Source organism: [Actinomadura] parvosata subsp. kistnae, assembly GCF_900323885.1.
GTDB classification, from domain to species: Bacteria; Actinomycetota; Actinomycetes; order Streptosporangiales; family Streptosporangiaceae; genus Nonomuraea; species Nonomuraea composti.
Map to the genome: position 1 here is coordinate 337,652 of NZ_OOHJ01000022.1, position 229,180 is coordinate 566,831.

General features: G+C 72.5%; 192 protein-coding genes, 1 tRNA gene and 9 pseudogenes (2 of these 202 cut by a window edge). 113 read left to right on the forward strand and 89 right to left on the reverse strand.

Annotated features, from left to right (window positions below):
- The 3 genes in view from KIS93_RS44370 to KIS93_RS44380 are tightly spaced (each overlapping or abutting the next) and all read left to right on the forward strand, a layout consistent with a single transcriptional unit that may run on beyond the window.
- Positions 1 to 814 carry the 3' portion of a FecCD family ABC transporter permease gene (locus KIS93_RS44370; RefSeq protein WP_230465430.1) on the forward strand. 251 nt of this gene lie to the left of the window's left edge, so only the last 814 of its 1,065 coding nucleotides appear in the window; the start codon falls outside the window, past its left edge; the stop codon is at positions 812 to 814.
- Complete coding sequence (locus tag KIS93_RS44375) at positions 811 to 1,818, forward strand: FecCD family ABC transporter permease (RefSeq protein WP_080041325.1); 1,008 nt, start codon at positions 811 to 813, stop codon at positions 1,816 to 1,818. The genes KIS93_RS44370 and KIS93_RS44375 overlap by 4 nt, the downstream gene beginning before the upstream one ends.
- Positions 1,818 to 2,618, forward strand: coding sequence for an ABC transporter ATP-binding protein (locus KIS93_RS44380; RefSeq protein ID WP_080041326.1), 801 nt, complete (start codon positions 1,818 to 1,820; stop codon positions 2,616 to 2,618). The genes KIS93_RS44375 and KIS93_RS44380 overlap by 1 nt, the downstream gene beginning before the upstream one ends.
- Before the next feature lie 378 nt (positions 2,619 to 2,996).
- On the opposite strand, the gene KIS93_RS44385 is transcribed toward KIS93_RS44380, so the two are convergent.
- Positions 2,997 to 3,590 (reverse strand): TetR/AcrR family transcriptional regulator, encoded by a 594-nt coding sequence (locus KIS93_RS44385; RefSeq protein ID WP_186404787.1) that lies wholly within the window; start codon positions 3,588 to 3,590, stop codon positions 2,997 to 2,999.
- A gap of 114 nt (positions 3,591 to 3,704) precedes the next feature.
- On the opposite strand from KIS93_RS44385, the gene KIS93_RS44390 reads away from it, so the two are divergent.
- A complete protein-coding gene (locus tag KIS93_RS44390) occupies positions 3,705 to 4,997 on the forward strand; it encodes an FAD-dependent oxidoreductase (protein ID WP_080041327.1) in 1,293 nt (430 codons plus the stop codon).
- Here KIS93_RS44390 and KIS93_RS44395 read toward each other — a convergent pair.
- A complete protein-coding gene (locus KIS93_RS44395) occupies positions 4,948 to 6,204 on the reverse strand; it encodes an ArgE/DapE family deacylase (protein ID WP_080041328.1) in 1,257 nt (418 codons plus the stop codon). The genes KIS93_RS44390 and KIS93_RS44395 overlap by 50 nt on opposite strands.
- Before the next feature lie 62 nt (positions 6,205 to 6,266).
- Here KIS93_RS44395 and KIS93_RS67860 point away from each other — a divergent pair, with 62 nt between their 5' ends.
- Together KIS93_RS67860 and KIS93_RS44405 are read left to right on the forward strand one after the other, a co-directional pair.
- The gene (locus KIS93_RS67860; protein ID WP_155128197.1) at positions 6,267 to 7,202 is read left to right on the forward strand and encodes an endonuclease/exonuclease/phosphatase family protein; all 936 of its coding nucleotides are present in this window, start codon (positions 6,267 to 6,269) and stop codon (positions 7,200 to 7,202) included.
- An 89-nt stretch (positions 7,203 to 7,291) separates the two neighbouring features.
- Positions 7,292 to 7,612 carry a GroES family chaperonin gene (locus KIS93_RS44405; protein WP_043632105.1) on the forward strand — a complete coding sequence of 107 codons (321 nt, stop codon included), beginning with the start codon at positions 7,292 to 7,294 and terminating at the stop codon, positions 7,610 to 7,612.
- A 22-nt stretch (positions 7,613 to 7,634) separates the two neighbouring features.
- On the opposite strand, the gene KIS93_RS44410 is transcribed toward KIS93_RS44405, so the two are convergent.
- The gene (locus KIS93_RS44410; RefSeq protein WP_080041330.1) at positions 7,635 to 8,558 is read right to left on the reverse strand and encodes a TolB-like translocation protein; all 924 of its coding nucleotides are present in this window, start codon (positions 8,556 to 8,558) and stop codon (positions 7,635 to 7,637) included.
- Positions 8,559 to 8,627: 69 nt separating this feature from the next.
- On the reverse strand, positions 8,628 to 9,083 hold the full coding sequence (locus tag KIS93_RS44415; protein ID WP_080041331.1) for a TIGR02611 family protein: 456 nt from the start codon (positions 9,081 to 9,083) through the stop codon (positions 8,628 to 8,630).
- A 149-nt stretch (positions 9,084 to 9,232) separates the two neighbouring features.
- Here KIS93_RS44415 and KIS93_RS44420 point away from each other — a divergent pair, with 149 nt between their 5' ends.
- From KIS93_RS44420 to KIS93_RS44435, 4 genes are all read left to right on the forward strand, one after another.
- Positions 9,233 to 10,144 (forward strand): phosphotriesterase family protein, encoded by a 912-nt coding sequence (locus KIS93_RS44420; RefSeq protein ID WP_080041332.1) that lies wholly within the window; start codon positions 9,233 to 9,235, stop codon positions 10,142 to 10,144.
- A gap of 45 nt (positions 10,145 to 10,189) precedes the next feature.
- The gene (locus KIS93_RS44425) at positions 10,190 to 10,573 is read left to right on the forward strand and encodes a PPOX class F420-dependent oxidoreductase (RefSeq protein WP_186404788.1); all 384 of its coding nucleotides are present in this window, start codon (positions 10,190 to 10,192) and stop codon (positions 10,571 to 10,573) included.
- A 45-nt stretch (positions 10,574 to 10,618) separates the two neighbouring features.
- Entirely contained in the window at positions 10,619 to 11,599 is a 981-nt protein-coding gene (locus KIS93_RS44430) for a sensor histidine kinase (RefSeq protein ID WP_080041333.1), read from the forward strand.
- Between the two features lie 68 nt (positions 11,600 to 11,667).
- Positions 11,668 to 12,321: a response regulator gene (locus KIS93_RS44435; protein ID WP_080047065.1), complete on the forward strand. Its 654-nt coding sequence runs from the start codon at positions 11,668 to 11,670 to the stop codon at positions 12,319 to 12,321.
- Positions 12,322 to 12,326: 5 nt separating this feature from the next.
- Here KIS93_RS44435 and secY read toward each other — a convergent pair whose 3' ends face one another.
- Positions 12,327 to 13,616: a preprotein translocase subunit SecY gene (gene secY, locus KIS93_RS44440; RefSeq protein ID WP_080041334.1), complete on the reverse strand. Its 1,290-nt coding sequence runs from the start codon at positions 13,614 to 13,616 to the stop codon at positions 12,327 to 12,329.
- 87 nt (positions 13,617 to 13,703) lie between these two features.
- Here secY and KIS93_RS44445 point away from each other — a divergent pair, with 87 nt between their 5' ends.
- Positions 13,704 to 14,300: a P-loop nucleotide/nucleoside kinase family protein gene (locus KIS93_RS44445; protein WP_080041335.1), complete on the forward strand. Its 597-nt coding sequence runs from the start codon at positions 13,704 to 13,706 to the stop codon at positions 14,298 to 14,300.
- Here KIS93_RS44445 and KIS93_RS44450 read toward each other — a convergent pair.
- Positions 14,242 to 14,853 carry a TetR/AcrR family transcriptional regulator gene (locus KIS93_RS44450; RefSeq protein WP_080041336.1) on the reverse strand — a complete coding sequence of 204 codons (612 nt, stop codon included), beginning with the start codon at positions 14,851 to 14,853 and terminating at the stop codon, positions 14,242 to 14,244. The genes KIS93_RS44445 and KIS93_RS44450 overlap by 59 nt on opposite strands.
- A gap of 52 nt (positions 14,854 to 14,905) precedes the next feature.
- Between KIS93_RS44450 and KIS93_RS44455 the strand changes: the two genes are divergently transcribed.
- Positions 14,906 to 17,125, forward strand: a complete 2,220-nt coding sequence (locus tag KIS93_RS44455) for an excinuclease ABC subunit UvrA (protein WP_080041337.1) — start codon at positions 14,906 to 14,908, stop codon at positions 17,123 to 17,125.
- Here the strand turns inward: KIS93_RS44455 and KIS93_RS44460 are convergent.
- Entirely contained in the window at positions 17,088 to 17,867 is a 780-nt protein-coding gene (locus KIS93_RS44460; RefSeq protein ID WP_222107863.1) for a putative hydro-lyase, read from the reverse strand. The two genes, KIS93_RS44455 and KIS93_RS44460, sit on opposite strands and share 38 nt — an antisense overlap.
- Positions 17,868 to 17,920: 53 nt before the next feature.
- Complete coding sequence (locus KIS93_RS44465) at positions 17,921 to 18,331, reverse strand: winged helix-turn-helix transcriptional regulator (protein WP_080041338.1); 411 nt, start codon at positions 18,329 to 18,331, stop codon at positions 17,921 to 17,923.
- Between the two features lie 58 nt (positions 18,332 to 18,389).
- On the opposite strand from KIS93_RS44465, the gene KIS93_RS44470 reads away from it, so the two are divergent.
- The 7 genes and pseudogenes from KIS93_RS44470 (at position 18,390) to KIS93_RS44495 (ending at position 22,675) form a co-directional block, all read left to right on the forward strand.
- The gene (locus KIS93_RS44470; protein ID WP_230465431.1) at positions 18,390 to 19,343 is read left to right on the forward strand and encodes an NADP-dependent oxidoreductase; all 954 of its coding nucleotides are present in this window, start codon (positions 18,390 to 18,392) and stop codon (positions 19,341 to 19,343) included.
- Between the two features lie 71 nt (positions 19,344 to 19,414).
- Positions 19,415 to 20,260 carry an AAA family ATPase gene (locus KIS93_RS44475; RefSeq protein WP_186404789.1) on the forward strand — a complete coding sequence of 282 codons (846 nt, stop codon included), beginning with the start codon at positions 19,415 to 19,417 and terminating at the stop codon, positions 20,258 to 20,260.
- A complete protein-coding gene (locus tag KIS93_RS44480; protein WP_186404790.1) occupies positions 20,257 to 20,691 on the forward strand; it encodes a hypothetical protein in 435 nt (144 codons plus the stop codon). The genes KIS93_RS44475 and KIS93_RS44480 overlap by 4 nt, the downstream gene beginning before the upstream one ends.
- Before the next feature lie 72 nt (positions 20,692 to 20,763).
- Positions 20,764 to 21,222: pseudogene (locus KIS93_RS69265) on the forward strand (DUF2201 family putative metallopeptidase); the annotation flags it as partial.
- A 164-nt stretch (positions 21,223 to 21,386) separates the two neighbouring features.
- Positions 21,387 to 21,461 (forward strand): annotated as a pseudogene (locus KIS93_RS69270) (hypothetical protein); the annotation flags it as partial.
- Positions 21,462 to 21,605: 144 nt separating this feature from the next.
- Positions 21,606 to 22,010: a VWA-like domain-containing protein gene (locus KIS93_RS44490; protein WP_186404932.1), complete on the forward strand. Its 405-nt coding sequence runs from the start codon at positions 21,606 to 21,608 to the stop codon at positions 22,008 to 22,010.
- Entirely contained in the window at positions 22,007 to 22,675 is a 669-nt protein-coding gene (locus KIS93_RS44495; protein WP_080041341.1) for a hypothetical protein, read from the forward strand. Before KIS93_RS44490 ends, KIS93_RS44495 begins: the two co-directional genes overlap by 4 nt.
- Before the next feature lie 42 nt (positions 22,676 to 22,717).
- Here the strand turns inward: KIS93_RS44495 and KIS93_RS44500 are convergent, their stop codons facing one another.
- Both KIS93_RS44500 and KIS93_RS44505 read right to left on the reverse strand, forming a co-directional pair.
- Positions 22,718 to 22,960, reverse strand: a complete 243-nt coding sequence (locus tag KIS93_RS44500; protein ID WP_155128200.1) for a hypothetical protein — start codon at positions 22,958 to 22,960, stop codon at positions 22,718 to 22,720.
- The gene (locus KIS93_RS44505) at positions 22,957 to 23,184 is read right to left on the reverse strand and encodes a DUF6158 family protein (protein WP_080041343.1); all 228 of its coding nucleotides are present in this window, start codon (positions 23,182 to 23,184) and stop codon (positions 22,957 to 22,959) included. The genes KIS93_RS44500 and KIS93_RS44505 overlap by 4 nt, the downstream gene beginning before the upstream one ends.
- A gap of 96 nt (positions 23,185 to 23,280) precedes the next feature.
- Between KIS93_RS44505 and KIS93_RS44510 the strand changes: the two genes are divergently transcribed.
- The 3 genes from KIS93_RS44510 (at position 23,281) to KIS93_RS44520 (ending at position 26,041) form a co-directional block, all read left to right on the forward strand.
- On the forward strand, positions 23,281 to 24,213 hold the full coding sequence (locus tag KIS93_RS44510; protein WP_080041344.1) for a LysR family transcriptional regulator: 933 nt from the start codon (positions 23,281 to 23,283) through the stop codon (positions 24,211 to 24,213).
- Between the two features lie 83 nt (positions 24,214 to 24,296).
- A complete protein-coding gene (locus tag KIS93_RS44515; RefSeq protein WP_080041345.1) occupies positions 24,297 to 25,739 on the forward strand; it encodes a S1 family peptidase in 1,443 nt (480 codons plus the stop codon).
- A gap of 228 nt (positions 25,740 to 25,967) precedes the next feature.
- Positions 25,968 to 26,041: transfer RNA gene (locus KIS93_RS44520), tRNA-Ile, on the forward strand.
- A gap of 994 nt (positions 26,042 to 27,035) precedes the next feature.
- Here KIS93_RS44520 and KIS93_RS44525 read toward each other — a convergent pair.
- Positions 27,036 to 27,557 carry a hypothetical protein gene (locus tag KIS93_RS44525; RefSeq protein ID WP_186404792.1) on the reverse strand — a complete coding sequence of 174 codons (522 nt, stop codon included), beginning with the start codon at positions 27,555 to 27,557 and terminating at the stop codon, positions 27,036 to 27,038.
- A 1,282-nt stretch (positions 27,558 to 28,839) separates the two neighbouring features.
- On the opposite strand from KIS93_RS44525, the gene KIS93_RS44530 reads away from it, so the two are divergent.
- The gene (locus KIS93_RS44530; RefSeq protein ID WP_155128204.1) at positions 28,840 to 30,333 is read left to right on the forward strand and encodes an alpha/beta hydrolase; all 1,494 of its coding nucleotides are present in this window, start codon (positions 28,840 to 28,842) and stop codon (positions 30,331 to 30,333) included.
- An 811-nt stretch (positions 30,334 to 31,144) separates the two neighbouring features.
- On the opposite strand, the gene KIS93_RS44535 is transcribed toward KIS93_RS44530, so the two are convergent.
- Together KIS93_RS44535 and KIS93_RS44540 are read right to left on the reverse strand one after the other, a co-directional pair.
- Positions 31,145 to 32,623: an RNA-guided endonuclease InsQ/TnpB family protein gene (locus tag KIS93_RS44535; RefSeq protein ID WP_186404793.1), complete on the reverse strand. Its 1,479-nt coding sequence runs from the start codon at positions 32,621 to 32,623 to the stop codon at positions 31,145 to 31,147.
- 624 nt (positions 32,624 to 33,247) lie between these two features.
- Positions 33,248 to 34,483 (reverse strand): cytochrome P450 family protein, encoded by a 1,236-nt coding sequence (locus KIS93_RS44540; protein WP_080041349.1) that lies wholly within the window; start codon positions 34,481 to 34,483, stop codon positions 33,248 to 33,250.
- A gap of 565 nt (positions 34,484 to 35,048) precedes the next feature.
- On the opposite strand from KIS93_RS44540, the gene KIS93_RS67865 reads away from it, so the two are divergent.
- Positions 35,049 to 37,115, forward strand: coding sequence for an ATP-binding protein (locus tag KIS93_RS67865; protein WP_186404794.1), 2,067 nt, complete (start codon positions 35,049 to 35,051; stop codon positions 37,113 to 37,115).
- A gap of 66 nt (positions 37,116 to 37,181) precedes the next feature.
- Here KIS93_RS67865 and KIS93_RS44550 read toward each other — a convergent pair whose 3' ends face one another.
- The gene (locus KIS93_RS44550) at positions 37,182 to 39,230 is read right to left on the reverse strand and encodes an ATP-binding protein (RefSeq protein ID WP_186404795.1); all 2,049 of its coding nucleotides are present in this window, start codon (positions 39,228 to 39,230) and stop codon (positions 37,182 to 37,184) included.
- Between the two features lie 215 nt (positions 39,231 to 39,445).
- Between KIS93_RS44550 and KIS93_RS44555 the strand changes: the two genes are divergently transcribed.
- Complete coding sequence (locus KIS93_RS44555) at positions 39,446 to 40,792, forward strand: FAD-dependent oxidoreductase (RefSeq protein ID WP_186404796.1); 1,347 nt, start codon at positions 39,446 to 39,448, stop codon at positions 40,790 to 40,792.
- A gap of 90 nt (positions 40,793 to 40,882) precedes the next feature.
- Here the strand turns inward: KIS93_RS44555 and KIS93_RS44560 are convergent, their stop codons facing one another.
- Complete coding sequence (locus KIS93_RS44560; protein WP_080041353.1) at positions 40,883 to 41,464, reverse strand: TetR/AcrR family transcriptional regulator; 582 nt, start codon at positions 41,462 to 41,464, stop codon at positions 40,883 to 40,885.
- Positions 41,465 to 41,547: 83 nt separating this feature from the next.
- On the opposite strand from KIS93_RS44560, the gene KIS93_RS44565 reads away from it, so the two are divergent.
- The 3 genes from KIS93_RS44565 to KIS93_RS44570 all read left to right on the forward strand — a co-directional run bounded on the left by KIS93_RS44565 (position 41,548) and on the right by KIS93_RS44570 (position 44,466).
- Complete coding sequence (locus tag KIS93_RS44565) at positions 41,548 to 42,183, forward strand: isochorismatase family protein (protein ID WP_080041354.1); 636 nt, start codon at positions 41,548 to 41,550, stop codon at positions 42,181 to 42,183.
- Positions 42,180 to 42,314, forward strand: a complete 135-nt coding sequence (locus KIS93_RS67870; RefSeq protein WP_268966882.1) for a hypothetical protein — start codon at positions 42,180 to 42,182, stop codon at positions 42,312 to 42,314. The genes KIS93_RS44565 and KIS93_RS67870 overlap by 4 nt, the downstream gene beginning before the upstream one ends.
- Before the next feature lie 103 nt (positions 42,315 to 42,417).
- Complete coding sequence (locus tag KIS93_RS44570; RefSeq protein WP_155128207.1) at positions 42,418 to 44,466, forward strand: ATP-binding protein; 2,049 nt, start codon at positions 42,418 to 42,420, stop codon at positions 44,464 to 44,466.
- 10 nt (positions 44,467 to 44,476) lie between these two features.
- On the opposite strand, the gene KIS93_RS44575 is transcribed toward KIS93_RS44570, so the two are convergent.
- From KIS93_RS44575 to KIS93_RS67875, 3 genes are all read right to left on the reverse strand, one after another.
- Positions 44,477 to 44,920 carry an acyl-CoA thioesterase gene (locus KIS93_RS44575; RefSeq protein ID WP_246005455.1) on the reverse strand — a complete coding sequence of 148 codons (444 nt, stop codon included), beginning with the start codon at positions 44,918 to 44,920 and terminating at the stop codon, positions 44,477 to 44,479.
- 350 nt (positions 44,921 to 45,270) lie between these two features.
- Positions 45,271 to 46,260: a glycoside hydrolase family protein gene (locus KIS93_RS66275; protein ID WP_230465434.1), complete on the reverse strand. Its 990-nt coding sequence runs from the start codon at positions 46,258 to 46,260 to the stop codon at positions 45,271 to 45,273.
- 265 nt (positions 46,261 to 46,525) lie between these two features.
- Positions 46,526 to 46,648, reverse strand: a complete 123-nt coding sequence (locus KIS93_RS67875; protein ID WP_268966883.1) for a hypothetical protein — start codon at positions 46,646 to 46,648, stop codon at positions 46,526 to 46,528.
- A gap of 33 nt (positions 46,649 to 46,681) precedes the next feature.
- Here KIS93_RS67875 and KIS93_RS44590 point away from each other — a divergent pair, with 33 nt between their 5' ends.
- The 4 genes and pseudogenes from KIS93_RS44590 to KIS93_RS44605 all read left to right on the forward strand — a co-directional run bounded on the left by KIS93_RS44590 (position 46,682) and on the right by KIS93_RS44605 (position 52,641).
- Positions 46,682 to 47,290, forward strand: coding sequence for an SDR family NAD(P)-dependent oxidoreductase (locus KIS93_RS44590; RefSeq protein ID WP_222107864.1), 609 nt, complete (start codon positions 46,682 to 46,684; stop codon positions 47,288 to 47,290).
- Between the two features lie 56 nt (positions 47,291 to 47,346).
- Positions 47,347 to 49,428 (forward strand): annotated as a pseudogene (locus KIS93_RS44595) (molybdopterin oxidoreductase family protein); the annotation flags it as partial.
- 397 nt (positions 49,429 to 49,825) lie between these two features.
- Positions 49,826 to 52,303: a nitrite reductase large subunit NirB gene (nirB, locus tag KIS93_RS44600; RefSeq protein ID WP_222107865.1), complete on the forward strand. Its 2,478-nt coding sequence runs from the start codon at positions 49,826 to 49,828 to the stop codon at positions 52,301 to 52,303.
- Positions 52,300 to 52,641, forward strand: coding sequence for a Rieske (2Fe-2S) protein (locus KIS93_RS44605; RefSeq protein WP_080041359.1), 342 nt, complete (start codon positions 52,300 to 52,302; stop codon positions 52,639 to 52,641). The genes nirB and KIS93_RS44605 overlap by 4 nt, the downstream gene beginning before the upstream one ends.
- Before the next feature lie 176 nt (positions 52,642 to 52,817).
- Here the strand turns inward: KIS93_RS44605 and KIS93_RS44610 are convergent, their stop codons facing one another.
- The 4 genes from KIS93_RS44610 to KIS93_RS44630 all read right to left on the reverse strand — a co-directional run bounded on the left by KIS93_RS44610 (position 52,818) and on the right by KIS93_RS44630 (position 58,997).
- Positions 52,818 to 53,138: a DUF6966 domain-containing protein gene (locus tag KIS93_RS44610; protein WP_155128210.1), complete on the reverse strand. Its 321-nt coding sequence runs from the start codon at positions 53,136 to 53,138 to the stop codon at positions 52,818 to 52,820.
- Complete coding sequence (locus tag KIS93_RS69275; protein WP_222107866.1) at positions 53,123 to 53,830, reverse strand: RHS repeat-associated core domain-containing protein; 708 nt, start codon at positions 53,828 to 53,830, stop codon at positions 53,123 to 53,125. Before KIS93_RS69275 ends, KIS93_RS44610 begins: the two co-directional genes overlap by 16 nt.
- 362 nt (positions 53,831 to 54,192) lie before the next feature.
- Complete coding sequence (locus KIS93_RS44625; protein ID WP_080041361.1) at positions 54,193 to 55,053, reverse strand: SAM-dependent methyltransferase; 861 nt, start codon at positions 55,051 to 55,053, stop codon at positions 54,193 to 54,195.
- A gap of 401 nt (positions 55,054 to 55,454) precedes the next feature.
- The gene (locus KIS93_RS44630; RefSeq protein WP_080041362.1) at positions 55,455 to 58,997 is read right to left on the reverse strand and encodes an alpha-N-acetylglucosaminidase TIM-barrel domain-containing protein; all 3,543 of its coding nucleotides are present in this window, start codon (positions 58,995 to 58,997) and stop codon (positions 55,455 to 55,457) included.
- A gap of 264 nt (positions 58,998 to 59,261) precedes the next feature.
- Between KIS93_RS44630 and KIS93_RS44635 the strand changes: the two genes are divergently transcribed.
- The 3 genes from KIS93_RS44635 to KIS93_RS44645 all read left to right on the forward strand — a co-directional run bounded on the left by KIS93_RS44635 (position 59,262) and on the right by KIS93_RS44645 (position 62,743).
- Entirely contained in the window at positions 59,262 to 60,257 is a 996-nt protein-coding gene (locus KIS93_RS44635) for a LacI family DNA-binding transcriptional regulator (protein ID WP_080041363.1), read from the forward strand.
- A 231-nt stretch (positions 60,258 to 60,488) separates the two neighbouring features.
- Positions 60,489 to 61,772, forward strand: coding sequence for a hypothetical protein (locus KIS93_RS44640; RefSeq protein ID WP_155128213.1), 1,284 nt, complete (start codon positions 60,489 to 60,491; stop codon positions 61,770 to 61,772).
- Positions 61,773 to 61,801: 29 nt separating this feature from the next.
- Entirely contained in the window at positions 61,802 to 62,743 is a 942-nt protein-coding gene (locus tag KIS93_RS44645) for an ABC transporter substrate-binding protein (protein WP_080041365.1), read from the forward strand.
- A gap of 6 nt (positions 62,744 to 62,749) precedes the next feature.
- Here the strand turns inward: KIS93_RS44645 and KIS93_RS44650 are convergent, their stop codons facing one another.
- Complete coding sequence (locus tag KIS93_RS44650) at positions 62,750 to 63,646, reverse strand: transposase (protein ID WP_080038125.1); 897 nt, start codon at positions 63,644 to 63,646, stop codon at positions 62,750 to 62,752.
- Positions 63,647 to 63,737: 91 nt separating this feature from the next.
- On the opposite strand from KIS93_RS44650, the gene KIS93_RS44655 reads away from it, so the two are divergent.
- From KIS93_RS44655 to KIS93_RS44680, 7 genes are all read left to right on the forward strand, one after another.
- On the forward strand, positions 63,738 to 64,043 hold the full coding sequence (locus tag KIS93_RS44655) for a hypothetical protein (protein WP_080041366.1): 306 nt from the start codon (positions 63,738 to 63,740) through the stop codon (positions 64,041 to 64,043).
- Between the two features lie 14 nt (positions 64,044 to 64,057).
- The gene (locus KIS93_RS44660; protein WP_222107867.1) at positions 64,058 to 65,128 is read left to right on the forward strand and encodes a carbohydrate ABC transporter permease; all 1,071 of its coding nucleotides are present in this window, start codon (positions 64,058 to 64,060) and stop codon (positions 65,126 to 65,128) included.
- Entirely contained in the window at positions 65,103 to 65,960 is an 858-nt protein-coding gene (locus KIS93_RS44665) for a carbohydrate ABC transporter permease (RefSeq protein WP_080041367.1), read from the forward strand. Before KIS93_RS44660 ends, KIS93_RS44665 begins: the two co-directional genes overlap by 26 nt.
- Positions 65,957 to 66,640 carry a hypothetical protein gene (locus KIS93_RS66280; protein ID WP_246005456.1) on the forward strand — a complete coding sequence of 228 codons (684 nt, stop codon included), beginning with the start codon at positions 65,957 to 65,959 and terminating at the stop codon, positions 66,638 to 66,640. The genes KIS93_RS44665 and KIS93_RS66280 overlap by 4 nt, the downstream gene beginning before the upstream one ends.
- Positions 66,592 to 67,776 carry an alpha-amylase family protein gene (locus KIS93_RS63830; RefSeq protein ID WP_246005457.1) on the forward strand — a complete coding sequence of 395 codons (1,185 nt, stop codon included), beginning with the start codon at positions 66,592 to 66,594 and terminating at the stop codon, positions 67,774 to 67,776. Before KIS93_RS66280 ends, KIS93_RS63830 begins: the two co-directional genes overlap by 49 nt.
- 3 nt (positions 67,777 to 67,779) lie before the next feature.
- Positions 67,780 to 70,152, forward strand: a complete 2,373-nt coding sequence (locus KIS93_RS44675) for a glycosyl hydrolase family 95 catalytic domain-containing protein (protein WP_186404797.1) — start codon at positions 67,780 to 67,782, stop codon at positions 70,150 to 70,152.
- Between the two features lie 64 nt (positions 70,153 to 70,216).
- On the forward strand, positions 70,217 to 71,968 hold the full coding sequence (locus tag KIS93_RS44680) for a right-handed parallel beta-helix repeat-containing protein (RefSeq protein WP_155128222.1): 1,752 nt from the start codon (positions 70,217 to 70,219) through the stop codon (positions 71,966 to 71,968).
- Positions 71,969 to 72,022: 54 nt separating this feature from the next.
- On the opposite strand, the gene KIS93_RS44685 is transcribed toward KIS93_RS44680, so the two are convergent.
- The 3 genes from KIS93_RS44685 to KIS93_RS44695 form a co-directional block, all read right to left on the reverse strand.
- On the reverse strand, positions 72,023 to 72,718 hold the full coding sequence (locus KIS93_RS44685; RefSeq protein ID WP_246005458.1) for an alpha-ketoglutarate-dependent dioxygenase AlkB: 696 nt from the start codon (positions 72,716 to 72,718) through the stop codon (positions 72,023 to 72,025).
- Between the two features lie 58 nt (positions 72,719 to 72,776).
- The gene (locus KIS93_RS44690) at positions 72,777 to 73,898 is read right to left on the reverse strand and encodes a hypothetical protein (RefSeq protein WP_230465435.1); all 1,122 of its coding nucleotides are present in this window, start codon (positions 73,896 to 73,898) and stop codon (positions 72,777 to 72,779) included.
- 208 nt (positions 73,899 to 74,106) lie between these two features.
- Positions 74,107 to 75,021, reverse strand: coding sequence for a hypothetical protein (locus KIS93_RS44695; protein ID WP_155128225.1), 915 nt, complete (start codon positions 75,019 to 75,021; stop codon positions 74,107 to 74,109).
- A gap of 152 nt (positions 75,022 to 75,173) precedes the next feature.
- Between KIS93_RS44695 and KIS93_RS44700 the strand changes: the two genes are divergently transcribed.
- From KIS93_RS44700 to KIS93_RS44705, 3 genes and pseudogenes are all read left to right on the forward strand, one after another.
- Positions 75,174 to 76,001, forward strand: a complete 828-nt coding sequence (locus KIS93_RS44700) for a DUF3558 family protein (protein WP_155128228.1) — start codon at positions 75,174 to 75,176, stop codon at positions 75,999 to 76,001.
- 467 nt (positions 76,002 to 76,468) lie between these two features.
- Positions 76,469 to 76,620, forward strand: a pseudogene (locus tag KIS93_RS69280) (IS982 family transposase); the annotation flags it as partial.
- A gap of 283 nt (positions 76,621 to 76,903) precedes the next feature.
- Positions 76,904 to 78,022, forward strand: a complete 1,119-nt coding sequence (locus tag KIS93_RS44705) for a hypothetical protein (protein WP_080041375.1) — start codon at positions 76,904 to 76,906, stop codon at positions 78,020 to 78,022.
- A 325-nt stretch (positions 78,023 to 78,347) separates the two neighbouring features.
- Here KIS93_RS44705 and KIS93_RS44710 read toward each other — a convergent pair whose 3' ends face one another.
- Positions 78,348 to 78,725 (reverse strand): hypothetical protein, encoded by a 378-nt coding sequence (locus tag KIS93_RS44710; RefSeq protein WP_080041376.1) that lies wholly within the window; start codon positions 78,723 to 78,725, stop codon positions 78,348 to 78,350.
- Between the two features lie 679 nt (positions 78,726 to 79,404).
- Here KIS93_RS44710 and KIS93_RS44715 point away from each other — a divergent pair.
- The 3 genes from KIS93_RS44715 to KIS93_RS44725 all read left to right on the forward strand — a co-directional run bounded on the left by KIS93_RS44715 (position 79,405) and on the right by KIS93_RS44725 (position 81,750).
- Positions 79,405 to 80,469, forward strand: a complete 1,065-nt coding sequence (locus KIS93_RS44715; protein WP_080041377.1) for a hypothetical protein — start codon at positions 79,405 to 79,407, stop codon at positions 80,467 to 80,469.
- Positions 80,470 to 80,542: 73 nt separating this feature from the next.
- On the forward strand, positions 80,543 to 80,962 hold the full coding sequence (locus tag KIS93_RS44720; protein WP_186404798.1) for a hypothetical protein: 420 nt from the start codon (positions 80,543 to 80,545) through the stop codon (positions 80,960 to 80,962).
- A complete protein-coding gene (locus tag KIS93_RS44725) occupies positions 80,869 to 81,750 on the forward strand; it encodes a DUF2786 domain-containing protein (protein ID WP_186404799.1) in 882 nt (293 codons plus the stop codon). Before KIS93_RS44720 ends, KIS93_RS44725 begins: the two co-directional genes overlap by 94 nt.
- Before the next feature lie 9 nt (positions 81,751 to 81,759).
- Here the strand turns inward: KIS93_RS44725 and KIS93_RS44730 are convergent, their stop codons facing one another.
- From KIS93_RS44730 to KIS93_RS44745, 4 genes are all read right to left on the reverse strand, one after another.
- Positions 81,760 to 82,347 carry a hypothetical protein gene (locus tag KIS93_RS44730; protein ID WP_080041379.1) on the reverse strand — a complete coding sequence of 196 codons (588 nt, stop codon included), beginning with the start codon at positions 82,345 to 82,347 and terminating at the stop codon, positions 81,760 to 81,762.
- Between the two features lie 186 nt (positions 82,348 to 82,533).
- Positions 82,534 to 83,997, reverse strand: coding sequence for an RICIN domain-containing protein (locus tag KIS93_RS44735; RefSeq protein ID WP_080041380.1), 1,464 nt, complete (start codon positions 83,995 to 83,997; stop codon positions 82,534 to 82,536).
- A gap of 302 nt (positions 83,998 to 84,299) precedes the next feature.
- Positions 84,300 to 85,751: a class I adenylate-forming enzyme family protein gene (locus KIS93_RS44740; protein ID WP_080041381.1), complete on the reverse strand. Its 1,452-nt coding sequence runs from the start codon at positions 85,749 to 85,751 to the stop codon at positions 84,300 to 84,302.
- A complete protein-coding gene (locus KIS93_RS44745; RefSeq protein WP_080041382.1) occupies positions 85,741 to 87,294 on the reverse strand; it encodes an NAD(P)-binding domain-containing protein in 1,554 nt (517 codons plus the stop codon). The genes KIS93_RS44740 and KIS93_RS44745 overlap by 11 nt, the downstream gene beginning before the upstream one ends.
- A 62-nt stretch (positions 87,295 to 87,356) precedes the next feature.
- Here KIS93_RS44745 and KIS93_RS44750 point away from each other — a divergent pair, with 62 nt between their 5' ends.
- The gene (locus KIS93_RS44750; RefSeq protein ID WP_080041383.1) at positions 87,357 to 88,859 is read left to right on the forward strand and encodes an aromatic amino acid ammonia-lyase; all 1,503 of its coding nucleotides are present in this window, start codon (positions 87,357 to 87,359) and stop codon (positions 88,857 to 88,859) included.
- Positions 88,860 to 88,862: 3 nt separating this feature from the next.
- On the opposite strand, the gene KIS93_RS44755 is transcribed toward KIS93_RS44750, so the two are convergent.
- The 5 genes from KIS93_RS44755 to KIS93_RS44775 form a co-directional block, all read right to left on the reverse strand.
- Positions 88,863 to 89,714: a carbohydrate ABC transporter permease gene (locus KIS93_RS44755; RefSeq protein ID WP_080041384.1), complete on the reverse strand. Its 852-nt coding sequence runs from the start codon at positions 89,712 to 89,714 to the stop codon at positions 88,863 to 88,865.
- The gene (locus tag KIS93_RS44760) at positions 89,711 to 90,544 is read right to left on the reverse strand and encodes a carbohydrate ABC transporter permease (RefSeq protein ID WP_222107868.1); all 834 of its coding nucleotides are present in this window, start codon (positions 90,542 to 90,544) and stop codon (positions 89,711 to 89,713) included. Before KIS93_RS44760 ends, KIS93_RS44755 begins: the two co-directional genes overlap by 4 nt.
- A 182-nt stretch (positions 90,545 to 90,726) precedes the next feature.
- Positions 90,727 to 92,034 carry an ABC transporter substrate-binding protein gene (locus KIS93_RS44765; protein ID WP_080041386.1) on the reverse strand — a complete coding sequence of 436 codons (1,308 nt, stop codon included), beginning with the start codon at positions 92,032 to 92,034 and terminating at the stop codon, positions 90,727 to 90,729.
- Positions 92,035 to 92,247: 213 nt separating this feature from the next.
- The gene (locus KIS93_RS44770; RefSeq protein WP_230465436.1) at positions 92,248 to 93,258 is read right to left on the reverse strand and encodes a LacI family DNA-binding transcriptional regulator; all 1,011 of its coding nucleotides are present in this window, start codon (positions 93,256 to 93,258) and stop codon (positions 92,248 to 92,250) included.
- Between the two features lie 50 nt (positions 93,259 to 93,308).
- Positions 93,309 to 95,768 (reverse strand): glycoside hydrolase family 2 protein, encoded by a 2,460-nt coding sequence (locus tag KIS93_RS44775; RefSeq protein ID WP_080041387.1) that lies wholly within the window; start codon positions 95,766 to 95,768, stop codon positions 93,309 to 93,311.
- A gap of 270 nt (positions 95,769 to 96,038) precedes the next feature.
- Between KIS93_RS44775 and KIS93_RS67880 the strand changes: the two genes are divergently transcribed.
- Both KIS93_RS67880 and KIS93_RS44785 read left to right on the forward strand, forming a co-directional pair.
- Positions 96,039 to 98,528, forward strand: coding sequence for a cellulase family glycosylhydrolase (locus tag KIS93_RS67880; protein WP_186404800.1), 2,490 nt, complete (start codon positions 96,039 to 96,041; stop codon positions 98,526 to 98,528).
- A 15-nt stretch (positions 98,529 to 98,543) separates the two neighbouring features.
- Positions 98,544 to 99,578 carry a glycoside hydrolase family 26 protein gene (locus KIS93_RS44785; protein ID WP_080041389.1) on the forward strand — a complete coding sequence of 345 codons (1,035 nt, stop codon included), beginning with the start codon at positions 98,544 to 98,546 and terminating at the stop codon, positions 99,576 to 99,578.
- 348 nt (positions 99,579 to 99,926) lie between these two features.
- Here the strand turns inward: KIS93_RS44785 and KIS93_RS44790 are convergent, their stop codons facing one another.
- Complete coding sequence (locus tag KIS93_RS44790; RefSeq protein WP_080041390.1) at positions 99,927 to 100,142, reverse strand: hypothetical protein; 216 nt, start codon at positions 100,140 to 100,142, stop codon at positions 99,927 to 99,929.
- Between the two features lie 192 nt (positions 100,143 to 100,334).
- Between KIS93_RS44790 and KIS93_RS44795 the strand changes: the two genes are divergently transcribed.
- The 5 genes from KIS93_RS44795 to KIS93_RS44815 all read left to right on the forward strand — a co-directional run bounded on the left by KIS93_RS44795 (position 100,335) and on the right by KIS93_RS44815 (position 104,650).
- On the forward strand, positions 100,335 to 101,216 hold the full coding sequence (locus KIS93_RS44795) for a GNAT family N-acetyltransferase (RefSeq protein WP_080041391.1): 882 nt from the start codon (positions 100,335 to 100,337) through the stop codon (positions 101,214 to 101,216).
- Between the two features lie 178 nt (positions 101,217 to 101,394).
- Positions 101,395 to 102,444: an aromatic ring-hydroxylating oxygenase subunit alpha gene (locus tag KIS93_RS44800; RefSeq protein ID WP_080041392.1), complete on the forward strand. Its 1,050-nt coding sequence runs from the start codon at positions 101,395 to 101,397 to the stop codon at positions 102,442 to 102,444.
- Between the two features lie 5 nt (positions 102,445 to 102,449).
- Entirely contained in the window at positions 102,450 to 102,734 is a 285-nt protein-coding gene (locus KIS93_RS44805) for a hypothetical protein (protein WP_222107869.1), read from the forward strand.
- Positions 102,731 to 103,681 carry a PDR/VanB family oxidoreductase gene (locus KIS93_RS44810; protein WP_080041393.1) on the forward strand — a complete coding sequence of 317 codons (951 nt, stop codon included), beginning with the start codon at positions 102,731 to 102,733 and terminating at the stop codon, positions 103,679 to 103,681. Before KIS93_RS44805 ends, KIS93_RS44810 begins: the two co-directional genes overlap by 4 nt.
- Positions 103,682 to 103,867: 186 nt before the next feature.
- The gene (locus tag KIS93_RS44815; protein WP_080041394.1) at positions 103,868 to 104,650 is read left to right on the forward strand and encodes an IclR family transcriptional regulator; all 783 of its coding nucleotides are present in this window, start codon (positions 103,868 to 103,870) and stop codon (positions 104,648 to 104,650) included.
- Positions 104,651 to 105,122: 472 nt separating this feature from the next.
- On the opposite strand, the gene KIS93_RS44820 is transcribed toward KIS93_RS44815, so the two are convergent.
- The 11 genes and pseudogenes from KIS93_RS44820 to KIS93_RS63835 all read right to left on the reverse strand — a co-directional run bounded on the left by KIS93_RS44820 (position 105,123) and on the right by KIS93_RS63835 (position 119,867).
- Entirely contained in the window at positions 105,123 to 111,359 is a 6,237-nt protein-coding gene (locus tag KIS93_RS44820; protein WP_155128234.1) for an RHS repeat domain-containing protein, read from the reverse strand.
- A 306-nt stretch (positions 111,360 to 111,665) separates the two neighbouring features.
- Positions 111,666 to 112,631 carry a helix-turn-helix domain-containing protein gene (locus KIS93_RS44825; protein ID WP_080041396.1) on the reverse strand — a complete coding sequence of 322 codons (966 nt, stop codon included), beginning with the start codon at positions 112,629 to 112,631 and terminating at the stop codon, positions 111,666 to 111,668.
- A 69-nt stretch (positions 112,632 to 112,700) separates the two neighbouring features.
- Positions 112,701 to 113,407, reverse strand: a pseudogene (locus tag KIS93_RS44830) (SDR family NAD(P)-dependent oxidoreductase).
- Positions 113,404 to 114,441, reverse strand: coding sequence for a 2,3-butanediol dehydrogenase (locus KIS93_RS44835; RefSeq protein ID WP_080041398.1), 1,038 nt, complete (start codon positions 114,439 to 114,441; stop codon positions 113,404 to 113,406). Before KIS93_RS44835 ends, KIS93_RS44830 begins: the two are co-directional and overlap by 4 nt.
- Complete coding sequence (locus tag KIS93_RS44840; RefSeq protein ID WP_080041399.1) at positions 114,438 to 115,682, reverse strand: MFS transporter; 1,245 nt, start codon at positions 115,680 to 115,682, stop codon at positions 114,438 to 114,440. Before KIS93_RS44840 ends, KIS93_RS44835 begins: the two co-directional genes overlap by 4 nt.
- A gap of 33 nt (positions 115,683 to 115,715) precedes the next feature.
- Positions 115,716 to 116,249, reverse strand: a complete 534-nt coding sequence (locus KIS93_RS44845) for a 2,4'-dihydroxyacetophenone dioxygenase family protein (RefSeq protein WP_080041400.1) — start codon at positions 116,247 to 116,249, stop codon at positions 115,716 to 115,718.
- A gap of 123 nt (positions 116,250 to 116,372) precedes the next feature.
- Positions 116,373 to 116,750 (reverse strand): SgcJ/EcaC family oxidoreductase, encoded by a 378-nt coding sequence (locus tag KIS93_RS44850; RefSeq protein ID WP_080041401.1) that lies wholly within the window; start codon positions 116,748 to 116,750, stop codon positions 116,373 to 116,375.
- The gene (locus KIS93_RS44855; RefSeq protein ID WP_080041402.1) at positions 116,747 to 117,466 is read right to left on the reverse strand and encodes an SDR family NAD(P)-dependent oxidoreductase; all 720 of its coding nucleotides are present in this window, start codon (positions 117,464 to 117,466) and stop codon (positions 116,747 to 116,749) included. Before KIS93_RS44855 ends, KIS93_RS44850 begins: the two co-directional genes overlap by 4 nt.
- Positions 117,467 to 117,608: 142 nt before the next feature.
- Positions 117,609 to 118,520 carry a LysR family transcriptional regulator gene (locus tag KIS93_RS67885; RefSeq protein ID WP_222107870.1) on the reverse strand — a complete coding sequence of 304 codons (912 nt, stop codon included), beginning with the start codon at positions 118,518 to 118,520 and terminating at the stop codon, positions 117,609 to 117,611.
- A gap of 90 nt (positions 118,521 to 118,610) precedes the next feature.
- Positions 118,611 to 119,231, reverse strand: coding sequence for a TetR/AcrR family transcriptional regulator (locus KIS93_RS44865; RefSeq protein ID WP_080041404.1), 621 nt, complete (start codon positions 119,229 to 119,231; stop codon positions 118,611 to 118,613).
- A gap of 27 nt (positions 119,232 to 119,258) precedes the next feature.
- Positions 119,259 to 119,867, reverse strand: coding sequence for a TetR/AcrR family transcriptional regulator (locus KIS93_RS63835; RefSeq protein WP_230465437.1), 609 nt, complete (start codon positions 119,865 to 119,867; stop codon positions 119,259 to 119,261).
- A gap of 60 nt (positions 119,868 to 119,927) precedes the next feature.
- Between KIS93_RS63835 and KIS93_RS44875 the strand changes: the two genes are divergently transcribed.
- From KIS93_RS44875 to KIS93_RS63840, 3 genes are all read left to right on the forward strand, one after another.
- Positions 119,928 to 120,566, forward strand: a complete 639-nt coding sequence (locus KIS93_RS44875) for a class I SAM-dependent methyltransferase (RefSeq protein ID WP_080041405.1) — start codon at positions 119,928 to 119,930, stop codon at positions 120,564 to 120,566.
- Between the two features lie 171 nt (positions 120,567 to 120,737).
- Positions 120,738 to 121,955: a cytochrome P450 family protein gene (locus KIS93_RS44880; RefSeq protein WP_080041406.1), complete on the forward strand. Its 1,218-nt coding sequence runs from the start codon at positions 120,738 to 120,740 to the stop codon at positions 121,953 to 121,955.
- A gap of 109 nt (positions 121,956 to 122,064) precedes the next feature.
- Positions 122,065 to 125,043, forward strand: a complete 2,979-nt coding sequence (locus KIS93_RS63840; RefSeq protein WP_222107871.1) for a helix-turn-helix transcriptional regulator — start codon at positions 122,065 to 122,067, stop codon at positions 125,041 to 125,043.
- Positions 125,044 to 125,145: 102 nt separating this feature from the next.
- Here KIS93_RS63840 and KIS93_RS44895 read toward each other — a convergent pair whose 3' ends face one another.
- The 3 genes and pseudogenes from KIS93_RS44895 to KIS93_RS69285 form a co-directional block, all read right to left on the reverse strand.
- A complete protein-coding gene (locus tag KIS93_RS44895) occupies positions 125,146 to 125,838 on the reverse strand; it encodes a glycosyltransferase family 2 protein (RefSeq protein WP_080041407.1) in 693 nt (230 codons plus the stop codon).
- Complete coding sequence (locus KIS93_RS68490) at positions 125,835 to 126,749, reverse strand: NAD-dependent epimerase/dehydratase family protein (RefSeq protein ID WP_418115091.1); 915 nt, start codon at positions 126,747 to 126,749, stop codon at positions 125,835 to 125,837. The genes KIS93_RS44895 and KIS93_RS68490 overlap by 4 nt, the downstream gene beginning before the upstream one ends.
- 405 nt (positions 126,750 to 127,154) lie before the next feature.
- A pseudogene (locus tag KIS93_RS69285) lies at positions 127,155 to 127,211 on the reverse strand (hypothetical protein); the annotation flags it as partial.
- 139 nt (positions 127,212 to 127,350) lie between these two features.
- Between KIS93_RS69285 and KIS93_RS66305 the strand changes: the two are divergent.
- The 3 genes from KIS93_RS66305 to KIS93_RS44920 are packed head-to-tail and all read left to right on the forward strand — an operon-like array spanning position 127,351 to position 131,038.
- Positions 127,351 to 129,522 (forward strand): glycosyltransferase 87 family protein, encoded by a 2,172-nt coding sequence (locus KIS93_RS66305; RefSeq protein ID WP_186404801.1) that lies wholly within the window; start codon positions 127,351 to 127,353, stop codon positions 129,520 to 129,522.
- An 11-nt stretch (positions 129,523 to 129,533) separates the two neighbouring features.
- Positions 129,534 to 130,430 (forward strand): TIGR04282 family arsenosugar biosynthesis glycosyltransferase, encoded by an 897-nt coding sequence (locus KIS93_RS44915; protein WP_230465440.1) that lies wholly within the window; start codon positions 129,534 to 129,536, stop codon positions 130,428 to 130,430.
- Positions 130,427 to 131,038 (forward strand): class I SAM-dependent methyltransferase, encoded by a 612-nt coding sequence (locus tag KIS93_RS44920; protein ID WP_080041408.1) that lies wholly within the window; start codon positions 130,427 to 130,429, stop codon positions 131,036 to 131,038. Before KIS93_RS44915 ends, KIS93_RS44920 begins: the two co-directional genes overlap by 4 nt.
- A gap of 314 nt (positions 131,039 to 131,352) precedes the next feature.
- Here KIS93_RS44920 and KIS93_RS44925 read toward each other — a convergent pair whose 3' ends face one another.
- From KIS93_RS44925 to KIS93_RS44935, 3 genes are read right to left on the reverse strand one after another with little or no spacing between them, the layout of a single operon-like run.
- Positions 131,353 to 132,666: an ABC transporter substrate-binding protein gene (locus KIS93_RS44925; protein WP_186404907.1), complete on the reverse strand. Its 1,314-nt coding sequence runs from the start codon at positions 132,664 to 132,666 to the stop codon at positions 131,353 to 131,355.
- A 43-nt stretch (positions 132,667 to 132,709) separates the two neighbouring features.
- Positions 132,710 to 133,621 (reverse strand): carbohydrate ABC transporter permease, encoded by a 912-nt coding sequence (locus KIS93_RS44930; protein WP_080041410.1) that lies wholly within the window; start codon positions 133,619 to 133,621, stop codon positions 132,710 to 132,712.
- A 58-nt stretch (positions 133,622 to 133,679) separates the two neighbouring features.
- On the reverse strand, positions 133,680 to 134,612 hold the full coding sequence (locus KIS93_RS44935; RefSeq protein ID WP_186404802.1) for a carbohydrate ABC transporter permease: 933 nt from the start codon (positions 134,610 to 134,612) through the stop codon (positions 133,680 to 133,682).
- A 127-nt stretch (positions 134,613 to 134,739) separates the two neighbouring features.
- On the opposite strand from KIS93_RS44935, the gene KIS93_RS44940 reads away from it, so the two are divergent.
- Complete coding sequence (locus tag KIS93_RS44940; RefSeq protein WP_155128237.1) at positions 134,740 to 135,051, forward strand: hypothetical protein; 312 nt, start codon at positions 134,740 to 134,742, stop codon at positions 135,049 to 135,051.
- 205 nt (positions 135,052 to 135,256) lie between these two features.
- Entirely contained in the window at positions 135,257 to 136,708 is a 1,452-nt protein-coding gene (locus KIS93_RS44945) for an MDR family MFS transporter (protein ID WP_230465441.1), read from the forward strand.
- On the opposite strand, the gene KIS93_RS44950 is transcribed toward KIS93_RS44945, so the two are convergent.
- Positions 136,705 to 137,025 carry a hypothetical protein gene (locus tag KIS93_RS44950; RefSeq protein WP_080041414.1) on the reverse strand — a complete coding sequence of 107 codons (321 nt, stop codon included), beginning with the start codon at positions 137,023 to 137,025 and terminating at the stop codon, positions 136,705 to 136,707. The two genes, KIS93_RS44945 and KIS93_RS44950, sit on opposite strands and share 4 nt — an antisense overlap.
- Before the next feature lie 84 nt (positions 137,026 to 137,109).
- On the opposite strand from KIS93_RS44950, the gene KIS93_RS44955 reads away from it, so the two are divergent.
- Complete coding sequence (locus tag KIS93_RS44955) at positions 137,110 to 137,388, forward strand: hypothetical protein (RefSeq protein ID WP_155128240.1); 279 nt, start codon at positions 137,110 to 137,112, stop codon at positions 137,386 to 137,388.
- Positions 137,389 to 137,398: 10 nt separating this feature from the next.
- On the opposite strand, the gene KIS93_RS44960 is transcribed toward KIS93_RS44955, so the two are convergent.
- Positions 137,399 to 138,316, reverse strand: a complete 918-nt coding sequence (locus KIS93_RS44960; protein WP_080041416.1) for an AraC family transcriptional regulator — start codon at positions 138,314 to 138,316, stop codon at positions 137,399 to 137,401.
- A gap of 74 nt (positions 138,317 to 138,390) precedes the next feature.
- On the opposite strand from KIS93_RS44960, the gene KIS93_RS44965 reads away from it, so the two are divergent.
- Positions 138,391 to 139,098 (forward strand): histidine phosphatase family protein, encoded by a 708-nt coding sequence (locus KIS93_RS44965; RefSeq protein ID WP_080041417.1) that lies wholly within the window; start codon positions 138,391 to 138,393, stop codon positions 139,096 to 139,098.
- Here the strand turns inward: KIS93_RS44965 and KIS93_RS44970 are convergent.
- The 5 genes and pseudogenes from KIS93_RS44970 to KIS93_RS44990 all read right to left on the reverse strand — a co-directional run bounded on the left by KIS93_RS44970 (position 138,997) and on the right by KIS93_RS44990 (position 142,824).
- Entirely contained in the window at positions 138,997 to 139,458 is a 462-nt protein-coding gene (locus KIS93_RS44970) for an NUDIX hydrolase (RefSeq protein ID WP_186404908.1), read from the reverse strand. The genes KIS93_RS44965 and KIS93_RS44970 overlap by 102 nt on opposite strands.
- 880 nt (positions 139,459 to 140,338) lie before the next feature.
- Positions 140,339 to 140,659: pseudogene (locus KIS93_RS66310) on the reverse strand (Gfo/Idh/MocA family oxidoreductase); the annotation flags it as partial.
- Between the two features lie 56 nt (positions 140,660 to 140,715).
- Positions 140,716 to 141,567, reverse strand: coding sequence for an ABC transporter permease (locus KIS93_RS44980; RefSeq protein WP_080041419.1), 852 nt, complete (start codon positions 141,565 to 141,567; stop codon positions 140,716 to 140,718).
- Positions 141,527 to 142,372, reverse strand: a complete 846-nt coding sequence (locus tag KIS93_RS44985) for an ABC transporter ATP-binding protein (protein WP_080041420.1) — start codon at positions 142,370 to 142,372, stop codon at positions 141,527 to 141,529. Before KIS93_RS44985 ends, KIS93_RS44980 begins: the two co-directional genes overlap by 41 nt.
- Positions 142,369 to 142,824: a MarR family winged helix-turn-helix transcriptional regulator gene (locus KIS93_RS44990; protein WP_080041421.1), complete on the reverse strand. Its 456-nt coding sequence runs from the start codon at positions 142,822 to 142,824 to the stop codon at positions 142,369 to 142,371. Before KIS93_RS44990 ends, KIS93_RS44985 begins: the two co-directional genes overlap by 4 nt.
- Before the next feature lie 154 nt (positions 142,825 to 142,978).
- Here KIS93_RS44990 and KIS93_RS44995 point away from each other — a divergent pair, with 154 nt between their 5' ends.
- The 4 genes from KIS93_RS44995 (at position 142,979) to KIS93_RS45010 (ending at position 145,219) form a co-directional block, all read left to right on the forward strand.
- A complete protein-coding gene (locus KIS93_RS44995; RefSeq protein WP_080041422.1) occupies positions 142,979 to 143,278 on the forward strand; it encodes a DUF3817 domain-containing protein in 300 nt (99 codons plus the stop codon).
- A gap of 33 nt (positions 143,279 to 143,311) precedes the next feature.
- Positions 143,312 to 143,956, forward strand: coding sequence for a TetR/AcrR family transcriptional regulator (locus KIS93_RS45000; protein WP_080041423.1), 645 nt, complete (start codon positions 143,312 to 143,314; stop codon positions 143,954 to 143,956).
- 130 nt (positions 143,957 to 144,086) lie between these two features.
- The gene (locus KIS93_RS45005; protein WP_080041424.1) at positions 144,087 to 144,950 is read left to right on the forward strand and encodes a hypothetical protein; all 864 of its coding nucleotides are present in this window, start codon (positions 144,087 to 144,089) and stop codon (positions 144,948 to 144,950) included.
- Between the two features lie 41 nt (positions 144,951 to 144,991).
- Positions 144,992 to 145,219: a hypothetical protein gene (locus KIS93_RS45010; RefSeq protein ID WP_222107872.1), complete on the forward strand. Its 228-nt coding sequence runs from the start codon at positions 144,992 to 144,994 to the stop codon at positions 145,217 to 145,219.
- Between the two features lie 3 nt (positions 145,220 to 145,222).
- On the opposite strand, the gene KIS93_RS63850 is transcribed toward KIS93_RS45010, so the two are convergent.
- Positions 145,223 to 145,678: a hypothetical protein gene (locus KIS93_RS63850; protein WP_080047073.1), complete on the reverse strand. Its 456-nt coding sequence runs from the start codon at positions 145,676 to 145,678 to the stop codon at positions 145,223 to 145,225.
- 94 nt (positions 145,679 to 145,772) lie between these two features.
- Complete coding sequence (locus KIS93_RS45020) at positions 145,773 to 146,048, reverse strand: hypothetical protein (RefSeq protein WP_080041425.1); 276 nt, start codon at positions 146,046 to 146,048, stop codon at positions 145,773 to 145,775.
- 248 nt (positions 146,049 to 146,296) lie between these two features.
- Between KIS93_RS45020 and KIS93_RS45025 the strand changes: the two genes are divergently transcribed.
- Entirely contained in the window at positions 146,297 to 147,472 is a 1,176-nt protein-coding gene (locus KIS93_RS45025; protein ID WP_080041426.1) for an MFS transporter, read from the forward strand.
- 13 nt (positions 147,473 to 147,485) lie between these two features.
- Here the strand turns inward: KIS93_RS45025 and KIS93_RS45030 are convergent, their stop codons facing one another.
- Complete coding sequence (locus KIS93_RS45030; RefSeq protein ID WP_080041427.1) at positions 147,486 to 148,541, reverse strand: Glu/Leu/Phe/Val dehydrogenase dimerization domain-containing protein; 1,056 nt, start codon at positions 148,539 to 148,541, stop codon at positions 147,486 to 147,488.
- 57 nt (positions 148,542 to 148,598) lie between these two features.
- On the reverse strand, positions 148,599 to 150,005 hold the full coding sequence (locus tag KIS93_RS45035) for a WD40 repeat domain-containing protein (protein WP_155128246.1): 1,407 nt from the start codon (positions 150,003 to 150,005) through the stop codon (positions 148,599 to 148,601).
- A gap of 289 nt (positions 150,006 to 150,294) precedes the next feature.
- On the opposite strand from KIS93_RS45035, the gene KIS93_RS45040 reads away from it, so the two are divergent.
- Complete coding sequence (locus KIS93_RS45040; RefSeq protein ID WP_080041429.1) at positions 150,295 to 151,695, forward strand: phenylacetate--CoA ligase family protein; 1,401 nt, start codon at positions 150,295 to 150,297, stop codon at positions 151,693 to 151,695.
- A gap of 1,008 nt (positions 151,696 to 152,703) precedes the next feature.
- Here the strand turns inward: KIS93_RS45040 and KIS93_RS45045 are convergent.
- Positions 152,704 to 155,973: an AfsR/SARP family transcriptional regulator gene (locus tag KIS93_RS45045; protein ID WP_080041431.1), complete on the reverse strand. Its 3,270-nt coding sequence runs from the start codon at positions 155,971 to 155,973 to the stop codon at positions 152,704 to 152,706.
- 137 nt (positions 155,974 to 156,110) lie between these two features.
- Between KIS93_RS45045 and KIS93_RS45050 the strand changes: the two genes are divergently transcribed.
- From KIS93_RS45050 to KIS93_RS45065, 4 genes are all read left to right on the forward strand, one after another.
- Positions 156,111 to 157,157: a methyltransferase gene (locus tag KIS93_RS45050; RefSeq protein WP_080041432.1), complete on the forward strand. Its 1,047-nt coding sequence runs from the start codon at positions 156,111 to 156,113 to the stop codon at positions 157,155 to 157,157.
- Positions 157,158 to 157,227: 70 nt separating this feature from the next.
- Positions 157,228 to 157,698, forward strand: coding sequence for a hypothetical protein (locus tag KIS93_RS45055; protein WP_080041433.1), 471 nt, complete (start codon positions 157,228 to 157,230; stop codon positions 157,696 to 157,698).
- Positions 157,699 to 157,750: 52 nt separating this feature from the next.
- On the forward strand, positions 157,751 to 158,239 hold the full coding sequence (locus KIS93_RS45060; RefSeq protein WP_222107873.1) for a GbsR/MarR family transcriptional regulator: 489 nt from the start codon (positions 157,751 to 157,753) through the stop codon (positions 158,237 to 158,239).
- Positions 158,240 to 158,277: 38 nt separating this feature from the next.
- Positions 158,278 to 159,483 carry a cytochrome P450 gene (locus KIS93_RS45065; RefSeq protein WP_080041435.1) on the forward strand — a complete coding sequence of 402 codons (1,206 nt, stop codon included), beginning with the start codon at positions 158,278 to 158,280 and terminating at the stop codon, positions 159,481 to 159,483.
- A gap of 39 nt (positions 159,484 to 159,522) precedes the next feature.
- Here the strand turns inward: KIS93_RS45065 and KIS93_RS45070 are convergent, their stop codons facing one another.
- From KIS93_RS45070 to KIS93_RS45080, 3 genes are read right to left on the reverse strand one after another with little or no spacing between them, the layout of a single operon-like run.
- Entirely contained in the window at positions 159,523 to 160,038 is a 516-nt protein-coding gene (locus tag KIS93_RS45070) for an XdhC family protein (protein WP_080041436.1), read from the reverse strand.
- Between the two features lie 46 nt (positions 160,039 to 160,084).
- A complete protein-coding gene (locus tag KIS93_RS45075) occupies positions 160,085 to 161,086 on the reverse strand; it encodes a LacI family DNA-binding transcriptional regulator (protein WP_222107874.1) in 1,002 nt (333 codons plus the stop codon).
- A gap of 23 nt (positions 161,087 to 161,109) precedes the next feature.
- Entirely contained in the window at positions 161,110 to 162,639 is a 1,530-nt protein-coding gene (locus KIS93_RS45080; RefSeq protein ID WP_080041437.1) for an alpha-N-arabinofuranosidase, read from the reverse strand.
- Positions 162,640 to 162,781: 142 nt separating this feature from the next.
- Between KIS93_RS45080 and KIS93_RS45085 the strand changes: the two genes are divergently transcribed.
- From KIS93_RS45085 to KIS93_RS45100, 4 genes are all read left to right on the forward strand, one after another.
- Positions 162,782 to 163,378: a cadmium resistance transporter gene (locus KIS93_RS45085; RefSeq protein WP_080041438.1), complete on the forward strand. Its 597-nt coding sequence runs from the start codon at positions 162,782 to 162,784 to the stop codon at positions 163,376 to 163,378.
- A 66-nt stretch (positions 163,379 to 163,444) separates the two neighbouring features.
- Positions 163,445 to 164,263 (forward strand): ABC transporter ATP-binding protein, encoded by an 819-nt coding sequence (locus KIS93_RS45090; protein WP_080041439.1) that lies wholly within the window; start codon positions 163,445 to 163,447, stop codon positions 164,261 to 164,263.
- Between the two features lie 11 nt (positions 164,264 to 164,274).
- Positions 164,275 to 165,282: an ABC transporter substrate-binding protein gene (locus tag KIS93_RS45095; protein WP_080041440.1), complete on the forward strand. Its 1,008-nt coding sequence runs from the start codon at positions 164,275 to 164,277 to the stop codon at positions 165,280 to 165,282.
- On the forward strand, positions 165,279 to 167,360 hold the full coding sequence (locus KIS93_RS45100; protein WP_080041441.1) for an iron ABC transporter permease: 2,082 nt from the start codon (positions 165,279 to 165,281) through the stop codon (positions 167,358 to 167,360). The genes KIS93_RS45095 and KIS93_RS45100 overlap by 4 nt, the downstream gene beginning before the upstream one ends.
- Positions 167,361 to 167,378: 18 nt before the next feature.
- On the opposite strand, the gene KIS93_RS45105 is transcribed toward KIS93_RS45100, so the two are convergent.
- Positions 167,379 to 167,963, reverse strand: coding sequence for a TetR/AcrR family transcriptional regulator (locus KIS93_RS45105; protein WP_080047075.1), 585 nt, complete (start codon positions 167,961 to 167,963; stop codon positions 167,379 to 167,381).
- A gap of 156 nt (positions 167,964 to 168,119) precedes the next feature.
- Here KIS93_RS45105 and KIS93_RS45110 point away from each other — a divergent pair, with 156 nt between their 5' ends.
- On the forward strand, positions 168,120 to 169,661 hold the full coding sequence (locus KIS93_RS45110; RefSeq protein WP_080041442.1) for an MDR family MFS transporter: 1,542 nt from the start codon (positions 168,120 to 168,122) through the stop codon (positions 169,659 to 169,661).
- Positions 169,662 to 169,753: 92 nt separating this feature from the next.
- Here the strand turns inward: KIS93_RS45110 and KIS93_RS45115 are convergent, their stop codons facing one another.
- Positions 169,754 to 170,107 carry an arsenate reductase family protein gene (locus KIS93_RS45115; RefSeq protein WP_080041443.1) on the reverse strand — a complete coding sequence of 118 codons (354 nt, stop codon included), beginning with the start codon at positions 170,105 to 170,107 and terminating at the stop codon, positions 169,754 to 169,756.
- Between the two features lie 224 nt (positions 170,108 to 170,331).
- Here KIS93_RS45115 and KIS93_RS45120 point away from each other — a divergent pair, with 224 nt between their 5' ends.
- Positions 170,332 to 172,137: an HAL/PAL/TAL family ammonia-lyase gene (locus tag KIS93_RS45120; protein ID WP_230465442.1), complete on the forward strand. Its 1,806-nt coding sequence runs from the start codon at positions 170,332 to 170,334 to the stop codon at positions 172,135 to 172,137.
- Here the strand turns inward: KIS93_RS45120 and KIS93_RS63855 are convergent.
- Positions 172,112 to 172,582, reverse strand: coding sequence for a hypothetical protein (locus KIS93_RS63855; protein WP_222107875.1), 471 nt, complete (start codon positions 172,580 to 172,582; stop codon positions 172,112 to 172,114). The two genes, KIS93_RS45120 and KIS93_RS63855, sit on opposite strands and share 26 nt — an antisense overlap.
- The gene (locus KIS93_RS45125) at positions 172,561 to 175,296 is read right to left on the reverse strand and encodes a S8 family peptidase (protein ID WP_222107876.1); all 2,736 of its coding nucleotides are present in this window, start codon (positions 175,294 to 175,296) and stop codon (positions 172,561 to 172,563) included. Before KIS93_RS45125 ends, KIS93_RS63855 begins: the two co-directional genes overlap by 22 nt.
- A gap of 290 nt (positions 175,297 to 175,586) precedes the next feature.
- Here KIS93_RS45125 and KIS93_RS66315 point away from each other — a divergent pair, with 290 nt between their 5' ends.
- Both KIS93_RS66315 and KIS93_RS45130 read left to right on the forward strand, forming a co-directional pair.
- On the forward strand, positions 175,587 to 175,772 hold the full coding sequence (locus KIS93_RS66315) for a hypothetical protein (RefSeq protein WP_246005460.1): 186 nt from the start codon (positions 175,587 to 175,589) through the stop codon (positions 175,770 to 175,772).
- A gap of 29 nt (positions 175,773 to 175,801) precedes the next feature.
- Positions 175,802 to 176,536: a pectate lyase family protein gene (locus tag KIS93_RS45130; RefSeq protein ID WP_246005461.1), complete on the forward strand. Its 735-nt coding sequence runs from the start codon at positions 175,802 to 175,804 to the stop codon at positions 176,534 to 176,536.
- An 865-nt stretch (positions 176,537 to 177,401) separates the two neighbouring features.
- Here the strand turns inward: KIS93_RS45130 and KIS93_RS45135 are convergent.
- On the reverse strand, positions 177,402 to 177,758 hold the full coding sequence (locus KIS93_RS45135) for a hypothetical protein (RefSeq protein ID WP_186404803.1): 357 nt from the start codon (positions 177,756 to 177,758) through the stop codon (positions 177,402 to 177,404).
- A 114-nt stretch (positions 177,759 to 177,872) separates the two neighbouring features.
- Here KIS93_RS45135 and KIS93_RS45140 point away from each other — a divergent pair, with 114 nt between their 5' ends.
- From KIS93_RS45140 to KIS93_RS45185, 10 genes are all read left to right on the forward strand, one after another.
- Positions 177,873 to 179,072 carry a cytochrome P450 gene (locus KIS93_RS45140; RefSeq protein WP_230465445.1) on the forward strand — a complete coding sequence of 400 codons (1,200 nt, stop codon included), beginning with the start codon at positions 177,873 to 177,875 and terminating at the stop codon, positions 179,070 to 179,072.
- 2 nt (positions 179,073 to 179,074) lie between these two features.
- On the forward strand, positions 179,075 to 179,800 hold the full coding sequence (locus tag KIS93_RS45145) for a TetR/AcrR family transcriptional regulator (RefSeq protein WP_080041447.1): 726 nt from the start codon (positions 179,075 to 179,077) through the stop codon (positions 179,798 to 179,800).
- A gap of 122 nt (positions 179,801 to 179,922) precedes the next feature.
- Positions 179,923 to 181,557 carry a glycosyltransferase family 2 protein gene (locus KIS93_RS45150; protein ID WP_186404804.1) on the forward strand — a complete coding sequence of 545 codons (1,635 nt, stop codon included), beginning with the start codon at positions 179,923 to 179,925 and terminating at the stop codon, positions 181,555 to 181,557.
- A gap of 315 nt (positions 181,558 to 181,872) precedes the next feature.
- A complete protein-coding gene (locus KIS93_RS45155; protein ID WP_155128252.1) occupies positions 181,873 to 184,053 on the forward strand; it encodes a vWA domain-containing protein in 2,181 nt (726 codons plus the stop codon).
- Between the two features lie 7 nt (positions 184,054 to 184,060).
- Positions 184,061 to 187,174: a tubulin-like doman-containing protein gene (locus KIS93_RS45160; protein ID WP_080041449.1), complete on the forward strand. Its 3,114-nt coding sequence runs from the start codon at positions 184,061 to 184,063 to the stop codon at positions 187,172 to 187,174.
- A 2-nt stretch (positions 187,175 to 187,176) separates the two neighbouring features.
- Complete coding sequence (locus KIS93_RS45165) at positions 187,177 to 189,012, forward strand: hypothetical protein (RefSeq protein WP_080041450.1); 1,836 nt, start codon at positions 187,177 to 187,179, stop codon at positions 189,010 to 189,012.
- Positions 188,996 to 189,982: a protein kinase family protein gene (locus KIS93_RS45170; protein WP_155128255.1), complete on the forward strand. Its 987-nt coding sequence runs from the start codon at positions 188,996 to 188,998 to the stop codon at positions 189,980 to 189,982. The genes KIS93_RS45165 and KIS93_RS45170 overlap by 17 nt, the downstream gene beginning before the upstream one ends.
- Entirely contained in the window at positions 189,979 to 190,983 is a 1,005-nt protein-coding gene (locus KIS93_RS45175; RefSeq protein WP_080041452.1) for a hypothetical protein, read from the forward strand. Before KIS93_RS45170 ends, KIS93_RS45175 begins: the two co-directional genes overlap by 4 nt.
- Positions 190,983 to 192,533 carry a hypothetical protein gene (locus KIS93_RS45180; protein WP_186404805.1) on the forward strand — a complete coding sequence of 517 codons (1,551 nt, stop codon included), beginning with the start codon at positions 190,983 to 190,985 and terminating at the stop codon, positions 192,531 to 192,533. The genes KIS93_RS45175 and KIS93_RS45180 overlap by 1 nt, the downstream gene beginning before the upstream one ends.
- Positions 192,515 to 192,823 carry a hypothetical protein gene (locus KIS93_RS45185; protein WP_186404806.1) on the forward strand — a complete coding sequence of 103 codons (309 nt, stop codon included), beginning with the start codon at positions 192,515 to 192,517 and terminating at the stop codon, positions 192,821 to 192,823. The genes KIS93_RS45180 and KIS93_RS45185 overlap by 19 nt, the downstream gene beginning before the upstream one ends.
- Positions 192,824 to 192,830: 7 nt before the next feature.
- Here the strand turns inward: KIS93_RS45185 and KIS93_RS45190 are convergent, their stop codons facing one another.
- Complete coding sequence (locus KIS93_RS45190; protein ID WP_080041454.1) at positions 192,831 to 193,982, reverse strand: aminotransferase class I/II-fold pyridoxal phosphate-dependent enzyme; 1,152 nt, start codon at positions 193,980 to 193,982, stop codon at positions 192,831 to 192,833.
- A 252-nt stretch (positions 193,983 to 194,234) separates the two neighbouring features.
- Here KIS93_RS45190 and KIS93_RS45195 point away from each other — a divergent pair, with 252 nt between their 5' ends.
- From KIS93_RS45195 to KIS93_RS45215, 5 genes are all read left to right on the forward strand, one after another.
- Complete coding sequence (locus KIS93_RS45195; RefSeq protein ID WP_080041455.1) at positions 194,235 to 195,410, forward strand: acyl-CoA dehydrogenase family protein; 1,176 nt, start codon at positions 194,235 to 194,237, stop codon at positions 195,408 to 195,410.
- A gap of 247 nt (positions 195,411 to 195,657) precedes the next feature.
- Positions 195,658 to 198,234: a sensor histidine kinase gene (locus KIS93_RS45200; RefSeq protein ID WP_080041456.1), complete on the forward strand. Its 2,577-nt coding sequence runs from the start codon at positions 195,658 to 195,660 to the stop codon at positions 198,232 to 198,234.
- Entirely contained in the window at positions 198,227 to 198,652 is a 426-nt protein-coding gene (locus KIS93_RS45205; protein WP_080041457.1) for a roadblock/LC7 domain-containing protein, read from the forward strand. The genes KIS93_RS45200 and KIS93_RS45205 overlap by 8 nt, the downstream gene beginning before the upstream one ends.
- Positions 198,649 to 198,999 carry a DUF742 domain-containing protein gene (locus KIS93_RS45210; protein ID WP_230465446.1) on the forward strand — a complete coding sequence of 117 codons (351 nt, stop codon included), beginning with the start codon at positions 198,649 to 198,651 and terminating at the stop codon, positions 198,997 to 198,999. Before KIS93_RS45205 ends, KIS93_RS45210 begins: the two co-directional genes overlap by 4 nt.
- Entirely contained in the window at positions 198,980 to 199,561 is a 582-nt protein-coding gene (locus KIS93_RS45215) for a GTP-binding protein (RefSeq protein ID WP_080041459.1), read from the forward strand. Before KIS93_RS45210 ends, KIS93_RS45215 begins: the two co-directional genes overlap by 20 nt.
- 223 nt (positions 199,562 to 199,784) lie before the next feature.
- Here the strand turns inward: KIS93_RS45215 and KIS93_RS45220 are convergent, their stop codons facing one another.
- Positions 199,785 to 200,735, reverse strand: a complete 951-nt coding sequence (locus tag KIS93_RS45220; protein WP_080041460.1) for a LysR family transcriptional regulator — start codon at positions 200,733 to 200,735, stop codon at positions 199,785 to 199,787.
- A 72-nt stretch (positions 200,736 to 200,807) separates the two neighbouring features.
- Between KIS93_RS45220 and KIS93_RS45225 the strand changes: the two genes are divergently transcribed.
- Both KIS93_RS45225 and KIS93_RS45230 read left to right on the forward strand, forming a co-directional pair.
- The gene (locus tag KIS93_RS45225; protein ID WP_080041461.1) at positions 200,808 to 201,647 is read left to right on the forward strand and encodes an SDR family NAD(P)-dependent oxidoreductase; all 840 of its coding nucleotides are present in this window, start codon (positions 200,808 to 200,810) and stop codon (positions 201,645 to 201,647) included.
- A gap of 178 nt (positions 201,648 to 201,825) precedes the next feature.
- Complete coding sequence (locus KIS93_RS45230) at positions 201,826 to 202,998, forward strand: serine hydrolase domain-containing protein (RefSeq protein WP_080041462.1); 1,173 nt, start codon at positions 201,826 to 201,828, stop codon at positions 202,996 to 202,998.
- A gap of 28 nt (positions 202,999 to 203,026) precedes the next feature.
- On the opposite strand, the gene KIS93_RS45235 is transcribed toward KIS93_RS45230, so the two are convergent.
- Both KIS93_RS45235 and KIS93_RS45240 read right to left on the reverse strand, forming a co-directional pair.
- Entirely contained in the window at positions 203,027 to 203,545 is a 519-nt protein-coding gene (locus KIS93_RS45235) for a proteasome activator (RefSeq protein ID WP_080041463.1), read from the reverse strand.
- Between the two features lie 47 nt (positions 203,546 to 203,592).
- Positions 203,593 to 204,435, reverse strand: coding sequence for a PaaX family transcriptional regulator (locus tag KIS93_RS45240; protein ID WP_230465447.1), 843 nt, complete (start codon positions 204,433 to 204,435; stop codon positions 203,593 to 203,595).
- A gap of 90 nt (positions 204,436 to 204,525) precedes the next feature.
- On the opposite strand from KIS93_RS45240, the pseudogene KIS93_RS45245 reads away from it, so the two are divergent.
- The 10 genes and pseudogenes from KIS93_RS45245 to KIS93_RS45290 form a co-directional block, all read left to right on the forward strand.
- A pseudogene (locus tag KIS93_RS45245) lies at positions 204,526 to 205,212 on the forward strand (SDR family NAD(P)-dependent oxidoreductase); the annotation flags it as partial.
- A gap of 223 nt (positions 205,213 to 205,435) precedes the next feature.
- Positions 205,436 to 206,344: an amidohydrolase family protein gene (locus KIS93_RS45250; protein WP_281261999.1), complete on the forward strand. Its 909-nt coding sequence runs from the start codon at positions 205,436 to 205,438 to the stop codon at positions 206,342 to 206,344.
- Positions 206,341 to 206,799 (forward strand): MaoC family dehydratase, encoded by a 459-nt coding sequence (locus KIS93_RS45255; protein ID WP_080041466.1) that lies wholly within the window; start codon positions 206,341 to 206,343, stop codon positions 206,797 to 206,799. The genes KIS93_RS45250 and KIS93_RS45255 overlap by 4 nt, the downstream gene beginning before the upstream one ends.
- 93 nt (positions 206,800 to 206,892) lie before the next feature.
- The gene (locus KIS93_RS45260; RefSeq protein ID WP_080041467.1) at positions 206,893 to 208,209 is read left to right on the forward strand and encodes an MFS transporter; all 1,317 of its coding nucleotides are present in this window, start codon (positions 206,893 to 206,895) and stop codon (positions 208,207 to 208,209) included.
- A 28-nt stretch (positions 208,210 to 208,237) separates the two neighbouring features.
- On the forward strand, positions 208,238 to 209,758 hold the full coding sequence (locus KIS93_RS45265) for an acyl-CoA synthetase (protein WP_080041468.1): 1,521 nt from the start codon (positions 208,238 to 208,240) through the stop codon (positions 209,756 to 209,758).
- 2 nt (positions 209,759 to 209,760) lie between these two features.
- Complete coding sequence (locus tag KIS93_RS45270; RefSeq protein WP_155128258.1) at positions 209,761 to 210,816, forward strand: LacI family DNA-binding transcriptional regulator; 1,056 nt, start codon at positions 209,761 to 209,763, stop codon at positions 210,814 to 210,816.
- 156 nt (positions 210,817 to 210,972) lie between these two features.
- The gene (locus KIS93_RS45275) at positions 210,973 to 213,195 is read left to right on the forward strand and encodes a glycoside hydrolase family 36 protein (RefSeq protein ID WP_222107877.1); all 2,223 of its coding nucleotides are present in this window, start codon (positions 210,973 to 210,975) and stop codon (positions 213,193 to 213,195) included.
- 203 nt (positions 213,196 to 213,398) lie between these two features.
- On the forward strand, positions 213,399 to 214,520 hold the full coding sequence (locus KIS93_RS45280; RefSeq protein ID WP_222107878.1) for an ABC transporter substrate-binding protein: 1,122 nt from the start codon (positions 213,399 to 213,401) through the stop codon (positions 214,518 to 214,520).
- Between the two features lie 12 nt (positions 214,521 to 214,532).
- The gene (locus KIS93_RS45285; RefSeq protein ID WP_222107879.1) at positions 214,533 to 215,459 is read left to right on the forward strand and encodes a carbohydrate ABC transporter permease; all 927 of its coding nucleotides are present in this window, start codon (positions 214,533 to 214,535) and stop codon (positions 215,457 to 215,459) included.
- Entirely contained in the window at positions 215,456 to 216,331 is an 876-nt protein-coding gene (locus KIS93_RS45290; RefSeq protein WP_222107880.1) for a carbohydrate ABC transporter permease, read from the forward strand. The genes KIS93_RS45285 and KIS93_RS45290 overlap by 4 nt, the downstream gene beginning before the upstream one ends.
- Before the next feature lie 15 nt (positions 216,332 to 216,346).
- Here the strand turns inward: KIS93_RS45290 and KIS93_RS45295 are convergent, their stop codons facing one another.
- The 5 genes from KIS93_RS45295 to KIS93_RS45315 form a co-directional block, all read right to left on the reverse strand.
- Entirely contained in the window at positions 216,347 to 217,930 is a 1,584-nt protein-coding gene (locus tag KIS93_RS45295; protein WP_080041472.1) for an ABC-F family ATP-binding cassette domain-containing protein, read from the reverse strand.
- Positions 217,931 to 218,090: 160 nt separating this feature from the next.
- Positions 218,091 to 218,924, reverse strand: a complete 834-nt coding sequence (locus KIS93_RS45300) for a hypothetical protein (protein ID WP_080041473.1) — start codon at positions 218,922 to 218,924, stop codon at positions 218,091 to 218,093.
- 60 nt (positions 218,925 to 218,984) lie between these two features.
- Entirely contained in the window at positions 218,985 to 220,355 is a 1,371-nt protein-coding gene (locus tag KIS93_RS45305; protein ID WP_230466545.1) for a M14 family zinc carboxypeptidase, read from the reverse strand.
- Positions 220,356 to 220,410: 55 nt separating this feature from the next.
- On the reverse strand, positions 220,411 to 220,953 hold the full coding sequence (locus KIS93_RS45310; RefSeq protein ID WP_155128261.1) for a hypothetical protein: 543 nt from the start codon (positions 220,951 to 220,953) through the stop codon (positions 220,411 to 220,413).
- Positions 220,954 to 221,048: 95 nt separating this feature from the next.
- Entirely contained in the window at positions 221,049 to 221,960 is a 912-nt protein-coding gene (locus KIS93_RS45315; protein WP_080041476.1) for an SDR family NAD(P)-dependent oxidoreductase, read from the reverse strand.
- A gap of 36 nt (positions 221,961 to 221,996) precedes the next feature.
- Here KIS93_RS45315 and KIS93_RS45320 point away from each other — a divergent pair, with 36 nt between their 5' ends.
- Complete coding sequence (locus tag KIS93_RS45320) at positions 221,997 to 222,569, forward strand: TetR family transcriptional regulator (RefSeq protein WP_080041477.1); 573 nt, start codon at positions 221,997 to 221,999, stop codon at positions 222,567 to 222,569.
- 639 nt (positions 222,570 to 223,208) lie between these two features.
- Positions 223,209 to 224,336 (forward strand): acyltransferase family protein, encoded by a 1,128-nt coding sequence (locus KIS93_RS45325; RefSeq protein WP_080041478.1) that lies wholly within the window; start codon positions 223,209 to 223,211, stop codon positions 224,334 to 224,336.
- Here KIS93_RS45325 and KIS93_RS45330 read toward each other — a convergent pair.
- The 6 genes and pseudogenes from KIS93_RS45330 to KIS93_RS45355 form a co-directional block, all read right to left on the reverse strand.
- On the reverse strand, positions 224,333 to 224,995 hold the full coding sequence (locus KIS93_RS45330; protein WP_080041479.1) for a TetR/AcrR family transcriptional regulator: 663 nt from the start codon (positions 224,993 to 224,995) through the stop codon (positions 224,333 to 224,335). The genes KIS93_RS45325 and KIS93_RS45330 overlap by 4 nt on opposite strands.
- Before the next feature lie 33 nt (positions 224,996 to 225,028).
- Complete coding sequence (pcaDC, locus tag KIS93_RS45335; protein WP_080041480.1) at positions 225,029 to 226,204, reverse strand: bifunctional 3-oxoadipate enol-lactonase/4-carboxymuconolactone decarboxylase PcaDC; 1,176 nt, start codon at positions 226,202 to 226,204, stop codon at positions 225,029 to 225,031.
- Positions 226,205 to 226,475: 271 nt separating this feature from the next.
- Positions 226,476 to 227,420: pseudogene (gene pcaB, locus KIS93_RS45340) on the reverse strand (3-carboxy-cis,cis-muconate cycloisomerase); the annotation flags it as partial.
- Positions 227,421 to 227,562: 142 nt separating this feature from the next.
- Positions 227,563 to 228,087: a protocatechuate 3,4-dioxygenase subunit alpha gene (gene pcaG / locus KIS93_RS45345; RefSeq protein WP_080041481.1), complete on the reverse strand. Its 525-nt coding sequence runs from the start codon at positions 228,085 to 228,087 to the stop codon at positions 227,563 to 227,565.
- The gene (gene pcaH / locus KIS93_RS45350) at positions 228,084 to 228,824 is read right to left on the reverse strand and encodes a protocatechuate 3,4-dioxygenase subunit beta (RefSeq protein ID WP_080047082.1); all 741 of its coding nucleotides are present in this window, start codon (positions 228,822 to 228,824) and stop codon (positions 228,084 to 228,086) included. Before pcaH ends, pcaG begins: the two co-directional genes overlap by 4 nt.
- Positions 228,825 to 228,828: 4 nt before the next feature.
- Positions 228,829 to 229,180, reverse strand: the final stretch of a protein-coding gene (locus KIS93_RS45355) for a thiolase family protein (protein ID WP_080041482.1). The gene runs 797 nt beyond the window's last position; 352 of the gene's 1,149 nt are visible here — the last part of the coding sequence; its start codon lies off the right edge, out of view; it ends in the stop codon at positions 228,829 to 228,831.

The following is a 229,180-nucleotide window of genomic DNA, read 5'->3' on the forward strand; positions in this document are numbered from 1 at the left end:
GCTCGGCATCGGCGTCGGCGCCACGCTCGGGCTGGCCGGCGCGCTCATGCAGAGCCTGACCCGCAACCCGCTGGCCGACCCCGGGCTGCTCGGCATCGACCAGGGCGCCGCGCTCGGCGTCACGCTCGCGCTCGGCCTGTTCGGGCTCACCGACCCCGTCGTCTACGTGTGGTTCGCCTTCGGCGGCGCCGCGCTGGCCTCCGTCGTCGTCTACGCGCTGGCCTCCGCCGGCCGCTCCGGCTCCAGCCCCGTCCGCCTGGCCCTGGCCGGAGTCGCGTTCGGCATGGTCTGTACGGCCATCGCCTCCGCCATCCTGCGCATGGACCCCCAGACCTTCGACCGCATGCGGTTCTGGCTGACCGGCTCGCTGGCCGGGCAGACGGCCGACACGCTGGGCCGGCTCGCCCCGTTCATGATCGCCGGGCTCGTGCTCGGGCTGCTCCTCGCCAGGCCGCTCAACATGCTCGCCCTCGGCGACGACGCCGGCAAGGCGCTCGGCGTGGCCGTCAACAGGACCAGGATCCTCACCGGCGTCGCCGTCACCCTGCTGTGCGGCGCCGCCACCGCCGCGGCCGGGCCGCTGATGTTCGTCGGGCTCATCGTGCCGCACGCCGTGCGCGCCCTCGTCGGGCCCGACCAGCGGTGGGTGCTGCCGTACTCGGCGCTGGCCGCGCCCGTGCTGCTGCTGGGCGCCGACGTGATCGGCCGGCTCATCGCCCGGCCGGGCGAGGTGCAGGTCGGCATCGTGTGGGCGGTCATCGGCGCGCCCATCTTCATCATCCTCGCCCGCCGGAAGCGGGTGGCGGCGCTGTGAACGTCCGCGTCGGCCCCTGGTCCGTACGGCTCGCGCCGCGCGCCCTGCTCGTCAGCGTCATCCTCGTCGCGATCGGCTTCGCCGTCACCGTCGCCGCCCTGTCCACGGGCGAGTTCACCGTGCCCGTCCCCGACATCATCTCCGCGATCTTCGGGCAGGGCCCGCCCGTCGCCGAGCTGATCGTCGGCAAGCTGCGCGCCCCCCGCGTGGTGACCGGGCTGCTCGTCGGGGCCGCGTTCGGACTGAGCGGGGCCATCTTCCAGAGCCTGACCCGCAACCCGCTCGGCAGCCCCGACTTCATCGGCTTCACCGCCGGCGCCTCCACCGGCGGCATCCTCGCCGTCGTCGCGGGCGGCTCCGCCATGACGATCGCCGGCGGCGCGCTGGCCGGCTGCGTCGTGACCGCCGTGCTCGTGTACGCGCTCGCCTACCGGGGCGGCGTCCAGGGCTACCGGCTGGTGCTGGTCGGCATCGGCGCGAACGCGCTGCTGCTCGCCGTCAACTCCTACCTCCTGACCAGGGCCAACATCAACGACGCCGCCAACGCCGGTGCCTGGCTCACCGGCAGCCTCAGCGGGCGCGGCTGGGACCACGCCGTCCCCGTCGCGCTGGCCCTGCTCGTGCTGCTGCCGCTGTGCGCGTTCATCGCCCGGCCCATGCGGATGATGGAGATGGGCGACGACGCCGCCAAGGCCATGGGCATCAAGGTCGAGGCCGTCCGCGCCGTCGCCGTCACCGCCGGCGTGCTGCTCGCCGGCGTCGCCACCGCCGCCGCCGGGCCCGTCGTCTTCGTCGCGCTGGCCGCGCCGCAGCTCGCCCGCCGGCTGACCCGCTCCCCCGGCGTGACCCTCGCCTCCTCCGCCCTCATGGGCGCCGTGCTGCTCACCGCCGCCGACCTGGCCGCCCAGCGCGTGCTCGCCCCCACCCAGCTGCCCGTCGGTGTGCTGACCGCCGCCATCGGCGGCACGTACCTCGTCCTGCTCCTGCGAAAGGACCGCCACTGATGGACTGCCGCCTCTCCGGCACCGGCCTCACCCTCGCCTACGACCAGCGCGTCGTGGCCACGGGCCTGAACGTGACGATCCCCGACGAGTCCTTCACCGTGATCATCGGCCCGAACGCCTGCGGCAAGTCCACCCTCCTGCGGGCGCTGGCCAGGATGCTCAAGCCCAAGAGCGGCGCCGTGCACCTCGACGGCGACGTCATCACCTCCCTGCCGTCGAAGGAAGTGGCGCGGCGGCTCGGCCTGCTCCCCCAGAGCTCCATCGTCCCCGACGGGATCACCGTCGCCGACCTCGTCGCCCGCGGCCGCTACCCGCACCAGAAGCTCATGCGGCAGTGGTCGAAGGCCGACGAGGCCGCCGTGTCGGAGGCCATGCGCGCCACCGACGTCGCCGAGCTCGCCGACCGGATCGTGGACGAGCTGTCGGGCGGGCAGCGGCAGCGGGTGTGGCTGGCCATGGCGCTGGCCCAGGAGACGCCCATCCTGCTGCTCGACGAACCCACCACGTTCCTGGACATCTCCCACCAGATCGAGGTGCTGGATCTGTGCGCGGACCTGCACGAGCAGGGGCGGACGATGGTGGCAGTGCTGCACGACCTGAACCAGGCCTGCCGGTACGCGACGCATCTGATCGTGATGCGCGGCGGGGCCATCGTGGCCGAAGGGGATCCCACCGAGATCGTCACGTCGGAGCTGGTGCGGGAGGTGTTCGAGCTGCGGTGCGAGATCATCCAGGACCCGCAGTCGGGCACGCCCCTCATCGTCCCCGAGGCCCGGCGCCGCGTCCCCGCCTCGTCCTGACGCCCCTTTCCCGCCGTACTTCGGCGGGGGTCCTTCTGGGGAGGAGGGAGGGCGAGGCACGCGTCGCCTTCGCCCCCTCGGGCGCCATCGCGCATCGCTCCATCCCGCGCCTCGCGCCGCCCGCACGCGGCGCCTCCGCAGCGGCGGGATCGGGCCGTGCGCCGCGCCTTCGCGCGCGCCCTCGTGGGCGGGCTGCGGCGCGCGGTGGCCGGAGGTGCGCGGGAGGCGCCCTACGCACGGTGGCCGGAAGTGCGCGGGAGGCGCCCTACGCACGGTGGCCGGAGGTGCGCGGGAGGCGCCCTACGCACGGTGGCCGGAAGTGCGCGGGAGGCGCCCTACGCGCGGTGGCCGGAGGTGCGACGCGGTCCCGAGGGGGTCTCAGGTGAGGGTGGTGGCGAGGGTGGTGAGGGCGGTGAGGGTGCGGTCGCGGCCGTATTCCGTCTGGAGGACGTCCGCGAGCTCCGCCTGCATCGCCGCCAGCAGCGTGTGCGCCAGGACGTCGGCGTCGCCGCCCCGGGACTGGGCGAGCAGGATCGCCACGTGCCGGTGCCAGAACCAGTAGGACCCGATGCGGTAGCGGGCGCCCGGGCTGGCCGTCTCCGACATGCGGACCAGGTCGAGGTGGGCGAAGAGGAAGTCGAGGTAGGCGCGGACGAAGGCGACCAGCCGCTCGCGGGCGGGCGCGCCGGGCCCGAGCGGCGGCGGCCCGGACAGGATGCGCTGCTGGAGGTCGCGCTCACGATCGTCGAGCAGCGCGACCGCCAGCCCCGCCTTGTCGCCGAAGCGCCGGAACAGCGTGCCCTTGCCGACACCGGCCTCGGCCGCGACGGCGTCCATGGACACGGCGTCCACGCCTTTCTCGGCGAACAGCCGCGCCGCCGCGGCCAGCACTTTCTCCCGGTTGCGTGCCGCGTCCGCCCGCTCCTGGACGGGCCGGCTCATGAGCAGCTCCAGCGATGTCTCCCGCACCATCCGGACTTTAGTCCAAATCAGCCGCGCTGGAACGCGCCAAAGGACGTGGAAGGAAATCCATCCGCGGGCGACCCTCTGCCGAATGCTCACCACGGCTTCACAGGGGGAGACCACATGGACCACGCCGTCGTCATCGGGGCGAGCATCGCGGGCCTGCTGTCCGCCGCGGCGCTGCACCGCAGGTTCGCGCAGGTCACGGTGCTCGATCGGGACGCGCTTCCGGCGGTGGACGCCCATCGCAGGGGCGCCGGGCAGAGCCGGCACGCGCACGGCCTGCTCGCCAGGGGCAGCGAGATCATGGACGAGCTGCTGCCCGGCCTCTCGGCCGAGCTCGTCGCGCAGGGCGCGATCAGGGGCGACCTTCAGGATCGGGCCCGCCACATCCACGCGGGCCATCGCCTGGCGCGGGGCAATAGCGGGCTGACGGGGCTGCTGGTCAGCCGGCCGCTGCTGGAAGGCCAGGTGCGGCGCCGGGTGAGCGCCTTGCCGGGGGTGCGGGTGCTGGCCGAGCGGACGGTCACGGGCCTGCTGACGCGGGCGGGCAGCGTCACGGGGGTGCGGCTGGCGAGCGGGGAGGCGATCCCGGCCGACCTGGTCGTGGACGCCTCGGGCCGCGGCTCGCGCACGCCGTTCTGGCTGGGCGAGCTGGGCTGCCGGCCGCCGCGCGAGGAGCGGGTGGCGATCGACATGAGGTACGCGACGCGCGAGTTCCGCCGCCGCGACGACCATCTCGCCGGGGACCTGGTCGCCATCGTCGCGCCCACGCCCGAGGTGCCGCGGGCGGGGGTGGCGCTGGCGCTGGAGGACGAGCGCTGGGTGGTGACGCTGGCCGCCTACGGCGAGGACCCGCCGTTCGCCCCGGCCGACTTCGCCGCCTACGCCGCCACTCTCACGGCGCCGGACCTGCACCATCTGATCACGGCCGCGGAGCCGCTCGGGGAGCCGCGGGCGTACCACACGCCGGCCGCCGTCAGGCGCCGCTACGAGCGGCTGGCCTCGTTCCCCGGCGGCCTGCTGGTCACCGGGGACGCGGTCTGCGCGTTCAACCCGCTGTACGGCCAGGGCATGACGGTCGCGGCCATGGAGGCCAGGGCGCTGCTCGACCCGGACCTGGGCGCGGCGGCGTTCTTCCGCCGGATCGCCGCCGTCGTGGACCCGCCGTGGGAGCTCACGGTCGGCGCCGACCTGCGCATGCCCGTCGGTGCCGGGCGGGTGCCGGGGAAGGCCCGGCTGATCGGCGCCTACCTCGACCGCTTCCACGCGGCCGCCGCGCACGACGCTGAGCTGACGCGCCGCTTCCTGCGGGTGACGAACCTCTACGACCCGCCCCAGTCGCTGATGAGCCCTCCGGCGCTGCTCAGAGTGCTGCGCAGCGGCGCACAGCGAGCAGTGCCAGTGCCCGCGTGACGTCGAGCAGCTCCTTCAGCTCGACCTGCTCCCTGGGGGCGTGCGCGAACCGCACGTCCCCGGGCCCGTAGTGCAGCGTCGGGATGCCGCCCGCCGCGTAGAGCCGCAGGTCGCTCCCGTACGGCGCGGCCGTCTGGGCGGGGCGGGCCCCGGTCGTGTCCTCGACGGCCCGGCCGACCTGGTCGAGCAGCTCGTGCCCGGCCGGCAGCCGGCCGCTGGCGAACTGCCCGCCCGGCCAGGTCACCACCGGCGGGTTCGCGCGCAGCCACGGGTCGGCGACGTCCGCGACCGCCTCCTCGAACGCCGCCCGCGCCGCCGCCGGGTCCTCGTCCAGCCGCACCCCGAGCCGCCCCTCGGCGACCAGCAGGTCGGGCACGGTGCTGGCCCAGTCGCCGGCGCGCACGGTGCCGATCTCGATCGGGTACGGCATCGCGTTGCCCGCGAACAGCTCGGGCACGTCCCGGTTGCGCTCGGCCTCCAGCCGCCTGATCGCCTGGAACACGGGCCAGAACGCCTCGATGGCATTGACGCCCTCGTAGCGGGTGGCGCCGTGCGCGGCCCGCCCGGCGATCTCCAGCCGGAACGTCAGCGCGCCCGCGTTCGCCGTGATGATCGCGCCGCTGGTCGGCTCGCTGATCACCGCGGCCTCGGCCGTGTGCCCGCGGTCCAGGGTGGCGAACGCGCCGAGCCCGCCGTCCTCCTCGCTGATCACGCAGTGCACGGCCAGCGGCCGGGCCAGCTCGATCCCGGCCTGCTTGATCGCGCGGGCCACGGCCAGGTTGGCGACCAGGCCCGCCTTCATGTCGCAGGCGCCCCTGCCGTGCAGGGTGCCGCCGGTGATGCGGGCGGCGAACGGGTCGCTGCCCTCCCACTTGGCCAGGTCGCCGGTCGGCACGACGTCCACGTGGCCCTGGAGCGCCAGCGCGGGCGGGCCCTCGCCGCCCGGGGTGACGGCCACGACGCCGTACCCCTCCGCCCTCGGCGCCTCCGTGCCGGGGAAGCCGGGGCGGGCGGTCAGGTCGCCGAGGTCGAGCTTCCAGACGTCGACGTCCATGCCGGCCTCGGTGAGCAGGCGGGCCATGCGGTGCTGCAGGTCGGACTCGGCGTCGGTGCCGGTCACGCTGGGGACCCTGACGGTCTCGGCCAGCAGGTTCACGGTCCAGGTCTCGTCGATGGCGTTCAGGACCCGGGCTTCTGCGTCGTGCATGGTGCACACCTTCTCATGAACCGGCTCATGAACCCGGATGGCGCTTTGTGGCGATACAGGCCGTGCGGACATGGACGAGCTGGATCATGGTGGTGCCCTTCGCCCTGTGGGCGGCGGTGCGGTTGAGCGGGTTCGAGCCGGACTGGCCGTGGGTGCCGGCGGTGGCGTACACGCCGTACGCGGTGTGCGCGGCGGTGCTCGGCCTGGCCGTGGCCTGCGTGCTGCGGCGGTGGGCGGCGGGCACGGTCGCGCTCGTGTCGGTGCTGGCGCTGGTGCCGGCCGTGCTGCCGCGCGCGCTCGCCGACGGCAACCCCGACGCGAAGGGGCCGGTGCTGCGGGTGCTGGCGGCCAACCTGATGGTCGGCAAGGCGGACACGGCGGAGCTGGTCGCCCTGGTCGAGCGGCTGGAGCCGGACGTGCTGGCCCTCCAGGAGTTCACCCCGGACGCCATGCGGCGGCTGGAGGAGGCGGGGCTGCGCCGCACCCTCCGGTACGCGGTCACCCGGCCGCTGACGGGGGTGGGCGGCTCCGCCGTGTACGCCCGGCATCCGCTCAAGGACGGCGGCTTCATCAAGCTCGGCGCGTTCGGGCAGGCCAGAGCCTGGCTGACGCACCCGGACGGGGACCGCGTCGAGGTCGTCTCCGTGCACCCCTGCGCGCCCAAACGGACCGGGCGGCAGCCGTGCTGGCGGGGCGGGCTGGAGGCGCTGCCCAGGGGCGGCGGGGAGGCGCCGCGCGTGCTGGCGGGCGACTTCAACGCCACGCTCGACCACCTGCCGGTGCGCGACCTGCTGGCGTCGGGGTACCGGGACGCGGCCGACGTGACGGGGCGGGGGTTCGTGGCGACGTGGCCGCAGTTCGGGTCGTGGTTGCACTCCCCCGGGGTCACTATCGACCACGTGCTGGCGGACTCGCGGATGGCGGTGCGCGACTTCCAGGTGCTGACGCTGCACGGCACCGATCACCGGCCGGTGTTCGCCGAGCTCAGGCTGCCGTAGCCGCCCAAATGGCGGCGGCGCCGGCGGCGGGGCGGCCGGTGTGGGCATCCTGGGGGAGCGCGCGTCCGCCTGCTCGTAAACTTGAGCCTGTGGTAGAGCCCAAGTTCGAGATTCAGATGCTGCACGACCGGGTCATGATCAGGTTGGAGCAGGAGGCCGAGGAGCGGCGCAGCGGCTCCGGGATCGTCATCCCCGCGACGGTCAAGATGGCCAACCGCCTGGCCTGGGGCGAGGTGTGCGGCGTCGGCACGAACGTGCGCTCGGTCAAGGTGGGCGACAAGGTGCTGTTCAACCCCGAAGACCAGTTCGAGGTGGAGGTGCACGCCAAGGTCTACCTGGTGATGCGCGAGCGCGACCTGCACGCCGTCGCCACCCAGGAGACCGACCACGGCACCGGCCTCTACCTGTGACCGCCTCTACATGTGACCGCCTCTACCTGTGACCGTGGACGAATGACAGCCACAGGTCGGCGGCCCACGTCCGGGCGGGCACGCCGGCCAGCACGCGCGTGACCCTGCCGCCGAGGTCGAGCACCGACAGGCGGTAGGCGCCGCGGTGCGGCATGACGGCGATGAGGTGGCCGTCGTCCCACCAGCCGAGCACCGCCGCCGGCCGCGCCGCCACCCGCGCGGCGATCCGGCCTGTGGCCGGGTCCACCAGGCACAGGTGCTCCGCGAAGCGTGACGGGCACCAGGTGAGCAGCCGCTTGCCGGAGGGCGAGAACGGGTCCTCGGGGCCCGTCGGCAGCCCGGCGCCCGCGTACGTGCGCAGCACCGCCCCGTCGGAGGCCCGGTGCACGCGCAGGCCGGCGCCGTGCCGGGTGACGAGGTCGCCGCCCGGGCTCCACCAGAAGCCCGCCCCCGCGCTCAGCCCGGAGACCCGCACCGTGCGGGCGGTCCTGGAGACGACGTCCACGACCGTGAAGCCGAGCACCCGCCACGTGCCGCTCACCTTCCGCTCGACCGTGAGTGCCACGCGCCTGCCGTCGCGCGCCCACGAGGCGTAGGAGGCGGTCATCGGCTGCTTCACCGTGCGGATGGTGGCGGACCTGCCGGTGGTGCGGTCGGTGACGACGAGATGGTCATAGCCCGAGCGGTACGCGCGGGGCACGCCGGCCGTCCAGCGGCCGCCCGGCGAGAGCGACACTTCCGACAGCGTCTTCTCCCAGGTGAAGGCGTCGCCGGTGGCGGACCTGAGGTAGGTGCGCTTGGTGCCGAGGCCGTAGGCGGCCAGGCGTACCGGATCGCCCGCCTGCTCGCGGTAGGTCACCCCGCCGGTGCCGGGCAGGACCACGTCCGCCCGCGCGATGGGAGTCTGGAAGAGCAGGGACAGCGCGACGGCGAGATGAGCGATCACGCCTCGCACACTAGGCAGCCGGATGGGCGATTCCCCGCCCCGATAACGACCGGGTCTGGATGTGCGGTGCTAGACGAAGCGCTGGGCGATCTCGATGACGTCGATGCCCAGCGTGAGCAGGCCGAAGTAGACGATCACCGCGGCGGCGGCCACTGTCACGAGGAGCACGAGGATGCGCACGATCCAGCCCTGCCGCTTGTACCACTCGGTCCAGGCGTGCAGCGTCTGCTTGCCGAACTCCAGCACCTTGTGCGCCCAGTGGAACTCCGTGGCCAGCACCGCCAGCCCGGCGAACACCACGAGCCAGCCCGGCCCGGGGAACGGCACCATGATCAGCCCGCCCACCACCATGATGGTGCCGATCACGCCGACGACGATCTTCAGGGTGAGCGCGCCCGTACGGGTGGAGCGCACGCCGTCGAGCCAGCCCTTGAAGCCGGAGCGGCGTCCGGGCATGCTCGAGTGCTCGGCGGCCTCGTCCTTGATCACGTCGGCTTCGCCGGTGTCGGAGTTACGAATCGCCACAAGTCCCCCCGGCAGTCGGTGTGCGTCCCAGGATACGACCCTGCCCGGTATGGCCACTTGCAGACGACTAGCAAACCACCAAACCCCATAACCGGTAAAATTTCCCGTCTGAGCAGCCTTTATCCGGCAAACATCGGTTAATGTGCGTTATGCCCGAGGTTCTGCTCCGTACCGTCACCGGCCCTGTACGCGTGGCCGCCATCGACGGCACCGTCCTCCCCCATGAGCACCTGCGTACCGACATGCGCTGGGCGGTCGGCATCGACTCCGACCCGCACCGCTGGCTCGACGAGGAGATGACGGTCAGCGCGGAGCTGCGCGAGCTGCGCCAGTCCGAGCAGCTCGGGCTCGTGGTCGAGCTGACCTGCATGGGCATGGGCCGCGACGCCGCCGCGCTCGCGCGCATCGCCGCCGGCAGCCGGGTGCCGGTGATCGCCTCGACCGGCCTGTTCGCCGAGCCGTTCACGAACGTCGGCGACGAGGACGTGGACAGCCTCACCGCCCGCCTCATGGAGGAGATCGTCAGCGGCGTGGACGGGACCGGCGTCTTCCCCGGCGTCATCGGCGAGGTCGGCTCCTGGGGCCCCGAGCCGACGGCCCGCGAGGAGCGTTGCCTGGTCGCCGCCGCCCGCGCCTCCCTCCGCTCGCGCCTGCCCGTCGCCACCCACGGCAGGAACGGCCTGGCCCTCCTGGAGATCCTGCTCGGCCAGAACCTGCCCGGCTCCCGCATCGCCGTCGGCTACGCGGGCACCGACCTGGGCGCGGCCAGGAAGATCGCCGAGTCGGGCGCGTACGTCAGCCTCGGCGCGCTCGGCCTGGGCGCCGACCAGGCCGCCCGGCTCGCGCTCGGCCTCATCGAGGACGGCCACGCCGGCCGCCTGCTGCTCAGCACCGGCCTCAGCCGGGTGGCGCAGGTGCGCCGCTACGACGGGCCCGGGTACGCGCACCTGTTCCACGCGCTGCTGCCGCGCCTGCGCGAGGCGGGCACCGGCGAGGACGTGATCCGCCTGATCACCCATGACAACCCGCTACGCTGGCTGACCGACGGGTTCACCGCCTGACCCCGACTTGACCTCAACCAATGTCAAGGTTGCAGACTGGGCGGCATGATCTTCACAGCAGCGGAACTCGACTACCTCGCCGGCCAGCGGCTCGGCCGCCTCGCCACCGTCGGCCCCGACGGCCAGGTGCAGAACAACCCGGTCGGTTTCTTCGTCCAGGACGGCACCATCGTCATCGGCGGGCACGCCCTCGGCATCTCCAAGAAGTTCAAGAACATCCAGCGCGGCAGCACGATCGCCTTCGTCGTGGACGACCTCGCCTCCGTCGACCCGTGGGTGGCGCGGGGCATCGAGATCCGCGGCACGGCGGTCGCGCTGACCGACGCCGAGCCGCCCGTGCCGTACTTCTCCCGCGAGGTCATCCGCCTCTCTCCCACCAAGATCATCTCGTGGGGGCTGGACGGGCCCCGATCGAGCCGGAAGGTGTGAAAGCTCGCTAGGATCGGGGCTACACGAGCCTGAGCGGGTGGGGGGATGGCGACCGACGACACGCGGAGCACAGGGCGTCTGCGCAGGCCGCTCGCCGCACTGTCCCGCCTGAGCCGGCTGGGCGACGTGCCCGTCGTCGTCATGCTGGCGTGGGCCGGATGGCTGGCGGTCCCGTGGTCGTTCAGCGGCCTCGCCCAGGCCCGCGCGGCCGCCGCCGCAGCGGCCGCCGACGCCGAGACCCCCCAGCTCCAGACCCCGGCCACCGACCAACCACCGGTCCTGCCGCCCGTCGCCACCCAGTCGCAGGCCCTTCCGCCGGACGACGACCTTCCGCCCGCGACCGGCCGGCCCGCGCCGGTGGCATGGGGCATCCCCGCCGCCCGCGTCGCCCCGTTCACCACCGTCCGCCCCTGGCACCCGGCCCCCGACGTGGAGGGGGTGCTGGCGCGGGAGCGCGCCAGGATCGCCGGTGAGGTGCACGACGCGGCCGGTCACGGGCTGGCCGCCATCGCCATGCAGGCCGGCCTCGCGCTCGTCACCCTCGACGACGACCCCGAGCAGGCACGCGCGTCCTTGCGCGCGATCAAGGAGACCAGCACGACGGCGCTCGCCCACCTGCGGGCGGCGCTCGACGGCATCGACCCGCCCGCCGGCGACCTGGCCGCGCTCATCGACGGCGTCCGGGCGGCGGGCCTGCCCGTGGACGTCGAGCCCCCGGCCCTCACCGTGCCCCCGCACCTCCACGGCCCCGTCTACCGGGTGGTGCGGGAGTCCCTGACGAACGTGCTGCGGCACGCGGGCCCGACCCGGGCACTCGTGCGCGTCACGGAGGCCCCGGGCGAGCTCGTGCTGGAGGTCGCCGACCGAGGCATCGGCCCCACGGGCGAGGACGCCGACGCGGGCGAGGGTCGTGGGGTGGCCGGGATGCGGGCCAGGGTGACCGAGGCGGGCGGCCGGTTCACGGCGGGTCCGCGCGAGGGCGGCGGGTTCCGCGTGGAGGCCAGGTTCCCGCAGGTCCCGGCATGAGCAGCGACACGGCGCAAGACGCGAACGACGGCACGGAGCAGGGCGTGAGCGGCGACGCGGTGCCGGGCGTGATCAGGGTCGCGGTGGCCGATGACCAGGCCGTGGTGCGGATGGGATTGCGGGCGTTGCTGGAGCGGGAGCCCGGCATGGAGTGCGTGGGCGAGGCCGGTGACGGGCAGGCGGCGCTGGCGCTGATCCGGCGCACCCACCCCGACGTCCTGCTGCTCGACATCCGCATGCCCGGCATGGACGGCCTGGCCACCCTGCGCGCCATCGCCGGCGACCCGGAGCTGCGCGGCACCCGCATCGTCGTGGTGACGACGTTCGCCGTGGACGAGTACGTCTTCACCGCCCTCCAGGCCGGCGCGAGCGGGTTCCTGCTCAAGGACAGCGCCCCCGACGAGCTGGTCAACGCCGTCCGGGTGGTGGCCGCCGGTGAGGCGTTGCTGTCGCCGGCCATCACCAGGAAGGTCATCGGCCTGTTCGGCAGGCAGGGCGACGCCCGCCCGGTGGAGGGCATCGAGACGCTGACGCCGCGCGAGCGGGAGCTGGTGGCGTGGGTGGCCACGGGCCGGTCGAACGAGGAGATCGCCAGGGAGCTGACGATCAGCCCCGACACCGTGCGCACGCACGTGAGCCGCGCGATGGTGAAGCTGCGGGCGAGAGACCGGGCGCAGCTCGTGGTGTTCGCGATGCGCGCCGGCCTCGCCCTCCCCGGCTGAGCGCGTCACTTCTTCAGGAAGCCTTCGTAGTTGCGTTGCTGGAGCTGGGCCTCGATCTGCTTCACGGTGTCGAGCCCCACCCCCACCATGATGAGGATGCTGGTCCCGCCGAACGGGAAGTTCTGCTGCGTCCCCGGGTCCCGCAGGATCGCGAAGGCGACGAGCGGCAGCAGCGCCAGCACCGCGAGGTACAGGGCTCCGGGTGCGGTGAGCCGGCTGAGCACGTACGCGAGGTAGGCCGCCGTGGGCCGGCCGGGCCGGATGCCGGGGACGAAGCCGCCGTACTTGCGGATGCCGTCGGCCACCTCCCCGGGGTTGAAGGTGATGGACACGTAGAAGTAGGCGAACCCGGCGATGAGCAGCACGTACGCCGTCATGTAGAGCGGGTGCGTCCCGGAGGTGAGGTTGAGCTCGACCCACGCCCGCGCTTCGGGCCCGAGGAGGGGGGCGGCCAGCGTGGGCAGGTAGAGCAGGGACGAGGTGAAGATGACGGGCACGATGCCGGCCTGGTTGACCTTCATGGGGATGTAGGTGTTCTGTCCGAACGTGCGGTTGCCGATGAGCCGCTTGGTGTACGACACCGGCACCCGCCGCTGCGCCTGCTCGACGAACACGACGGCGGCCACGAGGAACAGCCCGGCCACGATCATGACGACGAAGCTCACGGGGCTGAGCACGAAGATCTTCGACAGGTAGGCGGGGAACACGGCGACGACCTGGGTGAAGATGAGCAGCGACATGCCGTTGCCGACGCCGCGCTCGGTGATCAGCTCGCCGAGCCACATGACGGCGCAGGCCCCCGCGACCATGGTGAGCACGATGACGGTGACGGCGAGCAGCCCGTCGTCGCGCAGCAGCGGCTGGGAGCAGCCGGGCAGGAGGCGGCCGGTGCGGGCGAGGGTGACGACCGTGCCGGCGTTCAGGACGGCGAGGCCGACGGTGGCGTACCGGGTGTACTGGGTGATCTTCGCCTGGCCGTTCTGTCCCTCCTTCCTGAGCGCGTCCAGCCTGGGGATGACGACGGCGAGGAGCTGCATGACGATGCTCGCCGTGATGTACGGCATGACGCCCAGCGCGAACACGGACAGCTGGAGCATGGCGCCGCCGCTGAGCATCTGCACCATGTCGAACAGGCCGCCACTGGCGGAGCCGATGCACCGGCGCACCACCACGATGTCCACGCCGGGGGCGGGCAGGAGCTGTCCCAGCCGGAACAGCACGACGATCCCCAGGGTGAACAGCACCTTCCCGCGCAGCTCTGGCGCTCGGAAGACTCGGGTCAAGACGGTCAGCATGGGCACCGAGTCTGCTCGCGGGCGGGGGCGCGGTCGTCCGCCGAGGCGAGGCACCGGCGTACGCAGATCCGCGTATACGGTGATCGGATGAGCACGCTCTGGGTGATCAGCGGGCCGCCGGGGGCGGGCAAGTCGACGGTGGCGGCCGAGCTGCTGGCCCGCCTGTCCCCGGTGCCCGCGCTGCTCGACAAGGACACCGTGTACGGCGATTTCGTGGCCGAGGTGCTGCGGGCCCATGGCCGCCCCGACGGCGAGCGCGAGGGCCCGTGGTACGACGAGCACGTCAAGCGACACGAGTACGCCGGGCTGACGAGGATCGCCCGGCAGATCAGGGAGCACGGCTGCCCGGTCATGCTGGACGGGCCGTTCACCACGCAGGTGCACGACGCGGCCGCGTGGGCGCGGTGGGTGGCGGAGCTGGGCGGGGCGCCGGTGCGGCTGCTGTGGGTGCGCTCCGACGGGCCGACGTTGCGCGCGCGGCTGACGGCCAGGGGTTTCGGGCGGGACGCGGGCAAGCTGGCGGCGTTCGACGCCTATCTGCGGGCGATCCGGGTGGACGAGCCGCCGGTCGTACCGCATCTGGAGATCGACAACCGGCGGGGCGCGCCGGCGGTCGGTGCGCAGCTCACGGCGGCGGGTATACCGCCGCGAACACGGCGGGCAGCCGGGGAACGAGCCGGGTGAAGCGGCCCTCCTCGTAGGTGGCGCCGGGCTCGTTGGCGAGCTGCTGGGAGACGGGCCCGGCGATGAGGCTGGCGGCCAGGGCCAGACCCTCCTCTCTGGCGGCGTCGGGGTGCAGCTCGCCGCGCCGGACGGCGTCCCTGATGAGGGTGGCGAAGTGCTCGTGGATGGCCAGCGCGGGCGCGTACGACTCGGGCGAAGGGGTGAATCCGGGCACCGGCCGCCAGAACAGGAGCTGCGCCAGCACCTGGTTGTCCATGATCCACCGGGCGCCGGCCTCCAGCGAGGCCCCCATCCCGCGCAGGCCGGGCTCGCCGGGGGCGCGCACGGCGGCGAGGTAGCCCTCCTGTCCCAGCTTGAACAGCGCGTCGTAGACCGCGTGCCGCGACGGGAAGTACTTGTAGAGCGAGGGCGGCCGCACCCCCAGGCGCCGGGCGACGGTCGCCAGGCTCAGCCCCGCCACCCCTTCCTCCGCCATGACGTCGAGCGCGATGTCGAGGATCTCGGCCTGCGTCTCGGCCCTGCGGCGGGCTCTGCGGTCGGAAATGTCAGCCATGCCCGATAGCTTAGGCTAATGGTAGTAGCTCTAGCTATGGGGGTGAGTCTGCGTGTCGCGTGACATCGAGCTGATCGGGCTGCGGCAGAACAATCTCAAGAACGTCTCGTTGCGCCTGCCCAAGGAGCGGCTGACGGTGTTCACGGGCGTGTCGGGCTCCGGGAAGTCGTCCATCGTGTTCGGGACGATCGCGGTGGAGTCGCAGCGGCAGCTGGGCGAGACGTTCAGCGCGTTCGTCCGGCACCGGCTGCCCAAGCACGAGCGGCCGCGAGCCGAGCGCATGGCGAACCTGACGGCGGCCGTCGTCGTCGACCAGAAGCCGGTCGGCGGCGGCGCCCGCTCCACCGTGGGCACGATGACCGAGGTGCAGGCGCTGCTGCGGGTGCTGTTCTCGCGGCGCGGCACCCCGTCGGCGGGCCTGGCCAGTGCCTACAGCTTCAACGACCCGCAGGGCATGTGCCCCGGCTGCGACGGGCTGGGCCGCACGGTCGAGGTCGACCTGGACAAGCTGATCGACCCCGAGCTGTCGCTCAACCAGGGCGCCCTGGCCCTGCACCCGATCGGCTCGGCGCCGTGGCAAATTTACGCCGAGTCGGGATTGTTCGACCCCGACAAGCCGCTGCGCGACTTCACCGATGAGGAGCGGGAGCTGCTGCTGCGCGGGAGCGGGTTCAAGGTCAAGCGGGGCAAGTACATGAACACGTACGAGGGCGTGGTGCTCCGCTTCAACCGGCTCTACCTGCAGCGGGCGCGCGAGCACGTGGACGAGGAGGCCCGCCCGTACGTGCGCGAGCGCACCTGCGCTACCTGCGGCGGCGCGCGGCTCAACGCGGCCGCGCTGGCCTCCAGGATCGACGGCCGCAACCTTGCCGACTACGCCGCGATGGAGGTCACCGACCTCATCGAGGTGCTCGAACGCCTCGACGACCCGGTGGCGGAGGCGGCCGTCGAGTCGCTGCGCAGGATCGAGGCCATCGGGCTCGGCTACCTCAGCCTCGGCCGCGAGACGCCGACCCTGTCGGGCGGGGAGGCGCAGCGCCTCAAGACCGTGCGCAACCTGGGCAGCAGCCTGACCGGCATGACCTACATCTTCGACGAGCCGAGCGTCGGGCTGCACCCGCGCGACGTGCACCGGCTGGGCGACCTGCTGCTGGAGCTGCGCGACAAGGGCAACACGGTGCTGGTCGTCGAGCACAGCCGCGACCTGATCGAGCTGGCCGACCACGTCGTGGACCTGGGGCCGGGCGCGGGCACCGAGGGCGGGCGGGTCGTCTACGAGGGCACGGTGGCAGGGCTGGCCGCCGGCGGCACGCTGACCGGCCGCATGCTGCGCCGGGTGACCCCGCTCAAGGAACGCGTGCGCGAGCCGACCGGCCGGCTCACCATCGCGGGCGCGAACGCCCACAACCTCAAGAACGTCACCGTCGACGTGCCGCTCGGCGTGCTGACCGCCGTCACCGGCGTCGCCGGGTCGGGCAAGAGCACGCTGATGCGGCAGGAGCTCGTGGCGCGGCATCCGGAGACGGTCCTCATCGACCAGTCGGCCATCGCCGCCTCGCCGCGCTCCACGCCCGCCACGTTCCTGAACGCGATGGACCCGCTGCGCAGGCTGTTCGCCGAGGCGCACGGGGTGGCGCCGGGCATGTTCAGCTTCAACTCGGCCGGCGCGTGCCCAGTGTGCAAGGGGCGCGGCGAGATCAGGACGGACCTGGCGTTCATGGACCCGGTGACGCGGGTGTGCGAGGCGTGCGGGGGCAGCAGGTACAGCGGCGAGGCGCTGTCGTACCGGGTGGCCGGGCGGACGATCGCGGACGTGCTGGCGATGACGGCGGTCGAGGCGGCGGCGGTGTTCGAGCTGCCGGGCGTGGCCCGGCTGAGCGAGGTGGGGCTCGGCTACCTGACGCTGGGGCAGCCGCTGAGCACGCTGTCGGGCGGGGAGCGGCAGCGGCTGAAGCTGGCGCACCGGCTGCGCGAGCGGGGACGGGTGTACGTCTTCGACGAGCCGACGACCGGGCTGCACATGGCGGACGTGGACACGTTGCTGGCGCTGCTCGACCGGCTCGTGGACGACGGCAACACGGTGATCGTCATCGAGCACGACCTCGACGTGGTCAAGCGGGCCGACTGGGTGATCGACCTGGGGCCGGAGGCGGGGCAGCACGGGGGCAGGGTGGTGTTCGAGGGGACGCCGGCCGCACTGGCCCACGCCTCCACCCATACGGCGAAATATCTCGCTAAGGCTCTAGATAGTCGTCGTCCCGGACGTCCATGATCGCCATGTGCCCCGGCAGGTGGCCGATCGCGAAGTCGATGCCGCTGGCCAGCACCGCCGCCTGCGGCGTCACCCCGCACGCCCAGAACACCGGCACCTCCCCCGTCCGCACCTCCACCGGATCGCCGTAGTCGGGCCGGGCGAGGTCGTCCACCCCGATCGCGGCCGGATCGCCGATGTGCACCGGCGCCCCGTGCACCAGCGGGTACCGGCCGCTCACCTCGATCGCGGTGCGCACCAGCTCGCCCGGGATCGGCCGCATCGACACCACCAGCGGCCCCGACAGGCTGCCGGTCGAGCGGCAGGGCACGCTCGTGACGTACATCGGCACGTTCGTGCCCGACTCCAGGTGCCGCACCGGCACCCCGGCGTTCAGCAGCGCCCGCTCGAAGGTGAAGCTGCACCCGATCAGGAACGGCACCAGGTCCTCGCGCCACTCCGCCACCACGTCGTCGAGGTCGGCGACCGCCTCGCCGCCCCGGTAGAGCCGGTAACCGGGCAGGTCGGTCCGCAGGTCACCCCCGAACAGCTCGGTGGACCACGCCCCCGGCTCCCCGATGTCGAGCACCGGGCACGCCTGAGGATTTCTGTGGGCGAACAGCAGCAGCTCGTACCGCAGCCGCTTGGGCACGGCGATGAGGTTGGCCTGCGTCCAGCCCTGGCACCAGCCCGCGGTGGGCACCCGCTCACCGGTGCGGAAGCGCTCCCGCGCCTGCGCGGGGCTCAGGTCGGCGACGTCCACGCCTTCGAGCGTAGGAGCGCGGCCTGCGCAGGTCCACCGTCGCGGCCCGCTCGTCACACGGGTTTGACCGGCTCCTTGGCGCGCTCGTCGTACGCCTGCCTGGCCGCGATCACCTCGTCGGCGTGCTCGCCCGCCCACTCGCCGATCGAGCGCAGCACGCCGACGACGCTGCGCCCCAGCTCGTTGAGCTCGTAGTCGACCCGCGGCGGGATCGTCGGGTAGACGGTGCGCACGATCAGCCCGTCGCGCTCCAGGGTGCGCAGCGTCTGCGACAACATCTTCTGCGTGATGCCGTCGAGCATCCTGCGCAGCTCGTTGAAGCGCCGTGGCCCGTCGAGCAGCGCGCCCAGCACCAGGCCCGTCCACTTGTTGGTGAAGATGTCGAGCACCGTGCGCGGCTTGCACGCCTGGAGGAACGCGTCGGCGCCGCCGTACTGGCGTAGGTCGGGAAACGTGGTATCCATCAGGTACCTGAATACCGCAGAAGTGCCTTCTTCACAACGGATACCGGCCTTCACCAGCATGGTCGGTGTGACAGAGAAGATGCGCGCGATCGTCTACCGTTCGTTCGGCGAGCCCGAGGTGCTGGAGCTCGCCGACATTCCGCGGCCCGCGCCGGCCCCCCATGAGGTGCTGGTACGCGTCAAGGCCGCGGGCGTCAACCCGCCCGACTGGAAGCTGCGGCGCACCCCCTACCCGCCGGACTACGCCGAGCCGCCGCTCGTCCCCGGCTGGGACGTGTCGGGCGTCGTCGAGGAGGTGGGCGCCTACGTCGGCCGGTTCAAGCCCGGCGACGAGGTGTTCGGCATGGTCAACTTCCCGCTCTACGGCGGGGCCTACGCGGAGTACGTCGTGGCCAGGCCGCGGCAGTTCGCGTCCAAGCCGGCCGGGATCTCGCACGCGCAGGCCGCGGCGCTGCCCATGGCGGGGCTGACGGTGTGGCAGGCGTTCGACGACATCGCGGACGTGTCGCCGGGGCAGCGGGTGCTCGTCCACGCCGCCGCGGGCGGGGTCGGACACCTGGCCGTGCAGGTCGCCAAGCTGCGCGGCGCGTACGTGATCGGCACGGCGCGGGCCGCCAAGCACGAGTTCGTCCTGGGGCTCGGCGCCGACGAGATGATCGACTACACCGGCACGGACTTCGCCTCGGCCGTGTCCGGCGTGGACCTCGTGGTGGACATCGTGGGCAAGGACTACCCGGCCAGGTCGTTGCCGCTGATCCGGCCCGGAGGCGCGCTGATCGCGGTCGCCGGGGTGACGCCCGAGGACGTCGAGGCGTACGCGAAGGCGGGGGTGCCGCAGGGCCTGCTCATCGTGGAGCCCGACCACGCGGCGCTGGCGTCGCTGGCCGCGCTGGTGGCGGACGGCTCGCTGACCGTGCACGTGGACCGGGTCTTCCCGCTGGCCGAGGCGGCCAAGGCGCACGCGTTGATGGAGAGCGGCGACTTCGTCGGCAAGCTCGTCCTGGAGATTTGACATCCGGCCCGCGTCAACCTACGTTGACCTTCGTAGGAAAGTCAATCAAAGTTGACGCGGGGTGGTTTTCGATGGACGCACTGTCGGTCGCCGTGGCGGCCAACCTGCCGGTCCTGCTCTGGGGAGCGCCCGGCACCGGGAAGACCTCGGCCGTCCTGGCGCTCGGAGAGCGGCTCGGGCTGCCGGTGGAGGCCGTGGTCGGCTCCATCAGGGAGCCGAGCGACTTCGCCGGGCTGCCGGTGCTGCGCGACCGGGAGACCTGGTTCGCGCCGCCCCGGTGGGCGGAACGGCTGGCCGCCGCGGGGACGGGGATCCTGTTCCTCGACGAGCTCACCACGGCGCCACCCGCCGTCCAGGCCGCCATGCTGCGGGTGGTGCTGGAGCGGACCGTCGGGGACCTGGCGCTGCCCCCGTCCGTACGGATCGTCGCGGCCGCCAACCCGCCCGAGCAGGCCGCCGACGGGTGGGACCTGTCGGCACCGCTCGCCAACCGGCTCATCCACCTGGACTGGACGGTCAGCGCCGAGTCTGTGGCGGAGGGATTCATCGGCGGCTTCCCCGCCCCCGCCGCCCCTCTGGGGGAGGTCGGCGACGCTCTGGCGGGGCGGGCCCGGGCGCTGGTGGGGGCCTTTCTGCGGGTACGGCCGGAGCTGGTGCTCGCGGTGCCGGACGGGCCGGCTCGGGGGTGGCCCAGCCCGCGCACGTGGGACCTCGCAGCCACGGCCCTGGCCTGCACCTCCACTCCCGCGATCGGAGACCCCCCACCCATGGGCGGCCCCGCGCCCACGGAGGGCCCCGCACGCACGGGCGGTCCCGCACTCACGGGCGGCCCGCACGCACGGGCGGCCCCGCACGAACGGAGGGCCCCGCACGCACGGGCGGCCCGGCACCCCTGGAGGGCCCGGATCTTCCCGTGATCGGCGGCCCTTTCACCAGTGAGCGGGCCGGGCGGGTGGAGGTGGCGGGGGCCGGGATGGAGCGGGTTCGGGCCGAGCTGGTGGTCGGCGCGGTCGGGGAGGCGGCCGGGTTCGAGCTGCTGTCCTGGCTGCGGGACCTGGACCTGCCCGACCCGGCGACCCTGCTCGCCGACCCCACCGCGCCGCTGCCCGACCGGGTGGACCGGGTGCACGCCGTGCTCGGCTCGGTGGTGGCGCACGTGGCGGCCGACGGGAGCACCGACGCGTGGCAGCGGGCGTGGACGGTGATCGGCCGCGTCGCCCGCCGCACCCCGGACGTGGCGGCCACCGCGGCCCGCTCCCTCGCCGCCCGCCGCCCGCACGGCGCCGCCCTGCCGCAGGCGGTGCTGGAGCTGGCCCCCGTCCTGCGTTCCGCGGGGCTCATGCCATGAACGAGCCTCACGAACGGTCCGGGGGGCTCATGCCATGAACGAACCTCACGAGCGGTCCAGGGAGCTCATGCCATGACCGTGCCTCACGAGACGCCTGCCCCATCCACCGGCCCATCCACTGGCCCGGCCGCCGAGCGGGCCGTGCTGGACCGTTTCGCGGGCGCTCGGTTGTGGGCCGCCGCCCGTGCCCCGTACCTGGCCTCGGCCCTGTTCGCCCTCACCCCGCTCCCCCACGAGCACGCCCCACCCCGTCCCGCCGCCGACGAGCACTGGAACCTGCACCTCAACCCCGCCACCACCCCCGCCACCCCCGTGCCCAAGCTGGGCTGGTGGCTGCTCCACCACGTGGGCCACCTCCTCAGGGACCACCACACCCGCGCCCGCCCGTACCAGGAGCACCAGGACGAGGCCCTGCGCTGGGCCCGCGCCGCCGACGCCGAGATCAACGACGACCTGACGCGGGACGCCCCGCCGGACACGATCTCCCCCGAAACCCTCGGCCTGCCGGACGGCCTGCTGGCCGAGCGGTACGCCGCCCTGCTCGACCTCATCGACCCGCCACCCCACCTGACCCCCTGCGCCCGCCCTCCCTTCACGGGCCCGGAGGCGATGACGGCGCTGGAGCGCGAACTCCTGTCCAGGGCGGTGGCCGCGGAGATCGAGGCCAGGGGCACCGCTCCCGGCGGCTGGCGGCGCTGGCCGAGCGGACGCTCCGCCCCGAGGTGGACTGGCGGGCCCGGCTGGCCCGGCTCGTCCGCAGGGGCCTGGCGCGGGCGTCCGGCCGGGTGGACTACAGCCACGCCCGCCCGTCCAGGCGGGCCGCCGCCGCGCCGTCGATCGTCCTGCCCGTCCTGGTGCGGCCGCTCCCCCGCGTCGCCGTCGTGGTGGACACGTCGGGCAGCGTCACCCGTACGGTGCTGGAGCAGGCGCTCGCCGAGCTGGACGGCGTGCTGCGCGCCACCGGCCACCGGTGGCTGGAGGTGATCTGCTGCGACACCGAGGCGTACCCGGCCCAGCGGGTGCGGGCGGCGGCGCAGGTGGAGCTGGTGGGCGGCGGCGGCACGGACCTGCGGCCGGGGTTCGAGGCGGCGACCGGGGCCGACGTGGTGGTCGTGCTCACCGACGGCGACACCCCGTGGCCGGCACGGCGCCCCCGCCCGTACGTCATCGTCTGCCTCTTCGACCCGAACATCAGCCCTGGCCCCGACCCCAGCCGTGGCCTCAGCAACTCGGACTTCCGCCCCGGCTCTGGCGATCGGCACTCGGTTCCCGCGTGGGCGAGCGTGGTCCGCGTACCTCAGGAAAGGAGCGCCAGGTGACGGAGTGGGACGGCTTCACGCAGGGTGAGGTGCGGAGATGGCGAGGGGCCGGGTTCGGCCCCGAGGAGGCGGCGGCGTGGCGGGAGGCGGGCGTGACCGCCCCCGCCGACGCCCGGCTCTGGCGGACGGCCGCCGCCACGCCCCGCACGGTCGTCACCTGGCAGCGGGCCGGCATGACCCCGCGGGACGCGGTGCGCTGGCACGAGCTGGGGGTCGCCCCGCACGACGCCGCCCGCCGGCACCTGGCCGGCGAGCGGCCGCGCCGGGTCCCCTGGTGGTCGCGGCCGGCCGTCCCCGAGCCCGGCCCCGACGTCGTGGACGCGTTGCGCCGGCTGCTGCGGGCGGGGGTGCCCGCCGACGTGGCCCGCTCGTACGCCGACGCCGGGTGGGACGGGGCCGAGGCCGGGGAATGGGCGCGGCGGCGAGTGGACCAGGGGGACGCCCGGGTGTTCAGGGCGCTGGGCTTCACGGCGGCCGAGGCGGCCAGGACCGGTCGGCCCGCGGTCGAGGTCATGGCCGCGTGGTGGGGCGCCGTACCGTTGGAGGAGGTGGCGTCGTGGTGCGCGGCCGGGCTCACGCCCGCCGAAGCGGCCCGCCAGCGCGCGTCGGGCGTCACGGCGGAGCAGGCGTCCGTCCTCCGCGCCCTGTCGTCACCCGGCCCATGAGGTACGGACGTCCGGCACTCGACCTCGAACGTGTGCCAGCGCTCAGTATTCGACCTCGAACGTGTGCGGCCCGAGCCCGTACCCGCCGCCGAACGGCACCACGTACCCCTGCTCGACCAGCTTGCCCAGGCTCGCCCGTACCTCCTCCTCCGTCAGCCCCGAGGCCCGCACCACTCCGTCGAGCCCGGCACTGCCGCCGCCCGACTCGACGGATTGGGCGGCCACCGCCTCGTAGACGTGAACGTCCAGGTCGGACAGGGCCTGCACATCATGGCGTTCGGTCATGTCCGTTGCCTCGCTCCCTCCCTCAGCCGCGCCGGATCGACCTCCCGGTCGGGGTAGCGGCGGAGGTACTCGGCCTCCAGCTCGCTCGTCCGGGAGGTGTGGCGGTCGAGGGCGTCGTCGGACCCGTGGAAAAAAGTATCGCTCCGGGTGGTGTGCAGCTGGCGCAGCTCGCGTACGAGATCATCGTCGCTGAGCTGGGCCGGATCTATTCCCATCGTCGTCATGCGCTCCCCCTACCCCAGGAACCCCCGAACAATATCTGTCACAATTCCTGACATATAGGCATTGTTTGTAAGAGATCGCCGCCTTACCTTCCCGTTATGGACCTCGAGCTCAGGCACCTCAGGATCGTCCGCGCGGTCGCGGACGCGGGAAGTGTGAGCAAGGCCGCGTCCCTGCTCGGGCTGGCACAACCGGCCCTGACCGCACAGCTCAAGCGCATCGAGAGGGTGCTCGGCGGCGCCCTCTTCGAGCGCGACCGCCACGGCGCCAGGCCCACCCGCCTCGGCGAACTCGTGCTCGACCGGGCACGCGTCCTTCTCCCCGCAGCCAAAGAACTGCAGGACGAAGCCGTACGTTTCGCTCACACCCCCTCCCCCGGCTTCCGCATCGGCGCCACGAACGGGCCGATACTCGGGGGCCTGGTCGACCGGCTCGCCGCCGAGCGGAAGGTCAGCACGTACACGTCGTGGTCGACGCACGAGCTGAACAGCATGGTCGAGCTCGGCCGGCTCGACTACGTCCTGACCGGGGCGTGCGGCGACTCCGGCACCCCCACCGGCACCCTCATCTGGGAGATGATCAGCCTCGATCCCGTCTTCTGCCTGGTCGGAGAGGACCATCCCGTCGCCAAGGAGAAGGAGGTGGAGCTGGCCGACCTCGCCGGCGAGCAGTGGGCGGTGACGCCGGGCGACGGCTGTTTCGCCGACTGCTTCGCGATGGCGTGCGCGCGGGCCGGGTTCACGCCGGGCACGATCTACGAGACCGACGTGCCGACCTGCGCCCACCTCGCCCAGGTCGGGCGGGCCGTGGTGCTCTGCCAGGCCACCCACCAGGCCGCGCAGGGGCTGGTCATGGTGCCGCTGGCCGGCGCGCCGCTGCGCTGGCGGCAGCTCCTCGGCCGCCACCCCACCGCGCCCGAGGCCGCCTGGGTGGTCGGTCAGGCCAAACAGGCCCACATGGACGCGGTACGCCGCAGCCCCGTCTACTACGACTGGCTGGTACGAAACCCGGGTTACGGCACCGCTCCATAACACGGCGATAGGGGCAAAGTGATACTCCTCCGCGCCGGGGACCGCCGTTACCGTGACGGCACCCCAGCAGCGAGGAGACACCCATGCTCCGCACCCCGGCGCTGATCGGGATCACGATCGGCGCGTTACTCGTGACGGCGACCCCGGCCGTCGCCACCGCGAAACCACCGTCAGGCGTGGTCGACGCCCTGCAACGCGACCTCGGCATCACCAAGGACCAGGCGATCAGCCGCCTGGCCAACGAGGCCCGCGGCAACGCCGCCGCACCCGGCCTGAGCAAGCAGCTCGGCGACCGCTATGCCGGAATCTGGTACGAAGGCGCCGAAAGCGCCCTCGTCGTGGCCAGCACCTCCGCCGCCGACACCGCATCGATCACCCGCGCCGGCGCCAGAGCCCGCGTGGTGCCGCGCTCGTTCGCGCAGCTCACCACGGTCAAGGAGGGCCTCGACCGGACGGCGCCGCCGGCCTCCGTCCACAGCTGGGCCGTCTCCCCGCAGAGCAACTCCGTCGTCGTCCTCACCAGCGACGAGCAGGCCGCCCGCGCCTGGGTCGCCGCCAGCGGCGTCGCCGACACCGCCGCCGTCACGTTCGAGCCCTCGTCCGAACGCCCGCGCCCGCTCTACGACATCCGCGGCGGGGACGCCTACTACACCTCGGACGGCTACCGCTGCTCGATCGGCTTCGCCGCCAGACGCGGCACCCAGCTCGGCTTCACCACCGCCGGCCACTGCGGCACCACCGGCATCACCACCACCGGCTACAACCGCGTCGCCCAGGGGACGTTCCAGCTGTCCTCCTTCCCCGGCAACGACTACGCCTGGATCGCCACGAACACCAACTGGACCGCCCCCGGCGTCGTCAACACCTACACCTCCGGCACCGTCCCCGTCCGCGGCTCGGCCGTCACCCAGCCCCAGGGCTCCGTCTGCCGCTCCGGCTCCACCACCCAGTGGCACTGCGGCGTCGTCCAGGCGCTCAACTCCACCGTCAACTACCCCGAAGGCACCGTGTCCGGCCTGACCCGCACCAACGTGTGCGCGGAAGGCGGCGACTCGGGCGGCTCGTTCATCTCCGGCGACCAGGCCCAGGGCATGACCTCCGGCGGCTCCGGCAACTGCACCTCCGGCGGCACCACATACTTCCAGCCCATAGGCGAGGCCCTCTCAGCCGGCGGCCTCACCCTCGTAACGGCCGGCACCGAACCCCCGCCGACGGGTTGCCAGGGCTACGAGGAGACGTACACCGGCTCCCTCACCTCCAACCAGAGCGCCTACCAGCCGAACGGCTCGTACTACCAGGCCACCGTCTCCGGCCCCCACACCGCCTGCCTCGACGGCCCCAACGGCACCGACTTCGACATCTACCTCCAGAAATGGAACGGCTCCTCCTGGGCCGTCGTAGCCAGCGCCACCACCCCCAACCCCGACGAAACCCTCACCTACAACGGCACCTCCGGCTACTACCGCTACCGCGTCCACGCATACACCGGCTCCGGCTCCTACACCCTCGGCCTGAACCGCCCCTAGTCTCGACCGCCCCCGTCGCCCGCAGCACCACCGCACCCCTCGCGGCGGTGCTGCGGCTTTTGTGATCGCCTCGGGCTCCAAGAAGGCCGTCAGGCATGGAATGATGTCGGCGGAGACCCGTCTCCCGTCCAGCCGGGCACCACGGCGGGGCCCGATGCTCTAGCCTTAGCTTGCACGGGCTCGGCATGATCCTTCGGTGCCTTCGCCCGCGGCGCACAACTTCATCCAGGGGCGGTAGCTCAGCCGGTCAGAGCATCGGACTCATAATCCGTGGGTCGTGGGTTCAAGTCCCACCCGCCCTACTCACCAACACCGCGTCCGATCTGGGGTTTCTCGGTCCTCGCCGGCGTCGTATCTCGTTTTTGATCATGGCTGGTTGCTCGGCGGTGCGGGTTGTGTCACACGGTAGATCATTTATGCCGCCACCGTCACGACAGATGCCGGACGCGGCCTACCAGGCCGCCCGGGAGACGGCCCGGCCGGTGCTCGCCGCCACGTCTGCGCTGGGGCGGCCGCTCGGCGCCTGACTCAGCTTTGCCTCATTGTTCGCCCCATGCCGCGCCAGCGCGCGGGCGCAGCTGGGTTTTCCGCAGGCGAGAAGCGTGCCTTGCAGGATTCAAACCTGCGACCGTCGGATTAGAAGCCGGTCTCCCCACGGTCTCCCCTTCGAGGCGGTTGACGCGTCAGGGCACATTGAGCGAGAGCGTGGCCTCCGATATGAGAACCGGGCGGCCGTCCCAGCGGCCGGGTCTGACTGGTTTGGACGTACAGGTGGGAGATGGCGGTGCTGGGCAGATGTTCTGAGGTTCTCGCCACCGGGTTCCCGGGCGCGCGTGCACCCGTAACCACCAGACGATCACCTTGGTCGACTCCACGGCCTGGAACAGTTCGCCGAATAGCCAGGCGGCTTTCGCCAACAGGCGCTCCTCGGCACGACCACCTCGTACACCTCGGTGTTCTCGGAGAACCTCGACGTCGGCAGCGGCGACCCATCCAACTCAACCGCCCCAGCCCGCCAGCGGCAGCGTCGCGATTACGGGCTTCACGACCAGTCCTTGACCACCTGATGGGTCTACACCACGATTCAGGCCGCGTCCGAAGCCGGCGTCGGCGGGAAGGCCGCGCAACGTCCCTGCCGCGTGATCAGGAACGGCCTGAGGATCTTGATGGGTGAGCCGGCATGAGGCGGCTCACCCTGCGGATCCACGAACGCCTCCGCACGACTTTTCACCGACCCCACACGCCCGGCCGACGGGTCGTCCGACCTCCTCAGTGCGATCGGCCTGGATGCCCGGTTCACCGATCCTGAGGGCCGGGCCCAGGCGACGACACCGCCCCGGCGGACGTGCCCTCCGTGCTGCGGCCGGCCACGGCGTCGGAGGCCACCCGGCGCTTGTACTGCGCCCCTGGCGGGTTCGCCGTGGTGGTCGCCAGGGGGCCCGGTCCCGGTCTCCTGGCGCGCCTGCGTGGCGTCGCCAGGTCCGGGGCCGAGACGACCGAGACCCTGGTCAGGGCGTTCCTGGCGGCAGGCGCGGGTGTCATCGTCCCCGCCGAGCGACGGGACGCGGACCCGGCCGCCGTCCGGGCGCCCGCGCCCTCGATCGCCCCTCGGCGCTGTGCCCAGGCGACGGCCTCGTGCTCGCCGAGGACGAACTGCCGCCCGACGTCGACATCACCGTCGCGCAGGACTGGGTGAGCGCCGTACGAGGTGCGCCGCCCGCCTCGCGGGCTTGCCTGACCGGCGGACGGCCGGCGCCTGGCGGCAGGGGCGGTCAACGGTGGCGTGGCGCAGCCGATGCCGCGGCCGCGTACGGCCATACGCCCGCCGTCCTCCGCCCCTCAAGGACGCCGCCGTCTCGTTCCGGGCGGGCACGGATTGGATATCCGATGGCGTAGCAGGTGGACAATGCCGCATGGCACATTGAGCGCGATCTGAGTACCTGGCATTCATGTCGGCGCGAGCGGCCGATGGGGATGCGGAAAGGAGAAACGGATGCGCGTCCGGAACGGGTGCCGTGTGCGTGGAATGGTGGCCGCCGTGCCGGAACCGCCCGTGCCGGCGATGCTCGGGAAATCCGGCAATGATGAGATCGGCCGGTTCCCTGAAACCAGAAGGGCGGACATGTACCTGCTCTGCCCGAGCGGGACAACGATAGCCGGCAGCGGGACGGACGCTGAGTGCGGCCGACTCGCCGACCCCGGTCGTCTGGCACCTCGCCCAGCTGCGGGACGTGGTTCGTCTCGCCTGGCTACAGGCCCGCGTCGATGGGGCGGGAGGGGCGAAGAAACGGCTGGACAAAAGGCCACGCAACTCTTGGTCGTAGATCATGCGTGAAAGGAAAGTAGGTCAATGCCCAGGAAGAGCAGGACGGTCATCGGCGCGCTTCTCCTGATCCCGGTGGGCTCAGTGTGATCACTGTCACCGAGCCCGCCCACGCCTGCGCCGGCGCGGCGCCGGGATCACTGTGTTCGGGAGTGTCACGAGAGGCAAGTGTCTTGAGGCGGACTTCACCGCCCGGCCGCTTCAGGGCTCATGTGGCACTCCGGGTGCCAGGTGGGAATACGGTCCCCGCCTGAATACGCTCCGCAACATCCGTTCGCATATGTGCCTGGACACCGACGGCACCAGGATCGACATGTCCGAGGTCGGCAGCAACGGTCGTCACGGGAGTAACATCGACTCAATACCCAAAGAAAAGCAGCTCTTCCGAATGGACGACGATTTTTCGGCATAAACTACACCACGGTTTGCCCCTCTCACTGCGGCCGTGATGCGAGAAGTACAGTGGCCGGCAAATCCTTGGCCGCCCCGCTCGGCCATCCGATGAAAAAGCATGCGTGAACCGGAAGCTCAAGCGAATGTCGCGGGTGTCAGCCCCGCATTCGGCGAGCGCAGATCACCTGCTCATGCGCCATGGAATTTCCGATACGGTCGATGAATCGCGGTACAGCGATCGCTCCGGCGGTCTCATCGGGATCGAGGGCGCAATTTCGGTACTGCATCAGATGCGGCTGGAATCGCCGGAGAGTCGCAACGTACGCCCGTAAGCGGTAGGCGCGTGAGCAGCCCGGCAAGCGCCGATCAACGCTAGGAAACAATGTGCGAAAGAGAACGTCTCCGCGCGCCATCGTCGTCATGGCGATGACGGCGTTGTTGACCGTCACGACGTCGTGCGCGGCCGGCAGGACGGCGGCCGGAGAGAACGCCCCCGATGCCGTGGGCAAGCGCGGCATAACGTGGAAGCCGTGCGAGGAGGAGCCTGCCGTCGAATGCGGCACGCTGACGGTGCCGATCGACTGGTCCAAGCCGGACGGGCCCAAGATCGGCCTGGCCCTCGCCCGGCGCAAGGCCACCGATCCCTCCGCGCGGATCGGATCCCTGCTGACCAACCCGGGCGGACCCGGTAACTCCGGAGTTGAGGGGATCTTCCGCCCTTCCGGCTTCAGCGAGGAGATCCGGCGGCGGTTCGACATCGTCGGCCACGATCCCCGGGGCGTCGCCCGCAGTGGCGCGGTGACCTGCTCGGCTTCGGCGTACAACAAAATGCCGGACCGCGTCATGACCAGCCAGGCCGACTATGACGAATGGATCGCCTACAACAAGGAACTGCACGCCGACTGCCGCAGGCTCACCGGCCCTTTGTACGACCACCTCGACGCGGTCAACGTGGCACGTGACATGGACGCCATTCGCGCGGCGCTCGGCGATGACAAGCTGACCTCGTACGGCGTCTCCTACGGCACGCTGTCCCAGCAGATGTACGCCGAGCTGTTCCCGGACCGGGTCAGGGCCATGGTGCTGGACGGCAGCATGGACCACAGCCTGAACGTCAAGGCGTTCCAGGTGACCGAGGCGGCCGCCGTCCAGGACAGTTTCGACGAGTTCGTCGCCTGGTGCGAACGGGACACCGAGTGCGTCCTGCACGGGCGCGACGTTCGCGCGCTGTGGAAGGAACTGCTCGGGAAGGCGGACCGCGGCGAGCTGTCCTGGCCGGGCGGTTCCGACCGTCCTGTGAACGCTCACAACCTCAAATGGCTGGGCGTGGTCCTCAACGAGGCGCCCGACTGGCGGCTGGCGGCCCAGGTACTCAACGCCCTGGACGGCGGTCCGGTGCCGGCCGGCATGCCGGGCCCTCCGGGCGATGGGCCCGTGAGCGGGAAGACCGCCGAACTCCCCGCCGCGATCCTCTGCTCGGACTTCGACCTGTCGCTGCGCGACTACGACGAGTACGCCGATGTGATGCGCGGCTCCAACGCGGCAGCCCCGGACATGCGCTACAACCCGATGCCGATGGGCGACATGCCGATCTGCCAGGGCCGCCCGGTCACCAACCCGCAGCACCGGCTGCGGTACACCGGCAGCGCTCCGCTGCTGGTGAGCACCTCACTGCACGACCCCTCCACACCGTACGAGTGGTCGGCCGCCGTGGCCGGGCAGCTTGGCCCCAGAGCCGCACTGCTCACGTACGAGGGCTGGGGTCACGGCATCTACGGCAGGACCTCGTGCACGACGGCTGCCATGGACAGCTACCTGATCTCGCTGACCGTTCCCGCACCGGGCACCCGCTGCCCGGCCGAAGAGCGCCAGGATTGAGGGCTGTCCCTCCGGCCCGGCCCGCGCCACCGGCATCCGGGCAAGCGCCGTGCGGCCCGGCCAGAGGTCAAAGGCCAGAGGTCAGAGGTCACAGGTCACAGGTCAGAGGTCACCGGGAAGGACGTACGGAAAGATCCGATACGACCGTGGCCATCCCTGACCGGGGGGCGATGCCGGGCGGTGTTCCTCGTCGGCGGGCCGCCCCCGGCCGCGCACGCCGTCAGTTCCGCGGGATGGACTGGCCGAGCGTGCAAGGCGAGTGAACCTCTCCGGGAAGAGGCGGCAACCGGGCAGTGCACAGTCTGAAGACCGGATCTGAGATGAGCGGACGCCTTCCCGGACCCGGCACGCCGTGGCCCGGCGTGATGGCCGGGGCCGCGTCACCGTCACGGTGCGACTGGACGCCCGACCGGGGCACGGCGGGGGCCGCGTCACCGTCACGGTGCGACTGGACGCCCGACCGGGGCACGGCGGGGGCCGCGTCACCGTCACGGTGCGGCTGGACGCCCGACCGGGGCACGGCGGGGGCCGGGGACGGCGGGCCGCACACGATGCCTCCCGCGATGAGAGCCGGGGTGGCATGGGAAGCAGCGACCCCCGGTCCTCCCTTTCCGGTTGGCCGCGACCGGGCACATCGGCGTGATCGCACCGCACGACGGACGCCAGGCCCGGCAGCGAGGCCCGTCGCGGGGCCCCGAACTCGTTGACGGTCGAGGGGGGAAGGAAGAGCGCCAGACCGCCTCGGCTCACCGGGCGGTCGCTGGTGTCCGGAGGGGAGCCGTAAATGGTGCGTGTGTCAAACAGGACGACCTCACCTGGTCTCATCTCGAGTCGGCGTCTCCCCCGCCGCCGGGGCGGGATCCGAACCCGCCAGCCGCACCAGAACCCGCGCGCTGTTGACCCTGCGATCATCACCATGACCGCACGACGGGCACACGAACCGCTCCTCGGCCGGCGGGACGGGCTTGGCTCTCACCTGCCCGCACGCCGCGCAGGTCCTGCCCGTCGGCTCATGGCGCCCGACCACCGTGACCTGCGTCCCATACCAGTTCGCCTTGTGGATGACCTTCCGCCGGGCCATGCCGATGCCGGCGTCGGCCACCGCCCGATTGCGCGTGCGCCGTGTCCTCGCCGGAAGACCCTCCCGGCCACCGGCCAGGACGCCGGCCACGTCCCACCCCTCGATCACGATCCTGTCGTGATCGTGAACAAGCCGGGACGTTGCCTTCTCCACATGATCCAGCCGTAACGCGGCGACGCGGCCGTGCAGGACCGCGACCCGATGGCGCGCCTTCTCCCGCCCGCGGCTCCCCTGGACCGTACGGGCCAGCGCCCGCTCGGCCCGGCGCAGCTTCGCCTGGGCCTTCTCCAGGTACCGCGGGTTGTCGATCACCTCACCGGTGGACAGGGTGGCGAGATGACGCACGCCCCAGTCGACGCCGACCGTGCCGCCCGCCCGCTGGCGCCGGGTCGGGGTGATGCGCACCGGCCGGACGCGCTCCACGGTGAGGGAGATGAACCACCGGCCCGACGCCGTGCGCGAGACCGTTCCGCGGACCAGGCGCGCGTACGGCACCTGCCCGCTGCCCTTGCACGCCGCGCACCTTCTCATCTCCGCGTCGCCTCCCTTCGCCGGCACCTTCCCCGCACCGCCGCAGGGAGGGCACACGGCCGGGGCCTTGCGGAGCAGGGCGAGCAGCTTCGTGGTCTTCTCCTTGACCCGCACCGGCCCGATCTTCGGCAGCACCACCGACCGGTGCACCTGCACCCGCACCTTCTTCGGCCTGCCCTCCTGGGCCGGGTTACGCGAGAGGGCCATGCGGTGCTCACCGATCCGCAGTGTGCTGCCGTGCACCTGGAACGAGGCCGTGGAGCGGTGCCGGGACTTGAACCGGGGCCGCCCCACCGGCCGGCCCTTACGGCGTCCGCCGCGCGAATCGAAGAACTTCTTCCACGCCCCGTGCGCGTCCCGCAGCGCCGCTTGAAAGGTGCCCACGAAATGCTCCCCGACCCACTCCAGCCCGTTGGCCGGGTCGTCCTTGTGCCGGGTCCACATCTTGCACAGCGCGAAGTGGTCGGGGTAGACGGGCAGCTCGCCGCCGGCGTCCTTGGCCTTCTTGAACGCCTCCAGGTGCTCGGCGATCTGCTGGATGCCCCAGTTGTAGGCATACCGGGCGGCACCGGCATGCGAGGCGAAGCGGCGTGCCTGCTCCGGCGTCGGGTCCAACTCGTACACGAACGCCTGCTGGATGAGCCGGTCCTCCACGCCGGACCTGCGCCTGCTCGACACGCCGCATCCTCCTCTTCGGCCCCTTGGCCACCATTGCGCGGACCGGGCGGGGCCGCCCTGATCTCGCGTCCTCAGCGAGCGTTCCTGTGCTCGCCCGCGGCGTTCCGACATGTGTCCCTCGGAAGCCCGCCACCACTCCCCCGCGCATCTGCCGCCCGGGGCTGATGGTGTGGAAAGAGCCGCTGCCCAATTCGTCGAAGGCCGGCAGCCACAAGCCTGCCACTGACCGCCGCCGTTCCCCGCGTCCCGACCCGGACGGAAGCACGGGGACCTCCCGCGCGTCCGTGTCGGCCGGGGTCCGCATGAGCGCGATCCGCGGCCGCCTGCGGTTGCGTGATGAGGTTGGGCACCAGACCCTTGCGGATCTGGAGCACCCGTCTTACCCCGGCCCGGTGGGCCGGGAGCGGGCTACCCGCTTCCATGAGGACCGCCTGCCGCGCCCCCGGCGCGGCAAGTCTCACGTCCCCTCCACGGGCGTTTAGCGTCTCCCCGCTGCTCGGGGCGACGTCGGAACACACCGGCCGTACGGTGGTGACATCGTGTTCACCCCCGCGGCCGGACAACGAACAGTGGACCCGTTGGCCGACGGGCCCGGGACGCGCTCCTCGCCGGGGGCTACGGCCCTCAGCGGAGGAACACCGGAAGCGCCGCCAGGCCGTTGGACAGGACCGAGGGCAGCATCATCAGTTCCCCGGCAGGCGCGGCCAGGCGCAGGCGGGGGAACCGGCTCAGGAGAATGCCCAGCGCGAGCCTGGCTTCCAGGCGGGCCAGGGGCGCGCCCACGCAGTGGTGCACGCCGTGCCCGAAGGCGATGTGGGCGGGGCCGTCGCGGGTGATGTCCAGGATGTCACCCCCGGGGAACCGGGCCGGGTCGCGGTTGGCCGCGAGCAGGCCGATGAACACCGGCTCGCCCGGGGGGATGGTCACCCCGGCGACGTCCACCGGCTCGGTGGCGATGTAGGGCACGGTGGTCTGCAACGGGCCGTCGTAGCGCAGCAGCTCCTCGATGGCCGGTTCGAGCAGCTCGGGCCGCTCGCGCACCAGGGCCAGCTGGTCGGGGTGGGCGAGCAGGGAGCGCACGCAGTTGCCGATCATGTGCACGGTGGTCTCGTGCCCCGCGACCAGCAGCAGGAACATCAGCGAAGTCAGCTCGTCCTCGCTCAGCCGGTCCGCGCCGTCGCGGGCCGCGATCAGGTCGGAGAGCAGGTCGTCCTGAGGCTCGGCCCGGCGCAGCGCGATCAGCTCCCGGGTGAACCGCAGGACCTCCAGTGTCGAGTGCCGGTACTCCTCGAAAGAGCACAAGGCGGCCGCCATGAGGGGTGGGGTCCAGGAACGGAGGTCCGCCGCGGTGTCCTCGGGGATACCGATCAGCTCGCACAGGACGATGATCGGCAGCGGGGCCGCCAGCGCCGGCACCAGGTCCACCGGGCCGCGCCCGTCTGGCCCCGCCTCACGCTCCGCCTCGGTCAGCAGGGCGTGGGTGACCTGCTCGATGCGCGGCGCCATGCGCTCCACTCTGCGCCGGCTCAGCGCCGAGCCCACCAGCCGGCGCAGCCGCCCGTGGTCGGGCGGATCGGTGTACAGCATGTGGGTGTGCGCGGCCCGCGCCACCTCATCGCCCAGTTCCTTCACGTACCTGGCGTTGCGCCAGCCCCCCTTGACCATGCGCGGGTCCGCCAGCAGCGCCCTGGCTGCCGCGTGCCCGGTGACCAGCCAGATGGCACTGCTGCCCGCCGTCTCCAGCCGGTGCACCGGACCGGCCTCGGTGAGCGCGGCGTAGACCGCGTGCCGCTCTCCCGCTCCGACCGCCCGGAACGGATCGAGAGAAGCGGTGGTGTTCGAGATCGGAGGTGAGGACATGCGGGCTCCTTCGAGGCTCGGTGCATGTGCGGCTGCCCGGGGGCACGGACGCGTTCCAGGACCGGGACATCTCCCTGGCGCCGGGAACCGGAAACCATGGACAGCGGGTTTCCGCGAAGAGGAGAAGCCGGCGCCTTCCTTTGCGGGCGTACTCGTGCTCACGCATCCCTGTCCGATGGCGAGGGAAATGTAAGCGGGCCCATGGGCCAGAACAAAGACCAGAAACTGACCACAGGTCGATTCCGACGGTATGCCGTGCCGCGGCGGCATTCACCGGCCCCGCGGCCGCCGCACTGCCCGCGACCATGGTGTCGGCATACCGATGCCGGTCCGAACGGCCTTTCCCGGCTTTCGCGCGATGGCCTCCTCCTCATTTCCGGTCGATTCGTCTGACGCCGGAAACCTCATGCGACCGGGGTGTGGCGGAATCTGTCCATTCTGCTGACCAATGAATGCTCATTTCGTGGTCGCGGGCGAACGCCTGATGGGCGTCCGTTTTGCGGCCAGGCCGGCCGCGTGCCACACTGCTGCCGAACTCCGCCGAGATAAAGCTAAGGTCTTTGCCATGTCAAAGCAGGAGTCCGGCCAGGGCCTTCCGCTGCTGAGGACGCGACTGCACCGCGCGGCGGCGGCCACGTTCGTCGGCCGGCGGCAGGAGCTGCAGACCTTCCGATCGGCGCTGGAGGGCGATGACGTCAGTGTGCTCTACGTCCACGGCCCCGGTGGCATCGGCAAGTCAGCCCTGCTGCGCCGCTTCGCCGACGAGGCGATCGCGGCCGGGCGGACGGTGGTCCAGCTCGACGGCCGGACCGTCAACGCCACGCCGGAGGCGTTCGGGGCCGAGGCCGAGGTGGTGTTGCGTGATGAGCACGTCGTGCTGCTGGTCGACACCTTCGAGCTGATCCAGGGGCTGGAGGGCTGGCTGCGCGAGCGGTTCTTGCCACGGTTGCCGGTCGGGGCGCTGGTCGTGCTGGCCGGGAGGAACCCGCCCGACATCCGCTGGCGTGCCGACCCGAGCTGGGCCGGCGCCCTGAAGGTCGTGCAGCTCGGCGAGCTGGCCGCCGACGAGGCCCGCGCGCTGGTGGACGCCCGTGGCGTCGCCGACGGCCTGCGGGAGCCACTCCTGTCCTTCGCGGGCGGTCATCCGCTGGCGCTGTCGCTGGGCGCGGCGGTCGCCGCCGGGGACGAGCGGGCGAGCAGCCGGTGGACGCCCAGCCAGGACGTGATCGGCACCCTGCTGGATCAGCTCGTCGGCGACCCGCCCACGCCCGCCCACCAGCGCGCTCTGGAGGTGTGCGCGCATGTGCACATGACGACGGAGGAGCTGCTGCGGGCGGTGCTGCCGGCGGACGACGATGTCCGCGGGTTGTTCTCCTGGTTGCGGCGGCTGCCGTTCGTCGAGGTCGGCACGCAGGGCCTGCATCCGCACGACGTGGTCCGCGACCTGCTGGAGGCCGACCTGCGCTGGCGCGACCCGGCGGGTTACGTACGGATGCACGAGCGCATCCACACCCACTTCGCCGAGAAGATCCGCACCGTGCCGGACGCGGAGGTCCCGGCCGTCGCCAGGGCGCTGGTCTTCCTCCGCCGCAACGACCCGGTGACGGCCGGCTTCTATTCGCACTGGCATGGCCAGGGCGAGGTCCAGGAGGAAGCCTTCGTCCCAGGGGACGTCGAGGGCCTGCTCCGGGTGGCCGCCATCGAGAGCGAGGAGTCGGCGGAGGCGGCCCTGTTCTGGGCGCGACGGCAGCCCACGGCGTTCCGGGTCTACCGCCTGACCAGGACCGGCGAGCCGGTGGCGTACCTCGCCTGGTTGCGGCTGCAGGAGCCCGACGAGTCCGAGCTCGACGCCGACCCGATCGTGGCCGCCGCGTGGGCGCATGTGCGGGCCACCACACCGCTGCGCGCCGGCGAGCACATGGCCGTCACCAGGGGCTGGCTGCTGCCGTCCTATCGCGGGGTCTCACCGGTGATGGATCTCATCCAGTGGCGCGCGATGGGCTACTACCTCCGCTCGGAGCGCCTGGCCTGGACTTTCTTCGTGCGTTCCGACCCGGATGTCAGTGGCGACTACCACCGGCAGTACGACTTCATCGAGATCCCGGAACGACCGCGCGTGGGCGGGCGCACGTACGGCCTGTTCGCACACGACTGGCGGAAGGTGCCGGCCCAGGCGTGGCTGGAGCGGGTGAGCCGGCCGCCGTCGCCGGAGCCGGACGACACCGGCGTCCTCGACCCGGCGCCCCCGCTGGCCGTCCTGACGGAGACCGAGTTCTCCGAGGCCGTCCGCGAGGCGCTGCGCCGGCTGTCTCACCCCCGCGCCCTGGCGGTCAATCCGCTGGCCCGCACCCGGCTCGTCACCGGCCATCCCGATCCCGACCCCGCCTCGGCACTCCGTGACCTGCTGCGGCAGGCGATCACCAATCTGAAGGATGATCCCTCCGCGCACAAGTCGTACCAGGCGCTGGAGATGACCTTCCTGCGCGGCACCCCCACCCAGCTGATCGCCGCCGAGCAGCTCGGCCTGCCCTTCACCACCTACCGCCGCCACCTGACCACCGGTGTCGAACGCGTCTGCGCGGACCTGTGGCACCGCGAGCTGCACGGGACCGGCGGGATCACGACCCCATGACAGGCGCCTGACAGGGTGAAGGCGGGCCCGCACGCTCGATGACCGTGGCCCGACGACCGCGCACGTTCATCGGGCGGGTGCGGCAAGCGTGCCGTGCAGTTCCCGCTGCCACAGGTTCTCGCAGACGCGCTCGATGCCCGAGACCAGGTGACGGCGGTAGGTGGTGAAGGGCAGGCCGAGCCGCTCCGCGGCGGCCTCCTGGGTCGGGGCGTCCCCGAGGTACGTGGCGGCCAGCACGCGGTGGAGCTTGACCGAGCGCGGGCCCTCACGCAACGCCTCGATCTCCGTCTCCAGGAGTTCGCGCAGCGCCTTGGCCGACTCCCCGTCGCTCTGCCCGGCGACGAGCCGGGTGCGCGTCAGGGGTGAGCGGGCCAGCTCTTCGGGGCGGGTCAGGTGGCGCAGTGCCCAGCGGGCCGCCGCCTCGAACTCCTCCTTCGACAGCACCGCCAGCTCCACCTCGGGCGGCGCCTCCGGCGTGTACGGCGCCGGCGTCCCGCCGAGCCGCTCCAGCCAAGCCTGTGGCGGCACCGCCCGCCAGTCGTGCACGAACATCGTGTACGACTCCTCCCCCACCCGGGCGGCATCGGGGATGTCACGCATGTCGTGCCGGCGGAAGCACTCGATCCGGTCGGTGCTCGGCTGCCGTACCGCGATGCAGGACCAGGCCATCCGCTCGGAGCGCAGGCAGTTGCCGATCACCCGCCACTGCAGCAGGTCCATGACCGGCGAGTTGCCGCGGTAGGCGGGCAGGATCCAGGACCGGCCGACGGCCAGGTGCTCGCCGGCCCGTGGGGGCGCGGTGGCGCGGGCGTGCGCCCAGGCCGCGGCCACGACCGGGTCGGCCGCGCACTCGTCGTCGTCCTGCTCGTGCAGGCGCAGCCACGCGTGGAAAGCGACCGGTTCGCCGGTCTCGGTGTGCCAGTAGACGCGCAGCGCCGAAGGCTGCCTGGCCAGCCAGAACTCGGCGCAGGCGGCCGACCGCTCGCCCTCGGCCTCGCGGGCCAGGCGCACCAGCCGCTCGGCGTCGCCGGGCCGCAGGGGGCTCTCCTGGATCTGGCCCTCCTCGTACCAGCTGTACGGCTCGACCATCGCGTTGTTGTCGCGGTGCAGGTAGAACAGCGCCGCCACCGCGCTGAGCACGTCGGGCTCGGCGGCGGTGCGGACCTTCTCCGCCAGGTGCGCGTGGATGCGGTCGTGCATGTCGGCGTACCCCTGCGGGTCGCGCCAGCGCAGGTCGGCCTCCAGCACCTCGCGCACCACGTCGTGCGGGTACAGCCCGAGGCTGCTCGACTCCACGAACGGCAGCCGCCGCAGCCAGCGGAACAGCGCCGCGGCGTCGTCGGGCAGCGCGGCGCGCAGGAGGTCCTCGGTCGTCATGTACGCGTGCGCGCAGATCTCCAGCGCGTGCCGGTGCGCCGGGCTCGGCACCTCGCCGACGAGCTGATCCAGCAGGGTCGCCACGACGTCATGGTCCGGTATCCAGCGGGTGCTCGCGCCCTCGTCCTTGACCGCGACCGCCGCGCCCAGCAGCAGCGCCAGGGGATGCCCGCCGGCGAAGGCCAGCAACGGCTCGCGCAGCCCCTCGGCCACCCCGCAGCAGTCCATGAGCGCCTGGGCGTCACCAGGCGCGAGGTCGCGCAGGGAGATCACCTCCAGCTCCCGCGCCCATCCGGGCTCGGTGTGCCAGCGTATGTCCGGCGGGAACCGCCCGGCGATCACCACCAGCGCGCCCACCGGCAGCCTGGGCAGGAACCGCTCGCGCAGCCAGCCCTCCAGACCCTGGATCCGCTCGAAGGTGTCGACCAGGAGCACCGCCCGCTCGTCGCGCAGCACCGCCTCGGCCGCGGCTTCGAAAGCGGCCGGCGACGGGTCCAGGGTGCGCCCGTCCACTCTGGCGACCGATCGGCCCGCCAGCGCCGCCTCCTGCGCGAAGCGCCGCAGCAGCGCCGACTTGCCGATGCCGCCGGGACCGTGCACGTACAGCACGCTGCAGCGGCCGCCGTACAGCGCCGCGCCGAACAGCGCGAGCTCCTCCTCGCGCCCTACGAACGCCGACTCGCGGGCCGCCTGCAGGCGCCGGCCCAGCGGCTCCGGCTTTCCGTCACTCCCCGACATGCGCCCAACTCTAGGGTCTGGCGAGATCCCCCCTTCACCGAACGCATGAGTGTTCGTCCGCATCACCCGTGAAAGAGCTCGGACCAGGCGGGCGTCGCGGCCCGTCGAACGCCGTTTCACGGCGGCGTGCCAAGCCGGCGCGGGAACGAAATGAGGAACTACTGATCATCTGTCTGGTCTGGCGAATGAGCAGGGAGCGGCATGACGATCTCCGCATGACGGTTGACGTAGTCGTACTGGGAGCCGGGCCCGCGGGCCTGGCGGCGGCCTTGTTCCTCTCCGCTGACGGGCATCGCGTCACGGTGCTGGAACGTGACGGGGCCGAGCCGGGTCAGAGCCGGGCCGTATCCCATTTCCGGCAGCCTCATGTGCTGCTGCCCCGTGGGCTGGCCGTGCTGAAAAGGCGGCTGCCGGAGGCCGTGGCCGCCATCGAGGCGGCGGGCGGCCACCGTTGGCACCTGCTCAGCCGGGACACCCTTGACGACCGCTACGAGTTCCTGTCGGCCAGGCGGCAGGTGCTGGAGAGTGCGCTGACCGGCCTGGCCGACCGCGCACCCCATGTGGAGGTCCAGCGTGGCGTCGGCGTCTCCGGCCTGCTGACCAGGGATTCCGGCACGGGAGGCGCGCCTCTCGTGCACGGCGTGACCACCGACTGCGGCGAACGGCTCGAAGCCGGGCTCGTGGTGGACGCGGGCGGCGGCGGCTCGCCGGTCGGCGCCATGCTCGGCGACCTGCAGCACGTCACGGACACCGCGCTGCCGCCCGACGCGGGCTTCGACTTCTACACCCGCTACTTCCGCAGCCCCGACGGCACACTGCCGCCCCGGCCCGCCTGGCCGCTGGAGCACTACGACAGCGTCTCCACCCTTGCCCTGCCCAGCGACAACGGTGCCTGGTCATTGACGCTCGTCGTCTCCCGCCGCGACTGGGTCATGCGGTCGCTGTACGAGGAGCACGTCTGGGATCGCACGGCCGCCCTGTTCCCCGCGCTGACGGAGTGGGTGGGGTACGGCCGGCCTGTCACCGGAGTCCTCGCCACGGCCGGGCCGGGCACCCGCCGGCGCAGCGTCGTGCGCGGCGGACGGCCGTCGGTGACCGGGCTCGTCAGCGTGGGCGACGCCTGGGGCACCACCAATCCGGAATTCTGCCAGGGCCTGTCGATGGCGCTGATCCAGGCCGAACTGCTGTGCGAGGCCGTACGGGCGGAGCGGGATCCGGCCCGGCTCGTCCTGGCGTACGAGTCGGCCGCGCAGGAAGCTCTCGGCCCGTTCTACGCCACCTCGCGCTTCTGGGAGCAGAACCGGTTGGCGGAGATCTACGCCGCGATCCGCGGCCGGCGATTCCATGGCGGCCCCGACTGGACCGCCGTCATGGCCATGGAGGCCGCCAAACTGGCCGACCCCGACGTGCTGACCGCGATCAGCGACATCGGCTCGATGCTGGCCGCGCCGGTGGAGGCGATGTCCCGGCCCGAGGTGGTCAGCAAGGCCCTGTCGCTGGCGGCCGGCAGCCCGGCCCCCGCCCCGACGCGCGCGACCCTTCTGAGCACGCTCTCCCGCTGACTCCAGCACTCCGCCCCGCTGACGTGCGCGCCCTCGACGAGCCTGCGCAACTCACTGTCGCCTGGCGGGCGCCCGGCCTTCCCGCCCCTGTCAGGGCCCGCCCAGGATGCCGCGCAGCGCCCGCGCCAGATGGGCGACCAGGGCTTCGCGGCTCATCTCGGCGATGGGGCCGACGCCGACGACGTACCGGCTGAAGGTGACACCGATGAGGTGGGCGCCGAGCAGGTCGATGCGTTCGTCGGCGTCCGCCCCCGTCACGACCGTCCGGTAGGAGTCGATGCTGAGCTGCCGCATCGCGACGTAGAGCCGGGTCGCGCTCGCCTCATCGGAGGCGACACTGCGGATGAGCGCGATGAACGGGTCGTTGCCGCCGGCGCTCTCCATGCGGTCCACGTACGCCTGGGCGATGCGTTCGGGGAGGGTTTCCGGCGTGCCCGGCATGACGGCGCCGAGGTCGCCGGCGCCGGGCATCGCGGCGATGAACAACTGCTCCTTGGAGGGGAAGTGCCGCATGATCAGGCCGTGCGTGACGCCCGCGCGCTGGGCGATCTCACGGATGGTGGCGCGGGCGTAGCCACGCTCGGCGAACGCGGCCCGCGCGGCTTGCAGGATGGCGGCCCGGCTCGCCTCCGGGTCGCGCCTGCGCTTCCTGACCTCCGGTGCTGTGCTCACACTTAAGTGTACATCTGGTCACTAGTGGTGCTACCGTCATTAGTGACCACTTGGTCATTAGTGTGTCATCTGGAGGAGCACTCATGTCCCTTGAACCGCTGACCCCGCAGAACACCACGATCATCCTCGTCGACCACGCCGTCGGGTTCGCCAACGTGCTGCGTTCGCATGACACCGCCCAGCACATCAGCAACGTCGTGGGACTCGCCAAGACGGCCGTGTGGTACGAGAGCGGCCTGGTCGTCACCAACGGCCTGCCCACCAAGCCGTCCGGCCCCCTCTACCCCGGCCTGCTCGAGGTGATCGGCGACCACCCCGTGATCGAGCGGCCCGGCGCCATCAACGCCTTCGCCGACGAGAACTTCGCGCGAGCCGTACAGCGGACCGGGCGCAGGAAGCTGGCGATCGCCGGCGTGTCCACCGAAGGGTGCGTCCTGCAGACCGTGCTCGGCGCGCTACGGCTCGACTACGAGGTCCACCTGGTCGTGGACGCCTCGGCCAGCGTGACCCCCGAGACGCACGCCGTCGCGGTCCAGCGCATGGTGCAGGCGGGTGCCACGCCTGTCACCTGGTTCTCCCTGGCCGGCGAGTTCCAGGCCGACCACCGCAACCCGACGTTCCCGTACTGGCAGCGCCTGATGCGCGAGCACGTCCCGACCATGGACATGGGCGTCCAGACCTACCTGGCCGCCTACCAGCAGGCGCAAGGCGCCGCATGACCGGGCCTCTCGCCACGGCCGACGCCATGAGGCCGGCGACCGGGGCCGACAAGGCGCTCGACGCGAACGGGGGCCGGCGCGGGCAGGCCAACGATCTCATCGGCCTGCTCATCACCGGACTCAGCAAATAATCAGCCCCCTTTCAACTGAAAACCATCCCCTTTTATCTGTGCATAATTACCTATTTATTGGTCCGACCCGCACGACGTGGCGAAGCTAATTAGAGTTCCGATCATGGCAAAGCAGCCCCACCCAGAAACCCCGCCGCTCGAACGAAATCCGCGCCGTGGCGGAGCCTCCGCGTTCGTCGGCCGGACCAGGGAGTCCGAGGTCTTCGACGCGGCGTTGAGGGGTGGCGGGGCCGGGGTGTTGTTCGTGCACGGCCCCGGCGGCATCGGCAAGTCGGCGCTGCTGCGGCGCTTCGCCGAACAGGCCGTCGCGGCCGGGCGGACCGTGATCCCGCTCGACGGCCGCACCATGAACCCCACCCCGAGAGCGTTCGAGGCCGCGGCCGCGGCGGCGTCGCACGACGCGCGGGCCGTGCTGCTGGTGGACACCTTCGAGCTCGTCCAGGGCCTGGAGGGGTGGCTGCGCGAGCGGTTCCTGCCGGGCCTGCCGACGGGGGCGCTGGTCGTCCTGGCCGGGCGGATGCCGCCGGACCTGTGCTGGCGTGCCGATCCGGGCTGGGCCGGCACCCTGGAGGTACTGCGGCTCGGTGAGCTCAGCCGGGAGGAGGCCCGCGAGCTGCTGGAGGCCGGCGGGGTGCGCGCGGGCCTGCGGGAGCCGCTGCTGTCCTTCGCGGGCGGCAACCCGCTGGCACTGCGGCTGGGCGCCGCCGTGGCCGCCGCGGACGAGCGGGCCGGCCGCCGGTGGACACCCAGCCACGACCTGATCGTCACCCTGCTGGACCAGCTGGTCGGCGCCCCGCCCACGCCCGCCCACCGACGCGCTCTGGACGTGTGCGCCCACGCCCACATGACCACCGAGGAGCTGCTGCGCGCGGCGCTGCCCGGCGACGACGCGACCGCGCTGTTCGCCTGGCTGCGGCGGCTGCCGTTCGTCGAGCGCAGCACGCTCGGCCTGTATCCCCACGACGTGGTACGCGAACTGCTGGAGACCGACCTGCGCCGGCGCGCTCCCGACGGCTACGCCGAGATGCGCCGGCGCATCCACGACCACCTCATACGCAGGATCCGCACCGCGCCGGATTCCGACGTCCTGGCCGCCACGGCGTCGCTGACCTTCCCGCACCGCCACAATCCGCTGACGGCCACCGTCTTCACCAGCTGGCGCAGTCATGGCGAGGTTCAGGAAGACGTCTTCACCGACGGCGACCTGGAGGAACTGCTCCGGGTGGCCGCCAGCGAGAGCCGAGAGTCGGCGGACACCGCGCTGTTCTGGGTGCGCCGGCAGCCCGCGGCGTTCCGCGCCTACCGTCTGACCAAGACCGGTGAGGCGGTGGCCTTCCGTGCCTGGTTACGGCTGCACGTCCCCGACGAGGACGAGATCGGCGCCGATCCGATCGTCGCCGCCGCCTGGGCGCACGCCCGCGCCACCGATCCGCTGCGCCCCGGCGAGCACATCGCCCTGTCCAGGCCGTGGTTGTTGCCGTCCTACCGGGGCCGCTCTCCGGTGATGGATCTCATCCAGTGGCGCGTCATCGGCGACTGGACCCGTTCATCGGGCCTGGCCTGGTCCTACAGCGTACGGCACGACCCGGACGCCGGCGGCGAGTTCCTGCGCCAGTACGACATCACGGAGGTGCCGCAGCGACCCCGGGTGGGCGACAACGAGTACGGCCTGTTCGCCCAGGACTGGCGGAGGATACCGGCTCAGGTGTGGCTGGAGCGGCTGATCGATCTGCCTCCGCTCGCACCGCGTGACACGGCCGGCCCCTCCTCCGCGCCGCTGACGGTCCTGAGCATGGAGGAGTTCCACGGCGCCGTCCGCAAGGCGCTGCGCAGTCTGTCGCGTCCTGCCGGCCTGGCCGCGAACCCGCTGACCCGTACCCGGCTGGTCAGCGAGCACCCCGGCGACGACCCCGCCGCCGCGCTGCGCGACCTGCTGGTCCAGGCCATCGCGGACCTGCGCGATGATCCGCGCGCCCGCAAGCCGTACCGGGCCGTCGAGGTGACCTTCCTGCGCGGCGCCCCCAGCCAGTCGATCGCCGCCGAACTGCTCGGCCTGCCCTTCACCACCTACCGGCGCCACCTGACCACCGGCGTCCGGCGCATATGCGAGAGCCTGTGGCGGCGTGAGCTCTTCGGGGACGACCAGACCTGAGACCCGTGGGTCAGTGCGGCGGCGGCGCCTCGTGCAGCGTCATGAGCACCTCGCGCGCCGCCTCGCTCAGCGGCGCCGAGGTGAGGGTGCCGGGATCGATGTTGACGTCGACGCGGCGGCCCTCGGCGTGCAAGACCGACAAGTCGGACGAGAGCAGCTTGAAGCCGTAGACGACGCTGCTGCGCCCGACGCTCTCCACCCAGAAGCACACGGCCAGTTCGCAGATGCCGCTGATCGGCGCCCGATAGGTGATGGCAAGATCGCGGACGACGCCCATGGCCCCCTTGAACGCCGATCTGGACGGGTCGATGTCCGCGCCGTGCTCGCTCCAGAAGGTGAGGATCGCCCGATCGAGCAGCACGGCGTAGCGGGAGTGGTGCAACATTCCCCAAGGGTCGAGCTCGTCGAAATGCACCCGCACCGGGACTGTCCGGCCGGGCGTGGAAATCGTCACAGGTGTGTCCTTCGGATGGGGCGGTTGGTGGGCCTCAGTGTGCGGCGGGAGTCTGTCCACTTCCCAGATCACTTTGTGACTGTCTCGGCCACACCCCGGAACGTCGTCGGGACCGGTCGGCGAACGTATCCCGTCGTCGACAAAGATCGGCGCACAGACCGGCGCGCCATGGCCGAGGCGGTCCTCGGTCGCCTCGAAGCCCGCTGAGAACGGTCGGTCATGCACGCGCCGGATCCGGGTGCACGCCGGCCCGCCTGCCGGTTGAGGCGTCCTCCGTGGCAGGCGGGTGGCGGGGAGGAGCCGTCACGCGGCGTCCTTTCGGACGTTGACGCCAGGTGAGGGCACCGGTCTCAGACCGCTCGGGCGATGCGAATGCGGGCACTGAGCCGAGGCCCGGCTTCGTAGAACATGTACTCGACCCCGTCCTGGCTGCCGAATGACGGAGCGGCGACGCGGCCGCCGTCAGAGGCGATCGGCGAGTGGAACACGCCCAGGTGCACTTCCTTGTCGAAGGCGGGGCCGACCTCGGTGATCCGCATCTTGCCGTCGTTGCCGTGGTAGGCGACGTAGACGGTGCCGTTGCGCTTGACGAGCGTGGGACCGGCGATGCCGGCCACCCCGTCGGGCTCCGGATTCACCAGGGGGGTGGAGCTGAACCGCCAGCCGTCCCAGCCGTTGGGCGACCAGCCGTAGAAGATCCGCCGGCCGTTCCGTACGCCCATGAAGACCATGACGTACGTGTTGCCGCGCCCGGGAAGAGCGTGCTCGAAGACCCGCGCGTAAGACGTCTCCGACGTGCCCGGCACCAGGCGGGTGCTCAGAATCGGGGTCTCGTCGGTGAAGGTGAGGCCGTCCCTGGACCGGGCGACCCGCGTCACGGTGTTCTCCCCGTGGAAGTAGCAGAAGAACTGCCGCGTGGCGCCGTCCCAGATGACGTGCGGTGAGGAGACATGGCTGACGGTGGTGCCGGGCAGCCGGTTGTCGATGATCGGGTTCTGCTCGTAGTCGGTGAAGGGCCCGTCGAGCGAGTCGCCGAAGGCCACACAGATGCCGCCCGGTTTCTCGTGCGGCGCGTAGTACAGGTAATAGCGAGAGCGCGCTCCACTGATTTTGTCGTAGACCCCCCGAATGCAGGGGAAAATGAACTCCCCCGTGGGGTTGTAATGCAGCGGCATGGTCAGGGCGTCGCGAACATAGCGGTACGTCGGCATCCCCGCCGGACCGGCCGAGGCCGCCTCCGCGGGGTCGAGTCCGATGCCGGTGGCGACCACCCCCGCCGCCATACCGCGCAGCACCGCTCGTCGCCCGACCGACCGTCGATTCCGGTCGGCAGGTTCCACGTCATTCCCCTTCGTCGAGAGGCTGATTGCACGTCGCCGACTCTAGGAATGGGGACTGACCACATACCAGCCCAGATGATGACCATCACTGTTCGTCCTCGATTCTTCAGAGGTCGGCGGCCAGCATTCCTCCTTGGTTGACGGTCCCGTTCTTGCTGGGCAGATTGCGCAGGCCCCTCGCCTTACCGGCGCGGACCCGGTCCTCCACGACGGCGTGCGCGCGGGCCGGCACGAACCCGCCGCGCCTGGGGCCGGCGAGCTGTGGCTAGCCGCCGCGGGCCTGCCGGTCGATCATGGACACCAGGGTGGAGACGAGCTCCTCGGCCGTGACCTGCCACTTGTCCGCGGACAGGTGCCCGTTGACCTCCATGTCCGTGATCCCGTGCACGCTGGTCAGCAGCAGCGCCGCGAACGGGCGGGCGTGCTGAAGGTCGCCATGGCCACCTTCGGCCCGTACGCGGGCACGAAGTTCGCCCTGGAGGCGGTCAGCGACGCGCTACGCCGTGAACTGGGGCCGCTGGGTGTGCGGGTGGTGGTCGTCGAGCCCGGAGGCATCCGCACTGAAATGGGGGAACGAGGCATCGCCACCACGCGCCGGCTGGCCGAAGCCATGTCAGCGCAACAGCGGGATCGCTACGGGCCGCTGGTCCAGGCGGTCATGGCACTGACCGCCGCGGGCACCGCGGGCGGCAGGTCCGCGGAGGACGCCGCCCGGGTGATCGCCAAGGCCGTGACCGCCGCGAAGCCCCGCACGCGCTACACCATCGGTCCCGACGCGGCTCTGCTCACCCAGCTGGCGCGGATCCTGCCGGACCGGATGCTGGATCGCGTCATCGCGGCCGGCCTGCGTCCGTACCGCTGCGAAAACCGCTGCCGCGTGAAACGCCAGAGGGCTCGGCAGTGGCGACACCTCGTCCGCGCTGGTGGGCTCGCGGTGCGCAGCCAGGCGAGACGTTCGCCGGGGGCTGGGCTGCCGTGGCGGCGTAGACCTCACCACCCCGGGACTCAAGGGATGCGGCCGGACGTGTAACGCCGCGGATACCGGCGGGGCATGCGGACGTAAACGGTGCGGCGAAGCATGGTGGTGTGGGCACAGCGACGACTCCGACCCATTGCCCCTACTGTTCCTTGCAGTGCGGCATCTCGTTGCGGGTGGCAGAGGGCACGACGGTGCTGGAGCCCATCGACTTCCCCACCAACCGCGGCGGCCTGTGCGTGAAGGGCTGGACGGCGGCCAAGCTGCTCGACCACCCCGAGCGGCTGCGCACGCCGCTGGTGCGCGCGGTGCCCGGTGACCGGCGCAGCCCGCTGCGCCCCGCCGGGTGGGACGAGGCCCTCGACCGCGTCGTGTCCGCCGTCCGCGAGGCTCAGTCCCGCCACGGCCCCGACAGCGTGGGCTGCTTCGGCGGAGGTGGGCTGACCAACGAGAAGGCGTACCTGCTGGGCAAGTTCGCCCGGGTGGCGCTGCGCTCCTCGGCCATCGACTACAACGGCCGGTTCTGCATGTCGTCGGCCGCTACCGCGGCCAACCGGGCGTTCGGAGTGGACCGCGGGCTGCCCTTCCCGCTGGCCGACATCGAGCGCGCCGAGGCGATCCTGCTGGTCGGCAGCAACCTCGCGGACACCATGCCACCGGCCGTGCAGTACCTCGAACGGGGACGCTCGAGCGGTGCGCGGCACATCGTGGCCGACCCACGGGCCTCGGCGACCGCCCGCGCGGCCACGCTGCACCTGCAGCTCACCCCGGGCACCGACCTGGCGCTGGCCAACGGCCTGCTGCACCTGGCCATCCGGACCGGCGCGGCCGACGACGCCTACATCGCCGAACGGACCACCGGGTTCGAGGCGGTGCGCAGCGCGGTGGCGTCCTACTGGCCGGACCGGGTGGAGCGAATCACCGGAGTGCCGGTCGCGGCGCTGCGGCGAACCGTGGCCGTCCTGAGCGAGGCGCGCTCGGCGATGGTGCTCACCGCACGGGGCGCCGAGCAGCACAGCAACGGCACCGACACGGTGCAGGGCTTCGTCAACCTGGCCCTTGCCCTCGGGCTGCCCGGCCGGCCGTACTCCGGATACGGCACGATCACCGGGCAGGGCAACGGGCAGGGCGGCCGCGAGCACGGCCAGAAGTCCGACCAGCTGCCCGGATACCGGCGGCTGGACGACCAGGCCGCGCGCGCTCACGTCGCCGGGGTCTGGGGCGTCGCCCCGCGGACGCTGCCACCGCCGGGCCTGTCGGCGTACGAGATGGTGGACCGCCTGGGCACCGAGGCGGGCGTACGTGCCCTGCTGGTCCTGGCCTCCAACATCGTGGTGTCGGCGCCCGACCGCGACCGCGTGCTGGCACGGCTGCGCGCCCTCGACTTCCTCGTCGTGTGCGACTTCTTCCTGTCGGAGACCGCCGTGGAGGCCGACGTGGTGCTCCCGACGGCTCAGTGGGCCGAGGAGGAGGGCACGATGACCAACCTTGAGGGCCGCGTGCTGCACCGGCGGCGGGCGCTGCCGCCGCCCCGCGGGGTCCGCACCGATCTGCAGATCCTCACCGCGCTCGCCGAGCGGCTGGGTTACGGCGCCCACTTCAGCTCCGACCCGCGGACCGTCTTCGACGAGCTGCGGCGGGCCGCCTCGGGCGGGATCGCCGACTACTCGGGGATCACCTACGAACGCATCGACGAGGAGCAGGGGGTGTTCTGGCCGTGCCCGGCCGAGAGCCATCCCGGCACGCCCCGCCTGTTCGCCGACCGCTTCCCCACCCCCGACGGGCGGGCCGCGTTCGTGCGGGCCGAGTACCGGGAGCCGGCCGAGCAACCCGACGACGACTATCCGTACGTACTGACCACGGGACGGCTCATGCGGCAGTACCAGAGCGGCAGCCAGACGCGTCGCATCGCCGCCCTGGACGAGGTGCCCGCGGCGGAGATCCACCCCGACCTGGCCCGGCGCCACGGCATCGCCGAGGGAGATCCGGTCGAGCTGCGCACGCGCCGCGGAGCCGCGCTCTTCCAGGCCAGGCTCACCGACTCCATCCGTCCCGACACGGTGTTCGCACCGTTTCACTGGGGCGGTACGGCCAGCGCCAACGTGCTGACCGACCCTTCCCTGGACCCTCACTCGCGCATGCCGGCGTTCAAGGTCTGCGCCGTGTCAGTCGCCCGAGGCGGCCCGGCGGCCGGCCCTGCCGGCATGCGATCGGCAACCGATCGGAAGGAAGTGGCCATGCATTCCACGCCTCGCTTCTTGCAAGGGGTCTTCTCCTTCAACGGCAAAGGGCTCGACCAGCCGTACCTGCTGGACTCCGAGCTCCGCTACGTCGTGCCCGCCGGGCTGACCGCCCAGCCGCTGTACCTGCGGGCCGGCAACGCCGCAGGCGAGCTGGTCTGCGTGGTGCTGATGCGCGACGGACGGCCGATGCGCTACTTCCCCGTCGGCGCCAAGGCCGACACGCACGTGTCGCTGCGGGTGGTGGAGGACCTGGACTCCGGCACCGCGCTCGAGTTGCACCTGGCCGCGCCGGACGGCCTGAGCGGCACGGTCGTGCTCGACTTCGGCCTGATCGAGGTGTGAAGCCGTGACGGCACAGCGGACACGCGCCGAGCGCCTGGTGGTGATCGGCAACGGCATGGCGGGCGCCCGGGCGGTCGAGGAGATCCTGCGGCGCGGCGGCGGCGAGCGGTTCGCCATCACCATGTTCGGCGAGGAGCCGTACGGCAACTACAACCGGATCCTGCTGTCCAACGTGCTCGCCGGGGCCGATGACGAGGCCGGCATCTTCCTCAACGGCCTGCCCTGGTACGCGGAGAACGGGATCACCCTGCACGCGGGCACGCGCGTGCGCCGCGTCGACCACTTCGCGAGGACCGTGCACGCCGACGACGGCACGGTCACGCGGTACGACAAGCTCGTCATCGCCGTCGGGAGCCGGCCGTTCATCCCGGACATCGACGGCATGCGCGTGGCCACGAGGGGCTTCCACCAGGGAGTGTTCACCTTCCGTACCATCGACGACACCCGGAACATGATCCGCTACGCGCGCGAGCACCGGCGCGCGGTCGTGATCGGCGGCGGCCTGCTCGGCCTGGAGGCGGCCCGGGGGCTGCAGACCCACGGGCTGGAGATCACCTTGCTGCACGCCGGCCCGTACCTGATGAACCAGCAGCTCGACGCGCAGGGCGGCGACGTGTTGCGGCGCAGCGTGGAAAGGCTCGGCATCCGGGTCGAGACCTCGGCCAGGACGACGGCCATGCTCGGCAGGCACGAGGTGACCGGGGTGCGCCTCGCCGACGGCCGCGTCATCGAATGCGACATGGTCGTCGTCGCCGCCGGCATCCGCCCCAACACCGAGCTGGCCGAGGCCAGCGGCCTGCCCGTGGAGCGCGGCATCGTCGTGGACGACCAGATGCGCGTCCTCGACGAGGCGGACATCTACGCGGTCGGCGAGTGCGCACAGCACCGTGGCCAGGTGTACGGCGTCGTCGCGCCGCTGTGGGAGCAGGCCAGGGTGCTGGCGGACCACGTCACCGGGGCCGACCCGGCCGCCGCCTACCACGGGTCGCGGATCGCCACCAAGCTGAAGGTCGCCGGAGTCGACGTCGCCGCGATGGGGGTGAGCTCGCCGGAACCCGGCGACGAGTTCGTGGTCTTCGCCGAGCCGAGCCGGGGCGTGTACAAGAGCGTGATCATCCGCCAGGACCGGCTGGTCGGCGCCACCCTGCTGGGCGACGTCGGCAAGGTGGCCTTCCTGACGCAGGCGTTCGACCGCGGGCTGCCGCTGCCGGAGGAGCGGGTCCGGCTGCTGTTCGACCTCGGCGGGCCGCCGGCCGAGGTGGGCGTCGCCGAGCTCGCCGACGAGGCGCAGGTGTGCAACTGCAACGGCGTCAGCAAGGGCGCCTTGGTCGACACCGTCAGGAACGGGGCCAGGTCGGTCACCGCGGCGATGGACCGCACCCGGGCGGGCAAAGGTTGCGGCTCGTGCCGCTCGCTGGTCGCCGAGATCGTGGCGTGGGCGGCGGACGGCGAGGTCGAGGAGGACCCCTCGGCGAGCTGGTACGTCCCCGGCATCCCGCTGGCCAAGCCGGAACTGATGGCCCGCATCCGTGAGCACGGGCTGAAGTCGGTGTCGGCGGTGTTCGCGGCGCTCGCGCCGGACGGCCGTGAGGACGCCAGGAGCAAGATGGGGCTGGCCTCGCTGCTGCGGATGATGTGGCCGGACGACTACGTCGACGAGCGCGACGCGCGCTTCATCAACGACCGGGTGCACGCCAACATCCAGAAGGACGGCACGTTCTCGGTGGTCCCGCAGATCAAGGGCGGCTGCACCACCGCGGCGCAGCTGCGCAGGATCGCCGACGTGGCCGAGAAGTACGACGTCCCGCTGATCAAGATCACGGGCGGTCAGCGCATCGACCTGCTGGGCGTGCGCAAGGAGGACCTGCCCAAGGTGTGGGCGGAGCTGGACATGCCGTCGGGGTACGCCTACGGCAAGAGCTTCCGTACGGTGAAGACCTGCGTGGGTTCCGATTTCTGCCGGTACGGCCTGGGCGACTCCACCGCCCTCGGCATCGCCATCGAGAGCCGCTTCCAGGGCCTGGAGAGCCCGGCCAAGATGAAGCTCGCCGTCACCGGCTGCCCGCGCAACTGCGCCGAGGCCTACGTCAAGGACCTCGGTGTGGTCGCCGTCGAGGGCGGGCGCTGGGAGATCTACGTCGGCGGCGCCGCAGGCGCGCACGTGCGCAAGGGAGACCTGCTGGCCACGGTGGACGGTCCCGAACAGGTCATCACGCTGACCGGCCGCTTCCTGCAGTACTACCGGGAGAACGCCAACTGGCTGGAACGCACCTACGCGTTCGTACCGCGGGTGGGCATCGAGGAGATCCGCGCGATCGTGGTCGACGACCGGGACGGCATCGCGGCACGGCTCGACGAGGCCGTGCGGGCAGCCGCCGACGCCTACCGGGACCCGTGGCGGGAAGGTGCCGGCCCGGTGACCCCCGGCCAGTTCCGCACCGCGCTGCCGCTGGAGCCGCTGCCGAAGGTGCCGGTCCGATGACCACCGGCGACGTGACGGCCGTGACGGTACACCGGCTCGGCCCGCTCGACCAGGTGCCTGTCGGGGAGGGCCGCGCGTACGTGGTCAACGGCGTTCAGGTGGCCGTGTTCCGGCTGCGCGGCGGCGGTGTCCGGGCGGTGTCGGCCGTCTGCCCGCATGCCGGAGGACCGATCGCCGACGGGCAGATAGACGAGGCGGTGGTCGTCTGCCCGCTGCACCAGCACGCATACGACCTTGTCACCGGCTGCTCCCCCACCGGGCAGCCGCCGCTGCGGACCTATCCGGTCCACGTCGACGATGAGGGCTGTCTGGTGCTGGTGACCGACGGCACGAGCTGAGACGCCGCACCCGCCGGCCGGCAGGATGCTCGGCGTGACCAGCCGATGAGCCCGCGACCCGGGTGACAGCAGGCCGGCCAAGCACGATGACGCGATCGGCCATCATGCCGTGGAGATGCGCGACGGGAGCGTACATCTCCACGCCCTGCACGGATGATCGTTCGGCACACGCAGCGTCAGCGCAGCTCGTCGCGGGCCGCCTCGAACAGTTGCTGCTGCAAGGCGTAGAACTCGTCCTGCTCGGGCAGCGCCACGCCCTGAGGGGTCTGCAGGATGAGGTCCGCGAAGCTGCCCATGCCGCCGTACAGCCGGAGGATGTTGCGGACCGCGTGCTGGAGCAGCTCGGGAGAGTCGCGATCGCGGGCCTCCTCGACCTGCCGGTCCAGGTTCCTGAGACCATCGGCATAGGACGCGAAGGGCCGGCCGACGCTCTCCAGCAGTTCGATCAGGGCGGCCAGTGCTTGACGCACCCGATCCTGCTCTAGTGCAGCGGCCATGAGTCCAGCACCTCCACGCCGGGGATGGTCCAAGGTTTCGGAATGAAGATCTGACCGGTGCCCCCCATGTAGAGGGAGCCTTGTCGATCCGTGCCTCGAGCACACCCTGTGGTTTCTCCACAGCTGATGGCGGGCTGTTCGTCCAGTACGTGCTTTCCGCCCGGCCCGCCGTAAGCGGCCAGGCCCAGGGGGTCGGCGGCGGTGATCGGGTGGTGGACGAACGCGTACGGCTTCGGGCCCGATGCCAGGCCCAGCGGGTCGCCGCTGGTGTAGTGGGCGGCGATCGGGGCGTAGTGGCGGAAGACGTCGTAGTGAAGGCTGGGGGTGCCGAGCAGGTCGATGGCGATGGCGTAGAAGGCCTGGTCGATCTGCTCCTGCGGGATGCGTTCGGTCTGGGTGAGGGGACGGTGGGTGCCAGGTTCGTAGGCCCACGTGGTGGTGCGGCCGGTGGTGGTCTGCTCGGCGAGAACCTGGCCGTCCCAGACGAGTCGACGCGGCCGGTGCCGTCGGCGCGTTCCTTGGCGACGCGGCGGCCCAGGGCGTCGTAGCGGTAGCGCCAGGTCTGGCCGTCGGGGGTGCGTACTTCGGTGAGCCGGTCGTCGCGCGTAGCACGCGGCGGCCGAGCCGGTCGTAGACGTTGGTGACGGTGGCGCCGTTGCAGGTCTCGGTGATGACCCGGCCGTCCTCGTCACGGTCGAGGCGCAGGTCGGTGTCGGGGTTGACGGCTCTGATCAGGCGGCCGAGCGCGTCGTGCTCGAACGTGGTGACGCTTCGCCTGCTCCAGCAGGCGCGTCGCCAGCGTCCGCACCTGCGCCGGATCCCTCGGAGCGGGATCGCCCGCCAGCCCGAGAGTCTCCCAACCACCCGGCATGTGATCACCCCGCCTGCCCGACCCCGGATGAGGTTCCGCGGGGCTGTACGCACCCGGCCGAGCCCGCAGTTCAACGATCAAGCCCGAACGGTATGGATCGGCTCATGATCCGTGGGTCGTGGGTTCGAGTCCCGGAGCACCAGCCGTGCAAGAGGGACGGGATGCGGCCGCAGCCCCATGGGGTTACGAACCGGTCGGGTGGGCCGGCAAGCGGGCGACGCCGCCGTAGACGCCGGACATCTCCGGTGGGAGGGCGCCGTCGTCCGTGCCGTCGGGGCGCCATCGGGGGACGTGAACCAAGCCCGGCTCCACCAGGGTGAAGCCGTCGAAGAAGCGCTGGATGGCGTCGTGCGTGCGGAGTACGAGCGGGTCGGCGGCTCGCCGGTACTGTTCCTCGGCCGTCTGGATCTGCTCCGGGGACAGGGTCTTGTCCAGGCCGTCCATGGAGCCGTGGCTGAGCGCGAGGAAGCTGCCGGGCGCCATCCGGTCGCGGACGGTGGCGATCAGCCGCTGGGGGTTCTGCTCGTCGGTGACGAAGTGCAGCACCGCGTTCAGGACGAGGGCGATGGGCCGGCGCCAGTCCAGGAAGTCCCGGACGTCGGGGTGGGCGAGGATGTCCTCGATGCGCCGGAGGTCGCCGCCGATCACCCGTACGCGATCGTTGCCGGCTGTCAGGGCACGGGCGCAGGCCACCACGGTAGGGTCGTAGTCGACGTAGACCACCCGGGCGTCCGGATCGATGCTCTGGGCGATCTCGTGCACGTTGCCGGCGGTGGGGAAACCCGAGCCGATGTCGAGGAACTGGCCGATGGCGCCGCCGTCGGGGTCGGCGAGCCACCGGACCGCCCGCCGCAGGAACGCCCGGGTGGCCCGCATGCCGACGGCCGTGTTCGGGCTGCCGGCCAGCATCGCCTCGGCGGCCTCGCGGTCGACGGGGAAGTGGTCCTTGCCGCCGATGACGTAGTTGTAGATGCCCGCGGACGTCGGGCGGGTGGTGTCGATGCCCGCCGGCACCCACCCTTCCGTTCCGGCCTTCTCCGTCATCCTCGCCTCCCGGCCGTCCGGCTTCGCTGAGGGCTTTCGTGATCGTTGATCACCCTTGACGGTGCTCGCCGGGCTTGCGATGTGTCAAGGCTTCGGCTCGACGAAGACGCCCGGACGCTGGACTCGCGATGGGTCAAAGCTCCGGCTCGACGAGGACGTCCAGCCGCCGGCGCCGCTGCCCGCGGCGGTCGCGCGAGCGGGATGCGGCCGAGTCCCGGCCCCGCGACAAACCCCTGCTGCGGCCCCGGCACCTCGCTCCCGGCCGCCCAGAAGGCGGACCGGGCGCGGGCTGATCGCCCGACCGCGACCGCGGCCGGGGCCGGGGCCGAAGGGCCGGGGGCCGAAGGGCCGGGGCCGGGGAAGGGCCTGCTGCTTCTGTGATCGGGGCCGGGCGCCGGACGTTACCTGGGCGTGCCGTACGCGCTGACCTCCGTGAGATGGAACGCGAGGTTGGCGCTGTTGTAGGTGCCGACCACCCTGAGGTACCGGGCTCGGGCCTCCAGGGTGATGGTGTCGCCGGCGTCGGTGGCGGCCCGGGTGCCGCGGCGGCCGCCGAGGGTGTACCAGGTGGTGCCGTTCAGGCTGCCCTCCAGCCGGTACTCGTAGTACCGCTCGCCGGAGACGTAGGTGCGCACGTTGACGCGGGACAGGTCGTTGACCGCTCCCAGGTCGACCTGCCACCAGGTGGTGTCCCCGTCCATCTGGCTGGAGAAGTACGGGGAGTTGTCGTGGTCGCCGTCGTTGGCGTGTTCGGGGCCGCGGTTGGGCTCCCAGCTCAGCGCCTTGACCGGTTTGCGGAGGCTCTGCAGCGTGTCCCCGGTGCTGTTGCGCGCGGTCGAGGGGGCCGCCACCAAGTCGGTCAGCACGGCGATCGCCTCCTGGCCGGTGTGCCGGTTGGCGGCGCTGGCGAACAGGCCGGCGTCGAGGGTGGTGCCGGCGCCGGGGACGCGGGCCGAGCCGATCACGGCCCAGTTCTTGCCGTCGCTGCTGCAGGAGCCGGTGAGCCGGTCGCCGGACTTGCCGATGCGGACCCGTACGGGAGGGGTGAACCCGCCGACCTCCCTGTAGGAGTCGAGCTGACCGTCACTGTCGGAGTCCCAGCTGAAGACGCAGCCGCGGCCGGGTGTGACGGCGATGTTGGCGTAGCCGGTGGCGCCGGTGACGGCCAGGTCGGTGCTGACCACCAGGCCGGAGCGGGTCCAGTCGGCCGCGCCGTCCTGCCGCTGGACGGTGCTGGTGAGTTGCTTGCCGTCGGCCAGGGCGTCCTTGCGGTAGGCGGTGGCCAGCTCGTTGGTGGCCCGCCACAGGTCCGCGCCGCCGGCCGCGATCGCGACCCCGCCGCTCGCGGGCGCGAAGGCGGCCGGCGTGCTGGTCATGGTCCGGTACGAGGAGGGGGCGGCGCCGGCGATCAGCAGCCGGGTCGTGGCCTGGTCCTGCCGCGTGTCGTCGCCGGCCCCCCAGGAGGCGGTGACGGCCAGCTCCGGGCTGTGGCCGGGGGTCTCGGCGGCGGGGACGGTCACCGTCCAGGTCGTGGTGAGCGTGCCGCCCGGTGCCACCTGTTCGGGGGTGGCCGGCGAGGTGGGCTGGGCCGGGTAGCCGTCCGGGGTGTCGAGGCGGAGGGTGACCTGCTCGGCGGGACGCAGTGTGTTGCCGTTGGTGAAGGTGGCGGTGACGCGTACCGTGCCGCCGGGCTTGACGCCCTTGCGGTCCACCGCGACGCTGACCGTCCCGCGCGAGAGCGCGGCCACCCGGCCGGCCTCGGTGTAGGCGTCGCCGCTCGGCTCGGCGGCCAGCTCGGTGCCGGCGCCGGCCCACTGCTGGGCGACGGCCTGCCAGTCGATCGGGTCGGGGTACGGCTTGCCCGCGCGCAGCGCCGTCTTCAGGCTGTCGAAGAACAGCTGCCACCGCTGGGCGTAGTACTGCCCGACCAGGCCGTTCATCTCCCTGCGGGCGTAGTCCTGCAGATCGGTGCCGGGGGCCCAGAGCGTCAGGAGCGTCTTGAGGTTACGGTCGAGCACGGCCGCCTCGGCGGGGGTGGCGGCCTGCCGGCGGGCTTCGGCCTGCCAGGCGCCGAGCAGGAAGTTCGCATCCGTGCCGAGCAGCCGGTCCATCAGCCGCATGCGGTCCATCCACTGCCCGGTGAGGCGGTCGAAGCGGTCGAGGTCCTTCGCCCGGTAGGCGGCGCGGATCTGGGGCAGGTCCAGCCGGCTGTGGTTGGCCAGCACCTGGCGGGCGACGTCGACCAGGTCGTAGCGGTAGGCGCCCGACCCGCGCAACGCCGGATCCACCTGAAGGAGCTCATCCAGCGCGCGGTCGAAGGCGGCGATGTCGTAGGTCAGCGGGTAGCCGGTGTTGGCCAGGCCGGGCTCGTCGTCGTACAGGCCGGTCACGTGCCGGGTGTCGGCGTCGGCGGGCCAGCTGTAGACGGTGTCGAGCAGGATGCGCCAGGCCGCCCTGGCGTGCGGGTCGTCGCCGCCGTAGCGGGCGGTGGCGTACGCGTCGAACCATTGGCGCAGGTCGGCGGGGCCGTCCTGCCAGGGCAGGTCGGTGAAGAACGCGACCGCCGCGGGGTTGTTGTCGACGGCCTCGGGCATCAGCGCGATGCCGTTCATCGCCGTGCCGGCCTTGGCGCGCCAGGCGTGGAACTTCTCGTTCCACACCGTCAGCCGGGCGCCGAGGTTGACGTGGCCGCCGAAGTTCCAGATGGTGCCGAACGCGTACCCGGTGCCGGAGAAGTCCTTGTCCCGGTCGGTGATGCCGGGTTCCTCGCTGATGCCGTCGACGATGAACATCTTGCTCCGGTCGATGGCCTGCAGCGTCTCGGGCAGCGGGTTCTTCTGCCAGCCCAGGATCGTCCACAACGCCTGCGGGTGGGCGGTGTTCAGCGCTCGCTGCACCGCCCTGGAGGCCGCCGCGACGTCGACCGTCCCGGCCTTGCCGCCCTCGTGCAGCAGGTCCATCTTGTACATGGTGCTGTCGCCGAACAGCTCGGCCTGCACCTGGTAGAACCGGGCGGCGACCCGCGCGAAGACGGGGTTGGTCGGGTCGAGCCAGTGCGGGCGCTCCAGCTTGTTCCACGTTCCCTGCGGGATCGTGTTGGCGGCCGGGTTGCGGGTCTTGAAGTCGGTGGGGACGGTGCCGAAGTAGCCGGGCAGCACCGGGACCATGCCCAGCGAGCGCAGCCGGTCGGCCATCTTGCGGCCGAGCTCGGCCCGCCGGTCGATGAGCTGCTGGGAGATGGGGCCGTCGGTGCAGCACATGTTCTGCAGCAGCCACCAGGATTGGTGGCCCGGCTGCGGGATCCAGGCTCGCATCTCCTGCTCGGAGTAGCCGAACTGGGTGAAGGTGCGCTGGTAGACGGCCTCCTGGCCCTCGTAGACGAGCACCTCGTTGATGCCGTGCAGCGCCAGCACGTCGATCCGCCGCTGCCACTCCTCCCAGCTCAGGAACGGCCCCGCGTAGCCCTGGTTGGTGTCGTTGAGCGCGAAGCGGTGATCCACCGAGGAGTCACGGGCGATCGGCGCGGCGGGCAACGGCAGCTGCTCGGGCAGGTCGAGCTGGGTGCCGTTGATCGCGACGTCCGCGTGCGCCACGTGCCGCAGGTAGTAGCCGAACCCGGTGAGCTGCACCGCGGGCGTCGTGCCGGCGACGACGAGGCGGCCGTCCTCGGCGGACACCTCGAACCGGTCCCGGCCCGTCCCCCTGTCGATCGTGCGCAGGGTGACCTGCGCGGCCCGCGACTCTCCGATCAGCCGCACGAGGGCCTGCGCCGCCGGACCGTCGGCGGCATCGGCCGGGCCGGCCGGCGGCGTGGCCGCCGCCACGCGAGGCTGGAGGGTGAAGAGGGTGGCGAGCGCCGTGAGCAGGACGAGGAGCGCCGCGAGGGCCGGCCGCCGTCCCGCCGGCGCGGCCGGGGAGCTTCGTAATATGCGTGAACGGGCCATGACCGGCCACCTCCGAGAATCGTCAGGGATGCTTACCGATCATGCATCATGTGATCAGGACCGGTCATCCGGCCGGATCCGTGCACCCTGCGACGAGCGCCGACGATGCCGCGACCACCGCATATGCGGCCTGTATAGGCGGCGATGCCATCCTGGCCCGATGACATGCGGGACAAGGGCCGGCGGTCACCGGCGGCCCACATTTCTGGCTTCCTCTGGTCGTATAGTGAGATCACGCGCGGTCCGGATTGATCAAAGGGAGCCATGGCCAAGGTCGGAATCAGTGACGTCGCCGCCCGTGCCGGAGTCAGCGAAGCGACCGTCAGCCGCGTGCTCAACCGCAGGGGTGTGGTGGCCGCCACGACGCGGCGCGCCGTCGAGGAGGCCATGCGGGAGCTGGGCTACGAGCGCGGTGGCCAGAGCCAGCTCGTCATCGTCCTGACCCCGGGCCTGGCGCAGCCGTTCTTCGGGCGGCTGTGCGAGCTGATCGAGTCGGCGCTGGCTCCGCAGGGGTTCAAGGCCGTGGTGTGCTCCACGACGGTGGGCGGTCTGCAGGAGATCGACTTCATCACGTCGATGATGGACGTCGGCATCGCGGGCGCGGTCTTCGCCTCGGCCAGCAATACCCTGGTGGGTGCCGATCCGGGGCCGTACCGGCTGTTGCAGGAGCGGCAGATCCCGTTCGTGTCGATGAACGGCGCGATCGAGGGCATCTCCGCGCCCAGCTTTTCCACCAACGACAAGGTGGCGGCGGCCCTGGCCGTGGAGCACCTGTGGGGTCTCGGTCACCGGCAGATCGGCATGATCGTCGGCCCGGTGGGCAACCGGCCGAGCGAGCGGCGGCTGGAGGGCTTCCTCGAGTCGATGGGCGCGCTGGGCGCGGAGGATCCGCGCCGGCACGTCGTCCGTCAGGTCTACAGCGTCGAGGGCGGCATGTCCGCGGCGGAGACCCTCCTCGACCAGGGGGTGACCGCGATCGTCGCGGCCAGCGACTACATGGCGCTGGGTGCGATCCGCACGGCCGGCCGCCGCGGCCTGTCCGTGCCCGCCGACCTGTCCGTCGTCGGCTACGACGACCACCAGATCATGGGGTTCGTCGATCCGCCGCTGACGACGGTCCGGCAGCCGATCGAGCGGATCTCGCAGGCCATCTCGGCCACGATGGTGCATCTGGTCAACCGGCGGCCGGTGCCCGCCGGGGAGCTGATGTTCGACCCTGAGCTGATCGTCCGCGGCTCGACGGCTCCGCCGCGCGCCTGACCCCTCCCGGGTCGCTTCGTTGTCGTGTTCCTGACGTGTTTCTGCAAGGCGGAGACACGTCTTCTCGCCATGTCATCGGCCGCCCGTGTGAAAGCTTATTGTCGGATCGTTGACGGGTTTGAAGCAGCTATGTAACACTCGCTCCTCATGACGAACAAGTCACCATCTGCGACTTCGGTCGGCAGATCGGGACAGAGTCACCCGTCCGAGCAGGTCTGGGTTGATTCGAGCATGACGGATCTTGTCGAGTCTTTCATCTGGGCGTCAAAGCGCTCGCAGGAATGGGTGCAGACCGGGCGGGACTCCGCCTTCCTGCCCAGCTACTGGGCGGCGATGACGGACCGGCCGATGTTCTACGCGCGGGACTTCGCCCACCAGACGCTCGGCGCCCACCTCCTGGGGCTCAACGCCGAGAACCTCGCGATGCTGCGGCACTTCGCCGGCTCGGCCACCGCGGCTCGCGGCTGGTACCCGCTGTGGGCGTTCACGTTCGACGGCACCCCGGCCGCGATCGACTACCGCTCGGACGACGACTTCGTGCGGGAGATCCCGGCGCCGTTCGAGCTGGTGGAGAAGGCGGCCGAGCAGTACCGCTGGACGGCCGACGAACGTTTCCTGCTCGACCCGGTGATCACGGGGTTCCTGCGCACGACGATGACCACGTTCGTCGAGCTGCACGACCCGCTCGGGACGGGCGTCGCGGGCGAGCGGGGCACCGGGGACTTCTGGTCCGGCACGGCCACCTACAACGAGGTGGAGCGGCCGCCGTACCTGCGGGTCGCGGCCGACGGGATCGCCAGCCAGTGGGCGGCGCACCGGGCGCTCGGCTCGGCGGGCGTGCTCGCGGCGGGCTTCGCCGCCTGGAACCGCGAGCGCGCCGCGGAGCTGGCGGAGCACTTCTCCGACGCCTGGTGGTCGCGGGACGGCCGCCACTACACGGCGGGTTTCACCGCAGAAGGCCCGGTCGCCGGGTTCCGGCTGGAGAGCACCTGGTTCCCGGCGCTGAAGGGCATCATGCGCGCCGACGAGCGCTCGGCCGCGCACCTCGACTTCCTGGCCGCCGGGCTGGAGGCGGCGCCGCCCGCCAACATCGAGGCCGCCACCTACCTGCCGGAGGCGTTCCTGCGTTACGGCAGGGACGGCGAGGCGTTGCGGTGGATCCGCGCCCTGGCCGCCTCCCGCGCCGACTACCCGGAGGTGCCCTTCACCCACGTCGCGCATGTGGCGAGCGGCCTGACCGGGCTGGAGCCCGGTGAACGGCCGGGCGTCGTCCGCACCCGTTCCCACCTGCCCGCCGGCGAGTGGCTGGAGGCCGGGAACGTTCCCGTCGGCCGCTCCCGCATCGGCGTCCGGCACGACGGCCGGGAGGCCACGGAGCTCCAGGTGACCGCCGGCCCGGGCGTCACCTGGGCCGCCACCTGGGACGACGGGCAGGTCTCCACGATCGAGGTGCCGGCCGGCACCCGTGTACGGGCGACCCCGGACGGCGGCGTCACCCGGCTCCCCGCCCGTTGACAGATCACTTCTCGCGAAGGAGACCCCCCATGCAGGCCAAGGCACTCACCGCTGTCACCGTCGCCTCGTTGCTCGCTCTCGCGGCGTGCGGCGGCGGCGAGCCGGGCGCGGATCCGGCGACCGGCGGGCAGGGCGACGTCACGATCACCTATGCCTTCTGGGGCAACAACGACGAGGCCGCCACCATCAAGTCGATGATCGCCGCGTTCGAGAAGGCGAACCCGGCCGTCAAGGTCGAGGCCAACTGGATCCAGAGCGACTACGAGCAGAAGCTGCAGACCTCGATCGCCGGCGGCGACGCCCCGACCGTGGCGCAGATCTCCAACACCGCGCTGCCGAGCTTCGCGAACGCGTTCCTCCCGGTGCAGGTGGATCAGGGCGTCTACTACTCGGCGGCCGTCGCGAAGGCCGGCAACGTCGGCGGCACCGACTACGCGGTCCCCTTCGTCGCCAAGAGCAAGGTGATGGCGGTCAACAAGGCCGCCTTCGAGTCGGCCGGCCTGGCGGTCCCGTCCGGGTCGGCCCCGATGAGCACCGCGGACTTCGTGGCGGCGGCCAGGAAGCTGACGTCCGGGTCGGGCGGCAAGAAGGTGTACGGCTCCGCGCCGTTGTGGTACGACGGCTGGCTGGTCGCGGAGGGCGGCTCGTACTACAGCGCCGACGGCCGGACCTGCACCATGGCCAATGCCGACGGCATCCGGGCCGCGCAGGTGGTGGTGGACTCCACGAAGCCGGACGGGTTCGCGCCGAGCCCGGCCGACGCCCAGGGCCAGGACATGTTCCAGTGGTTCGCGGACGGCAAGGTCGCGATGCTGCCGGACTTCGGGCCGTGGAACATCGCCAAGCTCGCCGCCCTGGACACCTCGAAGTTCCTCATCGTGCCGATGCCGGGCAAGGGCGAGCCGATGGAGGTGGACAGCCTCGGCATCTCGAAGTCGGCGGGGCAAACCGAGGCTAGATCGCTGATGTGAATTTGGTTAGTGGTCATAGGCGGTCAGTGACCGTTTCACCGGTGCGTCAGTGTTCCAGTTGTGCCAGATTGCGGCGTTGAGGGCGAGGACGCGTTGGCTGATGCGTGCCCAGAGGCCGTCTGGATGGCGGGCGTTGTGACGTTCGAGGCCGAGCTGGTTCTTCAGCGTCCAGATGATCGCCTCGATGCGCTGGCGCAGCCAGCCGGGAAACGGCAGGGTGCGTGCAGGCTCGTCTTCGCGGGCCGGCCGGATCAGGAGGTGGCCCAGATCGGCGGCGGCCTTCTCGATGCCGGCTCCGGCGAATCCCTTGTCGCACACGATCGGGCATGGACCGCCGGCTATCTGGTGGACGTGCAGCAGGTGCAGGGCCTGCTTGCGTTCGTCGAGCTCTTTGGGGTGGGCCAGGCTGAAGCCGGTCACCGCGCCGTCAGCGGTAGTGATCAGCATCAGCTTGGCACCCCAGTAGAAGGCGTGGTGGGACTTGTCCATGCCGTATCCGGCGATCTCACCCAGGTGCGATCTGTTGACCGTCACCCGCGAGGCGCCGCAGCGGATCGGGGTGCCGTCCATCAGTCGCAAAGGCTCGTGCCAGGTGGGGACCTGGCGTGCCAGCCACAACGCCGCCGCCGACATAGCCGGCCCCAGCGCACGCAGTTGCCGGTTGTACTGCGACTGGGACGGCAGTCTGGGGAACAGATGCCCGATCCGGCCGGCCGCCATCCGCATCCAGCGGCGTTCGTCGTCACACCGCAGCAGCACTTGCGCCACTGCCACGACCACCGCCTCGGCCGGGGTCAGCACCGGCGGCCGGCCCCGCCCGCGAGGCCGGCCCTGCGAAGGCATCACGTGATCGTCCAGATGCACGTAGAGTGCGGTTAGAAGGGCGTCCAAGTCAGTCTTCACACACCGACCATGGACGTCCTTCGTCATGCCTGCAGCCGATCACCAATTTTCACATCAGCGATCTAGCGCGGCGAAGACGTTCGCGACGTTCATGAGCACCAGCCCCGCCGCCCAGAGCCTGCTCGCCTCGACGACGTCCGCGCTCGGCGTGCCGGTCGTGCAGGGGTCGCTGGAGTCCTTCAAGTCGATCGCGCCGAAGGTCAACCTCCAGGCGTTCGTCGATGCCGTCACCAACGCCGTCACCACGGCGTACGTGAAGGACAAGGTGAAGATCGAGAGCACCTTCTCCACGGATCTGAACTCGCGCACCGCGATCGGCTCCGGCAGCGAGGACCCGGCGACCGTGCTGCCGCAGCTGCAGGCCCAGTGCCAGAAGATGCTCGACGCGACCAAGTAGGCGGGGACATCGCCATGGAGGACATCGTGCGCGGCCTCGAAGACCTGCTCGGACGGCTGCACGTCCACGAGGGCCTGCGCCCCATCCTGTCCTTAGTGATCATGCTGGCCGCCGTGTTCGCCGTCCTCCTGGCCGGCCTGTGGGGAGCGGTGCGGGCGCGCTGGATCTCGCGGAACACCGCCGCCTTCTGGATCTTCGTCTCGCCGTGGATCATTGGGTTCCTCCTGTTCACGGGCGGGCCGATGGCCTACTCCCTATATCTGTCGTTCACCGACTGGAACCTCATCGACCCGCCGGAGTTCGTCGGGCTCGCCAACTACGCCGAGGCGTTCACCGACCCCGACCTCGGGCAGTCGATCAAGGTCACGCTCACGTACGCGGCCGTCAGCGTCCCGCTGCAGACGGTGCTGTCGCTGGCGGTGGCGCTGCTGATGAACAGCAAGGTGCGCGGCATCCACGTGTTCCGGACGATCTGGTACCTGCCGTCGCTGGTCACCGGGGTGGCGCAGGCCGTGCTGTTCATCTGGGTGTTCAACCCCAGCTACGGGCTGGCCAACGGGCTGCTGCGGCTGCTCGGCGTCGAGGGCCCGCGCTGGCTCTTCGACGCGGGCTGGGCGCTGCCGACGGTGATCATCATGAGCCTCTGGACGGTCGGCGGCAACATGGTCATCTACCTCGCCGGTCTCCAGGACATCGCCAAGGAGCTGTACGAGGCGGCGCAGATCGACGGCGCCGGCCGGTGGCGCAGGTTGTGGAACATCACCCTGCCCCAGGTGAGCCCCGTCATCTTCTTCAACGTGGTCACCGGGCTCATCTACGCCATGCAGACCTTCACCCAGGGGTACGTGGTCACCCACAACGGCGGCGGCCCGTCCGACTCGCTGCTGTTCTACGTCCTCTACCTCTACAACAACGCGTTCTCCTTCTTCCGGATGGGTTACGCGTCCGCCCTGGCCTGGATCTTCTTCATCATGATCATGGTGCTCACCGCGCTCGTCTTCCGCGGCAGCGCCTTCTGGGTCTACTACGAGTCGCAACGACCGAAGGAGCGCGAGCGGCGTGTCCGTGCCCACCATGCCCACTGACGCCGAGCGGCGCGGGCCGCTGGGCACCCGGATCCTGGCGCTCACCCTGCTCGTCGTCGGCTCGGCCGGCTTCGTCTACCCGTTCCTCTGGATGATCGCGACCGCGCTGCGCACGCCGGAGGGGGTGGCGCACGCGGGCGCCGCGCTCTGGCCCCTGCAGTGGCAGTGGTCCAACTTCGCCGAGGGCCTCGGCTCCTTCCCCTTCCTGACCTACCTGCGCAACTCGCTGCTCAGCACGCTCGTGCCGGTCGTCGCGGTCGTCTTCTCCTCCTCGCTGGTCGGCTTCGCGTTCGCGCGGATCCGGGCGCGGGGGGCCGGAGTGTTGTTCGCGGTCGTGCTGTCGACGCTCCTGCTGCCGCAGGAGGTCACGATCGTGCCGCAGTTCATCCTGTTCAGGAATCTCGACATGATCGACACCTTGTGGCCGATCATCGTGCCGACGTTCTTCGGCTCGGCGTTCTTCATCTTCCTCTACCGGCAGTTCTACCTGCGCCTGCCGGAGGCGCTGACGGACGCCGCGCTCATCGACGGCGCCGGCTGGTTCCGCATCTGGTTCTCGATCTACCTGCCGCTGTCGCGCCCGATCATCATCGCCACCGCGGTGCTGCAGTTCATGTCGTACTGGAACAACTTCTTCCAGGCGGCCATCTACCTCACGACGGACCGGTGGAAGACCCTGCCGCTCGCGCTGGCCGGGTTCCAGTCCGTCAACGGGACGGACACGCCGCTGCTGATGGCCACCGCCCTGGTGGTCACCGCACCCTGCGTGCTGCTGTTCTTCGTCGCCCAGCGTCACATCATCGGCGGAATCTCATTCACGGGGAGCAAATGACCGACGTCGCATCACCGTCGCCCGTCACCTTCTGGCTGCCGGGCACGTCGCAGGCGCCGCCCGAGACGCCGGTCGTCCTGGACGGCCACCGCCCCGGGCTCAGGCTCCAGGCCACCCCGTCGGCGCGAGCCCGGGTCCGCACCCTCGGCGAGGGCGTCGTCGAGGTGGTGTTCCGTACCCTCGGCGAGCGTTTCTCGCTGACCGCGGCCATCCCCGCCACCGACGCCGTCGCCTGGTGGCGGCCCGGCAGCGCGGTGCGCGACGCCGCCATCCCGCCGTCCTGGGCGGACCCTGACGACGTGACCGCCCTGCGCGGGCTCCCGCTCGGCGCGCTGCTCGCGCCCCGTGACGCCACGCGGCTGGTGTACGCGGTGGACTCCGGTACGAGCGCGACCACCGTACGGGCGGGACTGGTGGAGGAGACCGCCGACTTCGCGATCATCGTCACCGTCGACGGCCCTCCGGGCGAGGTGCGGCTGCTGCTGGACACGTCCGGCCGCTCCTTCCCCGAGGCCGTGACAGACGCCGGGCACTGGCTCCAGGACGAGCAGGGCCACCGCGCCGCCCCGGCGCGCAGGACGCGGTCCTGTGCACCTGGTACTTCGCGCACCAGCACGTCACCGCCGACGCGGTGCTGGCACAGGCCGGCCGCGCCGCGGAGCTGGGCTTCGGCACCGTGATCATCGACGACGGCTGGCAGACGACCGCGCACGGCCGCGGGTACGGGTCGTGCGGCGACTGGGAGCCGGCCCAGGAGAAGTTCCCCGACGCCGCCGGGCTGGTCGCGGCACTGCGCGAGCGCGGGCTACGGACCGTGTGGTGGATCGGCACGCCGTTCCTCGGCCACCACGCCGAGGCGGCGGACCTCGGGTTCCCGACGCTGCGCGACCGGCCCGAGCTGCAGGCGCGGGTCCTCGACCCGCGCGACCCGGCCGCCCGCGCCCACCTCGTCGGCAGGCTCGACGACATCATGGCGCGGACGGGGGCGGACGGCCTCAAGCTCGACTTCCTGGAGGAGTTCGCCGACGAGCACGCACCGGGCGCGGTGGCCGCCGCGATCGACACGATCGCGGAGCTCGTCACCCGCCTCCGGGCTCGCGGCGCCGACCCTCTGATCGAGTTCAGGGAGCCCTCCATTCATCCGGCGGCGGCCCGCCTGGCCTCCATGATCCGCGTAGGCGACTGCCCGCTGAACGGCCCGCAGAACCGCATCGGCATCCTCGACCTGCGCCTGGCGCGGCCCGGCACGCCGATCCACAGCGACCCGATCATGTGGGCGGCGGACGACGGCGCGGAGCGGGTCGCCCACCACCTGATCAACGCCCTCCTGGGCGTGCCGCAGGTCTCCGTGGACCTGACGCGGCTCACCGGCGACCAGGCCGGCGCGCTGGCGTTCTGGCTCGGGGTCTGGCGCGCGAACCGCGACCTGCTGCTGCACGGGCGGCTGACGCCCGAGCGGCCCGACCTGCTGTACCCGGTGGTCAGGGCGGCCTTCGGCGGGCGGCACTTCGTGGCGAGGTACGCGCCGCACCCGGTCGCGCTCCCGCCGGGCGACTGGACGGAGCTGCTGGTCGCGAACGCCGACGAGAGCGCGCCGATCCTGCTGAACGAGGGCGGCGAGGTGCGCGCGCACCTGGAGACGTGGGACGCCATGGGGCGGCCGGTGACCGGCACGGAGCTCGCCCTGGGCACGGAGCTCGCCCTGGGCACGGAGCGGCAGGTCACCGGCACGGAGATCGCCCTCGCCGCGGGCCCGCACGTGCTGGCGGTGCCGTCCGGCGGGCTCGCCCGGCTCCGGCGATCAGGGCCGAGGTGAGCCGTGCACCCCCTCCAGCAGGCGGAGCACCTGCTCTGGGCGCCGGCGCCGGCCGCGCACTGGCTTGAGGCCTTTCCCCTGGGCAACGGCCGCCTCGGCGCGATGGTGCGGGGCACGCCGGGCGCCGAGCGTCTCCAGCTGAACGACGGCACGGCCTGGTCCGGCAGCCCCGATAGCGAGGAGGCGACCAGCACGGCCGATCCGCGCCTGGCTCCGGCCGCGCTCGCCGCGGCCCGGGCGGCGCTCGCCCGCGGGGACGCGCCGGAGGCGGAGCGGCGGCTCATGGCGCTGCAGGGCGGCTGGTCCCAGGCGTACCTGCCGTTCGCCGACCTCCACGTGGAGATCGAGAACCCCGGGGGCGCCCCCGCCGAGGGCTACCGGCGGCAGCTCGACCTCTCGACCGCGACGCACGAGGTGCGCTACCGCCTGGCCGGGGCCGCGCTGCGCTGGACGTGCTTCGTCTCCCACCCGGACGGGGTGCTGGTCCTGGTGCTGGACGCGGACCGGCCCGTCTCCGTGCGCTGGCGGCTCGTCTCGCCGTTGCGGGTGCTCGGGCAGGAGGCGCACCCGTCCGGGGCCTGGCTGACCGTACGGCTGCCGAGCGACATGCCGCCCCCGCACGAGCCGGACCTGTCACCGGTGTGGGGCGAGCGGGCCCTGCGCGGCGCGGTGGCCGCGCGGGTCGTGCACGACGGGGAGACGCGGCCGGGGCGGGCGCTGGGGGTGCGCCGGTTCGAGCTGGTCCTGGCCACGGAGACGACGTTCACCGCGATCGGCCGCGCGCCGCGCGGCGACGCGGCGGGCGCGCTGACGCGGGCGGAGCGGCGCGTCGCCCGCGCCCTCGGCAGGGGAACGGCGGAGCTGGCGGCCCGCCACCGGCAGGACCACGCCCGCCTCTACGACCGGGTCCGGCTGGAAGTGCACGGCCCGCCGCAGGCGCGGGCGCTGCCCACCCACGAACGGGTGCTGCGCGCGGCGGCGGCCGGGCACGATCCGTCGCTGGCCGCCCTCCTGTTCGCCTACGGCCGCTACCTCGCGATCTGCTCCTCGCGGCCCGGCGGGCTGCCGTCCACGCTGCAAGGATTGTGGAACGACCGGCTCAGGCCGCCGTGGAGCGCGAACTACACGATCAACGTCAACACCGAGATGAACTACTGGGCCGCCGAGACCGCCGACCTCGGCGAATGCCTCGACCCGCTGGTCGAGCTGGTCACGGCGCTGGCGGAGCGGGGCCGGGCCACCGCGCGGCGGCTCTACGGCGCCCGCGGCTGGGTGGCCCACCACAACACCGACGCCTGGGCGTTCACCTCGCCCGTCGGCAGGGGGCGCGCGGACCCGGCGTGGGCGTGCTGGCCGATGGGCGGGGTGTGGCTGAGCTGGCTCCTGGCCGAGCGGCTGCGGTTCGGCGCCGACGAGCGCTTCGCCCGCGAACGGGCCTGGCCGGTGCTGCGCGAGGCCGCCGCGTTCTGCCTCGACTGGCTCGTCACGATGCCGGACGGGACCCTCGGCACCTCGCCCTCCACCTCACCCGAGAACCACCACCTCACGCCGGACGGGACGCGCGTCGCGGTCAGCCGCTCGGCCACGATGGATTTGACGCTGATCTCCGGGTTGTTCACCAGGCTGTCCGGGCTGGCGGAGCGCCTGCACCGCAGCGACGACCCGGTCGTCGTGGCGGCGCGGGCCGCGCTCCCACTGATCCCGGGGCCGTCGGCGGGCCGTGACGGTCTCGTCCGCGAATGGCTCGACGACCCGCCGCAGGCCGAGCGCGGGCACCGGCACCTCAGCCACCTGCTCTTCGCCTATCCCGGAGACACGCCGCGGGACGCGCACCTCAGGGCCGCCGCGGCCAGGAGCCTGGACGACCGGCAGGACGACTCGACCGGCTGGTCACTGGCCTGGAAGCTGGCGCTGTGGGCCAGGCTCAGGGAGCCCGCCCGGGTGTCGCGGCTGCTCCGCCTGGTGCTGCGCCCGGCGCCGGTGGAGGAGGCGAGCGAGCGCGGCGGGCTGTACCCGAACCTGTTCGCGGCGCATCCGCCGTTCCAGATCGACGGCAACCTCGGCTACGTCGCGGCTGTGGCGGAGATGCTGGTGCAGAGCCACGACGGCACGATCACCGTCCTGCCCGCCGTCCCCGCCGAGTGGCGCAGCGGGCAGGTGCGCGGGCTCGTCGCCCGGCCCGGGGTCTCGGTGGACGTCGCCTGGGACACCGTCGCCGGCCGGATCACGATGACGCGGCTCGCGCTCACCGCGCGGCGGCCCGCCGGCCGTACCCGCGTCGTCGTGCGCAGCGGCGAGCGGGAGGCGCTGATCGACCTGAGCGCGGGCCGGCGCGTCGTGGTCGATCCTGCGACGCTGACGGCGGGCGCGCCGTGATGAATCCGGCGACACTGACGTGCGTTCTGGTGAGTCCGGCGAGGCTGAGGGCCGAGTGGCGGGCATGCTTGACGTGACCGCCTTCGGCGCGGTTCCCGGCGCGCGGGCGGACGCGGCGCCCGCCGTCACGGCCGCCCTGCGTGCGGCGGCGGCCCGGCGCGGGCCGGTGACGCTGCGGTTCCCGCCCGGCGACTACCACCTCTGGCCGGAACGGGCGCAGCGTCGCGAGCTGTACGTCTCCAACACCGTGGGCGACGACCCGCGCCACCGCGACAAGACGATCGCCCTGCTCGTCGAGGCGGCCGAGGACCTGGTGATCTCCGGTGCGGGCGCCCGCCTGATCCTGCACGGGCTGCAGACGACCTTCGCCGTGCTCGACTCCCGCCGGGTCCGGATCGAGGGGCTGACCTTCGACTTCGCCGTGCCGACCGTCGTGGACGCCACCGTGGTGGCCGCCGGGGTCGCGGGCGGGCGCGCGTACCGGCTGATCAGCGTGCCGGAGGCCACGCTCTTCTCCATCAGCGGCCGCTCCGTGCGCTGGCACGGGGAGCGCCTGGGCACGGGCGCGTACGCCTGGGAGGGGCTGGACGCGCTGGAGTACACGCAGGTGCACGATCCCGCGAGCGGGCGCACGCGCCGCGCCCCCAACCCGCTCTTCGAGCAGGTCAGGCGGGTCGAGGCGGTGGGGCGGCGGGAGATCCGCATCGAGTACGACCACGGCGACGAACCCGCCGACACCGGCCTCGTCTACCAGATGCGGCCGACGACCCGGGACCATCCGGGCGGGCTCGTGCTCGACAGCGCCGAGGTGACGCTGTCCGGCCTGCGGTTCGGGTTCCTGCACGGCTTCGGCGTCGTCGCGCAGGCCGCCCACGACGTCACCGTGGAGGGCTGCGCGTTCCGGGCGCCGCGCGGCACCGGCCGCCACAGCGCGGGGTACGCCGACTTCCTGCAGTTCTCCGGCTGCTCCGGCCGGGCCGTCGTACGCGACTGCCTCTTCGACGGGCCGCACGACGATCCGATCAACGTGCACGGCACCTACCTGCGCGTGACCGGCCAGCCCGGCCCGCGCACCCTGGAGCTGGAGTACGCGCACCCGGAAACCGCCGGCATGCCCCAGTTCGCGCCCGGCGACCAGATCGAGATCGTCGACCGCGAGACGCTGCGCCCCATCGCCGCGTCCACGGTGCGGCGGGTGCGCCAGCCCAGCGGCCGCGACCACGACACCCCGCTCAGAAGCATCGTCCTGACGGCCGGCACCCCGCTCCCCGGCGGCCTGGCCGGGCGCGCCGCGGTGGAGAACGTCACCAGGACCCCCGCCGTGCACCTCACCCGCAACGTCTTCCGCAACGTGCCGACCCGCGGCGTGCTCGTCACCACCCGCCGACCGGTGCTCATCTCGGAGAACCGGTTCGAGCGGACGGGGATGGCGGCCATCTACATCTCGGGCGACGCCGCCGAATGGTGGGAATCCGGGCCGGTGCGCGACGTCACCATACGGGACAACGAGATCATCGAACCCGGCGGGCCCGGCGTGCTCATCGACCCCCGCAACACCCGCTCCGACCCCGCCCATCCGGTGCACCGGGGCGTCGTCGTCGAGGGGAACCGCTTCGTGCTGGACGGCGTCCCCGCGCTCGACGCCAAGGACACGGCGGGCCTCCGCTTCTGCGGCAACACCGTCGTCCACGTGGGCGCGCCGGCGCGGGACGTCGTGCTGCGCTCGTGCCCGGACGCGGCCATCGAGCCGGCGCAGGCCGGGACCATCATCGGCACGCCAGGGGGCGAGGTGGTGTCTCGGCTCCCGCTCGAATGAGCGGTGACGCCCACCGCAGCGCCCGGCCTGCCTGATGGCCTGGAACAGGAAACATCAGACGGGCGGCATCAGGTCGCTCTCGCTGATCGTGTACGTGAGCATGGGGTAGGTGAAGTCCGTCTCCTGGTTCTCGCGCCGCCGCAGTTGGTAGAACTCGCGCCGCTGTTCGTCGTCGGCCGAGGTGAGGCGGGTGCCGTCCGGGAAACAGGCCTGTCCGTCGCGAAACCGTACGAAGGTCTTCGACGTTCGGAAGGTCACGCCCAACCATCGGTTCTCGGCCGGCTGGGAGGCTTTGTCCAGGACGATCTTGTGTTTGTATCGGCGATTCGTGTCCACGGAGAACACGACGGCGCTGTTGTGGGCCAAGGGGATCTCGAAACTCTCGCCGCCGGGCTCCTTGGATTCGACGATCAGCTTTCTCGGCGGGTTCGCCTTGGGATGCTCGTAGCAGGAGAAGACCGCGATATGCGACTCGTCCGCCAGATCGAGGGCCTGGTCGGAATGGCTGCCCATGGTCGCGTAGGCGTTCGTGTAGATCTCGATGAGAGCGTTGTTGAAGCCGGCGGCCGGCGCCGCACCTTCTTCGATCCGCTGGGCCAGCCATTCGTGCACCGCCCGGAAGCGTTGCGCCGGAGCGCCATATCGGGTGGTGGTGCGTACGAGCGGCACGTCGCCTGCCTCGCCGATCCTGACCAGGACCGCTCCCGACCGCCCCTTTCCCACGTCCTCGAACCGCGCCGATGCGTACAACTCCTTGAAGAGATCGCGTTCGGTGGGCAGGGTGTACGAGCGGATCTCGGCCAGCGGCCTACGTCCGGGGAGCAAGGTAATCTCCCGCGTTCATGCTGAAGAGGAACCCGTCGCCGTAGTCGATGAAAGACGAGGTCCTATTCTCCTCGGCGTACAGCTTGCGCAACTCGTCCATGCCCTCGGAGGTGGGGGGTTCCAGCTTCACCAGTGTGCCGTCCCTCTTCAGGTACGTGTGGCCGTTCCTGTGCACGGCTTCGGCGCTCGAACAGCGCACCACGTAACCCAGGCGGATCGGGAGCGACCCGACGTCCAGGGTCGACGGCCGGATCTCGTGCGTGTACAGCCGGTTGGTGGACAACGGCATGAAGAAGACGGAGTTCGGATACAGGGTGAGGGTGAACTGCCGGGGAAGCGCGTGCCCGGCGCGGCCTTCGGGCTCTTCTTTGAGGCGGAAATGGAGTTTGGTCAGCCCGCTCACGCCGTTGAGACCGAGGTCGAAGGCGTCTCCGGCCATGGGGCGCAGCTTGTCGAGCCCGTCGTAGAAGGTGCAGAAGGCCATGATGCCGTTGGCGGGCATGTCCTTGGTCTTGTCGGCGTGCGCCGAGATCTTGGCCTTCGACTGCTTGCGCTCGGCGCCGGCCGGGGTGTTGTGGTAGATCTGCGCGAGGACGTGGTTCAGCGGGGCGTGGTCCCGGAATATTGAGGCGGCCTCTCGGTTCAGAGCCTCGACGATCTGCGAGTCCGTGGCGGAGAAGTTGTCGGTCGGGCCCGAGAGGTTCGTGGAGCACCGGAGCAGACGGAAGTGCAGTTCGTCGCCGATTCGCGTGACCGGGGTCAGATAGATTCCGGTGCGGTGGGCCGTACCGGGCTTGGTGGACTCCGTCAGGGACTGGAATGCGTGCTCCGAACAGATCCGGTGGAAGTGGTCGGAGTCGAGGTCGAAGAAGCGCCGATAATACACGCCGACACCGTGTACGCGAATGGGAACCTGCCCGAGGCCCACAAACGACCAAGGCCGACACGCCTCTTCCTCGTAAGAGTACGAAAGTTCCCGGACCACTGACACCCGCGCTGCAGCAGCCACCTCATGGCCGCTGATCCTGGATATGTCGCCGCACAAGTACACGGTTTTCTGCTTCAAATCGGGCCGGCCGGAAAGAAAGTCATCCAGGCTGGTCACGGCCCCGCAGAAATTCTGAATCAGGTCGTCATCTCGCCGTAAGGGCGATGACACGAGCAAGAGATTGCTCGTATCCTCGATACGGGCGACTTTTCGTCCTGCTGGGTGCATGAAACCGTACCTGCTGTTCGAAATCCGCGATACACGCGATGGGGACAATCCAGTCCTACTGTATCGAACAGTTTCCTCACGCACCCTTTGGCGGCGATCACGTCAACGCCGCGATCGCGGTGCGGACCACGGCCTTCTCCTCATCGGTCAGCTTCGTAGGGTGGTGGGTGAAGGCGGAGGAGAGGTCGGTGACGGCGAGCAGCAGGGAGGCCGGATCGGCGGCGGAGGCCACGCCCTGATGCTTGTCGAACTCGGCGGCGAGAGCACGCAGACCTGCCGCGAGGTCCGGCTCCGGCACGGTGAGAGCTCCCGCGACCCGGCGCGCCTGCTCGGCCGCCCTGTCCTCCCAGTTCGACCAGTGCCAGCCGGGCCACCCCTGCCCCACGCTCCGCAGCGCACCGCGCAACGTGGCGGAGGTCCAGACGCCGGCGGTCTGATCGTCAAGGTCGAGGTGGACGCCGGCGACGACCTTGCCGGGGCAGGAAGTGATCGTCGGCCAGGCGGAGCGGTGCTCGTCCAGGCTCCCCGCCCCACTGCGGATGACCGCCTCGGCCGAATCGACGAGGTGAGCCCGCGTCCGCCCTTGGTGGACCACGGTGACCAGCACGTCGCACCACTCTTCGCCCGCCTGCGGATCCCCGGACCAGGTCGCGGCGAAGTCGACGACGTGGCCGGCCGCCGCCTTGAGCTGCCGAAGGCCGTCATAGGCCCACTCCACCCGCCAGCCCGGCCACGTACGGGCGAGCGCCGCCAAGGTAGCGAGCCGATAGCTCTGATCGGCGCCGCAGTGACAGAACAGCAGCAGTCGCCGTTCGTCATGGTCGATCAGACACGCACCTTCGCATTCGGGCTCCCACATCCATGAGCTCACCGCGCGCTGGCGGCGGGCGAACTGGGTCGCCAGCTCAGGGCCGGGCAGGAGGTCGAGTTCGAGCTGGTAGGCGCCCCACTGCGAGTAGTAGAGCCCTAGCCTGCCGTCCTGCATGACGACATAGTGTGCACGACTTCCCATGGCCACACCGTAATGTGACTGTCACTTACTGTGAGGCTCTTTCAGGAAATCCCGCTACTGACCACGCCAGAGGCCTGCCATGGAACGCCAGCCGATCTCGGAGTCGTCGACCCATCACAGGCCAGTGCGGGCGACGCTGTGGTTCCTGGGCGGTGAGGGAGGTTGCGCGCTTTGTCACCAGCGGCGTGCAACGCGCGCCGGGCACGTTCGGAGAGGATCAGGCGCGCTCGTGGCGGGAGGCGGTGTCGGCGCTGGCGCCGAGGATCGCGGAGATCCCGGGAGGGGTCCCGACACGGCGGGATATCCTCCGCCTCGTGACTCGACGAGCAGCCGACGAACCCTCCCCCAGGAACCGCCCGCACCGAGCCATGGCTGCGGTCGTGGCCCTGTTCTTGGCGTCGTGTGCGGTGGCCGCGTGCGGCGCGCAGGAGGGGAGCAGGACAGGCGGGGACACGCACCGGCCATCCGGCACACCTCCCACCAGCCCCGTCACCTCAGCGGCGTCGAGCAGCGCGGGCACCCCGACCCCGACTGGTTCCATACGACCGTCGGCCCCCGCGGCCGGCGGTCCGCTCACCCTTGCCGAGCTCGCCCAGCATCCCTGCCGCGCGATCCACGACGAGGACACCGGCAAGAGCAAGCTCTGGATCTTCGTCGACGGGACGCAACCGAACTACGACACCAAGTCCTGCCAGTGGGGCGCGAGGGGCGGGCTGGTGACCTTCACCCCGTACCCGTCGACGGATCAGACGAAGGCCGAGAAGTTCAAGCACCTCACACGAAAGAACATCAGCGGTCACCAGGCGCTGCTGGGCAGCAGCACAGATCACGGCAGAGAGACATACGTCCTGTTCGTCTCCGTCGGCAGAAAGCAGTCCTTCAGGCTCATGGTCCTCCCCTGGGGCGAGGACGTCCCGGGGCCGGACGCCCCGACTCTGGCCACCAATTTCGCGAAAGCGATCCTGTCCCACCTCCGATGAGCACGTCGGCTTCGCCACCAAGCCCCAACTGCTGCAGGCCATGATCGAACGGGCCATCGCCGCCGGCGTATCGTTCGGCTGGGTGACCGCCGAATGAGGCCTGCGGCGACAACGGATCACTGCGGCGGCACCTGGAAGCCCGGCGGATCTCCTACGTGTTCGCGGTTTCCCGTGCCCATCAGATCGCCACCGACGGTCCTGTGTACCGCCTGCTCGTCCGCCGCTCTCTCAGCAACTCCCGCGACCTGGCCTTCCTCGCCGTCACTCGCGCGGTCCTCGACCCGAACCTGCCCCACCAACCAGCACCAGCGGGCTCATCACGATCTCCGCCAACGAGATCCGCCGCCTCTTCACCCGGCCACCCACCAGCCGGGCCCACATCCTGCACTGGTCACGCTGGCGGTGACGCCACCAACCCCGTACGGAGTACGTACGTTCATGACGAACGGCTACTGCCGCTACATCCGGGGGGCTGCGCCCTGGAACCGCACGGCGGCCGTACAGTCGCCGACGTCGGCGGCCGCATCGCCCAGCGCATCCTGGCGCTGACCACCGCATCTGGCACAACCGCGACAACAGCCAGCCCATCACCCGAACACCGCTCGCCTACCACCACTGACCCGACATAGGACTTACTCGTCCAGCTCGTACGCGGGACTCGGCTGCTCGTCCGCGCCGCCCCGGCGGCTCGGCCGGCACGGTGGACTCCGGCGGTCACCGGAATTTTGCCGCGTCTCCGCGCAAAAGCGCTGATCAGGGACCCAGGAAGAACATCAAAAAGCCTTCACGTGAGCGGCGGATCCAGCATCCTGGGCATGACCGGAGCGTGCCCCGAGCACCGCCCCCACTGTCTCTGGTCCCCCTTTACTTGAACCGCTCCCCCTTTCCTTGAAGAGGTATCCGTGACTCGGTATGCCATCGACCGTGCCCGCCACACGCTCATCGCCCAGTGGGGCACCGGCATCGGCGACACCGCCACCGTCGTGGCCCGCCTCACTCACGACCAGCTCCCCCACGACACGCGCAAGCTCGCCGCCGAGCTGACGCACCTGTCCCAGCTCTGCTGGCGTTCCTACACGCACCCGGCCAGCGCCGCCGACCAGCACGGCCCGCACAGTCTCGGACGGCACCGGCAGCAAGAACGCGACGCCTTCGACAAGATCCTCCCGCTGCTGATCGCCACCGCCCCGTTCGCCAACCAGCCGATCACCACCAAGGTCGAGCAGGCCGCCCTGGCCATCGCCCGTACCCTGCGAAAACTCGACTCCTCCCAGCTCACCACGCACATCACCACCGACGTCGCGGCCGAGCTGGCCGCCATCGAGCAGGCCGAACGCGGCGACCTGTCCGACCGCGCCCAGCAGGCCGTCGCCCTCAGCCGCGAGGACGCCTCCCCGCTGCAGATCTCCCAGGCCGACCACCTGCTGCACGACAATCCCTTCGGCAGCCAGACCCTCTTCACCGAGGTCGATCCCACCGCGGCCGCCATCGCCGCCGCCCACTGGTACCACGCCGCCGTCACCGTCACCGCCCAGCACACAGCCCTGCACCCGATGCAGGTGGTCGGCAGCTCCGAGCAGCCCGACAAACCCCTCGCCGTCGAGAGCCTCAGCGACATCGCGACCGCCCTCGACACCGGCAGGCGCGCCCGGCATGTCGTCATGCCCCTGATCCGCAACGCCCTGCACGTCGCCGACGGCTACCTGCGGGGCATCCTCGGCGTCCAGCAGCGCATCACCGCCGCGCAGGAGTTCCTGCAAACCGCCAGGCCCGGCGTCAACCTCAGCCCTGACGCGATCCACCTGCCGCTCACCTCGCTCAACCCCGCCCGGCCCGCCCCCGACCTGCTCGACAACCTGCTGTACGGCATCGACACCTGCTGGCACCTCTACCAGCACCACAGCAACCGCCGCTCCCCCAATGCCGGAGCCGTCGAAGCCGCGCAGCAGGACCAGCTCCGCCAGGCATTCCTCAGCATGGTGCGGAAAGAAGCAGCCACCCGAAGCGAACGGCTGCTGTGACACTCCGTCCCGCGGCTCGGGCCTAGGGTGTTGACGGTCGGTTGGTGAAGACGGACCTCAACGCCCTTCTCACTGGCTGCACCATGTCACCGAGCACTTGCCTGGCGCCTTCCTATGTCTCAGCCGAGCTGGACGCCTGGAGCGCGCCTAGAGGCCCCTGTACGAAGTCGAGATCAGGGGGATCGCCTGCGGCCTCGGCGATCATCGCCTGCAGCAGCCGCTCGGACACGCCGGCCTGCATCCACGCGGAGCCCTCTTGTGGATCCGACGCCGCCGAGCGGCCCGAAGATCCGAACTTCGTACAGGGCCGCTGACCGGCCCGGGTTCAGGCGCGAGTGGCGGGATAGGCGGGGAAGGCAAGGTGGAGCCTGCTGGCGATGGCGTCAGTAATGGCGGGGCGGTAGCGGAGGGGGTGGCGGTCGGCGGCGGCGTCCCGATCGACCGCCGCGGCGAGGATCAGGGGCGCGAACGTCCGCGCCTGCACTTCCGCGTGAGAAAGGCGCGCCACCATCGTGCCGCCGAGGGCAGTCAGCCGATCGTCCAGCACACCGCGCCGAATCCAGGTGATCAGCACCTCATAGGCCCGGCCGTCACGGATCATCGGATCTGCCGCGGTCAGCATGGCGGCCAACTCGTCAACCGCCGCGGTCAGACCCTTCGGTACGGCGAAGTCATCCTTGATCACGGCGTCCCAGTCGACCATACGGCAAATGTATCGATCCCGGTAGGAAGCCAGGTAGCGAGGGGCGGATGAGGCTGAAGGGAGCCGTCCACGTTCGCGCGCCCATGGCATCGGCCTACCAAGATCGCTGGTGAGAATTCGGGGGCGACCCCTCTGATCTCGATTCCGTACAGGCCCGAACACGGGGTGCGGCCGAGCACATACAGCGGTTTGAGCAGCAGCGTCACGAACCGCCAGGAAAGCCACACGCGGTGATCGCATGGGCTGGCTCAGAACGCATGACGTGCGCGAGGACATTGGCGAGTCACCTCTCCCCCTGAGTCGAGAAAGGCGTCCATTCTCGACTTTCAGTCTCCCCGCCCCAGGTCGGCTTCCATGAGCAAGTCTCGGTAGTCGTGTTCCATCAGCTCCAGGGCCATTCGCCGGGCAGCGTCCGCAGCGCCTCGGTGTGGTCGGCCGCGCATGTGCGACGCCGAACTGTTTGGGGAGTCCGGCGGATCTTGCGTCCCGGGCCTCCGTACGCGGCGCGAGGCAGGGGAATTATGCCGCGTCTCCGAGCAAAAGCGCTGATCAGCGACCTGGGAACAACGTCAAAGAAGCTTCACCTGAGCCGCGGATCCAGCATCCTGGGCATGACCGGAAACTGCCCCGAGCAGAGCCCTCACCCTTTCCGGTCTCCCCTTCCCCCGAAGAGGTCTCCGTGACTCGATATGCCATCGACCGCGCCCGCAACACGCTCACCGCCCAGTGGAGCACCGGCATCGGCGACACCGCCACCATCGTGGCCCGTCTCGTCGGCGAGCAGCTGCACGACGCTCACCAGCTGGCCGCCGAGCTGACGCAGCTGTCGCAGCTCTGCTGGCGTTCCTACACGCATCCTGCCAGTACCGCCGAGCAGCACGGCCCTCACAGTCTCGGGCGGCAGCGGCAGTTGGAACGTGATGCCTTCGACAAGGTGCTGCCCACGTTGATCGCCGCCAGGGCCGACGGTCAACCGGCCGTCACCAAGATCGAGCAGGCTGCCCTGGCCGTCGCCCGTACCCTGCGAAAGCTCGACACCTGCGAGCTCACCACGAGCGTCACCACCGACGTCGGCGCCGAGCTGGCCGCCGTCGAGCAGGCCGAACGGGGGGACCTGGCCGAGCGGGCCCAGCAGGCCGTCGCCCTCAGCCGTGAGGATGCCTCACCGCTGCAGATCTCCCAGGCCGACCGGTTGCTGTACGACGACCCGTTCGGCGGTCAGGCGTTGTTCACCGAGGTCGATCCCACCGCGGCCGCCATCGCCGCCGCCCACTGGTTCCACGCCGCCGTCACCGTCACGGCCCAGCGCACCAACCGGCATCCGATCCAGGTCGTCGGCAGCGCCGAGCAGGCCGGCAAGCCCCTCGCCATCGAGAGCCTCATCGACATCGCCACCGCCATATCCGCCGGCACGCGGGCCCGGCACGTCGTCATGCCGCTGATCCGTAACGCCCTGCACATCGCCGACGGCTACGTGCACGGCATCCTCGACCTCCAGCACCGCATCGCCACCGCCCAGGAGTTCGTCCACACCGCCGACCCCGAGCTCGGCCTCACGCCCGACACCATCCCCCTGCCGCTCACCTCGCTCAACCCCACCAGGCCCGCCCCCGACCTGCTCGACAACCTGCTGCACGGCATCCACACCTGCTGGCAGCTCTACCAGCACCACAGTGACGCCCGGCAGGAGTTCGTCGACGCCACCCGGGAAGAAGCAGCCGTCCGCAGCGAACGCCTGCTGTGACACCCCTTCAAGAAACCGTGCCACCCTTCGCCACGGTAGAGTTCTGGCGGACTTTCTAAGGTGGACGGCACGGGTGAGCAAGGCCAACGAGTTGATCGGCGCGGCGCTGGACGCGCTCGCCCACGAGGATCAGGCGGCCTTCGACTCCGCCGCCGCCTTCCTGGCCGACCGCGACGACGCCGATCGCATGCTGGTGGAGGCCGCGACCCGAGCGATCTCGGCGTTGTGGCGGGGCGGCTGGCAGCCCGCCGACGTGGTCAGGATCGCGACCCGGCGGCTGACGGACTGGCACGGGCGGGTGGCGGCCGACCTCGTCGCCTGGGAGCTGCGAGCCTACGCGCCGGCCACGGTGGATGAGCGCTGGCGCGACCAGCTCGCCGGTCTTGAAGCCTCCGTGTGGTGGACGGGGGCTACCTGGCCGCGCGGCAGGCGCGCGACGGGGCCGGCCGGCTGGTGGCCGTGTCCGGGGTGCTGGAGCTGCTGGGGTTGCTGACCGGGCTGCCGCGCCTGGAGTCGCTGGGCCCGCCGCCCGGGACCGCCCGCCGTGCGGTGCGGGCGCGCCCGCACGCGGTCAGCGAGAAGATGCTCACGCGGGTACGCGCGTTGCTGGCCAAGGCGGAGTCGACGGCGTACGAGGCGGAGGCCGAGACGTTCACCTCGGCGGCGCAGAGCCTCATGGCGAAGTACAGTATCGACGCGGCGATGCTGGAGGCGCAGCCGGGCGGAGGTGCGGGCCCGTCGGGTATCCGGGTCGGGATCGACGCGCCGTACGAGGAGCCCAAGGCCATGCTGCTCAACCTCGTCGCCGAGGCCAACCGGTGCCGGGTGATCTGGTCGAAGGAGCTGGGGTTCGCGACGGTGCTGGGGTTCGGGGCGGACCTGTCGTGGGTGGAGGTGCTGTTCACCTCGCTGCTGGTGCAGGCGCAGACCGCGCTGGTGAACTCGGGCACCAAGAAGCACGGCAGCGGCCGGTCCAGGAACAAGGCGTTCCGCCAGTCGTTCCTGTCGGCGTTCGCCGTGCGGATCGGGGAGCGGCTCGCCGAGGCCACGGCGGAGGCGGTCGCGCAGGAGAGCGCCAGCCGGGGCACCGACCTGGTGCCCGTGCTGGCGGCGCGCGAGGAGGAGGTGGAGCAGGCGGTCGAGCGCATGTTCCCGAGCCTGGTCTCGCACCGGATGCGCACCGCCTGGGACGGGGAGGGCTGGGCGGCCGGCCGTACCGCCGCTGATCAGGCCAGCCTGGGGGCGGGTGACCGCGTGCCAAATATCCGTCCGCGCGGGTGACATCGGGAGTCACGCGGGTGGGCGGCCTGTCGCCTTGCGGATCGCCTGGTCCAGCCGGTCCCTGGTCCGCTGCGGCGGGGGCTCGGGCGGAGGGGATGGCGTGGGCGGTGCCGAGCGCAGCCCGGCTCCGCACCGGTCGGTGGTGCGGATGAGCACGGCCGGCGCCGGCGGGGCCGGCCACAGGTGCAGGTGGTACAGCTCGCCGGGGTCGTCGTGGACGGCGTCGAAGTGGGCGTCGCGGCCGCGGACGAAGGCGCGCAGCCGGTACCAGCCGGGGCCGTCCTGGCTGAGCACGGGCAGGACGGCGACGGGGCCGGTTTCCAGGGAGTCGAGGCGCAGGTCGCCGCGCGGAGCGTGCACGCCGGCCTCGACGATGTCCTCCCAGGGAGTCTCTGGGTCGAGGTCGACCGGCTGGGTGGCGAGCGTGATGCCGACGTGGACCGTGCCGGTGTCGATGCCCGTATAGATGAGCGCGCCGGCGGACATGACGACGACCAGGCCGGTGGAGTGGTCGGCCGTCCCGATCGGGAGGTCGCCGCCGTCCAGCAGGCCGAAGGCGTGGTCGCTGACGCGGACGGCGGCGGAGACGTCCATCATGCTCTGGCCTTCCTGGACGCGGTGGAAAGGACGTGCCCGGCACGGGCGGGAACCCCTGCCGGGCCGCTGTCCGGTGCGGTCATGCTCCCACGGTGACGCGCCGTCCAGGACGCGCTCGCGCCGGAGCTCAGCCCTTCGCAGGAGCGGGGCGGTGTCCCCGGCCCCATGCCGGCTGTGCGGTGGGGGCTATACGTCCCAGTGCTGGTTGGCGCCGCCCCAGCATGTGTACTGCTGGAGGCGGGCGCTGTCCGCCGTGGACTGGCCGGAGACGTCGAGGCACTTGCCCGAGTGGCGGGCGACGATCTCGACGTAGTTCGTGCCGGACACCGGACGGAGTTGCCACTGCTGGTTGGTGCCGGTGCCGCAGGTGTACTGGATGACGGGGGCGTTGTTCGCGGTGGAGGCGCTGTTGACGTCGAGGCACTTGCCCGAGTGTTGGGCCACGATGTTGTGGTAGCCGTTGCCCAGGTCGCGGAGCTGCCACTGCTGGTTGGTGGCGCCGCTGCAGGTGTACTGGACGATCTCGGCGGCGTTCGCGGTCGAGGCTTGCAGGACGTCGGCGCACTTGCCGGAGTTCTGGTTGACGATCTGGGTCGTGGTGGTCGGGCCGCCGCCGCCGTCCACGGCGTCGCCCCAGCCGTAGCGCAGGCGGGTGGCGCCGGAGGGGTTGCGGATGGTGAGGTCGAGGTTCGTGCCGGTGCCGCTCTTGGCGTACATCGAGTACCAGTCGTAGCCGATGTCGCCGGGCTTGCCGCCGATGGCCGGCCAGTAGGTGCCGCCCATGGCGTTGTCGCGCATCACCTGGGTGACGGCGCGGATGTGGCGGACGAAGTTGTCGGTGCTGTTCGCGTCGGCGTAGTTCAGGCCGTTGTTCATCGGGGCGCCGAACTCGGTGACGACCGCCCGCGAGGCGCAGGTGCCGAGGCGGGTCTGGACGTGGGAGCGCCAGCCGTCGTACGTGTTGGCCGCGTAGAAGAACGCGTAGTGGTGGAACGAGAACAGCGTGCCGGAGAAACGCGAGTCGGTGCACAGGTCACGCAGGTCCTGGCTGAAGCCGGTGCCGCCGACGAGCACCCGGCTCGGCGGGGCCGCCGAGTGGGAGGTCAGCCAGTCGGCGGCGAGGTTGCGCCATTCGGCGGAGCTGTAGCCGTGCGGCTCGTTCATCGGCTCGAAGTACACGAGGCCGTTCGAGCCGTACTGGGAGGTCACCGTCGACCACATCGCGTGCCACGCCGGCAGGTTCGTGACGCGGCCGCCCGAGGCGGCGCCGTCCTCCCAGTACGCGAGGATGACCTTCCATCCGCGCGCCGTGGCGGCGTCGATGGCACCGCGGTAGGCGTTCCACCAGGTGGTGCCGACGGTGTGGGTGTTGATCGGCAGCCGGACGGTGTTCACGCCGAGGCTCGACTGCATGTCGTCGTACAGCGCGTTGGCCTTGGCCTGGACGGTGGCGTAGCTGTCGGAGGCGCTCAGCCCGTCGATGACGAGCGGGCCGGTGCTGAAGTTGTCGCCGAGCACCGCCCAGTTCATGCCGCGGAACTGGCTGGTCGCGGCGGCCGCGGGCGTCGTCCATGAACTCACGGCGATGATCGGCAGGAGCAGCAGGGCCGTCAGCGCGGCGAGCAGGCGCCTGGCTCGGGAGGTGTGCATGCGGGAACCCTTCTCGTGCGTCGTCGCGGGGCCCTGCTCAAGGGCCGGAGGGCCGGCGAGTCGGAAACAGTCGTGGTCGCGCGATGTCGGACGGGCACGACGGAACGTGGTGCGGGTCATGGGTCTCTCCTTGCGGGGGCATGCGCCGGGGCATGCGCGGGGGCATGCGCGAGGGGCCGGCGGCACTGCCGGCTCGCGCACGCTCACCGCGTGATCGTTGACGCCCGCCCGGAGAGGAATCCGTCTTGCAAGCTCAAGTTAGCGCTAACAGATCGCCGGGAAAAGGTGTCGATCCTGATCGCTCACCGCGCGGGCAGGAGGAGGCGTTTGTCCGGCTTGCCGTTCGGGCCCACCGGGACCTCGTCGATGACGGTGATCGTCGCGGGGACGCAGGCGTCGCCCAGGCGCTCGGCGACCCGCTCGCGCAGAGCGGCCGGGTCGGGCGTGCGGCCCGGCTCCAGGACCACGAAGGCGTGGGCCGCCTCGCCGGTCTCCTCGTCGGGGGCGCCGACGACGTACGCCTCCGCGATGCCGGGCGCGGCGGCGAGTGCGCGCTCGATGGGGCCCGCGTAGTGCAGGTTCGCGTTGATGATGATGACGTCCCTGGTGCGGCCGGTCAGGTACAGGCGGCCGTCGTGGTCGAAGTGGCCCAGGTCGCGGGTGCGTACCCAGCCGTCGACGAACACCTCCGCGCTCTGGCCGGGGTCGGCCCAGTAGCCGATGGCCTGGGCGGGGGTGCGGACGTACAGCTCGCCGTCCACCCCGGGCGGCACCGGGCGGCCGTCCGGGCTACGGGCCTCGACGTCGATGACGTCCGGCGGGATCCCCACCGACGGGGGGACGTCCTGCGGCGTCGCCATGGAGATGGTGCCGGTCTCCGTCTGGCCGTAGCCGTGGAAGACGACCGGGCCCAGCACGTCGCGCGCCTCCCGCAGCCGGGACGCCTCCAGCGGCGAGCCGGACACCATGAGCGCCCGCAGGCTGCTCAGGTCGGCCGGCCGGCGTCGCTGGGCGGCGACCAGCTTGTACAGGCGGGGCACGGTGATGACGCTGGCCGTGGCCCGGAGCCGGGTGATCGCGTCGGGGAACGCCGGCGGGTCGGCGACGACCATGGTGCCGCCGGCGGCCAGGGTGAGGACGCCGTACTCCATCATGACCTGGCTGCTCAGCGAGCCGAACACGAGGTAGCGCCCCAGCCGGGAGGCCAGCTCCTTGATCGCCGGCGGCCACGCCTCGGGGCGGGCCGTCCAGGCCGCGCTCATGGCGGCGTACGTCTGCGCGCACGCCTTGGGGGTGCCGGTGCTGCCGCTGGTGTAGAGCAGGCGGGCGACGTCGCCCGGGCGGGCGGACAGCTCGGGCCGGCCGCCCTCGTCCGGGGTGCTGAGGAGGCCGGAGAGGGAGAGCGTGCCGCCGTCGTCGTCGGTGACGGTCGCGTCGACGTCCTGGTGGAGGACGTGGTGCAGCTGGGCGGGGGGCAGCCCGGGCCGTACGCCGACGACCCGGGCTCCCACGACGTGACCGGCGATGATCGCGGCGAACGCCTCGGGGGTGACGCCGAGCATCATGGCGACGCCGTCCCCCGGGCCGAGCCCCGCCGCGCGCAGGCCGGCCGCGATCCGCCGGACGAGGCCGAGCATCCGCGCGCCGCTCACGGTGCGGGTGCCGTGCTCGAACACGGTCCGGTCCCCGGCGGCGGCCAGCAGGTCGAGGACCGGCCCCGGGTACGGCTCGCCCGGCGTCACCTCAGCCGGCATCGGCCAGGCACTCCTTGACGAAGACGGACAGCGGCTGCTGGTGCACCATCGGCAGGTTCCACTCGTTGTCGAGGTTCTCGGCGAGGTGGTGCACCCCGGCGAGTTCGCCGTCGCGGTAGTGGCGCACCACGGGGTGCAGGTAGCTGGCGTCGTAGGCGTGGGCGGCGTCGTTCTCGGTGACGCGCGGGACCGAGATGTCGAACGGGTCCGCGGTGTCGTGATCCTCCCCGTACTCCAGAGTGATGACGAACCGGTGCCCGGCAGGGCCGAGGCCGCCGTCGGCGACGTACGCCACCGGCACCTCCTCCTGGTACAGCGCGATGTCGCCGGCCACCGAGACCACGTCGCCGAGCACGCCGAACTGCTGCCACAGCGCCGACGACCGGTTCACCCTGGCGATGATCGCGTCGCTGATCGCGTCGGGGGCCGCCGCGACCTCCTCGGCGGGCCAGGGGGTGTCGTGGTGGCGGGCGTTCAGGATGCGGTGCAGGGCGCGCGTCCCGTACCGGAAGCCGTGGATGAATCCGCTGGTGGAGCTCTTGAAGTCGCGCTGCTGGGTGAGCGTGCCGGTGAAGTAGAGGCCGGGCACGCCGGTCGACTCGTACGACGGCGTCTGCTCGGGGAACCGGTCGTTGATCACCATCGGCGGGCGGCAACTGTCGTCGAACACCGACGCGTCGAACCGGAACCCGGTGCACGCGATGACCCGGTCGTAGAACAGCTCGCGCAGCGCCTCCACGGTGCGCGCGTAGCGGAACAGCACCCGGTAGGTGCCGTCGTCGCGGCGTTCGATGCTCTCCACCGTGCCGTCCAGCACGGAGTTCTGGGACTTGAGCTGGTAGCTGTCGAGGAAGTTGTTGTTCACCGCGCGCAGGTGGCCGACGTAGTGCGACTGCCAGGCCATCCTGATGGAGTGCGGCCCGGCGACGTGGATGACCGCCGCCCGCTCCATCAGCGCGTCCGCGGTCTCGAAGCCCGAGTTGCCCTTGCCGATGATGAGCACGCGCTGGTCGGTGAAGGTGCGCGGGTCGGTCTCGAACGTGTCGTAGCGCTCGGCGGTCTCGATGCCGGGGATCGGCGGGACGTACAGCTGGGAGACGCCGGTGGCCATGACCAGGCGGCGGGCCCGCCACGAGCGCCCGTCCTGGTCGACGGCGGTGAAGCCGTCGGCGTCGCGGCCGATCCGTACGACGTCGGTGCCATATTGCACCCGCACGCCGGTCGCCCGCGCGAAGTCGGACAGGTAGCGCAGGAAGTCGTCGGCCTGCGGGAAGTAGCGCTCGGTGTAGCGGGTGAACAGCAGCTCCGGGTCGTCGCTCAGCAGCGAGTTCCAGTCCATCCGCAGCCGCAGCTCCGGATCCTCGTACCCGGTGTGGACCTTGTTGATGGAAATGAGCCGGCGGTGCCGCGGGAACCTGGTGAAGAAGGTTCCGGGACCGCTTCCGCGTTCCAGGACGACATAGTCATGACCGTCGCGTTCGAGGAGGGAGGCCAGCTGCAGACCGGCCGGCCCGGCACCGATGATCAGGTAGTCGTGCGCCATGTGCCGGACGCTACGGACGCAATCTCAGAGGTTTCTGAGAAACCGCGCCTATCGTCGGGATCATGACCGCAGCCGAAAGCCTGACCAGCACCAGTGTCGATCTCGATGCCCCGCTGACGGCCGCCGACCTGCGCCGCGCCGCGTCGCCGGTCTCCGTCGTGGCCGGCGACGGCGTGCGCGCCCGCGTCGAGCGCGGCCGCGCCTTCCTGCGCGACGTCCTGAACGAGGAGGAACGCCCGGTGTACGGCGCCACCACCGGCTTCGGCGCCCTGGTCGGCTTCCCGGGCCGGCAGGAGCAGGCCGACCAGTGCGACAACACGCTCGCCCACCTCGGCGCCGGCCAGGGCCCCGACCTGGACCCGGTCGTGTGCAGGGCCGCGCTCCTCGTCCGGGTGTGGTCCCTGGCGCAGGGCGTGTCCGGGGTGTCGGCGCACGTGGTGGACGGGCTCGCCGCGATGTTCGCGACGACGTTCGTGCCGGCGATCCCGCGTTACGGCTCGGTCGGCGCGAGCGGCGACCTGATCCCGCTCGCGTACGCCGCCCAGGCGCTGCGCGGCCGGGGGGACGCCTACGCCGATGGGCAGCGCATGCCGGCGTCCGAGGCGCTGCGCCGGACCGGGCTGACGCCGCTGACGCTCGACGGCCGCGACGCGCTCGCGCTCGTCAACGGCACCTCGCTCACCACCGCCGCGACCGCGCTGGCCCTCGACTCCGTCCGCGCCTCCCACCGGGCGCTCCAGGCGCTCACCTGCCTGCTGGCCGACCTGCTCGGCTGCGACCCCGGTTTCCTCGACCCGCGCCTGATGAGCGCGTACGGCCACCGCGGCGCCATCGACGTCGCCACGCGCATGCGCGAGACGCTGGCCGGAACCACCCCGTCGGGCACGCGGGCGTTACAGGAGCCGTACAGCATCCGCTGCTCCCCGCAGCTGCTGGGCGCGGCCGAGGACGCCCTGCGTTACGCCGGCGGCGTCGTCGCGGCCGACCTGTCCAGCGTGAGCGACAACCCGCTCTTCTTCCCCGCCGACGACCTCGTGGTGCACGGCGGCAACTTCTTCGGCCAGCCGGCCGCGTTCGCCTCCGACGTCCTCGCGATGGTCACCGCCCAGCTCGGCAACCTCGCCGAACGGCAGCTCGACCTCCTGGTCGATCCCACCCGCAACGGCGGACTGCCCCCGATGCTCGCCGCCGGCCCCGGCCGCCAGCACGGCATGCAGGGCGTGCAGCTCGCCACGACCGCCCTCGTGGCCGAGCTCCGTCACGCCGCCCTGCCGGCCGGCATGCAGAGCCTGCCGACGAACCTGCACAACCAGGACGTGGTGCCGTTCGGCACGCAGGCGGCGCTCCGGGCGTACGACATGGCCGCGCTGCTGGCCCTGCTGTGCGGCTCCCTGGCGGTCGGCCTGCGCCAGGCCGCCCACGTCGGCGCCCGCCGCCCCACCTCCCCGGCCTGCGCCGCCCTGCTCGACACGCTGTCGGAGGCCGTCCCGCCGATCGACCCCGACCGCCCGCTCGACGCCGACGTCCGCCGCGCCGCCGCCCTCCTGACCACGGAGCTGCCGTGAAGGTCACTTGGCCGCGCCCTGCGTCAGGCCGTTGTAGATGAAGCGCTGAAGCAGCAGGAACACGGCCAGCGTCGGGACGATCACCAGGATCGCCCCGGCCGAGATGTTCTCCCAGTGCGCCCCGAACGGCCCCTTGAAGCGGAACAGGGACGTGGAGATCGTGCCGAGGCTCTGGTCCGGCATGTAGAGGAACGGGATGTAGAAGTCGTTGTAGACGGCGATGCCCTTGACGATGACGACGGTCGCGACGGCCGGCTTGAGCAGCGGGAGGATGATCTTCCGGTAGATCGTGAACGAGGAGGCGCCGTCGAGGCGGGCGGCCTCGTCCACGGAGATCGGGATGCTGCGGATGAACTGCAGGAAGATGTAGATCGCGACGATGTCCGTGCCGAGGTACAGCATGATCGGGGCGAGGCGGGTGTTGAAGAGGCCAAGCTGGTCAATGACCTGAAATGTCGTGACCTGGGTGGTGATGCTGGGCACGAGCGTCGCGAACAGGAACAGCGCGACGATGAGCTTCTTGAGGCGGAAGGTGAAGCGGTCGATCGCGTACGCGGCCGCGGACCCGATGAACACCGTGCCCGTGATCGAGACGACCAGGATGACGAACGTGTTGAGCGCCGCCTCCGCCATCCGCCCCTTCTCGAAGGCGGTGACGTAGTTGGCCAGGTTGAGCCAGTCGCCGGGCGGCGTCAGCGGGCCGCTGCCGGCGGCCAGCTCGTCGGAGGTCTTCAGCGAGGTGAGCAGCACCACCCCGAGCGGCAGCAGCACGACCACGCTCGCCGCGATCAGCGACACGTACTTGAGGGCGCTCGCCACTCTGCTCGCCACACTGGCGCGCACTACGGTCGTCACGGGGTCACCCTTTCTTCGGGGACGATCCGCCGCTGCACCCACGCCACCAGCAGGATGATGACGAGGAGCACGACGGCGGCGGCCGAGGCCAGGCCGGTCTTGTCGAAGCGGAAGGCGAGCTTGATGGTCTGGATGACGAACGTCTCGCTCGCGCCGGCGCCGCCGGTCATGATGTACGGGATCTCGAAGACCGACAGGCAGCCGGAGATCGCCAGGATCGCGGTCAGCCCGATGAGCGGGCGCAACGAGGGCACGATGATGAAGCGGAACTGCTGCCACCGGTTGGCCCCGTCGAGCTCGGCGGCCTCGTACAGCTCCGGCGCGATCGACTGGATGCCGCCGAGGAAGAGCACGAAGTTGAGCCCCATGTAGCGCCACACCGAGACGCCGGCCAGCGAGTAGTTGACCAGGTCGGGGTCGCCGAGCCACAGGTGCTCGCCGCCGACGCCGAACAGCTTCAGCACGGTGTCGAACGTCCCCCCTTCCTGGAAGAAGTAGAGGAAGACGAAGCCGATCGCGACCCCGTTGATCAGGTAGGGGAAGAACAGGATGCCCTTGAACAGGTTGCGGAAGCGGGTGTTGAAGCTGAGGACGGTGGCGAAGTACAGCGCGAGCACGATCTGCAGCACGGCGGCGCCGAGGTAGTAGGCGCTGGCGACGAAGACCTTGAACAGCTCGGGGCGGGTGAAGATCTCGACGTAGTTCTCGAGGCCGGTGAAGGTGTAGTCGGGGCTGACGCCGTCCCAGTCGGTGAAGCTGTAGACGACCATGTTGACGATCGGCACGTACGAGAAGGTGATGAGGAGGGCCAGCGGCACGAGCAGGAACATCCACGGCGTCAGGCGCTGCCTCCAGCCGTGGCGCGGCCGCTGCCTGGAGTGCCGCGCCGCGTCCCGCGGGGCTCCCGCGGAGCCACGTCTCAGGGATGACGAGATCGGTGTCATCTCTGCCTTTCTTCGGTCGGCGCGCGGTGCCGGCGCGCCTGGTCGGGCCGGCACCACGGGCGGGGGTGTCAGGCGGCGGCCTGCCGGCCGGCCTTCCACCGGGCGGACAGGTCGGCGAGCACGCTGTTCAGGTCGCCCTTGGCGGCGCCGCGGGCGACGTCGATGAGCTTCTGCCGGTAGTCGGGCGCCTTGATCCCGACCTCGGACTCCTTGTCGATGGTGTCGACGAGGATGCGCTGGTCGGTCTCCAGCTCGATGAGCTTGACGCCGGCGTCGCTGTACGGCTTCAGCGCCGACGGCAGCGGGTCGGACTTGACCGGCGAGACGCCCTGGTTGGTGGCGGAGAAGCCGGACTTGTCGACGAACCAGTCGAGCCAGGCCCGCGCCGCCGCCTTGTTCGGGGAGTGGCTGTTGACCGCGTACTGGTAGTCGGGGTTGAGCACCGAGCAGAACGAGCCTCCGACCTGGGATGGGAAGGGCATGAACGCGATCGAGTCGGGGCTCTGGCCGGCCGTGGTGGCGGCGGCCCGCATCTGCGGGATCGCCCAGGAGCCGAGCCACATCGCGCCGATCTTGCCGGTGGCGATGAACTTCTTGGAGTCCTCCCAGTTGGTGGTGGTCGGGTCCTTCTCGGTGAGCTGCTGGTGCACGGCGTTGAACAGCAGGGAGTCGATGACGTTGAGGTCCTTGCCGGGGGCCCACGGATCGCCGGTGGCCATCGCCGCCTCGGCCTTGGTGTCGCAGGTGACCGAGCCGTTGGCGTTGGTCCAGTTGGTGAGCGGCCAGCCGTCCTTGTAGTTGGTGTAGAGCGGGGTGGCGCCGGTCTTGTCCTTGACGGCCTTCAGCCCGGCGAGGAACTCCTCCGGCGTCTTGGGCCAGTCGGTGACGCCGGCCTTGGCCCACAGGTCCTTGTTGTAGACGAAGCCGTTGGCCGAGGCGAAGGAGACGATGCCGTACACCTGGTCCTTCACGGTGCCGGACTGGATGAACTTGTACTTCTGCGACAGCTCGGCGGCCGAGCCGAGGGGGGCGAAGAACTTCGGGTAGTCGCCCTTGGCGATGTTGTTCGGGATCAGCAGCACGTCACCGTAGTTCTCGGTGTTCATGCGGATCTTGACTTCGCCCTCGTAGTCGGTGATCGCCTCGAACTTCACCTGGACGCCGGGGTAGACCTTGGCGAAGTCGTCGGCGTACTTCTTCATCGTGCCGTCGTTCACCAGGTCGGTGCGGTTGGTCAGTACGGTGATCTCGCCGGAGACCTTCGACGGGTCGCTCGCCGCCGTGGCGGGCGCCGTGCTCCGTCCGCTGCCGCCGCAGGCGGCGGCCAGCGCCGCGGTCACCGCGAGGGCCAGACCGGTCAGCGCAAGTCTGCGCATCTCACACCATCTCCTAAGGGAAGCACCGGGGTTGCGGTGAACAGTGGCATGTCGCGTTTAGGCGTAAAAGGGACGAAGCACTGAAGATACATAACCGTTACAAGGTGTTCAGTTCAGTCGTCGATCGACATGTCTGATGAGCTGGGAAAACTACTACTAGAGCGGTTTAGTAGCCGTAGGGCATGCGAGGGCCGCGTCCGGTGACAAGCGGGGTCAGTGGGCCCGGGCGGTGGTGCCGCGCGGGACGAGCACGGGCGTCGGCACCGCGCCCACCTCCGCGTCGCCGTGGTCGATGAGGTCCATGAGGCGGCGCGTGACCTCGGCGCCGAAGGCGAAGACGTCGTGGCTCATCGCCGACAGCGGCGGATGCGTGAGCCGGCAGAGCTGGGAGTCGTCCCAGGCCAGCAGCGACAGCTCGGCGGGCACGGACACGCCCATCTCGGTCGCCACCGACAGGCCGGCCACGGCCATGATGTCGTTGTCGTACAGGATGGCCGTGGGCCGCTGGGCGCTGGCCAGCAGCGCCCGCGTGGCGCGGGCGCCCTGCTCGCCGGAGAAGTCGGTGGGCAGGATCCGGCCGGGCTCGAGGTTGAGGTCGGCGACCGCCTTGGCGAACGCCTCGCTCCTGATCATGCTGTGACCGAGCGTGGCGGGGCCGCCCACCCGCGCGAGCCGCCGGTGCCCGAGCGCCGCCAGGTAACGCACCGCCTCGGTGACCGCCGCGCCGTCGTCGGTCCAGACCGACGGCAGCCCGCCGGTCAGGTCGGGATGCCCGACGGCGATCACCGGCAGCCCCAGCGCCGCGATCGGCGCCACGCGCGGGTCGTCGACGGTGAAGTCGACCATGATGGAGCCGCTGATCTGCTTGCTGCGCCCCCACCCGTCCAGAACGCCGATCTCCTCATCGACGTCGTGCACGAGCCGCAGCAGCAGCGAGTACGACCGCTCGACCAGCACGCTCTCGATGCCGGAGACGAACTCCATGTAGAACGGCTCCAGCCCCAGCATGCGGGCCGGCCGGGCGATGACCAGCCCGATGTTGCTGACCTGCGTGGCGGCCGACGACAGGGAGCGGGCCGCCTGGTTGGGCAGCCAGCCCAGCTCGCGGGCGGCCTTGAGCACCTTCTCCCGCGTGGCCGCGGACACGCCCGGCTTGTCGTTCATCGCCAGCGACACCGAGCCCTTGGACACTCCGGCGCGCGCCGCGACCTCGGCGATCGTCACCTTCCCACCCGGGCGGGCGGCAGCTCTCATGGCCGGTCCCATGGGCGGTCTCATGGGCGGGGAACCCCTTCCGCCGCGTTGACACTGAACAGCGCCGATCGTACGGCGGCCTCGTCGAGGCGGGCGGCGTCGGCCAGGCCGCGCACGGTGATCGTGACGCTCTCGCCGGGCAGCAGCGTGACCAGCCCGCGGTCGGCGCTCGCGGCGGGGCCGAGCCGGTCGGCCTGCAGCAGCAGGTCGCGGACGAAGGCGCGGGCGGTGATCACAACCACGAGCGTACCGCCGGAGGCGTCCAGCCGCAGGTCGAGCTCGGCGGGCGGGTAGCCGAACTCCTTGTCGGGCCCGCCGAGCACGACGTCGCGCAGGTCGCCGGCGTCGGCCACGAGCAGCTCCTCGTGCGCCTCCTTGAACTCGGCGACGGTCAGCGGCAGCAGCGCGACCGTGCGCGGCGGCACGTCGAACGGCACGTGCTCCTCGGCCAGGACCGTCCCGTCGGCACGCAGCCTGCGGACCAGGGCCGTACCCCGCCACCGCGAGGGCGACTGGTTGTCGGCGGCGAGCACGCGGGCGCCGTCCCGGCGCTGGAAGGTCAGCAGCCGGTCGGCGTACAGGCGGCGCAGCTCGTGGTAGAGCGGCTTGAGCCGCTCGGCGCCGTCGATCGCCGCCCACGAGGTGACCGGCCAGCAGTCGTTGAGCTGCCAGACGACGGTGCCGCCGCAGACCGGCCAGTGGGAGCGCCAGTGGGCGACGCCGGTCGCGACGGCGCGGGCCTGGTTGACCTGGGTGAGGTAGTGCCACTGGTCGAAGTCGGCGGGGACGGTGAAGTGGTGGGCCAGGCCCCGGTCGAGCTTGCCGTTGCCGTCCTCGGCCTTCTGGTGGTGCAGCATGCCGGGCGAGGCCGAGGTCAGGGGGTCGTCGCCGAGCCATTCGCGCAGGGTGGCGTGGGCGGGCGGCGCCTGCCAGCCGAACTCGGCGGCGAAGCGCGGCACGTGGTCGAGGTAGTCGCTGTAGTCGCGGCGGTTCCACGCCTCCCAGAAGTGGGAGGGGCCGTGCGCGGGGTCGTTGGGGTGCCGCTCCCACGAGCCCGACCAGGGGCTGCCCGCCTGGTACGGGCGGGTCGGGTCGAGCTCGGCCACCACGCGCGGCAGCAGCCCGAGGTAGTAGCCCTCGCCCCAGCTGTCGCCGGCCAGCTTCGGCTCCCAGCCCCAGTCGCGAAAGCCCCACAGGTTCTCGTTGTTGCCGTTCCAGAGGACGAGGCTGGCGTGCGGGCTGAGCCGGGTGACGTTCTCGCGGGCCTCGGCCTCGATCTCGCCGCGCAGCGGCTGCTCCTCGGGGTAGGCGGCGCAGGCGAACAGGAAGTCCTGCCAGACCATCAGGCCGAGCTCGTCGCAGGCGTCGTAGAAGGCGCGGTCCTCGTAGATGCCGCCGCCCCAGACGCGGACCAGGTCCACGCCGGCCTCTGCCGCCTGGACGAGGCGGCGGCGGTAGCGCTCGGGGGTGACGCGGGCGGGCAGGGCGTCGTCGGGGATCCAGTTGACGCCGCGGGCGAAGATCGGCTGCCCGTTGACGCGCAGGGTGAAGGCGGTGCCGTGCTCGTCGGGCGAGCGGTCCAGCTCCACCGTGCGGAAGCCGACGCGGCGCTCCCACCGGTCCAGGACGCGGCCGGCGTCGGACAGGGTGACGACGCAGTCGTACAGGGGCTGCTCGCCGTAGCCGCGCGGCCACCACAGCTCGGGCTCCGGCACCTCCAGCGCGATCACGGCGCTACTGGTGGAGACGGCCCGGACGGCGGTGTGCCCGGCGGCCTCGATGGTGAGGGTCAGCTCGCGGCCCGCGCCGGAGGCGGCGCGCTCCAGCTCGACGTGCGCCTCGATCCTGCCGTCACCGTTGGTGACGGTGACCAGCGGCCGGACGGAGGCGAGCCGGGCGGTGCTCCAGCTCTCCAGCCGCACGGGACGCCAGATGCCGGCGGTGACGAGGGTGGGCCCCCAGTCCCAGCCGAAGGAGGCGGCCATCTTCCTGATGTAGTTGAACGGCTCCGGATACTCGTTCGGCCGCGCGCCGAGGCGCTCGCGCAGCGCCTCGGCCTCGGTGTAGGCCGAGGTGAACAGCACCGTCAGGGCCGAGCCTTCGTGCACGCGGCCGGTCACGTCGAAGCGGTAGGAGCGGTGCATGTTGCGGGTCTGGCCCAGCTCCCGCCCGTCGAGCAGCACCCGGGCGACGGTGTCGAGGCCGTCGAAGACCAGGTCCGTACGCTCGAAGCCGGCCGGCGCCGCGCCCAGCACGGTGTCATAACGCCAGTCGGCCCGCCCCGCCCACGCCACCTCCAGCTCGTTGAGGTCGCGGTACGGGTCGGGGATCAGCCCGGCCGCCAGGAGGTCGGCGTGCACGCAGCCGGGCACCTGGGCGGGCACGGCCTCGTCGCGCAGACCGGCGACCTCGGCGGGCGCCTGCCCGCCCGCCAGCCGGAGCGTCCATCCCGAGTCCAGCGACCTACTCTGCTTCGTCAACCGTCTGCTCCTTGGTCATGACAATGGGACAAACGCCCCCAGACGTCCGACAAGGTAGCGATATCGACCTGAACGTGTCTAGACCGTTTTAGGTCTTCACTAAACAAGCAGGTCGCGGAGGCGGCTTGTCGCCCCGTTCTGGGCCCTGGTGGCGCCCCAGCCACTGAACCGGTTTCTCGTCGTTGACATCGTTGTCGTTCCGGATTTATGGTCAGGGCACTTATTCGGTAAAGCAAACGTTCAGCCGAATGACGAGAAAGGCCCAGCCCCATGCGATCCCCCCGATGGGCGAGCCTCGCCGCGGTCGTCCTGGCCCTCTCCCTGGCCCCGCCCGCGCACGCCTCCCCCGCCCCGACGGACCCTGCCCGGTTCGTGACCCGCTCGGACTCCCGCCTCACCCTCGACGGCAAGCCGTTCCGCTTCGCCGGCACCAACATCTACTGGCTCGGCCTGGACGAAAACGTCGGCGGCGTCGCCTATCCGACGTTCTTCCGCATCCGCGACGCCCTCGACACCGCCAAGGCCATGGGCATGACCGTGGTGCGCTCGCACATGCTGGCCTCCACCGGCAACCCCCTGTCGATCCTGCCGTCGAAGGAGGCCGGCTTCAACGACGCGGCGTTCGCGACGGTGGACTACGCGATCGCGTACGCCGGCTCGATCGGCCTGCGCCTGATCCTGCCGCTGACCGACGAGTGGGCCTACTACCACGGCGGCCACCGCGACTTCACCGAGCCCTACGGCCTGCCGCCGGAGGCGTTCTACACCGACGAGCGCGTGATCGCCGACTACCAGGCCTACGCCGAGCACGTGATGCGCCGGGTCAACCCGCTGACCGGCCGCGCCTACAACGCCGACCCCACCATCATGGCCTGGGAGTTCGGCAACGAGCTGGAGGGCATGACGCTCGACTGGATCAACCGCAACGCCGCCGCGTTCAGGACGTGGGCGCCGCGCCAGCTCATCGCGGCCGGCCGCCGCTTCGACATCGACGCCGACACGCTCGCCGCGCCCGGCGTGGACATCGTGGACGTGCACTACTACCCGCCGACGGCCGAGCGGGTCGCCGCCGACGCGGCCACGGTGACCGGCGCCGGCAAGGTCTACCTCGCCGGCGAGTACGCCTCCACCGCGGCCACCAAGGAGCTGCTCACCCCGCTCGCCGCGAACCGCGACGTCACCGGCATGCTGTCGTGGTCGCTGTTCGGCCACCACGACAGGAACGGCTTCGTCCAGCACGACGACGGCTTCACCCTGCACTATCCGGGCGACGACGCGCGCATGCGGGCCGCCGTCGAGGCGCAGGCCGCCTTCGCCGCGCAGGTCTCCCCCGCCACCGGCCGCCCCGCCCGCGTCGGGCCGCCGCTCATCACGCAGGTGGACAAGCGCGGCGGGCTGAACGAGCTGCGCTGGCGGGGCGCGGCCGGCGCCGCCGGCTACGTCGTGGAGCGCGCCCGGCACGGCCGCTGGAGCGCCGCCCACCAGGGGCTGCTCACCGACAACCAGACGCCCTGGATCGACCCGGAGGCGACGGGCGAGGTCTCCTACCGCGTCGTCCCGGTCGACCGGGACGGCCGCCGCGGCACGCCCTCGGAGCCGGTGCGGGTCACCGGCTCGCAGGTCGCGCTCGTGGACCCGCTGCAGACGACGGACCTGGCCGACGGCCACGCGAACGTCACCATCACCCCTGCGGCGGCGGTCGCCGCGGGCGAGGCGTGGCTGTCGTGGAGCCGCCCCGGGCTGCGGCGGGCGCGTTTCGACGTGGCGGGCCGGCCGCGGATCAAGGTGCAGGTCTCCGACGACGGCTCCACCTGGCGTACCGTGCGGCACGAGAGCGGCGACGGCCGCGTGACGGCCGAGACCGAGCACGAGAGCACCGGCGGCCAGGTGACGGCCGAGATCGAGGGCGCCGGGCACGTCCGCGTGGTCTGGAGCGGCGGCGGGGGGCTGACCCGGGCCACCCTCTGGTCGGCCGACCCCGCCCCCGTCTCCGCGCCTCCCGCCGCCCCCGCGGCGCTCACCCCGGCTCCCGGCGCCCGTGACGTGCTCGGCACCCCGGCGTTCACCTGGAGCCCTTCGCCGGGCGCGAGCTTCTACACGCTCACCGTCTCCGAGCACGCCGACCTCAGCGACCCCGTGCTGACGGCCACCGCGATCACCGGGACCGAGCACCGGCCGCCGGAGCAGCTCGAACCCGGCGTCACCTACTCCTGGCGGGTCACCGCGGTCAACGCGGCCGGCCGCACCTCCGGCGCAGTGTCGTCCTTCGCCACCCGCCCACTGCCCGCTTCCCCCGCCGTCGTGGACGACTTCACCGGCTACGCCGACTCGGCCCAGCTGGCCGCCGCCTACCCGGGCAACCCCGGCGGCGACCCGATCACGCCGTCGCTGCTGCCCGGCCAGGGCATGCGGCTGGACTACACGCTCGGCGGCGCCGGGTACGCGGGCGTCACCCGTACCTTCTCGCCCGCCCTGGACGTGTGGGGCCAGCACGGCCTCGAACTGCGGCTCGCCCGGACCGGCGCGCCCGCGAAGATCACCGTCCAGTTCGTCACCGGCGGCGTCTACTTCGAGCACACCCTCGACGCCGCACCGGACGGAGTGGTCCGCGTCCCGTTCACCGCGTTCGACCACCCGAGCTGGGCCGGCGCCGGCCCGCTCGACCTGACCCGCTTCGAGCAGCTCTCGTTCTACGCCGGCGGCGGGCCGGGCACCGGCACGCTCACCGTCGGCCAGGTCACCGCCTATCCCGCCCCGTAGGAAAGGACACCCCCCATGCGCCGCCTGTTACTGACCCTGGCGGTGGCCGTGGCCACCGTCGCGAGCCTGGCCACGCCCGCGCACGCCTTCCCCGCCGCCACCCGCGCCGACCTCATCGGCTTCCTGACCGGGATCTCCGGCCGGTACACCCTGTCCGGCCAGCACAACCGCGAGCCCAACAGCGACCCCACCAAGTACACCCGCGTCGCCCAGGGCATCACCGGCCAGACGCCCGGCCTGTGGGGCGGCGACTTCCTGTTCGCCTCCTCCGACGTCTCCAGCCGCCAGACGATGATCGACGAGGCCGTCCGGCAGTGGCAGGGCGGCTCCGTCGTGGCACTGACCTGGCACATGTGCCCGCCCACCACCGGCCCCACCTGCGGCTGGGACTCGAACGGGGTGCTCAGCCACCTGTCCGACAGCCAGTGGAGCCGGCTCGTCACCGACGGCACGAGCCTCAACAACGCCTTCAAGAGCCGGCTCGCCGAAGCCGTGCCCTACCTGCGCCGGCTCCAGAACGCCGGCGTGCCCGTGCTGTGGCGGCCCCTCCACGAGATGAACGACGGATGGTCGTGGTGGGGCGGCCGGCCCGGCGCCTCGGGCAGCAGGAAGCTGTACCAGATCACCCACGACTACTACACGGCGCAGGGGCTGACGAACCTCGTGTGGGTCTGGAACGTCAAGGACGTCTCCATGGGCTCCATCGGCGACTACTGGCCCGGCTCGTCGTACGCCGACGTGGCCTCCCTGGACGTGTGGGCCAAGCTGGAGCCCTCCTCCTCCGACTACCAGGCGATGCTCAACGTGGCCGGCGGCAAGCCGATCTCCCTGGCCGAGGTGGGCCGCGCCCCCAGCCCGGCACTGCTCGACGCGCAGCCGCGCTGGACGTGGTTCATGGTGTGGGCCGAATGGCTGACGAACCCGTCGTACAACACGAACGCGAGCGTGCAGGCCAGCTACTTCGGGCCGCGCGTGTACAACCGCGGCGAGTTCACCATCGGCCCGCATGAGGGGAGCGCTCGGAACTCCGTCACACGCGCAGGACGGTGACCTGGCGGCCGGCGTACGCAGCGTGGTCGTCTTGCCGGTCTGCCAGGGCGCCTGCAGCACGAAGTAGCGGTCCATCTCGATGAGCGCCCGGGCCTCGGGAAGCCGTGGTGCGGGCGGCAGCGTGTAGGGGAGCCGCGGAGCCCAGGGGCCGGGTCGCGTCCGATGATTTGCCCAAAGCCCGGCAGATGTGGCAGATCGCCCGCCGAGCCGGAGGCAAAGATGGGCTTGCGGTGGCGGGCGGGGGCGTCGATCGGGGATGATGGCACGTGAACGCGGCCCCTGTTCCCGATCGACTGGCGTAGACACCCAATGATCATCAGGGGTCGCGTTTGCCATCCGCGCCCGCGGCTACTTGAGGGAGTCGAGGCGCTTGCGGCCCTTGTCCGTCAGCTCCGCCAGGTGCACCGCGATGCCGAAGCTGGTCAGGCCCGACCTGCTCGCCGCGGTGAACTCCGCGATCACCTCGTCCGACGGGAACTCCTTGACCAGCACGTCGTAGGCCTCGTGCCCGTGGTCGCGGATGGCGGCGAGGATCATGTCGGTGTTCAGCTCGGATCGTGCCACGATCTCCTCCAGCGGGTCGTCCTGCCCTTCGCAGTTTCCCCCATCTGGAGGGCTTGGTAAATCGTCCGCTAGAGTGTGATCGCGTTCGATGTCGGAACCCGTCGGTGAGGGAGGTGTGCAGCAGATGCGCACGACTGTTCAGCAGCGCGACCTCGGCTCTGCTCTCATCCACCTCCTCCACACGGAGACATCGTGTCGATTCGCATCACCCCTCTGATCGATCCGCAGACGACGCCGTCCAGCCGGCGCCTCGCCTGGCTCGCCACCCTGCCCGCCGGCACTCCCGCCGGGTCGGCCTTTCTACGGCTGTTCCTGAAGGCGGGCCAGGATCACCTGGCCGAGCTCGACGTGCACGTCCACCCGGCCGAGCGGCGCAAGGGCGCCGGCTCCCTCCTGCTGGGCGCCGCGCTGGAGGCGGCCCGCCAGGAGGGCCGGCGCCGCGTCATCGCGCAGGCGGAGCCCGGCTCGGCGGCGGAGGCGTTCCTGTCCGCGCACGGTTTCCGCACCGTTCTGACCCTGACGTACGCGCGGCTGCCGCTGGCTCGGGCGAGCCTCGGCGATCTTGACGCGATCGCCCGCAGCCCACACCCTGGCTACCGGCTGGTCTCGTGGGACGGGGTCGTGCCCGACGAGCTGGCCCCGACGTTCGCCGCGTCCCGCCGCGCCATGGACGACATGCCCATGGACGACACCGACTTCGGCACCGTGAGCTGGGACGTCGACCGCGTTCGAGAGGCGGCGCTGGCCATCGGGAAGCGCGGCGATTTCCTGCACACCGTCGCCGCCGTCGCGGAGTCCGACGGGGCCGTCGTGGGCTTCACCGAGCTGGTCGTCCCAGGGGACGGCAAGGGTGACGCCCAGCACTACGGCACCGGGGTGCTGCCCGAGCATCGCGGGCACGGCCTCGCCCGCTGGATGAAGGCCGAGGCCATCCGGCAGGCCCGCGAGCGCTACCCGTACCTTGAGGGGCTGCTGACCGACACCGCCGACAGCAACCGCCCCATGCGCGCCGTCAACGACGCGCTCGGCTACCTGCCGACGCACAAGATGGCGACGCTGCAGCTCGACCTGTAGCGGCGGATCCGCCCCCGTGATCAGGCCCGGCCTGATCACGGGGGTGCTGGTGCCGGACGACCGGGAGGGGCACGCCGGCACGTTCGTTTTCCGGCATCCGGGAAACGCGATTCCGCGCCGGGGTGATGCGGGTCACCATCGTTCGCACCAGCGACCGACCGCCGAAGGAGCCGAAGCGATGGTGAGCATCCCCCGCGACCAGTGGTACGTCGCCGCGTACGGGCGCGAGATCGGGCACGACCTGTTCAACCGCACCGTCTGCGGCGAGTCCATCCTGTTCTGGCGCACCCGCGCCGGAGCCGTCACCGCCGTCTCCGACCGCTGCGTGCACCGCCGCTTCCCGCTCTCCGAGGCGCCCAGCCGGCTGGTCGACGACCAGGTGGTGTGCGGCTACCACGGCTTCACCTACGGCGCGGACGGCGGCTGCGTGGCCGTGCCCGGCCAGACCCGGGTGCCGCGGACCGCCCGGCTCAAGAGCTACCCGGTCGTCGAGCAGGACTCGTTCGTGTGGGTGTGGATCGGCGACCCGGCCAAGGCCGACGCGTCCCGCATCCCCCGGGCGCCGTGGCTCGACGCGCCCGGCTGGACCACCGTGTCGGGCATGGAGCCGCTCAACGCCCGGTTCGGGCTGCTCGTGGACAACCTGCTTGACCTGTCGCACGAGACGTACCTGCACAGCGGCTACATCGGCACGCCCGAGGTGGCCGCCACCCCGATCACCACCGAGGTCGACGACGAGGCCGGCGTCGTCTACGTCAGCCGGCACATGGACGACGCCGAGTGCCCGCCCTTCTACGCCAAGTCCACCGGCCTGGCCGGGCGCATCATGCGCTGGCAGGACATCGAGTACACCCCGCCGTGCCTGTACAAGCTGCACTCGCGCATCGCACCCCTCGGCGTGCTGCCGGGCGCCGACGGCAGCGACCCCGACGCCTTCCACGTCGAGGTCGTGTACGCCATCACGCCCGAGACCGAGCACACCACCCACGACTTCTGGGCCGTCGCCCGCGACTTCGCCCTCGACGACCAGGGCGTGTCCGACTTCCTGGCCGAGCAGAACCGGACCGTCGTCCTCCAGGACGTCGCCGCCCTGAACGTCCTGGAGCAGGTGATCGCCACCGAGCCGGCCGGGTACCAGGAGCTGTCCATCAACATCGACACCGGCGGGCTCGCGGCCCGCCGCCTCCTGGCCCGGCTCACGGAGCAGGGCGCGGCGAGCCGGGCATGAACGGCATGGATGCGGTACGTCTGCACGCCGGGCGTGATGTGCTGCGGGTGGTGTGGCTGCCGGGCAGCGACCTGCTGCGGGGCACCTGCCACTGCGGCGCCACGCACGTGGCCGAAGGGCCGGTCGAGGTGTGGGAGTGGCTGCTCGCCCACCCGACCGGTCACTCCGCCCCGAGCACGCCGGCACCTTCGGGCGCGGGAGCGGTGGCGGGGTCGGATGGAGTGGCGGCGTCGGATGCGGTGGCGCCTGCGGATGCGGTCGCGTCTGCGGATGTGAGGGTCGCGCGATGACCCGGAGCTCCACCGTCGTCGAGGAGCGCAAGCTCGTCGTGCATTCCCGCGCCCGGGCCGCCGACGAGGTGATCACCCTCGACCTGCGTGACCCGGACGGCGCCGAGCTGCCGTCCTGGACGCCCGGCGCTCACCTCGACCTCGTCCTCGCCGGCGACCTGGTGCGCCAGTACTCGCTCTGCGGCGACCCCGCCGACCGCACGACCTGGCGCATCGCCGTGCTGCGCGAGCCGGGCGGCCGGGGCGGCTCAGCGTTCGTCCACGACGAGCTGCACCCGGGCGCCACGATTCTGGTACGCGGCCCGCGCAACCACTTCCCGCTGCACCCGGCACCCCGCTACCTGTTCATCGCCGGCGGGATCGGCATCACCCCGATCCTGCCCATGGTGGCGGCGGCCGAGGCGGCCGGCGCGGAGTGGCGGCTGGCGTACGGGGGGCGGTCGCGGGCGTCGATGGCGTTCGCCCGGGACCTGGGCGACGACGACCGGGTGACGGTGTGGCCGCAGGACGAGCGCGGCCTGCTCGACCTCGACGCCCTGCTGGCGGAGGCGGCGCCGGGCACGCTCGTCTACTGCTGCGGCCCGGCCCCGCTGCTGGCCGCCGTCGAGGAGCGCTGCCCGCCGGACGTCCTGCACCTGGAACGCTTCACCCCCAAGGACGCCGGCCCTCCCCTCCTCAGCGGACCCTTCGAGGTGGAGCTGGCCGGCTCCGGCCGCACGCTCACCGTCCCGCCGGGCCGCTCGATCCTGGACGTGGTGGAGGAGGCCGGCGTGCCGGTACTGTCGTCGTGCCGGGAGGGCACCTGCGGCACCTGCGAGACGGGGGTGCTCGCCGGCGCGGTGGACCATCGCGACTCGCTCCTCAACGCGGAGGAGCGGGCGGCCAATGACGTGATGTTCATCTGCGTCTCCCGCGCCGCCGGCCCGAAACTGGTCCTCGACCTCTGACCCTCCCGACGCCCCTTCCAGAAACCACCCGAACCGACAAACCTCCGAGAACCCAGCCGAACCTCCGAGAAACCGGCTGAACCGACGAACCCTCAGTCCTCCGAGAAACCGGCCGAACCGACGAACCTTCGATCCTCCGAGAAGCCGCACAAGCCGACGAACCTCTGATCCTCCGGGGAGCCGTCCATGCCGATTCCCGCGCCCCGTCAACCCGCCGAGCGCACCGGCCCGGTCGTGGCCCGCGCGTTGCAGATCCTCGGCGTGTTCACGCCAGACCGGCGTGCGCTAACGCTCAGCGAGCTGTCCCGGCACGCCGGCATGCCGGTCTCGACCGTGCACCGGCTGGTGTCGGACCTCGTGGCCTGGGGTGCGCTGGAGCGGGATCCGGCCGGATGCTTCCACATCGGCCTGCGCCTGTGGGAGCTGGGCTCGCTGGCGCCGCGCGGTCTCGGCCTGCGGGAGGCGGCGCTGCCGTACCTGGAGGATCTGTCGCAGGTCACCCGGGAGAACGTGCAGCTCGCCGTGCGGGAAGGGACGGAGGTGGTGTTCGTGGAGCGGATCGCGGGCAGCAAGGCCGTCCCCGTGCTCACCCGCGTCGGCGGCCGTTTCGCCCTCACGGCGACCGGCGTCGGGCTGGTCCTGCTCGCCCACGCTCCCGCCGACGTCCAGGAGCAGGTGCTGAACGCGCCCATCACCCGCTACACCGAGCGCACCATGACGGACCCGCGCCGCATCCGCGCCGCCCTCGCCGACACCCGCTCCCGCGGTTACGCGGTGAGCGACCGCCAGGTCACCATGGACGCGCTGTCGGTCGCGGCGCCCATCCGCGACGCCCAGGGCGAGGTGACGGCCGCCGTCTCCCTCGTCGTCCGGCACGGGGGCGCCGCTCCGCACACCCTGGCCCCGCTCCTGCTCACCAGCGCCCGCGCCATCTCCCGCGCCCTCCCCGCCGCAGCGACACGAGCTTGACAGCCTCGCGCCTAACCCGGCCCCCCGCCCACGCGACGGCCGCCCCCGCACCCGGCCGCCCGGCCCGCGCACGGTGTGCGGCGCCCCACCGCCGCCTCCCCCGCCCGGCCGCCCCGGCAGGGGGCTGCGCGAGTTCCGTGTCGTCGAGCGACGTGGCGCTGATCCCTGGTGGGAGGCGATGCCGCACGGGGCGTGATCCGCTCGCGGGAGGCGATGCCGCACGGGGCCTGATCCGCTCGCGGGAGACGATGCCGCACGGGGCCTGATCCGCTCGCGGGAGACGATGCCGAGCGGGGCCTGATCCGCTCGCGGGAGGCGATGCGGCACGGGGTGGGCATCATGCGCGGGTGCCGTTCGACGGGGTGCGGGCTGGTGGAGAGCCGCGCGCCGATTGTCGGCGTGGCGCCCTGGGCGGCGGCTGGACATGGCGGAGCTCCCGCCCGGTCGGGCGGGAGCTCCGTTACTCACCTGCTCAGCCCGGCGTCGCGGGCGGCCTGAGGATCTGCCAGAGCCGCCAGATGATCGTCGGGGTCTTGGAGGACGGGGTGTCCGGCGTGTACGGCTTGGAGGCCGGGCCGTGGCCGGTTCCCTGGTCGGCGATGGTTTCGGTGTAGCTGCGGGCGTTCCTGGTGTAGGACCCGGTGGGTTGCACCCTTCCCAACTGCTCGTCGATCGAGCGTCTCTGCGCGTCGGTCAGCCCGCGTGCCTGGCTCTGCCCCGTGTTCGGCGGGGTGCGCTGGGCCTTGGGCGGCGACTGCCGTTGTGTGGCCCGGCGGCTGGTCGGCCGGACGGTGGGCCGGTGCCGGACGGTGGTCTTGGGCCGGCTGGCCCGCCTGGTGACCGCCCTGCGTGCGGCGGCCGCCCGGCGTCTGGCGGCTGCGGCCCGGCGGGCGGCCGCCGCCGCTCGCCGCTTGGCCGCCGCGGCGGCCGCCCGCTGCCTGGCCAGTGCGGCTTTCTTCCTGGCCAGCGCCGCGGCCCGCTTCTTGGCCGCTTCCGCGGCCCTCTTGCGGGCCGCTTCGGCCGCCTTCTTCCTGGCGGCTTCGGCCGCCCGGCGCCTGGCGGCTTCCAGGGCGCGCCTTCTGGCGGCCTCAGCGGCCCTGCGCCGGGCTGCGGCGAGCGCCGCCCGACGCGCCGCGGCCGCCGCGGCCCGCCTGGCCGCCGCCTGGGCCAGCTTCCTGGCGAGGGCGCGGGCCGCGATCCGCGCCGCGATGCCGACGACGATCCAGAAGAGCTGGCCGTCGGGGTCGCTCATCGTGACGGGGTTGTTGTTGGCGTAGGCGTAGGCGTTGAGCTGCTGCGGGTCGGCCTCGTCGATGATCGGGTCCACCGAGAGGAAGCGGCCGTTGGCCGGGTCGTACTCGCGGGCTCCGAGGTGGACGAGCCCGGTGGTGGCGTCCTTGGTGCCGCCGACGAACCCGCGTTGTCCGGGCCACCACGGTGGTGGCGCCCCTCGGTCCTCGCCGAAGGGGGTCTGCCTGCGGATGGCCAGGTCCCCGTTGCCGGCGTTCACCATGGCCTGTGCGGTGCCCTGGTGGTCGTTGACCATGAAGTAGACCTGGTTGTCCGGCATGCGGACCGCGATGGCCTCCCCGCCGATGGTGTAGTAGCGGGTCTGCTCGACGGTGCTCTTGGCGTAGTCGAGGCGCAGCTCCATGTCGTCGATGTAGAGGGTGGCGTCGGTGGGCGTCTTGCGGAGCAGGCGGTCGCCGTCGGCGTCGTAGACGAACGAGGTGGTCTTGCCCGCCTCGGTCACCGACTCCAGGTTGCCTTCCGCGTCCCATACCAGGGTCTGGTCGGAGGTGCCGACCTTGCGCCGGGTGGTGTTGCCGGCGGCGTCGTACTCGAACAGGTCCTGGCCGACGGTCTGCAGCGCGTGCGGCTGCTTGCCGCCCGCCGCCGGGTAGGCGAAGGTGCGGACGCTCTCGCCGGCGCTGCCGAACGCGTGCTTGGTCTCCTTCGTCCGGTTGCCGGTCACGTCGTAGGCGTAGCTGACCGCGTACGGGGCCACGCCGCCGATCTTGCCGGACTGCGGGCTGCCGCCGGCGCAGTCGTCCGTGGCCGTCCAGGCCGAGGTCAGCCGGCGCAGGTGGTCATGGGTGAAGCACTGCGTGTCCTGATTCGCCTTGTCGGCGATCTTGGTGATGTTGCCGGCCGCGTCGTAGCTGTAGCTCAGGTCGAGGTCGCTGGCGGCGGCCCCGGCCCGGTCCAGCCGCATGCCGGTCAGCCTGCGGGTGCCCTCGTCGTGGGTGTAGGTGAGCCAGGTCTTCTTGTCGCCCTCGCCCAGCTCGTACTGGAGCGTCTCGCCCATCTTGGAGTAGCGGGCCGCGCTCACGTACGCCGACAGGCCGGTGACCTTGGTCGGCTGGCTGAGGCCGTCGTAGCTGTAGACGACCTGCTCCTCCGCCAGCCCGCCGCCGGCCGGGAAGCTGATCGACTGCACCTGGTCGTCGGCCGTGTAGCGGGTGTTGAGCTGGTACGAGCCGGCCAGCTTGCCCTCCCGCGCCGGGATGGTGATGGTCTGGCGCAGGGTGCGCTCGTCGGCGTCGATGGCGTTGATCTCGGCGGTGTACGCCTGCCCGTCGACGTACCGGATGCTGGCGTTCATGTGGCCCTTGGCCAGGGCGTCGTACTTCCATTCGGCCAGCAGCGGGCCGCTCTCCGAGCCCTCCCTGAGCTGGGTCTTGCGGCCCAGCGCGTCGTAGCCGTACCAGAGCGTGCGGCCGCGCGAGTCGGTCGTGGTGACGACCTCGTCGGCGTCGTTGTACGTCGTGGTCGTGACGCCCTTGTCCGGGTCCTCGGTCTTGATCTCGCGGCCCCGCAGGTCGTAGTGGTGCCGCCAGACGTTGCCCGCCGGGTCGGTCACCGTGGCCAGGCGGCCGGCGGCGTCGTAGGTGTACTTGGTGGACTCGTACTCGCCGGTCGGGGTGGCGCCCTTGTACTGGCGCAGCTCGATCAGCCGGTCCTGCGCGTCGCCGATGCGGGTGGTGGCGGTGCCGCCGGGCGGCGGGGTGACGTGGATGCGGTCGCCTTCCTCCTTGGCCGTCACCCGGTACTGCTCCACCCCCTTCGCCTTGAGCACTTCGGCGTTGACCTCGCCCGTGCCGTCGAACAGCGACACGACCTGGTTGGGGACGGCGGCGTCGGCCACGGCCAGCAGGTCGGTGGACGGCGTGCCGGTGGCGAAGTAGCCGGTGTTCTCCTTGTACTCCTCTCCCTGCGAGTTGTAGAAGGTGTCGGTGATCGTGCGGCCGTCGCGCAGCGCGGGGTCCTGCGTCTGGTCGTCGGTGGGCGCGGGCTCCTGCGTCTGGCGCTCGCGCATCAGGCCGTCGTACAGCTCGTGGCTGGTGACGTAGCCGCCGTCGGCGCGCAGCGTCTTCGTGGTGACGACGCTGGGGCCGTCGGAGCGCACGGTGTAGGAGTACTCGGTGCTGGGCGACTGTCCGGCCGCCTTGCTGCGGTCGGGCTGCCAGACCTTGATCAGGCGGCCGAGGGCGTCGTACTCCATCTCGGTGCGGCGGTTGTTGGCGTCGATCTCGGCGACGGGCTCGCCCCACGCCGGCTCGACCTGGGTGCGCTCGACGTGGCCGAGCTGGTTCGTCTCCGTCGTCTCCCGGGCCGGGCCGCCGGTGGCCGGGCTGTAGGCGGTGACGGACTTGGTGCCGACCGGGTCGGTCTCGCTGGTCTCGCGGCCGTACACGTCGTAGGTGTGGGTGCTGCCGGTGATCGTCTGGCCGTCGGGCGAGACGAGCTCCTGAACGGTGGTGACGTCGCCCTTGGTCGGGGGCTGGCCGTTCGCCTGGCCGTCGTAGTGGATCTTCTCGTCGGAGAGCACCTCACCGGCGGCCAGCGTGGAGACCGCGGTGCCGCAGCCGGCGGCGACCTTCTGGACGCGGCTCGGGTAGTCGAGCATCCAGCTGGTGTCGTTGCGGGCGTAGGTGTAGCGGGTGCACTCGTCGTCGTCGGTGCTGGCCAGGTCGCCCTTCTCCTCGACCTGGAGGAGCAGGCCCTTGGCGTCGTACGCGCGCTCCTCGCCGGTACGCCGCCACTTGTCGCCCGGCAGCGCGGTCCGGGTGACCATGGACTTCTCCTGCACCACGTACGCGGCCTTGGTGACGCCGCCCTGCGTGGACTCGGCCGTCTTGACCGACCAGGGCTGCTGCGCGGTCGCGGTCAGCAGGGCGCCGCCGTCGCCGTCGTACAGGACCTCTTCGCGCTCGAAGCCGGCGAGCTGGTCGAGGTCGTCGAGCTTGACGCCCTCGGTGTCCTCGACCTGCGCGGTCCGCTTGGTGCCGTCGGCGAGCTTGTCGCCGTGCATGCCGCGGAAGTAGCGGAACTCGGTCAGCGTGCGCTTGCCGTCCTGGCCGTCGCCCTGCCGGACGCGGACCCGGCCGTAGCCACGGTAGTCGGCCCACGTGCGGTGCTCGGGCTTGACCAGGATGTTGTCGGCGTAGTGCCAGCCGGCGCCGTCCAGGTACTCGTAGTCGGTGACCACGTTCGGGGCGCCGCCGACCCGGTCCACCTCCATGGTCTGGGTGACCAGGTACTTGTGGAACCAGTCGGTGACCTCGGCCTCGTTCGGCGGGGCCCAGCGCTGCGGGAAGCACCGCCGGGTGTTCTTGTCCGCCGCGGGCACGTCGCCCGGCTTGCAGTCGGCCGGCGAGTAGTTGATCCGCAGCTCGCCGCCGGACTCGTTGTTGATCGCCTGCACCCGCCACTTGACCAGCGGGGCGCGGCCCTCGTCGGTGTCCACCCGGTTGGGCAGCTGCACGCCGGTGAACTTCACCGGAGGCAGCGTGATCGTGCCGCCCACGTGGCCGGTCTGCTGGATGGAGGCCAGCCACAGCGCCGGGCTCATGCCGTCACCCGAGGCGGGGAACTGGTGCGCCAGCGCCCACGAGTCCACCGTGTAGTACTGGCCCGACGCGTTGAGCACCTGCGTGGTGACCTTGGTGAGCCGCTTGCGGGTGAAGAACGTGGGCGCCAGCCGGTCGGTGCACTTCACGCCGGAGTCGCAGATCTGGTCGAACGGGACGTCCGGCCAGTTGCTCGCGGTCTCCTTCTTCAGCTCAGCGGGCGCGCAGGTGATCGTGCCGCTGGGCAGGCAGCGCTCGGCCACCTCGAAGTTCACCCGCGCCGCCGGGCTCTTGGTGAACAGCTCGCTCTTCAGGTAGCCGTAGTCGATGCGGGTCAGGTAGGCACCGCGCACGTACGGGGTGCCCAGCTCCGGCTTCATGTTGCGGCCGTAGTAGTTGCCCTCCTGGGCGTACCAGTACGTGGTGGCGTTGCCGTGCGTGTCCACCTCGTAGTCGAGGTTCCAGCGGTACGCCTGCTGGCACCACGCGTTGGCCGGGGTGCTGTTGTAGCAGGGCTCGCCGCTGTTGTTGCCGAACACCGGCACCGTCTGCGTCGACTTCGTCTCGGCCTTGCCGCTCACCCAGCCGGGCAGCCGGTTCAGGCCGAAGGTGTACTGCGTGCCGTCAGCGGTGGTGACCCGCCAGTACTCGCCGTTGTTGTCCCCGTTCGTGGCGCCGGTCAGCGCCTCGATCCTGGTGCCGTCGTCCCGCTTGGGCCGCCACTGCTTCGTGGTGGCGTCCTTGACCAGCTCGACCGACGAGTCGCCCAGGGACATGGTGGCGTTGTCCTGGTCCCAGCACAGGTCGCCGGTCTTCTTGCCGTCGATCATGCAGGACTTGTAGCGGCGCTCGATGTAGCCGCCCGGGTTCAGCTCGAAGCCCTCACCGGCCCACGACGCCTGGTTGTTCGTGGACGCGGTGCGGCCGTCCACGCTCTGCGAGGAGTAGCCCAGCGACAGGCTCGGCTCCTCGCCGCCCAGCGACGGGGGCGTCCGCAGGTCGTAGCTCCAGGTGAAGTCGCCCGACTGGGTGCCGACGCTCCAGTCCGACGACGCCGACAGGGAGGTGGCCGAGTGGTCGCCCGACGGGCCGGACGCGGCGGCGGTCAGCGCGTACAGGCCGCCCGTCTCGACCTCGGCGGTCACCGTGCCGCTCTTGGCGTCGTTGTCGCTCTTGACCGGCTGCGGCGCCGCGCAGCCGGCCGCGCCGGTCAGCGCGCACTCCTCCAGCTTCACCAGCCGCAGCCGGGAGCCGTAGTCGCCGCCGTAGGCGTAGCGGAAACCGGAGTAGTCCACCTGCACGCGCGTCTTGACCGGCTTGGCCGCCGCGCTCGCCGCCACGCCCTGCCCCGGCGACACCCGCATCGCCAGGCCGAGCAGGTCGGTGTCGAGCAGCTCCACGCTGACCGGGGCCGCCTGCGCGGCCTGCGCCGCCTTGGCCGTCGCCGGCGCCAGCTTCACCGGGAAGCCGGCCGCCAGGGTCGAGACGGAGCTGCCGCCCAGCTCCGCCTTCTGCGGCTTCGGCCACTTCACGGCCGGCGCCGCCTTCCACGCCTGCTGCGCGACCGGGTCCGGCAGCGGCGGCTTGACGGGCACCTTCCCGCCCGTCACCGGCGCTTCCTTCTGTACGTGCGGCGCCGCGCGCGGTGCGGCGGAGGCCGGCATGGCGTACACCATGTCCACCATCAGGACGACCGCCAGCAGGGGCGCCAGCCGGCGCGGCCAGCGCGACTCCGGCTTGGCCTCCTGCGTCGCGAAACGGTTCCACGACTGGTCGGGGCCGTCGGGCTCTTGGGGGGTTCGTTGCAACCTGCTCCATCGGGATTCGGGCAGGTCTAACTCATCCGGCAGATCCATGAGGCTTCTCCAGAGGATTGCGGGGTGGCCGGGCCGAGCGGAGGTGCGGTGCTCAGCGGGCCAGATGAGGCGCGAAGACCTGGTGGGGCCTCGCTGCTGGAAGCGACGATGTCGGCGGTGAGGCGGGCACCCGGGTATGTCCGCGGTCTTCGATGATGATCGAATCGTCGCCTTCGGTCCGCCGTTGGTCCAGACTTTTGCGCCTTCTGCTCAATATTCTTCAGCCGCGTGGAGGTCTCTGAAGGTTTCCGCCGATGCTCGGGTTCGTGGTCAGGCCGTCGCCGGGTGGGCGCCGGTCGCTCGGCGTCAGGTCGTCGCCTGGGCGCGGGCCTCGCTCGGCGTCAGGCCGTACCTGGCGCGGAAGAGGCGGGCGAAGTGGGCCTGGCTGGAGAAGCCCCACCGGTGCGCGACGTCGGCGATCGTGCTCTCCCGCGCGCCCGCGCCGGTCAGCTCCCGATGGGCGCCGGCCAGGCGGCGCTCCATGATGTGCCGGGCCGGGGTCGTGCCGGTGGACTCGAAGATGCGCGCCAGGTGCCGTACCGAGATGCCCATGACCCCGGCCACCTGGGCGGCGCCGAGGCAGGGGTCGTGCAGGTGCCGGTCGATGTAGTCCTCGGCCACGATGAGCTGCGAGCGGTAGGTGTCGGGGCCCGGCCGCCCGCCCGTTCGCTCCTCGGCGAGCTGGCGCAGCAGGTCGAGCACCGCCCGCTCGGCGTCGGCCGGCTCGTGGCCGCCGCGCAGCGCGGCCAGCCCGCCGAGCAGCGAGCCCAGCGCGGCGACGAGCGCGCCCTCCCGCGCCGTGCCGCGGCCGAACAGCATCGGCCCGGGCAGCCCGCCGCCCGCGCACACCCGCGCGAACGACTCGCGCGGCACGTCCACCAGGATCTGCCGCATGGAGGAGGAGAACCCGAACAGGTACGGCCGCCGCGTGTTGTAGACGACCAGCTCGCCCGCCGTGGCCGCCAGGCAGCCGTTCTCGTGCAGGAACACCGCCTCGCCCTTGAGCAGCAGCGTCGCGAACACCGAGTCCTTCGGCGCCGACCTGACCGTCTGCGGGCTGCGCTCGATGGCGTGCGCGTTGCCGGCGATCTCGGCCAGACGCAGCCCGCCCAGCTCGATGTTGGTCTGCCTGGCCAGCAGCCCCTGCTCGGAGTAGGAGGTGCAGGACAGGCCCACGAGCGCCTTGCGGTTGTAGTCCTCCCAGTAGTCGATGCGCTCGGCGGGTGCGACGTGCTCGGTGGTGGCCTGGGAGATCACGGTGAGGGCGGACATGCGACCTCCTGATGTTCGTGCGTGTCAGGGGTGACTCAGCTTAGGTGACGGGTCACACGGGGCACAGGGTCACACGGCCAGGTGGCCTCCGTCGACGGGGATGACGGCGCCGGTGACGTACGAGGCCGCCGCCGAGCACAGGAAGGCCACCACCGAGGCGACCTCGCCCGGCCGCCCGAGCCGCCCCGCCGGGATGCGGGCCAGCACCGCCGCCCTGGCCTCGGGTCGTCGAGCACGCCCCGGGCCAGCGGGGTGAGCACGAAGCCGGGCGCGACGGCGTTGACCCTGATGCCGTCGGCGGCGTACTCGGCGGCCAGCGACTTGGTGAGCTGGGAGACGCCGCCCTTGCTGGCGCTGTAGGCGGGGCGGTCCCTGCTGCCGGAGAAGGCGAACATGGACGACACGTTGACGATGGCGCCGCCGTGCTCGGCCAGGGCGGGGCGGGCGGCCTGGCAGGCGACCATGGTGGCGGTGAGGTTGACCTCGATGACGCGCTGCCAGCGGGCGAGGTCGTACTCCTCGCGGTCGTGGCTGACGCCCGCGCAGTTCACCAGGACGTCCAGGGGCTCGCCCGCCGACAGCAGGCCGGCCAGCCCGGCGCGGTCGAGCACGTCGTGCTCCACGACGCGGACGCGGGGGTGGTGCGGCAGGTCGGCGGGGTCGGCGGGCGGCAGGCCGAGCGCGGTGACGCGGGCGCCCTGCTCGGCGAGGAGCACGGCCGTGGCGGCGCCGATGCCCGACGTGCCGCCGGTGACGAACGCGCGCCGGCCGCTCACGGCCGCCGCCCCGTCGGTCGTACCAGCACTTTGACCTGCTCCTCTCCGCGCAGCAGCGCGTCGAACCCGTCACGTACGACGTGGTCGAGGGGGATGGTGGAGGTGACGATGCCGGCCAGGTCCACGCCCTCCTCGGCCACCATGCGCGTCAGCTCGGGGTAGGCGTCGCGGTACCCGACGCTGGTCATGATCGTCTGCTCGTTGTTCACCAGGGCGAACGCGTCCAGCGTGATCGTGCCGGTCAGGCCGAGGAGCATCACGCGGCCGCCGCGCCGGGTCGCGGCCAGGCAGGCCCGCAGCGTGTCCGGCGAGCCGGCCGCCTCGAACGCGACATCCACCCCCTCGCCCTCCGTCACCTCGGCGAGGTCCGCGCCGGTCGCGGCGGCGCCCATCCGCAGGGCCAGCTCGCGGCGGGCCGGTGACCGGTCGGCGGCCACGATCCGCCCGGCGCCGCACCGGGCCGCGAGCCGGGTCACGAGCAGCCCGATCGGGCCCAGGCCGAGGACGGCGACGCTCTCGCCGGGCCGGATCCCGGCCCGGCGCACCGCGTGCAGCGCCACGGCGGCCGGCTCGAACACCGCCGCCTGCTCCAGGGAGACCGCGTCCGGCAACCGGTGCAGCATGTACGCGGGCACCGTGGCGCGCTCGGCCAGCCCGCCGTGCCCCATGAGCCCGGCGAACCCGAAGTGCCGGCAGATGTTGTACTCCCCCGCCCGGCAGCGCGGGCAGCTCCCGCACCGGTAGTGCGGCTCCACCGCCACCCGGTCGCCGGGGGCCAGCCCGGTGACGCCGGCGCCGGCCGCGCGCACGGTGCCGCAGAACTCGTGCCCCAGGACGAGCGGTGCGGCCACGCCCGACTCGGGGTGCGGCTCGCCGACGGGGATCGCGTGCGGGCCGTCGGCGTACTCGTGCAGGTCGCTGCCGCAGATCCCGCAGTACGCCACGTCGATCGTGACCTCGCCGGGCCCGGGCGGCGCCTCCGGCACGTCCTCGACCCGGACGTCCCCCGCCCCGTACCAGACCGCCGCCCTCATGCGGCGGCCCGGCGGCGCAGGACAGCGGGCGCCGTCTCCTTCAGCAAGAAGCAGAACCCCACGACGGCCAGCGCGCCGGCGGCGGCGATGAACATCGCGGCCCGCAACCCCCACTGGTCGGACGCCCAGCCCGCCACCATCGGCCCGAGGAACCCGCCGGCCAGCTCGCCCACGCCCATGATCACGCCGAGGGCCGTGGCCAGCGCCGCGCGGGGCACGGTCTCGGCCGGGATCGTGGCCATGAACAGCGTGAAGCAGCCGAGGCCGGTGTAGGTGACGACCATGAGGGCGCCGAGCAGCACGGGGCTCTCGACGAACACGACGGCCAGCGGGCAGCACACCGCCAGCGCCGTGAACCCGATCAGCGCCGGCTTGCGCCCGATCCGGTCGGAGATGGCGGGCGTGGCGAACCCCCACAGCACCCACGCCACCCCCAGGCAGGTCATGACGCCGCTCATCGTGCCGGGGTCGAAGCCCTTCACCTGGGTCAGGTACGTCGGCGTGAACGTGATGATGGTGACGAACCAGGTCAGGTAGCAGCAGGCGATGAGCATGCAGACCACGATGTTGCGCAGCCGCAGCACCTCGCCCAGCGGCACCTTGACCGTCTCCTCCCGCACCTGGGGGGCGCGGGGAGCGCGCTCGCGCACGAACTTCCAGATGAGCGCGGCCATGATCAGCCCGGGGACGATCGTGACGTAGAACGCGACCCGCCAGTCGTAGGTCTCGGCCAGCCACACCACGACCAGCGGGGCCACGATGCCGCCGAGCAGCCCCGCCGACGAGCCCTGCAGCAGCCCCATGTTGAAGCCGCGCCGGCTCTCCCTGGACGCCTCCACCATCAGCGACTGCGCCATCGGCAGCACCGCGCCCTCGGCCGTGCCCATCAGCGCCCGCGCCACGAGCAGCCCGGCGAACCCGCCCATGAGCCCGGACGAGGCGGAGAACAGCGAGAACAGCACCACGGCCACGACCAGGATCGGCTTGCGCCGCCCGAGCGCGTCCGACAGGCGGCCGGCGAACATGCCGGCCAGCGCCCACGTGAGCGCCAGCACGCCGGACAGCGTGCCCAGCTCGGCGTTGGACAGGCCGAAGTCCCGGTCCATGTACGGCGCGAGGAACGACAGCGCCTGACGGTCGAAGAAGACGAACCCGAAGGACAGGAAGAGGATGACGAGCAGGCGGAGCTCGTACCGGTCGGCGGCGCGGGCGTCCGGCGCGGCCGTGCTGGTGTCGGTCATGACGATCTCACTTCGAGGGGGGTGCGCCGCGGCTCAGCGGAACAGGGAGTCGACGTGGTCGGCGCCGATCCCGACCTTCTCGTAGTGCTCGCGGCACATCTTGATGTAGTCGTGCACGTCGAAGAAGCCGTCGGGCTCGCCGTTCTCGTCGAGCCAGATGAGCGGGCCCTTGACGATGAAGAACGTCTTCATCGGCTCGCCGCTGTCGTAGGCGACCAGCGTGTGGCCCTCGCCGGGCGCCTCGTAGACGAAGTCGCCCGCGGTCGCCGTCCACGGCCGCTCCAGGTAGCCCCACTTGCCGGAGATCGTGTACGCGAACACCTCGTGCGGGTGGTAGTGCCGGTTGACCAGCCCGGCCTCCTTGGCGCGCAGGATGTCGGCCCAGCTGTTGTCCTTGACGTTGATCCACAGCGGGCGGGAGCCGACGGTCTCGGTGAACGGCACGTAGTAGCGGTCGTCGTCGGTGGCCACCTGGGACAGGTAGACCTCGGGCAGGGCGTCGGGGCGGAAGGAGTTCTCGATCGGCTTGAGGTCCTTCCAGAACTCTCCGGTGGGCATGTCGGGCATGTGAACGTCCCCTTTCGTGGCGTGTTTCCCGGAAGTGAATCCCGGAGGGGCCGGTGCCGTCTTTCCCGTGGGAGACCTGGCCGCTTGCACATTTCGGACATGCGTCCCGTCGGCCGGGGTGCGTTACGCCGCGTCCGGCGTGACCTGGTAGTGGGCGATGCGCCAGCCGTCCCGCGTCCGCTTCACCAGCACGCCGAGATGGACGGCCAGGGCGGGCCGGTCGGTGAAGGTGAAGTCGACGGCCAGGTAGCCGAGCACGAGGTCGTCGGCGAGTGCCCTTGTCTCGACGATGCGGTACGCCGCCTTCAGTCCGGGCGGCTGGGAGTCGTAGTAGGCGGCGACGCCGGCCCTTCCGACCGTGTAGGGGCGCAGGCCCTGGAAGATCGCGTCCTCGGTGAAGAGGGCGGCCACCCGCTGCGGGTCGTGCGCGTCCACGCCGGCCCGCCACTGTTCGAGGACGTCCCGCAGGACGTCCCGCTCGCTGGTCATCTCGCGGCTCATGCTCGGTGACCGGCGCTCATGCCGCCGTCGACGTGCAGGATCTCGCCGGTGACGAAGGGCGCGTTCTCCAGGAAGACGACCGCGTCCACGACGTCCCCCGGCTCGCCCATCCGGCCCACGGGGTGCAGCGCCGCGAGGGCCTCGTGGGTCTCCTCGGGGTGCATCGGGGTCTTGATGGTGCCGGGCGAGACCGCGTTGACGCGGATGCCGCGGGTGGCGTACTCGATGGCGAGGGACTTCGTGGCGGCCTGGAGGCCGCCCTTGCTCAGCGAGGCCAGCACGGACGGGACGCGGGCGTCGGCGTTGTCGACCAGGCTGGTGGTGATGCTGACGACGTGGCCGCCGCCCTGGTCGAGCATGCGTGCGATGGCGAGCTGGGTGATGTGGTAGAAGCCGTCGATGTTGACGGCCCGTACGGCGTGGTAGTCGTCGAGGGTGTAGTCGGTGAACGGCTTGGCGACGAAGATGCCCGCGTTGTTGACGAGGGTGTCGACCCGGCCGAACCGTTCGACGGCGGCGGCGATCGCCCGCTCGGCGGTGGCGCGCTCGGCGATGTCCCCCTGGACGGTGACGGTTCCCGGGTCGCCGGACGGGGAGATCGTGCGCGAGACGGCGACGACGGCGTGGCCGAGCTTGCGGTAGGCCTCGACGAGGCCGGCGCCGATGCCCTGCGACGCGCCGGTGATGACGGCGACCTTCTGCTGCTGGTTGCTCATGATGACGACCCTTTCTACTAGACGGTCGGTCGTCTATCGACGATGTGACGGTAGGCGTCGCGTGTGGAGAAGTCAAAGGATCACGGCGTTGCGGCCGGGACCGGCAGGCTCTTACCTGCTAGCCGCAGACTCCCAGCGCAGGTCAGGACCGGTGCGGATCGTTCCTGGGCAACCAGGCGTCCGGGCCGTGGATGCCCAGGTCGCCCTCGGCGCCCAGGGCCTCGGCGACGCCCAGCACCGCGTTGCGGTCCTCGCTCCTGCGCCACACCAGCGACCACGTCCAGTAGACCTCGGGCGCGACGACGGGCCGCTTGACGAGGTCCGGCGGCAGCGGGGCGGTCTGGCCCTTCGGCGAGTTGATGACCGGGCGGCGGCTGCGCCGTACGTGGTCGAAGAAGGCGGCGCCGGTGATGCCGCCGTCGGAGACGCGCACCGCGCGGGCCCCCGTGTCGCGGGCCAGTTCCTCGGCGTAGACGTTCCAGGACCACCAGGAGGTGGTGTCGTCGTCGAGCAGGACGGCGGTCTCGCGGGCCGGGACCGGGCCGGTGCCGGGGCCGGTCGCGACGGCGTACAGGCGGTCGGCGCCGATCAGCCGGGCACGCAGGCCGCGCCGCTCCAGGTCCTCGGCGCGCAGCCAGCACACCGCGAGGTCCAGGCCGCCCTCGGCGACCCGGGCGGCCTGCGTGTGCGAGGGCGCCACCCAGGCGTCCATGTGGACCCGCGCCACGGCGGCGGTGCGGGCGGTCAGGTCCGGCGGCAGCCAGTTGACGTACCCGAGCCGGACCGGCTCCGAGCCGGACAGGCGGCGGGCGCGGTGCCGCAGGTCGTCGGCGCGCTCCAGCAGGGCCCTGGTCTCGGGGAGCAGCGCGGCGCCGGCCGGGGTGAGCGACACCGAGCGGCGGTCCCGGTCGAACAGGCGCACCCCGAGGTCCCGTTCCAGCGCCTTGATCTGCTGCGACAGGGAGGGGCCGGCGATCAGCAGCCGAGCGGCGGCGCGGCCGAAGTTCAGCTCCTCGGCGACCGCGACGAAATACTGCAACTGGCGCAGCTCCATACTCGCCATGCTACGGGCGTGAGAGGCAACGCCTACCAGCCGTCAGGGCGTCCGGGCGCACCGGCGTCAGAGGCGGGCGATTCGCAGGCGTCAGAGGCCGGCGGGAACCTCGTCGGGCGTGCGGGCGCCCAGCAGCGCCAGGCAGTTGGCCCACAGGGCGTCGAGCCGCCGCGGGTCGTTGTAGAGCTTGGCGAACAGCACCTGCCCCTCAAGCTGGGCCACCACCGACCGCGCCGCCTCCCGGGTGTCGGCCACGGCGACGTCACCGCGCGCGCGGGCCTCGGCGATGACCGCGTCGACCAGCTCGACCTGCGCCTCGAAGATCTCCTGCAGCCGGACGCGGACGGCTTCGGTGTGGTTGCTCATCTCCAGCGTGAGGTTCCCGAACAGGCAGCCGGAGACGGTGCCGCAGGTGCGCTGCCCGGCGCGCTGGGCGGCCTGCGTCACCTCGAACAGCCGCCGCAGCCGCGTCAGCGGCTCCGACCCGCCCGACAGCGCCTCCTTCCAGGCCCGCTGCTGGCCGGCCCAGTGCTCGTCGATGACCGCCAGCGCGAGGGCCTCCTTCGACTCAAAGAAGTAGTAGAAGCTGCCCTTGGGCACACCCGCGGCCTTGCAGATCTCGGCGACACCGAGGGCGGTGTAGCCGCGCAGCTCGATGAGCGCTCGCGCGGCGTCGACGATCTTCTCCCTGGCATCGCTGGTCCGTCCCATACCACCGAGTGTACGACCGGTCGTCTACTAGGGCTTGAGCGCCGCCCGCACGCCCGGCAGCACGGCGGCGCGGAAGGCCGCGTCCAGCTCCGCCGGGGAGGCGGTCGTCTCGCCCTCGATCCGGGCCCGCAACAGCCCCATGAACGCGCCCACCACGCACGTCACCAGCAGGTCGAGCGCGGCCGACTCCCCTGCACCCGCCGCGACCAGCTCGTTCCTGACCACCGCGGCCAGCAGCTGCTCGCCCCGGGCGTGCACCAGGCCGCCGCTGCGCCTGCCCATCAGCGCCCGGACCAGCCGCTCCTGCTCGCCCACGTGCTCGAACATCGGCCGGCTGAACGCGAACAGCTCCCCCGGCCCGCCGCCGCCCGGCGCCGGGTGCAGGAAGGTGAGCTGCTCGATGTTGCTGAACAGCACGTCCTGCTTGTCGGTGAAGTGGGCGTAGAACGTGGAGCGGCCGACGTCCGCCCGCTCGATGATGTCGGTGACGGTCACCGCGTCGTAGCCCTTCTCCAGGATCAGCGCCACCAGCGCCTCCTGGATCAGCCGCCGCGTCCGCCGCACCCGCCGGTCGCCGGACACTTTCCCGCCTTCTGTCCGGTACGGCACACCTGGGCCGATCTGCTCGTTGACCACGCCTCATTATGAACGCATGCTTCATAACCGAACACCTTGTCCGGTAACCGAGGAGCGATCATGGGCCTGGGAAAGCTGCTGCACAGCCACCGCGAGCACGCCGACGAGGGCGGCGTCATCGAGCGCCCGCGCGCGTACGAGGTCGTCGCCGAGCTCGCCTACCTCGGCGGCCGGCGCGCCGCCTTCACCCGCCTGGCCGCCGCCGCCCGGCCGCGCCCCGGTGACCGCGTCCTCGACGTCGGCTGCGGCACCGGCTACCTGAGCCGCATCCTGTCGCCCGTCAGCGGCCACGTCACCGGGCTCGACCCGTCCCCCGCGATGATCGCCCACGCCACGGAGCGGGCCCCGTCGAACTGCACCTACGTCGTCGGCGAGGGCCAGGACCTGCCCTTCCCCGACGGCTCGTTCGACCTGGTGGTCTCCAGCCTGGCCATGCACCACATGCCGCGCGAGGCCAGGCCGGAGGCGCTGCGGCAGATGTTCCGGGTGCTGCGCCCGGGCGGGCGGCTGCTCATCGCCGAGTTCAGCCCGCCGAGCGGGCACCTCGCCCGCCGGCTCGTCGGCCTGCTCACCGGCCCCGCCATGCGGCACGACCCGCACGAGCTGCTGGGCAGCATGATCCCGGACGCCGGCTTCCAGGTGACGGACGAGGGCCGGCTGCCGCACCTCATGTACTACGTCCGCGCGACCCGCCCTTAGCGGAACGCGAAACGCGAAACGCGGTCGGGGCGATTGACGGGTGGGGGCGACGGGGGGTGATGTGGCCCGTCGGGCAGGTGTTCGCGGCCCTGCGGTGACTACGAACCGCCTGGCCGGTACAGGCGGCGACGCGGACAGTTGAAGGTCCGAACCGCACATTGGAGACCTCCCATGGAGCCATTGCCGATCCCGGTCCCCGGCGAGCGGACGTCCCAGACGATCCGCCGCATCAGGGACGAAAGCGGCCCCGTCGTGCCCATCGAGCTGCCGGGCAAGGTCAGCGCCTGGGCCGTGACGTCGTACGACACGGTGGACGCCGTCCTGTCCAACGACGGCGTCCTCTACAGCAAGAACCCGCGCCACTACACCGCCCTGCACGACGGCACCGTCCCGCCTGACTGGCCGATCCGCCAGCTCATCGAGGGCGACCACCTGCTGGCCAAGGACGGCACGGACCACCGGCGGCTGCGCAGCCTGGTCAACCGCGCCTTCACCCCGGCACGCGTGCAGTCGCTCGCCCCGCGCATCCAGGAGCTGACCGACGAGCTGCTGGACCGGCTGGAAGGCGAGGGCGAGACGGTGGACCTGGTGTGGCACTTCACCGAGCCGCTGCCGGTGGCCGTGATCTGTGAGCTGTTCGGCGTGCCCGAGCCGGAGCGGGCGCTGATCCGGCGCTGCACGCACGTCCTGCTGTCGCACACCGCCGGCCCGGACGAGGCGGCCGCGGCGGGCGGCGAACTGCTCGGATACCTGAGCACGTTCATCGGCCGCAAGCGGGACGATCCGGGCGACGACCTGACCACCGCGCTCATCCGCGCCCAGGAGGCCGACGGCGACCGGCTCTCGGACAACGAGATGTTGTGGATCCTGTGGCTGGTGCTCATCGCCGGCCACGAGACGACCGTGCACCTGCTCGCGAACGCCGTCATCGCCCTGTGCACCCACCGCGACCAGCTCGCCGCCGCCCAGGCCGACGACTCCTGGGAGCAGGTCGTCGAGGAGACGCTGCGCAGCCGCAACTCGGTGATGAACGTGCTGTTCCGCTATCCGCTGGACGACGTCTCCGTGGCCGGCACCACGATCAGGACCGGCGAGCCGATCATGGTCGCCATCGGCGGCGCCGGCACGGACCCCGCCAGGTACGGCGAGGACGCCGGCCGCTTCGACATCTCGCGCGAGCAGGAGCCGCACCTGGCCTTCGGCCGCGGGCCGCACTTCTGCCTGGGCGCGCCGCTGGCCCGGCTGGAGTCCCGGATCGCGTTGCGCACCCTGTTCACCCGCTTCCCCGGCCTGCGCCTCTCGGTGGACGCGGACGACATCCCGTACACGTCATCCTTGATCACCGAAGGGCCGACGGAGCTGCCGGTCGTGCTGGGCGCACCGGCCTGAACCGGCGCGCCCGGGCCAGGGGCGCGGGGCGCGGCGAATTGTCCGAAACGCAGGTCCGCGATGCATAATTGGGATGGCCCGGATCGACCAGTGTGCGCGGTGGTGGTGGATGTCGAGCAGCGCTCCCCGTCGCGCCCTGCGCGGCAGGCACCGCGAGTGCGAAGCGCTGGACCGGCTGCTCACCAGGGCCAAGGCGGGTGAGAGCCAGGTCGTGGTGCTGCGCGGCGAGGCGGGGGTCGGCAAGTCCGCGCTGGTCGACCACCTGGTGGCGGGCGCGGCCGGATGCCAGGTGCTGCGGGCCGTCGGCGTCGAGTCGGAGATGGAGCTGGCGTTCGCCGGGCTGCACCAGCTGTGCATGCCGCTGATGGGCCACCTCGAGCACCTTCCCGGCCCGCAGCGCGACGCGCTGGCCGTCGCGTTCGGCCTCACCGCGGGCAGCGTGCCCGACCGGTTCCTGGTCGGGCTGGCGGTGCTCAGCCTGCTGGCCGAGGCGGCGGAGGAGCGTCCGCTCGTCTGCGTCGTGGACGACGCCCAGTGGCTCGACCAGGTCTCCGCGCAGACGCTGGCCTTCGTCGGGCGCCGCCTGCTCGCCGAGCGGGTGGCGCTGGTCTTCGCGGTACGCACCTCGGCCTCCTCTTCCTCCTCCTCCGACGACCCCTTGCGCGGCCTGCGGGAGCTGCCCATCAGGGGCCTGCGCGACGACGACGCCCGCGCGCTGCTCGACTCCGTGGTCCCCGGGCGGCTGGACGAACGGGTCAGGGACCGCATCGTCGCCGAGACGCGCGGCAACCCGCTCGCGCTGCTGGAGCTGCCGCGCGGGCTGACGGCGGCGGACCTGGCCGGCGGCTTCGGGCGCCCCGACGCGCGGCCGCTGGCCAGCCAGATCGAGCAGAGCTTCCTGCGCCGCATCGAAGCACTCCCCGCCGCGACGCAGCGGCTCCTCCTCGCCGCGGCGGCCGAGCCGGTGGGCGACGTCTCCCTGCTCTGGCGCGTCGCCGACCGCCTCGGCATCGGGCCGGACGCCGCCGCCGCGGCCGAGGCGGCGGGCCTGGTCGAGTTCGGCACGCGCACGCGGTTCCGCCACCCGCTCGTCCGCTCGGCCGCCTACCGGGCCGCCGACCTCGCGCAACGCCAGGACGTCCACCGCGCCCTGGCCGAGGCCACCGATCCCGCGTCCGACCCCGACCGCCGCGCCTGGCACCGCGCGCACGCCGCCGTCGAGCCGGACGAGGCCGTCGCCGCCGAGCTGGAGCGCTCCGCCGGCCGCGCCCAGGCCCGCGGCGGCCTCGCGGCGGCGGCCGCGTTCCTCAAACGCGCGACCGAGCTGACCCCCGACCCGGCCGCCCGCGGGGCCAGGGCCGTCGCGGCGGCCCAGGCCACGTTCGAGGCGGGAGCGCCGGACGCGGCGCTGGAGCTCCTCGCCGCCGCCGAGATGGGCCCCCTCGACGAGCTGCGGCGCGGCCGGCTGGCCCGGCTCCGCGGCCAGATCGTCTTCGCCCGCCGGCGCGGCGGCGACGCCCTGCCGCTGCTGCTCGACGCGGCCAAAGTGCTGGAACGGGTGGACGCGGGGCAGGCGCGCGAGGCGTACCTCGAAGCCATCGGCTCGGCCGTCTTCGCCGGGCGGCTGGGCGGGCGCGGCGGGGTGCGACAGGTCGCCGAAGCCGCCCGCGCCGCCGGCCGCGACCCTCGCCCGCCCTCGCCCTCGAACTCCCCGCCCGCCCCGCCCTCGCCCTCGAACACCCCGCTCAACCCGTCCCAGCCCGGGGACACCCCGCTCAACCCGTCCCAGCCCGGGGACACCCCGCTCGACCCATGCTCGCCCGCGGACACCTCGCTCGCCCCACCCCAGCCCGGGGACACCCCCCTCGACCCACGCTCGCCCACGGACACCTCGCTCTCCCCGCCCCGGCTGGCGGATGCGCTGCTCGACGGGCTGGCGACCCGGTTCGCCGAAGGCTACGTCGCGGGCGCGCCGCTGCTGAAGCGCGTGCTGCGGGCGTTCCGGCAGCAGGCCGGGCACGACCGGGACGCCGTCATGCGCTGGCTCTGGCTGACCTGGCTCGCCGCCGGCGACATGTGGGACGACGAGACGTGGCACGAGCTGACCACCCACGCGCTCCAGGCCGCCCGCGAGACCGGCGCCCTCAACTTCCTCCCCCTGGCCCTCACCTACCGCGCCGCCGCCCACGTCCACGCCGGCGACTTCGAGGCGGCCGCGGCGCTGATCGCCGAGTCCGACGCCATCACGGAGGCGACCCGCAACTCGCCCCTCGCCTACGCCTCCCTCCTGCTCCTCGTCTGGCGTGGCTCGGACCCGGGAGCGGCGGCGCTGGTCGAGAGCAACGTCCGGGACGCCACCACCTGGGGCGAAGGCCGCGCGATCGGCCTCGGCCACTACCTGAACGCCGTCCTCCACAACGGCCTCGGCCGCTACGAGACCGCCCTCGCCAGCGCCCAGCAGTCGGGCGAGCACGAGGACCTGGGCGTCCACGGCTTCTCCCTGGTCGAGCTCGTCGAGGCCGCCGCCCGCTGCGACACCCCGGAGGTCGCCGCGCCCGCCCTGCGCCGCCTCGAGGAGCAGGCCGGCGCCAGCGGCACGAGCTGGGCCCGCGGCGTCCTCGCCCGATCGAAGGCGCTCCTCACCGAGGGCCCCGCCGCCGACCCGCTCTACCGCGAGGCCATCGACCACCTCCAGCGCAGCCGCATCGCCGTCCACCTCGCGCGCACCCACCTGGTGTACGGCGAATGGCTGCGCCGCGAGAACCGCCGCCTCGACGCCCGCCGGCACCTGCGCACCGCGTACGAGATGCTGCACCGCTTCGGCGCGCGCGCCTACGCCGAACGCGCCCGCCGCGAGCTCGCCGCCACCGGCGAGCCGGTGCTCCAGGACAGCACCGAAGCGCCGCAGGTCCTCACGAACCAGGAGGCCCAGATCGCCCGGCTCGCCGCCGACGGGAAGACGAACTCGCAGATCGGGGCGGAGCTGTTCATCAGCCCGCGTACGGTCGAATGGCATCTGCGCAAGGTGTTCATCAAGCTCGACGTCGATTCACGCAACAAGCTCCGCGGCGCCCTCTCCGGCTCCTGACCTCCCACCACCCGCCCGGACCGAGGCCGGCAGTCGGCTTCACCGCCACCCCCATCACGGCTTTCGGCCACCGGCACCCAGCCCGCCAGGCCGGCGCCCAGCTCACCGTGGCCGGGTCGCGGCCATGACGCCACGCATGTCGGAGATGGCGCGCAACGTGCCCCGCACGGTGCCGGTCACCTTGGACCGTCCCGCCCGGGGAAGGTAGTCCACGTCGATCTCCTCGATCCGCCACCCCTGCGCGGCGGCCCGCAGCACCATCTCCAGCGGATAGCCGAAACGCCGGTCGGAGAGTCCGAGCGCCAGCAACGCCGACCGTCTGGCCGCCCGCATGGGGCCGAGATCACGCAACGACGCCCCCGTACGACGTCGCAGGTTCGCGGCCAGGACGGCATTGCCCAGCCGGGCGTGCAGGGGCCAGGCACCCGCGGTCCGAGGGACGCGGCGGCCGAGCACGAGGTCGCTGCCCCCGCCGAGCACCGCCCCCGCGACCCTCGGCAGCTGGGCCGGGTCGAGCGAGGCATCAGCGTCCATGAAACAGACCACCTCAGCAGAGGACGCCAGCAGGCCGGCGTGACAGGCGGCACCGAACCCGCGCCTCGGCTCGTGCACCACCTCGGCCCCGAGGTCGCGGGCGACGGCCGCGGAGCGGTCGGTGGAGCCGTTGTCGACCACGATGGGGCGGTAACCCTCGGGCATACGGCCGAGCACCCAGCCGAGCGCGGCCTCCTCGTTCAGGCAGGGCAGCACCACGTCGACCGTCACGTGCGGATTCGTCGCGTCCGAGCCCGTCATGACCGCGCGAACTCCTTCATCCCGACCTCGAAGCCGATCTCGGCGCGGAAGCCCAGCTCGGCCTCGGCCCGTCGAGGCGAGGCGACGATGTGCCGGACGTCGCCCAGCCGGTATTCGCCGGTGACGCGCGGGCTCGGACCACCTCGTTCAGCGGCCAGCGCCTGTGCCATCTCCCCCACGGTGTGCGGCGTGCCGGACGCGATGTTCCACGCCCGTAGCTCCCCCGGCGGGACCGGCGCCGACAGGGCGGCCAGGTTCGCCCGGGCCACGTCCCGCACGTGAACGAAGTCACGAAGCTGACGCCCGTCCTCGAACACCCTCGGCGCCCGGCCCGCCGCCAGCTCCGAACGGAAGATCGCGGCCACTCCCGCGTAGGGGGTGTCGCGGGGCATGCGCGGGCCGTACACGTTGTGGTACCGCAGCGCCGCCACCCGGCCGCCCGTCTCCCGCGCCCAGTTGGCGGCCAGGTGCTCCTGCGCGAGCTTGCTGGTGGCGTAGGCGTTGCGCGGATCAGCCGGCGCGTCCTCCTCGATGACCGCCCACCTCAACGACTCACCGCACCGCGGGCAGACCGGCTCGAACCGCCCCTGCTCCAGATCGTGCACACTCCGGGGCCCCGGCCTCACCTGGCCGTGCGCCGCGCAGGCGTAACGCCCCTCACCGTAGATCACCATCGAGGAGGCCAACACCAGCCGGCCGACCCCGTGCCTGGCCATGGCGGCCAGCAGGACGGCGGTGCCGTACACGTTGACCGAGGCGTACTCGGGCAGGTCCGCCACATCCACCCCGAGGCCCACCTTGGCCGCCTGATGCACCACGACGTCGACACCCGGCAACAGCCTGTCCAGAACGTCCGCGTCGCGCACGTCAGCCCGGCGACCGCCGACGTCCCACCCATCCGCGCCACACACGTCAGCATCACGGCGGTCCGCGTCCTGCCCATCGCAGCGGTCCGCGTCCTGCCCATCGCGGCGGCCTGGGTGCCGCACACCCGCATCGCGACCGTCCACATGCCGCACATCCGCATGGCGGCCGTCGGCGTCCCGTGCGTCCGCATGATGGCCGTCGGCGTCCCGCATGTCGGCGCCGTCCCGTACGCCCGCATGGCGGCCGTCGGCGTCCCGCACGTCCGCGCCATACCGTACGCCCGCATGGCGGCCATCGGCGTCCCGCACGTCCGCGCCATACCGTACGCCCGCATGGCGGCCATCGGCGTCCCGCACGTCCGCGCCATACCGTACGCCCGCATGGCGACCGTCAGCGTCCCGCACCTCGGCGCCGTACCGTACGTCCAGGCCGGCGACGTCATGCCCCGCATCCCGCAGGGCCTCGACCACGTGCCCGCCGATGAACCCGGCCGAGCCGGTGACCATCACTCTCACGCCGCCGACGCTAACCCGCCGCCCCGGCCGTCCTGAAGCGACGTTCGCGGTTCGTAAGGGTTCTTACGGAGCACGAACGACCACCGCCACGACCGCCCCGGGCAGGCCCCGCCGTGCGACGCTGCCGCCTGTGAGCCGGAGCACGCTCGCCCTCGTCGGGGTCCTCGCAGCCCTGGCCGCCGTCCTGCTGAGGATGGTGGCCGGGCCCATCGGCGTGGGCGCGGGGCTGCTGGGCTGGTACCTGGTGTCCTGGGCGCTGTTCGCCGCCGCGCTGTGGCTGTCCAGGCGGGTGCCGGAACGCCGACTCGGCGCGCTGGTCCTCGCCGGCGGGATCGCCCTGTCCGCGACGGGGCTGACGGCCCCGCCGAGCACCAGCACCGACTCCTTCCGGTACGCCTGGGACGGCCGGGTCCAGGCCGCCGGCATCTCCCCCTACGATCACCCACCATCCGCCCCGGCCCTCGCGGAGCTGCGCGACGACTGGCTCTTCCCCCGCGACTGCACGAGCCCCGCCCTCTACCCGTTGCCGGACGGCGGCTGCACCCGCATCAACCGGCCCACGGAACCGACGATCTACCCGCCGGTGGCGCAGGCCTACTTCCTGCTGATCCACTGGCTGTCCCCGGAGGGCACCCGGCACAAGGCCCTGCAGTTCGGCGGCTGGGCCATGGCCGTGCTGGCACTGGTGGCACTGTGGCGGCTGGCGGGCGCCCGCCGGGCGGCGTACTGGGCCTGGTGCCCGGCGGTGCCGGTGGAGGCGGTCAACAACGCGCACGTCGACATGCTGGCCGTCCTGCTGGTGGTGCTGGCCTTCCACACCACCCGCACCACGGCACACCGCACGGGCGCGATCCTCCCCGGCGCACTGCTCGGCGCCGCCGTAGCCGCCAAGCTCCTGCCGGTCACCGCACTCCCCGGCGCCCTGTCCGGCGTACTGTCCAGAGCCCTCCCCGGCACCCAGCCGAGCGCGCTGCCGAAGAACGCACGTGCGAACGGCGTGCCGACGCACAGCACGCCACCGTACGAACCACCAACGAACAAAGCGCCGGCCAACCAAGCTTCGGCGAACAGCCCATCAACACAAACCACGCCCATCAACGGAGCTCCAGTCAACAGAGCACCAGCGGACAGAACGCCAGCGGACAGCACACCAGCGAGCACCACGCCAACGGACACCATGCCGGCCAACCGGGCGCCGACCAACCGGGTCCCGGCGAACAGCCCATCGGCAGACAGCACGCCGGCCCACGACGGGCCGGCCGGCAGCGCACCAGCAACCAGCACACCCGTGGGCACGGCCTCGACAAGCCACGCACCGGCGGTAAGCACACCGGCGGGCAGCGCGCCGACAACCCGCCCACCGGCGGCCCGCACGCCGCCGGGCAGCGCACTGGCGGCAAGCACGCCTGCCCACGATGGGCCGGCCGGCAGCGCACCAGCAACCAGCACACCCGTGGGCACCGCACCGACAAGCCGCCCACCGGCGGACAGCCCACCGGCGGCCCACACGCCGCCGGGCAGCGCACTGGCGGCAACCACACCGGCGGGCGGCGCGCCGGCGAGCTGTGCGCGAGCCCACGGTGTGGCGTGGCGGCGGATCGCCGGCACGCTGGTGCCGGCCGCGCTCGTCGTGGCGCTGTCCTACCTGCCGTACCTCCTGGCCTCGGGCAGCTCCGTGGCGGGCTACCTGCCGGGCTATCTCAAGGAGGAGCGCTACGACGGCGGCGGCCACCGGTACGCGGTCCTGCGGCTGGTCGTTCCGGACTCCTGGGCGCCGTACGCGGCGATCGCGCTGCTCGGCCTGATCGTCCTGTACGTCCTGCGGTACGGCGACCCCGACCGCCCCTGGCGGGGTGCGCTGCTGGTCAGCGGGTCGCTCCTGCTGCTGTTCACCCCCGGCTATTCCTGGTACGCGCTGCTGGTCGTCGCGCTGGTCGCCATGGACGGCGGGTGGGAGTGGCTGGGCGCGGCCCTGTCGGGGGCGGTCGCCTACGTCGCCGGCCCGTCCACCCCCGGCAGCCCTGGCCCTCCGTTCTACGTAGCGGCGACCCTGGCCGTGCTGATCGGCGGGGCCGCACGCCAGTACCGCCGTCGCCGCCAGCACCGCCAGTACCGCCAGCACTACGAGCATCGAGATCCCACTCAGCACCGCCGGCACTACGAGCATCGAAATCCCGCTCAGCACGCCCGGCACTACCAGCATGACCATCCCCGTCAGCACCACGCGCACGACGAGCCCCGCTTGGACCGCCGGTCGGCAGCTCGGCTGCCGGCCGCCTCCCGTGAGGATCGAGCACACTGAGCCAGCACCTCATGCCACAGATCGTGATCATCGCCAAGGAACCGTTGCCGGGCCGGGTCAAGACCCGCTTGACCCCGCCGTACAGCCCGGAGGAGGCCGCCGCCCTCGCCGAGGCGGCGCTGATCGACAGCGTGCGCGCCGTGGCCGCGACACCCGCCGCTCAGCGGGTGCTCGCCCTGGACGGGCTGCCCGGCCGGTGGCTGCCTCCAGGGTTCGTGGTGGTCCCGCAACGCGGAGGCGGCCTGGACGAACGCCTGGCGGCGGCCTTCACCGACGCCCACCGGCTGCGACCGGGCCCTGTCGTGCTGATCGGCATGGACACCCCGCAGGTCACACCCGCGCTGCTGAACGAGGCCGGACAGGCTTTGGAGCGGCACGACGCGGTGTTCGGCCCGGCCGGCGACGGCGGCTTCTGGCTGCTCGGCCTGCGGCGGCCGGACCCCGCGCTGCTCCTCGGGGTGCCGATGTCGCATCCGGAGACCGGCAAGCACCAGCTCGACCGGCTCGTACGCGCCGGGCTGGCCGTCCACCACCTGCCCGAGCTGACCGACGTCGACACGGCGGCGGACGCGGCCATTGTGGCGGCAGCCGCACCCACCTCCCGCTTCGCCACCACTCTGCGGGAACTGGACCGCCGATCGAGAACCGGACCAACGATCCGGAGCCGGCCCGATGAACGAGAACCGGACCAACGACCCGGAGCCCGGGCCAATGAACGACAACCAGACCGACAACCCGGAGCCCGGGCCAATGAACGACAACCAGACCGACAACCCGGAGCCCGGGCCAATGAACGACAACCAGACCAACGATCCAGAGGCCGGGCCATTGAGGGAGAAGCAGACCGACGAGCGGAAGTTGAGCCGATGAACGAGAAGCAGACCGACGAGCGGGAGCTGAGCCGGTGATCGGTGAGGTGTATGCCGATGCCCTGGCCGGTGAGAGTGTCGAGATCGAGTACGTGGACGGCACCCGCGTGCCGCTGGAGGCCGCGCGCTGGTTCGAGCCGATCGCGGGCGATGAGGAGCTCCTGGCCCGCTGTTCCAGTCCCACGCTGGACATCGGCTCCGGGCCGGGGCGGTTGACGGTGGCGTTGACGCGGCGCGGGGTTCGTTCGCTCGGCATCGACATCACGCCGCGAGCCGTTGCCCTGACGCGCCGCGCCGGAGGGTTCGCCCTGCTCCGGGATGTCTTCGATGACATTCCGTACAGCGGGCGCTGGGCCACCGCGCTGCTCGCCGACGGGAACATCGGCATCGGTGGGAATCCGGCGGCGTTGCTGCACCGGGTCAGGCACCTGCTGCGGCCGGGCGGCACCGTGCTGGCCGAGGTCGCGCCGCCCGGGACTCGCAGCCGGGTGGATCGGATCAGGTTGCGGCGGGGTGATGTGGTGGGGCAATGGTTCGGCTGGGCAACCGTGTCGGCGGACGACATCCGGCGCGTCGCGGTGGCCGGCGGGTTCGCCGGCGCCGACTGCTGGGCTGCCCACGGGCGCTGGCTGGCCCGCCTGCGCTAGTGGCCGCTCATGTGCCGTCGGTGTGTTCGGGCCAGCGCTCATGTGCCGCCGGTGGGTTGGACCAGCGCTCGTGCGGATGACGGGCCCGCCCGCACCGCGCCACTCACTGTCCTGGTGCGCCCGCGCCGACCCATGCCACGTGCCGTGCCGGTAGCGCCCAGGTCGGCCCACACCGCCTGCCGCACCTGTGGCGCCCAGACCGCGCCGCTCCGGCTGCCGGGCCGACGGCGCCCGGGTCGGGCCGCGCCTCCTGCTGCGCCGACGCGCCCCGTCCAGCCCCGCCCCGTCACCCCGTCCCCCGGCGAGCGGCCCGGTCAGCCGGCCACCTTGAACAGGGCGTTGAGCTGGTTGTTGAGGGAGGTGAGGGAGCTGGCGGGGGCTTGGCCGAGGAAGAGGGCGTCCAGGGCGGGGCGCATCAGGGCGGTGATGTCGGCCGCGTTCGACGTCACCGGCAGCGGGAACGTGGTGCGGTTCTTGATGTGGTCGGTGAAGGGGGACACGTCCAGGTTGCGCTCGTTCTCGTTGTACTGGATGGCGAGCGACGTCCCGGAAGGGCGGGCGGGGAAGACGACGCCGGTTCGGCCGATGATGTTCTGGCACTGCTCCCCGGACAGGAATTTCACCCATTTGGCGGCGTTCTCGGGCTGTTTGGAGAACGTGGTGATGGAGTCGGCGAGGCCGTTGAACATGGAGGCACGTTTGCCGGTGGGCCCGATCGGGGTGGGGGCGAGGCCGATGTCGAGCTTGTTGCCGGCGGCGTCGGTGAGTTTGGTGAACGAGGCGATGGTCCACGAGCCGCTGAGGCCCATGGCGGCGATGCCGGACTGGATCTGGGTGTCGGCGGTGATGGCGTTGTTGCCGCCGATGGCGGCGAAGCTGGCCATGTAGCCCTTGCGGACAAGGCCGAAGTACCAGGTGAGGGTGTCCTGGACGACGGGCGAGTTCAGGTTGAAGCGGGTGCCCCACGGGTTCTTGTCGGTGGCCTGCCAGCCGGCGCTGCCGGTGAAGGCGGACCACTGGGTCTGGCCCCAGTTGTCGCCGCCGCCGCCGTTGGAGGCCAGCCCGTACGTCTTGACCCCGGTGCGGTCGAAGCCGGGCTCGTCGCCTCGGACGCCGTTCTGGTCGATGGTGAGGTGGGCGATCGTCTTCTCGAAGGTGCCGCCGTCGCGGGGGTTCCAGGTGAGGTCGTTCAGGGTGACGGGGTCGATGCCGGCGGCTTTGAGTGCGGCTTTGTTGTAGAAGATGGCGATGGTGTCCCAGTCCTTGGGGGCGCCGTAGCGTTTGCCGTCCTTGCCCTTCCACAGCTCGGCCAGGCCCTGCTGGTAGTCGGAGTCCTTGATGTCGCGGGTGGGGGCGAGGTCGTCGAGGGGGCGCAGCACCTGGAGGTCGACGAACTGGGGGAACTTGGTGAGCTGGTCGGTGAAGACGTCGGGGGCGGTGTCGGCGATGAAGCTGGCGGTGAGCTTGGACCAGTAGTCGTCCCAGCCGTACTGGGAGATGTGGATGCGCAGGCCGGGGTTCTGCTGCTGGAAGAGGTCGGCGCACTTCTGGTAGCCGGGCTGCTGGGCGGAGTCCCAGAGCCAGTATTCGATGGTGCCGGTGGCGCCGCCGTCGGGCCGCCGCCGCAGGCGGTGGTGAGGAGGAGGGCGGTGAGGAGGAGTCGTCGGAGCATCACTTGATCCCGCTGAAGCCGATGGAGTTGACGATGCGGCGGGCGAAGACGAAGAACAGCAGCAGCATGGGCAGCGCGGCGACGAGCGTGGCCGCCATGAGGCCCGCCCAGTCGGGGCCGGCCTGCGGCTTCTGCGACTTGAACACGCCGAGGGCGACGGTGAGCACGCGTGACCTGTCGGTGTAGCTGACCATGAGCGGCCAGAAGTACTCGTTCCATGAGGTGATGTAGGTCAGGATCGACAGCGTGGAGATCGGCGCGGCCGAGATCGGCAGGATGAGCCGGAAGAAGATGCGTGTCTTGGACGCGCCCTCGACGAGGGCGGCCTCCTCGACCTCGCGCGAGATGCCGAGGAAGAACTGGCGCAGGAAGAACACCGCGAACGGCGTCATCAGCATGGTGGGCAGCGCGATGCCGAGCACGGTGTCGATCAGGCCGAGCTCTTTGATGAGGACGAAGTTCGGCAGCAGCGTGAAGATGGCGGGGATCATGAGGCCGGCCAGGAAGACGGCGAAGACCTTGTCGCGGTGCCGCCAGCGCAGCCGGGCGAAGGCGTAGGCGGCCATGGCGGAGAAGAACACCTGCCCGGCGGTGACCATGGTGGCGACCAGCACGGAGTTGAGCAGGTAGCGCCAGAACGCGATCGGCTGGCCCGAGCCGCCGGCGTCGATGGCCTCCTGGCCGGTCTGGAGGCCGAAGACACGTTGGAAGCCGCCCCAGGAGAACTGCACGGGCCCCAGGCTGTCGCCGCCGGCGTAGAGGGCGTTGTTGTCGGACAGCGCGGTGCGCAGCACCCAGTAGAACGGGAACAGGCTGACGACGATCACCAGCACCATGAACGCCCAGGCCAGGCCGCGGCCGATGCGGGGCCGGCGTTTCACGCCGGGGGCGGGCGCCGTGGCGGTCGTCATGTCGCGCCTCCTCTCACGCCGGCGGCGGGCGCCGTTGCTGTTGTCATGTCGTGCCTCCTCAGGCCAGGTCGGAGGTGCCGGCGCGGGTCAGCCGGTACTGCACGAACGTGATGATCATCAGGACGACGAGCAGCGCCACGGACATCGCCGACGCGTAGCCGAACTGGAAGCGGTTGAACGCGACCTCGTAGATGTAGTACTGCAGCACCCTGGAGGAGTCGACCGGCCCGCCCCTGGTCGCGATCGCGACGGTGTCGAACACCTGGAACGAGCCCACCACGCTGATGATCAGCACGACGGCCATGACGGGCCGCAGCAGCGGCAGCGTGATGGTGCGGAACATGCGCGGCTCGCTCGCGCCGTCCATGCGGCCGGCCTCGTACAGGGTCTCGGGGATGGTCTGCAGGCCCGCGAAGATCAGCAGCGCGGTGTAGCCGACGTGCCGCCAGACGTTGATCAGCGCGATCGTCGGGATGACCCAGGCGGAGTCGACGAGGAAGCCGACGCGGTCCAGCCCGGCCAGTTCCAGCAGCTTGTTGCCGATGCCGAGCTGGTAGTCGAGGATCCACAGGAACACCAGCGCCGCGACCACGTTCGAGACGAGGTAGGGCGTCAGCACCACGCCGCGCAGCCAGGTGCGGCGGGTGAGCCGCTGCATCATCACCGCGATGACCAGCGCCAGGACGGTCTGGACGGCGATGTTGACGACGACGTAGTACACGGTGACGGCCAGCGCGTTCCAGAACACCGGGTCCTGCGCCATGCGCACGTAGTTGTCGAGCCCGGTCCAGCGGGCCGGGGTGAGCAGGTTGAACCTGGTGAAGCTCAGGTAGATGCCCCGCAGCGTCGGCCACAGCAGGAAGACCAGGAAGCCGATCAGCGCGGGAAGGATGAACAGGAGCGCCAGCCGCGTGTCGTCGCGCGGTCGTCGGGCGGGCCGGTCGGCGCCGGCCTGGTGGGGGTGGCCATGGTGCCCTCCTTCGCGGGTCACCGTAGACCCTGGGGGCGGGCAGTTTCCACCCTGTCATGCGTGTTCGACCGATTCTGCCCTTGGGCCCGCCATAACCGGTGGGTTTCATTCACCCGCCGCCGGCCACTCCCCTGCCGATAATGGGCGCGTGATGAGCACGACTCCCGAACCCGGCACATGGTTCGAGCACGCGCTGGAGTGGGAGTCGGATCCGGCGGGCGGCGATCGTCCCGCGCGCTGCCTGATCACGCGCAGCGCCCCCGCGTCCACGGCGGCCTACCCTCAGGTGTCCTACCGGCGGGTCGACGACCCGGGCGGCTACGGCCCCAGCTCGATCGACGAGGACCTGTTCCCCCGCATCCTGCGGCGCTGGCTCACCCCGGAGGAGTCGGAGCAGGCCGAGCGGGAGGCCAGGTTCCGGCGGTGCGGCTACGTGACGTCGGATCTCATGAACGTCTGAACGGCCGGCCGCTCGAAGGTCATCTTTCACCATGGGTGAAAACGAGGTGACATTTCGCAGTACTTGCCGCAATGCTGGAAGACACCGATGAGTTTCGTCAGCCGCACCGGTCCATCCGTGCATGACCACAACATCGTATGAGACCACCGAAGGCCGGGACGCCGGCCATGACCGCGTCATGTCCGACAGCCCCGATCGAGGTGCCGTGTCCAGGCCACAGCTCGGCTCAACCACCGATCCCGCGCGCGCCGTCGCAGGGCGCACCCCGGCCGTCATCCGGCTGCTGGTGCTGGCCACGTTCGTGGTCATCCTCAACGAGACCATCATGATCAACGCGATCCCGCGGCTGATGGAGGCGCTGCACATCACCGAGCAGACCGCGCAGTGGCTCTCGACCGCCTTCATGCTGACGATGGCGGCCGTCATCCCGATCACGGGGTGGTTCCTGCAGCGGGTGTCCACGCGCGGCGCGTACGTCACCGCGATGGGCCTGTTCCTGCTCGGCACGGCGCTGGCGATCGTGGCGCCCACGTTCGAGGTGCTGCTGGGCGCCCGGATCGTGCAGGCGTCGGGCACGGCGGTGATGATGCCGCTGCTGATGACGACGCTGATGCAGGTGGTGCCGGAGTCGGACCGGGGCCGGGTGATGGGCAACGTCACGCTGGCCATCTCGGTGGCGCCCGCGATGGGGCCGGCGGTGTCGGGGGTGATCCTCCAGTTCGGGTCGTGGCGGCTGCTGTTCGCGGTGGTGCTGCCCATCGCCGCGCTGATCGCCTGGGGCGGGCTGCGGCGGCTCAAGAACGTCGGGGAGCCGCGCACCGGCAGCATCGACTGGTTCAGCGTGGTGACGGCGGCGGCCGGGTTCGGCGGGCTGGTCTACGGCCTGAGCCGGTTCGAGGGCGGCGACGTGCGGGTGGCGGCGGCGGTCGTGGCGGCCGGCCTGGTGACCATCGTGGTCTTCGTCCTGCGGCAGCTGGTGCTGCAGCGGCGCGGCGTCCCGCTGCTGGACCTGCGCACCCTGCGGCACCGCACCTACACGGTCGCGCTGGTCCTGATGTCGGTGGCGTTCATGGCGATGCTCGGCTCGATGATCCTGCTGCCGCTCTACCTGCAGAACGTGCGCGCGCTCAGCCCCCTGGAGACCGGCCTGCTCGTGATGCCGGGCGGCCTGGCGATGGGGCTGCTGGGCCCGCCCGTGGGCCGGCTGTTCGACAAGTTCGGCGGGCGGGTCCTGGTCATCCCGGGCGCGGTCGGGATCATGCTGGCTCTGGCCGGGTTCACGCAGGTGACGATGACGACGCCGTTCTGGCAGCTGCTCGGCCTGCACGCGCTGATGATGGTGAGCCTGGCCGCGACGTTCACGCCGGTGTTCACGCTCGGGCTGGGCGCGGTCCCGCCGCCGCTCTACTCCCACGGCAGCTCGATCCTGAGCACGTTGCAACAGGTGTCGGCGGCCTTCGGCACCGCGCTCGTGGTCACCGTGATGAGCGCGCGGGCCGAGTCGCTCAGGGCGGAGGGCGTCACGGCGGCGCTGGCCAACCTGGGCGGCATGCGGCTGGCGTTCGTCATCGGGGCGGTGCTGTCCGTGGCGGTGGTCGTCACCGCGCTGCTGCTGCCCGCGCGGGCGGAGCACGCGGTCGAGCAGCCCACGCACTAGGAGAACCAGTTGGCGCCGAGCTCCTGGATGGTCCTGCTCCCCTTGGGCACCAGGAGCGCCTCGCTCAGCACCTGATTGACGCTCTTGGTGTCGTTGACCAGGGCGAACAGGAAGAACGAGCCGCCGCTGCGCGTGCGGAAGCCGAAGACGGAGCCGTGGCCGGCGAACGTGACGTACATGCCCTTGTTCACGGCGGGGAACGCCTTGCGGCTGAAGCTGTCCTTGGCCAGCCGGTAGCCGGACTGACCTTCCTTCTTCTCGTTGTTCCAGAAGTTGCGGTACTCCTCGGTGACGGCGCGGGCGACGGTGTCGTCCATGTCGGTGACGTAGCCTTCGGCGTCGAGGGGGTGCCGGTCGGGTTGATCGGCTTGTGCCCCGGTTTCTGGCCGAAGGTCTCGTGGTTGCGTTCGAGCAGCCACTCGCTGAAGGCCCGCTCGGCCTGCGGGATGGTGAGCGCCGCCCTGGTCGCGGAGGGCGTGGGGGTCGCGGAGGACGGGGCCGGTGACGGTGCGGCAGGGGTACGGGTGGGCGGCGCGGCGGGCCAGGCGGGCAGCCCTGGGACGGTGCCGCAGCCGGAAACGCCCATGACGGCGGCCAGCACGCCGGCCGCGATCAGCAAGGCACCACGCATCGGCTCCCGAACCCCAGTCATCACCGAAAAGAACATATCGGACAGCTGATGGTCGTCCCTCAGCGGCGGTAGTCGCGCGGCGACACCCCCGTGACCCGCTTGAACGCGTTGCTCAGCGCGCTCACCGAGCCGTACCCCACCTGGGCGGCGATCGCCGCCACCGTCTGGTCGCCGTGGCGCAGCCGGTCGGCGGCCAGCTCGATCCGCCAGCGGGTCAGGTACTCCAGCGGCCCCTGCCCCACGACCCGCTTGAACCGGGCGGCCAGCGTCGACCGGGACACCGCCGCCACGGCGGCCAGCTCCGCCACCGTCCAGCCGTGGGCGGGCCGGGCGTGCAGGGCGCGCAGCGCCGGGGCCACGATCGGGTCGGCGAGCCCGGCCAGCCAGCCGGACGTCCCGCCCGGCCCGGCGTTGACCAGGTGCAGGCGCAGCAGGTGGATGAGCATGACGAGGGCGAGGTGCTCGGTGACGAGCGTGGCGGCGAGCGGCCGCTCGCGCAGCTCGGCGTCGATCTGCTGGAGCGCCCAGCGGACGGTGGCGGCCTCGGCGGTGTCGCCGGGCACGTGGATCACCGGCGGCAGCACGTCGAGCAGCAGCTCGCGGGCGCGCTCGCCGAAGTCGAAGCGGCCGCCCATGAGGACGACGTCCTCCCCCGTCCCGGTGCGGGCGACGCCGCCGGTGGCCGCCGCGAAGACGGGGCCGGCCGGGAGCGGCCGCACCCCGGGCGCACTGGCCAGGGTGAAGGGGCGCGGCTGGACGAGCAGGAAGCAGTCGCCCTCGTGCAGCGGGATCGGCTCCGGCACGCCGTCCACGGTGAGCACGCAGCGGCCCCGGCGGACCGCGTTGAACTTGATGCCGTCGGGCGGGCCGAACGACAGCGCCCACCGCCCGCCGGCGACCAGCCGCACGGACAGGCGGCTGGTCGTGCCGATCAGCGTGAGGACGTCTTCGAGCGGATCTGCTTCCTGGACGTACACGCAACCAGGGTGCCTCCGAAGATGGCCCGCGTCCAAATCGGCTCTCAGCGAGGATAGAGTAATGTTCTGTTCTTGTGAGAGCTGAGAGCGGCGAGCCGGTCGAGTACCGGCAGGGCCGGTTCCGTACGCCGCCGGGCGCCACCGAGGTCCTGCTGGTCCGGCACGGCGAGTCGGAGCCCGCGCGGCCCGACCGGCCCTTCCCCCTGGTGGACGGCCAGGGCGACCCGGGGCTCGCGCCCGAGGGGCACGAGCAGGCGCGGCGGGTGGGCCTGCGGCTCGCCGCCGAGCGCGTGGACGCCATCTACGTGAGCTCGCTGCGCCGCACGTCCCAGACGGCCGCGCCGCTCGCCGGCCGGCTCGGCCTGGCGCCGGTGGTGGTGCCCGAGCTGCGCGAGGTGCACCTCGGCGAGTGGGAGGGCGGGCTGTTCCGCCGCATGGTCGCCGAGGGCCACCCGACCGCCCGCCGCATGGCGCGCGAGGAGCGCTGGGACGTGATCCCGGGCGCCGAGCCCGCCGCGGCCTTCTCCGAGCGGGTCCGCAAGGCGCTCGAAGACCTCGCCGCCGCCCACCCCGGCCAGCGGATCGTGGTGGTCACCCACGGCGGGGTGATCGCCGAGGCGCTGGCGGCGGCCACCGGGTCGCGGCCGTTCGCGTTCCTCGGCGCCGACAACGCCTCGGTGTCACACCTGGTGCTGACCGAGGCCCGGTGGATCCTGCGGCGCTTCAACGACACCGCCCACCTCGACGCCGCCTTCACCACCACGGCCGACCTTCCCACGTGATGACGTGATCAGCCGGCGGTGCGGCTCCAGCAGGCCCTCGGGCAGGTCGCCGGGGGCGCACCAGCGGGCCTCCAGGATCTCCATCGCGTTGAGCCGCATCGTGCCGCCGCCCGCGTAAAAAGCCTCGTACGCGACCTCGACCCGCAGCCGGAACCCGCTCCTGAGGTGCACCAGCTCGCCCACGCTGACCTCCAGCCCGGTCTCCTCGCGCACCTCGCGCACGACGGTCTGCTCGAAGGTCTCCCCGCGCTTGGCCCCGCCCGTCGGCAGCCCCCACTGCCGGTGCTCGGGCCAGAAGCGGTGGCGCAGCAGCAGCACGTTGCCGTCGCGGTCGCGGACGACCCCGGTCACCCCCACCATGAACTTGGCCTGGGACAGGTAGAGCAGCCGCCACTGGACCGACCCGCGGATGCCGTGCCAGAGCCGGGCGATCAGCCTCTTCACCGCTGCCCTCCGTGATCACCAACCGCCAGCCGTTGCAGCGTACCGGCTGGGCCCACGCCTCCTTGCCGGTGGTGACGGGGCCGCCGGTCCGCGCCGACTCGCCGATGGCGAGGCTGATCAGGTGGTCCTGGCAGGCCTCGGCGAGCGGGTACGGGGCCGGCCCCTCCTGGCGGGCCCAGACGCCGGTGCGCTCCAGGATGTCGGCCACCGCGATGTCGTCGTCGGACAGGCCCGACCCGTCGAACGGGTTGCGGTAGACCACCCGGCCGTCGAAGCTGATGTGCTTGAGGTCGCGGAACTCCAGGCTGAGATCGACGCCGGTGTCCCGGCGCACCAGGTGCGACTCCACCGGCGTCACCGGGTCTGTCAGCCGGACCACCCGGTCGTCGGCCAGCTCGCCGATCGAGCCGCGCACCACGATGCGGCGCGTCCGCAGGGGGTTCCACCACTGGTTCTCGGTGAAGTCGTACAGGCCCATGCGGCCGCCGAAGTCGAGGGTGGCGATGGTCGTGGTGCGCCGCTGCGGCGTGCCGTCGCCGGTCCATCCGTCGGGCCCGAGCGGGTCGGCGAGCGGGGCGTCGAACGCGCCGGCGCGTACCTCGGCGGGCTCGAATCCGATGCCGAGCAGGCCGCGGATCATCGAGACCGCGTGGTAGAGGTGGGTCGAGGAGACCTGGACGGAGGTCGGCTCGCCGATCACGCCCTCGCGGACGAGCGCCAGCCGGGCCGCGTGGCCGGGCATCAGCAGGTACTGCTCGGCCACCTGCACCAGGCCGGTGCCGCCGACGTCCTGCCACAGAGCGCGCAGGCCGTCGAGGTCGGGCGCGGGCGGCGTCTCGGCCAGGACGGGCAGGCCGTGCTCGACGACCGAGCGGATCGCGTCCGGCATGGCGGGCCAGGGCACGGCGGCGGCCACGTAGTCGGGCCGCTCGTGCCGCAGCAGGTCGCCGACCGAGCGGAAGGCGGGCACGCCCCACTCGTCGGTGATCTGCCTGCCCCGCTCCTCGCCTCGCGTCACGACGCCGCTGATCCGCAGCCGGCCGGGGAGCGCGGCGGCCAGCCGCAGGAAGAACCGGGTCCGCCGCCCGCCGCCGATCGCGCCGAACGTGATGGTCATGAGGGGGTACCTCCCAAGGGGACGGGGCTCGTGGTGAGGCGAGCGTACCCGGCGGGTCAGCGGGACAGGCGGCCCAGCAGGGCCGAGGCCGCCGTGATGCCGAGTGCCGCCGCGACGAGCAGCACCGCGAAGTCGAGCGGCAGCCGGGCGGGGAGGTCCAGCAGCAGGCCGCGCAGCGCGTTCACCTCGTAGGTGAGGGGGTTGATCGAGCTGATGGCCTGCAGCCAGCCCGGCATGGACGCCGTCGGGTAGAGCGCGTTGGAGGCGAAGAACAGCGGCATCGTGATGGCCTGGCCGATGCCCATCAGCCGGTCCCGCGTACGGACGATGCCGGCGATCGTCATCGACAGGCAGGAGAAGAACGCCGAGCCGAGCAGCACCGCCGCCAGCACCCCCAGCAGGCGCGCCGGGTTCGGGCTCAGGCTGACGCCCAGGAGCGCCGCGATGAGCACGACGACCACGGCCTGGATGATCGCCTTCACCCCGGCGGCGAACGCCTTGCCCGCCACCAGCGCGGCGCGCGGCGTCGGCGTGACGAGGAGCTTGGTCAGGACGCCCGAGTCGCGCTCCCAGATGATGTGGATGCCGTAGAAGATGGCGATGAACATCGTGGACTGGGCGATGATCCCGGGCGCCAGGTAGTCGCGATAGGGGATGCCGCCGGTCGGGATCACGTTGATGCGGGTGAACGTCTCACCGAAGATCAGCAGCCACAGCGCGGGCTGGATCGCGCGGGTGTAGAGCTCCGTCCGGTCGTGGCGCAGCTTCTGCAGCTCCACCACGCACATGGCGACGACCCTGGCGGGGACGAGCCGCCACGCGGGGCGGGAGCGCGGCGGGACGAGCAGCAGCTCCAGGCCGTCGGCGTCAGCCGACGCGGGACGCGGTGCGGCGGGTGCGGCGGACATCGCGGAACTCCCCTCCCTTGCCCTGGTCGTCGAGGCCGCTGCCGGCGACGTCGCGGAAGACGTCCTCCAGCGTCGGCGTGGCGTCGCCGCCGAGGCGGGCGCGCAGGTCGTCGGTGAGGCCGCGCGGCGTGCCGAGCGCGCGGACCCGGCCCTGGTGCATGAGCGCCACCCGGTCGCAGTACTGGTCGGCCTCGTCCATGTAGTGCGTGGTGACCAGGACGGTCATCCCGCTGGCGGCGCGTATCGCCATGATGTGGTCCCAGACGCCGGTGCGGGCGATGGGGTCGAGGCCGATCGTGGGCTCGTCGAGTATGAGCAGGCGCGGCGCGCTGACCAGCGCCTGGGCCAGCTCCAGGCGGCGCACCATGCCGCCCGAGTACGTGCTCGCCATCCGGTCGGCGGCCTCGGCCAGCCCGACGGCCTGTAGTGCCTGGGCGACCCGGTCGGCGCGCTCGCGGCGCGGCACGTCGAAGACGCGGGCGAAGAGCGCGACGTTCTCCCTGCCGGTCAGGCCGCCGTCGGCGGACAGTTGCTGCGGCACGTAGCCGAGCAGGCGGCGCACCGCCATCCGGTCGGTGGTCACGTCGTGCCCGAAGACGCGGACCATGCCGGCCGGGACGGGCAGCAGCGTGGTCACGCAGCGGATCGCGGTGGTCTTGCCCGCGCCGTTGGGGCCGAGCAGGCCGAACACCTCGCCCGAGCGCACGGTCAGGTCGAGCCCGTCGACGGCCGTGCCGGTCCGGTCGAAGGCGTACCGCAGGCCGGTGACCGTGACCGCGTCCTCCTGTGAGTGCTCTTCGTTCATTCTTCCGTCACCTCCTCTCGCAGGCTGTCGGCCAGCCTGCGCAGTGCCGGGAGCGCGGCCGCCAGGGCGGCCCGGTCGTCCTCGCCGAGCTGCTCCACGTGCTCGCGGACGATCGCCGCCCGCCGCTCCTGCCAGGCCCGCAGCCGCGCCTCGGCCTCGGGGGTGGGCAGCAGGCGGGCCGAGCGGCGGTCGTCGCTGCGGGTCTCGCGGTGCAGCAGGCCGGCCGCCGTGAGCTGGTTGACCAGCGTGGAGACCGAGTTGCCCGCGAGGTAGAGCTCCTTGGCCGCGGCCGAGACGCTGATGCCGGGGCTGGACTGGACCAGCCGCAGCAGCTCGGCCTGGGCGCCGCGCAGCGGCGGCACGGTCATCTCGCGGCGCACCCGGCGCCGGATCAGCCGGTTGATGCCGGCGACGACGCCCGCGAAGGCGCCGGACAGGTCCTCCGCACTCATGCCCGAAATGTTAGCTCTGCTTAAGAGGTATTGGAAAGTGACCAGGTCAGCTGGTTTGTCGTGGAGGGGTACGACCCAGCAGCGGCGTGCGGCAGCCACCGGGGCGCTCTACAGCTTGTAGAGTGATGGCGTTTTCCAGATGAAAGGGTGAATCGTGCTGCGTTGGTTCCGGGTCGTGGCGGTGGCCGAGGCGTGCTCGTGGGCGGGGCTGCTCGTCGGGATGTTCTTCAAGTACGTGACCGAGACCGGCGAGCTCGGCGTGAAGATCTTCGGGCCGATCCACGGCGCGCTCTTCGTCCTGTACGTGGCCGGCGTGCTGCTCTCGGCCCGGGAGGCGGGCTGGAGCCGGGGCACGGTGGTGCTCGGGCTGGCCTGCGCGGTGCCGCCGTTCACCTCGCTGTGGTTCGAGCGGCGGATGGCGGCGCGCATGGCGGCCGTGTCCGCACCGGCCTAGAGTCCGGCTCTAGAGTTGCACTAACATCGCCGCATGAGCGGCGATGGCAAGAGGCCCGGCAAGAAGGCGCAGAAGTCGGCGGAGACCCGGCGGCGGCTACTGAGCGCCGCCGGCGACCTGTTCGTGGCGCAGGGCTACGGCGCGACGACGTTGCAGGAGATCGCGGCCCGGGCGGGCGTGGCCGTGCAGACGGTGTACTTCGTGTTCGGCAACAAGCGCCGCCTGCTCAAGGAGCTGGTGGACGTCACGGTCGCGGGCGACGACCTGCCGGTGGCCACGCTCGACCGGCCCTGGTTCAAGGAGGCGATGGCCGCCCCGACCGCCGGGGAGCACCTGCGGCGTTACGTGGCGGGCACGCTGGCCGTACTGGAGCGGGTGGCGCCGATCAGCAAGGTGCTGGAGGTGGCGGCGGCCACCGACCCGGAGGTCTCGCAGATGTGGCCGGACGAGGAGGACCCGCGGCACGTCGTGTCGCTGGCCGCGGCCCGCGAGCTGATGGCCAAGCCGGGGGCGCGCCGGGAGGTGCCGGTCGAGGAGGCCGCCGACGTCATCTACGGGGTGCTGAGCCCGGACCTCTATTTGTTGCTGGTGCGCGAGCGCGGCTGGACGCCCGACCGGTTCGGGCACTGGGCGCGGGCGACCCTGAGCGCTCAGCTCTGCCATCCAGAACGCGAGTGACGCTCACCTGTCACCAGCTTTGACACAGCCTTGTCACGATCGCCGTAACGGTAGGTCGCCTTCCCCTCATGCTCTGTTATGGTCCCTCCTTGTCCGCAATTGGGATGACCTTTACCCACATAGGAGGAACATGAGGAGCAAGAAGAGAGCGACCGCACTGACCGCCGCCGTGGCCCTCGCCGCCGCTCCCCTGCTGGGCGTCGCCACGCCCGCGAGCGCCGCGAGCACCCAGGCCGTCCAGGCCCAGGCACAGGTGCTCGACTGGCTCTCCCTCGACGCCCTCAGCGGCTCGAAGCTGGTGCAGCGGGTCAAGGAGCTGCTGGGCAAGGGGTACGTGCCCCAGGCGCTGAACGTCACCGACGCGGCCAACCCGCAGTACACGTCCCTGTGGGTCAAGGACACCACCCGCAAGGTCAGCGTGCTGCAGGGCCTGTCGGCCTCGGAGCTGCCCCGGCGCATCGCCGAGCAGGCCGAGCTGGGCTTCCGGCCCAAGCTGGTCACCGCCACGGGCACGGGCGCGTCCGCCGTGTTCGCGGCCGTCTTCGAGAAGACCACGCAGCTCGTCAGGTCGGAGCTGGCCCTGACGAAGGAGACGCTGCTCAAGGTCAACGCCGAGCTGGGCGCCGCCGGCTACAGCCTCGCCTCGCTCGACGTGTACGGCACCGCGGAGAAGCCCCTCTACGCCGCCGTCTGGGTGGCGGGCGCCGCCACGGGCACCCTTCAGGTGACGCTGGGCCAGACCGTGGAGCAGCGCGGCCAGGAGCTGCTGGCCAAGGCGAAGCAGGGCCTGCGGCCCGTGCTCATGGCGGTCGGCCCCGGCAAGACGTACTCGACGGTGTGGGGCAAGGGCGCGGCCACGGGCGTCAAGGAGTTCCTGAGCCTGTCGAAGGTGACGTACCCGCTCAAGGCGGCGCAGCTGAAGACGATGGGTTACCGGCCGCAGATCCTCAGCGCCGAGGACGGCGTGATCGCGTCGGTGTGGAGCAAGAGCTAGCCGGTGCGGCGCTGGAGTGCCGAGTCCGGCACAGGATCAGTGTGCCGGACTCGGCCTCCACGATAGTGCAGGTCAGCGGCGGCCCTGCTGCCGGCCGGGCACCCGCTCTTCTCGCTGCCCAACATGCTCATCACGCCGCACCTGGCCGGGGCGCAGGGTGCGAGCTGCGCCGCCTCGGCGAGTTCGCGGTGGCGGAGCTGGAACGCCTCCTGGCCGGCGACCCGCTGCGCGGCGAGGTGCTGCCCGAGCAGTTCCCCTACACGGCCTGACCGCTAGGACGGGGCCACGTACTCCAGGTCGATCGTGTCCGTGTGCGAGCTCCAGCTCAGCCGCAGCCGCCAGCAGCCGGCGCCCGGCAGGTCGATGAGGGACGGGCCGGGGCCGCCGCCGACCTTGGTGCGCACCGGCGTGCCCGTGCCGCCGAGGCGGGCCTCGATCCGCAGCGGGTCCGACGGCACCAGCGGCAGCCGCGACACCCAGAGGATCTTGTTGCCGCGGTCGGGTCGGGGCGGGCTGAACAGCGGGTAGCCGAAGAGGATGGCCACCATGTCGCCCCGCTCGCTGAAGACCTGATGGGCCTGCGCTCCCGGGCTGAAGCCGGCGCGCGCCCACGGGGGCGGCTCCCCCCGCACGACCTCCGAGCGGCACGGTGCCGCCCGCTCCGCGGGTCCTCCCCCGCTCGTGCACCCCGTCGTGACGAGCAGGGTCGTGACGAGCAAGAGAGCCACCGCGATCACCTGGTGCGTCCGGGACACGGCCGACCTCCGCTGGCGGCGGGAAACGGAACTCCGGCCACCACCGTACCGCCGCCGTCCCGGGCCGTCAGATGTGCTCGCCCACGAGCGCGAGGCACTGGAAGGCGGCCAGGCCGAACTGCGCGCCGGCGTTCGTGCTGAGGTCCGCCTCGTCGACGGGGCGCCAGGTGACCAGCACCTCGGTGCCGCTCCTGCGGACGGCCACGACGCCGCGGTTCAGGTTCTCCATGGGACGGGCGGCGGCGGGCCGCGGGACGGCGACCGGGGCGGCGCCCAGCAGGAGCACCGCCGCGACGGCCGGTAACCGGTTCTTGACGTGCAGGGGGGTGACCTCCTTGGTCACGTGGGGGGTGCCGGGCAGGCGTGACCCGGGGGAAACCCCAGGGGGTTGAACCGTTTACATAGACGGGATGGGAACATGAACGCGGGATCAAGTCAAGATCTCTGTCATGACTGGCCGGATCGTCGGCGGCCTTCGAGCATCGCCTGCAAGCGGTTTACGCCGAGGAGGCATGCATACGGAATCGGGTATCGGTCCGGCCGGATCCCGATATTGGACCATCGGTCCCGGCTCTGGTGTGCTCGGGTCCCGTGACAGTCGCCGCCCCCGTCTCCCCGCCCGCCGTCGCGGACCCCTCCGGCCGCCGGGTCGTCGTCACGGTCGTCGCCATCCAGGTCGCCTGCTGCCTGGGCTTCTTCTCCGTGATGGCCCACCTGGTCGCGCACCTGCGGCACGACCTCGGGCTGATGGCCGGCACGGCGGGGCTGATCCTCGGGGCGCGGACCGGGTTGCAGTTCGCGCTCCTGCTGCCCGTGGGGGCGCTGACCGACCGGATCGGCGCGCGGCGTACCGGGGCGATCGCCTGCGTGCTGCGCGCGGCCGGGTTCGCCCTGCTCGGGGCCGCCGAAGGGGTCGGCGCGCTGCTCTTCGCGGCCGTCGTCCTCGCCGTCGGCGGCGCGCTCTACAACCCCGCCGCGCAGAGCCTGCTCGCCGGGGTCGGGCCCGCCCACCAGGCCAAGGGGTTCGCCGCCTACGTCACCGCGCAGCACGCCGCGACCGTCGCCGGGCCGCCCGTCGGGCTCGCCCTGATCTCCCTGGAGCCCGGGTTCGCGCTCCTGACGGGGGCCGCCGCCGCCATGTGGGCGATCTCCGGCGGGCTGTTCCTCCTGCTGCCCAGGACCGGCCGCCGCGCCGGGCCCGTCCCCGGGGTGCTGTCCGGCGTGCGGGCCGTGCTCGCCGACCGCCGGTTCCTGCTCTTCGCGCTGATGACCGCGCCCACGACGCTGCTCGCCAACCACATCATGACGGCCGTGCCGCTGCTCGGCTTCGCCCCCGCCGCCGCCACGCTGTGCTTCTCCGTGCTGGCCGCGATCGCCGCCGCCGCGCAGCCCTTCGTCGCCGCCGGGCGGCGCGGCGAGCGCCCCTGGGTGCTGCGGGCCGGGCTGCTGTGCGCGGCCGGGGCGTTCTTCGTGCTCGCCCCACTGGACGGGACGGAGCTCGCCCCGCTCATGGTCGCGGCCGTGCTGAACGGCGTGGCCAACGGCCTTATCCAGCCGTCGATCTTCCAGCGGACCACCCGGCACGCGCCACCCGAGCGGTTCGGGTCGTACTACGGGGTGCTGGCGTTCTGCGCCGGCATGTTCTCCTTCGCCGGGGAGATGCTGGTCGGGCGGCTGTTCGACCTCGGGTCCGCGGGCGCGACGGCGGCGCTCGTCGGGGTCGGCGCGTTCGCGCTCGTGTCCGCGTTCGGGACGCGGGGACCTTGAGCACCTTGGGAACTCAGGCGTCGGGGGCGAGGGGTGGGCCGTCGGGCAGGCCCTCGGGGTCGCGCCAGGTGGCCAGGAAGCGCTCGGCCACCTCGCACGAGGCGGCGAACGGCCCGTCCGGATGCTCCATCGCCTGCCGGGTGAGCGCGGCGATCCGCTCCTCCACCACGGCCCGCGCGGAGGCGGCGTCATGGACCTCGCCGGAGCGATCGCCCAGGTAACCGATCGTGGCGCCGGCGCTGCACACGAAGTCCGCCAGCGTGACCACGCCCCGCTCCCGCAGCACGCGCAGGCCCGCCTCGGTGTAGGGGACGTTCGCCGCCGGGGCCACCACGCGGGCGCGCACCCGGCCGGCCCGTTCGGCGGTCAGCGTCCCGGTGCGGGCGCCGGGCACGAGCACGTCCGCGGCCACCTCGTACAAGGACTCGGGCGGGAGCACGGGCAGCCCGAGACGGGTCACGCAGGCGTCGCCGTGCTCGGCCCGCAGCCGCTCCAGCGCGGCCACGTCCAGGCCGTCCGGGTCGGCGACGCAGCCGTACAAGGTGGACAGGGCGACGACGCGCGCCCCGCGCAGCACGGCCTCGCGCACGACCGCGCCGCCCACCTTGCCGAACCCCTCCACCGCCAGTGTCCGCCCGGCCAGCCCGCCGAGCGCCGTCTCCGCCGCCACCACCACGCCGAGACCGGTCACCATCGTGTCCACCGGCTCGCCGCCCACCTCCTGGTGCATCACCGAGCCGGGGCGGTAGTCGGGCAGCGAGGCGAAGTCCTCCGTACGGGTGCCCAGGTCCGAAGCGGTGAGGAAGCCGCCCTTCTCGACCATCGGGGTGATCTCCTGGCAGTAGCGCTCCAGCACCGCGTCCCGGTCCTCGTCGCCGGCCCGCAGCACCGCCTTGGCCCCGCCGATCGGCTCCCCCAGCACGGCCAGCTTGTACGTCATCGCCCGCGCCAGCAGCCCCGCCTCGCCGGCCGTCACGTCGGGGGCGAGTCGCGTTCCGCCCGCGCTCGTCGGGCAGTCGAGGTCGAAGGCCACGTAACCGTCCACGGAGACGAGCTCCACGATCCTCATGCGCTCCCCCTCATCGCCTGTCCGATACCGTGAATATCGGGCAGACCGGGCTCCGGGTCAAGGTCCACTGTGCGCGTGGCAGGGGTACATGGCGACCGTCCCGTAACCGCCGAACGGCTCCCAGTCCGCGCCGCCCGTGAGCCTGCTCCACTCCTCCCAGGTCAGTTCGGGCCGCCTGATGTCGCAGTACTCGTCCAGCGGATGGGCGGCCAGGCCGGCCAGCCCGGTGAGGTCCCAGAACTGGACGCCTCCGTCCCAGCTCGACATCAGGGCGACCCGGCCGTCACCGCTCAGGGCCACGTCGCCGATGTTCTCCGTTTCGCCGCTCAGCGTGGCCACCCGGACCGGGCTCGACAGCCGGGACAGATCCAGCAGGACACCTTCGCCGGAGTCGCCGGCGACGAAGGCCAGCCTGCCGTCCGAGGCCAGGGCGATCTCGGTCACGTCCACATCGGTCACGACCCCCACCTGATGGGGGTACGAGGGGTCGCGGATCTCCCAGGCGTCGAGCCGCATCAGGTCGGCGAGCAGCGCGGTCCGCCCGTCGGCGCTCATGTCCATGGCCGCGGCGGGGCCGGTGAACGCGGGAGCGGCCGCCTTGACCGGGCGGCCGGGATCGGTCAGGTCCCAGATCGTCGTCGAGACTCCGCTGCCGGCGTCGGCGACGACGGTGGCGGTCCTGCCGTCCGCGCTCAGCGCCAGTTCCTCCACCCCTCCCGCGCCGATCGGGATGTCCGGCAGGCGGGCCGGGCGGAAGCGGTCGGACAGGTCCCACACCCTCACCCGCCCGTCGTCGTCACCGGCGACGGCCAGCCGGGTGTCCCCGGACAGGGCCAGCGTCCGGATCCCGCCGCCCTTCCCCCCTTTGGCGAGCGTGGCCGCGCGGACGGGGCGCGCCGGGCGGGCGAGGTCCCACACCAGGATCGCGCCGCTCTCGTCGCCGGTCAGGGCGGTGCGGCCGTCGGCGGCCAGCGCGACCGCGCTCACCTCCTTGCGATGCCCCTTCAGCAGGGCGAGGCGGCCGGCCGCGTCATCACCGTCACCGTCGCCGTCTTCCGGCCTGAGCCAGGTCGTCAGGTCCCACACACCGACTCCGCCCGCGTCCTCGGCGAGCGCGATCCGCCCGTCGGCGCTCAGCGCCACGGACTGGTTGGCGTACATGGGGTCGGTCAGCGGCTCGCGCCTGTTCCTGAGCACGCTGTCCACCAGCCCGCGGCGCGTCAGCTCGTCATTGTTGACGGCGATCGCGGCGGCGCCGATGTCCGCCGCCTTGCCCGGGTCGGACTCGCGCAACTCGGCCGCGTGCAGCGCGAGGCCGCGGGCCAGGGCGGCCCGCTCCTGGGCCGAGGCCCGGTCGTGCTCGTGCTTCCACCCGTACGCCGCCACCGCCAGTGCCGCGATCAAGCAGAGCACCGCCGCCACGACGAGCGCCCGCCGGCGGCGCGGCTCCGTTCCAGCAGTCATCTCGCCACAGCTCCCGCCTCGACGCCCGCTCGCTGCCGGAGATCTTGCCCTTTGTAGTGGTTGTGTAGGAAGTCTCTGGCGGCCGCTCACATCCTTGACCGCAGAGGGCGCCACCCGGTGCGCCCCCTGAGTACCAGGGAGATCCCTATGGTCAAGACGGCCCGTCGCTACGCGAAGTACGCCATCAGCACCCTCTCCACCGCCATCTTCGTGCTGAACGGCTGACGAGGACGAGTGAACCCCCGGGAGGGCGTCTCCCGGGGGACACCCACGAGCGGAGGGACGAGGCGTGTTCGGGACCGCGGTACGCCAGCTCGGCTATGCCTGGTCGATGATGTCGGGGCGCAGGTTCCGCCTGCGGGACGTGGGCGCGCTGGTCGACGACATGCGCGAGACCCTGGAGACGTTCGGCTCGCCCGGTGAGGGGGCCGACGACCTGCTCGCGGGCAACGACCCCGAGCTCCAGGAGGACCTCACCCGGCGGCGGCTGCGGCGCACGGTGCGGCACGCGGCGGCCGAAAGCCCCTACTACCGGCACTGGTTCGCGGCGAACGGCGTGGATCCCGCCTCCATCACGCCGGACACCCTGGCCACGATCGCCCTCACCTCCAAGGCCGACCTGCGCGGCAGGCCCGCGGCCTTCGTCTCCGACCGGGCCAGGCCGGCCGTGCTCGCCCACACCACCGGCACGACGGGGACGCCGACGCTCGTCTGGTTCTCGGCGTACGAGATCGAGCTGATGTCGTCGCTGTCGGCGCTCGCCCTCATGATGGCCGGGAACCTGCGCTCCGACGACGTGTGGGCCAACGCGATCAGCTCCCGCTCCATCGCGCAGATCCTCACCGAGCGGGCCGTCACCCTGACCGGGGCGGCCTTCGCGCACCTGGGCGCCATCGACCCGGCGGCGACGCTCGACCGGCTGGCGACCCCGCTGCACGTACCGGGCAAACGCCCGCAGATCACCCACCTCAACCTGACCGCCTCCTACCTGGCGGCGCTCGTGCAGGAGGCGGACCGGGGCGGCTGGAAGGCCGGCGACTTCGCGCTCACCACCATCTGGTCCGGCGGCGAGGTGCTCACCGACGCGCTGCGCGAGCGGGCCGAGCAGGTGTTCGGTGCGGAGGTCCGCGACGGCTACTCCATGACCGAGATCGCCCCCGTCTCCGGCCGCGTCTGCGCCGACGGGCACCTGCACCTGCCGCCCGACCAGGGGCTGATCGAGATACTCGACCCCGTCACGCTGGCCCCCGCCGCCCCCGGCGAGATCGGCACGATCGTGGTCACCCCGTACTCGACGTTCCGCGACACCACGCTCCTGCTCAGGTACGTCACCGGCGACCTCGTCCGCGTCCTGCCCGAAGGCGAGACGCCCACGTGCGCGCTGGCCGCCCTGCCCGCCACCTCCCGCGTGCTCGGCCGCCGCTCCCCCGGCGGGCTCACCACCCGGGACGTCCTCGACCTGCTCCAGGCCGAGCCCGCGCTGCCGCTCCCCACCCGGTACGCGCTGGACGGCGACCTGCTCTACGTGGTCGCGGGCAAACACGACCCCGGCCTGCTCGGCCGCCTGGAGGAACGCGCCCACGGGACGCCCCTGACCGGCATCGTCCTGGTCGAGACCGCCGAGGACCTGCCCGAGCCCTGCCGGCTGCGCGCCGATCTGCTGGAGCTCAGCTTCGAGCGAGGACTGTGATGACCCCGAACGTCCTGGCGCTGTACGCGCTCGTCGCCCTCACCGTCGCGCTCGCCGTCGGTTACCTGGGCCGCTACGTCATCCCCCGCCCGCCCGTCGGCCGGATGGTCGGCGCGGACATCGCGGTCATGGTGACCGCGCTCGTCGTGCTGCCGTTCGCGTACCTGCACGTGCCCGCCGGGGTCGTGGTGTCGATCTTCGGGCTCGTGGTCCTGACCCTGACCCAGCTCACGCTCGCGCCCGTGCTCGGCGGCCGATGGGCCATGATCACGGCGCTCGCCCTGTGCGCGGCCGACGTGGCCGCCTACCTCGCCGGACTGCCCCTGGCGCTGCTCGTCGTCAACGACGCGCTGCTGATCCTGCTCGTCGTCGGCGTGGTCAACCTGTGGGCGCAGGCCGCCGTCACCCCCGCCCAGATCGCCGCACTCGCCGCCGCCCTCACCGTGTACGACACGCTGGCGACCGGCATGAGCTCGCTCACCGCCGACTTCGTCCAGCGCATGCAGGGCCTGCCGTTCGCGCCCGTCCTGGCCACCTCCCACGGCCCGAACCCGTCACTGATCGGGCTCGGCGATTGCCTGATGCTGTCGGTCTGGCCCGTCGTGGCGCTGCGCGCCTACGGCAGGGCGGCCGCGTGGGCGGCGGCCGGGCTGGAGGCCGTGCTGCTGGCCGCCTCCATCGCCTTCGTCCTCACCGGCGGACGGCCGATGCCGCTGCTGACCGTGCTCGGGCCGCTGATCGTCGCGCAGTGGCTGTACTGGCGGCGGTGGCTGGCCCGCGCCACCCCGCCCCCGACGCGTCCCCTGATCGATCGGGCGTTGCAGGTCGCGCACGCGGAGGCGCCCGCCGGGGTGTGGGTCGCCCTGTCGCCGTCGGGCGCCCCGTGGCCGAGGGCGCCACGCCGGGCCTGGCCCGCCGCGAGGCCCGCCTGTCCGGCACCCAGGAGCCTCCCGTCGTCTGGCGCCTCCACGAATAACCCCCCGAAACGCCGTGGGCAGCGAGGGGAGGTCATTCGGCCAGGTATGCCGCCACCTGCCTGGCCTCCGCCGCGTCGCCGAACAGGGCGAGCGAGCCGCGCCACGCCGCCGCCGACTCCTCACGGCGGCCCAGCAACGCGTGTGCCCGGCCCAGCTCCCTGAGCGTGCGGGCCCGCCACACCTGGGGCCCGTCGCCGCCGAGCCGTTCCAGCGCCGACCGCAGATGCCCGAGCGCCCGGCCGGGATCGCCCTGGCGCAGGCGCACGACGCCCAGCGCGTGCCCGGCCAGCGCCTCACCGAGCGCGTCCCCGCACTCCACGAACAACCGCAGGCTCTCCCCCAGCGTCTCGGCCGCCTCGTCGAAGCGGCCCAGCGCGCCCAGCGCCTCGCCGAGACGGCGCAGCACCTTGCTCATCTCGCCCCGGTCGCCGGTGGCCCGCGCGGTCAGCAGGCTCTCCCGGTAGCACGCGACGGCCTCCGCCGTCTCCCCCTGCTGGTAGAGGGAGGTGCCGAGGGCGCGCAGCAGGTTGCCGCGAATCGTGTGGTCCTCGTCGCGGGCCACCGCCAGCCGCGCCCTGGCGATCTCCACGGCCCGGCCGTGCTCGCCCCGTTCGAGGTGGATCCAGACGGGCCATGTCCACGCGTACGCCAGGCCCGCCGTGTCGCCGTGGGCGGCCAGCAGGTCGAGCGAGGCGTACGCGTCGGCCAGCGCCTCCTCCAGCCGGCCCATGCCGTGGCGGGCGGCGGCCCTGCTGATGAGCGCGTACGCGGCGCCGTGCCCGTCGCCGGCGCGCCCCAGATCCGCCAGCAGCGTGCCGCACTCCGCCTCGCCCCGTTCGTAACGGCCCCGCTCGATGTCCACCGCGACCAGCAGCAGCCTCGCCCGCAGCGCCGCCCGCTCGTCGCCGAGCCCGAGCACGACCCGCTGCACGTGCTCGGCGTCGTCGAGGAAGCGGTCCATGAGCAGGTACGCGGTGAGGTGGTGGGCCAGCTCGGCGGCGACGCCCACGAGCCCGAGCTCGGCGGCCGTGGTGACGGCGACCATCAACGTCCGCCGCTCGGCCGCCAGCCACGCCGCACCGGCCCGCATCCCGCGAACCGCCCCGTCCAGGGAAGCTTGCCCAGCCGGTGCGCCGTTGGTGTGCCCGGACCGCGTGTCGGCGGCCCGACCGATCGGTGCGGCGGTGGAGGGGGCCGGGTAGGGCGGGGCAAGGGGGATCGGCAGGTGGTGGGTGGCGGACTTCGTGCGGCGCAGGCACTCCAGCACGTGCCTGGTCAGCGCCTCGCGTCGCCGCGACGGGGATTCCTCCGCCTCGGCCCGTTCCCGTGCGTACACGCGGAGCAGGTCGTGCAGGCGGTAGCGGGGCTGGCCGGCGCCGTCCACCTCGGTCGAGGTGAGCATCCCCCGGGCGACCAGCGTCTCCAGCGCCGCATCCGCCTCCAGACCGAAGGCCCCGTCCTGTCCGGACGGGGCCGGGCCGAGGAGGGCTGCGACCGACCATTCCGCGACGCTGTCCAGGCCCGCCAGCCCCAGCAGGCGGAAGGCGTGGCGGGCCGATTCGGGGAGGGCCGCGTAGCTGGGCTCGAAGGTGGCGCGGACGTCCAGGCCGCCCACGACCAGCTCGTCCAGGCCGCGTCCGGCGAGCCGGGTGGCGAGCTCGCTGACCGGCCACACCGGGCGGGTGGCCAGGCGGGCGCCCGCGACCCGGATGGCCAGCGGCAGCCGGCCGCAGGAGCGCAGGATCTGCTCGGCCGCGCCGGGTGCCGTCCCGATGCGGCCGGGGCCGGCCACGCGTTCGAGCAGCATCCGGGCGTCCTTCTCGCCGGGCAGGTCGAGCGCGAGCCGTTCGGCGCCCTCCAGGGCGGGCAGCCGGGAGCGGGAGGTCACCAGGACGGCGCCGCGCGGCGTGCCCGGCAGGAGGGGGCGGAGCTGGGCCTCCTCGACCGCTTCGTCCAGCACGACGAGCACCGCCCGGTCGGCGAGCCGCTGGCGCAGGAGCCGGGCGCGTTCCTCGGCGGAGGCGGGGATGGCGGCGCCGTCGAGGCCGAGGGAGCGCAGCAGCACGTCCAGCAGCTCGCCGGGCTCGCGCGGGCCGCGGGCGTCCTGGCCGAGCCGGACGAACAGCTGGCCGTCGGGGTAGTCGGCGCGCAGAAGGTGGGCGAGGTGGACGGCGAGCGTCGTCTTGCCGATGCCGGGCAGGCCGGAGACGATCACGATGGGCGGGCTGAGGCGTCCCTCCCGGGCTCGCAGCAGCGCCGTCAGCTCGGCGATCTCCGCCTCTCTCCCGACGAAGTCGGCGGTGTCGGCGGGCAGCTGGCACAACCTCCGGAACGGCACGGGCACGCCACCCACCTCCGGGTCCCGCACCCGATGCGGCCCCAGCCCCGCCCACCCCTCGGGACCGCTGTCCGGGTTCGGGGTGGTAGGTGGGCGGCGCGACTCCGAGCGGGCGTCCGGGCCGTCCCGCCCCGGCGGCGCAGCGCGCGGACGGCGCGACTCCGATCGGGCGTCCGGGTCGTCGTGCCCCCGCAGCGTGGCGCGCGGGCGGCGCGGCTCCGGGCGGGTGGCGAGGTCGTCGGAGCCGGCCAGGAGGGCGGCGTGGAGGCGGCGGAGCTCGGGGCCCGGCTCGATGCCGAGCTCGGCGACCAACAACTCGCGGGCCTGGCGGAAGGCGTCGAGGGCTTCGTCGCGCCGCCCGCTGCGGTGCAGGGCGACCACGAGCTGTTCCCATGATCGCTCCCGCAGCGGGTGGGCGGCGACGAGGGCGCGGAGTTCGGCGACGAGGTCTTCACGGCCGAGGGCGAGCCGCACGTCGACCCATTCCGACCGGGCCACTTCCAGGCGTTCTTCCAGCTCGGTGACGCGCGGCGCGAGGGCCCGGCTGAGCGGCACGTCCTCGGCGGGGGTGCCGCGCCACAGGGCGATGGCGGTCGCGTACTCGCGTTCGGCCGCCTCCAGGTCGCCGGCCGCGCGTGCGGCGCGGGCGCGGCGCAGGCCCTCCTCGAACGCGTGGAGGTCGAGCCGCCCCGGCGGCACCTCGCAGACGTATCCGGACCCTTCGGTGCGTACTTCCAGGCCGCTGCCGTCCAGGAGGCGGCGGAGCTGGTGCACGTACGTCTGGATGTTGGCGACGGCGGAGCGGGGCGGGTCGTCCCAGACGGCGGCGATGAGCCGTTCGGTGGAGACGGTGGCGTTGGGGTGGAGCAGGAGGGCGGCGATGACCGCCCGCTGCTTGCGGCTGAGCCGGACCCGGCCTTCGGGGCCGTTGAGGCGGATGGTGCCCAGGATCGCGAAGTCCACCGGTCCTCCCTCGCGCTCGATCCAGAAGATCAGCTTTCCGGAAGGCAGTACACCTCTCGTTAACGGGTTTTGACAATCACGGCAAGCGGCAACACATCACCCATGACACCATCCGTCCCGGGTGTCATAGTGAGTCCATGTCGTACGCCGGCACCGGGCAACAGGACCGCGACGGGCAGGCATCCTCCCCCGCGGAGCACGTCCATCGGCTGCTGAGCGGCTTCTGGCACTCGCAGATCATCTTCGTCCTGGCCCGCCTGCGCGTGGCCGACGAGCTGGCCGCCGGTCCCCGCTCCGCGCACGACGTGGCGGCGGCCGTCGGCGCGGACCCCGGCGCGCTGCTGCGCGTGCTGCGAGCCGCCGCCACGCTCGGCCTGATGGCGGAGACGGAGCCCGACCACTACCGGATGACGGAGGCGGGCGCGTGCCTGCGCTCCGACTCCCCGACCGCGATCCGCGAGCTGGCCGTCGCCTACGGCTCCCCCACGGTGTGGCGGCTGGTCGGGGACTTCGAGCACGCGGTCAGGACGGGCGGGCCGGTCGCGCCCGCGCTGCTCGGCCACTCGTTCTGGGAGCATCTGGCCACCCACCCGGAGGAGGCCGAGCATTTCGCGCTGGGCATGGGCGAGCAGTCGGCGCAGGTCGCCGCGGACGTGGCGGCGGCCGTGGACCCCTCGGCGTACGAGCGGCTGGTGGACGTGGGCGGCGCGTACGGCGTGCTGCTCCTCGCCCTGCTGGACAAGGCCCCGTCGGCGACCGGGGTGCTGCTCGACCGGCCGCCGGTGATCGAGGCGGCCCGGCGGCGGCTGGAAGGCTCGCCGCTGGCCGACCGGATCGATCTGGTGGGCGGCGACTTCCTGGAAGAGGTGCCGAAGGGCGACCTGTACCTGCTGAAGTGGATCCTGCACGACTGGGACGACGAGGACGCGGTGCGCATCCTGGCCGCCTGCCGCCGCTCGGCCGCCCCCGGCGCGCGGCTGCTGCTGGTGGAGATGCTGCTGCCGGAGCCGTGGGCGCCCTCGCACGTGCACCTGTCGGACCTGGCGATGCTCGTGCTGCTCGGCGGCAGGGAGCGGTCGCGGTCACAGTACGCGGAGCTGCTGCGGGCGGGCGGCTGGGAGCCGGAGGAGGTCACCCCCACCTCGGGCCGGTACAGCATTCTGCAGGCGGTGACCAGGCCCTGAGACGCGGCGGCGACCGGCAGGACGTAGGGTCCATTCCAGCGACCCGTTCCCCTGCGAGATGGAAGCCCGCATGACCGTCACACCCGAGCAGTTGCGTGCCCTCGCGACCCGCGCCGAGGCGCTCACGGCCGAGGTCTGGGCACTGTGCGGCGGCACGCCCGGCGACCCGGCCGCGCCCGATCCCCTCGTGGACGCGCGCCAGGCGGCGGGCTGGCTGGCCAGGGCCGCGGAAGATCTGCAACGCTCGGCGGCGGAGCTGGCCCGGCTGCAGGTCCAGCCGTGCGGCCTGCCGTGGGCCGTGTGCCCGGAGCACGGCAACACGCTCACCTCGCGGGCGGGCGTCTCCGAGTGCCGCGTCTGCCACCGCACGTGGAGCTACGACCGGCCGGGCCGGCCGTGCCCGGAGCCGGCCACGTGGAAGGTGATCGACCGGGCGGGCACGGTGACGAGGATGTGCGACGGGCACGTGCTCGGTGCGCGCGCCGCCGCCCAGGACGCCACGTTCGTCCGCATCGACGAGGTCGCCGGCCAGTCCCAGTAATCGGGCCCTTCCCGCGCCGGGAGCTTCGGCGTACAGTACGTAAAGTACGTACTTGACGATCGTTGCGGAGTTTACGACCGTGCAGCCTGCGGAGAGCGAGTTCGTCGACCGGATGGGCCTGGTCATGGAGCGCCTGGGCGCCACGCGCAGCATGGGCCGCCTGTGGGCGTGGCTGATGATCTGCGACCCGCCCGACCCCTCGCTCACCGACCTGGCGGCGGAGCTCAGCCTCAGCAAGACCGCCGTCAGCACGGTCGCCAGGCAACTGGAGGCGGGGGGCATCATCGAGCGCGTCCCGACGGCCGGCCGCGAGCACCGCTACCGGGCGGTCGGCGGCGGGTGGGCGCAGGTCCTGCGGGTCCAGCTGGAGCTGGTCAAGCAGAGCCTGGAGACGCTGGAGTACGGGCTGTCGATCCTCGACGAGGGCCGGGCCGCCCAGCGGGTCCGGCTGGAGGAGACCCGCGACTTCTTCGCCTTCACCGTGCAGGACGGCGACGGGATGCTCCAGCGCTGGCAGGAGTACCGCGACCGATCTTCCTGAGTACGTCTCCATCGAGGGATCGACAACAAGGAGAGGCGATGGCCGACATCGTCGAACGGTACGACATCCCCGTACAACACTTCTGGCTGCACGGGCCCCGATCGGGCCCGGCGGTGGAGTTCGCGGCCGACGCCGGAATGTGGAACGTCTACGGTTACCCGGAGCTGCACGAGGTGCTGGGCGACCCGGCGACGTTCTCCTCCGACACCATGCGGGTGGTCCCCCAGGCCATGCTGCCGTCCAAGGACGACTTCTCCCTGGACGGCTTCATCACCCAGATCGACCCGCCCGAGCACGGCAAGCTGCGCAAGCTGGTCAGCAGCGCCTTCACCCGCAAGGTCGTCGCGGATCTCGAGCCCAGGATCGCCGCGCTCACCCATGAGCTGCTGGACGCGGCGCGTGATCGGGAGCGGTTCGAGCTCGTGGCGGACTTGGCCTACCCGCTGCCGGTCATCGTCATCGCCGAGCTGCTGGGGATCCCGAGCAGTGACCGCGCGCTGTTCAAGCAGTGGGCCGACGCCCTGTTCCAGCGCGATGCGAAGGTCTCCGTCAGCAGGCCGGAGGAGGAGCGGCAGGCGGAGATGGCGGTGGTGATGAAGCCGTGGAAGGAGATGACCGCCTACCTGTCCGGCCACGCCGCCGAGCGACGCCGGCAGCCGCGCGCCGACCTGCTCACCAAGCTGGTCGAGGCCGAGGTGGACGGCGAGCGCCTGCCGGACGGCCAGGTGGTCAACTTCGCGATCGTGCTGCTGATCGCGGGGCACATCACCACGACGATGCTGCTCGGCAACACGGTGCTGTGCCTCGACGCGCACCCGGAGGAGCAGGACCTGGCGCGGGCCGACCGCTCGTCGATCCCGGCCGTCATCGAGGAGTCGCTGCGGCTGTTCACGCCGTTCGCGGCGCTCGGCCGGGCCACCACCCGCGAGGTCGAGCTGGGCGGCGTGACGATCCCGGCCGACCAGCTCGTCATGTGCTGGGCGGCCGCGGCGAACCGGGACCCCCGGCAGTTCCGCGACCCCGAGACGTTCGATCCGCGCCGCGACCCCAACCCGCATCTGGCCTTCGGGCGGGGCATCCACTTCTGCCTGGGCGCCCCGCTGGCCCGGCTGGAGGGGCGGGTCGCGCTGAACATCCTGCTCGACCGGTTCGAGCGGCTGCGCACGGATCCTGATGATCCGGTGGAGTTCATCCCGACGCCGACGATGACGGGCCTGCGGCGGCTCCCGCTCGTCCAGAAGTAAGGGCAGGGCCTCGGCTCCGCGGGGAGCCGGGGCCCGCCTTCAGAAGGTGAAGCCGCCCGGACGGCCGTTGCGGTCGGCGATCAGGCCCGCCAGCGTGGCGATCGCGATCTCCGCCGGCGTGCGGGAGCCGATGTTGAGGCCGATGGGCCGGTGCACCCGGGCCACCTCCTCCGGCGGCACCCCCAGCTCCGCCAGCGCCGAGACGTGCGGCGCGGTGTGGCGGGCGCTGCCCATGATCCCCACCCAGCGGACGGGGAACTTGAGCACGTCCCGCAGGATCGGCCCGATCTCGTCGCGGTGGTGGTCGGTGAGCACCACGTCGGCCGTGCCGTCCAGGTGGTCGTCCAGGCGGGGCACCCGCAGGAACCCCGCCAGGTGCCGCCCGGGGTCGGGCTCGTACAGGACGGTGCGGAAGCCCAGCTCGGCCCCGAACCTCAGCAGGTGATCGGCCACGGGGGAGGCGAAGACGGCGACCAGCGTCCGGCCGCCCTCCGCGGCTGGCGCCGCGCTGTGCGCCACCTCACACGCCGGGTCCTCATCGTGAGTGTGAGTCATACCTCCGTACGTTACGCGCGGCGCCCGGCGCGAGCAGGCCCGCCGTTCACCCGGCGGCGCTCGACTCCCTGACGACGAGCTGGAACGGCGCCACGTACCGGCCGGTGGGGCGCAGGGGCGCCGCGATGCGGCGGACGACCAGCTCGACCGCCTTGGCCGCCATCCACCGGTGGTCGGGGGCCACCGTGGTCAGGGACGGCACCGCGTACGCCGCCGGCGGGACGTCGTCGAAGCCGGCCACCCGCACGTCGCCGGGGACGCGCAGCCCGCGATCGGCCAGCCCGCGCAGGAGGCCGAGGGCGACCGTGTCGGTCACCGCGACGACGCCGTCCACGCCGAGACCGGAGTCGGCCAGGCGGTCGGCGGCGGCGCGCCCGGCCTCCATGCTCATGTCGTCGAGCACGAACAGCAGCGGCGGATCGGCGTCGAGGCCGCGCTCGGCGAGCGCCGCCCGGTAGCCCCGGTAGCGGCGGCTCACCATGTTCACGCCTTCGAGGCTGCCGCCGGTGACGATCGCGATCCGGCGGCAGCCCTGGTCGGCCAGGTGCGCGGTGGCGGCGTGGGTGCCCTCCTCGTTCGGCATGGCGACGTGGTCGAAGCGCCCGCCGAAGTCCTGCTCCCCCAGCATCACGAGGGGGTAGTGGGCGTCGGCGGGCTCCTCCAGCCGGTCGAGCGCGACGGCGCTGAGGATCAGCCCGTCGAACTGCAGGGTGCGGGAGCGGGTGACGGCGTCGGCCTCCCCGCCGGCGTTCGCGCCCGACTCCTCGATCGCGACGTGGAAGCCGCGCCGCCGCGCCTCGGCGATCACGTGGGAGGCGAGGTGCCCGAAGTAGGCGGCCTCGACGTCGGGGACGGCGAGGCCGATCACGCCGGTCCGGCCGGACTTGAGCGTGCGGGCGGAGACGTTGACGCGGTAGCCCGACCGGCGGATGGCCTCCAGCACGCGCCGGCGGACCGGCTCGCTGACCCCGGCGCGGTTGTTGACCACGTTCGACACGGTCATCTTCGACACGCCGGCCAGCCGGGCGACGTCCTCCATGGTCACCATGCGCTCTCCCCTGCCATGACGGCTCAGCCGACCCGGCCCTCGACCGTGACGAACGAGTGCGCGGGCAGGTGCACGCGCAGCCCGCCGTTCGTGGCCTTGACCTGCTCGTACGCGCGCGGGGCGACGGTCTCGGGCGCGCCCGGCGTGTTGTGCGCCTGCAGCTCGCCGGCCGTGAGGATGCGCGAGCGCACGTCCGCCACGGTGCCGCCGCGCAGGTCCAGCTCGACGTCGGCGGCGGCGTCCGCGTCCAGGTTGGACAGCGAGATCAGCACCTTGCCGTCCTTGCGGCTGGCCGACACCGACACGGTCGTCAGGCTCGTCCCCTCGACGTCGCGCGTGGGCAGCGCGTCCTTGACGTCGACCCGGAGGGAGGCGGCGTCCTGGTGGCCCTTGTTCATCTCGAACACGTGGTAGGTCGGGGTGAGCACGAGCGCCTTGGTGTCGGGGTCGGTGAGGATCATGGCCTGGAGCACGTTGACCGTCTGGGCGATGTTGGCCATGACGAGGCGGTCGGCGTGGCGGTGGAAGATGTCGAAGTGCACGCTGGCCACGAGGGCGTCGCGCAGCGTGTTCTGCTGGTAGAGGAAGCCCGGGTTGGTGCCCGGCTCGACGTTCCACCAGGTGCCCCACTCGTCCAGCACCAGGCCCACGGCCTTGCCGGGGTCGTAGCAGTCCATGACGTTGGAGTGGCCGGTGATCAGCTCGTCCACGTACGCGGCCTTGACCATCGTGCGGTAGTAGTCGTCGGTGCCGAACACGGTGGCGTCGCCCTTGTCGTGCCACGGGCCGGGGATCGTGTAGTAGTGGAACGACAGCGCCTGCATGAACCCGTTCGGCCGGTAGGCGCAGCCCAGCTCGCCGAGCTGCTTCATCAGCGTCTCGGTCCAGGCGTAGTCGCCGGCGTTCGCGCCGGCGGCGATGCGGTAGAGCTTGTTGTCGCCGTGGTCGCGGCAGTAGGTGCCGAACCTGCGGGCCTCGGCCGCGTACTGCTGGGCGGACATGTTGCCGCCGCAGCCCCACGCCTCGTTGCCGAGCCCCCAGAAGCGCACCTTCCACGGCTGCTCGCGGCCGTTGCGCTTGCGCAGCCGCACCATCGGGGAGTCGCCGTCGCGGGTGAGGTACTCGACCCAGTCGCTCATCTCCTTGACGGTGCCGGAGCCGACGTTGCCGCTGATGTACGGCTCCGCCCCCAGCAGCTCGCACAGCGCCATGAACTCGTGGGTGCCGAAGTGGTTGTTCTCCTCGACGTTGCCCCAGTGGGTGTTGACCATCGCCGGGCGCTCGTCCTTCGGCCCGATGCCGTCCATCCAGTGGTACTCGTCGGCGAAGCAGCCGCCGGGCCAGCGCAGGTTGGGGATGTTCAGCGCCTTGAGGGCGTCCACGACGTCGAGGCGGATGCCGCCCTCGTTGGGGATCTCGCTGTCCTCGCCCACGTAGAAGCCGCCGTAGATGCACCGGCCCAGGTGCTCGGCGAAGTGACCGTACAGGTGCCGGTTGATCACCGGGCCGGTCACGTCGAGGTTGATGACGGCGGGCACGACGTTGTCGCTCATCGGAGCACCATTCTCACACGGGAAGTTTATCGGTAAAACGCGGAGCCACTTTATCGATACATATCCGGCTGTCAAGACCCTGGCGCCGCCTCCGTTCGGCTAGGGTCGCCGGGACGCATCGGGCGGAAGGAAGCGCGGCCACGTGAACCTGGGCATCATCGGGCAGGCCACCGGGCTGTTCGCCGTCACCAACATCGACGACCTCCTCGTCCTGGCGCTGTTCTTCGCCCAGGGAGCCGGCCGGCGGGGCGCCGCCCGCCGCGTCGTGGCGGGGCAGTACCTGGGCTTCCTCGGCCTGCTCGCCGTGGCCGTCGCCGCCGGGTTCGGCGCCGCGCTCCTGCCGCCCGCCGCCGTCCCCTACCTCGGCCTGCTCCCCCTCGCGCTCGGGATCAAGGCCGCGTGGCAGGCGTGGCGGGACCGCCACGACGGCGACGACCCGGCGGACCGGCCCGCGGGCGGGCCGAAGGTGCTGGAGGTCGCCGCGGTCACCTTCGCCAACGGCGGCGACAACATCGGCGTGTACGTGCCCGTCTTCGCCACCGCCGGCCACGGCGGGACGGCCGTCTACGCGGCCGTCTTCCTCGTCCTGGTGGCGGTCTGGTGCGCCGCTGGGCGCTTCCTCGCCACTCGGCGGGTGGTCGCCGAGGCGCTCAGCCGATGGGGCCACGTGCTGCTGCCGCTGGTCCTGATCGGCCTCGGCCTGTTCATCCTGACGGACGGCGGCGCCTTCGGCCGGTAGCCCCGATCACGATGAGTACCCACCCCGCCATGGCGTCTTAGGCAAGGTTAGCCTAACCTTAGGTCCATGACCGAGGAGATCTCTCTCCGCGGCGCGGAGCTTCGCCTCAGCTACCACGGCACCCCCGTGGTCGAGGACGGTCGCATCACCCTGCGGCCGGGCCACGTGACCGCCCTGGTGGGCCCGAACGGCAGCGGCAAGTCCACGCTGCTGCGCGCGCTGTCCAGGCTGCACCGCCCCGACAGCGGCGCCGTGACGCTGGGCGACGGCGCGGACGCGCTGGCCCTGTCCGCACGCGACTTCGCCTGCCGGGTGACGCTGCTCGCGCAGAGCCGCCCCACGCCCGGCGGCGTGTGCGTGCGCGACGTCGTCGGCTACGGCCGCCACCCCTACCGGCGCCGCTGGCGGGCCGCCGACCCCGACGGCGGCGCCGCCGTCGAGCGGGCCATGGCGCTCACCGGCGTCACCCGGATGGCGGACCGGCCGGTGGACGAGCTGTCCGGCGGCGAGCTGCAGCGCGTCTGGCTGGCCACCTGCCTGGCCCAGGACACCGGCGTCCTGCTGCTGGACGAGCCCACCACGTTCCTCGACCTGCGCTACCAGGTCGAGCTGCTCGACCTCGTCCGCGACCTCGCCGACGAGCACGGGGTGGCGATCGGCGTCGTCCTGCACGACCTCAACCAGGCCGCCGAGATCGCCGACCACGTGGTGCTCCTGCACCGGGGCCGCATCCGCGCGGACGGCCCGCCCGCCGACGTCCTCACCGAGGACCTGCTCACCGACACATACGGCATCCGCATCGAGGTCAGCCACGACCCGAGGACGGGCACCGTGACCACCCGCCCCATCGGCCGCCACAGCAGAACCGTCCCCGTAACGACATGACAGGAACAACCATGCGCAGTGCCCTGACGGCACCTTTCGCCGCCCCCTTGACCGCTCTGGCCGCCGTCGTCGTGCTCGCCGCCTGCGGCACGACCGAGGCCCCCGTGACGGAGCAGACCACGGGCGCCTCCGCCTCCGTGTCGGCGAGCGCGGGCCCCGTCACCGTGACCGACGCCCGCGGCAAGCAGGTCAAGCTCGACCGCCCGGCCGCCCGGGTCGTCAGCCTGGAGTGGGGCGAGACGGAGATGCTGGTCAGCCTGGGCGTCATGCCGGTCGGCGCGGCCGACGTGAAGGGGTACGCCACCTGGGACACCGCCGCCAAGCTCGACTCCTCGGTCAAGGACGTCGGCATGCGGCAGGAGCCGAGCATCGACTCCATCAGCGCCCTGTCGCCCGACCTGGTCGTCATGGAGTCCGACGACGAGGAGCTGGCCGCGCAGCTGGAGAAGTTCGTGCCGGTGATCGTGGCCAAGGGCAGCGACGCCGCCGACAACCTCAAGCGCATGCGCGACGACCTGAACATGATCGCCACCGCCGTCGGCAAGACCGACGCGGCCACCAAGCTGATGTCCGACTTCGACGCGGCGATGGCCGACGGCAAGGCCAAGCTCGCCGCCGCGGGCGCCGCCGGCAAGCCGTTCGTCATGGCCGACGGCTGGAAGCAGGGCAGCACGATCTCCGTGCGGCTGTTCGGCAAGGGCTCGCTGGTGTCGGAGGTGGCCACGCAGCTCGGGCTGAAGAACGCCTGGACCGGCAAGGTCGACGGCCAGTGGGGCCTGGGCACCACGGACGTCGAGGGCCTGAGCGTGCTCAAGGACCCGGACCTCCGCTTCTTCTACAACGCCTCCGACGGTGAGGACGTCTTCGCCGACGGGCTCGACAAGAACGCGATCTGGAAGTCGCTGCCGTTCGTCGAGAAGCAGCAGGTCACCAAGCTCCCCGACGGCATCTGGACGTTCGGCGGGCCCCTGTCCTGCCGGCAGTTCGCCGACGCGCTGGTGAAGGCGTACACCGGTTGAGCACGGACGTCCTGACCCCGGCGCCGCCCGGGACGCCGCTGCGGCGGCTGGGCGTCGCCGGGGTCTTCCTCCTCGCCCTAGCCGCCACCGTCCTGGTGGCGGCCGTGCACCTCACGCAGGGCACCTCCGCCATCGGCGCGCTCGACCTGCTGGCGCTGCCGTTCGGCGACTCCGGCAATGCCGAGGAGGCCGCCCGCGTGCTGCTGGCCTCGCGGCTGCCCCGGCTGCTGGCCGGCGTCTGCGTCGGCGTCGCGCTCGGCGTGGCGGGCGCGCTGCTGCAGTCCGTCGCCCGCAACGCGATGGCCGCGCCCGACACGCTGGCCGTCAGCTCGGGCGCGTACCTGGCCGTCGCCGCCGCGGCCGCGTTCGGGCTGACGCTGCCCGTCGCGGTGTCGGGCGGGCTCGCGCTGTTCGGCGGGCTGGCCGCCGCCGCGCTGGTGCTGGCGCTGTCGGCCGGCGGGCGCACCGGCACCACCCGGCTCATCCTCGCCGGTACGGCCACGTCGCTGGCCCTCAGCTCGCTGACGAACCTCGTCATGATCCTGTTCGAGCAGGAGACCACCGGCCTGTTCGCGTGGGGCAGCGGCTCGCTCGTCCAGAGCGACCTCGACGCCGTCACCCAGGTCGGCCCGCTCATCGCGCTCGCGCTCGCCGCGGCGGTGCTGGCCGGCCCCCGCCTGGACATCCTCGGCCTGGGCGACGACACCGCCACCGTCCTCGGCGTGAACGTGCGGCGGCTGCGCCTGTGGCTCACCCTGCTGGCCGTGCTGCTCGCCGCGGCGGCCGTCACGATCGCCGGCCCGATCGGCTTCGTCGGCCTGTGCGCGCCCGTCGTCGTGCGGCTGCTGCCGAAGTCCGTCCCCGGGCTGCACCGGCACCGCATGCTGCTGCCCCTGTCGGGCATCGCGGGCGTGCTCATCATGCTGGGCTCCGACATCCTGCTGCGGGCCGCGCTCGGCGCGCAGGCCGGGGTGGAGGTGCCGCCCGGCGTCGTGACCACCGTGATCGGCGCGGCGGTGATGATCTGGCTGGCCCGCCGCTACCGCGACGCGGGCCCCACCCGCAAGCCGCCCGCCGTGCGCACCGGCGGGGCCCGCTCGCGCGCGGCCTTCCTCGCCGTGACCGGCCTCTGCGCCGCCCTGCTCGCGGGCGCGATCGTGCTGGGGCTGCTCGGCGGCGACCGGTGGCTACTCACCGGCGACGTGTTCAACTGGCTCCAGGGACGCAGCGGGCGCGCGCTCACGTACGTGCTCGACCAGCGCTGGCCCCGGGTCGGCGCCGCCGTCCTCGCCGGCGCCGCCCTCGCCGTGGCGGGCGCGGCCGTGCAGGCCGTGTGCCGCAACCCGCTCGCCGAGCCCGGCGTGCTCGGCGTCACCACCGGCGCCGGCGTCGGCGCCGTCGGGCTGATCACGCTCGCGCCGACGGCCGGCATCTGGGCGATGTCCGCCGCGGCCGGCACCGGCGCGCTCGTCGCGTTCGGCCTCGTGTACGGGCTGGCGTGGCGCGGCGGGCTCAGCTCCGACCGGCTCGTCCTCATCGGCGTCGCCATGCAGGCCGCCTGCACCGCCATCACCGTGCTGATCATCGTCCTGTCCGACCCGTGGAACACGGCCAAGGCCCTGACCTGGCTGTCCGGCTCCACCTACGGGCGGGTGCCCGTGCAGCTCGTCCCCGTCCTGCTCGCGCTGGCCCTCGTCGTCCCGCTGCTGGTGTGGCTGCGCCGCGACCTCGACCTGCTCGCCCTGGACGAGGACACGCCGCGCGTCCTCGGCGTCCCCCTGGAGCCCGTCCGGCTGGGCGCCCTCGCCGGCGCGGTGCTGCTCACCTCCACGGCGGTCTCGGCGGTCGGCGTCGTCGCGTTCGTCGGCCTGGTGGCCCCGCACGCCGCCCGCGCCCTGGTCGGCGCCCATCACGCCCGCGTGCTGCCGGTCGCGGCGCTGATCGGGGCGCTGCTGGTCAGCCTGGCCGACACACTCGGGCGTACCGTGATCGCGCCGGCACAGGTGCCGGCGGGGCTGGTGACGGCGCTGATCGGGACGCCGTACTTCGTGTACCTGCTGTGGCGGGCGCGCGCCTGACCCCGATCCGGCGCGCGCTCAGTCGAACGGGCGGGCGACCTCGTCCAGCGCCAGCACCGTGAGCTCGTACAACGATCGGGTCTCCCGATCGGCGCACCACCACTGCGTGGCCACGCGCATCGCGGCCAGGAACGCGGCGGTGATCATCTCGGGCCGCACGTCCCCCGGCTGCTCCCGCCCGGCCACCGCCTGGCTCAGCTCGCGCTCCAGCCGCACCCGCCCGGCGAGCTGCCTGGCCAGCAGCGAGGGGTGGTTCATGGCCAGGCGGGCCCGCTGGTGCCATTCCCTGTCGGGCCCGCCGGTCTCGGAGTAGAGAATCTGCAACGCGCCGCGCAGCGCCTGCCAGGCGGTCCGGCCGGCCGGCTGCTCGCGCACCCGGGTCACGAGGGTGTCGAGGCGCTGCTCGTCGCCGTACAGCAGCGCGTCCTCCTTGCCGTCGAAGTAGTTGGAGAACGTGCGGCGGGAGATGTTGGCGGCGTCGGCGATGGCTTCGACGGTGACGTTGTCGAGGCCGTGCTCGACGGTGAGCCGCAGCGCGGCCTCGTGCACGGCCTGCCGGGTCTGGGCCTTTTTGCGTTCCCGGAGACCTGTTGTGTTGCCCATGATGAGCACAGCTTACCCAACGGGAATAAATGCTCAATGCGCAAAGTTGCCCCATGTGCATGTAAGGTGTCCGGGTTGATCTCTTCCCTCTAGAACGTGAAACGGAGGTCGCGCGTGAGTGCACAGCCGGCAGCGCCGCCCGCAGCGGCGGAGCCGATGACCCACCGCCAAATCCTCGAAGCTCTCAGCGGCCTGCTGCTGGTCCTGTTCGTCGCCATGCTCAGCGGCACCATCGTCTCGGTGGCGCTGCCCCAGATCATCGGCGCGCTGGACGGCACGCAGTCGCAATACACCTGGGTCGTCACGGCGTCGCTGCTGGCCTCGACCGCCTCGACCCCCATCTGGGGCAAGCTCGCCGACCTGTTCAACAAGAAGCTGCTGCTCCAGATCGCCATCGTGATCTTCATGCTCAGCTCGCTGGCCTGCGGCTTCGCCCAGAACACCGGCCAGCTCATCGCGTTCCGCGCGCTGCAGGGCCTCGGCATGGGCGCGCTGCAGATCCTCGCCCAGGTCGTCATCGCCGCCATGATCTCGCCCAAGGAACGCGGCCGCTACAACGGCTACCTCGGCGCCGTCATGGCCGTCGCCACCGTCGGCGGACCGCTGCTCGGCGGCCTCATCGCCGACACCTCCTGGCTCGGCTGGCGCTGGTGCTTCTTCATCGCCGTGCCGTTCACCATCGCCGCGTTCGCGCTGCTGGCCAAGACCCTGCACATCCCCACCGTGCGGCGCGCCAACGTCAGCATCGACTACTGGGGCGCCACCCTCATCGCCGCCGGCGTCAGCATCCTGCTCATCTGGGTCACCTTCGTCGGCAACGACTTCGACTGGCTGTCCTGGCAGACCGCCGCGCTCGCCGGCGGCGGCGTGGTGCTGCTCGCCCTCGCCACCTGGGTCGAGTCGATCGTCAAGGAGCCGGTCGTGCCGCTGCACGTCATCCGGCGCCGCACCCCCGCCCTGGCCATCCTGGCCAGCCTCGCGGTCGGCATGGCCATGTTCGGCGGCTCGGTCTTCCTCGGCCAGTACTTCCAGATCGGCCGCGGCTTCAGCCCCACCGAGGCGGGCCTGCTGACCATCCCCATGATGGCCGGCGTGCTCTTGTCGTCCACGATCAGCGGCCGGATGGTGTCCAACACCGGCAAGACCAAGCCGTACATCCTCGTCGGCCTGGTCGTCCTGCTGGCCGGATTCGGGGGCCTGGCCACCATCGACCACCAGACCTCGCTGGTGCTCATCTCTCTCTACATGCTCGCCGTCGGCATCGGCGTCGGCATGTCCATGCAGAACCTCGTCCTCGTCATCCAGAACACCGTCCCCCTCAGCGAGATCGGCGCCGCCAGCGGCGCGGTCACGTTCTTCCGCTCGCTCGGCGGCACCGTCGGCGTGTCGGTGCTCGGCGCGGTGCTCGCCAACCAGGTCGCCACCAGCATCACCGAAGGGCTGGCCAAGGCCGGGATCCCGGTCGGCGGCGACGCCGCCGCGGCCGGCGGCAGCCTCAACATCGCCGCGCTGCCCGAGCCGATCAAGGAGATCGTCAGGGCCGCGTACGGCGACGCCACCGGCCACATCTTCCTCATCTCGGCGGCCATCGCCGTCGTCGGCCTCATCGCCGCCGCCTTCCTCAAGCCCGCCAAGCTCCGCGACAGCCTCGACCTGCCGGCGCCCGCGCCCAAGGAGGAGGCCGTCACGGGCGCCTGACGCCCGCCCTCACGGGCCTTGGACGCCCATCCTTCTCGGACCAGGAAGGCCGCGTTCCCCGAAATCGCCCTCGGGGACGCGGCCTTCCGCCCCTACAGCACCGAACGGACCGCGTCCTCGGACCGGCCGATCACCGCGGACCCGTCATCGGCCGTGATGATCGGCCGCTGGATCAGGATCGGGTTCTGCGCCAAAGCCCTGATCCACCGGTCCCGCGCCATCGCATCCCGCGGCCACCCGTCCAGCCCCAGCTCGGCCGCCCGCGCCTCCCCCGTCCGCGTGATGTCCCACGGCTCCAGGCCGAGCCTGGACAGCACCTCGCGCAGCTCCGGCTCGCTCGGCGGGTCCTCCAGGTAGTGGCGCACGGTGTACTGGGCGGACTCGGCGTCCAGGACGGACAGCGCGGAGCGGCACTTCGAGCACGCGGGGTTGATCCAGATCTCCATGCCAGTAGACGGTATCGGGCTCTTCGCGTGGAAGGCGCCTGCCGGACGCTCGTCATGGAAACAGTCGAGATCGGGTCAGCACTCTTCCCGCCCCGCCCCGGCCGCCGTCCCCGCGCGTGCCGCCCTCGCTATAACGAGAGCCGCACCGATCCTTCATGACGAGAGGCGCACCGATCGCCATGACGAGAGGCGCACCGATCTCCGCCGAGCCGAGGGAGGCCCCCGTGACCCGACGCATCGCCACCGCCCTCGGCCTGGTCGCCGCCCTGTGCGTACCGGGCCAGGCGGTCGCCGAGCCCCCGCCTCCCCCGGCACTGCGCCCGGCATCGAATCCGGCACTGCAGCCGGCGCTGCACCCGGCACCGCAGACGGCACTGCGCCCGGCATCGCACCCGACACTGCAGACGGCACCGCAGCAGGCATCGCAGCTGGCACTGCAGCCGACGCCTCGCCCGCTCGATCTCGTGCTGGACGGCGGCTCGTTCACGCTCCAGGACGCCTTCGCGATCCTCGACGGGCGTCCCGTGTCGGCGCGGCTCGCGCCCTCCGCCCGTACCGCGATGGCCAGGACCCGGGCCGGCGCGCTGGCCGCCCTGGACGACCAGCGCGTCTACGGCTGGAACCAGGCGCTGGGGCCGCTCAAGGACCGGCCGCTCACGACGGAGCAGCAGGAGCGGTTCCAGCGCAACATCCTGCGCTCCCACGCCGCCGGCGTCGGCGAGCCGCTGCCGGACGACGTGGTCAGGCTGGCCCTCGTCCTGAAGGCGAACCAGCTCGCCAGGGGCCATGCCGGCGTCCGCCCGGAGGTGCCGCAGCGGCTGCTGGACCTGGTCAACGCCGGAGTCGTGCCCCGGATGCCGCAGATCGGCTCGCTCGGCACCGGCGACCTGCAGCCGCAGGCCGCGGCGGGCCTGGCGGCCATCGGCGAGGACGCCCCCGTGCGTTACCGCGGCCAGGAGGGGCCCGCCTCCGAGCTGCTGCCGCGGGCCGGCCTGCCCAGGGACTTCACCCTCCAGGCCGGGGAGGCGCTGCCGATCGTCAGCGGCAGCACCGTGCTGGCCGCCACGCTGGCGCACGCCGTGCACCGCGCCACCGCGCTCGCCGACCAGGCGGAGGGGGCGTTCGCCCTGTTCATGGAGGCGACCAGGGCCGAGCGCGGCGCGCTGGACGCCCGTACCCACGCCGAACGCCACATCCCCGAGGAGAGCGCGGTCGCCGCCCGGCTGCGCGCGATGGTGGCGGGCTCGCGCTGGATGACGGCGGAGGGCCGCCGCCGGCTCAGCCCCGAGCCCCGCGTCCAGGACGCGGTGTCGGTACGGGCGGCGCCGCACGTCCTCGCCGGCCTCCGGCACACGCTCGCGGACGCCCGCCGCGCCCTGACCCGCGAGGCCAACTCCTCCACCTTCAACCCGCTGGTGTTCCGGCGCGAGCGGGGACCGGGGTACGAGTTCGTGATGGGCGGCAACTGGGACGGTTCCGTCATGGGCCACCTGGCCGACACCCTGAACGCGGAGATCACCGACGTCGCCGTCCTGTCCCAGGAACTGTCCGCCCGTCTGCTGTCCCCCAGGTGGAGCTACGGCCTCCCGGCGAACCTGGCCGGCCCGCCCGTCGGCCTGAACTCCGGCCTGGTGCAGGTGCAGACGGTGGCCGCCGCCCTGATCCCCGAGATGCAGGCCAGGGCCACCCCGGCCGGCACCCTGTCCCGCCCGGTCAAGGACGGCCAGGAGGACCACAACCCGATGGCCATGGCCTCGGCCCGCCACCTGCATGAGAACCTCGACCGGCTGGAGATCGTCCTGGCCGTCCAGTACCTGATGTCCGCCCAGGGCATCGACCTCATCGCCGACCGGATGACGGGCCTCCCCCTGGCCACCACCACGAGCGGGTTGCTAACGGAACTCAGACGCTACGTGGCACCGCTCGCCGACGACCGCTACCAGACCCCCGACCTGGAACGAGCGATCTGGCTGGTCCGCAACCGGCGGCTGCTGCCGTCCGGGTTCAGGCGATCCGGTACGCCCGGATGACGGTCTGCTCGACCGTGTTGCCCGTCATGTCCGTCGACTTTGCCCGTAGCGACACGAACCCCGGCGTGTCCGGGTGCCGGAGCACGATGGCGGGGCCGCGTACCTGTGCCTTCTGCCAGGTGGCGCCGTCGTCGTAGGAGACCTCGACCGACAGCGTGCGCGGGCGGGTCGCCGTGCTGCCCGGCAGCCGGTGCACCGTCACCGGGACGGTGAAGCGGCGGCCGGCCGGGGCCGTGTTGTGGGCGTCCAGGGCGGGGGTGAAGCGGACCACGGACACCGGGAGGCGGGTGAGGGCGGGTGTGGTGTCGGAGTGGAACGTCCAGGTCGCCGACACGCGGGTGGACAGGGTGGCGGGGGCGCCGCGTTCGGCCTCGGCGGCCAGCCGGTACGTGGCCCGGCCCGCCGGTACGGGGAGGTCGGCGGTCAGGGACGGCGACTCGGCCACCGGCTTGCCGTCGCGGTGGAGGGTGAGGTGTTCGGTGGCGCGGGTGGAGAGGCCGAGGGCGCCGCGGCCGTCGCCGAACAGGTGGAGGTCGGCCGAGATGACGTCGCCGGTCCTGCTGAGGCTGTCGCCGGGCTGGTCGCCGGTCGGGAGTGCGGGCCGAAGACGCCGCGGTTCCACCGCTCGGTCGTGGTGCGGCCGGCCGGGTAGTGCGTGAAGCCGGACTCGAAGCGGTTGAGCCGGCCGTCGGAGCCGTACTCGAACAGGTGGTGCTGCCAGCGGATGCCGTCGTCGGTGTTGACGTACTCGGTGCGGGTGGACGGGAGCTCGGTCGGGACGGTGGCCAGGCTGGAGGGGATGCTGCCGCGGCGCGGCCAGGCCTGGCTGGTGGTCTCGGCGGTGGCGTCCGGCAGGTGGGCGGCGTAGTCGCGGCGGACGACGGCCAGGTTCTCGGGGTTGACGGAGCGTTCGAAGCCGGTGGGCAGGCGTCCTGGCTCGAACCAGGCGAGCCGGTAGTCGGAGGTGCCGGCCGTCCACTGGCCCGTCACCATGCTGAGCAGCCGGTCGTCGGCGCGGTCCGGGCCGAGCTGGACGGTGAAGAGCCGGTCGAAGGAGCGGCCGAGCCAGCTGCGCGCGAACCCGCCGCCGGGCTCCCGCCACTGGTAGACGACCTGGGCGAGGCTCGGTGTGGCGCCGTCCGCGGGGGGCCGGACCAGCAGCGGGCGGCCGAGCCGGGCGTCGGCCTCGATCGTGCGGTCGCGGTCGAGGATCACCTCGGGCTGGACGAGCAGGGTGAGGCCGGTTTCGTCCAGGACCACGGTGTCCACGGACCATCTGCCCTTGGGCAGCCGGGCGCGGTAGGTGCTCTCGCCGCCGAACACGATGATCGGCTGCGTCTCGGCGTCCAGCCGGGCGATCGACATCTCGAAGTCGCCAGTGGCGGCGCCGCTCCTGTCGGTGTGGCGGACGGTCAGCTCGTAGCTCTCGACTTCCTTCTCCACGCCGACGGGGGTGCTGACGTGCACACCGCCGGGGGCGGTGGCGACGACGTACCCGCCGAGCAGGCCGTCGGGGACGTCGGCCCGCGTGTCGGCGGTGACCGTCGCCTCGGCCTGCCCGCCGGCGGGGACGGTCAGCGTGGCCGGGCTGACGGAGAACGCCGCGCCGGCCTGGGACTCCAGGGTGAGCGTGACGGAGGCGGCGGACGGGTTGCGGTAGACGAGCTTGCGTGCCACCGGACGGTCGTCGTCGTGGGGCCACGCCTGCCGGCCGAAGCCGAGCGTGGCCGGCTCGGCGGTCACGGACTGGGCGGTCGCGCGGTCCACGTTCACGCGGCCGGCGCCCTGCGTGAAGACGCCGGTCCCGGCGGCCGGCTCGGCGGAGGCCATCAGCGCGGCCTTCAGCAGGCCGCCCGTCCAGTCCGGGTGTTGTCCCGCGAGGATGGCCGCGGCGCCCGCCACGTGCGGGGTGGCCATCGAGGTGCCGGACTTCGTGACGTACGGGCCGGAGCCGGGGCTGTCCTTGCCCCGCGCGGCCGTGATCTCGACGCCGGGGGCGGTGATGTCCGGCTTGACCTCGCCGGCCGGGCCCGGCCCCCGGCTGGAGAACGGCGCGGGCTCGTCGGAGGCGTTCACCGCGCCCACGGCGAGGGCCGCGCCGGCCGAGGCGGGGCTGCTGACCGCGCGTTCCTGGCCCGCGTTGCCGGCCGCGGCGACGAAGAGCGTGCCGTACTGCTCGCTGAGCGTGCGCACCGCCTGCTCCAGCGGGTCCTCCTCCGGCGTGTCGGCGGTGCCGAGGCTCATGTTGACCACCTTCGCGCCCTGCTCGGCGGCCCACTGCATGCCGGCCAGGATCGCGGAGTCGGTGCAGTAGATCTCCTCGCACACCCGCCCGTCGAGCAGCTCGGCGTCCGGCGCGACGCCGCGGTAGCGGCCGCCGGACGCGGCGCCGCTCCCGGCGATCGTGGAGGCGACGTGCGTGCCGTGCCCGACGAGGTCGCGCTCGTCGGGCGCCTCGGTGAAGTCCTTCCTGGCGACGACCTTGCCCGCCAGGTCGGGGTGGGTGGCGTCGATCCCCGTGTCGAGCACCGCGACCTTGACGCCGGCGCCGGTGTGGCCCTTCGCCCAGGCCGCGGGCGCGCCGATCTGCGGGACGCTGACGTCCAGCGACACCTTCCTGCGCCCGTCCAGCCAGATCTTCGAGCCGGGGGTCAAAGACCGGCGGCGGGTGAGGTCCTGCCAGAACGCGTCGGGACGGGCCTCGACCGCGTACCCGCCGACGGCGGTGAGCGGCGTGACCGCTCCGGCCGCGGCCATCGTCCTGGGCTGCCCGGCGCCGGTGACGATGAGCGGCACGCTGCCCCGCCGGTCGTCGTAGCCGGATTCGAGCAGCCCCGTGACGTCGAACAGCCTCGGGTCGAGGCGGCCCGCCCGCAGCAGCGGCCGGGCGTCGCTGGGGACGATCCGCAGCCGGCCGCCGCTCTCACTCGTGGTGAACGTGATGTCGTCGCGCCCGGCACCCGCCTTGATCACCGCGCCGCCCCCGTCCATGACGGTGACCCGGTCGCCGGTGATGAGGGTGACGGTCCGCCCGGCGGAGACCTCCCCCTCGGCGGCGGCGGGGCCCGCCACCGCACCGGCGGGGGCGGGTGGCGCGGCGACCAGGGCGGCGGCGAGCGCTAACGCCCCCGCGGTCCCGCGCTTCGTCCTCATTCGCATGTACGTGCTCCCGATCGTGGAAAGCGGATCACTGTCTCTCCACCGATCGGCACGATCGCTTTCACGCGGCGTCGGCCCGACCTGAAAGTTTCACCATCGTCAATCCGGGCTGTTAGGCCCTGACCGGCCACGACGCCGTCCTCCGAAAATTGGGCCCCCGGAGCGCATTGACGAGCGGAAAGCGCTTTCCTAGCGTCGCTGTCGTTCACTCCCATGCAAGTCGTTCACATACGTGAACGGCTGGCACGCACAGCACCTACAGACAACCCGCAGTAGGTAGGAGCACACTCATGCGTACATCACGACGTGTCCTGACAGTCGTCACCGGCCTGGCCGCCGCGGCCGCAGGACTGACCGCGGCGACCGCGACCCCCGCCGCGGCCGACACCCCGCTGGTCGGCTGGGCCACGCAGGGCGGCGGGACCACCGGCGGCGGCAGCACGCCCCCACGACCGTCTCCTCCGCCTCCGCGCTGACGAGCGCCCTGTCGTCCGGCTCCGCCGCCGTGATCAGGGTCTCCGGGACGATCTCCTGCTCCGGCATGCTCCGCGTCACCTCGAACAAGACCGTCATCGGCAACGCGGGCGCGACCATCTCCGGGTGCGGCTTCAACGTGTCGCAGGCGTCGAACGTCATCATCCGCAACCTCACCTTCAGGAACTGGAACGACGACGGCATCAACGTCCAGTACTCGACCCGGGTCTACATCGACCACAACTCCTTCAGCAACGGCTACGACGGCGCCGTGGACATCAAGCGGTCCAGCGACTACGTCACCGTCTCCTGGAACCGGTTCTTCGACCACGACAAGACCATGCTGCTCGGCCACAGCGACAGCAACGGCTCCGAGGACCGCGGGCACCTGCGGGTGACGTACCACCACAACTGGTTCGACGGCACCAACCAGCGCCACCCGCGCGTGCGCTTCGGCAACCCGGTGCACGTCTTCAACAACTACTACGGCAACGTCGGCAGCTACGGCGTCGCCTCCACCCAGGAGGCCGGCGTGCTCGTCGAAGGCAACTACTTCGAGAACACCGACGACCCGTACCACCTCGGCGAGGGCAGTTCCCCGGCCGGCAGCCTGGTGGCGCGGAACAACCACTTCGTCAACTCCGGCAGCGGGCAGGCCGGTGGCAGCGTCAAGTCGATCCCGTACTCGTACTCGCTCGACAGCGCCTCCAGCGTCAAGTCCATCGTGACGGCGGGCGCCGGCGCGGGCCGCATCACCATCCCCTGACCGCCTGCCCCGGGTCGTGAGCGCGGCCGGCCGCCCGCGCTCACGGCCTCACCGCGACGTGACCCCGAGGGGGCTGCGGGGCCCGGCAGCGGGGCGGGGCGCAGGGCGCGGGCCAGGCCGGCCGCCACCGGGGCGACCGCCATCGCGGCGAGGGCGGTCAGCAGGGCGTAGCCGTACGGGCCGCTCTGCGAGGCGTGGTCGTAGTGGCGCAAACCGACCAGCAGGTAGACGGACCAGATCAGCAGCGGCCCCGCGAGCCCGGCGACGACGCCCGTCCCCGTGCTTCGCTCCCGCCACGCCGTCCAGGCCGCGATGGCGGCGACCAGCGCGGCCGGACCGTACAGGCCCATCTCGAACTCGGGGAGGTCCATCATCCAGCCGCCCGTCGCCTCCTCCGCCGTGAACAGCAGGACGAAGGCGGACAGCCCCACCCAGATGCCGGGGCGCCCGAGGGCCGCCGTGGCGCCCGCGGCGCCGATCGCGCCGCCCGCGAGGGCGGCGAGCAGGGCGAGCAGCGCCTCCCGCGACCCCGCCCCGAGCGCCTGCGCGTACTGGACGGGCCCGCCGGCCACGACGCACCCGAGCCAGGCGGCCAGCGGCACGGCGACGAACCCGCCGCGCTCCCGAGTCGCGACCGACCTCCCGCGCTCCCCGGCCGCGACCCGCCCCTCACGCTCCCTGAGCACTCTGGTCGCCGTCAGCGTGGCCACGACGACCGCGGCGGCGGGGTACCAGGCGGCCCTGGTCAGGTCGCGGTAGAGGCCGGGGCCGTCCCACTCGTGGTAGTCCTCCCACAGCGTCATCCCCGCCGCCTTCGCGATGACGAGCTGCGCGCAGCACAGCACGGCCCCGAGCACACCGGCCGTCACCAGCGTGCGGGTGGCGGGCCGGCCCCAGCGGGCAGCTCGCGGGCGGCGAGCACGTAGGCGAGCACGGCGCCGGCCGGCCAGCCGGGCCAGCCGGCCATGGCGTCGGCGAAGTCGGCGCCGTCCGGGCTGTGGCCCTGCACGAACAGCAGGCCGAGCACGACCGCCGTCGCGCTGCCGCACAGGGTGGCGACGGCCGCCCTGGCGGGCCGGTCGCGCAGCAGGAGCCCGGCGGCCAGCCCGGTCAGCAGCCCGGCGGGCTCGGGACGGCCGGCGAGGTAGAGGAGCGCCGCCAGCCCCGGCGCCACGACGAGCGTCACGCCCGCCGCGAGGAGGGGCCTCCAAGGATTCGGCATGAAAGCAGCAAATCATGCTTGATCCTTCGGCGCGAGGAGGTTGAGTCGCTTGACTTAACTCAGCGCGGTGACTTGGATGACTCAGGACCACCGTCGTGTCAAGGGAGTGTGACCGTGACCGAAGCGCCCGAATACCCCTTCCGCAACCCCACCGCGCTGGAGCCGCCGCAGGAGTGGGCCGAGCTGCGGCAGGGCTGCCCCGTGGCGCCGGTCCGGCTGGCCAGCGGCGACACCGCGCTGCTGCTCACGAGGTACGACGACGTCAAGCAGGTCCTGTCGGACCCGCGCTTCACCCGGCAGCTCGACGCCGAGGACGCCGCCCGGGTCACCGCCAACGAGTCGGGCGGCGTGTTCGGCGCCACCACCGCCGGCGGCATGACCGGGGAGAACCACCGGGCATGGCGGCAGCTCGTGGGCAAGGCGTTCACCGCCAAGCGGGTAACCGCGATGCAGCCCAGGATCCAGGAGATGGCCGAGCTGCTCGTCGAGCGGATGGTGGCCGAGGGGGCGCCGGGCGACCTGGTGTCGGCGGTCGGGTTCCCGCTGCCGGTGTGGGCGATCTGCGACCTGCTGGGGGTGCCCGACTCCGACCGCGAGAAGTTCGCGTACTGGTCGGACACGATGCTGAGCATGACCAGGTTCACGCAGGAGGAGATCGACACCGCGCAGGCCGAGTTCGACGGGTATCTCGTGGCGCTGGTCGAGGGCAAGCGGGCCGAGCCGGGCGACGACCTGGTCAGCGAGCTGCTGTCGTACGTGGAGGGCCTGGACGGGCGGCTGACCGAGCAGCTCATGCTGGCCACGGCCAAGGGCCTGCTGGTGGCCGGGCACGAGACCACCGCGAACATGATCGGCAAGATGATGGCGCTGCTGCTGGCCGACCGGGGCAGGTGGGAGGCGCTGCTGGCCGACCGCGCGCTGATCCGCACGGCGGCGGAGGAGGCGCTGCGCTTCGACGCGAACCCCGGCTTCGGCATGCCCCGCTACCTCACCGAGGAGGTCGAGGTGGCCGGCCAGAAGCTGCCGCGGGGCACGACCGTGATCTGCAGCATGGCCTCGGCCAACCGCGACGATCGGCAGTTCGAGGCGGCCGGCGAGATGCGGCTGGACCGCTCGCCGAACCCACACCTGGCCTTCGGCGTCGGCCCGCACTCCTGCATCGGCCAGTCGCTGGCCCGCACCGAGCTGCAGACCGTGCTGAAGGTGCTGCTGGAGCGGCTGCCCACGCTGGAGCTGGCGATCCCGGCCGCCGAGCTGCCGCGCCGCGAGGGCCTGATCGTGGGCGGATTGGAGCGGGTCCCCGTACGGTGGTGAGCATGTCCTCCACCGAAACCGCGCGCACGCGGCCCGGCCGGGGCCCGCGGCGCGGCCCCGACAGCGGCTCCGACGGCGGTCCCGGCAGGGCGGGCCGCTCCCGCGACACCCGCGAGGCGATCCTCGACGCCGCCGAGCGGCTCTTCGCCGAGCACGGCGTGGGCGAGGTGTCCAACCGGCAGATCGGCCAGGCGGCGGGCCAGGCGAACAACTTCGCCGTCGGCTACCACTTCGGCACCAAGGCCGACCTGGTGCGGGCGATCGTGCGCCGCCACACCGCCGTGACGGAGGAGCGCCGCACGCGCATGCTGGCGCAGATCAAGGACCCGGACGACCCGCGCGCGTGGATCGCCTGCCTGGTACGGCCCGCCACCGGCCAGCTCGACGCCCTGGGCGTGCCGAGCTGGCGGGCCCGCTGCCTGGCGCAGTTCGACACGGTGCCGTCCCTGCGGCAGATCGTCGTCGAGGAGTCGGTGGCGACGCCGTCGATGGTGCGCACGCTGGAGGGCATGTTCCGGCTGCTGCCCGACCTGCCGGAGGAGGTGCACAGGGAGCGCGGCGACATGAGCCGCCTGCTGGTGGTGCACACGCTGGCCGAGCGCGAGCGGGCCCTGCACGAGCGGCCGGACGACAGGCACGCGAGCTGGGACGCCACGGCCGCCGGCCTCATCGACGCGCTGGCGGGCCTCTGGCTGGCCCCCGTGACGGCGAGGAGCGTTCCTGGGTGAAAGCTGTCAAGTCTGAGCTGCGGAAATGTCGATTTCCCAGTTGAGACCCAGCTTTCAGCCAGGTAGAGAGCTTAAGGTGAGCCCCCTCACCGATCAGGGCCGATCTTTACGGGGGCGCCGGCATGTCCGTCGAAGGTGCCGCGCGGCGGGTGCGCGGCAACGACTACCGCGTGCTGCGACCGCCGGAGCGCTTCACGCCCGAGCTGCGGGTCAGCGTGATCATCCCGGCCTACGGCGCGCAGGACAAGCTGGATCTGGTGCTGCAGGGGCTGGCCCGGCAGACGTACCCGGCGGAGCTGACCGAGATCATCGTCGTGGACAACGGCAGCACGCCCCCGCTGCGGCTCCCGGACGGCACCTCCGCGCGGCTGGTGCGGTGCGAGCGGCCGGGCCGGGCGGCGGCCCGCAACGCCGGGCTGGCCGAGGCCACCGGCGACGTGATCCACTGGCTGGACTCCGACGTCGTGCTCACGCCCGGCGCGGTCGAGGCGCACATGCGCTGGCACCACGCCGCGCCCTACCTGTCCGTCACCGGGTACATCCGGTTCACCGCCGCGCCGCTGCCCGCCGTCCTGCCGGACGACCTGGAGGCGGCGTTCGAGCCGGCCGAGCCGCACGCGTGGCTGGTCGGCCTCGTGGAGCGGACGGAGGGGCTGACGAACAACCCGGTGCGGCCGTTCAGCCTGCACGTCGGCGGCGCCACGTCCGTCAGCGCCCGCCTCGTCGAGGCGGCCGGGCCCATGGACGAGGACCTGATCCTCGGCCAGGACACCGAGATGGGGTTCCGGCTCTACCAGGCGGGGGCAGTGTTCGTGCCCGAGCCGCGGGCCCGCGCCTACCACCTCGGCCCGACCATGCGCATGCGTGACCAGCAGCGCATCGACCGGGTCAGCCACGCGTTCGTGGCCGACCGCATCCCGGCCTACCAGTGGCTGCGCACGCATCCGGCGCGGCGCTGGAAGGTGCCGAACGTGACCGCCGTCCTCGACGGCACCGCCGGCTACGAGGCCGTGCGCGCGGCCGTGGACGCGCTGCTCGCCTCGACCGTGGCGGACCTGTCCGTGGTGCTGGTCGGCCCGTGGGACACCCTCGACCGCGACCGCCGCGCCCCGCTCCAGGACCCGGACCTGGACCTGGTGCTGGTGCACGGCCACTACGAGCATGAGAGCCGGGTGCTGCTGGCGACCCGGGAGGAGGTGCACCCGTCCGTCCCGTTCGTGCTGCGCCTGCCGCCGGGCTGGGTGCCGGGCGAGGACAGCGTGGCCAGGCTGCTGAATCTGGCCCGCGCCGAAGGGCTCGGCCTGGTCCAGGTGCTGTTGGCGGAGACGCCCGGCGGGGTCGTCGCGGCCCGGCTCGAACGCGTCTCCGCCCTGGCCCGCGCCCGGCTCGTCGCCCGCCCCGGCGAGCCGCTCGACGACGCCGTGGACGACGTGTCCGGGGTGCGCTGGGTCGTCGGGGAGGAGTACGGCTTCGGGAACGAGCCGGTCGAGCTCGTGGGGCGGCGGGCCGCGTACCGGGCGAGGGTGCGGGCCGAGGCGGAGGCGGCCCGGCTGGCGAAGGAGGCCGAGCGGCTGCGCGCCCAGGTCGCCAAGTGGCGGGACGAGGCGGCCCGCTGGCGCAGGAGCACCGTGGAGCTGCGGCGCGAGGTCGGCACGCTGCGCCGCCAGCTCCATGTGGCGCGGCGCGGCCAGGACGGGGTGCGCGCGGTCCTGGCCCGGCGCATGAAGCGCGTCCTGACCAAGCGGACGCGCGGCTGAGCAAGGCCCGTTCTACCGATAAATGCGCATATAACGGTATTTACAGGCTGGATTGACACAGCGGCCCCACGAATCTCGCAGCCGCCGCCCAACCGGAATCAACCGAGGGCATCTCAGCTCGTGGCCCGCGCTTTAGGATCCGTGTATGCGGGGCAGACATAGGCAATTACGGACACGCACAATCTGACAGACGTCGCGACCCAAAGCAGGGCTGAAACTTCTCGGGGCTTCTCTCCGTTCTGCGGTTAAGAAAATCGCCAACTGTGAGGCATTGTGCGCGTCACTTCATCCCTCAGGTTTCTTTTCGCGCTCACCGTGACCACCGCCGCGGCTCTTTTCCCCACGGCCGCGCAGGCCGCTCCCCCGTCCGACGTCAAGCCCGTCCGCGTCGTCATCCTCGTCGACGAGTCGGGCAGCCTGAAGGACCAGGACGTCAAGCGGGAGCGGGCCGCCGCCCAGCTCATCGCGCTCAGCGAGCTCTCACCGAAGTCGCAGGTGGCGGTGGTGGGCTTCGGCAGCTCCAACGGCCCCGGGCAGTCCGCGGTCGACATCGTGTGCCCGCTGACCGGGGTGGAGACCGCACAAGACCGCGAGTCCCTGGGCCGGTGCGTGGAGCGGCTGCGCCTGCGCGGCACCGAGGAGGGCAACGACACCGACCACGCCGCCGCCCTGGAGCAGGCGCTCGACATCATGGGCAAGCCCGACGACCAGCAGCGCGCCAAGATCGTGTTCCTGCTGACCGACGGCGTGCTCGACGTGCGCCACAGCCCCCAGTACGGCGCCGACGAGCAGGCCCGCAACGCCAACGCCCAGGCGCAGATCACCCGCAGCCTCGGCGACGCCAAGCAGGGCCAGGTGCAGATCTGGCCGCTCGGCTTCGGCTCGGCCGACAAGTCGGCGCTCGACGCGTTCGCGGCGGGCGGCTGGACCCAGCCCTGCGGCGACCAGAAGACGACCACGCCGACCGCCCGCGTCGTCGCCACGTCGGCCGACGTGGAGCGCTCGCTGCTGGAGGCGTTCGCCTACGCCAGGTGCGCCGGCATCGAGAAGTCCGTGAGCGACTCGCTCGACGCGGGCGCCACCGTCGACCTGCACGTCAACATCCCGATCATCGCCACCGACGGCTCGATCGTGGTGGTCAAGCGCGACAAGCGCATCCAGGTCACCTACTTCGACCCCGACGGCGCCCAGGTGCCCAAGCAGGGCGAGATGAAGGAGTCGACGTTCCAGGCCGCCGGCGAGGCGGGCCCGGTCGAGTCGCTGCGCATCCGCAACCCGCTGCCCGGCCAGTGGCGCATCCAGCTCAAGTCCCCGCCAGGGGTCAGCCGGCAGGAGGTCAGCGCCACCGTCGTCTGGCAGGGCGCGCTGCGGGCGTCCATCTCGCTGAGCAACCCCCGCCCGCGCCCCGGCGAGCAGGTGAACGTGCGGCTGCGCCTGCAGACCAGGACGGGCACGATCACCGACCCCGAGGCGCTGGCGGGCCTGCGCTTCAGCGCGCGCATGTCCGGCGACGGCTTCCAGGAGGCGCCGGTGGAGCTGGGCGACACCGGCGAGGGGGCCGACCGGGCCCAGGGCGACGGCGAGTACTCCGGCCAGGTCGTCATCCCGGCCACCGCCACCGGCGCGCTGGCCTTCGTCGGCAAGGTGACCGGGCCCGGCGTGGCGGGCGACGAACGGCCGTACGCGACCCGCATCGCCGGGCCGGCCGACCACCTGCGGGCCCAGGTGGAGCTCCCGGCGGTCACCGTCGAGCCGGGCGGCACGGTGGCCGGCACCGTCCGGGTCACCAACGACGCCGCGCCCGTCCAGCTCGGCCTGCGGCTGGTGGACGTGCCCGGCACCGTCAGCCTGTCCGCGCCGCAGCTCCAGGCCGCCACCGGCAGCTCCGAGCAGGGCTTCGAGCTGCGCGTCGCCGCCGACGCCGGGCAGGGCCCGGTGGGCGGCTCGATCCAGGTGCTCGACCCGGCCGGGCAGGTCGTGGCCGAGGAGTTCGTGGACGTCGACGTGCAGCCGCCGACGCCGCTGTGGCAGCGGGCGCTCCAGGCTCTGCTGATCATCCTCGTGGTCCTGGCGCTGGTGCTGCCGTTCCTGCTGGCCAGGCGGCGGGCGCGGCGGCGGGCCGCCGACCCGAGCGAGCTGACGCTGCACCTGTTCGACCGGCCGGGCGAGCCGTACATCAGCCGGCTGCAGGCGCCGCTGGGCGAAGGGCCCGAGTTCACGTTCGAGGTCAGCGACGGCCGGCTGGTCCGCACGTACGGGAGCGGCTACGCCGTGCGGCGCGGCCAGGGCCGTACGGTGCTGGTGCGCGACCCGTCGGGGCAGGAGCTCGACCCGCTCGTCCCCGGCCGGCCGATCGCCCTGCCGAACGGCATGTACCTCGGCGTGGACGACGGCCGGACCAGGGGCGGCGGCGCCGAGCAGCCCGCGTACGGAGCCGCGGAGCCGTACCAGAGCAGGACGACCCACCGACCGATGCCAGGCGACGACCTGTTGTGAGGGATGCATGAGGATCTTCGATCCGATGATGTTCGTGGGGCTCGGCGGCACCGGCTGCCGGGTCGGGGTGGAGCTGGAGCGCTGGCTGCGTGACGAGCTGTGCGGTCCCGACGGCATGGACCTGATCAGGAACTTCAGCTGGCAGAACTACCAGCCCTACGAGCTGCCCTCCTGCCTGCAGTTCGTCTACGTCGATCTCAACGAGGACGAGCTCAACCGCACCCGGCGCCGCGTCGTGCCGACCGAGCGGGAGCTGCCGGCGGCGGGCCGCACGGCGCATCTCATCCACGACGTGGTGCCCAGGTTCGACTCCTACCCGGAGGTGGCGCGCAGCCTGCGGGCCACGCTGGGCGACCACGTGAAGGACTGGCTGCCGCCGCGCGAGCAGGAGCCGCTGGTCGCGCCGCTGATGCGGGGCGCCGGGCAGCTCCCGACGGTGGCCAGGGCCGCCCTGTTCGAGCGCATGCGCCAGGGCGTCGAGCCGGTCGTGCACGGCATCGAGACGGCGATCGGCGCGATCAGCAACTCCGGCAGCGAGCTGGCCGCGCTGGGCGGCCGGCTGCGGCGCACCTGCGACGTGTTCGTGGCCTTCTCCGTGGCGGGCGGCACCGGCAGCGGCATCTTCTACGACTACCTGCACCTCATCGGCGACGCCTTCGCCCGCAACCACATCAGGGCGCGCATCCACCCGCTGGTCGTGATGCCGTCGGCGTTCGTGGAGGGCAAGGGCGGCGGGCGGCGGGCCAGGCTGAACGCCGGGGCGAGCCTGCTCGACCTGTTCCGGCTGGTCGACGACCAGAACGCGCCGCACGCGGGCACGCAGGTGGACGAGCAGGGCATCGTCGGCGAGCTGGGCGTGCGCTACCCGGGCAAGGGCGAGGTGCGCCTGGCGACCGGCACGGTGCAGACGGCGTTCCTGTTCACCATGCCGCCCGGCGTCGAGCGCGACGACCTGCACCGCTCGATCGCCTCGCTGATCGTCTCCCTGGCCGGCACCCGGCCGAGCACGGCGGGCGAGGCCGTCGGCGGCATGGAGGACCGCGGCGAGTCGTCCTTCGCCGACGACTTCATCAACCGGGCCGTGGAGCGCGAGGTGCCGGCCGCCTCCGGCATCGGCAACCGGGGCGTGTCCACGGCGTTCGTCTCCTCGATGACCGTGCCGGTGGAGGAGCTGGCCGACCTGGTCAGCTCGCGGCTGCTGGCCCGCGCGGTGACGCAGCTCGGCGCGGTGCCGCCGGGCGCGGCCGAGAGCAACGTGGAGGAGATCCGGCGCATGTTCACCACCACCAACCTCGAGCCGCTCAACACGCGCGAGCCGCTGCCGCTGCCCGAGGCCCGCGCCGCGACCGGCGCGGCGGAGATCCAGAAGTCGCTGGCCAACCGGCTGCGCGCGATGGAGGACAACCTGGCCTCCCTGGAACGCCGGCTCAGCCGGGTCGTCCCGGCCATGGCCAAGGACATGGACGTGCGGCGCGGCGCCATGGAGGGGCTCGGCCACGTCGATCCGTTCCGGCTGCGCCGAGTGGTGATGGGGCTGCCCGGCGACGTGCACGAGGCCGACAAGCTGGGCTTCGCCGGGCTGCTCGACCAGCGCAGGGCGCAGCCGCGCAAACCGTACGAGAACATGACGGAGGCGCCGCCGCAGCCGCGGCCGATGCGCGACCGGCTGCTCCGCAAGGTGCAGTGGAGCGACCCGGAGGTGCAGGCGTCGCTGCACGACCAGGACACCTGGTACCTGTGGCGCAGCCAGGCGCTCTGGCACCGGGCGTGGGCCGACCAGATGCCACGCTGGGAGCCGCTGCGCAAGCAGCTCATGCGCGAGGTGCGCGACTTCACCGAGGTGTTCGCCGAGCACGCCGACGCCGACCCCGAGCGGTTCGCCCGGCGCGCGGGCGAGCTGTACGAGACCCGCGTCGGCGTCTACCACCTGCTGCCGCCGGCGGGCGCCGAGTCGTTCTACGACGCGGTCGTGCGCCGCTTCGTGGACGTCTTCGTCGCCCGGCAGCTCCTGCGGCCGACCGACGGCGAGGCGGGCGTGGTGAACACGCTGATCGGGCCGGAGGGCTGGCGGCACGCGTACGACGTGGCCTGGCGCACCGGCAAGCCGGTCGACGCGCTGGCCTGGGTGCGGGAGCGGCTGAAGCTGGAGGTGAAGAAGCTCTTCAGGGACCGCGACGAGGCCGCCCTGCTGGGCGAGCAGCCGCTGCTGCCGTCGCTGGCCGACATCCTCGCGCAGGCGGCGACGGGCGGCGGCGACGACCCGCACGTGCGGCAGTTCCAGCTCAAGCTGGCCGACCTAGTGCCGGGCGGGTTCACCCCCGACGGCACGGGCGATCTGAAGGTGCTCGTCTCCTACCCGGCGCCGGCCAAGGACGTCGAGCTGGAGCGGTTCCTGAAGGACCGGATCGACCTGCCGGGCACGCCCGACTTCCGCAACATCGACGCCGACTCGGTGACGGTCGTGCAGATCCGCACCTCGATGAGCGTCACCCAGGTCCGGGAGCTGCGCGAGGTGCTGCACAGCTGGTCCGACGCCCTGCAGCACGAGCGGCCGCAAGACCATCTGAAATGGCGGCAGCGGCTCGGCTACGACTTCGGCTACCTCGCCACCACCGAGGAGCACCGGGTCCGCATCCTGCACCGGCTGCTCTGCCTGCTGTGGAACGGGCAGGTCAGCGTGGTCGAAGGCGAGCCGAGCTCGCCGCAGCGGATCCGCATCGACGTCGCGGGCGGCTCGATGACGCTGCCGCTGACCGGCTACGGCAAGGCGTCCTCGTGGCCGAGCATCCTGCGGGCCTACGAGCAGTGGGTGATCGGCGGCGACGAGGAGTTCCGCGGCCTGGTGAGCGAGCAGCTGATGAACGCCCTGCCGCAGGGCCTGGCGGGCACGCTCAGCACCCCCCACCCGCTCTTCCACCAGGTGACCGGCATGGCCGCCGACCAGCTCGGCCTGCTGGAGATCATGATGCCGAAGCTGCCGTCGGGGGCGCGCAACCGGGCCGACCAGCTCGTCTCGTTCTGGGCCGGCACCCTGCCCGCCGCGCTCGACCTGCCCTTCGAACGGGTCGCCGAGGCCGTCGCCTACAACCTGCGCGACCTGGACGCGCTCACCGGGGAGTGAGCATGGTCGTGGTGATCGACCTCCGCAAGGAGGAGGTGACCAGGCTCGGGCCCCGGGTCCTGGTGGTGACCGACACCGACCGGCTGGCCGGCGGGCAGCAGGCGCTCCAGGACATCCTCAGCTCGCGCCTGGTCAGGTCGGTGCTCGTGGTGGCGCTCGGCCCCGAGCCGCGCCTGCCGCCGGCGCTGAGCGGCGAGAGCCGCCGGGTGCTGTGGGTGGGCGACCCGTGCGGCATCCTGTGGAACGCCGACACCGGCGAGGCCGCGCACGGGCCCGGGGTCAGCTCGGAGGCCATCCTCATCGACCTGCTCTGCCAGCCCGAGGTGTTCGACCAGGTGGTCAACGAGCTGGGCGAGGTCCCGTACGGCACCGCCTCGCCCGGCTGGCGGATCGTGGCGGGCCGGATCGACCCCGAGGTGCTCGCGCAGGCGTTCACCGACGTGGCCGACCGCTTCGCCGGGCCGGTCCAGCAGGACACCGCGGTCTTCGGCTCGCCGCTGGCCACGGCGCTGCCGGTGCTCAGCGGCGGCACGGACCTGCCCGCCGACCTGCTCGACGCGCTCGTCCCCGGCGGCCGGATGGACCGGCTCTACCGGCAGGCCCGCGACCGGCTCGACCGCGCCGGCCGGTCACTCGACGACCTCGGCTACTTCAGCACCGCCCCGGCCCGGGCGGCCGTCGCGGACGACGTGATCGCGGCCGGCCGGGCGCTGGCCGAGTTCCGCGACGCCGTCGCGCGGCTGTTCGCCGACGTCGACCACAGCGACGAGGACGCCGCCGACGTGCTGGCCGCCAACGGCGTCAAGTTCGCCGCCCCGGCCGGCATGGGGCACGCCGAGATCGTCGCCGAGCTGCGCGCCGACGTCGAGTCGGCGCTGGCCGAGCGCAAGAGCCTGGCACGGCTGGTCGCGCGGCTGCGGCTGCTGGCCGACCAGAGCGCCCCGATCGGCAGCGCCGCGTTCGTCCCCGGCTGCGCCCGCAGGTGCCCCGACGAGCTGCTCAACGAGCTGCACGCGCCCGCCGAGTTCCCCCCGGGGCTGCTCAACCGCTTCGTGTTCTGGCGGCGCTCGCGGGCGTCATGGCGCGAGCAGCTGGCGCTCGGCCCGGCCAGGACCGCGCTCGACGAGCTGCGCTCCCTGCTCGAACGGGTCGCCGCCAGCGAGTGGGCGCTGGGCCAGGCCCGCGTGCACACCTCCGACGCGGCCCGCACCGTCGCGGCGGCGCTGGCCGAGATCTGCGCGCAGGTGTCGGCGACGCTCACCGAATGGAGCCGGGCCGAGGCCGGGCAGGCCGCCGCCAGCCCGGCCCTGGACGAGGAGGTCACCGTGCGGCTGCGCGACCGCGGCGGCCAGCTGCGCGAGGTCATCACCGGCGACCTGCTCGACGCCGTGACCGGCTGGCTCGACCCCGGCTGGCCGGCGCTGGAGCACGGCGACTACCGCGACGTGCAGACGGGGCTGGAGCGGCGGGTCGACGAGACGCTGCGCCAGTACCGCTACCACCTGGCGCACCGGGGCGTGCAGGAGAAGCCCGAGTTCGGCACCGCCGACGCCGGCCGCCAGGAGCTGGTGGACGCCGTGTGGCGGCAGTCGCAGCAGGTCGTGCGCGCCTTGCAGGCCCCGCCCGGCGGGCAGATGCTGCAGCTGTGCGGCGACCGGGACCTGTCGCTGCTGCTGCGGCAGGCGTACGCGGTGCGGTTCGCGCCCAGGGCCGTACGCGGCCAGGGGAACCCGTCCGGAGTCGTGTGGACCCGGTCGGGCCAGTACGCCGGCACCCTTCGCCTGGTGCCGCTGCGTCCCGGGACGGTGGAGGAGAACTGGAGTGGTGATGGAGCCTGAGCCGCTGGACTTCGACTCCCCCGAAGGCGACCCGGTGCGCTGGGAGGTGGAGGCGGAGCCGTGGCAGGACCCGTTCGAGCGGCGGATCACCCACCTCGCCTCCGGCACCAGGCTCGTGCAGCGGCGGGTGCCGCGCGCGGAGGGCCGCGACCGCGAGTACCTCTACGACCTGCTGGAGAACGAGGCCCGCATGGGCGCCCGGCTGCTGACCCGGCTGCGCCGCTCCTACCCGCCCGAGCTGCCCCGCCTCATCGGTTTCAGCCTCGACGAGGAGGAGCCGTTCGTGCTGCTGTACGACTACCGGGGCGAGCCGGTCAGCCGCTGGTTCGGCGCGCTGCTGATCAGCGAGCAGCGCACGCTGCAGGCGAGCCTGTTCCGCGCCGTGCGCATCCTGTCGGCCTGCGACATCGTGCACCGGCGCATCGAGCCGGCCACCGTGCGCTGGGACGGCACCACCGTGCAGCTCACCGACCTCAGCCACGCCACCCTGGCCGGCACCCGCCGGCTGCGCATGGGCGAGGCGCCCTACGCCTCCCCCGCGCAACGCTCCGGCGAGGGCGTCGCCTCCACCGCCGACGACCTGTGGAGCGCCGGCATGGTGATCTACCGTACGGTCACCGGCCGCGAGATCACCGGCGTGCCCGACCTGTCGGCCACCCCCGCGCTCCAGCCGCTCGCGGACGTCTTCTCCGGCTCGCCCCCGACGGCCCAGGAGGTGCTGGCGCGGCTGCGAGTGCCCGACCCCATGCAGTCGCTGCCCGTCGAGCGGGACCTCGGGCTGGAGGAGGGCCGCGCCGCCTTCGACCGGGCCCGCGAGGCCCGCCGCGAACCCGCCACCGAGCAGGTCACCCGGACCCAGCCCGTGCCCGTCGATGAGGAGCCGGACAGGTCGCTGCCGTGGTGGGCCCGCTGGCTGCCGCTGGCCGTCCTGCTCGCCCTGCTCGTCGTCCTCTGGGTGGTGACCCGGTGATCCTCTGCCCCATCTGCCTGCACGAGTTCGCCTGGAGCGAGGACGAGCTCTACGAGCGCACCCCCGCCGGGCAGTACCAGCCGCTCCACCTCGACAGCGTGAGCGGGCCGCGCCGGGAGGACCTGCTGCGGGCCGCCCACGTCCGCTGCCCCGCCCCCTTGTCGGACCCCGGCCTCGAGCACCACCTGCCCTACACCTACGTCCGGCACGGCCGCCCCCTCGTGATCGGCCTGGTCGGCGGGCCCGAGACGGGCAAGACGCACCTGCTCGCCTCCATGATCGGCGCGATCGAGCAGGGCGGGCTGCGGCCCTACGGGCTGACCACCGACGCCGTGGACATCGAGCGGCACGCCGAGTACGTCAACTCGTACGTGCGGCCCCTCCTCGTCGAGCGGGTCGCGCTCAACCGCACCACCCACCGGGCCACCGCCGAGCCCGTCGACGCGCTGCTCGTCAACGACGGGCAGCACACCACCGCCGTCGCCTTCTTCGACATCGCCGGCGAGCTGCTGCGCAGCGCCACCCACGAGGCCACCAGGTTCGTGCCCGCCATCGGCGGGTTGCTGTTCGTCATCGACGCCGCCACCAAATCCGCCCGGATGGGCGACGAGTCGTTCCGCGCCGTCCTCGACCGGCTGCCCAAGACCGGCGGCCGGCTCGACATCCCCGCCGCCATCGCCGTCACCAAGAGCGACGCCGTACGCTTCCAGGCCCCCGTCGACACGTGGCTGTACGCCGAACCCGACCGGCTCGACCCGGCGGCCGTCCTGCGCGAGAGCCGCGACGTCTACGCCTACCTGCACCGGCGCGGGGCGCAGGCGTGGCTCAGCCCCTACGACAAATGCCGCAAGTGCACCCTGCACTTCGTCTCCGCGACCGGCGCCGCCGCCACCGAGGGCCGCTACCGGCGCGGCGTGCGGCCCCGCCGCGTCCTCGAACCCCTCATCTCGCTGTTCGCCATGACCGGCGTCCTGCGCGGCTACCCGGAGGTGGGCCTCTGATGGGACGTTACGCCAGCGTCGACTGGATCCAGTTCGCATGGGACGAGCAGCACGGCGGGCTCGGGCCGGGACGCACCTCCCTGGAACGGACCGCAGGCTGGTACCACCAGCTCGGGCCCTGGCTCGACCCCGGGCCCGAGCCGGGCGTCAGCCTCTGCCGGCTCCTCGTGGACGGCCGCGTCGTCGTGCTCGCCCGCACCCGCACCGGCGGCGCCGACAGCCGGCGCACCATCCGCGTCCAGGCCTACCTCGGCGGCTCCGCCACCCAGCCCATGGCCATGCCGAACGTGCGCCAGACCCTCGCCCTCGCCTCCGGCTGGGCCGCCCGGCTGCCCGACGGCGACGAACCGCTCGACCTCGGCAAGCTGATCAGCTCGTACGACAGCGCGCGAGCCGCGCTCGACCGGGAGTCCAGGGCCGCCGCGCCGGCGCTCGCCCCCATCGTCGCCGAACGCCTGCGCCGCCCCCGCACACCCCTGTCCGTCGCCTCCGGCGGGAACCCGATCGTGCAGCTCTGGGGGCTGGTCGACATCCTCGACTACGCGCTCGGGCACTACCCCGAGACGTTCTCGACGTACGAGAGCGACGACCTCAAGCCAGGCGCCGAGATCATCTTCCTGCGGCAGTGGCCGGGGCCGTCCTCGCAGAGCTCCCACCGCACCCGGGTCGACTCCCGGCTGCCCGACCAGGGCGACACGTACGCCTCGATCGCGGCCATGCTCGTGGACGCGTACGCGCAGGATCGGCTCGTGGGGCTGGTCAAGCGGCTGGGGATCACCGACCGGACGCCGCTGGAGGAGCGGCTGCGGCGGCTCGCCTCCGCCACGAACGACTCGACCGCGGTGGTGGCCCGGGGCGCCCCGGATGAGGGGGACGGGGACGAGCTGGTCTGGTCGCCGCAGCCTCCTGGCCCGGGGCGCTCCCAGCCGGTGGTGCCCGCCCAGGTCGAACACCCCCCACCATACGGAACCCCGCCCGGCCCGCCCCCCACGCCGGCGTCCCCGCAGGCGCCGGGCACGCACGTCGCGGGACAGACGGCGGAGCTGCAGCGCCCACGAGCGGCGGGCCAGGTGGCGGGCCAGTCACCGGGCGCCCAGCAGCGGCCCGCCGACACCGCCCGCGCCGCGCCCCGCACGCCGGAACCACGCACGAGGCGCCCGCCACCGGCACCACGGACCCGCACCCTCGCCCGGACACGCACCCGGGCCCGGAGGCGCACGCCGCAGAGCTCCGCTCCGGACACGAGGCCCGCACCGGCAGCGCGGCGGCCGGCGCGCCAGGCAGTGCGGCGGGCGGACTGCCGGGCGGCGCCTCGGGCGTCGTCACCGGCAGCGGGCCCGGCGGCGGCTCCGGGAGCGCGGTTGGCGGAGCAGCAGGCGGCGCAATGGGCAGCGCGGCAGGCGGCGCGGCGGCCAGCGCGGCGGGTGGCGGTCCCGCGAGCGGGGCAGGCAGTGCGGCGGGCGGCGGTCCTGGGAGCGCGGCGGGAGGTGGGGTGGGTGGGCGGCGGTATGCGGAGCAGGATGCGTTCGAGATGCTCTGCACCGACCTGACCCAGGCCACCTCCGCCAAGGACGTCACCGCGATCCTGCACGAACTGCGCACCTATGCGGCCAGGCGGCAGCCGGCCGAGGTGCGTGCGTGGCTGCCGCGCCTGATCCCCGTGCTGGAGGGGTTGCTGCCGGAGGCGCAGATCAACCCGTTCCTGCGGGCCCTTCTCGACCCCGACGCACCGTACCGGCCTGAGCGGTCGGGGTGGCTGGATCCGAAGTGGCTGGTCATCGTGGCGATGCTGGCCCTGTTGACGGTTCTCGTGGTGGTGACGCTGGTCGTCCTCGTGTAGGGGGCGGTCAGGGGATGAGACCGAGGCGGCGGCCGGCGGTGGCGAAGGCGGTGGCGACCTGGTCGAGCTGCGGGTCGGTGTGCAGGGCGGTGGTGCTGACGCGGATGAGCGCCTGCCCGTCGGGGACGGCGGGCGGCACCATGGCGGTGGTGAAGACGCCTTCGTCGAACAGCTCCCGCCACAGCCGGCAGCACAGCACGAGGTCCCCGACGTGGACGGGGATGATGGTGGTGGGCGAGTCGCCCGTCTCGTACCCCATGCCGGTGAGGTCGGCGCGGAGCCGGGCGGCGGCGGCCAGGGCGCGGTGGCGGCGTTCCGGCTCGTGCTCGATGATGTCGAGGGCGGCCAGCGCGGCGGCGGTGCTCGCCGGGGAGAGCGCCGCCGAGTACACCATGGAGCGGGCCTGGTGGCGCAGGTAGAGGATGATCTGCTCGGGGCCCGCGACGGCGCCGCCGGTCGTACCGAAGCATTTGGAGAAGGCGAGCGTGTGCAGGTCGACCGCCGACCCGAGCCCGTAGTGCTCGGCGGCGCCGCGCCCGCCGGGGCCGATGAGGCCGATGTCGTGGGCGCCGTCCAGGATGAGGCGGACGCCGTGGCGGCGGGCGAGGGCGGCGGTGCCGGGCAGGTCGCAGAGCGTTCCGGTGGTGGAGAACATGCCTTCGGTGAGGATCAGCGCACCTCCGGCGGGGTCGCACTCCCGCAGCAGGTGCTCCAGCCGGTCGAGGTCGTTGTGCCGGTAGCGGCGCAGGCGGGCGCGGGCGAGCCGGACGGCGTCGATGAGGGAGGCGTGGATGAGCTGGTCGGCCAGTACGGTGTCACGCGGCCCCACCAGGGCGCTGAGCACGAGGTTGGCGAGGAAGCCCGTGGGGGTGACCATGGCCGACTCCTGGCCGAGGAACGCGGCGAGCCGGCCTTCCAGCGTCTCGTGCAGGGTGAGCGACCCGTTGGCCATGCGGGAGCCGGAGGTGCCGGTGCCCAGTGAGCGGACGGCCCGGCAGGCGGCGTCCTTCAGGCGGGGGTCGGCGGACAGGCCGAGGTAGTCGTTGGAGCCGACGGAGACGAGCACGCGCCCGTGAACGCGGACGCGCCCGTCGGCCAGCCGCTCCTCGGCGGGGTGGTAGTAGGGGTGACGGGCTGGACGTCGTCGTGGAGCCGGCACCTGTCGAACACGTCGAGCATCGGCACATCACTGCCCTTCTCGGGGATCTGGCCCTGTGCGCCAGTCTGCCGCCGGGCGCGGCCGGGCGCGGCCGGGCGGGGCGGGTGGTGCGATGCGGGCGGGTGCGGTTGCGGGCGAGCGCGGCGCGGGGCGGGCGCGGTGCGGGCGCGCTCGCGGCCGATCATCACGCTTCGTGTCACGGGGGTCACCACGCTTCGTGTCACGGGACGCGCCGTGGGTAGCTGTCCCGCCATGTCTGAGCTGCTGACCGGAGATCTGTACGGGTTCGAGAGCCTGCTGTCCGACGAGGAGCGGGGGACGCTGCTGCGGGTGCGCGAGTTCCTGAAGGAGAAGGTCGTGCCCATCGCGAACGAGTGCTGGGTGCGCGCGGAGTTCCCGCTCGATCTGGTGAAGGAGTACGCGGAGCTGGGCATCGCCGGGCTGGCGTATCCCGAGTGCCCGGGGCCGAAGCCGAGTGGCCTGCTCAGCGGGTTCCTGGCGCTGGAGATGGCGCGGGCCGACCCGTCGATGGCGACGTTCTTCGGGGTGCACACCGGCCTGGCCATGGGCAGCATCGCGGCGTGCGGGTCGGCGGAGCAGCGGGAGCGCTGGCTGCCGGCGATGAGCAGGATGGAGCGGATCGGCGCGTTCGCGCTGACGGAGCCGACCGGCGGTTCGGACGTGTCGGGCGGGATGCGGACGACGGCCAGGCGCGAGGGCGACGCGTGGGTGCTGGACGGCGCGAAGCGGTGGATCGGCAACGGCACGTTCGCGGACCTGGTCGTGGTGTGGGCGAGGGACGTGGCGGACGGGCACGTCAAGGGGTTCGTGGTGGAGAAGGGCACGCCCGGCTTCACCGCGACGAAGATCGAGAACAAGATGGCGCTGCGTACGGTGCAGAACGCGGACATCACGCTGTCGGGCTGCCGCGTCCCGGAGGGCAACCGGTTGCGGGAGGCGGGCTCGTTCCGCGACACGGCGCGGATCCTGCGCAGGACCCGCAGCGGCGTGGCCTGGCAGGCGGTGGGGATCATGCTCGCCGCGTACGAGATCGCGCTGCGCTACGCGAAGGAGCGCGAGCAGTTCGGCCGGCCCATCGCCAAGTTCCAGCTCGTCCAGGATCTCCTGGTCCGGATGCTGGGGAACACGACGGCCTGCCTCGGCATGGTGGTGCGCCTGGCGCAGCTCCAGGACGACGACGTCTTCCGCGACGAGCACTCGGCGCTGGCGAAGGCGTACTGCACGAGCCGGATGCGGGAGGTGGTCGGGTGGGCGCGCGAGCTGCTCGCCGGGAACGGGATCATCCTGGAGTACGACATCGCGCGGTTCGTGGCCGACGCCGAGGCGATTTACTCCTACGAGGGCACCCGGGAAATCAACACGCTGATCGTCGGACGCGCGGTGACCGGAATGGGGGCATTTGTCTAATTAATTGGCTTTTGTCTGACTACATATGGTGAACGCATCACGATCACCGTCACGAACCGTGTGCTGACAAAGAGTCAACATTACTTTCGGGAGCTTTCTTCGCATCCGTACCTTGAAGTCCAACTGCCCCATCGGCATAGTGGACGGACCACAGGCGCACCCAGTCGTGGCGGGCAACCTCGGGGGGCGGTAGCAAGACCACGGCTGCCCGGGCGCGCACACCACGCGCGGAATTGGACATTGACGGATGAGTTCCCCCCCGCCTCTTCGCACCAAGCTGCTCAGGATCCTCCTGCTTCCGCTGGTCTCCATGGTGGCCCTCTGGGGGTTCATCGCGTACTCCAGCGTGGATGAGATCGCCACCGTCTCGCAGATCCAGGACCGGTGGGAGTCCATCGGCGCACCAGTGCTGCAGCTGATCGTCGAGCTGCAGAAGGAGCGGCAGCTCTCGGCGGAGGCGCCGGGCAGCACCGCCGCGTACAAGCCGCTGATCGAGCAGCGGCGGGTCACCGACAACCAGGTCAGGCGCCTGCGGGAGATCATCGCGAGCGTCGACGCCGACGCGGTCAACGAGGCCCCGGCCCAGGTGCAGGCGATGGTGCAGGCCCTCGACGGGCTGCAGTCGCTGCGCGCCTCCGCCGACGGCGGCGTGCTGGCGCCCGCGCTGACGATCATCGAGGCGTACAACAACCTGATCGCCGTCGCCAACCAGCAGTTCATCGACCGCGACGCGATGAGCGACGCCACCGCCTACCAGACGGTACGCGGCATGACCGCCTACAGCACCTCGGCCGAGTACCTGTGGCGCGAGCACGCCGTGCTCACCACCACGCTCGTGCACCGCAACATGACCCCGACCGACCGCGCCGCGTTCGTCGCCGCCATGACCGCCCGCCGGCTCGTCCTGGCCAACGCCGAGCGCGACGCCAGCCCCGAGCTGCGCGCCGCCTACGACCGGCTCGTGGCGAGCACCGCCTACAAGCGGGTCGTGGCGGTCGAGGACGAGCTGTTCTCCTACGACACCGGCGGGCCGCCCCCCGTGTCCGCCTCCACGTGGCGCGGCGACGCCGAGAGCGTGCTCGCCCAGATCAACCGCGACACCCAGGCCGAGCTGGTCCGCACGGCGGCCTCCGGCGAGGCGCAGAAGACGGCCGCGTACTGGCGGATCGGGGTCGTGCTGCTGCTCGGCCTGGCCCTGGTGATCCTGTCCGTGTGGCTGTCCTACCGGTTCGGCCAGTCGCTCATCGCCGAGCTGCGGCGGCTGCAGGGCTCGGCCGTCGAGCTGGCCGAGCAGCGGCTGCCCCGCCTCGTCGAGCGGCTGCGCCGCGGCGACGACGTCGACCCGGCCACCGAGGCCCCCGGCCTCGACCGGGCCGAGACCGCCGAGGTCGACCGCGTCGTGCACGCCTTCTCCGCCGTACGCCGCACCGCCGTCGAGGCCGCCGTCGGCCAGGCCGCATTGCGCAAGGGCGTCGGCCAGGTCTTCCTCAACCTCGCCCGGCGCAACCAGGCGCTGCTGCACCGCCAGCTCGCGCTGCTCGACACCATGGAGCGGCGCGCCGACGAGCCCGAGGTCCTGGAGGACCTGTTCAAGCTCGACCACCTCACCACCCGCATGCGCCGGCACGCGGAGAACCTCATCATCCTGTCCGGCTCCTCCCCCGCGCGCCGCTGGCGCGACCCGGTGCCGCTGTTCGACGTCGTACGGGCGGCGGTGCTGGAGGTCGAGGACTACACCCGCGTGACGGTCGCCCCCATGCCGCACGCCCCGCTGCTCGTCGGCGCCGCCGTCACCGACGTGATCCACCTGGTCGCCGAGCTGGTGGAGAACGCCACCGTGTTCTCCCCGCCCAACACGACCGTGCAGGTGCGCGGCGTCACCGCGGCCAACGGGATGGCGCTGGAGGTCGAGGACCGCGGGCTCGGACTCAACGACGCCACCCTGCGCGAGCTGAACGACCGGCTGGCCGACGTGCCCGAGTTCGACCTGGCCGACAGTGACCGGCTCGGGCTGTTCGTGGTGGCGCGGCTCGCGGCCCGGCACGGGATCAAGATCATGCTGCGGCGGTCGCCGTACGACGGGACCACCGCGATCGTGCTGCTGCCCGCCAGCCTGCTCGCCGACGCCGAGCCGCTTGCCCTCACGGCGGGGCCGTCGGCCGAGCCCGCGGGTGGGCACGAGGGCGTCAACGGGCGGGCCACCCGGCCCGTGCGCGGCACCTGGTTCGAGCCCGACCCCGCACAGAACAGGACGGACTCCTCGCCGATGCCGGACTTCATGCCGGACTTCACGGCGGGGTCCATGCCCGACTTCGTCCCGGACTTCATGTCGGAGCCCGCGCCGGACCCCAGGCAGGAGCCGACGCCGGACCAGGCGGGCCCGACGGCCTCGCCGGCTTCCGGGGCCTTCCCCGCTTCTCCGGCCTCCTCGCCGGCTTCCGGGGCCTTCCCCGCTTCCTCGGCCTTCCCCGCCTCGGCGGCGGAAAGTGGCCGGGAGGGCGAGCCGGCGCACAACGCTTTCGGGAACGGGGCCCCGCCCCGCCCCGCCACGACCTCCGGGCCGCCCGCCGGCTGGAGCGTCACCGTGCCGCCCCAGGAGGCGGACGAGGATCTCGACGGGCTGCCGATGCGGATCCCGCAGGCCAGCCTCGCCCCCCAGCTGCGCGTGGACGCGCGGCCGGAGCGGCGAGGAGCCGCCGGACGCTCGCCCGAAGAGCTCGCACAGCTCATGTCGTCCATGCAACGCGGCTGGCAGGAAGGGCGCCAGCAGGCGAAGCAGGAGCCCGACATGTGGAATCGAAAGGACGATCGACCCGATGCCTGACCCCAGAAGTGAACTGAGCTGGCTGCTCGACGACCTCATCCAGCGCGTACCCGGCATCCGGCACGCCATCGTGCTGTCCGCCGACGGGCTGTCGATGGGCAGCTCCCGCGGCCTGACCCGGGAGGACGCCGAGCACCTGTCCGCCATCTCCGCCGGCAGCCACAGCCTCGCCATGGGGGCCGGCCGGCACTTCGGGCTCGGCGGCGTACGGCAGACGATCATCGAGATGGAGGAGGGCTTCCTGTTCGTCACCGCCGCCGGGCAGGGGGCCCGGCTGGCCGTGCTGGCCACGGCCGACGCCGAGCTGGGCATGGTGACGTACGAGATGGCGCTGATGGTCAAGCGGGTCGGTGAGCACCTGTCCGCGCATCCGAGGGGAGCGGCACCGGCACCCGCCTGGAACGGCGCGAGACCGTGACAGGGGAGGATCCCGGGCCCCTGATCCGGCTGTACGGGCTGACCGGGGGCCGGGCGCGTCCGCAGGGCGAGTCGTTCGACCTGGTGGCCATCGTGGTCACGGTCGGCGACCTGCCCCAGCCCTCGGACTTGCTCCCCGAGCATCGCGCCGTGCTCTCGCTGTGCCGCAGGCCGACCCCGGTGGCCGACGTCGCGGCACACCTCAGGCTGCCGATCAACATCACCCGCGTGATCCTCGGCGATCTGCGGCGGGACGGCCTGATCAGCATCGAGCGCCCGCGCCCCGTCGCGCAGACGATCGACGAACGCATCTACAGGGAAGTGCTGGATGGGCTACGCAGTCTCTGAGCCGGGTACGACCCGGGCCCCGTCGGCCCTGGCCATCAAGATCCTCATCGCGGGCGGTTTCGGGGTCGGCAAGACGACCATGGTCGGCACGATCAGCGAGATCCGCCCCCTGCACACCGAGGAGCTGCTGAGCGACCGCGGCATCGGCGTGGACGACACCTCCGGCGTCGAGTCCAAGACCACCACCACCGTGGCGCTCGACTTCGGCCGCATCACGATCCGCGACGGGTTGTGGCTGTACCTGTTCGGCACGCCCGGGCAGGACCGGTTCTGGTTCATGTGGGACGAGCTGGCGCTGGGCGCGCTCGGCGCCGTCGTGCTCGCCGACACCCGCCGCCTCCAGGACTGCTTCCCGGCGGTGGACTACTTCGAGCAGCGCGGGATCCCGTTCGTGGTGGGGGTGAACTGCTTCGACGGGGCCCGCCGGTACGAGCCGGGCAAGGTGCGGCGGGCGCTCGGCCTGGCCGAGCACATCCCGATCGTGATGTGCGACGTGCGCCGCCGCGCCTCGGTCAGGGACGTGCTCACCACGCTCGTCACGTACGCGGTCAAGGGGGCGTGACACCCACGGCCGAGGGTCCAGGGGGCGCGAGAGCCGCGCCCTCGGAGTCAAGAAGGGGGCGTGAGAGCCGCGCCCTCGGGATCAGGGGGACGTGAGGCCCGCGTCTTCGCGGCCAGGGGGCGCGAGACCGGCGCCCTCGGGATCAGGGGGACGTGAACACGGTCAGGGGGCGTGAGACCCGCGCCCTCGCGGTCAGGGGGACATGAGACCCGCGCCATCGGAATCAGGGGGACGTGAGAGTCGCGCCCGTGGCCAGGACCGCCTGGCGGAGCGCTCGTGCGACGCAGGCGGCGGCCTCGGGCATCGGGCCCGGCCTCCTGGCCAGGAGGAGGCGCCGCTGCTCCTGGGGGCCGCCGCGGACCGGCAGGACGCGCACGCCCGGCGGGACGGCGGCCTCCAGCATGGCGGGCACGGTCGTCAGGCCGCAGCCGGCGGCGACGAGGCAGAGCTTGGCCAGCCAGTCGCGGGCGGAGTGCGCGATCTCGGGCCGCTCGTCGAGGCCGGGCCAGGCGCCCATCCCCGTGCTGTCGCCGGCGCCGCCGCCGGCCCAGCGCCCCGGCCCGGCGATCCACCGCTGCCCGTGCAGGTCGGCGACGTCGACGTAGTCGCCGCGGGCGAGCGGATGGCCGGCCGGAACGGCCACGCGCAGGCCGCGCTCGGTGAGCGTCTCGACCTCCAGCGCCGGCGTCTCGGTGTCGGGCGGCCGGAACGGCGGCGCGGAGCTGATCAGCGCGAGATCCAGCGTGCCCGCCCGCAACGCCCGGACCAGCACCGGTGTGAGCCCTTCGCGGGTGTTGACGGTGATGGCGGGATGCTCGGCACGCAGCGCGGCCAGCGCCCGGGGCACGACGTGGGCGCCCGCGCTGGCGAACCAGCCGAGCCGCACCGTGCCGGGCTCGCCGGGCAGCCCGGCCAGCTCGCGCGCGCCCGCGTCCACCTGGTCCACGACGGCGGCGGCGCGGCGCAGCACGATCCGCCCGGCCGGGGTGAGCCGGACGCCGTCGTGCCTGCGCTCCAGGAGGGCGGCGCCCGCGGCGCGTTCGAGTGCGGCGATCTGGCGGGAGACGGCCGACTGCGTGTAGCCGAGCGCGGTGGCCGCGGCGGTGAGCGTGCCGCGCTCCGCGACCTCGCGGAAGACCCGGAGCGCGGTGAGCGAGGCGTCGGAGAGGGCCATGACACTTACGCATACCACAGATGAGCATCTCTCGTTGGACGCATGCCCTCGGCCGGTCCTAGCGTCGTTTCCATGACGAACCGACCCCGCATCGCCCTCGTGACCGGCGCCACCCAAGGGCTGGGCCTCGCCCTGGTGGAGGGCCTGGCCAGCCGTTTGAGCCCGGCCGACACCGTTTACCTGACCGGCCGCGACGCCGGCCGCGTCGCCCGGGCCGTCGCGGGCCTGCCCGCGACGAGCGCCCAGGTCCGCGGCGAGCTTCTCGACGTCGCCGACCCCGACGCCGCCACCCGCTTGGCCCGCCTCGTCGAGGAACGGCACGGCGGCGTGGACATCGTCTTCGGCAACGCCGTGATGCGCATCGGGCCGGACGACGACCCGCGTGCTCTGATGGACGCGTACACGCAGGTCAACAACTTCGGCACGACCCGGTTGATGCGCGCGTTCACGCCGCTGCTGCGTGACGGCGGGCGTTTCCTCGTGGTGGCCAGCTCGCTCGGCACGCTCAGCCACCTGGCGCCCGTGCTGCACGACCGCTTCGACGGCCTCTCCTCGCTGGACGAGGTGGACAAGCAGGTGGCCGCCTGGCGCGACGCCGTCTTGGACGGCAGCGCCGCCGCGAGCGCCTGGCCCGGCTTCATCAACATCCCGTCCAAGATCGCGCAGGTGGCCGCCGTCCGCGCCCTCGCCTCCCAGCGCCGCGACGACGACCTGCGGCGCGGCATCCTGCTCGCCGCGGTCTGCCCCGGCATGATCAACACGCCGACTTCGGCCCTCTGGTGGGACGTCTCGACCGCCGCCTCCCCCGCCGAAGCCGCCGTCCCCCTCCTCGACCTGGCCCTCGACCCGGTCGATCCCGGCCACTACGGGCAGCTCGTCCGGTTCGGCCGGGCCCTCCCCTGGAAGCCGTGACCACACCGCTCACTCACGCCACCATCACGCCGTCCGCGCAGATCAGCGCCCCGTGCGGGCGGTTTCGGGCCGGGCCGGCCGGGTAGTCGGGAGGCACCACATCGGCGGCCCCGAGCCACCAACCCCTCCTCGACCCCCCACGTTTCTGGACAGCCCTGAGGGCCGGGAGGAGGGGGCGTTGAGCGAGATCCACGGGTGGTGCGAGCCCAGGTTCGACGCGGTGCGGGAGGCGTTCCAACGCAACTTCGACGAAGGGCGGGAGCTGGGCGCGTCGGTGACCGTCTACCAGCGGGGGCGGGCCGTCGTCGACCTGTGGGGCGGCCGGGCGGGCGCGGGCACCGCCTGGGAGCGGGACACGATCACGCTCCTCGCCTCGGCCACCAAGGGGCTGGTGGCCGCCGCCGCGATGCTGCTGGTCGATCGCGGGCTGCTCGACCTGGACACGCCGATCGCGGCGTACTGGCCGGAGTTCGCGGCGGGCGGCAAGGCGGACATCCCGCTGCGGTGGGTGCTCGGCCACCGGTCGGGCGTCGTCACCGTCGACCCGCCGCTGACCCTGCTGGACCTCGAAGGGGGCACGGCGGTGAGCGAGGCGCTGGCCGCCGCCGTGCCGGCGTGGCAGCCGGGGCGGGCGCACGGGTACCACTGCCTGACCATGGGGTGGCTGGTCGGCGAGGTCGTGCAGCGGGTCACGGGGATGTCGGTGCAGCGCTTCTTCGCCAAGGAGATCGCCGGCCCGCTGGGGCTCGACCTGCACATCGGCCTGCCCGACGCCCGCGAACGGCGGCTGGCGGACCTCGTACCGCCCACCGCGGAGCAGCTTCTCCAGGGCCGCGCCAACCCCGAGCTGGCCGACCTCAACCAGGCCATCTGCGACCCCGCGTCCCTCTTCCACCGCTCGACGTTCGGCAGCATCGCCCTGGCCGGCAACCCGCTCGCCGCCGCCAGCCTGCCGCAGGCGGGCATCCCGTCCTGTGGCGGGGCCGGCAACGCGGCGGGGCTCGCCCGCATGTACGCCGCGCTCGTCGGCGACGTCGACGGCATCCGCCTCCTGCGCCCGGAGACCGCCGACCGCGCCCGCACCGTCGAGGCCAGCGGGATGGACCTGGTCCTGCGCTGCCGCACGTCGTACGGGCGGGGGTTCATGCTGCCGGGCGGGCCGATGTGGCCGGGGGAATGCTCGCCCACCGCGTTCGGGCACCCGGGGGTCACCGGGGTGTTCGCCTATGCCGATCCCGATCACGAGCTGGGGTTCGCCTACGTGCCCAACCGGATGACCGAGCTCATCACCGGCGGGGACGACCGCGTCCGGCGGCTCGTCGAGGCCACCCACCGCTGCGCCTGCACCTGATTCGGCGGGCGCGTCCCTTGAGGCTGCGTCAGAGGTAAGGGCCGGTACCCGGGCCCGGAGCGGGCGGGCGGGGCAGGCTCGGCGGGGCGGCCTGCTGGAGCGTGAGGCCGACGCGGATGCCCTGGAAGACGCCTTCCAGCCAGCCCACGAGCTGGCTCTGCGCGATCCGGATCTCCGACTGGGTGAGGGTTTCCGAGGTGGAGGGCAGGAGGCGGTGCAGCTCGTCGCGGAGCTCGGGGGCGACCGAGTCGCCGATCTCCTCGACGACGCGCGTGTGGATGTGCTGCAGCGCGTCACGGGCGTGCTCGTCCAGGGTCAGGCCGCGGGCCTCGTCGAGGAGGGAGCGGGCCATGGTGCTGACGCGCAGCAGCCGGGCGGGCTCCTTGACGCGGCCGATCTCGGTTTCGAGCGCCGATTCGGCGGGCGGGCCGCCGTCACCACCGACGCCACCGTCCGGAGAGGACGGGGGCGAAGGTGGCCGGGGCCCGACGGTGGGGCGCGGGGTCGGCGGCAGGTCCGGCTGGTGCGGGTCCGGAGATGGTGTCATGACCGCCTCCTGCCCCCGTTCGCGCTGCTCACGCCCCCTCCAGGCGATCAAGGGCCGAGCGGGAGCTCGTCGAGGAGCTTGGCGGCCAGGTCGCGGGCGGGGCGGTCGTAGGCGTCGGCGAGGGTGCGGGTGACCTGTTCGGCGCGGATGGCGGGCCAGTCGGGCGGCAGGTGCTCGGCGGGCAGGTGCGGGTCCTGGCGGACGAGCTGCAGCCAGTCGGTGTGCAGGAGGAGCTGGCGGGCCAGGTCGTCGGGGAGGGTGGGCTGCGGGTCGGGGGTGTCCCAGCGGTCGAGGAAGGCGTGGTAGCGGGCGGCGATCTGCTCGGTGTCGAACGCCTTGCGGACGAGGTCGGCGGTCTCGGTGGGCGCGGCGGCGCGGGCGGTGAGCACGGTGACGTGGTCGCGCAGCCCGAGCCCGGCGACGATGGCGCGCACGTCCTTGACGCCGGGCGCGATCCACATGCCGCTCTGCAGCGGCCCGAACCCGGCCCAGACGAGCTGGGAGCGCAGGTCGTGGCGGGTGGCGCGGCGGTCGTCGGGCAGGGAGAAGCCGACCATGGTCCAGGCGCCGTCCCAGTCGCGGTTGACGGCGCCGGTCTCCCACATGCGGTGCCGCCCGTCCTCCAGGACGGAGGTGGCGTGCGGGGTGAGCGCGAAGTACGTCTTGCGCCCGGAGCGGTGGCGGGCCAGCAGCCCGCGTTTGGCCATGCGGGTGAGCGTGGAACGCACGGCCTCCTCGGTCACGCCGAGGCGGGCGAACACGTCGATGATGCTGCCGGAGTACACGGCGACGTCGCGGCCGAGCACGTGGACGCCGAGGAAGCTGAACATCAGCGACTGGGGTCGCGTGGCCGGGGCGTGGGGCGGGTCGTCCCCGTCGCGGAAAGTCACAAGCCGAGGGTAGACGGATTCGAGATATTGGGCAAAACTTTGACGCGGGTCGCAAGTTTGCCCAACGTTTCGCGACACGAGGTGACGTGTATGGATTTGTCAGGAAAAGTGGCTGTGGTGACCGGTGCCGGGCGCGGGCTCGGCCGGGCCTACGCCGAGGCGCTGGCCGCGGCGGGGGCGGCGGTCGTCGTCAACGACGTGACCGCCGAGGCCGCCGAGAGCGTGGCCGGGACCATCCGCGAGGCGGGCGGCCGGGCGGTGGCGGCTCCGGGGGCGGTCGGCGGGTCGGAGGTCGCCGACCGGCTGGTGGCCACCGCGGTCGAGGAGTTCGGGCGGCTGGACGTCCTGGTCACCAACGCCGGCGTGCTGCGTGACCGGGTGCTCTGGAAGATGTCCGACGACGACTTCGACACGGTCATCGACGTCCACCTGCGCGGCACGTTCACCTGCGCCAGGGCCGCGGCCACCCGGATGCGCGAGCAGGGCGAGGGCGGGCGGCTGATCCTCATCTCCTCCCCCGCCGGCCAGCGCGGCAACTTCGGCCAGACGAACTACGCCGCCGCCAAGGCCGGGATCGTGGCGATGGCCCGCACGTGGGCGATGGAGCTGGCCAGGGCCGGCGTCACGGTCAACGCGGTGGTGCCGGTGGCCGCCACCGAGATGACCAAGACCATTCCCGCCTTCGCCCCGTACCTGGAGGAGGCCGAGCGCACCGGCGCGCCGCTGCCCGCCTGGCTGCGCAGGGACGAGGGCATGGGCACCGTCGAGGACGTGGCCGGGCTGATCGTCTACCTCGCCTCCGACGCGTCCGCGGAGGTGACCGGCCAGGCCATCGGGATCGGCGGCGACCGGCTCGCCCTCTGGTCGCACCCGCACGAGAAGGCCGTCACCTACGCCGACGGCGGCTGGAGCGCCGACGCGATCGCCGAGGCGTGCAAGAGCTTCGAGCCGGAGACGTACGGGATCCCCGCCCCGAAGGTCCCCGCCGAGAAGGCCCGTGATGAATGCCGTGATGAATGCCGCGATGAACGCCGTGATGAACGTCGAGGAGCTCACCGCGATCGACGTGCACACCCACGCCGAGATCTCCAAGGACGGCCACACCTCGCTCAGCCCCGAGCTGTTCGGCGCGTCGGCGGAGTACTTCGGCTCGCACGAGCGCCCCACCATCGAGCAGATGGCCGCGTACTACCGCGAGCGCCGGATGGCGGCGGTGGTGTTCACCGTGGACGCCGAGCACGCCACCGGCCATCCGCGCATCGCCAACGAGGAGATCGCCGAGAGCTGCGCGGCGCACGCCGACGTGCTGATCCCGTTCGGCAGCATCGACCCGCACAAGGGCCGCGCCGGCGTCAGGGAGGCGCGCCGCCTGGTCGAGGAGTACGGGGTGCGCGGGTTCAAGTTCCACCCCAGCATCCAGGGCTTCGACCCGAACGACCGGCTCGCCTACCCGCTGTACGAGGCGATCGAGGAGCTGGGCGCGATCGCGCTGTTCCACACGGGGCAGACCGGCATCGGCGCGGGCGTGCCCGGCGGGGCCGGGGTGCGGCTGCGGCACTCCAACCCGATGCTGGTGGACGACGTGGCCGTGGACTTCCCGCACATGAAGATCATCCTGGCGCACCCGTCGTTCCCCTGGCAGGACGAGGCCCTGGCGGTCGCCACCCACAAGCCGTCCGTGTACATCGACCTGTCGGGCTGGTCGCCGAAGTACTTCCCGCCCCAGCTCGTCCGCTACGCCAACACCCTGCTCAAGGACAAGGTGCTGTTCGGCTCCGACTACCCCGTGATCACCCCCGACCGCTGGCTCAAGGACTTCGCCGCCCTCGACATCAAGCCCGAGGTACGCCCCAAGATCCTCAAGGACAACGCCGCCCGCCTGCTCGGACTCAAGGAGAGCGCCGCATGACCACCACCGCGAACGGCCTGGCCGAGATCAAGGCCCTGGCCGGCCAGGACCTCGGCCACACCGGCTGGCTGGAGATCGGCCAGGACCGGGTCGACACCTTCGCCGACGCCACGAACGACCACCAGTGGATCCACACCGACCCGGTCAGGGCCGCGCAGGGGCCGTTCGGCGGCACGATCGCGCACGGCTACCTCACGCTCGCCCTGGTCATCCCGCTCTTCAACGAGCTGCTGGAGATCCAGGGCGTGCGGATGAGCATCAACTACGGCCTGGACAAGGTGCGCTTCCCCGCCCCCGTCAAGGTCGGCGCCAAGATCCGCCTGGCCGGCCGGGTCGCCGAGGTCGAGGACGTGCCGGGCGACGGCGTCCAGATGCACATGGACTTCACCATCGAGATCGACGGCGAGCCCAAGCCGGCCTGCGTCGCCCGCGCCATCTACCGCCACTACGCCTGACCCCCGCCGCCCGGCACCCCACCGCCCGACCCCCACCGTCCGGTTCCCGCAGCGCCTGACTCCCTTCCACACCCCCCACGAACGGGATCACGCATGTCCAACCCCACCCAGCTCCGCCGCGCCGTGGCCTCCAGCTTCCTCGGCAGCGTCATCGAGTACTACGACTTCCTCCTGTACGCCACCGCCTCCGCCCTCGTGTTCGGCAAGGTCTTCTTCTCCGACCTCGACCCGCTGGCCGCCACCGTCGCCAGCCTCGGCACGTTCGCCACCGGCTACCTGGCCAGGCCGCTCGGCGGCGTCATCTTCGGCCACTTCGGCGACCGGCTCGGCCGCAAGCGGATGCTGGTCCTCACCATGACGCTCATGGGCGTGGCCAGCACCCTGATCGGCGTGCTCCCGACGTACGACCAGCTCGGCACGCTCGCGCCGGTCGCGCTGGTGCTGCTGCGCGTGGTGCAGGGCATCGCGGTCGGCGGCGAGTGGGGCGGCGCGGTGCTCATGTCCGCCGAGCACGCCCGCGGGCGCCGCGGCCTGTGGGCCAGCTTCACCAACGCCGGAGCGCCGTTCGGCATGCTGCTGTCCACGGCCGCCCTCAACGGCAGCGCCGCGCTCATGGACGAGCAGGCGTTCCTGAGCTGGGGATGGCGCATCCCGTTCCTGCTGAGCATCGTGCTGCTGGCGATCGGCCTGTTCGTGCGGGCCAGGGTCGAGGAGACGCCCGTGTTCGCCTCGGCCGCGTCGTCGGACCCCGCGCCGCGCTCGGCGCCGCTGCTGGACGTGCTGCGCCACCACCCCAAGGCGCTGCTGCTCGGCATCGGGGTCGGGCTGTCGCCGTTCGTGCTGCAGGGCACGCTGACCACGTTCCTCGTCTCGTACGGGGTGCAGGCCGGCTTCGCCCGCCAGCAGGTGCTCAACGGGCTCACGCTGTCGTCGGGCCTCGCGGTGCTCGGCATCGTCGGCTGGTCCGCGCTGTCGGACCGGGTGGGCCGCCGCCCGATCGTGCTGGCCGGCGCGGTGGCCGCCGCCGCCTACGCGTTCGCGATCTTCCCGCTGGCCGGCTCCGGCAGCGTCGGGCTGCTCACGCTCGCGCTGGTGCTCGGCCAGTCGATCATCCACCCCATGACGTACGGGCCGCTCGCCGCCCTGTACGCCGAGCTGTTCGCCACCCGCAGCCGCTACACCGGCGCCTCGCTCGGCTACCAGATCGCCGGGCTCGGGGCGGGGCTGGCGCCGCTGCTGTTCGCCCAGATCCAGGCGTCGACCGGGGGCGGCGGCACGGGGCTGATCTCCGCCGTCATCGCCGGGTTCTGCCTGCTGACGGTGGTGTGCACGGCGGCGCTGCGGGAGACGAGCCGCACCGACCTCGACTCCGCGGCTGCAACCGCACCCGAAGCCCGCAGCCGGAACTGACCGGAGCGTTTCTCGCTAGGAGCACTTCATGCGCAACGCCGGACTGGGCGGCTGGCCCGCCCGCCGTGCCCTCATGACCCCGGACCGGACGGCGTTCGTCTTCGGCGGGCGCGCCCTCACCTACGCCGACGTGCACGAGCGCGTCACCCGGCTGGCCGCGCGGCTGCGGCGGGCCGGGGTGGCGGCCGGGGACCGGGTCGCCTACCTGGGGCCGAACCACGTCGCCTTCGCCGAGACGCTGTTCGCCGCGCACGTGCTCGGTGCCGTGTTCGTCCCGCTCAACTTCCGCCTGGCCGCGCCCGAGATCGCGTACATGCTGGCCGACTCGGGCGCGACCACGCTGGTCTACGCCCCGGAGTGCGCCCCCGCCGTCCGGGCGCTCCAGGAGGCTCCCGCCACGGTGGTGGCGCTGGCCGATCCGGGGCCGGGCGAGCACGCGTACGAGGACTGGCTCTCGCCGGGCGAGCCCGCGGAGCCGTTCGACGTGCCGGTGACCCTCGACGACCCGGCCCTGATCCTCTACACCTCGGGCACCACCGGCCGCCCGAAGGGCGCCGTCCTCACCCACGGCAACCTGGTGTGGAACTGCTACAACATGCTCGTCGGCGTGGACCTGCGCAGCGACGAGGTGACCCTGGTCAGCGCCCCGCTCTTCCACGTGGCCGCGCTGAACCAGACGCTGCTGCCGACGTTCCTCAAGGGCGGCCGCTCCGTGATCATGCCCTCCTGGGACGTGGACCGCTGCTACGACCTCATCGCCGAGCACCGCGTCACCTGGATGTTCGGCGTCACCACGATGTTCGCGGCGCTGGCCCGCTCGCCCCGCTGGGCGCGGGCCGACCTGTCGTCCGTGCGCACCCTGATGGCGGGGGGCGCGCCCGTGCCGCCGGCGCTCATCCGCACCTACCAGGAGCGCGGGCTGGTCTTCTGCCAGGGGTACGGCCTCACCGAGACCTCACCCGGCGCCACGTTCCTGGAGCCGAGCCAGAGCGCCCGCAAGGCCGGGTCGGCGGGCGTGCCCGTCTTCTTCGCCGACGTCCGCGTGGTGCGCCCCGACCTGACCGACACCGCGCCGGGCGAGCCGGGCGAAGTGCTCATCAAGGGCCCGAACGTCACCCCCGGCTACTGGAACAACCCCTCCGCCACCCGGAGCGCCTTCGCCGACGGCGGCTGGTTCCGCTCCGGCGACATCGCCACCCGCGACGCCGACGGGCACCTCTACATCGTGGACCGCGCCAAGGACATGTTCATCTCCGGCGGCGAGAACGTCTACCCGGCCGAGGTGGAGAGCGTGCTGGCCGAGCACCCGGGCGTGGCGGAGGCGGCCGTGGTCGGCGTCCCCGACAGCACGTGGGGCGAGGTCGGGCACGCCTTCGTCATCCCCCGCGACGGGGCGGACGTGACCGGCGAGTCGCTGCGCGCGTTCCTGCTCGAACGGCTGGCCAAGTACAAGATCCCCCGCTACTTCGACCTCGTCGCGGAGCTGCCGCGCACCGCCTCCGGCAAGGTCCGCAAACCCGACCTGCGAGGCGCCCGCCCTACGATGTGATCGTGACTCCGACTCCTCGACGCGCGCCCCGCACCGCCGCCGCGCCCAGCATCCGGGATGTCGCCGCCGCCGCGGGAGTCTCGTACCAGACCGTCTCGCGCGTGCTGAACGAGTCCCCGCGCGTGCGCCCCGAGACCCGCACGGCGGTGCTGGCGGCGATCGAGAGCCTCGGCTTCCGTCCCAGCCGCACCGCGCGCGCCCTCAGCCTGGGCCGCGCCCGCGGCATCACCGTGGTCACCTCCAACACCGTCCTGTACGGCTACGCCGCCACGCTCCAGGGCCTGGAGGAGGCGGCCAGGGCCGAGGGGATGGCCATGGGCATCAGGGTCGTCGAGTCGGCCGAGCCCGCCGAGGTGAAGCAGACGGTCGACTACGTCGGAGACGCCAGTGCCGGCGGGGTGGTGGTGATCGCGTTCGACCCGCTCGGCATCGCGGTGCTGGAGGCGCTGCCCGAGCACGTGCCGGCCGTGGCCGCCGCCGAGCCGGCCGCCCCCGACCGGGGCCGTGTGGCCATCGCGCTCGACGAGCGCCGCGCCGCCGCCGACGCCACCCAGCACCTCCTCGACCTCGGGCACCGCACCGTCCACCACGTCGCCATCCCGTCCGAGGGCGGGCGCGAGGGCGCCGTGCCCGGCGGGCGGCTCGCCGGGTGGCGCGACGCGCTGCGGGCGGCCGGGGCGCCCATCCCCGAGCTGATCGGGTGCGGGTGGGACATCCGCTCGGCCTACGCGGCCGGGCAGCGGCTGGCCTCCTCCCCCGACGTCACCGCCATCCTGTGCGGCAACGACGACATCGCGCAGGGGGTGCGCAGGGCGCTGTACGACGCGGGCAAGGACGTGCCCGGCGACGTCAGCATCGTCGGGTTCGACGACATCCCGGGGTCGGCGTACTGGACGCCCGCGCTGACCACCGTCCGCATGGACTTCGCCGGGCTCGGCCGGGCCTGCTTCCACGCGGCGGTGGCCGAGCTGACCGGCGGCCCCCAGCCCGAGCCCGCCCTCACCCCACCGGCCCTGGTGCTCCGCGAGTCCACCGCCCCGCCGCCCCATCACCCCTGATCCCGGCGATCGCGCTCACGTCGTCTTCGTGCGGGCCCGTCATGCGCGGGCCGGTGTCGCGGGGGCGGGAAACCGGCGTGTAACGATCCCGCAAAGAGGGGTTCCCTCGTTGGCGTGTGACCGCTCACACTGAGGCGCATGCATGTGACCGGTCACATGGCTGTTGAGGAAAGCGAGATCGTGATGCCTGCTGACGTCGTCGAGACCGTGCGCTGGGGGCACACCGGCCTCACCGCCGTCGTGGAGATCCACCCGGACGGCCCCGTGTCGCTGCGCGACCTGTCGACCGGCGCACTGGCCGCAGAGCCGCCCGCAGTCCCGTCCGAAGCCCAGTCCGCAGCGCCGTCCGAAGGGCTGTCCGCAGTGACGTCCGTGGCGCCGGCCGCAGTGCCGTCCAGCTTGTCGGCGCGCGTGGCCCAGCCGCTGGTGGAGGTGCTCGTGCCGGGCGAGGGGCGGGCCAGGGCCTCGCAGCGGCTGTCCGAGACGGCGGTGGGCTGCCGGTTGCGGTACGCGGGGTCCGCGCGGTCGATCGCGGACGGCTGGCACGAGTTGCGGATCCGGCTGCGGGACGAGACCTCCGGCCTCGACGCCGAGCTGGTCATGCGCTCCCCCGACGGCGTGCCCGCCGTGCAGACAAGGGTCCGGGTGACGAACACCGGCGAGCACCCGGTGCCGCTGCTGGCGGTCACCTCGTTCGCCGCGATCTTCCCCGCGAGCCGGGCCGGCGGCCTCGACCTGCTGTACGCCGACAGCGAGTGGCTGGGCGAGAGCCGCTGGGCCAGGCGGCCGTTCGGCGAGCACGTTCCCGACCTCGGGCTGCCCGGTCACGGCCAGCACGGCAAGGGCGCGTTCGCCCTGACCAGCCAGGGCACGTGGTCGAGCGGCCGGCACGTGCCCATGGGCGGCCTGACCGACCGGGAGAGCGGCCGCACGTGGTTGTGGCAGATCGAGCACAACGGCCCGTGGCGGTGGGAGACCGGCGAGCGGCTGGACGGCGCATACGTCGCCCTGTCCGGCCCGACCGACCTCGACCACCAGTGGAGCGAGCTGCTCGCCCCCGGCGAGTCGTTCACCACGGTCCCGGTCGCGGTGACGGTCAGCGGGGACGGGCTGGAGGGCGCGGTGGCGGCGCTGACGGCGTACCGGCGGGCGCTGGTGCGTCCGCATCCCGACCGGGCCACGCTGCCCGTCGTCTTCAACGACTACATGAACACGCTCATGGGCGACCCCACCACGGACAAGCTCCTCCCCCTCATCGACGCCGCCGCCAGGGCGGGCGCGCAGGTGTTCTGCGTGGACGCCGGCTGGTACGACGACGGCGGCGACTGGTGGGACAGCGTCGGCGAGTGGCAGCCGTCCCAGACGCGCTTCCCGGATGGCTTGGAGGAGGTCCTGGCCCGGATCGCGGGCCACGGCATGACGCCCGGCCTGTGGCTGGAGCCGGAGGTGATCGGCGTGCGCAGCCCGATGGCGGACAAGCTGCCGGCGGAGGCGTTCCTGCGGCGCGGCGGCGTCCGGGTGGCCGAGCACGGCCGCTACCACCTGGACCTGCGCCACCCGGCGGCGGTCGCGCACCTGGACCAGGTGGTGGACCGGCTGGTGGAGGAGCTGGGCGTCGGCTACTTCAAGCTCGACTACAACATCAACCCGGGCGCGGGCACCGACGTGGCCGCCGCCAGCGTCGGCGCGGGCCTGCTGGCGCACAACCGGGCCCATCTCGCCTGGCTGGAGCGCGTCCTGGACCGCCACCCCCACCTGGTGCTGGAGAACTGCGGCTCGGGCGCGATGCGCATGGACTACGCGATGCTGGCGCGCCTGCAGCTGCAGTCCACGAGCGACCAGCAGGACTTCCTGCGCTACCCGCCGATCGCGGTCGCCGCGCCGCTGTCGGTGCTACCCGAGCAGGCCGCGAACTGGGCCTACCCGCAGCCGGGGATGAGCGGGGAGGAGATCGTGTTCACGATGTGCACGGGCATCCTGGGCCGGCTCTACCTGTCGGGCGACCTGCCCCGGATGGCGCCGCAGCAGCTCGCCCTGGTCGAGGAGGGCGTGCGGGTCCACAAGGGCCTGCGGGGCGACCTGCTGCGCGGCGTCCCGTGCTGGCCGCTGGGCCTGCCCGGCTGGGACGACCCGTGGCTCGCCCTCGGCCTGCGCGCCGGGGACACCACCCACCTGGCGGTCTGGCGCCGGCCGGGAGCCGCGCCGGCCGCCGTGCTGCGCCTGCCCCACCTCGCCGGACGCGACCTCACCGTGGAGATCGCCTATCCCGCCGCGGCGGGCGGCTGGACCTGGGCGTGGGATGCGCGGGCCGCCGAGCTGACCGTCACCGCCTCCACTTCCGCACCCACCGCCCGCATCCTCCGTGTCCGTCCCCTCTGAGCTGAAAGAAGCCGAACCGTGAAGCTCGCACAGCGTGTCGCCGCCGCGTCGGCCCTCGTCCTGGCCGTCGCGGCCTGCAGCGATCCCGCCGCCGGCCCCGCCGCGGCACCCGCCACCGGGTCCGCCCCGCCGCCTGGCCCTCCCCGACCGCCCGCCTGGACGGGGTCACGCTCACCATCTGGGCCGCCCAGAACAGCAACACCGTGCCGAAGGCCGTGACCGACGCCTTCACCCGGACGACCGGGGCCAAGGTCGAGGTCGTCACCATCCCGGACCCGTACGAGCAGGGCGTGCAGACGAAGGTCGCCACCGGCGACAAGCCCGACCTGGCCTTCTGGCAGCCGACGGCGTCCATGCTGACCGCGCTCAACGCCCGCGCGAACCTGCAGCCGCTGGACGGCGCGCCGTGGCTGGACCAGCTCTCGCCCGAGCTGCGCGACATGACGGGCCTGCTCGACAAGACCCGCTACGCGGCGCTCATCACGAGCCCGGCCGTCGAGGGCGTCTACTACAACAAGCAGCACGTCAAGGAGCCGCCGAAGAACTTCGGCGAGCTGGTCGAGCTGGCGCGCTCGCTCAAGGCCAAGGGCGTGACGCCGTTCTTCGAGATGGCCGGCGACAAGTGGGCCACCCAGTGGTGGGTGCAGGTGCAGCTCGCCGACGCGGCGAAGAACGGCCTGTGGGAGCGGGTCAACACGGGCAAGGAGACGTTCGAGGACAGGACGATCCTGGACGCGATCAAGAAGTACAAGGCGCTGATCGACGAGGGCCTGTTCAACACCGACATCAGGACCGCGACGTTCGAGGACCAGGGCGAGGCGCTGCTGTCGGGCAAGGCGGCCATGGCGATGCAGGTGAACTCGTTCTTCGGCCAGCTCCAGGCCAAGGCCGACATGGCGGAGCTGGACGAGAAGATCGGCTTCTTCCCGATCTCGCCGTCGGGCAACGTGGGCACGTTCATCCCCGACCAGTCGAACGCGCTGGTGGCCTTCCGCACCGGTGACGCCAAGCGGGAGGCGGCGGCGCGGCAGCTCCTGGCGTACTGGATGGGGCCGGGGTACGCCGGGTTCGTGGCCGACCGCAAGACGGTGTCGCTGCGTACGGACGTGCCGACCCCGGACGGCGTGCCGCGGGCGCTGAAAGACGTGCACGCCTCTCTCGGGCAGGCGGTCGGGTCGATGCAGGCGCTCGCCGTCGCCAACCCCGACCTGTACCTGAACCTGGCGGACATGATCACCGGCAGCCTGACGCCGGAGCAGGTGGCGGCGGCCACGCAGAAGCAGTTCGCCCAGCTCGCCAAGGCCGCCGGCGCGACCGGCTTCTGAGGGAGTCCACCCGTGCAGCAGACGCTGACCCGCCCGGTGAAGGCCGTCAGGCGGGCGCCCGCCCCGCACGTCGCGCGCGGCCGGACGCACCCGATGTGGTTCCTCCTGCCGGCGTTCGCGATCCTGTTCGTCTTCTTCTTCCTGCCGACCCTGTTCAACTTCGTCTACGCCTTCACCGACTGGTCCAGCTTCAAGAGCGAGATCCGCTTCGCCGGCGTCGACAACTTCGCCTACCTGCTGTCGGACGGCACGCTGTTCAGCGCGCTGCGGGTCACGGTGATCTACGCGACGCTGGTGGCGCTGTTCCAGAACCTGTTCGGCTTCGGCCTGGCGGTGCTGCTGGAGCGGGACACGTGGCTCAACCGGGCCGCCCGCCTGGCCTTCCTGGTGCCGGTGCTGATGTCGGCGCTGGCCGTCGGGTACGTCTTCCAGGCCCTGCTCAAGCCGGACGGCAGCCTCAACGACCTGCTCTCGGCGCTGACCGGGCAGCGGGTGGACGTCGCCTGGCTGGGCAGCACGACGTGGACGCTGGTGCTGGCCGCGGTGATCCACGCCTGGAAGTGGATGGGCCTGTCGATGCTCATCTACCTGGCGGGCCTCAAGACGATTCCGGAGGACGTGACGGAGGCGGCCCGCATCGACGGCGCCACGCCGTGGCAGGCGTTCTGGTCGGTCCGCTTCCCGCTGCTGGCCCCGGCCGTCACGTTCAACGTGGCCACGGCGCTGCTGGGCTCGATGAACGGGTTCGACATCGTGCAGGCGCTCACCGGCGGCGGCCCGGCCCGCAGCACCGAGATCCTGAACATCTTCATCTACCGCACCTTCGGTCAGGGCCTGTTCGCGCAGGCCACGGCCATGAGCCTGGTGTTGTTCCTGATGGTCGCGCTGCTGGCCTTCCCGGTCATCCGCGTGCTGCGCAGGAGGGAGGAGATCCTGTGACGGTCCCCGTCTTCGGCTCCGCCGCCCGCCGCCGGGCCCCGTCGCCGGTGGCGCGCGGGTGGGCGGCCCGGCTGCGGCCGTTCGCGGTCGTGGCGCTCGTCGTCCCCGTCATGGGGGTGCCGTTGTGGCTGGTCGTCGTCACGGCCGGCAAGTCGCAGGGCGAGGCCCTGTCGCCGGACCTGTCGCTGCCCTCCCGCTGGCACCTGTGGGAGAACCTGGCGCAGGTGTGGCAGCAGGGCGAGGTACCGATGGCGTTCCTCGGCAGCCTGCTGGTGGTGGCGCCGTCGGTGGTGCTGGTGCTCACGTTCGGCTCGATGGCCTCGTGGATCCTGGCCCGCCGCGCCTCCCGACCGAACGCGGTGCTGTACGCGCTGGCGATCAGCGGCATCGTGCTGCCGCCCGCCGTGGTCACGATCGTGCTCCTGCTGCGCCAGCTCGGCCTGGCGGGCAGCCCGGTCGGCATGATCGGGGTGTACGTCGGCATCTACCTGTCCACGGTGATCTTCTTCGTGACGGGCTTCGTGCGTACGGTGCCGGTGTCGCTGGAGGAGGCCGCACGGATGGACGGCGCCGGGCCCGTGCGGGTGTTCTTCTCCGTGATCCTGCCGCTGCTGCGCCCGGTGCTGGCCACCGCGACCATCCTCATCTGCCTGTACGTGTGGAACGACGTCTTCTACGCGTTCTTCGTCGTCGGCGGGCGGCTGGACACGTTGCCGCTGAACCTGTTCCAGGTGGCCAACGCCGGGCTCTACCTCAACAACTGGCACCTGATCTTCGCCTACGTCATCCTGATGAGCCTGCCGCTGCTGATCGTCTTCGCGATCGCGCAGCGCAGGATCATCTCCGGCATCACCGGCGGCGCCGTGAAGTAGGCGCCAGGTGTGCGGCTAGGCCAGGGTGACCAGGTCGGCGTAGCCGTCGTGCCACAGGTCCTCGGCCCCGTCGGGCAGCAGCAGCACCCGCTCGGGCCGCAGGGCCGCCACGGCGTCCTGGTCGTGCGTGACCATGACCATCGCCCCCTCGTACGCCTCCACGGCCGCCAGCACCTCGGCCTTGGAGGCAGGGTCGAGGTTGTTGGTCGGCTCGTCGAGCAGCAGCACGTTGGCCCGGGAGCTGACCAGCCCGGCCAGCGCCAGCCGGGTCTTCTCCCCGCCCGACAGCACCCCGACCGGTTTGTCCACGTCGTCGCCGCCGAACAGGAACGAGCCGAGCACCGCCCTGGCCTCGCCGTCGGTGAGCTGCGGGGCCGCCGCGGCGAGGTGGCCTCCGACGGTGGTGGCCGGGTCGAGCGTGTCGTGCTCCTGGGCGAAGTAGCCGAGGCGCAGCCCGTGCCCGTGCACGACCCGGCCGGAGTCGGGCCGCTCGTGCCCGGCCAGCAGGCGCAGCAGGGTCGTCTTGCCGGCGCCGTTGAGGCCGAGGACGACGAGCCGGCTGCCCCGGTCGATCGCGAGGTCCACGCCGGTCAGCACGGGCAGGCCGCCGTACGACTTGGTCAGGCTGATCGCGCCGAGCGGCATGCGCCCGCTGGGGGCGGGCTCGGGCAGCCGGATGCGCGCCACCTTGTCGGTGCGGCGGGCGGGGCGGGTCTCGGCGAGCATGCGGTCGGCGCGGCGCGCCATGTCGCGGGCCCGGACGGCGGTGCTGGACCTGGAGCGCATGCGGTCGGCCTGGGCGTGCAGCGCGGCGGCCTTGCGCTCGGCGGCGGCGCGCAGCCGCGCCCGGCGCCGGTCGTCGGCGGCGCGGTCGGCGAGGTAGGTGTGCCAGCCGGTGTTGTGCACCTCCAGCCGGCCGTCCTCCACGTGCCAGACGCGGTTGACCACGTCGGCCAGCAGCTCCGTGTCGTGGCTGATCAGCACGAGCCCGCCGGCGTGGCCGAGCAGGAACGAGCGCAGCCACGCGACGGAGTCGCCGTCGAGGTGGTTGGTCGGCTCGTCGAGCAGCAGCACGCCCGGCTCGGCGAACAGCACCCTGGCCAGTTCGACGCGCCGCCGCTGCCCGCCCGACAGGGTGCCGAGCGGCCGGTCGAGTGCCCGGTCGGGCAGGCCGAGCCCGGCGGCGACGCGGGCGGCCTGCGCCTCGGCCGCGTACCCGCCGCGGGCCTGGAACTCGGCCTCGGCCCTGGCGTAGCGGCTCATGGCGCGCTCGTCGCCGGTCTCGGCGAGCGCGCTCTCGGCGGCCCGCAGGTCGCGCAGCGCCCGGTCGAGGTCGCGCGCGGACAGGATGCGGTCGAGGACGGCGACGGCGGGGTCGGCGGCGGCCGGATCCTGCGGCAGGTAGCCGACGGGGCCGGTGCGGACGATGTCGCCGGCGGCGGGCTGGAGCCGCCCGGCGAGGGTCTTCATGAGCGTCGTCTTGCCGGCGCCGTTGCGGCCGACCAGGCCGACGCGGTCGCCGGGGCCGACGTGGGCGGCGGCGCCGGACAGCAGGAGCTGGGCGCCGGCACGCAGCTCGACACCACGGAAGGTGAGCATGGAAATACACTCCGGAGCTTAGAAAGGACACACGGGTGACGCGAAGGCGGGTGTCCTGGCTAAGAAGTCCGGGGTGTCGACATGCGGCCCAGTGTAGGCGGGCGTCGCGCCGGCCGGCCACGGATTTTCCGGCGGCCGGCGCGTGGTGCCGTGATGTGCGCTAGTTCCAGATGCCCGGAACGCCGGCGGGCACGTCGCCCTTGACCTCGGCGCGGTCGATGACGTCACCGCGCAGCGGGAGGTTCACCGTGACCTCGCGGCCCCAGTCGCTGAACCGGGTGTCGGACTCGACCTGGACCGTGGTCTTGGCCACGGGCAGGGTGGCCTTGACCGCCACGCGCCGCACCAGGCCCTTGTCACCGAAGTACAGCGTGTAGGAGATCTTGCCGGTCTTGAAGCGCGTCCCGTAACGGGAGGCGAACGGCTGGGAGACGGCGGCGAGCTTGGCGGGCTTGATGGTGCCCTTGAGGATGCCGTCCTTCCAGGAGGAGCGGGCCGCCACGAGCGCCTTGAGCGTGGCCGGGTCGAGGACCTCGACGAGGAGGTTGCTCGGCGGCTGCTTCACGCCCGTGTAGCGGACGTGGGCGGCGTTCTGGGTGAGCAGCGTCTGCTCGACGACGGGGCCCGAGACGTAGCTCACGCTGCCGGAGGAGATCAGCCGCACGGGGCCGGCCTGAAGGCCCTCGGTCTCCTTCGGGCTCGACTTCTTCATCTCGCGCAGCAGCTTGTCGCTGTACTGGACGGTCTGGCCCAGGTCGGACGCGACGGGGCCGCGCGAGCCGAGCCCGAACGTGCCGTCCACGGCGGAGGTGACGACCCGGTCGCCCGGGTAGGTGATCTTCGCCGTCGCCTGGAGGTTGACGGCGCGGCCCGGCGCCAACTCGGCCTTCAGGGCCGTGACCGGGTCGGAGGCGGAGGCGGCGGCCTGCGCGGGCATGGCGGTGAGCTGCACCATGCCCGCGACCACGGCGACACCGACGATGGATCGCTTCATTGGTTTCCTTGGGAACGGTCCGGAAAGACGCGATCAATCTGGTGCATTCCGGATCTTCCGTCAAGCTGAGGCGGCTGGAGTGGTCATCGCCTGCCGCGCGCCGGCCAGGATCGCGCCGTACTGGATGGCCACCAGGTGCCGGATCGGGATCGTCTCGTTCGAGGCGCCCGCCTCGGCCTCGGCGCACCACCGGTCGTACGTGCGCGCCAGCTCGCGCGCCTGCGCGCGGATGGCCGGCCGGACGTTGCCCACGGCCAGCTCGCCCTCCAGCGCCCGCAGCAGCATCCCGCCGAACCTGAGCCGCGCGCTGTGCACCGTGTCGCGGCAGGAGGCCACCTCGGCGACGGTGGCGGGCCGCTCGTTCTCCGGCGCCGGCGCGCGGACCGCGTGCGTGGCGGCCGTCCCGGCCAGCATCGGGATGAACGAGCGGGTGGCCCGCAGGAACGGCGAGCTCGTGGACAGCTCGGGCGTGACCGCCGCGAGCACGCCGTCCAGGAGCTCCGAGGTGGCCGTCAGCCGCGCCGCGAGCTCGGTCAGCACGTCACGGTACGTCCGCCCGGTCGGCGTGGTGTCGCCCGCCGAGGCGTCCGTCCAGTACGGGATCTCGGCCGTCAGGCCCAGCGTGCCGTACTTCCTGACGTAGGAGTCGCTGGAGGCGCCGCCGACGTGCTCCACCGGGTCCTGGCCGAGCGCCTCGGCGTAGTCGTAGACGTCCTCCATGCTCGGGGTGAGGTAGAAGGCCGGCTCCAGCTGCTTGACGGACGGGTGCTCGGCCTCGCCGGCGTGCAACGGCACCCCGTACCGGCCGGGCAGCTCCCGCAGCACGGCCTGCAGCTCCGGCTCCGGGCGGTTGAGGTAGTAGAAGACGCCGCCGGACTCGCCGTTGTGCAGGGTGGTCAGGAAGGCCGGCCTGGTCTCGTCGATGAGCCGCATCAGGGCCAGCGTCTCGGGCAGCACACGGTCGAAGTAGGCCCGCTTGTACGCGAACGGGAACGTCCACTCGACCTGCTCGTCACCGGCCGGGCGGTAGAAGTGCCTGCCGTAGTGCGCCCGCGTGAAGGGGCCCGCGAACCAGCCCTCGTTGAGCCGGGTTCCGTCGGGGTCGAGGCAGCCGACGATGTGCCACGTGCAGCCCTCGGCGCGGCGCAGCCCCGCGTCCGCGCACAGGCGGCTCGCCAGGTGGGTGACGGTCAGGCCGCCGATGGGCTCGTTCGGGTGCGGGCCTGCGGCGACGACCGCGTGGCGGGGGCCGTCGCCGACGGTGAGGCAGAGCATCGGGTCGCCGAGGCGGGACGTGCCGATCCTGCGCAGCGTGGCGACCCCGGGGTGATCGTCCGCCAGGCGGGCGAGCCGCTGGTGCACCTCGTCCACCGTGGCGAACGTCTTGTGGTCGGGGACGGTGTCGAGCTCTGCTGCAAGGCGATCGGGCACATCCAAGTGTGCACACATTTCGTACGCTTTGTCCGCAGGCTCGACCCTTGGTGGATCAGGCCGGGAAGTCCTTCGGGTTGACCGAGCTCGTCCCCGCGTTGCCGCCCCTGACCGGGTTCAGCGTCAGGGACCAGCCCGGGATCCTGGTGGCGGTCGTCCGGTACTTCAGCTTGTCGTTGAAGCGCTGGTAGACCGCGTTGCGCGTGAACCTGCCCTTCGACCGGCTGAAGTGAGTGCCGGTGGTGAAATAGATCCGGTACGTGCCGTCCCTGACGTCGGTGACGGTGGCTGTGGACCTGGCGCGCACGTAGATGCTGATCGCCTTCGTCCTGCCCCTGACCAGGATGACGACGCCGTCCTGGGAGAGACCGTTCCTGATCTTCAGCCGGCCCTGGCCGCCGCTGATGCGGTCGTAGAGGATCGTGCCGTTGCGCGGGCGGGCCAGCGCCGCCGTCTGGGCCGTGACCGTCACCGGCGTGACGACGGAGCCGGTGGTGGCCACACCCGCGGCGGGGGACGCGACGATCAGCCCGCCCGCCAGCGCCACCGCCGCCACGACCCCGGCGCGCACGGCCGTTCCTTCGAGAAGCCTCTTCACAGAACATCTCCTTCGGGACGCATGGTCACGGCAAAGATAGGGTCAAACCGGTCCGCTCCGATACCTGGAATGTGGCAGGGGCATCGGTCGCCTCGTCACGCCGGAGAGACACCCCCGAGGACCGGCGCGCTCAGCCTGACGCACAGCTCCCAGACGGCCTCCTGAGCGGCCGGATCGAGCGCCGGGGCGGGCAGCGGCCTGCGGCGGCACCGGCCATCGACGTAGGCGCCGCTCACGCCGTCCAGGTCGGGGCTCGTGGCCGCGTACACGCTGGACCGGGCCGACCTGGTGAGGTCGGACAGGAACAGCGGCGCGATCACCTTCAGGACCAGCGGCGCGATCGGCCGGTAGGCGATCGGGAACGCGCGCAGCGGCGTGGCCCGGTTCATCGGGGTGTGGCCGTGGCCGGGGTAGACCACGTTCGCCGTCACGCCGGAGCCGCGCAGCCGGGCGGCCAGGCGGTGCGTCATCGCCATCGTCATCGTCTTGGTGTGGTTGTAGTGGCTGAACGTCCAGCCGAGGTAGCGGCGCTCGCCCAGCAGGTTGCCGGGGTCGATGGGGCCGCCCGGGATGCCGCCGGTGAGGTTGACGACGCGCGCGGCCGGCGCTCGTTCGAGCAGCGGCAGCAGGAGGTGCGTGAGCGTGAACGGGGCCAGCACGTGCGCCGCGAACATCCGCTCCACGCCGTCGGCCGTCAGCGTGCGGGCGGGCAGGTTGACGCCCACGTTGTTCACCAGCACGTCGAGCCGGTCGTGCCGCTCGCCGACCGCTTCTGCCAGACGCCGCAGCCCGTCGAGCGTGGTCACGTCGGCGGAGACGGCGTGCACCCGGTCATGCCCGGCGCTGTCCCTGATGTCCTGTACGGCGCGGAGCCCGCGCTCGCGATCGATCCCGACGACGACCACCGACGCCCCACGCTCGGCCAGGGCGCGGGCCGTCTCCTTGCCGATGCCGCCGGTGCCGCCGGTGACGAGCGCCACACTGCCACTTCTGTCATTCGGTGTCATGAATGGCACTATACGCCTTCCACTACACTCCGGCGCATGGCCGGGTTGAGAGAACGCGCGCGGCGGGCCGTCCAGGCCGAGCTCGCCGCCGTGGCGCTGGAGCTGTTCACCGAGCGGGGCTTCGACGAGGTCACCGTCGACGACATCGCCCGCGCCGCCGGAGTGTCCAAGCGGAGCTTCTTCCGCTACTTCCCCGCCAAGGAGGACGCCGTGTTCGGCGGCGTCCAGGTCATGGGCGACGACATCGCCGACCAGCTCACCGCCCGCCCGGCCGGCGAGCCGCCCTGGGAATCACTGCACGCGGTGCTGCGGGACTGGGTCGCCCGCATCGACGCGGAAAGCCGCGCCACCCTCCGCCTGATCGAACGCACCCCGTCCCTGCGCGCCCGCTTCCAGCAACGCCGCGAGGAAGCCCGCTCCCGCATCGCCGCCGCCCTGGCCGCCCGCGCCAGCCTGGACCCCTTCACGGCCGACCTCCTGACGTCAGCCGCGGGCGCCGCCGTCGACTGCGCCTCCCGCGAATGGCTCCGCCGCGGCCCCGACGCCGACCCCGCCCACCTCCTCGACACCGCCTTCACCCACCTCCGCCCCGCCTGCACCACCCCCTGACCCCGCCCTTTCCCGCCCCCTCCTGCGCCAGGTCTGGGGCGGGCCGCCGTCCGCGTTGCGCCGGACACGCCCGCACCACGTCTCGCCGACGCGGCGCCGAGAAGGCGGGGGCGAGCGGTCCGGCGGGGCACGCCAGCCGAGCACGGCCCTCGCATGGCACAGCACCCCCGCGTGGCACGGCAGCCCCGCCCGGCACGGCACCCCCGCGCGGCACGGCACCCCCGCGTGGCACGGCACCCCCGCGTGGCACGGACCCCGCGCGGCACGGCACCCCCGCGTGGCACGGACCCCGCGCGGCACGGCACCCCCGCGTGGCACGGACCCCGCGCGGCACGGCAGCCGGCGCGGCGCATGCGGGCGCGCCCCCGTGGGCCCGGCGCGGCACGCCACCTGCGCCCCTCGCCACGCCAGTGCCTTGCCGCCCGCTCGCGCTCCGGCCGGTCTGGGGCGGGCCGCCGTGCGCGTTGCGCCGGGCACGCCCGCACCACGCCTCGCCGACGCGGCGCCGAGAAGGCTAAGGCGGGCGGTGCGGTGCGAGCACGGTGGCTGGGTGCGGCACGTCGCCTGCGCCCCTGACCCCTCCCCGGCCGGTAGCCCGCCGTCGTTCGCTATGTCCGGATATGGCCTAGACTGCGGCAGATGTTTCCGGCCCCCGTCCGGCTGGCCTGGTTGGATGCCCTGCGGGGGCCCGCTGCGCTGGCCGTCACCATGCACCACGCCGGCTGGACGTTCCTTCCGGGCGTCTGGGCGGAGGTGGATCGGCGGATCGATCTCGGGTCCTGGGGTGTGCTGGTGTTCTTCCTGGTCAGCGGGTACATCATTCCGGCCTCGCTGGAGCGGCAGGGTGATCTGCGGGCCTTTTGGGTGGGGCGGGGCTTTCGGCTGCTGCCGCTGCTGATCCTCGCCTGCGGTCTCGCGCTGGTGCTCGCCGCCGCCGGCTTGCTGCCGGGGCCGAAGGGGTTGGGTGAGCGGCCGTGGCCCCTGGTCGTGCTGGGGAATGTCACGATGCTGCAGGAGCTGCTCAACCTGCCGGCCGTGATCAACGTGACCTGGACGCTCTCGTACGAGATGGCGTTCTATCTGGTGAGCGTGGCGCTGTTCGCGGCGCGGCAGGCGCACCGGTCGGCGGGGATCGCCGCCGTTCTGGCGGTGGCGGCGGTGCCGTTGGGGCTGCTGCTGCCCAAGGCGACGATCGGCGGCCGGGCCGATCTGGTCGCCGCCGTGCTCGGGGTCGCGGTGGTGGTGGCGATCGCGGTGACCGTGCTGGGTGCGGGGAGGGCGCGGACGGTGGCGGCGGTCGCGGGCGGGCTGCTGGGGCTGGCGCTGGTGGTGCTGGGGAGCAGGGGCGGCACGTGGCAGGGGGTGATCATCCTGGCGACGATGTTCGCGGGGACGGCGATCCACCGGGCCGAGCGGGGGACGATCTCGTGGCGGGCCGCGGGGCTGGCGGTGGCGCTGGTGGTGGGGTGCGGGATCCCGGCCAAGGACGATCCGGCGTGGGTGCTGGCGATCGTGCTGGCGTTCGGCGCGTTCGGGCTGGCGTACGCGCTGCGCGGCCGCACGTTCCCGCGCTGGCTGCCGTGGCTCGGGACGATCAGCTTCTCCGTCTACCTGCTGCACCCGATCCTGCTGTACGTGCTGCCGGACCTGCCGTCGTTCCTCCTGGCGCTGATCCCGCTCAGCGCCCTGACCTACCGCTGGATCGAGATCCCGGCACAACGGCTGGGCAAGCGCCTGCGCCAGGGGCGGGGAGCGGGCCTGCGCTAGGGGCGGGGGGCGGCGCCGTTGCCGCACAGGTAGGCGACGATCATCTCGCCGACCATGCGCCGCTGCCTGGCCCGGTGCTCGGCGGCGGTCATGTCGCGGCCGAACAGCGCGCCGAACGTGTGCTGGTTCGCCACCCGGAAGAAGCAGAACGCGCTGATCATCATGTGCACGTCGATGGCGTCGGCCTCGGTGACGAAGTCGCCCGACTCCTGGCCGGCGTCGAGGATGCGGGAGATCAGGTCGAGCACCGGCGTGCCGAGGTTGGCCAGGACCTCGGACTTGCGGATGTGCTCGGCCTGGTGGATGTTCTCGATGGCGACGAGCTGGATGAACTCGCGGTGCGCGTCGTGGTGGTCGAAGGTCAGCTCCGCCAGCGTGCGGATGGCCTCGACGGGCGCCAGGTGCTCGACGTCGACCGTGCGCTCGACCTCGCGCACCTCGGCGTACGCCTTCTCCAGGACGGCGATGTAGAGCCGTTCCTTGCTGCCGAAGTAGTAGTAGATCATGCGCTTGGTGGTGCGCATGCGGGCCGCGATCTCGTCCACGCGCGCCCCCGCGTAGCCGTAGCGGGCGAACTCGCGCTGCGCGACCTCCAGGATCTCCGCCTTGGTGCGGTCGGCGTCCCGCTGGCGTTCGGTGGTGGCGGGGGGCGAGGTCATTCGCTCATCATAGGCGGGCCCGCGGGGTGGCGGTCATGACGGGCTCTCCTCGTTCAGGACGCGCCGCGGCTCTCCTCGTTCAGGACGCGCCGCGGCTCTCCTCGTCCAGGACGCGCCGCGGCCCTCCTCGTCCAGGACGCGCTGCGCGACGGCGAACGCGGCGTTGGCCGCCGGGACCCCGCAGTAGATGGCGCTCTGCAGCAGGACCTCGCCGATCTCGTCGGGGGTGAGGCCGTTGCGCAGCGCGGCGCGTACGTGCATGGCCAGCTCGTCGAGGTGGCCGCGGGCGACGAGCGCGGTGAGCGTGACGCAGCTGCGGGTGCGGCGGTCGAGGCCGGGGCGGGTCCAGATCTCGCCCCAGGCGTAGCGGGTGATGAGGTCCTGGAAGTCCCGGGTGAAGGGCGTCGTACGGGCGACGGCGCGGTCCACGTGCGCGTCGCCGAGCACTTCGCGCCGCACCCGCATGCCGGGCACGGCCGGCAGGTGGGCGAGCAGCGCCTCGGTGACGCGTTCGGGCTGGTCGGCGGGGGCCAGGTGGGCGGCGCCGGGCAGCTCGACGAGCGTGGCGCCGGGGATGCCGTCGGCCAGCTCCCTGGCGTGGGCCGGGGGCGTCGCCGGGTCGTCGCGGCCGGCCACCACGAGGGTCGGGACGGTGATCGCGGCGAGGTCCGCACGCAGGTCGTAGGCCGCCAGCGCGTCGCAGCAGGCCGCGTACCCTGCGGGGTCGGCGGCGGCCAGGTCGTCCAGCAGCGCCTGGACGGGGGTCCGCGCGAACCAGCGGCGGGCCGTGGCCTCCAGCAGCGGCGCGGTGCCCTCCGCGCGGACCAGCTTCGCCCGCTCGTGCCAGGACGCCGGGTCGCCGAACCGGGCGCTGGAGCAGATCATGGCCAGCGAACGCAGCCGCCCGGGGTGGCGGGCCGCCAGCGTGGCGCCGATCGCGCCGCCGATGGAGACGCCCGCGTAGTGGAAGGTGTCCATGCCCTCGGCGCTCGCCACGTCCAGGACCAGGGCGGCCAGGTCGTCCATGGTGCTCGCCGGGAGCGTCGGCGAGTCGCCGTGGCCGGGCAGGTCGAACCTGAGCACCCTGAACGTGCGGGCCAGCGCCGTGATCTGCGGGTCCCACAGGCGGGTGGAGGTGCCGAGCGAGGGGGCGAGGATCAGCGGCTCGCCGTGCTCGGGGCCGTCCAGGCGGTAGTGCAGCAGCTGCATCGGTGCGGTGCCTATTCGTGTTCGTGTCGATCGGAGTGTCCGGCCCTGGCCGTGCGGTCGCGGTCCACGAGGGCGGGGGCGTGCGGTCGCCGTCCGTGCGGTCGCGGTTCACGAGCGCATCGTCCGTGAGGGCGTGGTCCACGAGGGCCGGGGCCGGGCCCGGGGTGCCGGGGATGGTGAGGTTGGCGGCCATGCGGTCCGGGTGCACGCGCAGGTCCGCGACCAGCTCGGCGGCGTCGCGGGCGGCGCCGGCCACCAGGCGGAGGGACTCGCGCAGCGGCTGCCACTCGGCGTGCCACGCGCCGGACGGGCGTTCGTCCTCGGCGGCGAGCGAGCCGTACAGGATCGCGGCGAGCGGCGGAACCTGGCGGGCGGCGGCGGCGATCATCGTGGCCCGGACCGGGTTGTGCTTGTGCGGCATCGACGACGACCCGCCGCCGACGCCCTCGGACAGCTCGCCGACCTCGGTGCGCGAGAGCACGAGCACGTCGGCCGCCAGCTTGCCCAGCGCCCCCGCCGTGAACGCGAGCGCCCCGGCCAGGTCGGCGACGGGGGTGCGCAGGACGTGCCACGGCAGCACCGGCTCGGCCAGCCCCAGCTCGGCGGCGAACCGCCCGGGCAGCCGCAGCACCACGTCGACGTCCGTGCCCTCGGGCTGGAAGGCGGCCAGGGTGCCGGCCGCGCCGCCGAGCTGCGCCGGGAGGGCGTCGATGGCGGCGGACAGGCGGATGCGGGCGTCGGCGGCCAGCTTGCGCCAGCCCGCCGCCTTCAATCCGAACGTCGTGGGGACGGCCTGCTGGGTGAGCGTCCTGGCGGCCATCGGCGTGTCGCGGTGCGCGGCGGCCAGGGCGGTGAGCCGCTCGACGACCCGGCCGAGGTCGTCCAGGACCGGGCCGAGCGTGCGGCGGGCGACGAGCATGAGGGCGGTGTCGACGATGTCCTGGCTGGTCGCGCCCCGATGCACGTACTCGCCGTAGGGGCCGGCGGCCTCGCGCAGGTCCTGGACGAGCGGGATGACCGGGTTGCCGCCGGAGTGGGATCGCGTCACGAGGCCGGGGAGGCTGACCGCGCCGGGGCGGCAGGCGGCCGCCACCGCTGCCGCCGCCTCGGCCGGGACCAGGCCGAGGGCCGCCTGGGCGCGGGCCAGCGCGGCCTCGGCGTCCAGCATCGCCTGGAGCACGGCGGCGTCGCCGGTGGCCTCGGCCGCGCCCCGCATGGGGGCCAGCAACCCGAGATCCGCCGCCGCCCCGGAGCCGGCGGGACGCAGGCCGAGGTCCGCTGGCTCGGAGCCGCCAGCCCGCGGCTCGGGCTGAGGCTCGAAGCGCCGCTCGGGATCCGGCTTGAGATGCTGCTCGGGATCACCCGAAGTCAAGGAAGACCGTCTCCTTCTCGCCCTGCAGATGGATGTCGAACCGGTACACCCCTTCGCGCTCCTCCGCCGCCACGAGCGTCTGCCGCCGCTCCGGCGGGAGCGAGTCGAGGAAGGCGTCCTGCCCGAGGTAGATGCGGGTGAACAGGTGGTGCAGCAGCCCGCGGGCGAAGACGCACACGCTGATGTACCCGTTCGGCGGCACGACCGTGCGCAGCGTCCAGTGCCCGTCGAGATCGGTGGCGACGCGGCCGAAGCCGGTGAAGCGCACGCCGTCGCGCCCCAGGATGGCCCCGTTGGTGGGGTCGCGGCGCAGGGTGCCGGGCGCGCCGGCCAGGGAGCCGTGCTCGTCGGCCTGCCAGAACTCCAGGAGCGCGTCGGGGACGGGGTCGCCAGCGCCGTCGTAGACGTACCCGTGCACGGCGATCCCACCGGTGGCGAGGTCACCGCCGCCGGGGAACGGCAGCGCGTACCCGTAGAACGGGCCGACGGTCTGCGAGGGGGTGGGGTTCAACGGCCTTCCTCCATCCAGGTCGCGGTGGGCCCGTCGAGCACGATGTCCCACCGGTAGCCGAGCGAGAACTCGGGCTCGGACAGGTCGTGCACGTAGTCGGCGATGAGCCGCTGCCGGGCGCGCTCGTCCGTGACCGACTGCATGATCGGGTCGTACGGGAACAGCGGGTCTCCAGGGAAGTACATCTGGGTCACCAGCCGCTGGGTGAAGGCCGTGCCGAACAGCGAGAAGTGGATGTGCGCCGGGCGCCAGGCGTTGAGGTGGTTGCGCCACGGGTACGGGCCGGGCTTGATCGTGGTGAACAGGTAGTTGCCGTCGTCGTCGGTCAGGCAGCGGCCGACGCCGGTGAAGTTGGGGTCGAGCGGCGCCGGGTGGTCGTCGCGCTGGTGCAGGTAGCGGCCGGCGGAGTTGGCCTGCCAGATCTCGACGAGCTGCCCGCGCACGGGGCGGCCCTGCCGGTCGAGGACGCGCCCGCGCACGGTGATGCGCTCGCCCAGCGGCTCGCCCAGGTGCTGCTTGGTGAGGTCGTTGTCGAACGGGGTCACGTCGCTGACGCCGAACACCGGCCCCGTCAGCTCGGCCGCCTCGGGGTCCTTGATCGCGACGAGCGGCTGCTTGGGGTGGCGGAGCAGGGTGCTGCGGTAGGGGGCGTAGTCGCGGGCCGGGTGGTCGCCCGGCTCGCCGGCGCGGGCCGCGATCTCCTGATCGATGTCGGCCTGCTTGAGGGGTTCGGACATCACGCTACCTTTCGAGTACGACGGCCAGCCCTTGGCCGACGCCGATGCAGAGACAGGCGAGACCGAGGCCGGAGCCGGCGGCGGCCAGCCGGTGGGCGACCGCGCCGGTGACGCGGGCGCCGGAGGCTCCGAGCGGGTGGCCGATCGCGATGGCGCCGCCGTCGGGGTTGACGATCGCGGGGTCGAGGTCGGGCAGCTCGGCCAGGCAGCCCAGCACCTGGGCGGCGAACGCCTCGTTCAGCTCGGCCGTGTCGAGGTCGCCGAGCCGCTTGCCCGCCTTGGCCAGCGCCTTGCCGGCCGCTTCGACGGGGCCGAGCCCGAAGTAGCGGGGCTCCAGCGCGCTGACCCCGGTGGCG

What these genes read in the sequence shown, in the direction of transcription:
- KIS93_RS44730 (WP_080041379.1), bottom strand. Translation starts at nt 82,347, where the DNA reads ATGATGGACGTCTCCGCCGCCGTCCGCGTCAGCGACCACGCCTTCGGC.
- KIS93_RS45135 (WP_186404803.1), bottom strand. Translation starts at nt 177,758, where the DNA reads ATGCCGAATCCTTGGAGGCCCCTCCTCGCGGCGGGCGTGACGCTCGTC.
- KIS93_RS45330 (WP_080041479.1), bottom strand. Translation starts at nt 224,995, where the DNA reads ATGACCTCGCCCCCCGCCACCACCGAACGCCAGCGGGACGCCGACCGC.
- KIS93_RS45195 (WP_080041455.1), top strand. Translation starts at nt 194,235, where the DNA reads ATGTCTGAGCTGCTGACCGGAGATCTGTACGGGTTCGAGAGCCTGCTG.
- KIS93_RS66315 (WP_246005460.1), top strand. Translation starts at nt 175,587, where the DNA reads ATGCGTACATCACGACGTGTCCTGACAGTCGTCACCGGCCTGGCCGCC.
- KIS93_RS45105 (WP_080047075.1), bottom strand. Translation starts at nt 167,963, where the DNA reads ATGGGCAACACAACAGGTCTCCGGGAACGCAAAAAGGCCCAGACCCGG.
- KIS93_RS44820 (WP_155128234.1), bottom strand. Translation starts at nt 111,359, where the DNA reads ATGGATCTGCCGGATGAGTTAGACCTGCCCGAATCCCGATGGAGCAGG.
- KIS93_RS44805 (WP_222107869.1), top strand. Translation starts at nt 102,450, where the DNA reads ATGGATGCGGTACGTCTGCACGCCGGGCGTGATGTGCTGCGGGTGGTG.
- KIS93_RS44895 (WP_080041407.1), bottom strand. Translation starts at nt 125,838, where the DNA reads ATGACGGGCTCGGACGCGACGAATCCGCACGTGACGGTCGACGTGGTG.
- KIS93_RS45050 (WP_080041432.1), top strand. Translation starts at nt 156,111, where the DNA reads ATGTCGTACGCCGGCACCGGGCAACAGGACCGCGACGGGCAGGCATCC.
- KIS93_RS44850 (WP_080041401.1), bottom strand. Translation starts at nt 116,750, where the DNA reads ATGAGCCGCGAGATGACCAGCGAGCGGGACGTCCTGCGGGACGTCCTC.
- pcaH (WP_080047082.1), bottom strand. Translation starts at nt 228,824, where the DNA reads ATGTCCGAACCCCTCAAGCAGGCCGACATCGATCAGGAGATCGCGGCC.
- KIS93_RS44505 (WP_080041343.1), bottom strand. Translation starts at nt 23,184, where the DNA reads ATGACGACGATGGGAATAGATCCGGCCCAGCTCAGCGACGATGATCTC.
- KIS93_RS44880 (WP_080041406.1), top strand. Translation starts at nt 120,738, where the DNA reads ATGGAGCCATTGCCGATCCCGGTCCCCGGCGAGCGGACGTCCCAGACG.
- KIS93_RS44515 (WP_080041345.1), top strand. Translation starts at nt 24,297, where the DNA reads ATGCTCCGCACCCCGGCGCTGATCGGGATCACGATCGGCGCGTTACTC.
- KIS93_RS45225 (WP_080041461.1), top strand. Translation starts at nt 200,808, where the DNA reads ATGACGAACCGACCCCGCATCGCCCTCGTGACCGGCGCCACCCAAGGG.
- KIS93_RS44380 (WP_080041326.1), top strand. Translation starts at nt 1,818, where the DNA reads ATGGACTGCCGCCTCTCCGGCACCGGCCTCACCCTCGCCTACGACCAG.
- KIS93_RS45205 (WP_080041457.1), top strand. Translation starts at nt 198,227, where the DNA reads ATGCCTGACCCCAGAAGTGAACTGAGCTGGCTGCTCGACGACCTCATC.
- KIS93_RS67870 (WP_268966882.1), top strand. Translation starts at nt 42,180, where the DNA reads ATGACCGGGCCTCTCGCCACGGCCGACGCCATGAGGCCGGCGACCGGG.
- KIS93_RS44750 (WP_080041383.1), top strand. Translation starts at nt 87,357, where the DNA reads ATGACCGCAGCCGAAAGCCTGACCAGCACCAGTGTCGATCTCGATGCC.
- KIS93_RS45115 (WP_080041443.1), bottom strand. Translation starts at nt 170,107, where the DNA reads ATGGAGATCTGGATCAACCCCGCGTGCTCGAAGTGCCGCTCCGCGCTG.
- KIS93_RS45000 (WP_080041423.1), top strand. Translation starts at nt 143,312, where the DNA reads ATGAGCGGCGATGGCAAGAGGCCCGGCAAGAAGGCGCAGAAGTCGGCG.
- KIS93_RS45090 (WP_080041439.1), top strand. Translation starts at nt 163,445, where the DNA reads ATGACCGAGGAGATCTCTCTCCGCGGCGCGGAGCTTCGCCTCAGCTAC.
- KIS93_RS44570 (WP_155128207.1), top strand. Translation starts at nt 42,418, where the DNA reads ATGGCAAAGCAGCCCCACCCAGAAACCCCGCCGCTCGAACGAAATCCG.
- KIS93_RS45150 (WP_186404804.1), top strand. Translation starts at nt 179,923, where the DNA reads ATGTCCGTCGAAGGTGCCGCGCGGCGGGTGCGCGGCAACGACTACCGC.
- pcaDC (WP_080041480.1), bottom strand. Translation starts at nt 226,204, where the DNA reads ATGCAGCTGCTGCACTACCGCCTGGACGGCCCCGAGCACGGCGAGCCG.
- KIS93_RS45325 (WP_080041478.1), top strand. Translation starts at nt 223,209, where the DNA reads ATGTTTCCGGCCCCCGTCCGGCTGGCCTGGTTGGATGCCCTGCGGGGG.
- KIS93_RS44865 (WP_080041404.1), bottom strand. Translation starts at nt 119,231, where the DNA reads ATGGGACGGACCAGCGATGCCAGGGAGAAGATCGTCGACGCCGCGCGA.
- secY (WP_080041334.1), bottom strand. Translation starts at nt 13,616, where the DNA reads ATGCTGACCGTCTTGACCCGAGTCTTCCGAGCGCCAGAGCTGCGCGGG.
- KIS93_RS44810 (WP_080041393.1), top strand. Translation starts at nt 102,731, where the DNA reads ATGACCCGGAGCTCCACCGTCGTCGAGGAGCGCAAGCTCGTCGTGCAT.
- KIS93_RS44695 (WP_155128225.1), bottom strand. Translation starts at nt 75,021, where the DNA reads ATGGGAAGTCGTGCACACTATGTCGTCATGCAGGACGGCAGGCTAGGG.
- KIS93_RS67865 (WP_186404794.1), top strand. Translation starts at nt 35,049, where the DNA reads ATGTCAAAGCAGGAGTCCGGCCAGGGCCTTCCGCTGCTGAGGACGCGA.
- KIS93_RS66280 (WP_246005456.1), top strand. Translation starts at nt 65,957, where the DNA reads ATGACCGACGTCGCATCACCGTCGCCCGTCACCTTCTGGCTGCCGGGC.
- KIS93_RS45180 (WP_186404805.1), top strand. Translation starts at nt 190,983, where the DNA reads ATGGGACGTTACGCCAGCGTCGACTGGATCCAGTTCGCATGGGACGAG.
- KIS93_RS44915 (WP_230465440.1), top strand. Translation starts at nt 129,534, where the DNA reads ATGCCACAGATCGTGATCATCGCCAAGGAACCGTTGCCGGGCCGGGTC.
- KIS93_RS44605 (WP_080041359.1), top strand. Translation starts at nt 52,300, where the DNA reads ATGACCACCGGCGACGTGACGGCCGTGACGGTACACCGGCTCGGCCCG.
- KIS93_RS44450 (WP_080041336.1), bottom strand. Translation starts at nt 14,853, where the DNA reads ATGGCTGACATTTCCGACCGCAGAGCCCGCCGCAGGGCCGAGACGCAG.
- KIS93_RS44785 (WP_080041389.1), top strand. Translation starts at nt 98,544, where the DNA reads ATGCGCCGCCTGTTACTGACCCTGGCGGTGGCCGTGGCCACCGTCGCG.
- KIS93_RS45295 (WP_080041472.1), bottom strand. Translation starts at nt 217,930, where the DNA reads ATGCTCACCTTCCGTGGTGTCGAGCTGCGTGCCGGCGCCCAGCTCCTG.
- KIS93_RS45070 (WP_080041436.1), bottom strand. Translation starts at nt 160,038, where the DNA reads ATGACTCACACTCACGATGAGGACCCGGCGTGTGAGGTGGCGCACAGC.
- KIS93_RS44390 (WP_080041327.1), top strand. Translation starts at nt 3,705, where the DNA reads ATGGACCACGCCGTCGTCATCGGGGCGAGCATCGCGGGCCTGCTGTCC.
- KIS93_RS44385 (WP_186404787.1), bottom strand. Translation starts at nt 3,590, where the DNA reads ATGGTGCGGGAGACATCGCTGGAGCTGCTCATGAGCCGGCCCGTCCAG.
- KIS93_RS44625 (WP_080041361.1), bottom strand. Translation starts at nt 55,053, where the DNA reads ATGACGGAGAAGGCCGGAACGGAAGGGTGGGTGCCGGCGGGCATCGAC.
- KIS93_RS45125 (WP_222107876.1), bottom strand. Translation starts at nt 175,296, where the DNA reads ATGCGAATGAGGACGAAGCGCGGGACCGCGGGGGCGTTAGCGCTCGCC.
- KIS93_RS45095 (WP_080041440.1), top strand. Translation starts at nt 164,275, where the DNA reads ATGCGCAGTGCCCTGACGGCACCTTTCGCCGCCCCCTTGACCGCTCTG.
- KIS93_RS44525 (WP_186404792.1), bottom strand. Translation starts at nt 27,557, where the DNA reads ATGGCCGTACGCGGCCGCGGCATCGGCTGCGCCACGCCACCGTTGACC.
- KIS93_RS44815 (WP_080041394.1), top strand. Translation starts at nt 103,868, where the DNA reads ATGCCGATTCCCGCGCCCCGTCAACCCGCCGAGCGCACCGGCCCGGTC.
- KIS93_RS44845 (WP_080041400.1), bottom strand. Translation starts at nt 116,249, where the DNA reads ATGCCCGACATGCCCACCGGAGAGTTCTGGAAGGACCTCAAGCCGATC.
- KIS93_RS45250 (WP_281261999.1), top strand. Translation starts at nt 205,436, where the DNA reads ATGAATGCCGTGATGAATGCCGCGATGAACGCCGTGATGAACGTCGAG.
- KIS93_RS44465 (WP_080041338.1), bottom strand. Translation starts at nt 18,331, where the DNA reads ATGGATACCACGTTTCCCGACCTACGCCAGTACGGCGGCGCCGACGCG.
- KIS93_RS45185 (WP_186404806.1), top strand. Translation starts at nt 192,515, where the DNA reads ATGCTCTGCACCGACCTGACCCAGGCCACCTCCGCCAAGGACGTCACC.
- KIS93_RS44635 (WP_080041363.1), top strand. Translation starts at nt 59,262, where the DNA reads ATGGCCAAGGTCGGAATCAGTGACGTCGCCGCCCGTGCCGGAGTCAGC.
- KIS93_RS44930 (WP_080041410.1), bottom strand. Translation starts at nt 133,621, where the DNA reads ATGACGACCGCCACGGCGCCCGCCCCCGGCGTGAAACGCCGGCCCCGC.
- KIS93_RS45005 (WP_080041424.1), top strand. Translation starts at nt 144,087, where the DNA reads ATGAGGAGCAAGAAGAGAGCGACCGCACTGACCGCCGCCGTGGCCCTC.
- KIS93_RS45160 (WP_080041449.1), top strand. Translation starts at nt 184,061, where the DNA reads ATGAGGATCTTCGATCCGATGATGTTCGTGGGGCTCGGCGGCACCGGC.
- KIS93_RS44765 (WP_080041386.1), bottom strand. Translation starts at nt 92,034, where the DNA reads ATGCGCAGACTTGCGCTGACCGGTCTGGCCCTCGCGGTGACCGCGGCG.
- KIS93_RS45260 (WP_080041467.1), top strand. Translation starts at nt 206,893, where the DNA reads ATGTCCAACCCCACCCAGCTCCGCCGCGCCGTGGCCTCCAGCTTCCTC.
- KIS93_RS63840 (WP_222107871.1), top strand. Translation starts at nt 122,065, where the DNA reads ATGTCGAGCAGCGCTCCCCGTCGCGCCCTGCGCGGCAGGCACCGCGAG.
- KIS93_RS44645 (WP_080041365.1), top strand. Translation starts at nt 61,802, where the DNA reads ATGCAGGCCAAGGCACTCACCGCTGTCACCGTCGCCTCGTTGCTCGCT.
- KIS93_RS44630 (WP_080041362.1), bottom strand. Translation starts at nt 58,997, where the DNA reads ATGGCCCGTTCACGCATATTACGAAGCTCCCCGGCCGCGCCGGCGGGA.
- KIS93_RS44555 (WP_186404796.1), top strand. Translation starts at nt 39,446, where the DNA reads ATGACGGTTGACGTAGTCGTACTGGGAGCCGGGCCCGCGGGCCTGGCG.
- KIS93_RS45075 (WP_222107874.1), bottom strand. Translation starts at nt 161,086, where the DNA reads ATGGTGACCATGGAGGACGTCGCCCGGCTGGCCGGCGTGTCGAAGATG.
- KIS93_RS45265 (WP_080041468.1), top strand. Translation starts at nt 208,238, where the DNA reads ATGCGCAACGCCGGACTGGGCGGCTGGCCCGCCCGCCGTGCCCTCATG.
- KIS93_RS45300 (WP_080041473.1), bottom strand. Translation starts at nt 218,924, where the DNA reads ATGAAGCGATCCATCGTCGGTGTCGCCGTGGTCGCGGGCATGGTGCAG.
- KIS93_RS45235 (WP_080041463.1), bottom strand. Translation starts at nt 203,545, where the DNA reads ATGACACCATCTCCGGACCCGCACCAGCCGGACCTGCCGCCGACCCCG.
- KIS93_RS45165 (WP_080041450.1), top strand. Translation starts at nt 187,177, where the DNA reads ATGGTCGTGGTGATCGACCTCCGCAAGGAGGAGGTGACCAGGCTCGGG.
- KIS93_RS44985 (WP_080041420.1), bottom strand. Translation starts at nt 142,372, where the DNA reads ATGAACGAAGAGCACTCACAGGAGGACGCGGTCACGGTCACCGGCCTG.
- KIS93_RS44970 (WP_186404908.1), bottom strand. Translation starts at nt 139,458, where the DNA reads ATGGTGGGGGTGACCGGGGTCGTCCGCGACCGCGACGGCAACGTGCTG.
- KIS93_RS44710 (WP_080041376.1), bottom strand. Translation starts at nt 78,725, where the DNA reads ATGGTCGACTGGGACGCCGTGATCAAGGATGACTTCGCCGTACCGAAG.
- KIS93_RS67880 (WP_186404800.1), top strand. Translation starts at nt 96,039, where the DNA reads ATGCGATCCCCCCGATGGGCGAGCCTCGCCGCGGTCGTCCTGGCCCTC.
- KIS93_RS44825 (WP_080041396.1), bottom strand. Translation starts at nt 112,631, where the DNA reads ATGTCCGCCCTCACCGTGATCTCCCAGGCCACCACCGAGCACGTCGCA.
- KIS93_RS45110 (WP_080041442.1), top strand. Translation starts at nt 168,120, where the DNA reads ATGACCCACCGCCAAATCCTCGAAGCTCTCAGCGGCCTGCTGCTGGTC.
- KIS93_RS45255 (WP_080041466.1), top strand. Translation starts at nt 206,341, where the DNA reads ATGACCACCACCGCGAACGGCCTGGCCGAGATCAAGGCCCTGGCCGGC.
- KIS93_RS44835 (WP_080041398.1), bottom strand. Translation starts at nt 114,441, where the DNA reads ATGAGGGCGGCGGTCTGGTACGGGGCGGGGGACGTCCGGGTCGAGGAC.
- KIS93_RS44855 (WP_080041402.1), bottom strand. Translation starts at nt 117,466, where the DNA reads ATGAGCAACCAGCAGCAGAAGGTCGCCGTCATCACCGGCGCGTCGCAG.
- KIS93_RS44660 (WP_222107867.1), top strand. Translation starts at nt 64,058, where the DNA reads ATGGAGGACATCGTGCGCGGCCTCGAAGACCTGCTCGGACGGCTGCAC.
- KIS93_RS44990 (WP_080041421.1), bottom strand. Translation starts at nt 142,824, where the DNA reads ATGAGTGCGGAGGACCTGTCCGGCGCCTTCGCGGGCGTCGTCGCCGGC.
- KIS93_RS44500 (WP_155128200.1), bottom strand. Translation starts at nt 22,960, where the DNA reads ATGACCGAACGCCATGATGTGCAGGCCCTGTCCGACCTGGACGTTCAC.
- KIS93_RS44425 (WP_186404788.1), top strand. Translation starts at nt 10,190, where the DNA reads ATGATCTTCACAGCAGCGGAACTCGACTACCTCGCCGGCCAGCGGCTC.
- KIS93_RS44475 (WP_186404789.1), top strand. Translation starts at nt 19,415, where the DNA reads ATGGACGCACTGTCGGTCGCCGTGGCGGCCAACCTGCCGGTCCTGCTC.
- KIS93_RS44875 (WP_080041405.1), top strand. Translation starts at nt 119,928, where the DNA reads ATGGGCCTGGGAAAGCTGCTGCACAGCCACCGCGAGCACGCCGACGAG.
- KIS93_RS44950 (WP_080041414.1), bottom strand. Translation starts at nt 137,025, where the DNA reads ATGGACGACACCGTCGCCCGCGCCGTCACCGAGGAGTACCGCAACTTC.
- KIS93_RS44540 (WP_080041349.1), bottom strand. Translation starts at nt 34,483, where the DNA reads ATGTCCTCACCTCCGATCTCGAACACCACCGCTTCTCTCGATCCGTTC.
- KIS93_RS44550 (WP_186404795.1), bottom strand. Translation starts at nt 39,230, where the DNA reads ATGTCGGGGAGTGACGGAAAGCCGGAGCCGCTGGGCCGGCGCCTGCAG.
- KIS93_RS44745 (WP_080041382.1), bottom strand. Translation starts at nt 87,294, where the DNA reads ATGGCGCACGACTACCTGATCATCGGTGCCGGGCCGGCCGGTCTGCAG.
- KIS93_RS45275 (WP_222107877.1), top strand. Translation starts at nt 210,973, where the DNA reads ATGGCTGTTGAGGAAAGCGAGATCGTGATGCCTGCTGACGTCGTCGAG.
- KIS93_RS45055 (WP_080041433.1), top strand. Translation starts at nt 157,228, where the DNA reads ATGACCGTCACACCCGAGCAGTTGCGTGCCCTCGCGACCCGCGCCGAG.
- KIS93_RS45320 (WP_080041477.1), top strand. Translation starts at nt 221,997, where the DNA reads ATGGCCGGGTTGAGAGAACGCGCGCGGCGGGCCGTCCAGGCCGAGCTC.
- KIS93_RS45065 (WP_080041435.1), top strand. Translation starts at nt 158,278, where the DNA reads ATGGCCGACATCGTCGAACGGTACGACATCCCCGTACAACACTTCTGG.
- KIS93_RS45145 (WP_080041447.1), top strand. Translation starts at nt 179,075, where the DNA reads ATGTCCTCCACCGAAACCGCGCGCACGCGGCCCGGCCGGGGCCCGCGG.
- KIS93_RS44565 (WP_080041354.1), top strand. Translation starts at nt 41,548, where the DNA reads ATGTCCCTTGAACCGCTGACCCCGCAGAACACCACGATCATCCTCGTC.
- KIS93_RS44640 (WP_155128213.1), top strand. Translation starts at nt 60,489, where the DNA reads ATGACGGATCTTGTCGAGTCTTTCATCTGGGCGTCAAAGCGCTCGCAG.
- KIS93_RS44735 (WP_080041380.1), bottom strand. Translation starts at nt 83,997, where the DNA reads ATGCACACCTCCCGAGCCAGGCGCCTGCTCGCCGCGCTGACGGCCCTG.
- KIS93_RS67885 (WP_222107870.1), bottom strand. Translation starts at nt 118,520, where the DNA reads ATGGAGCTGCGCCAGTTGCAGTATTTCGTCGCGGTCGCCGAGGAGCTG.
- KIS93_RS44470 (WP_230465431.1), top strand. Translation starts at nt 18,390, where the DNA reads ATGGTCGGTGTGACAGAGAAGATGCGCGCGATCGTCTACCGTTCGTTC.
- KIS93_RS44445 (WP_080041335.1), top strand. Translation starts at nt 13,704, where the DNA reads ATGAGCACGCTCTGGGTGATCAGCGGGCCGCCGGGGGCGGGCAAGTCG.
- KIS93_RS44800 (WP_080041392.1), top strand. Translation starts at nt 101,395, where the DNA reads ATGGTGAGCATCCCCCGCGACCAGTGGTACGTCGCCGCGTACGGGCGC.
- KIS93_RS44430 (WP_080041333.1), top strand. Translation starts at nt 10,619, where the DNA reads ATGGCGACCGACGACACGCGGAGCACAGGGCGTCTGCGCAGGCCGCTC.
- KIS93_RS45220 (WP_080041460.1), bottom strand. Translation starts at nt 200,735, where the DNA reads ATGGCCCTCTCCGACGCCTCGCTCACCGCGCTCCGGGTCTTCCGCGAG.
- KIS93_RS44680 (WP_155128222.1), top strand. Translation starts at nt 70,217, where the DNA reads ATGCTTGACGTGACCGCCTTCGGCGCGGTTCCCGGCGCGCGGGCGGAC.
- KIS93_RS45035 (WP_155128246.1), bottom strand. Translation starts at nt 150,005, where the DNA reads ATGACTGCTGGAACGGAGCCGCGCCGCCGGCGGGCGCTCGTCGTGGCG.
- KIS93_RS45030 (WP_080041427.1), bottom strand. Translation starts at nt 148,541, where the DNA reads ATGAGGATCGTGGAGCTCGTCTCCGTGGACGGTTACGTGGCCTTCGAC.
- KIS93_RS44840 (WP_080041399.1), bottom strand. Translation starts at nt 115,682, where the DNA reads ATGACCGACACCAGCACGGCCGCGCCGGACGCCCGCGCCGCCGACCGG.
- KIS93_RS44655 (WP_080041366.1), top strand. Translation starts at nt 63,738, where the DNA reads ATGAGCACCAGCCCCGCCGCCCAGAGCCTGCTCGCCTCGACGACGTCC.
- KIS93_RS44395 (WP_080041328.1), bottom strand. Translation starts at nt 6,204, where the DNA reads ATGCACGACGCAGAAGCCCGGGTCCTGAACGCCATCGACGAGACCTGG.
- KIS93_RS45215 (WP_080041459.1), top strand. Translation starts at nt 198,980, where the DNA reads ATGGGCTACGCAGTCTCTGAGCCGGGTACGACCCGGGCCCCGTCGGCC.
- KIS93_RS44980 (WP_080041419.1), bottom strand. Translation starts at nt 141,567, where the DNA reads ATGTCCGCCGCACCCGCCGCACCGCGTCCCGCGTCGGCTGACGCCGAC.
- KIS93_RS44740 (WP_080041381.1), bottom strand. Translation starts at nt 85,751, where the DNA reads ATGCCGGCTGAGGTGACGCCGGGCGAGCCGTACCCGGGGCCGGTCCTC.
- KIS93_RS44420 (WP_080041332.1), top strand. Translation starts at nt 9,233, where the DNA reads ATGCCCGAGGTTCTGCTCCGTACCGTCACCGGCCCTGTACGCGTGGCC.
- KIS93_RS45080 (WP_080041437.1), bottom strand. Translation starts at nt 162,639, where the DNA reads ATGAGCGACAACGTCGTGCCCGCCGTCATCAACCTCGACGTGACCGGC.
- KIS93_RS45315 (WP_080041476.1), bottom strand. Translation starts at nt 221,960, where the DNA reads ATGACACCGAATGACAGAAGTGGCAGTGTGGCGCTCGTCACCGGCGGC.
- KIS93_RS44610 (WP_155128210.1), bottom strand. Translation starts at nt 53,138, where the DNA reads ATGGCCGCTGCACTAGAGCAGGATCGGGTGCGTCAAGCACTGGCCGCC.
- KIS93_RS44760 (WP_222107868.1), bottom strand. Translation starts at nt 90,544, where the DNA reads ATGTTCCTGCTCGTGCCGCTGGCCCTCCTCATCACCTTCTCGTACGTG.
- KIS93_RS44510 (WP_080041344.1), top strand. Translation starts at nt 23,281, where the DNA reads ATGGACCTCGAGCTCAGGCACCTCAGGATCGTCCGCGCGGTCGCGGAC.
- KIS93_RS45200 (WP_080041456.1), top strand. Translation starts at nt 195,658, where the DNA reads ATGAGTTCCCCCCCGCCTCTTCGCACCAAGCTGCTCAGGATCCTCCTG.